The 222,783-nt window shown below is 72.4% G+C and carries 217 protein-coding genes, 2 tRNA genes and 1 pseudogene (2 of these 220 only partly in view); 124 read left to right on the forward strand and 96 right to left on the reverse strand.

Translation table 11 applies throughout. From position 1 onward, the window contains the following. Together ABD333_RS12740 and ABD333_RS12745 are read right to left on the reverse strand one after the other, a co-directional pair. Positions 1–147, reverse strand: the 5' end (the start) of a protein-coding gene (locus ABD333_RS12740) for a trimeric intracellular cation channel family protein (protein WP_344540710.1). Its footprint begins 477 nt before the window's first position; only the first 147 of its 624 coding nucleotides appear in the window; its start codon is at positions 145–147; its stop codon lies off the left edge, out of view. 87 nt (positions 148–234) lie between these two features. Then, on the reverse strand, positions 235–2,052 hold the full coding sequence (locus ABD333_RS12745) for an AMP-dependent synthetase/ligase (RefSeq protein ID WP_344540712.1): 1,818 nt from the start codon (positions 2,050–2,052) through the stop codon (positions 235–237). A gap of 211 nt (positions 2,053–2,263) precedes the next feature. Between ABD333_RS12745 and selD the strand changes: the two genes are divergently transcribed. The 3 genes from selD to ABD333_RS12760 all read left to right on the forward strand — a co-directional run bounded on the left by selD (position 2,264) and on the right by ABD333_RS12760 (position 5,206). After that, on the forward strand, positions 2,264–3,253 hold the full coding sequence (selD, locus tag ABD333_RS12750; RefSeq protein WP_410556194.1) for a selenide, water dikinase SelD: 990 nt from the start codon (positions 2,264–2,266) through the stop codon (positions 3,251–3,253). Positions 3,254–3,334: 81 nt separating this feature from the next. Beyond that, positions 3,335–4,843 carry a peptide MFS transporter gene (locus tag ABD333_RS12755; protein WP_344540715.1) on the forward strand — a complete coding sequence of 503 codons (1,509 nt, stop codon included), beginning with the start codon at positions 3,335–3,337 and terminating at the stop codon, positions 4,841–4,843. A 90-nt stretch (positions 4,844–4,933) separates the two neighbouring features. After that, positions 4,934–5,206 (forward strand): GlsB/YeaQ/YmgE family stress response membrane protein, encoded by a 273-nt coding sequence (locus tag ABD333_RS12760; RefSeq protein WP_344540717.1) that lies wholly within the window; start codon positions 4,934–4,936, stop codon positions 5,204–5,206. A 32-nt stretch (positions 5,207–5,238) separates the two neighbouring features. Here ABD333_RS12760 and ABD333_RS12765 read toward each other — a convergent pair whose 3' ends face one another. After that, positions 5,239–7,128: a propionyl-CoA synthetase gene (locus ABD333_RS12765; protein ID WP_344540719.1), complete on the reverse strand. Its 1,890-nt coding sequence runs from the start codon at positions 7,126–7,128 to the stop codon at positions 5,239–5,241. Between the two features lie 329 nt (positions 7,129–7,457). Here ABD333_RS12765 and selA point away from each other — a divergent pair, with 329 nt between their 5' ends. The 3 genes from selA to ABD333_RS12780 all read left to right on the forward strand — a co-directional run bounded on the left by selA (position 7,458) and on the right by ABD333_RS12780 (position 11,787). Next, complete coding sequence (selA, locus tag ABD333_RS12770; RefSeq protein WP_344540720.1) at positions 7,458–8,747, forward strand: L-seryl-tRNA(Sec) selenium transferase; 1,290 nt, start codon at positions 7,458–7,460, stop codon at positions 8,745–8,747. Then, positions 8,747–10,519, forward strand: coding sequence for a selenocysteine-specific translation elongation factor (gene selB, locus ABD333_RS12775; RefSeq protein WP_344540721.1), 1,773 nt, complete (start codon positions 8,747–8,749; stop codon positions 10,517–10,519). The genes selA and selB overlap by 1 nt, the downstream gene beginning before the upstream one ends. A 74-nt stretch (positions 10,520–10,593) precedes the next feature. Then, the gene (locus ABD333_RS12780) at positions 10,594–11,787 is read left to right on the forward strand and encodes an RtcB family protein (RefSeq protein ID WP_344540723.1); all 1,194 of its coding nucleotides are present in this window, start codon (positions 10,594–10,596) and stop codon (positions 11,785–11,787) included. Positions 11,788–11,840: 53 nt separating this feature from the next. On the opposite strand, the gene ABD333_RS12785 is transcribed toward ABD333_RS12780, so the two are convergent. Together ABD333_RS12785 and ABD333_RS12790 are read right to left on the reverse strand one after the other, a co-directional pair. Continuing rightward, positions 11,841–12,026, reverse strand: a complete 186-nt coding sequence (locus ABD333_RS12785; protein ID WP_344540725.1) for a hypothetical protein — start codon at positions 12,024–12,026, stop codon at positions 11,841–11,843. Positions 12,027–12,060: 34 nt separating this feature from the next. Then, positions 12,061–12,873 (reverse strand): alpha/beta hydrolase, encoded by an 813-nt coding sequence (locus tag ABD333_RS12790; RefSeq protein ID WP_344540726.1) that lies wholly within the window; start codon positions 12,871–12,873, stop codon positions 12,061–12,063. Between the two features lie 182 nt (positions 12,874–13,055). Between ABD333_RS12790 and moaA the strand changes: the two genes are divergently transcribed. Genes moaA through ABD333_RS12810 form a run of 4 tightly spaced genes read left to right on the forward strand, consistent with a single transcriptional unit; the run spans position 13,056 to position 15,288 of the window. Further along, positions 13,056–14,045 carry a GTP 3',8-cyclase MoaA gene (moaA, locus tag ABD333_RS12795; protein ID WP_344540727.1) on the forward strand — a complete coding sequence of 330 codons (990 nt, stop codon included), beginning with the start codon at positions 13,056–13,058 and terminating at the stop codon, positions 14,043–14,045. Positions 14,046–14,090: 45 nt separating this feature from the next. Next, positions 14,091–14,405: a DUF3467 domain-containing protein gene (locus ABD333_RS12800; protein WP_344540728.1), complete on the forward strand. Its 315-nt coding sequence runs from the start codon at positions 14,091–14,093 to the stop codon at positions 14,403–14,405. Beyond that, a complete protein-coding gene (gene mobA / locus ABD333_RS12805) occupies positions 14,392–14,997 on the forward strand; it encodes a molybdenum cofactor guanylyltransferase (RefSeq protein WP_344540729.1) in 606 nt (201 codons plus the stop codon). The genes ABD333_RS12800 and mobA overlap by 14 nt, the downstream gene beginning before the upstream one ends. 39 nt (positions 14,998–15,036) lie before the next feature. Continuing rightward, a complete protein-coding gene (locus ABD333_RS12810) occupies positions 15,037–15,288 on the forward strand; it encodes a DUF6457 domain-containing protein (protein ID WP_344540730.1) in 252 nt (83 codons plus the stop codon). 3 nt (positions 15,289–15,291) lie between these two features. Here the strand turns inward: ABD333_RS12810 and ABD333_RS12815 are convergent, their stop codons facing one another. Then, complete coding sequence (locus ABD333_RS12815; RefSeq protein ID WP_344540731.1) at positions 15,292–15,510, reverse strand: hypothetical protein; 219 nt, start codon at positions 15,508–15,510, stop codon at positions 15,292–15,294. 101 nt (positions 15,511–15,611) lie between these two features. Here ABD333_RS12815 and ABD333_RS12820 point away from each other — a divergent pair, with 101 nt between their 5' ends. Further along, complete coding sequence (locus tag ABD333_RS12820; RefSeq protein WP_344540732.1) at positions 15,612–17,045, forward strand: DHA2 family efflux MFS transporter permease subunit; 1,434 nt, start codon at positions 15,612–15,614, stop codon at positions 17,043–17,045. On the opposite strand, the gene ABD333_RS12825 is transcribed toward ABD333_RS12820, so the two are convergent. Together ABD333_RS12825 and ABD333_RS12830 are read right to left on the reverse strand one after the other, a co-directional pair. Next, positions 17,011–18,357 (reverse strand): FAD-dependent oxidoreductase, encoded by a 1,347-nt coding sequence (locus ABD333_RS12825; RefSeq protein ID WP_344540734.1) that lies wholly within the window; start codon positions 18,355–18,357, stop codon positions 17,011–17,013. The two genes, ABD333_RS12820 and ABD333_RS12825, sit on opposite strands and share 35 nt — an antisense overlap. Then, positions 18,347–19,150: a tryptophan 2,3-dioxygenase gene (locus ABD333_RS12830; protein ID WP_344540736.1), complete on the reverse strand. Its 804-nt coding sequence runs from the start codon at positions 19,148–19,150 to the stop codon at positions 18,347–18,349. The genes ABD333_RS12825 and ABD333_RS12830 overlap by 11 nt, the downstream gene beginning before the upstream one ends. Positions 19,151–19,338: 188 nt before the next feature. Here ABD333_RS12830 and ABD333_RS12835 point away from each other — a divergent pair, with 188 nt between their 5' ends. Then, positions 19,339–20,442 carry an alpha/beta hydrolase gene (locus ABD333_RS12835; RefSeq protein WP_344540738.1) on the forward strand — a complete coding sequence of 368 codons (1,104 nt, stop codon included), beginning with the start codon at positions 19,339–19,341 and terminating at the stop codon, positions 20,440–20,442. A 14-nt stretch (positions 20,443–20,456) separates the two neighbouring features. On the opposite strand, the gene ABD333_RS12840 is transcribed toward ABD333_RS12835, so the two are convergent. Continuing rightward, complete coding sequence (locus ABD333_RS12840) at positions 20,457–20,984, reverse strand: MarR family transcriptional regulator (protein ID WP_344540740.1); 528 nt, start codon at positions 20,982–20,984, stop codon at positions 20,457–20,459. A gap of 49 nt (positions 20,985–21,033) precedes the next feature. Between ABD333_RS12840 and icmF the strand changes: the two genes are divergently transcribed. From icmF to ABD333_RS12855, 3 genes are read left to right on the forward strand one after another with little or no spacing between them, the layout of a single operon-like run. After that, on the forward strand, positions 21,034–24,225 hold the full coding sequence (icmF, locus tag ABD333_RS12845) for a fused isobutyryl-CoA mutase/GTPase IcmF (RefSeq protein ID WP_344540741.1): 3,192 nt from the start codon (positions 21,034–21,036) through the stop codon (positions 24,223–24,225). After that, positions 24,222–24,944, forward strand: a complete 723-nt coding sequence (locus tag ABD333_RS12850; RefSeq protein ID WP_344540742.1) for a helical backbone metal receptor — start codon at positions 24,222–24,224, stop codon at positions 24,942–24,944. The genes icmF and ABD333_RS12850 overlap by 4 nt, the downstream gene beginning before the upstream one ends. A gap of 13 nt (positions 24,945–24,957) precedes the next feature. Then, a complete protein-coding gene (locus ABD333_RS12855) occupies positions 24,958–26,067 on the forward strand; it encodes a calcium:cation antiporter (RefSeq protein ID WP_344540743.1) in 1,110 nt (369 codons plus the stop codon). Here the strand turns inward: ABD333_RS12855 and ABD333_RS12860 are convergent. The 4 genes from ABD333_RS12860 to ABD333_RS12875 all read right to left on the reverse strand — a co-directional run bounded on the left by ABD333_RS12860 (position 26,057) and on the right by ABD333_RS12875 (position 29,646). Then, entirely contained in the window at positions 26,057–26,668 is a 612-nt protein-coding gene (locus tag ABD333_RS12860; protein WP_344540744.1) for a TetR/AcrR family transcriptional regulator, read from the reverse strand. The genes ABD333_RS12855 and ABD333_RS12860 overlap by 11 nt on opposite strands. After that, positions 26,665–27,420, reverse strand: a complete 756-nt coding sequence (gene fabG, locus ABD333_RS12865) for a 3-oxoacyl-ACP reductase FabG (RefSeq protein ID WP_344540745.1) — start codon at positions 27,418–27,420, stop codon at positions 26,665–26,667. Before fabG (ABD333_RS12865) ends, ABD333_RS12860 begins: the two co-directional genes overlap by 4 nt. A gap of 34 nt (positions 27,421–27,454) precedes the next feature. After that, complete coding sequence (locus tag ABD333_RS12870; protein ID WP_344540746.1) at positions 27,455–28,606, reverse strand: acyl-CoA dehydrogenase family protein; 1,152 nt, start codon at positions 28,604–28,606, stop codon at positions 27,455–27,457. Between the two features lie 599 nt (positions 28,607–29,205). Next, positions 29,206–29,646: a DUF3099 domain-containing protein gene (locus tag ABD333_RS12875; RefSeq protein WP_344540747.1), complete on the reverse strand. Its 441-nt coding sequence runs from the start codon at positions 29,644–29,646 to the stop codon at positions 29,206–29,208. A 49-nt stretch (positions 29,647–29,695) separates the two neighbouring features. On the opposite strand from ABD333_RS12875, the gene ABD333_RS12880 reads away from it, so the two are divergent. After that, positions 29,696–29,908, forward strand: a complete 213-nt coding sequence (locus ABD333_RS12880; protein WP_344540748.1) for a dodecin — start codon at positions 29,696–29,698, stop codon at positions 29,906–29,908. A 54-nt stretch (positions 29,909–29,962) separates the two neighbouring features. Here ABD333_RS12880 and ABD333_RS12885 read toward each other — a convergent pair whose 3' ends face one another. Together ABD333_RS12885 and ABD333_RS12890 are read right to left on the reverse strand one after the other, a co-directional pair. Then, on the reverse strand, positions 29,963–31,351 hold the full coding sequence (locus ABD333_RS12885) for a metallopeptidase TldD-related protein (RefSeq protein WP_344540749.1): 1,389 nt from the start codon (positions 31,349–31,351) through the stop codon (positions 29,963–29,965). Then, the gene (locus ABD333_RS12890; RefSeq protein ID WP_344540751.1) at positions 31,348–32,847 is read right to left on the reverse strand and encodes a TldD/PmbA family protein; all 1,500 of its coding nucleotides are present in this window, start codon (positions 32,845–32,847) and stop codon (positions 31,348–31,350) included. Before ABD333_RS12890 ends, ABD333_RS12885 begins: the two co-directional genes overlap by 4 nt. A 141-nt stretch (positions 32,848–32,988) precedes the next feature. On the opposite strand from ABD333_RS12890, the gene fabG (ABD333_RS12895) reads away from it, so the two are divergent. Both fabG (ABD333_RS12895) and fabI read left to right on the forward strand, forming a co-directional pair. Next, positions 32,989–33,693 (forward strand): 3-oxoacyl-ACP reductase FabG, encoded by a 705-nt coding sequence (gene fabG, locus ABD333_RS12895; RefSeq protein ID WP_344540753.1) that lies wholly within the window; start codon positions 32,989–32,991, stop codon positions 33,691–33,693. Between the two features lie 5 nt (positions 33,694–33,698). Continuing rightward, a complete protein-coding gene (fabI, locus tag ABD333_RS12900) occupies positions 33,699–34,484 on the forward strand; it encodes an enoyl-ACP reductase FabI (protein WP_344540754.1) in 786 nt (261 codons plus the stop codon). A gap of 107 nt (positions 34,485–34,591) precedes the next feature. Here the strand turns inward: fabI and ABD333_RS12905 are convergent, their stop codons facing one another. The 3 genes from ABD333_RS12905 to ABD333_RS12915 all read right to left on the reverse strand — a co-directional run bounded on the left by ABD333_RS12905 (position 34,592) and on the right by ABD333_RS12915 (position 38,080). Next, positions 34,592–35,260 (reverse strand): hypothetical protein, encoded by a 669-nt coding sequence (locus ABD333_RS12905; protein WP_344540755.1) that lies wholly within the window; start codon positions 35,258–35,260, stop codon positions 34,592–34,594. A gap of 148 nt (positions 35,261–35,408) precedes the next feature. Then, positions 35,409–37,130 carry a helix-hairpin-helix domain-containing protein gene (locus ABD333_RS12910; RefSeq protein WP_344540757.1) on the reverse strand — a complete coding sequence of 574 codons (1,722 nt, stop codon included), beginning with the start codon at positions 37,128–37,130 and terminating at the stop codon, positions 35,409–35,411. Continuing rightward, positions 37,127–38,080 carry an aldo/keto reductase gene (locus ABD333_RS12915; protein ID WP_344540758.1) on the reverse strand — a complete coding sequence of 318 codons (954 nt, stop codon included), beginning with the start codon at positions 38,078–38,080 and terminating at the stop codon, positions 37,127–37,129. Before ABD333_RS12915 ends, ABD333_RS12910 begins: the two co-directional genes overlap by 4 nt. 126 nt (positions 38,081–38,206) lie before the next feature. On the opposite strand from ABD333_RS12915, the gene ABD333_RS12920 reads away from it, so the two are divergent. Together ABD333_RS12920 and ABD333_RS12925 are read left to right on the forward strand one after the other, a co-directional pair. After that, the gene (locus ABD333_RS12920) at positions 38,207–39,025 is read left to right on the forward strand and encodes an undecaprenyl-diphosphate phosphatase (RefSeq protein ID WP_344540759.1); all 819 of its coding nucleotides are present in this window, start codon (positions 38,207–38,209) and stop codon (positions 39,023–39,025) included. Between the two features lie 49 nt (positions 39,026–39,074). Beyond that, entirely contained in the window at positions 39,075–39,704 is a 630-nt protein-coding gene (locus tag ABD333_RS12925; RefSeq protein ID WP_344540760.1) for a hypothetical protein, read from the forward strand. Here ABD333_RS12925 and corA read toward each other — a convergent pair. Further along, on the reverse strand, positions 39,701–40,672 hold the full coding sequence (corA, locus tag ABD333_RS12930) for a magnesium/cobalt transporter CorA (protein WP_344540761.1): 972 nt from the start codon (positions 40,670–40,672) through the stop codon (positions 39,701–39,703). The genes ABD333_RS12925 and corA overlap by 4 nt on opposite strands. Before the next feature lie 76 nt (positions 40,673–40,748). On the opposite strand from corA, the gene ABD333_RS12935 reads away from it, so the two are divergent. The 10 genes from ABD333_RS12935 to mshC all read left to right on the forward strand — a co-directional run bounded on the left by ABD333_RS12935 (position 40,749) and on the right by mshC (position 51,052). After that, positions 40,749–41,459 (forward strand): histidine phosphatase family protein, encoded by a 711-nt coding sequence (locus ABD333_RS12935; RefSeq protein ID WP_344540762.1) that lies wholly within the window; start codon positions 40,749–40,751, stop codon positions 41,457–41,459. Positions 41,460–41,469: 10 nt separating this feature from the next. Next, on the forward strand, positions 41,470–42,018 hold the full coding sequence (locus tag ABD333_RS12940; RefSeq protein ID WP_344540763.1) for a DUF3090 domain-containing protein: 549 nt from the start codon (positions 41,470–41,472) through the stop codon (positions 42,016–42,018). Positions 42,019–42,066: 48 nt separating this feature from the next. Beyond that, positions 42,067–42,834 (forward strand): SCO1664 family protein, encoded by a 768-nt coding sequence (locus tag ABD333_RS12945; RefSeq protein ID WP_344540764.1) that lies wholly within the window; start codon positions 42,067–42,069, stop codon positions 42,832–42,834. A gap of 48 nt (positions 42,835–42,882) precedes the next feature. After that, positions 42,883–43,644: an NRDE family protein gene (locus ABD333_RS12950; protein ID WP_344540765.1), complete on the forward strand. Its 762-nt coding sequence runs from the start codon at positions 42,883–42,885 to the stop codon at positions 43,642–43,644. Positions 43,645–43,802: 158 nt separating this feature from the next. Then, the gene (locus ABD333_RS12955; protein ID WP_344540766.1) at positions 43,803–45,566 is read left to right on the forward strand and encodes an ABC transporter substrate-binding protein; all 1,764 of its coding nucleotides are present in this window, start codon (positions 43,803–43,805) and stop codon (positions 45,564–45,566) included. A 71-nt stretch (positions 45,567–45,637) separates the two neighbouring features. After that, positions 45,638–46,780, forward strand: a complete 1,143-nt coding sequence (locus ABD333_RS12960; protein ID WP_344540768.1) for an ABC transporter ATP-binding protein — start codon at positions 45,638–45,640, stop codon at positions 46,778–46,780. Next, on the forward strand, positions 46,777–47,853 hold the full coding sequence (locus ABD333_RS12965) for an ABC transporter ATP-binding protein (RefSeq protein ID WP_344540770.1): 1,077 nt from the start codon (positions 46,777–46,779) through the stop codon (positions 47,851–47,853). Before ABD333_RS12960 ends, ABD333_RS12965 begins: the two co-directional genes overlap by 4 nt. Continuing rightward, positions 47,850–48,812 (forward strand): ABC transporter permease, encoded by a 963-nt coding sequence (locus ABD333_RS12970; RefSeq protein WP_344540772.1) that lies wholly within the window; start codon positions 47,850–47,852, stop codon positions 48,810–48,812. Before ABD333_RS12965 ends, ABD333_RS12970 begins: the two co-directional genes overlap by 4 nt. A 6-nt stretch (positions 48,813–48,818) precedes the next feature. After that, positions 48,819–49,763 (forward strand): ABC transporter permease, encoded by a 945-nt coding sequence (locus tag ABD333_RS12975; protein ID WP_344540773.1) that lies wholly within the window; start codon positions 48,819–48,821, stop codon positions 49,761–49,763. Between the two features lie 47 nt (positions 49,764–49,810). Further along, positions 49,811–51,052, forward strand: a complete 1,242-nt coding sequence (gene mshC, locus ABD333_RS12980; protein ID WP_344540775.1) for a cysteine--1-D-myo-inosityl 2-amino-2-deoxy-alpha-D-glucopyranoside ligase — start codon at positions 49,811–49,813, stop codon at positions 51,050–51,052. Here the strand turns inward: mshC and ABD333_RS12985 are convergent, their stop codons facing one another. The 4 genes from ABD333_RS12985 to ABD333_RS13000 all read right to left on the reverse strand — a co-directional run bounded on the left by ABD333_RS12985 (position 51,053) and on the right by ABD333_RS13000 (position 55,020). Continuing rightward, positions 51,053–51,880 carry an oxygenase MpaB family protein gene (locus ABD333_RS12985; protein WP_344540777.1) on the reverse strand — a complete coding sequence of 276 codons (828 nt, stop codon included), beginning with the start codon at positions 51,878–51,880 and terminating at the stop codon, positions 51,053–51,055. It lies immediately after the preceding gene. A 20-nt stretch (positions 51,881–51,900) separates the two neighbouring features. Then, entirely contained in the window at positions 51,901–53,394 is a 1,494-nt protein-coding gene (locus ABD333_RS12990) for a serine/threonine-protein kinase (RefSeq protein WP_344540778.1), read from the reverse strand. Between the two features lie 143 nt (positions 53,395–53,537). Then, positions 53,538–54,380 carry a PAC2 family protein gene (locus ABD333_RS12995; RefSeq protein ID WP_344540780.1) on the reverse strand — a complete coding sequence of 281 codons (843 nt, stop codon included), beginning with the start codon at positions 54,378–54,380 and terminating at the stop codon, positions 53,538–53,540. A 181-nt stretch (positions 54,381–54,561) separates the two neighbouring features. Beyond that, entirely contained in the window at positions 54,562–55,020 is a 459-nt protein-coding gene (locus ABD333_RS13000) for a universal stress protein (protein ID WP_344540782.1), read from the reverse strand. A 163-nt stretch (positions 55,021–55,183) separates the two neighbouring features. On the opposite strand from ABD333_RS13000, the gene metH reads away from it, so the two are divergent. The 11 genes from metH to ABD333_RS13055 all read left to right on the forward strand — a co-directional run bounded on the left by metH (position 55,184) and on the right by ABD333_RS13055 (position 70,526). Beyond that, the gene (gene metH / locus ABD333_RS13005) at positions 55,184–58,666 is read left to right on the forward strand and encodes a methionine synthase (protein WP_344540784.1); all 3,483 of its coding nucleotides are present in this window, start codon (positions 55,184–55,186) and stop codon (positions 58,664–58,666) included. Between the two features lie 13 nt (positions 58,667–58,679). Next, positions 58,680–59,348 carry an HAD family hydrolase gene (locus ABD333_RS13010; RefSeq protein ID WP_344540785.1) on the forward strand — a complete coding sequence of 223 codons (669 nt, stop codon included), beginning with the start codon at positions 58,680–58,682 and terminating at the stop codon, positions 59,346–59,348. A 174-nt stretch (positions 59,349–59,522) separates the two neighbouring features. Next, positions 59,523–59,948 (forward strand): hypothetical protein, encoded by a 426-nt coding sequence (locus tag ABD333_RS13015; protein ID WP_344540786.1) that lies wholly within the window; start codon positions 59,523–59,525, stop codon positions 59,946–59,948. 516 nt (positions 59,949–60,464) lie between these two features. Next, positions 60,465–61,460, forward strand: a complete 996-nt coding sequence (locus tag ABD333_RS13020) for an ABC transporter permease (protein WP_344540787.1) — start codon at positions 60,465–60,467, stop codon at positions 61,458–61,460. A gap of 58 nt (positions 61,461–61,518) precedes the next feature. Further along, positions 61,519–63,279: an ABC transporter substrate-binding protein gene (locus ABD333_RS13025; protein WP_344540788.1), complete on the forward strand. Its 1,761-nt coding sequence runs from the start codon at positions 61,519–61,521 to the stop codon at positions 63,277–63,279. An 82-nt stretch (positions 63,280–63,361) separates the two neighbouring features. Next, complete coding sequence (locus ABD333_RS13030; protein WP_344540789.1) at positions 63,362–64,372, forward strand: ABC transporter permease; 1,011 nt, start codon at positions 63,362–63,364, stop codon at positions 64,370–64,372. Next, positions 64,372–65,454, forward strand: a complete 1,083-nt coding sequence (locus tag ABD333_RS13035) for an ABC transporter ATP-binding protein (protein ID WP_344540790.1) — start codon at positions 64,372–64,374, stop codon at positions 65,452–65,454. Before ABD333_RS13030 ends, ABD333_RS13035 begins: the two co-directional genes overlap by 1 nt. Continuing rightward, a complete protein-coding gene (locus ABD333_RS13040) occupies positions 65,454–66,578 on the forward strand; it encodes an ABC transporter ATP-binding protein (RefSeq protein ID WP_425546909.1) in 1,125 nt (374 codons plus the stop codon). Before ABD333_RS13035 ends, ABD333_RS13040 begins: the two co-directional genes overlap by 1 nt. Before the next feature lie 177 nt (positions 66,579–66,755). Next, complete coding sequence (locus ABD333_RS13045; protein ID WP_344540792.1) at positions 66,756–68,564, forward strand: ABC transporter substrate-binding protein; 1,809 nt, start codon at positions 66,756–66,758, stop codon at positions 68,562–68,564. A gap of 52 nt (positions 68,565–68,616) precedes the next feature. Continuing rightward, positions 68,617–69,585, forward strand: a complete 969-nt coding sequence (locus ABD333_RS13050; RefSeq protein ID WP_344540793.1) for an ABC transporter permease — start codon at positions 68,617–68,619, stop codon at positions 69,583–69,585. Next, on the forward strand, positions 69,582–70,526 hold the full coding sequence (locus tag ABD333_RS13055; protein ID WP_344540795.1) for an ABC transporter permease: 945 nt from the start codon (positions 69,582–69,584) through the stop codon (positions 70,524–70,526). The genes ABD333_RS13050 and ABD333_RS13055 overlap by 4 nt, the downstream gene beginning before the upstream one ends. Positions 70,527–70,605: 79 nt before the next feature. Here the strand turns inward: ABD333_RS13055 and ABD333_RS13060 are convergent, their stop codons facing one another. The 5 genes from ABD333_RS13060 to ABD333_RS13080 all read right to left on the reverse strand — a co-directional run bounded on the left by ABD333_RS13060 (position 70,606) and on the right by ABD333_RS13080 (position 77,292). Next, entirely contained in the window at positions 70,606–73,107 is a 2,502-nt protein-coding gene (locus ABD333_RS13060) for an ABC transporter permease (protein WP_344541563.1), read from the reverse strand. Next, positions 73,107–73,901, reverse strand: a complete 795-nt coding sequence (locus ABD333_RS13065; protein ID WP_344540797.1) for an ABC transporter ATP-binding protein — start codon at positions 73,899–73,901, stop codon at positions 73,107–73,109. Before ABD333_RS13065 ends, ABD333_RS13060 begins: the two co-directional genes overlap by 1 nt. A gap of 252 nt (positions 73,902–74,153) precedes the next feature. After that, positions 74,154–74,834 (reverse strand): response regulator, encoded by a 681-nt coding sequence (locus ABD333_RS13070; protein ID WP_344540799.1) that lies wholly within the window; start codon positions 74,832–74,834, stop codon positions 74,154–74,156. Between the two features lie 78 nt (positions 74,835–74,912). Next, positions 74,913–76,133: a sensor histidine kinase gene (locus ABD333_RS13075; RefSeq protein ID WP_344540801.1), complete on the reverse strand. Its 1,221-nt coding sequence runs from the start codon at positions 76,131–76,133 to the stop codon at positions 74,913–74,915. Between the two features lie 97 nt (positions 76,134–76,230). After that, on the reverse strand, positions 76,231–77,292 hold the full coding sequence (locus ABD333_RS13080) for a RecB family exonuclease (protein ID WP_344540803.1): 1,062 nt from the start codon (positions 77,290–77,292) through the stop codon (positions 76,231–76,233). A 58-nt stretch (positions 77,293–77,350) separates the two neighbouring features. On the opposite strand from ABD333_RS13080, the gene ABD333_RS13085 reads away from it, so the two are divergent. The 13 genes from ABD333_RS13085 (at position 77,351) to ABD333_RS13145 (ending at position 92,214) form a co-directional block, all read left to right on the forward strand. Continuing rightward, a complete protein-coding gene (locus ABD333_RS13085) occupies positions 77,351–78,541 on the forward strand; it encodes a site-2 protease family protein (protein WP_344540805.1) in 1,191 nt (396 codons plus the stop codon). 111 nt (positions 78,542–78,652) lie between these two features. Beyond that, positions 78,653–79,630 (forward strand): tRNA (adenine-N1)-methyltransferase, encoded by a 978-nt coding sequence (locus ABD333_RS13090; protein WP_344540806.1) that lies wholly within the window; start codon positions 78,653–78,655, stop codon positions 79,628–79,630. Positions 79,631–79,966: 336 nt separating this feature from the next. After that, positions 79,967–81,730 (forward strand): proteasome ATPase, encoded by a 1,764-nt coding sequence (arc, locus tag ABD333_RS13095; RefSeq protein WP_344540808.1) that lies wholly within the window; start codon positions 79,967–79,969, stop codon positions 81,728–81,730. Between the two features lie 625 nt (positions 81,731–82,355). Further along, complete coding sequence (locus ABD333_RS13100) at positions 82,356–83,615, forward strand: acyltransferase family protein (protein WP_344540810.1); 1,260 nt, start codon at positions 82,356–82,358, stop codon at positions 83,613–83,615. Beyond that, positions 83,612–85,129, forward strand: coding sequence for a depupylase/deamidase Dop (gene dop / locus ABD333_RS13105; protein ID WP_344540812.1), 1,518 nt, complete (start codon positions 83,612–83,614; stop codon positions 85,127–85,129). The genes ABD333_RS13100 and dop overlap by 4 nt, the downstream gene beginning before the upstream one ends. A gap of 203 nt (positions 85,130–85,332) precedes the next feature. Further along, positions 85,333–85,542, forward strand: a complete 210-nt coding sequence (locus ABD333_RS13110) for a ubiquitin-like protein Pup (RefSeq protein ID WP_344540814.1) — start codon at positions 85,333–85,335, stop codon at positions 85,540–85,542. A 101-nt stretch (positions 85,543–85,643) separates the two neighbouring features. Further along, positions 85,644–86,552, forward strand: coding sequence for an endonuclease VII domain-containing protein (locus ABD333_RS13115; RefSeq protein WP_344540815.1), 909 nt, complete (start codon positions 85,644–85,646; stop codon positions 86,550–86,552). 180 nt (positions 86,553–86,732) lie between these two features. Beyond that, positions 86,733–87,599, forward strand: a complete 867-nt coding sequence (gene prcB / locus ABD333_RS13120) for a proteasome subunit beta (protein WP_344540817.1) — start codon at positions 86,733–86,735, stop codon at positions 87,597–87,599. Between the two features lie 21 nt (positions 87,600–87,620). Beyond that, the gene (gene prcA, locus ABD333_RS13125) at positions 87,621–88,310 is read left to right on the forward strand and encodes a proteasome subunit alpha (protein ID WP_344541564.1); all 690 of its coding nucleotides are present in this window, start codon (positions 87,621–87,623) and stop codon (positions 88,308–88,310) included. A 166-nt stretch (positions 88,311–88,476) separates the two neighbouring features. Beyond that, positions 88,477–89,835: a Pup--protein ligase gene (gene pafA, locus ABD333_RS13130; protein WP_344540819.1), complete on the forward strand. Its 1,359-nt coding sequence runs from the start codon at positions 88,477–88,479 to the stop codon at positions 89,833–89,835. A 137-nt stretch (positions 89,836–89,972) separates the two neighbouring features. Beyond that, positions 89,973–90,917, forward strand: coding sequence for an FKBP-type peptidyl-prolyl cis-trans isomerase (locus ABD333_RS13135; RefSeq protein WP_344540820.1), 945 nt, complete (start codon positions 89,973–89,975; stop codon positions 90,915–90,917). A gap of 106 nt (positions 90,918–91,023) precedes the next feature. After that, entirely contained in the window at positions 91,024–91,680 is a 657-nt protein-coding gene (locus ABD333_RS13140) for a helix-turn-helix transcriptional regulator (protein WP_344540821.1), read from the forward strand. 33 nt (positions 91,681–91,713) lie between these two features. Continuing rightward, positions 91,714–92,214, forward strand: coding sequence for a DUF3291 domain-containing protein (locus tag ABD333_RS13145; RefSeq protein WP_344540822.1), 501 nt, complete (start codon positions 91,714–91,716; stop codon positions 92,212–92,214). A gap of 6 nt (positions 92,215–92,220) precedes the next feature. Here ABD333_RS13145 and ABD333_RS13150 read toward each other — a convergent pair whose 3' ends face one another. Beyond that, the gene (locus ABD333_RS13150) at positions 92,221–93,303 is read right to left on the reverse strand and encodes a DUF3866 family protein (protein ID WP_344540823.1); all 1,083 of its coding nucleotides are present in this window, start codon (positions 93,301–93,303) and stop codon (positions 92,221–92,223) included. A 137-nt stretch (positions 93,304–93,440) separates the two neighbouring features. On the opposite strand from ABD333_RS13150, the gene ABD333_RS13155 reads away from it, so the two are divergent. The 11 genes from ABD333_RS13155 (at position 93,441) to ABD333_RS13205 (ending at position 102,333) form a co-directional block, all read left to right on the forward strand. Continuing rightward, positions 93,441–94,409: a helix-turn-helix transcriptional regulator gene (locus ABD333_RS13155; protein ID WP_344540824.1), complete on the forward strand. Its 969-nt coding sequence runs from the start codon at positions 93,441–93,443 to the stop codon at positions 94,407–94,409. Next, on the forward strand, positions 94,406–95,425 hold the full coding sequence (locus tag ABD333_RS13160) for a helix-turn-helix transcriptional regulator (RefSeq protein WP_344540825.1): 1,020 nt from the start codon (positions 94,406–94,408) through the stop codon (positions 95,423–95,425). The genes ABD333_RS13155 and ABD333_RS13160 overlap by 4 nt, the downstream gene beginning before the upstream one ends. A gap of 50 nt (positions 95,426–95,475) precedes the next feature. Further along, positions 95,476–95,682, forward strand: coding sequence for a hypothetical protein (locus tag ABD333_RS13165; protein WP_344540826.1), 207 nt, complete (start codon positions 95,476–95,478; stop codon positions 95,680–95,682). A gap of 28 nt (positions 95,683–95,710) precedes the next feature. Next, positions 95,711–96,070 carry a Sec-independent protein translocase subunit TatA gene (gene tatA / locus ABD333_RS13170; protein WP_344540827.1) on the forward strand — a complete coding sequence of 120 codons (360 nt, stop codon included), beginning with the start codon at positions 95,711–95,713 and terminating at the stop codon, positions 96,068–96,070. Between the two features lie 44 nt (positions 96,071–96,114). Beyond that, on the forward strand, positions 96,115–96,996 hold the full coding sequence (gene tatC, locus ABD333_RS13175) for a twin-arginine translocase subunit TatC (protein WP_344540829.1): 882 nt from the start codon (positions 96,115–96,117) through the stop codon (positions 96,994–96,996). Positions 96,997–97,126: 130 nt separating this feature from the next. Further along, positions 97,127–97,675: a hypothetical protein gene (locus ABD333_RS13180; protein ID WP_344540830.1), complete on the forward strand. Its 549-nt coding sequence runs from the start codon at positions 97,127–97,129 to the stop codon at positions 97,673–97,675. 85 nt (positions 97,676–97,760) lie between these two features. After that, the gene (locus tag ABD333_RS13185; RefSeq protein ID WP_344540831.1) at positions 97,761–100,535 is read left to right on the forward strand and encodes a DEAD/DEAH box helicase; all 2,775 of its coding nucleotides are present in this window, start codon (positions 97,761–97,763) and stop codon (positions 100,533–100,535) included. A gap of 46 nt (positions 100,536–100,581) precedes the next feature. Next, the gene (locus ABD333_RS13190) at positions 100,582–100,704 is read left to right on the forward strand and encodes a hypothetical protein (RefSeq protein ID WP_344540833.1); all 123 of its coding nucleotides are present in this window, start codon (positions 100,582–100,584) and stop codon (positions 100,702–100,704) included. A 150-nt stretch (positions 100,705–100,854) separates the two neighbouring features. After that, a complete protein-coding gene (locus ABD333_RS13195; protein ID WP_344540834.1) occupies positions 100,855–101,166 on the forward strand; it encodes a DUF2470 domain-containing protein in 312 nt (103 codons plus the stop codon). 142 nt (positions 101,167–101,308) lie between these two features. After that, positions 101,309–101,974 (forward strand): biliverdin-producing heme oxygenase, encoded by a 666-nt coding sequence (locus ABD333_RS13200; protein WP_344540835.1) that lies wholly within the window; start codon positions 101,309–101,311, stop codon positions 101,972–101,974. Between the two features lie 167 nt (positions 101,975–102,141). Continuing rightward, positions 102,142–102,333, forward strand: a complete 192-nt coding sequence (locus tag ABD333_RS13205) for a hypothetical protein (RefSeq protein WP_344540836.1) — start codon at positions 102,142–102,144, stop codon at positions 102,331–102,333. A gap of 10 nt (positions 102,334–102,343) precedes the next feature. Here the strand turns inward: ABD333_RS13205 and ABD333_RS13210 are convergent, their stop codons facing one another. The 3 genes from ABD333_RS13210 to ABD333_RS13220 all read right to left on the reverse strand — a co-directional run bounded on the left by ABD333_RS13210 (position 102,344) and on the right by ABD333_RS13220 (position 106,025). Further along, the gene (locus ABD333_RS13210; protein WP_344540837.1) at positions 102,344–103,789 is read right to left on the reverse strand and encodes an RNB domain-containing ribonuclease; all 1,446 of its coding nucleotides are present in this window, start codon (positions 103,787–103,789) and stop codon (positions 102,344–102,346) included. Between the two features lie 89 nt (positions 103,790–103,878). Next, the gene (locus ABD333_RS13215; RefSeq protein WP_344540838.1) at positions 103,879–104,643 is read right to left on the reverse strand and encodes a Crp/Fnr family transcriptional regulator; all 765 of its coding nucleotides are present in this window, start codon (positions 104,641–104,643) and stop codon (positions 103,879–103,881) included. A 461-nt stretch (positions 104,644–105,104) separates the two neighbouring features. Then, positions 105,105–106,025, reverse strand: a complete 921-nt coding sequence (locus ABD333_RS13220; protein WP_344540839.1) for a 5'-3' exonuclease — start codon at positions 106,023–106,025, stop codon at positions 105,105–105,107. Positions 106,026–106,219: 194 nt separating this feature from the next. Between ABD333_RS13220 and ABD333_RS13225 the strand changes: the two genes are divergently transcribed. From ABD333_RS13225 to ABD333_RS13245, 5 genes are all read left to right on the forward strand, one after another. Further along, entirely contained in the window at positions 106,220–107,329 is a 1,110-nt protein-coding gene (locus ABD333_RS13225; protein WP_410558204.1) for a M24 family metallopeptidase, read from the forward strand. A gap of 236 nt (positions 107,330–107,565) precedes the next feature. Next, positions 107,566–108,756 carry an ABC transporter ATP-binding protein gene (locus ABD333_RS13230; protein ID WP_344540841.1) on the forward strand — a complete coding sequence of 397 codons (1,191 nt, stop codon included), beginning with the start codon at positions 107,566–107,568 and terminating at the stop codon, positions 108,754–108,756. 31 nt (positions 108,757–108,787) lie between these two features. Then, positions 108,788–110,107, forward strand: coding sequence for an ABC transporter substrate-binding protein (locus ABD333_RS13235; protein WP_344540842.1), 1,320 nt, complete (start codon positions 108,788–108,790; stop codon positions 110,105–110,107). Between the two features lie 37 nt (positions 110,108–110,144). Continuing rightward, positions 110,145–111,728: an ABC transporter permease subunit gene (locus ABD333_RS13240; protein WP_344540844.1), complete on the forward strand. Its 1,584-nt coding sequence runs from the start codon at positions 110,145–110,147 to the stop codon at positions 111,726–111,728. Further along, complete coding sequence (locus ABD333_RS13245; RefSeq protein WP_344540846.1) at positions 111,725–112,777, forward strand: carbohydrate ABC transporter permease; 1,053 nt, start codon at positions 111,725–111,727, stop codon at positions 112,775–112,777. Before ABD333_RS13240 ends, ABD333_RS13245 begins: the two co-directional genes overlap by 4 nt. A gap of 81 nt (positions 112,778–112,858) precedes the next feature. Here the strand turns inward: ABD333_RS13245 and ABD333_RS13250 are convergent, their stop codons facing one another. Further along, positions 112,859–114,103 carry an ABC transporter ATP-binding protein gene (locus ABD333_RS13250; RefSeq protein ID WP_344540848.1) on the reverse strand — a complete coding sequence of 415 codons (1,245 nt, stop codon included), beginning with the start codon at positions 114,101–114,103 and terminating at the stop codon, positions 112,859–112,861. A gap of 261 nt (positions 114,104–114,364) precedes the next feature. On the opposite strand from ABD333_RS13250, the gene ABD333_RS13255 reads away from it, so the two are divergent. Together ABD333_RS13255 and ABD333_RS13260 are read left to right on the forward strand one after the other, a co-directional pair. After that, the gene (locus ABD333_RS13255) at positions 114,365–115,417 is read left to right on the forward strand and encodes a LacI family DNA-binding transcriptional regulator (RefSeq protein WP_344540850.1); all 1,053 of its coding nucleotides are present in this window, start codon (positions 114,365–114,367) and stop codon (positions 115,415–115,417) included. A 61-nt stretch (positions 115,418–115,478) separates the two neighbouring features. After that, positions 115,479–115,919, forward strand: a complete 441-nt coding sequence (locus tag ABD333_RS13260) for an Lrp/AsnC family transcriptional regulator (RefSeq protein WP_344540852.1) — start codon at positions 115,479–115,481, stop codon at positions 115,917–115,919. On the opposite strand, the gene ABD333_RS13265 is transcribed toward ABD333_RS13260, so the two are convergent. The 12 genes from ABD333_RS13265 to ABD333_RS13320 form a co-directional block, all read right to left on the reverse strand. Beyond that, positions 115,916–116,806: a TIGR03619 family F420-dependent LLM class oxidoreductase gene (locus tag ABD333_RS13265; RefSeq protein WP_344540854.1), complete on the reverse strand. Its 891-nt coding sequence runs from the start codon at positions 116,804–116,806 to the stop codon at positions 115,916–115,918. The two genes, ABD333_RS13260 and ABD333_RS13265, sit on opposite strands and share 4 nt — an antisense overlap. 43 nt (positions 116,807–116,849) lie before the next feature. Next, positions 116,850–117,839, reverse strand: a complete 990-nt coding sequence (locus ABD333_RS13270; RefSeq protein ID WP_344540856.1) for an N-acetylglucosamine kinase — start codon at positions 117,837–117,839, stop codon at positions 116,850–116,852. Then, positions 117,836–119,110: a family 4 glycosyl hydrolase gene (locus tag ABD333_RS13275; protein WP_344540858.1), complete on the reverse strand. Its 1,275-nt coding sequence runs from the start codon at positions 119,108–119,110 to the stop codon at positions 117,836–117,838. Before ABD333_RS13275 ends, ABD333_RS13270 begins: the two co-directional genes overlap by 4 nt. Beyond that, the gene (locus ABD333_RS13280; RefSeq protein WP_344540860.1) at positions 119,107–120,024 is read right to left on the reverse strand and encodes a carbohydrate ABC transporter permease; all 918 of its coding nucleotides are present in this window, start codon (positions 120,022–120,024) and stop codon (positions 119,107–119,109) included. Before ABD333_RS13280 ends, ABD333_RS13275 begins: the two co-directional genes overlap by 4 nt. Then, positions 120,021–121,007, reverse strand: a complete 987-nt coding sequence (locus ABD333_RS13285) for a carbohydrate ABC transporter permease (protein WP_344540861.1) — start codon at positions 121,005–121,007, stop codon at positions 120,021–120,023. The genes ABD333_RS13280 and ABD333_RS13285 overlap by 4 nt, the downstream gene beginning before the upstream one ends. A gap of 1 nt (position 121,008) precedes the next feature. After that, the gene (locus ABD333_RS13290) at positions 121,009–122,346 is read right to left on the reverse strand and encodes an ABC transporter substrate-binding protein (RefSeq protein WP_344540862.1); all 1,338 of its coding nucleotides are present in this window, start codon (positions 122,344–122,346) and stop codon (positions 121,009–121,011) included. A gap of 44 nt (positions 122,347–122,390) precedes the next feature. Further along, positions 122,391–123,581, reverse strand: a complete 1,191-nt coding sequence (locus ABD333_RS13295) for an ROK family transcriptional regulator (protein ID WP_344540864.1) — start codon at positions 123,579–123,581, stop codon at positions 122,391–122,393. Between the two features lie 148 nt (positions 123,582–123,729). After that, positions 123,730–124,269: an FHA domain-containing protein gene (locus tag ABD333_RS13300; protein ID WP_344540865.1), complete on the reverse strand. Its 540-nt coding sequence runs from the start codon at positions 124,267–124,269 to the stop codon at positions 123,730–123,732. 199 nt (positions 124,270–124,468) lie between these two features. Beyond that, complete coding sequence (locus ABD333_RS13305) at positions 124,469–125,692, reverse strand: acyl-CoA dehydrogenase family protein (RefSeq protein ID WP_344540866.1); 1,224 nt, start codon at positions 125,690–125,692, stop codon at positions 124,469–124,471. Between the two features lie 79 nt (positions 125,693–125,771). After that, the gene (locus ABD333_RS13310; protein WP_344540867.1) at positions 125,772–126,851 is read right to left on the reverse strand and encodes a DUF3616 domain-containing protein; all 1,080 of its coding nucleotides are present in this window, start codon (positions 126,849–126,851) and stop codon (positions 125,772–125,774) included. 62 nt (positions 126,852–126,913) lie between these two features. Further along, a complete protein-coding gene (locus tag ABD333_RS13315) occupies positions 126,914–128,101 on the reverse strand; it encodes a cytochrome P450 (protein ID WP_344540868.1) in 1,188 nt (395 codons plus the stop codon). A gap of 25 nt (positions 128,102–128,126) precedes the next feature. Beyond that, positions 128,127–129,515 (reverse strand): KamA family radical SAM protein, encoded by a 1,389-nt coding sequence (locus ABD333_RS13320; protein WP_344540869.1) that lies wholly within the window; start codon positions 129,513–129,515, stop codon positions 128,127–128,129. 141 nt (positions 129,516–129,656) lie between these two features. On the opposite strand from ABD333_RS13320, the gene kdd reads away from it, so the two are divergent. The 8 genes from kdd to ABD333_RS13360 all read left to right on the forward strand — a co-directional run bounded on the left by kdd (position 129,657) and on the right by ABD333_RS13360 (position 138,656). After that, positions 129,657–130,736, forward strand: a complete 1,080-nt coding sequence (kdd, locus tag ABD333_RS13325; RefSeq protein ID WP_344540870.1) for an L-erythro-3,5-diaminohexanoate dehydrogenase — start codon at positions 129,657–129,659, stop codon at positions 130,734–130,736. 39 nt (positions 130,737–130,775) lie between these two features. Further along, entirely contained in the window at positions 130,776–132,113 is a 1,338-nt protein-coding gene (locus ABD333_RS13330) for a DUF2252 domain-containing protein (protein WP_344540872.1), read from the forward strand. A gap of 110 nt (positions 132,114–132,223) precedes the next feature. Next, positions 132,224–133,828 carry a lysine 5,6-aminomutase subunit alpha gene (gene kamD, locus ABD333_RS13335; RefSeq protein WP_344540874.1) on the forward strand — a complete coding sequence of 535 codons (1,605 nt, stop codon included), beginning with the start codon at positions 132,224–132,226 and terminating at the stop codon, positions 133,826–133,828. Then, on the forward strand, positions 133,825–134,694 hold the full coding sequence (kamE, locus tag ABD333_RS13340) for a lysine 5,6-aminomutase subunit beta (RefSeq protein ID WP_344540876.1): 870 nt from the start codon (positions 133,825–133,827) through the stop codon (positions 134,692–134,694). The genes kamD and kamE overlap by 4 nt, the downstream gene beginning before the upstream one ends. After that, on the forward strand, positions 134,691–135,143 hold the full coding sequence (kal, locus tag ABD333_RS13345) for a 3-aminobutyryl-CoA ammonia lyase (RefSeq protein WP_344540878.1): 453 nt from the start codon (positions 134,691–134,693) through the stop codon (positions 135,141–135,143). The genes kamE and kal overlap by 4 nt, the downstream gene beginning before the upstream one ends. A 480-nt stretch (positions 135,144–135,623) precedes the next feature. Next, complete coding sequence (gene lnt, locus ABD333_RS13350) at positions 135,624–137,264, forward strand: apolipoprotein N-acyltransferase (protein WP_344540879.1); 1,641 nt, start codon at positions 135,624–135,626, stop codon at positions 137,262–137,264. Positions 137,265–137,270: 6 nt separating this feature from the next. After that, positions 137,271–138,017 (forward strand): polyprenol monophosphomannose synthase, encoded by a 747-nt coding sequence (locus ABD333_RS13355; protein WP_344540880.1) that lies wholly within the window; start codon positions 137,271–137,273, stop codon positions 138,015–138,017. A 120-nt stretch (positions 138,018–138,137) separates the two neighbouring features. Beyond that, the gene (locus ABD333_RS13360; RefSeq protein WP_344540881.1) at positions 138,138–138,656 is read left to right on the forward strand and encodes an FxsA family protein; all 519 of its coding nucleotides are present in this window, start codon (positions 138,138–138,140) and stop codon (positions 138,654–138,656) included. A gap of 140 nt (positions 138,657–138,796) precedes the next feature. Here the strand turns inward: ABD333_RS13360 and ABD333_RS13365 are convergent, their stop codons facing one another. The 3 genes from ABD333_RS13365 to ABD333_RS13375 all read right to left on the reverse strand — a co-directional run bounded on the left by ABD333_RS13365 (position 138,797) and on the right by ABD333_RS13375 (position 140,437). After that, positions 138,797–139,141: an RNA polymerase-binding protein RbpA gene (locus tag ABD333_RS13365; RefSeq protein WP_151560963.1), complete on the reverse strand. Its 345-nt coding sequence runs from the start codon at positions 139,139–139,141 to the stop codon at positions 138,797–138,799. Positions 139,142–139,268: 127 nt separating this feature from the next. Then, on the reverse strand, positions 139,269–139,880 hold the full coding sequence (locus ABD333_RS13370; protein WP_344540882.1) for an ATP-dependent Clp protease proteolytic subunit: 612 nt from the start codon (positions 139,878–139,880) through the stop codon (positions 139,269–139,271). Continuing rightward, positions 139,880–140,437, reverse strand: a complete 558-nt coding sequence (locus ABD333_RS13375) for an ATP-dependent Clp protease proteolytic subunit (RefSeq protein WP_344541565.1) — start codon at positions 140,435–140,437, stop codon at positions 139,880–139,882. The genes ABD333_RS13370 and ABD333_RS13375 overlap by 1 nt, the downstream gene beginning before the upstream one ends. Positions 140,438–140,624: 187 nt before the next feature. On the opposite strand from ABD333_RS13375, the gene ABD333_RS13380 reads away from it, so the two are divergent. Next, entirely contained in the window at positions 140,625–140,924 is a 300-nt protein-coding gene (locus ABD333_RS13380; protein WP_344540883.1) for a type II toxin-antitoxin system Phd/YefM family antitoxin, read from the forward strand. A 127-nt stretch (positions 140,925–141,051) separates the two neighbouring features. Here the strand turns inward: ABD333_RS13380 and ABD333_RS13385 are convergent, their stop codons facing one another. From ABD333_RS13385 to ABD333_RS13395, 3 genes are all read right to left on the reverse strand, one after another. Further along, the gene (locus tag ABD333_RS13385) at positions 141,052–141,891 is read right to left on the reverse strand and encodes a hypothetical protein (protein WP_344540884.1); all 840 of its coding nucleotides are present in this window, start codon (positions 141,889–141,891) and stop codon (positions 141,052–141,054) included. After that, positions 141,888–142,439 (reverse strand): RNA polymerase sigma factor, encoded by a 552-nt coding sequence (locus ABD333_RS13390; RefSeq protein ID WP_344540886.1) that lies wholly within the window; start codon positions 142,437–142,439, stop codon positions 141,888–141,890. Before ABD333_RS13390 ends, ABD333_RS13385 begins: the two co-directional genes overlap by 4 nt. Positions 142,440–142,543: 104 nt before the next feature. Next, complete coding sequence (locus ABD333_RS13395) at positions 142,544–143,359, reverse strand: glycerophosphodiester phosphodiesterase family protein (protein WP_344540888.1); 816 nt, start codon at positions 143,357–143,359, stop codon at positions 142,544–142,546. Between the two features lie 117 nt (positions 143,360–143,476). Between ABD333_RS13395 and ABD333_RS13400 the strand changes: the two genes are divergently transcribed. Then, a complete protein-coding gene (locus ABD333_RS13400; protein ID WP_344540889.1) occupies positions 143,477–143,686 on the forward strand; it encodes an EF-hand domain-containing protein in 210 nt (69 codons plus the stop codon). Here the strand turns inward: ABD333_RS13400 and ABD333_RS13405 are convergent. From ABD333_RS13405 to ABD333_RS13425, 5 genes are read right to left on the reverse strand one after another with little or no spacing between them, the layout of a single operon-like run. Continuing rightward, entirely contained in the window at positions 143,683–144,246 is a 564-nt protein-coding gene (locus tag ABD333_RS13405) for a TrmH family RNA methyltransferase (RefSeq protein ID WP_344540890.1), read from the reverse strand. The two genes, ABD333_RS13400 and ABD333_RS13405, sit on opposite strands and share 4 nt — an antisense overlap. Continuing rightward, positions 144,243–144,857, reverse strand: a complete 615-nt coding sequence (locus ABD333_RS13410) for a class I SAM-dependent methyltransferase (protein ID WP_344540891.1) — start codon at positions 144,855–144,857, stop codon at positions 144,243–144,245. Before ABD333_RS13410 ends, ABD333_RS13405 begins: the two co-directional genes overlap by 4 nt. 35 nt (positions 144,858–144,892) lie before the next feature. Further along, on the reverse strand, positions 144,893–145,840 hold the full coding sequence (locus ABD333_RS13415) for a VWA domain-containing protein (protein ID WP_344540892.1): 948 nt from the start codon (positions 145,838–145,840) through the stop codon (positions 144,893–144,895). Then, positions 145,837–146,898: a DUF58 domain-containing protein gene (locus ABD333_RS13420; RefSeq protein WP_344540893.1), complete on the reverse strand. Its 1,062-nt coding sequence runs from the start codon at positions 146,896–146,898 to the stop codon at positions 145,837–145,839. The genes ABD333_RS13415 and ABD333_RS13420 overlap by 4 nt, the downstream gene beginning before the upstream one ends. Then, entirely contained in the window at positions 146,895–147,908 is a 1,014-nt protein-coding gene (locus ABD333_RS13425; RefSeq protein WP_344540894.1) for an AAA family ATPase, read from the reverse strand. The genes ABD333_RS13420 and ABD333_RS13425 overlap by 4 nt, the downstream gene beginning before the upstream one ends. Positions 147,909–148,058: 150 nt before the next feature. Between ABD333_RS13425 and ABD333_RS13430 the strand changes: the two genes are divergently transcribed. The 3 genes from ABD333_RS13430 to ABD333_RS13440 all read left to right on the forward strand — a co-directional run bounded on the left by ABD333_RS13430 (position 148,059) and on the right by ABD333_RS13440 (position 151,235). Further along, a complete protein-coding gene (locus ABD333_RS13430) occupies positions 148,059–148,805 on the forward strand; it encodes a hypothetical protein (RefSeq protein WP_344540895.1) in 747 nt (248 codons plus the stop codon). Between the two features lie 90 nt (positions 148,806–148,895). Next, positions 148,896–149,528, forward strand: coding sequence for a LysE family translocator (locus tag ABD333_RS13435; protein WP_344540897.1), 633 nt, complete (start codon positions 148,896–148,898; stop codon positions 149,526–149,528). 57 nt (positions 149,529–149,585) lie between these two features. Beyond that, on the forward strand, positions 149,586–151,235 hold the full coding sequence (locus tag ABD333_RS13440) for a DUF885 domain-containing protein (RefSeq protein ID WP_344540899.1): 1,650 nt from the start codon (positions 149,586–149,588) through the stop codon (positions 151,233–151,235). Positions 151,236–151,263: 28 nt separating this feature from the next. Here ABD333_RS13440 and ABD333_RS13445 read toward each other — a convergent pair whose 3' ends face one another. The 3 genes from ABD333_RS13445 to ABD333_RS13455 are packed head-to-tail and all read right to left on the reverse strand — an operon-like array spanning position 151,264 to position 153,913. Then, positions 151,264–152,547, reverse strand: coding sequence for an RNA polymerase sigma factor (locus ABD333_RS13445; protein WP_344540901.1), 1,284 nt, complete (start codon positions 152,545–152,547; stop codon positions 151,264–151,266). Then, entirely contained in the window at positions 152,544–152,954 is a 411-nt protein-coding gene (locus tag ABD333_RS13450; RefSeq protein ID WP_344540903.1) for a YciI family protein, read from the reverse strand. The genes ABD333_RS13445 and ABD333_RS13450 overlap by 4 nt, the downstream gene beginning before the upstream one ends. 38 nt (positions 152,955–152,992) lie before the next feature. Then, positions 152,993–153,913, reverse strand: coding sequence for an alpha/beta hydrolase (locus ABD333_RS13455; RefSeq protein WP_344540905.1), 921 nt, complete (start codon positions 153,911–153,913; stop codon positions 152,993–152,995). Positions 153,914–154,138: 225 nt separating this feature from the next. Between ABD333_RS13455 and ABD333_RS13460 the strand changes: the two genes are divergently transcribed. Beyond that, the gene (locus tag ABD333_RS13460) at positions 154,139–154,924 is read left to right on the forward strand and encodes a leucine-rich repeat domain-containing protein (RefSeq protein WP_344540906.1); all 786 of its coding nucleotides are present in this window, start codon (positions 154,139–154,141) and stop codon (positions 154,922–154,924) included. 14 nt (positions 154,925–154,938) lie between these two features. On the opposite strand, the gene ABD333_RS13465 is transcribed toward ABD333_RS13460, so the two are convergent. After that, positions 154,939–155,517, reverse strand: a complete 579-nt coding sequence (locus ABD333_RS13465; RefSeq protein WP_344540908.1) for a GNAT family N-acetyltransferase — start codon at positions 155,515–155,517, stop codon at positions 154,939–154,941. 239 nt (positions 155,518–155,756) lie between these two features. Between ABD333_RS13465 and ABD333_RS13470 the strand changes: the two genes are divergently transcribed. Further along, a tRNA-Cys gene (locus ABD333_RS13470) sits at positions 155,757–155,827 on the forward strand. 23 nt (positions 155,828–155,850) lie between these two features. Then, positions 155,851–155,922, forward strand: a tRNA-Arg gene (locus ABD333_RS13475). Between the two features lie 6 nt (positions 155,923–155,928). On the opposite strand, the gene ABD333_RS13480 is transcribed toward ABD333_RS13475, so the two are convergent. Next, on the reverse strand, positions 155,929–156,831 hold the full coding sequence (locus tag ABD333_RS13480; protein ID WP_344540910.1) for an EamA family transporter: 903 nt from the start codon (positions 156,829–156,831) through the stop codon (positions 155,929–155,931). 226 nt (positions 156,832–157,057) lie between these two features. On the opposite strand from ABD333_RS13480, the gene ABD333_RS13485 reads away from it, so the two are divergent. From ABD333_RS13485 to ABD333_RS13530, 10 genes are all read left to right on the forward strand, one after another. Beyond that, positions 157,058–158,845 (forward strand): thiamine pyrophosphate-requiring protein, encoded by a 1,788-nt coding sequence (locus tag ABD333_RS13485; RefSeq protein WP_344540912.1) that lies wholly within the window; start codon positions 157,058–157,060, stop codon positions 158,843–158,845. A 76-nt stretch (positions 158,846–158,921) separates the two neighbouring features. After that, positions 158,922–159,233 carry a hypothetical protein gene (locus tag ABD333_RS13490; protein ID WP_344540914.1) on the forward strand — a complete coding sequence of 104 codons (312 nt, stop codon included), beginning with the start codon at positions 158,922–158,924 and terminating at the stop codon, positions 159,231–159,233. A gap of 205 nt (positions 159,234–159,438) precedes the next feature. Continuing rightward, on the forward strand, positions 159,439–159,867 hold the full coding sequence (gene gvpJ / locus ABD333_RS13495; RefSeq protein WP_344540916.1) for a gas vesicle protein GvpJ: 429 nt from the start codon (positions 159,439–159,441) through the stop codon (positions 159,865–159,867). Between the two features lie 4 nt (positions 159,868–159,871). Further along, positions 159,872–160,618 carry a GvpL/GvpF family gas vesicle protein gene (locus ABD333_RS13500; protein WP_344540918.1) on the forward strand — a complete coding sequence of 249 codons (747 nt, stop codon included), beginning with the start codon at positions 159,872–159,874 and terminating at the stop codon, positions 160,616–160,618. Between the two features lies 1 nt (position 160,619). Then, complete coding sequence (locus ABD333_RS13505) at positions 160,620–160,859, forward strand: gas vesicle protein GvpG (RefSeq protein WP_344540920.1); 240 nt, start codon at positions 160,620–160,622, stop codon at positions 160,857–160,859. Positions 160,860–160,864: 5 nt separating this feature from the next. Next, a complete protein-coding gene (locus ABD333_RS13510) occupies positions 160,865–161,131 on the forward strand; it encodes a gas vesicle protein GvpO (protein ID WP_344540922.1) in 267 nt (88 codons plus the stop codon). Positions 161,132–161,167: 36 nt separating this feature from the next. Beyond that, on the forward strand, positions 161,168–161,605 hold the full coding sequence (locus ABD333_RS13515) for a gas vesicle protein (protein WP_425546910.1): 438 nt from the start codon (positions 161,168–161,170) through the stop codon (positions 161,603–161,605). Next, the gene (locus ABD333_RS13520) at positions 161,602–162,456 is read left to right on the forward strand and encodes a GvpL/GvpF family gas vesicle protein (RefSeq protein WP_344540924.1); all 855 of its coding nucleotides are present in this window, start codon (positions 161,602–161,604) and stop codon (positions 162,454–162,456) included. The genes ABD333_RS13515 and ABD333_RS13520 overlap by 4 nt, the downstream gene beginning before the upstream one ends. Continuing rightward, on the forward strand, positions 162,453–162,659 hold the full coding sequence (locus ABD333_RS13525) for a gas vesicle protein (RefSeq protein WP_344540926.1): 207 nt from the start codon (positions 162,453–162,455) through the stop codon (positions 162,657–162,659). Before ABD333_RS13520 ends, ABD333_RS13525 begins: the two co-directional genes overlap by 4 nt. Continuing rightward, positions 162,656–163,072: a gas vesicle protein K gene (locus tag ABD333_RS13530; protein WP_344540928.1), complete on the forward strand. Its 417-nt coding sequence runs from the start codon at positions 162,656–162,658 to the stop codon at positions 163,070–163,072. Before ABD333_RS13525 ends, ABD333_RS13530 begins: the two co-directional genes overlap by 4 nt. A 126-nt stretch (positions 163,073–163,198) precedes the next feature. On the opposite strand, the gene ABD333_RS13535 is transcribed toward ABD333_RS13530, so the two are convergent. The 7 genes from ABD333_RS13535 to ABD333_RS13565 form a co-directional block, all read right to left on the reverse strand. Beyond that, complete coding sequence (locus tag ABD333_RS13535) at positions 163,199–163,657, reverse strand: Rho termination factor N-terminal domain-containing protein (protein ID WP_344540930.1); 459 nt, start codon at positions 163,655–163,657, stop codon at positions 163,199–163,201. A gap of 203 nt (positions 163,658–163,860) precedes the next feature. Next, positions 163,861–165,555 (reverse strand): thiol reductant ABC exporter subunit CydC, encoded by a 1,695-nt coding sequence (cydC, locus tag ABD333_RS13540; protein ID WP_344541567.1) that lies wholly within the window; start codon positions 165,553–165,555, stop codon positions 163,861–163,863. A gap of 5 nt (positions 165,556–165,560) precedes the next feature. Next, positions 165,561–167,300, reverse strand: a complete 1,740-nt coding sequence (gene cydD, locus ABD333_RS13545) for a thiol reductant ABC exporter subunit CydD (protein WP_344540932.1) — start codon at positions 167,298–167,300, stop codon at positions 165,561–165,563. A gap of 28 nt (positions 167,301–167,328) precedes the next feature. Next, positions 167,329–168,078, reverse strand: a complete 750-nt coding sequence (locus ABD333_RS13550) for a cytochrome d ubiquinol oxidase subunit II (protein ID WP_344540934.1) — start codon at positions 168,076–168,078, stop codon at positions 167,329–167,331. Positions 168,079–168,149: 71 nt separating this feature from the next. Further along, positions 168,150–169,481, reverse strand: a complete 1,332-nt coding sequence (locus ABD333_RS13555) for a cytochrome ubiquinol oxidase subunit I (protein WP_344540936.1) — start codon at positions 169,479–169,481, stop codon at positions 168,150–168,152. 95 nt (positions 169,482–169,576) lie between these two features. Further along, complete coding sequence (locus ABD333_RS13560; RefSeq protein ID WP_344540938.1) at positions 169,577–170,854, reverse strand: MFS transporter; 1,278 nt, start codon at positions 170,852–170,854, stop codon at positions 169,577–169,579. Positions 170,855–170,917: 63 nt separating this feature from the next. Beyond that, the gene (locus ABD333_RS13565) at positions 170,918–171,406 is read right to left on the reverse strand and encodes an Lrp/AsnC family transcriptional regulator (RefSeq protein WP_344540940.1); all 489 of its coding nucleotides are present in this window, start codon (positions 171,404–171,406) and stop codon (positions 170,918–170,920) included. A 70-nt stretch (positions 171,407–171,476) separates the two neighbouring features. Here ABD333_RS13565 and ABD333_RS13570 point away from each other — a divergent pair, with 70 nt between their 5' ends. From ABD333_RS13570 to trxA, 3 genes are all read left to right on the forward strand, one after another. Beyond that, positions 171,477–172,454, forward strand: coding sequence for a threonine ammonia-lyase (locus ABD333_RS13570; protein ID WP_344540942.1), 978 nt, complete (start codon positions 171,477–171,479; stop codon positions 172,452–172,454). A gap of 206 nt (positions 172,455–172,660) precedes the next feature. Beyond that, positions 172,661–173,158 carry a MerR family transcriptional regulator gene (locus tag ABD333_RS13575; protein WP_410558642.1) on the forward strand — a complete coding sequence of 166 codons (498 nt, stop codon included), beginning with the start codon at positions 172,661–172,663 and terminating at the stop codon, positions 173,156–173,158. Continuing rightward, positions 173,040–173,354: a thioredoxin gene (trxA, locus tag ABD333_RS13580; protein WP_344540944.1), complete on the forward strand. Its 315-nt coding sequence runs from the start codon at positions 173,040–173,042 to the stop codon at positions 173,352–173,354. The genes ABD333_RS13575 and trxA overlap by 119 nt, the downstream gene beginning before the upstream one ends. Positions 173,355–173,397: 43 nt before the next feature. On the opposite strand, the gene ABD333_RS13585 is transcribed toward trxA, so the two are convergent. Beyond that, the gene (locus tag ABD333_RS13585) at positions 173,398–173,856 is read right to left on the reverse strand and encodes a hypothetical protein (RefSeq protein WP_344540946.1); all 459 of its coding nucleotides are present in this window, start codon (positions 173,854–173,856) and stop codon (positions 173,398–173,400) included. 164 nt (positions 173,857–174,020) lie between these two features. Here ABD333_RS13585 and ABD333_RS13590 point away from each other — a divergent pair, with 164 nt between their 5' ends. Further along, the gene (locus tag ABD333_RS13590) at positions 174,021–175,067 is read left to right on the forward strand and encodes a tyrosine-type recombinase/integrase (RefSeq protein ID WP_344540948.1); all 1,047 of its coding nucleotides are present in this window, start codon (positions 174,021–174,023) and stop codon (positions 175,065–175,067) included. An 8-nt stretch (positions 175,068–175,075) separates the two neighbouring features. Here the strand turns inward: ABD333_RS13590 and ABD333_RS13595 are convergent, their stop codons facing one another. From ABD333_RS13595 to ABD333_RS13615, 5 genes are all read right to left on the reverse strand, one after another. Next, the gene (locus ABD333_RS13595; protein ID WP_344540949.1) at positions 175,076–175,768 is read right to left on the reverse strand and encodes a hypothetical protein; all 693 of its coding nucleotides are present in this window, start codon (positions 175,766–175,768) and stop codon (positions 175,076–175,078) included. Next, entirely contained in the window at positions 175,765–176,709 is a 945-nt protein-coding gene (locus ABD333_RS13600; RefSeq protein ID WP_344540951.1) for an ArsR/SmtB family transcription factor, read from the reverse strand. The genes ABD333_RS13595 and ABD333_RS13600 overlap by 4 nt, the downstream gene beginning before the upstream one ends. A gap of 34 nt (positions 176,710–176,743) precedes the next feature. Next, positions 176,744–177,283 carry a hypothetical protein gene (locus tag ABD333_RS13605; protein WP_344540953.1) on the reverse strand — a complete coding sequence of 180 codons (540 nt, stop codon included), beginning with the start codon at positions 177,281–177,283 and terminating at the stop codon, positions 176,744–176,746. 477 nt (positions 177,284–177,760) lie between these two features. Further along, a complete protein-coding gene (locus ABD333_RS13610) occupies positions 177,761–178,453 on the reverse strand; it encodes an HAD family hydrolase (RefSeq protein WP_344540955.1) in 693 nt (230 codons plus the stop codon). Between the two features lie 53 nt (positions 178,454–178,506). Further along, positions 178,507–179,043 carry a DUF1707 SHOCT-like domain-containing protein gene (locus ABD333_RS13615; RefSeq protein WP_344540956.1) on the reverse strand — a complete coding sequence of 179 codons (537 nt, stop codon included), beginning with the start codon at positions 179,041–179,043 and terminating at the stop codon, positions 178,507–178,509. Positions 179,044–179,215: 172 nt separating this feature from the next. Here ABD333_RS13615 and ABD333_RS13620 point away from each other — a divergent pair, with 172 nt between their 5' ends. Next, the gene (locus tag ABD333_RS13620; RefSeq protein ID WP_344540958.1) at positions 179,216–179,938 is read left to right on the forward strand and encodes a phosphatase PAP2 family protein; all 723 of its coding nucleotides are present in this window, start codon (positions 179,216–179,218) and stop codon (positions 179,936–179,938) included. Positions 179,939–180,017: 79 nt separating this feature from the next. On the opposite strand, the gene ABD333_RS13625 is transcribed toward ABD333_RS13620, so the two are convergent. Then, a complete protein-coding gene (locus ABD333_RS13625) occupies positions 180,018–181,238 on the reverse strand; it encodes an epoxide hydrolase family protein (RefSeq protein WP_344540959.1) in 1,221 nt (406 codons plus the stop codon). A 164-nt stretch (positions 181,239–181,402) separates the two neighbouring features. On the opposite strand from ABD333_RS13625, the gene ABD333_RS13630 reads away from it, so the two are divergent. Together ABD333_RS13630 and ABD333_RS13635 are read left to right on the forward strand one after the other, a co-directional pair. Continuing rightward, entirely contained in the window at positions 181,403–182,335 is a 933-nt protein-coding gene (locus ABD333_RS13630; RefSeq protein WP_344540961.1) for an ABC transporter ATP-binding protein, read from the forward strand. Next, positions 182,332–183,183: an ABC transporter permease subunit gene (locus ABD333_RS13635; RefSeq protein ID WP_344540963.1), complete on the forward strand. Its 852-nt coding sequence runs from the start codon at positions 182,332–182,334 to the stop codon at positions 183,181–183,183. The genes ABD333_RS13630 and ABD333_RS13635 overlap by 4 nt, the downstream gene beginning before the upstream one ends. Before the next feature lie 36 nt (positions 183,184–183,219). Here ABD333_RS13635 and ABD333_RS13640 read toward each other — a convergent pair whose 3' ends face one another. Both ABD333_RS13640 and ABD333_RS13645 read right to left on the reverse strand, forming a co-directional pair. Continuing rightward, positions 183,220–183,882, reverse strand: coding sequence for a response regulator (locus ABD333_RS13640; RefSeq protein WP_344540965.1), 663 nt, complete (start codon positions 183,880–183,882; stop codon positions 183,220–183,222). A gap of 38 nt (positions 183,883–183,920) precedes the next feature. Continuing rightward, on the reverse strand, positions 183,921–185,588 hold the full coding sequence (locus ABD333_RS13645) for a sensor histidine kinase (protein ID WP_344540967.1): 1,668 nt from the start codon (positions 185,586–185,588) through the stop codon (positions 183,921–183,923). Between the two features lie 71 nt (positions 185,589–185,659). Here ABD333_RS13645 and ABD333_RS13650 point away from each other — a divergent pair, with 71 nt between their 5' ends. The 5 genes from ABD333_RS13650 to ABD333_RS13670 all read left to right on the forward strand — a co-directional run bounded on the left by ABD333_RS13650 (position 185,660) and on the right by ABD333_RS13670 (position 189,999). Next, a complete protein-coding gene (locus ABD333_RS13650; protein ID WP_344540970.1) occupies positions 185,660–186,868 on the forward strand; it encodes a sensor histidine kinase in 1,209 nt (402 codons plus the stop codon). Beyond that, on the forward strand, positions 186,865–187,530 hold the full coding sequence (locus ABD333_RS13655) for a response regulator (protein WP_344540972.1): 666 nt from the start codon (positions 186,865–186,867) through the stop codon (positions 187,528–187,530). The genes ABD333_RS13650 and ABD333_RS13655 overlap by 4 nt, the downstream gene beginning before the upstream one ends. A 68-nt stretch (positions 187,531–187,598) precedes the next feature. After that, positions 187,599–188,252, forward strand: coding sequence for an RNA polymerase sigma factor (locus tag ABD333_RS13660; protein WP_344540974.1), 654 nt, complete (start codon positions 187,599–187,601; stop codon positions 188,250–188,252). Continuing rightward, on the forward strand, positions 188,242–189,021 hold the full coding sequence (locus ABD333_RS13665) for a methylated-DNA--[protein]-cysteine S-methyltransferase (RefSeq protein ID WP_344540976.1): 780 nt from the start codon (positions 188,242–188,244) through the stop codon (positions 189,019–189,021). The genes ABD333_RS13660 and ABD333_RS13665 overlap by 11 nt, the downstream gene beginning before the upstream one ends. Before the next feature lie 126 nt (positions 189,022–189,147). Next, complete coding sequence (locus tag ABD333_RS13670) at positions 189,148–189,999, forward strand: SCO6745 family protein (RefSeq protein WP_344540978.1); 852 nt, start codon at positions 189,148–189,150, stop codon at positions 189,997–189,999. A gap of 6 nt (positions 190,000–190,005) precedes the next feature. Here the strand turns inward: ABD333_RS13670 and ABD333_RS13675 are convergent, their stop codons facing one another. Then, positions 190,006–190,701: a 2OG-Fe(II) oxygenase gene (locus tag ABD333_RS13675; protein WP_344540979.1), complete on the reverse strand. Its 696-nt coding sequence runs from the start codon at positions 190,699–190,701 to the stop codon at positions 190,006–190,008. 198 nt (positions 190,702–190,899) lie between these two features. On the opposite strand from ABD333_RS13675, the pseudogene ABD333_RS13680 reads away from it, so the two are divergent. Continuing rightward, a pseudogene (locus ABD333_RS13680) lies at positions 190,900–191,163 on the forward strand (cysteine hydrolase family protein); the annotation flags it as partial. A gap of 68 nt (positions 191,164–191,231) precedes the next feature. On the opposite strand, the gene ABD333_RS13685 reads toward ABD333_RS13680, so the two are convergent. The 4 genes from ABD333_RS13685 to ABD333_RS13700 all read right to left on the reverse strand — a co-directional run bounded on the left by ABD333_RS13685 (position 191,232) and on the right by ABD333_RS13700 (position 194,161). Further along, positions 191,232–191,858 carry a YigZ family protein gene (locus ABD333_RS13685; RefSeq protein ID WP_344540980.1) on the reverse strand — a complete coding sequence of 209 codons (627 nt, stop codon included), beginning with the start codon at positions 191,856–191,858 and terminating at the stop codon, positions 191,232–191,234. 32 nt (positions 191,859–191,890) lie between these two features. Continuing rightward, on the reverse strand, positions 191,891–192,724 hold the full coding sequence (locus ABD333_RS13690; RefSeq protein ID WP_344540981.1) for a DUF3152 domain-containing protein: 834 nt from the start codon (positions 192,722–192,724) through the stop codon (positions 191,891–191,893). Between the two features lie 199 nt (positions 192,725–192,923). Beyond that, the gene (locus ABD333_RS13695; protein ID WP_344540982.1) at positions 192,924–193,217 is read right to left on the reverse strand and encodes a hypothetical protein; all 294 of its coding nucleotides are present in this window, start codon (positions 193,215–193,217) and stop codon (positions 192,924–192,926) included. Between the two features lie 161 nt (positions 193,218–193,378). After that, positions 193,379–194,161, reverse strand: coding sequence for an HAD-IIA family hydrolase (locus ABD333_RS13700; RefSeq protein WP_344540983.1), 783 nt, complete (start codon positions 194,159–194,161; stop codon positions 193,379–193,381). Positions 194,162–194,301: 140 nt separating this feature from the next. Here ABD333_RS13700 and ABD333_RS13705 point away from each other — a divergent pair, with 140 nt between their 5' ends. Together ABD333_RS13705 and ABD333_RS13710 are read left to right on the forward strand one after the other, a co-directional pair. Continuing rightward, positions 194,302–196,077 carry a class I adenylate-forming enzyme family protein gene (locus tag ABD333_RS13705; RefSeq protein ID WP_344540985.1) on the forward strand — a complete coding sequence of 592 codons (1,776 nt, stop codon included), beginning with the start codon at positions 194,302–194,304 and terminating at the stop codon, positions 196,075–196,077. A 41-nt stretch (positions 196,078–196,118) separates the two neighbouring features. Then, on the forward strand, positions 196,119–196,535 hold the full coding sequence (locus tag ABD333_RS13710) for a RidA family protein (RefSeq protein WP_344540987.1): 417 nt from the start codon (positions 196,119–196,121) through the stop codon (positions 196,533–196,535). 67 nt (positions 196,536–196,602) lie between these two features. On the opposite strand, the gene ABD333_RS13715 is transcribed toward ABD333_RS13710, so the two are convergent. From ABD333_RS13715 to ABD333_RS13725, 3 genes are all read right to left on the reverse strand, one after another. Then, positions 196,603–197,178 (reverse strand): TerD family protein, encoded by a 576-nt coding sequence (locus ABD333_RS13715; RefSeq protein WP_344540989.1) that lies wholly within the window; start codon positions 197,176–197,178, stop codon positions 196,603–196,605. A gap of 131 nt (positions 197,179–197,309) precedes the next feature. Next, the gene (locus tag ABD333_RS13720; protein ID WP_344540990.1) at positions 197,310–199,127 is read right to left on the reverse strand and encodes an acyl-CoA dehydrogenase; all 1,818 of its coding nucleotides are present in this window, start codon (positions 199,125–199,127) and stop codon (positions 197,310–197,312) included. Positions 199,128–199,203: 76 nt separating this feature from the next. Next, positions 199,204–200,247: an ACP S-malonyltransferase gene (locus ABD333_RS13725; protein ID WP_344540992.1), complete on the reverse strand. Its 1,044-nt coding sequence runs from the start codon at positions 200,245–200,247 to the stop codon at positions 199,204–199,206. Between the two features lie 209 nt (positions 200,248–200,456). On the opposite strand from ABD333_RS13725, the gene ABD333_RS13730 reads away from it, so the two are divergent. Further along, a complete protein-coding gene (locus ABD333_RS13730) occupies positions 200,457–201,479 on the forward strand; it encodes a 3-oxoacyl-ACP synthase III family protein (RefSeq protein ID WP_344540994.1) in 1,023 nt (340 codons plus the stop codon). Between the two features lie 41 nt (positions 201,480–201,520). Here the strand turns inward: ABD333_RS13730 and ABD333_RS13735 are convergent, their stop codons facing one another. Next, a complete protein-coding gene (locus ABD333_RS13735) occupies positions 201,521–202,585 on the reverse strand; it encodes an aminotransferase class V-fold PLP-dependent enzyme (RefSeq protein ID WP_344540995.1) in 1,065 nt (354 codons plus the stop codon). Positions 202,586–202,669: 84 nt separating this feature from the next. Between ABD333_RS13735 and ABD333_RS13740 the strand changes: the two genes are divergently transcribed. Both ABD333_RS13740 and ABD333_RS13745 read left to right on the forward strand, forming a co-directional pair. After that, entirely contained in the window at positions 202,670–203,584 is a 915-nt protein-coding gene (locus ABD333_RS13740) for a LysR family transcriptional regulator (RefSeq protein WP_344540997.1), read from the forward strand. Between the two features lie 95 nt (positions 203,585–203,679). After that, positions 203,680–204,459: an alpha/beta fold hydrolase gene (locus ABD333_RS13745; protein ID WP_344540999.1), complete on the forward strand. Its 780-nt coding sequence runs from the start codon at positions 203,680–203,682 to the stop codon at positions 204,457–204,459. Between the two features lie 40 nt (positions 204,460–204,499). Here the strand turns inward: ABD333_RS13745 and ABD333_RS13750 are convergent, their stop codons facing one another. Beyond that, a complete protein-coding gene (locus ABD333_RS13750) occupies positions 204,500–204,964 on the reverse strand; it encodes an SRPBCC family protein (RefSeq protein ID WP_344541000.1) in 465 nt (154 codons plus the stop codon). A gap of 124 nt (positions 204,965–205,088) precedes the next feature. On the opposite strand from ABD333_RS13750, the gene ABD333_RS13755 reads away from it, so the two are divergent. Continuing rightward, the gene (locus ABD333_RS13755; RefSeq protein ID WP_344541002.1) at positions 205,089–205,673 is read left to right on the forward strand and encodes a TetR family transcriptional regulator; all 585 of its coding nucleotides are present in this window, start codon (positions 205,089–205,091) and stop codon (positions 205,671–205,673) included. A 36-nt stretch (positions 205,674–205,709) separates the two neighbouring features. Here ABD333_RS13755 and ABD333_RS13760 read toward each other — a convergent pair whose 3' ends face one another. Continuing rightward, the gene (locus ABD333_RS13760; RefSeq protein WP_344541004.1) at positions 205,710–206,666 is read right to left on the reverse strand and encodes a helix-turn-helix transcriptional regulator; all 957 of its coding nucleotides are present in this window, start codon (positions 206,664–206,666) and stop codon (positions 205,710–205,712) included. 87 nt (positions 206,667–206,753) lie between these two features. Here ABD333_RS13760 and ABD333_RS13765 point away from each other — a divergent pair, with 87 nt between their 5' ends. After that, positions 206,754–209,027: an ATP-binding cassette domain-containing protein gene (locus tag ABD333_RS13765; RefSeq protein ID WP_344541005.1), complete on the forward strand. Its 2,274-nt coding sequence runs from the start codon at positions 206,754–206,756 to the stop codon at positions 209,025–209,027. A gap of 922 nt (positions 209,028–209,949) precedes the next feature. Here ABD333_RS13765 and ABD333_RS13770 read toward each other — a convergent pair. Then, positions 209,950–211,254, reverse strand: coding sequence for a hypothetical protein (locus ABD333_RS13770; RefSeq protein ID WP_344541007.1), 1,305 nt, complete (start codon positions 211,252–211,254; stop codon positions 209,950–209,952). A gap of 3 nt (positions 211,255–211,257) precedes the next feature. Then, positions 211,258–211,692, reverse strand: a complete 435-nt coding sequence (locus ABD333_RS13775) for a cupredoxin domain-containing protein (protein ID WP_344541009.1) — start codon at positions 211,690–211,692, stop codon at positions 211,258–211,260. A gap of 123 nt (positions 211,693–211,815) precedes the next feature. Here ABD333_RS13775 and ABD333_RS13780 point away from each other — a divergent pair, with 123 nt between their 5' ends. The 3 genes from ABD333_RS13780 to ABD333_RS13790 are packed head-to-tail and all read left to right on the forward strand — an operon-like array spanning position 211,816 to position 214,697. Further along, positions 211,816–213,732, forward strand: coding sequence for a hypothetical protein (locus ABD333_RS13780; protein WP_344541011.1), 1,917 nt, complete (start codon positions 211,816–211,818; stop codon positions 213,730–213,732). Beyond that, positions 213,729–213,911, forward strand: coding sequence for a hypothetical protein (locus ABD333_RS13785; RefSeq protein ID WP_344541013.1), 183 nt, complete (start codon positions 213,729–213,731; stop codon positions 213,909–213,911). The genes ABD333_RS13780 and ABD333_RS13785 overlap by 4 nt, the downstream gene beginning before the upstream one ends. 9 nt (positions 213,912–213,920) lie before the next feature. Further along, the gene (locus ABD333_RS13790) at positions 213,921–214,697 is read left to right on the forward strand and encodes an SDR family NAD(P)-dependent oxidoreductase (protein ID WP_344541015.1); all 777 of its coding nucleotides are present in this window, start codon (positions 213,921–213,923) and stop codon (positions 214,695–214,697) included. A 45-nt stretch (positions 214,698–214,742) separates the two neighbouring features. Here ABD333_RS13790 and ABD333_RS13795 read toward each other — a convergent pair whose 3' ends face one another. The 4 genes from ABD333_RS13795 to ABD333_RS13810 form a co-directional block, all read right to left on the reverse strand. Then, complete coding sequence (locus ABD333_RS13795) at positions 214,743–215,042, reverse strand: 4a-hydroxytetrahydrobiopterin dehydratase (RefSeq protein ID WP_344541016.1); 300 nt, start codon at positions 215,040–215,042, stop codon at positions 214,743–214,745. Between the two features lie 37 nt (positions 215,043–215,079). Next, positions 215,080–216,504: a HAMP domain-containing sensor histidine kinase gene (locus ABD333_RS13800; protein ID WP_344541568.1), complete on the reverse strand. Its 1,425-nt coding sequence runs from the start codon at positions 216,502–216,504 to the stop codon at positions 215,080–215,082. Beyond that, positions 216,504–217,223 carry a response regulator transcription factor gene (locus ABD333_RS13805; RefSeq protein ID WP_344541017.1) on the reverse strand — a complete coding sequence of 240 codons (720 nt, stop codon included), beginning with the start codon at positions 217,221–217,223 and terminating at the stop codon, positions 216,504–216,506. Before ABD333_RS13805 ends, ABD333_RS13800 begins: the two co-directional genes overlap by 1 nt. A gap of 85 nt (positions 217,224–217,308) precedes the next feature. Further along, the gene (locus ABD333_RS13810) at positions 217,309–218,748 is read right to left on the reverse strand and encodes a hypothetical protein (RefSeq protein ID WP_344541018.1); all 1,440 of its coding nucleotides are present in this window, start codon (positions 218,746–218,748) and stop codon (positions 217,309–217,311) included. 344 nt (positions 218,749–219,092) lie between these two features. Between ABD333_RS13810 and rsgA the strand changes: the two genes are divergently transcribed. Together rsgA and ABD333_RS13820 are read left to right on the forward strand one after the other, a co-directional pair. Continuing rightward, the gene (gene rsgA, locus ABD333_RS13815) at positions 219,093–220,169 is read left to right on the forward strand and encodes a ribosome small subunit-dependent GTPase A (RefSeq protein WP_344541019.1); all 1,077 of its coding nucleotides are present in this window, start codon (positions 219,093–219,095) and stop codon (positions 220,167–220,169) included. Positions 220,170–220,180: 11 nt separating this feature from the next. Beyond that, positions 220,181–220,687 (forward strand): GNAT family N-acetyltransferase, encoded by a 507-nt coding sequence (locus ABD333_RS13820; RefSeq protein WP_344541020.1) that lies wholly within the window; start codon positions 220,181–220,183, stop codon positions 220,685–220,687. 56 nt (positions 220,688–220,743) lie between these two features. On the opposite strand, the gene ABD333_RS13825 is transcribed toward ABD333_RS13820, so the two are convergent. Then, positions 220,744–221,586 carry an ABC transporter permease gene (locus tag ABD333_RS13825; RefSeq protein WP_344541021.1) on the reverse strand — a complete coding sequence of 281 codons (843 nt, stop codon included), beginning with the start codon at positions 221,584–221,586 and terminating at the stop codon, positions 220,744–220,746. After that, a complete protein-coding gene (locus tag ABD333_RS13830) occupies positions 221,583–222,557 on the reverse strand; it encodes an ATP-binding cassette domain-containing protein (RefSeq protein WP_344541022.1) in 975 nt (324 codons plus the stop codon). Before ABD333_RS13830 ends, ABD333_RS13825 begins: the two co-directional genes overlap by 4 nt. A 100-nt stretch (positions 222,558–222,657) precedes the next feature. On the opposite strand from ABD333_RS13830, the gene ABD333_RS13835 reads away from it, so the two are divergent. After that, positions 222,658–222,783, forward strand: the 5' end (the start) of a protein-coding gene (locus tag ABD333_RS13835) for a TetR/AcrR family transcriptional regulator (protein WP_344541023.1). The gene runs 603 nt beyond the window's last position; only the first 126 of its 729 coding nucleotides appear in the window; it begins with the start codon at positions 222,658–222,660; its stop codon lies beyond the right edge, outside the window.

Genomic DNA, 222,783 nt, shown 5'->3' on the forward strand with positions numbered 1-222,783 from the left:
CAGGATGCCGCCGCCCAGCGCGGTGATCTCCGCCAGCACCACCATGCCGACCACGTCCAGCCGCTTGTTGACCGCGGCCAGGCCGCCCGACACCGCGAAGACGAAGATGCCGGCCAGATCGAGCGCCTCGAACCCCGAGGGCCCCATTACTTGGTGTCCGTCGCGTGCCGCATGGCATCGAACTCTGGCAGGTCAGAGACCGGTGGGACAAAGCGGCACGCGGCTCGGCGATCATCAGTCGTAGAGGGCCTCGATGGCGTCGCCGTACTTGCCGTGCACGATGCGGCGCTTGAGCTTGAGGGTCGGTGTCAGCTCCTCGCTCTCGGCGGTCCACTCGGCGGGCAGGAGCCGCCACTTCTTGACCTGCTGGACGCGGGCCAGGCGCACGTTGGCGTCCTCGACCGCCTTCGCCACCTCCTCCACGACCAGCGGGTGCTCGGCCAGGGCGGCCAGGTCGGTGGTGTCGATGCCGTGCGCCGCCGCCCAGACGGGCGCGACCTCGCCGTCGAGGGTGATCAGCGCGACGACGTAGGGGCGCCGGTCGCCGTACGCGAGCGCCTGGCCGACCAGCGGGTGCTCCTTGAGCAGGTTCTCGATCATCGAGGGGGCGATGTTCTCGCCGCCCGCGGTGATGATGAGCTCCTTCTTGCGGTCGACGACCCTGAGGAAGCCGTCCTCGTCGAGCACGCCGACGTCGCCGGTGTGCACCCAGCCGTCCTCGTCGAGCAGCTGGGCGGTGGCCTCGGGCCGGTTGAGGTACCCGGGTGTGCACGTGGCGCCGCGGACGAGGATCTCGCCGTCCTCGGCCAGCCGCAGTTCCACGCCGTCGAACGGGCGGCCGACCGTGCCGAGCTTGAACGAGTCGCTGAGGTTGGCCGTGATGGCCCCGGTCGTCTCGGTCATCCCGTACGCGTCGAAGATCTTGAGGCCGAGCCCGGCGAAGAACCGTGCGACCTCCTCCGGCAGCGGGGCGGCGGCGCTGGAGGCCTGGCCGACCCGGTCGAGGCCGAGCAGCGCGCGCATCGGCGTGAGCACGGCGGCGTCGGCGCGCTCGAACGCGGCGGCCAGCTCCGGCGGCGTGGTGTTGCCGTACTCCAGGCTGGTCACGTACGTGCGGCCGACCTCCAGGGCGCCCTGGACCGCGGCCTTCTTCTGCTCGTCCTGCTCTCCCGCCAGCACCGCCTGGATGCCCGCCATGATCTTCTCCCAGACCCGGGGCACGCCGAAGAACGAGTGCGGCCGGACCTCGCGGAGCACGGTGGTGAGCTGCGCGGGGTCCGGGCAGAAGTACACGTGCGCGCCGCGGGTCACCGGCAGGTAGTAGCTGAGCACCCGGTCGGCGATGTGCGCGAACGGCAGGTAGGAGATGCCGACGTTCTGCTCGGGCAGCACCGAGGTGCTCTCCACCAGGGCGCACTCGCGCAGCGCCATCGAGTGCGTGATGATCACACCCTTGGGGTCACCGGTCGTGCCCGAGGTGTAGAGCAGGGTCGCGGTGTCGGACGGCCGCACGGCCCGCCAGCGGCGGTCGAGGTCCGCGGGATCGGCCGCCAGCCGTTCGCGGCCGAGCTCGGTGAACGCCTGCCAGGTCATGAAGCGCTCGTCGTCCGGGCACGCCGCCGCGTCCACCACGATGACCTTGCGGAGCGCGGGCAGCCCGGCCAGGACCGGCAGCCACCGGGCGAGCTGGTCGGCCCCGTCCAGCACCGCGTACCGGGCCGAGCAGTCGGCCGCGACGAAGGCGAGCTGGTCGGGCGCCAGAGTCGCGTAGACGGTCGTCGGCACGCCGCCCGCGTGCATCGCGCCGAGGTCGGCGAGCACGTGCTCGGACCGGTTGGGCATCATCAGCGCCACCACGTCGCCGGCCTCCAGGCCGAGCGCCGCGAACCCGGCGGCCGTCTCCAGGGCCCGCCGCCGCGTCTCGCCCCAGCTCAGCGTCCGCCAGCCGGCGCCGTCGCGGTCGGAGTAGGCGGCGTGCCCGCCGTGCTCCACCGCGGTGGCGGCCAGCCTGGTGCAGACCGTCTGCCCGTCGTGGATCTCCGCCTCGCGCATGTCCGCGCCCCTCTCACCCCGTGGTCGGAAGTAACTGGTTACTTGCGTCACCGCATCGCACCATGCCGAACAGGGTTCGGACAAGGGGTTGGCGGGACGTCCGGTCCGTGCGCAGGTCGCCGCGGGACGGGCTCCGTGCGTAGCCGGACCGGCACCGTCCGCTTCTTGATCATTTAGGTGGGGGGTGGGATAGGTTCGCGCTGTGGACTCCGTGCCGGCCGGCCTTCGCCTGACCCAGTACGCCCGCGGCGGGGGATGCTCGTGCAAGATCCCGCCCGGCGAGCTCGAAGAGGCCGTCGCCGGGCTCGCCGGCGCCGGCGTGCCGGACGCGCTCCTCATGGGCGGCGCGGACGGGGACGACGCCGCCGTGCTGCGGATCGAGGGAGGCCGCGCGGTCGTCTCCACCGCCGACTTCTTCCCACCGGTGGTCGACGACGCCTACGACTGGGGGCGGATCGCCGCCGCCAACGCGCTGTCCGACGTCTACGCGGTGGGCGGCGAGCCCGTCATGGCGGTCAACCTCCTCGGCTGGCCACGGGACGCGCTGCCATGGGCGGTGGCCAAGGAGGTGCTGCGCGGTGGCCGCGACGTCGCCGCGCTGGCGGGCTGCCCGATCGCGGGCGGCCACAGCATCGACGACCCGGAGCCCAAGTACGGCCTTGCCGTCACGGGGATCGCCGACCCGGAACGGCTGCTGCGGCTGGACGCGGGCCGCCCCGGCATCCCGCTGTCGCTGACCAAGCCGCTCGGCAGCGGCGTGCTCAACGCCCGCCACAAGGCGACCGGGGAGGTGTTCGGCCAGGCGATCGAGGCCATGACCACGCTGAACGCGGCGGCGAGCCGGCTCGCGCTGGACCGCGGCGTCCGCTGCGCCACCGACGTCACCGGCTTCGGGCTGCTCGGGCATCTCTACAAGCTGGCGCGCGCGAGCGGCGTGACGGCCGCGCTGGACGCGGCGGCCGTGCCCTACCTGGACGGCGCCCGCGAGGCCGTGCGCGACGGCTTCGTCCCGGGCGGCACCCGGCGCAACCTGGCGTGGGTCGCGCCGCACACCGACTTCGGCCGGATCGCCGAGACCGAACGGCTGTTGCTGGCCGACGCGCAGACCTCCGGCGGCCTGCTGGTCGCGGGGGAGATCCCCGGCGCGCCGGTCGTGGGCGAGCTGTTCGGGCGGGGCAGGCACACCGTCGTGGTGCGATAGCCGGCACCGGGGACACCGGCCGTTCGCCGATGATCACGCTGGGTATATGACCCGCGACAAGCGATCATCGGGGGGAACCGCATGGCGGTGTCGCGATCCGGCCCGGCGCCCGGCGGGCGCACCTTCTTCGGCCATCCCTGGGGGCTGGCCACCCTGTTCTTCACCGAGATGTGGGAGCGGTTCAGCTTCTACGGCCTGCGTGCGATCCTCGTGCTGTTCCTCATCGCGCCACCCGCCGACTCGGGACTCGGCATGGCCGAGGGCACGGCGAACGCCCTCATGGGCGTGTACCTGTCGATGGTCTACTTCGTCGCCCTGCCGGGCGGCTGGCTGGCCGACCGGATCCTCGGCGCGCGCAGGGCGGTGCTGATCGGCGGCACCGTCATCATGCTCGGGCACATCTCGATGGCGATCCCGGGGGGAGCGGGCTTCGTCTACTTCGGGCTGTTCCTCATCATCATGGGCACGGGCCTGCTCAAGCCCAACATCTCCACGATGGTCGGCAAGCTGTACGAGGGCCGGCCGGACGCGCGCCGCGACTCGGCGTTCTCCATCTTCTACATGGGCATCAACATCGGCTCGCTGGCGCCGTTCATCGTCGGCTACCTGGGCCAGAACATCGACTGGCACCTCGGCTTCGGCTGCGCCGCCGTCGGCATGGCCATCGGACTGATCCAGTATGTGTTGGGCGGCAGGAGCCTGGAGGGCGTCGGTGAGGCGCCCGGCCACCGGCTCGACGAAGCGGAACGGCGCACGTTCACCCGGGCCCTCGCGGCCACGCTGGCCGTCGTGGCGGCCGTCGTCGTCATCGCGGTGCTGCTCGGGGAGTTCACGGTCGACAACGTCACCGTCGCCCTCACGGTGCTCGCCGTCGTCGTTCCGGTGGTCTATTTCGGCTACCTGTTCCGCAGCCACGAGGTGACGGCGGAGGAGCGGGTGAGACTGCGGGCGTACGTGTGGCTCTTCGTCGCGGCGGCCCTCTTCTGGATGATCTTCGACCAGGCGGCCGGCCCGCTCAACGTCTTCGCCGAGCGGCACGTGGACCTCAGCGTCTTCGGCTGGCGGATGCCCGCGAGCTGGACCCAGAACCTCAACCCCATCATGATCATCTGCTTCGCGGCGGTCTTCGCCTGGCTGTGGGTCAGACTCGGCGACCGGGTGAGCACGCCGCAGAAGTTCGCCTTCGCGCTCGTCATGTGCGGCCTGTCGTTCGTGGTCATGTCGATCGCGTCGAACGCCGCCGCGGACGGGATCAGGATCTCGCTGCTGTGGCTCGTGGCCGTCTACCTCCTGCAGACGCTCGGGGAGCTGTCACTGTCGCCGGTCGGACTTTCGGTCACTACCAAACTGGCCCCTCAGGCGTTCGCGAGCCAGATGATGGGCGTCTGGTTCCTGGCCACCGCCGCGGGCGACGCGGTCGGCGGGCAGGTGGCCCGGCTCCAGGCGCCGTGGGGGAACGTGTGGTACTTCCTGCTCCTCGGCCTGCTCACCGTCCTGGCCGGGCTGCTGATGTTCGTGTTCGCGAAGTCCGTGCGGCGGCTCATGGGTGAGGAACGCCCCGCGAGCCCCGTGGAAACGGGCCGACGTTAACGGTCGTGTCAAAGATCCCTACCGTGGGTATTCACCCGGTGACGGGTCCGCGGCCGCGCGGGGCCCACACCACAAGACCGAGGGAGCGACATGACCATCGGGGGGATCATCACCGCCCTGATCTTCGGGGCCATCATCGGCGCCATCGGGCGCCTGATCGTGCCGGGAAAGCAGAACATGCCCATCTGGCTCACCGTCGTCGTCGGCATCATCGCCGCGTTCGCCGGTACGGGTCTGGCGCACCTGTTCGACCTGAAGACCAGCGGATGGAACTTCTGGGAGACGCTCTTCCAGATCGGCTTCGCGGTCATCGGCGTCTATCTCGTCGCGGCGTTCTGGCCCAGGAAGTCCACGAACTACTGAGGCGGAGCGGCAGCCGGGCGCAGCTCGGACCGTCACGGGGCCGTCGGCGGACGCAGGACGGGCCGGAGCTCTTCGAGCACGGCCGGATCCTCGATCGTCGACGGCGCCGTCACGTCCAGGCCGTCGGCGATCCCGCGCATCGCGCCACGCAGGATCTTGCCCGAGCGGGTCTTGGGCAGGGCCGGGACCACCGTGATCTCCTTGAGCGCGGCGACCGGGCCGACCTGCTCGCGGACCATCGCCACCAGTTCGGCGCGGAGCGTCTCCGAGTCCACCTCGGCGCCGCTCTTGAGCACGACCAGGCCCCGGGGCACCTGGCCCTTGAGCCGGTCCTGGACGCCGATCACGGCGCATTCGGCGACGGCGGGATGCGCCGCGATGACCTCCTCCATCGTGCCGGTGGACAGCCGGTGGCCCGCCACGTTGATGACGTCGTCGGTGCGGCCCATCACCCAGACGTAGCCGTCGGCGTCCACGCGCCCGCCGTCGCCGGTGAGGTAGTGCCCCGGATGGCGGGTGAGGTAGGACTCGACGAAACGTTCGTCGTCCTGCCACAACGTGGACAGGGTGCCCGGCGGCAGGGGTAGCCGGACCACGATGTCGCCGTCGGCGCCGGGCTCGGCTGCGCTGCCGTCCGGCGTCAGCACCCGGACGTCGAACCCGGGCACCGCCACGGTGGGGGAGCCGGGCTTCACCGGCATCGGCTCCAGGCCGCGCAGGTTCGCCACGATGGGCCAGCCGGTCTCGGTCTGCCACCAGTGGTCGATGACCGGCTTGTCCAGCACCCGCGCCGCCCAGTGGTAGGTGTCGGGGTCGAGCCGTTCCCCGGCCAGGAAGAGGGTGTCCATGGACGACAGGTCGTACCCGGCGAGCAGCGCGCCGTCCGGGTCCTCCTTCTTGATGGCGCGGATGGCGGTGGGCGCGGTGAACAGGGCCTTGACGCGGTGCTGCGCGGCGACCCGCCAGAAGGCCCCGGCGTCCGGGGTGCCGACGGGCTTGCCCTCGTACAGGACGGTCGTGCAGCCGGTGAGGAGCGGCGCGTACACGATGTAGGAGTGGCCGACGACCCAGCCGACGTCCGAGGCCGCCCAGAACACGTCGCCGGGACCGACGCCGTAGACGTTCTCCATCGACCAGCGCAGCGCCACCGCGTGCCCGCCGTTGTCACGGACCACGCCCTTGGGGCGGCCGGTGGTGCCGGAGGTGTACAGGATGTAGAGCGGGTCGGTGGCGGCGACGGGAACGCAGCCGGCGGGCGTGCCCTGCGCGACCGCCTCGTCCCAGTCGATGTCGCGCGCGGGGACCAGGTCGGCGTGCAGCTGCGGGCGCTGCCGGACGACGCACCGGTCGACCTTGTGCGCGGCCAGCTCCAGCGCCTTGTCCAGCAGCGGCTTGTACGCGACGATCCGGCCGCCCTCGATGCCGCACGACGCCGACACCACGACCTTGGGCCGCGCGTGGTCGATCCGCACCGCCAGCTCCCGGGCCGCGAACCCGCCGAAGACCACCGAGTGCACCGCGCCCAGCCGGGCGCAGGCGAGCATGGCGATGACCGCCTCCGGGATCATCGGCAGGTAGATGACCACCCGGTCGCCGCGGTCGACGCCGAGCCCGCGCAGGGCGCCGGCGAACCGCGCCACCAGGTCGGTCAGCTCGCGGTAGGTGTAGGTCGCCACGGTGCCGGTGACCGGGCTGTCGTAGACGAGGGCGGCCTGCTCGCCGCGGCCGTCCTCCACGTGCCGGTCCAGCGCGTTGTCACAGGTGTTGAGCTCGCCGCCGGTGAACCAGCGGTAGAACGGCGGCGCCCCGTCGTCGAGCACCCGGTCCGGCGGCACGAGCCATCGGACGTCGCGCGCGGCGAGCCCCCAGAACCGGGTGGGGTCGGCGATGCTGCGTTCGTACGCCGCCGCGTAGGCGCCCATGTCAACCTCCGGTCCGACTCATGCCAGGAACGGTCCCCCCTGCGGGTCTTTCGCGCAGAGTCCCGCTGTCCCGATCGCCGGTTCGGGACGTCCCCCTATTGGGTCGGTCCGGGGGGTGGTTAGTCAAGAGGCCCGAGGTCCGTGGCGTGCCCGTGAACCGGATGGTGGACGGCGTCGTGGCGCACGCGGCCGGACGAGCTTCATGCGTATCGCCCCAAGTAAGACGGATGCCGCAGACTGTGACACTTTCCGCAGTTCGGTCGCTGATCTCAGAGTATGAACGCGATCGGCTTTCACCGGAGGCCCCGGCGTCCATAAGGTGGCTTGGCGTGGACCCACGGAGACAGGTTCCCCGTACCGACGTCGTCATGGCGGACCCGCGGCTCGCGGAGGCCGCCGGGCGGCTCGGCCGGGCGATCGTGAAGTCCGCGGTCGGCGCCGCCCAGCAGCGGGCCCGCGACGGCGAGATCCCGCCCGGCGCGGTCGCGGCGCAGGCTCTGGCCGAGCTGCCCGAGCACGCGACGACCCTGCGGCCGGTCGTCAACGCCACCGGCGTCCTGCTGCACACCAACCTCGGCCGGGCGCCGCTCTCCGACGCCGCCCGCGCCGCCCTGACCGCCGCCGCCGGATGCGCCGACGTGGAGTACGACCTGGCCACCGGGAAGCGCGGCCCGCGCGGCGGCGGCACCCTGGCCGCCCTGCGCGAGGCCTGTCCCGCCGCCGAGGCCGTCCAGGTCGTCAACAACAACGCCGCCGCGCTCGTCCTCGCGGCCACCGCGCTCGCGGCGGGCCGGGAGATCGTCGTCAGCCGCGGTGAGCTCGTCGAGATCGGCGACGGGTTCCGGCTGCCCGACCTGCTGGCGGCGACGGGCGCGCGCCTCCGCGAGGTCGGCACCACCAACCGCACCACGGCCGGCGACTACGCCGCCGCGATCGGGCCCGCCACCGGATTCGTCCTCAAGGTCCACCCGTCGAACTTCCGGATCGAGGGCTTCACCGCGGCGGCCCCGATCGACGCGCTCGCCGCGCTGGACGTTCCCCTGGTCGTCGACATCGGGTCCGGGCTCCTGACGCCCGATCCGGCGCTGCCCGCCGAGCCCGACGCCACCACCGTGCTCGACGCCGGAGCCGACCTGGTCACCGCCAGCGCCGACAAGCTCCTGGGCGGTCCTCAGGGCGGCCTGATCCTCGGCAGGCACGAGCTCGTCCAGCGGCTGCGCCGCCATCCCCTCTACCGTGCGCTGCGGGTCGACAAGCTGACGCTCGCCGCGCTCGAAGCCACCCTGCGCGGCCCGCGTCCTCCCGCGACCCGTATGCTGCACACTCCGGTGCGGGAGCTGCGCGCCCGTGCCGAACGCCTCGCCCAAGACCTCGCCGCCGACGGCATCGACGCCGTCGCGGTCGACACGACCGCCGCGGTCGGCGGCGGCGGCGCTCCCGGCGTCGACCTGCCCAGCGCAGCGATCTCCCTCCCCGCCGCCTACGAACCGCCGCTCCGTGCCCGGAGGGTCATCGGCCGCATCGACGGCGGCCGGCTCCTGCTAGACCTTCGTTCCACCGGCACCGCCGACGACGGCCACCTGCTGGCCGCCGCCCTCGCGTCCAAGGAAGAGGTCTGATGCAGGTCGTCGCCACCGCCGGTCATGTCGACCACGGCAAGTCGACCCTCGTGCGCGCGCTCACCGGCATGGAGCCCGACCGGCTCGCCGAGGAACGCCGCCGCGGCCTGACCCTCGATCTGGGCTTCGCGTGGACGGACCTCCCGTCGGGCGAACGTCTGGCGTTCGTCGACGTACCGGGCCACGAGAAGTTCGTCACCACCATGCTCGCGGGAGTCGGGCCCGCGCCCGCCGTCCTCCTGGCCGTGGCCGCCGACGAGGGATGGATGCCGCAGACCGAGGAACACCTGGCGGCCATCGACGCCCTCGGCGTCCGCCACGGCGTCCTGGTCATCACCAGGTCGGACGTGGCCGACCCCAAGCTCGCCCTGCGCCAGGCGCGTGAACGGCTGGCCACGACCAGCCTGCGCGCCTGCGAGAGCGTCACCGTCAGCGCCACCACCGGCGCCGGGCTGCCCGAGCTGACCGCGGCGCTCGACCGCCTCGCGGCGCGTCTGCCGGTGCCCGACACGGAGGCGCCCGTACGGCTCTGGATCGACCGCGCGTTCACCATCGCGGGCAGCGGCACGGTGGTGACCGGCACGCTCGCCGCGGGCACCGTCAGCGTGGGCGACGAGCTGCTCCTCATGCCCACCGGGGAACGCGTCCGCGTCCGGGCGCTGGAATCGGCCAAGGAATCCCAGGAGACGGTCCAGGGAGTCGCCCGGGTCGCCCTCAACCTCCGCGGCGTCGACCGCGATCAGGTCGAGCGGGGCATGGCCCTGGTCACCCCCGGCACGTGGACGTTCACCACCTGCGTCGACGTGCGGGTCTCCTCCGACGAGCCGTCCGGCCGCCTGGCCCGCCAGCTGATCCTGCACCTGGGCTCGTCCGCGACGCCCGTCCGCCTGCGTCCCCTCGGACCGGACACCGCGCGCCTCACCCTGAACGCCCGCCTGCCCCTCCACGTGGGCGACACCGCCCTCCTCCGCGACCCGGGCCGCCGCACCATCGCGGGCGTCCACGTCCTCGACGTCCGCCCGCCCACCCTGGTCCGCCGCGGAGCCGGGGCCGCCCGTGCCCGCGAGCTGGCGTCCTGGCCCGACCGTCCCGGCGGGGACCTGCTCCTGCGCCGCCACGGCATCCTGAGCCGCTCCGACCTTCGCGTCATGGGCTGCGCCCCGCCCTCCGGCGCCGTCCCGCTCGGCGCCGAATGGCTCGCCGACCCCGCCCACTGGGAGAATCTGCACCGCAGGCTGACCGACGAGCTCAGCCGCCACGCCGCCGCGAACCCCCTCGCCCCGGGCATCCCCGTCGAGACGCTCCGCCTCCGTCTGGGCCTGCCCTCCCGCCAGCTGGTCGCCTCCCTCGTCCGCCCGCCCCTCCGGCTGGCCGAGGGCCGCGTCTACGGGCCCGGCACGGGTCTGCCGGGCCAGATCACCGACGCCGTCGAACGGCTGGCCGCCGACCTGGCCGCCGCGCCCTTCGAGGCCCCCACCGCCGACCGGCTGACCGAGCTCGGCCTCACCCCACAGGCGATCGCCGCGGCCGAACGCGCCGGGGCGCTCCTCCGGCTCCCGGGCGGCGTCGTGCTCCTCCCGGGCACCGACGACGAGGCCCTCAGGATCCTCACCGCGCTCCCGCAGCCGTTCACCGTCAGCCAGGCCCGCCAGGCCCTCGACACCAGCCGCCGGGTGGCCATGGCCCTCCTGCACCACCTGGACACCAGGGGCCTGACCCGCCGGACCGGCGACACCCGCACCTGCCCCCGCCCCGCGGACGAGGGAAAATGAGTTGAAGCGGACCGGGCGCCTCTGGCGTCATAGATCACGGTTCGGATCCCTCGCACAACGGAGAGGAGCAGGTGATGCCGTACCAGACGCTCAAGGGCGGCCGTGTTCCGATCCGCCTCTGGACCGACCCGGTCACCGTTGAGGACCAGGCGCTCGACCAGCTCAAGAACGTGTCGAGCCTGCCCTGGATCGAAGGCCTGGCGGTCATGCCCGACGTGCACTACGGCAAGGGCGCGACCGTCGGCTCCGTGATCGCGATGCGCGACGCGGTCTCGCCGGCCGCGGTGGGCGTCGACATCGGCTGCGGCATGACCGCGGTCAGGTCGAGCCTCAGCGTCGAGGACATGCCCGACGACCTCGCGGGCCTGCGCGGCCGCCTGGAGAAGGCGATCCCGGTCGGCTATCACTCGCACAAGCAGCCCGTCGACCCGACGGCGCTGCCCGGTCTCAAGGAACGCGGCTGGTACGACTTCTGGAAGGACTTCGACGACCTGCACCCCGGCGTACGCGGCCGTTTCGGCCGGGCCCGCGCGCAGATGGGCAGCCTCGGGGGCGGAAACCACTTCCTGGAGCTCTGCGCGGACGACAAGGGCGCGATCTGGCTCGTGCTGCACTCGGGGTCGCGCAACATCGGCAAGGAGCTCGCCGAGCACCACGTCGAGGCCGCCCGCAAGCTGCCGCACAACCAGGACCTGCCGGACAAGGACCTCGCGGTCTTCCTGACCGGCACGAGCAAGATGGAGGAGTACCGCCGGGACCTGTTCTGGGCGCAGGAGTACGCGCGGCGCAACCGCGCCGTCATGATCGCGCTCGCGCAGAACGTGATCACGCGTCGCTTCGGCGAGAAGCGCTGCACGTGGGGCGAGGTCATCTCCTGCCACCACAACTACGTGGCGGAAGAGGTCTACGACGGTGTCGAGCTGCTCGTCACCCGCAAGGGCGCGATCCGCGCGGGCAGGGGAGACCTCGGGATCATCCCGGGCTCGATGGCGACCGGCACCTACATCGTGCGCGGCCTGGGCAACGAGGCCTCGTTCAACTCCGCGTCGCACGGCGCGGGCCGCAGGATGAGCCGCAACAAGGCGCGCAAGTCGTTCACGGTCGACGACCTGGTCGAGCAGACCAGGGGCGTCGAGTGCCGCAAGGACGGGGGCGTGCTCGACGAGATCCCGGGTGCCTACAAGGACCTGGAGACCGTGATCGAGGCGCAGTCCGACCTCGTCGAGGTCGTGGCGCACCTGCGCCAGCTCATCTGCGTCAAGGGCTAGTCACGCGGTCCGGGCGGGAAGGCTCTGGAACGGAGCCTTCCCGCCCGGAGAGGTCACGTCTGCCGGCCCTCGTCCGCGCGGAAGACGCCGTCGTCGTCGGGTTCGCCGTACAGCTCGCGGAGCACCTGGTCCTCGTCGGCCTCGGTGGCCCGGTGGGCGTCGGGATGGACGTCCACCCGGTTCATGTAGTCGACTTCCCTGGCCCGCGCGGGCCGGCTCGCCTCGTTCGTCTCGTCCATGACGATCCACTGTCGCAGCTTCGCCGCCGCGCGGCTACCGGGCGGGCAGGACACGGTCGACGAACGCGGTGACCTCGGCGAGGATCTCGGCCTTGTTGGTCTCGTTGAAGACCTCGTGCCGGGCGCCCGGGAAGATCCGCTCGGTGAGGTCGGTGCCGCGGATCTGCTCGATGCCCGTGCGGGTGCCGTCGAGCGGCACCAGCCGGTCGTCCGCGCCGTGGATCCAGAGGGTGGGCAGGCCGCCGAGCGAGCCGTGCTCGTTGATCTGCTGGACGCACGTCTCGAGGGCCAGCAGGAGGGGGCGCTTGAACGGGCCGTGCCAGACCAGCGGGTCCTCGCCGTAGGCCTTGCCGACCGCCGGGTCACGGGACAGGGTGCCGGGGTCGATGGGGGTGTCGGGGATCTGGTCGTGGGCGAGGAGGGCGCCGAGGACGTCCCAGCGGCCGAGGACCGGGCCCGACAGGACCAGGGCGGTCAGGTCCGGCCCGTGGAGCTGGGCGTAGCGAGCGGCGATCATGCCGCCCATCGAGTGGCCGATCATGACCACGGGCAGGTCCGGGTGGTCGGTGCGGGCCGATTCCACGACCGTGCGCAGGTCGGCCACGACATCGGCGAAGTCCTCGATCAGGACGGGTTCGCCCGCCGAGCGGCCGTGGCCCAGATGGTCGGGGCCGCAGACCACGGCGCCGTGCCGCGTGAGCGCCTCGGCCACGTGCTCGTACCGGCCGAGGTGCTCGCCGTAGCCGTGGACGAGGACCGCGACGTAGCGGGGCTCGTCGCGGTGCCATGAGTGGGTCGTGATCGCTCCGCGGACCCCCGCGAACTCCCACAGTCGTGCCATGGCCACGTGCGCCTCCCGGGTGCCGTGCGGTGATCGCTTGTACGATCCGCCAAAGGACTGAGCCGTCGGCGTGGCCGATACCGTCTCTCGCGATGCGGCGGAACGTCAACTCCCCGAATAGGCTGGGTCATTCCACTCATCGACGGCGGTCCGTGGACAGACCGCCGCAGCAGCAGGAAGGGGCGCCCGTGCTGGTCGACACCTTCGGCCGTACCGCGACCGATCTGCGCGTCTCCCTGACCGACAGATGCAACCTGCGGTGCTCCTACTGCATGCCGCCCGAAGGACTCGACTGGCTGCCCAAGCCCGAGCTGCTCACCGACGACGAGGTGGTACGCCTGGTCCGGCTGGGAGTGGAGGAGCTGGGCGTCACCGAGGTCCGCTACACGGGCGGTGAGCCGCTGCTGCGGCGCGGGATCGCCGACATCGTGCGGCGGACCGCCGGGCTGACGCCGCGGCCACAGGTCTCGCTGACCACCAACGGGATCGGCCTGGAGCGGCTGGCCGCACCGCTGGCCGACGCGGGCCTGGACCGGGTGAACGTCTCGCTGGACACCCTCGACCGGGAGACCTTCAAGCGGCTGGCGCACCGTGACCGCCTCGACGACGTGCTCAAGGGGCTCGCGGCCGCGGCCGCGGCCGGGCTGGCCCCCGTCAAGATCAACGCCGTGCTGATGCGCGGCGTCAACGACCATGAGGCGGTGCCGCTCCTGCGCTTCTGCCTGGAGCACGGCTACCGGCTGCGGTTCATCGAGCAGATGCCGCTGGACGCCCAGCACGGCTGGACCCGCGACAACATGATCACCGCGGACGAGATCCTGGCGCTGCTGGGCGCCGAGTACCGGCTGACCCCCGAGCTGCCGGAGGAGCGGGGCAGCGCCCCCGCCGAGTCGTTCCTGGTCGACGGCGGCCCGGCCACGGTCGGGGTGATCGGCTCGGTCACCCGGCCGTTCTGCGGTGCCTGCGACCGGGTGCGGCTCACCGCGGACGGGCAGGTCCGCAACTGCCTGTTCGCCACCGAGGAGTCCAACCTGCGCGACGCGCTGCGGGCGGGCGCCTCCGACGACGAGCTGGCCGACCGCTGGCGCAAGGCCGTCTGGACCAAGCGCGCCGGGCACGGCATCGACGACCCGTCCTTCCTCCAGCCCGCCCGCCCCATGTCGGCGATCGGCGGCTGATCGGCAGGTGGTGGTGCGGGACCTCCGGCATGCGACGATGGCGGGGTGACGGATCAGCCGCTGGAGCATCGGGTCGAGATCGTCGTACCGCCGGAGAACGAGGTCGGCGCCTACGCCGGGTTCGCCTCCGTGTGGCGTACCCAGGACTGCTTCGTGCTGGACTTCGCGACCGAGACACGGCCGCCCGAGGTCTCCGAGGACCCGGCGTCGGGCGAACGGTTCGTGCATGTGCCGGCCCGGGTCGTGTCGCGCGTCCGCGTCCCGCCGGGCCAGATCTGGGAGCTGATGAAGGCCCTCGAACAGAACCTCAGCGCCTACGAGCGCGAGACCGGCGGCACCCGGGACCATGGCGACGGCTGAGCCCTCCGGCACGGTGGCGTTCGACGCCGTGGTGCTCGCGGGCGGGCGGGCGCGGCGCATGGGCGGCGCGGACAAGCCCGGCGAACGGGTCGGCGGGCGCGCCCTGGTCGCCCTGGTCGCGGACGCGGCCGCCGCGGCCCGCCGGCTGGTGATCGTCGGCCCGCCGCGACCCGAGCCCGCGCACGCCGTGTTCGTGCGGGAGGAGCCGCCCGGTGCCGGTCCCGTACCGGCTCTTCGGGCCGGGCTGTCCGAGGTGTCCGCGCCGTGGGTGGCGCTGCTCGCGGGCGACCTGCCGTTCCTGCGTCCGGGCGATGTGGCCGCGCTGCTGGTGGCGGCGCGGGACGCGGACGCGGCCGGGGCCGTGCTGCTGGACGGCGACGGCCGCGAGCAGTGGCTCGCGGGATGCTGGCGGACGGGCGGCCTGCGCCGGGCGCTCACCTGCTATGCGGGGGCCTCGCTGCGCGGCCTGCTGGGCCCGCTCGACCCCGTCAAGGTGAGCCTGCCCGCGGGGGAGCGGCCGCCCTGGTACGACTGCGACACCCCCGGCGAGCTCGAACACGCCGAGCGCCTCGCCGGGCCGCACGGCCCCTGACCGTGCGAGAGTGGAGAACGCAAGCACGCCGACGGGAGGATGACGGTGCTGGAGGAATGGATCGACGCGGTCTGCCTCGAACTGGGGATCGACCGCGACGACGTCGACCGGGATCTGATCCTCGATCTCGCCCGTGAGGTCGCCCACGGGGTGGCGCGCCCGGGAGCCCCGCTCACCGCCTACCTGCTCGGGCTGGCGGTCGGGCGCGGTACCCCGGCGAGGGACGGGGCCGCCCGGCTCACCGCGATGGCCGAGGGCTGGAAGCCCGGCCCCGGGTCCCAGGACTCCTAGGGCCTAGGGCAGGTCGCGTTCCCCCACCGGCACGACGTCGCGCAGGAAACCACGGCGGTCCAGGAAGGCCGACAGGCTCGCCCGGTGCTCGTCGCAGGCCAGCCAGATCTTGCGCCGGTCCGGCGTATGGATCTTCGGGTTGTTCCAGCGCACCGCCCATACGGCGTCCGCGCGGCACCCCTTGGACGAGCACCGCAGTTCGTCGATGGGTTCTTCGGTCACGCCCCAACCCTGGCACAGACGGCGCGGCCGGCCCGCACGGGGGCGCCGCTCTCGCCGGGCGGGGCGTTTGACGTGCTCCGAACGGGGAGATGATCTCGTTCGTGCGGACCGGCCCCAGGACGGCGAGCGACATCGCCCAGGGCGGGCGGCGCCGCTGGGAGGCGCTGGGCGTCTGCCTGGTCGCGGCGTTCATGTCGCTGCTGGACGTCAGCATCGTGAACGTGGCGCTGCCCTCGATCCAGCAGGGCCTGCACGCCTCCGAGGCCGACCTGCAGTGGATCGTGTCGGGCTACGCGCTCACGTTCGGGCTGGCGCTGGTCCCGGCGGGCCGGATCGGCGACGCGCGGAGCCGCCGGGCGGTCTTCATGGCGGGGCTGGCGCTGTTCACCGCCTCCAGCGCGGCGGCGGGGATGGCGCCGACCGTCCTGTGGCTGATCGTCGCGCGGCTCGTGCAGGGGGCCGCGGGCGGCGTGCTCAACCCGCAGGTCGCCGGGCTGATCCAGCAGCTGTTCCGGGGGGCCGAACGCGGCCGGGCCTTCGGCGCGCTGGGAGCGGTCATCGGGATCGCCACCGCCGTGGGACCGCTGCTGGGCGGGGTGCTGATCGCCATGGCCGGTCCGGCGGAGGGCTGGCGATGGGTGTTCTACGTCAACGTCCCGGTCGGCCTGGTCGCGCTGGCGCTGGCGTGGTGGCTGCTGCCGGCGCCGATCTACGGCGAACAGCGCAGCCTGGACCCGGTCGGCGTGGCCCTTCTGGGCGCGGGCGTGGTGGCCTTCATGTTGCCGTTCCTGCAGGAGCGGCAGTGGCCGGGGGCCGCCAAGTGGCTCCTGGTGCCGGCCGGCGTCGTCGTGCTGCTGCTCTTCCTGGCATGGGAACGGCGGCATCCGGCCCCGCTGGTCGACCTCCGTCTCTTCAAGCGTCGGTCCTACGGCCTGGGGGCGGCCATCGCGCTGCTCTACTTCGCGGGCTTCACCGCGATCTTCTTCATCTTCACCGTCTTCCTGCAGAACGGCAGGGGTTACAACGCCCTGGAGGCGGGCCTCGCCATCACGCCGTTCGCGCTCGGCTCGGGCACCGCCGCGTTCGTGGGCGGCAGGGTCGTCTCCCGGTTCGGCCGGCCGCTGGTCGTGCTGGGCCTGGCGCTCGTGGCGTTCGGCCTCGGCACGGCGTGGCTGGCGGTCGAGCTGTGGCCGGGCCGCGGCGTCGCGTGGGCCACCGCCCTGCCACTGCTCGCGGGCGGCCTGGGCAGCGGCCTGGTGATCTCGCCCAACCAGACGCTCACGCTGGCGGAGGTGCCCCACACCCAGGGCGGCACCGCCGCCGGCGTGCTGCAGACCGGGCAGCGGATGGGCAGCGCGGTCGGCATCGCGGCGGCGGGCGCGGTCTTCTTCGCCACCTTGGCGGGGACGAAGGGCGACTGGGCCGCGGCCTTCCGCCACGGCCTCGTCGTCATCCTGGTGTTCGTGCTCGCCGCGCTCGCCGTCGCCTGCTACGACATGATCAGCGGCCGCCGCGCCGCCGGGCGAGGCGGCTGAGACGGCGGGCCGCGAGCCCGGCCAGCACCGCGCCGCCGAGCAGCCCGGCGGCGACCACCTGGTTCTGCCTTCTGATCCGCCGCGGGATCTGCGCGTACGGCACCGTGGTGAACGACACGAGCTCGTAACGCGAGACGTAGCGGCCCGCCGACCGGCGTTCCAGGGCGTGCTGGGCGGCCCGCGTCAGCCGGTAGACCGGCGAGCTCACGCGGTCGCGCATCTCGACGAAGTTGTCGAGCGCCATCTCCGCGATCGCGTCGGTGTTGGGCTTGCGCCGCTCCTGGTAGAGCGAGAGCGCCCGGGACCAGTCGCCGCCCGTCTTGCCCAGCAGCCGGTCGATCTCGACGCAGTCCTCGAACGCGCAGTTGGCGCCCTGCCCGAAGAACGGCACGATCGCGTGGGCGGCGTCGCCGAGCAGCGCGGCGACGGCGCCCTCGCCGTACCGGACCCACGGCCAGCAGCGCACCGTCACCAGCGAGCCCACCGGGTTGTGCGCGAAGTCGTCGGCGAGCGCGGGCATCAGCCGGGCGGCGTCGGGATAGTGCCGCTCGAAGTGGGCCCGCACCTTCGCGGCGGTGCCGAGCGCCTCGAAGTCGGTCTTGGGCCAGAACAGCGTGCAGGTGAACGACCGGTCGAGGTTCGGCAGCGCGATCATCATGGCCGTGCCGCGCGGCCAGATGTGCAGCGCGTCGGGATCCAGCGCGAAGTCCCCGTCCCGCGGCGGGATGGTCAGCTCCTTGTAGCCGTGCTCCAGGAAGTCCTGGCGGTCGTCGAGGCCGCCGCCCGAGGCCAGCGAGCGCCGCACCGCGCTGTACGCGCCGTCCCCGGCGAGCACCACGTCCGCGCGTTCGGTCACGGCCCCCTCCGGCCCCTCCAGCAGGAGCAGCCCGGCGGCCACGTCGACGCCGGTCACCCGCTGGGTGAATCTCACGGTCACGCCCGGCGTCGCCTCCGCCGCGTCCAGGAGCGCCTGGTTGAGCTCGGCCCGGCTGATCGAGTTGATCGCGCGTTCGCCGTCGGCGCTGTAGGGCTGGAAGTTCTGCCCGGCGCCGAGCGGATGGACCATCCGCCCGTGCATGGGCAGGGCCCGCTTGAGGGCCTGGTCGCGCAGCCCCACGGCGTCGAGCGCCGCCAGCCCGCGCGCGGAGACGGCGAGGTTGATGGACCGGCCGCGCTCGGGGCCGGCGATCCGGGGATCGGGCCGCCGCTCGTACAAGGTCACCTCGATGCCGCGCCGCCCGAGCAGCGTGGCCAGCAGGCATCCCGCGAGGCCGCCGCCGACGATCGCGACCCGCCGCTCGTCACGCGCCATGGACGGGGACCTCCTCGATCCGCGAGCGGACCTCCCAGAGATCCGGGAAGGCGGGCCTGAACAGGGTCGAGCGCAGGTAGTCGGCGCCCGCCGAGCCGCCCGTGCCTATCTTGGCGCCGATGGTGCGTTCCACCATCTTGACGTGCCGGTAGCGCCACTCCTGGACGCCCTCGTCCACGTCGACCAGGGACTCGCACACCTCGGCCGCCGGTCCGCTCTCGTCAGCGTAGACCTTGAGCAGAGCGCGCTGCACGTCCTCGTCGGCACGCCAGGGCGTCCGCGGGTCACGGTCGAGCGCGGCGTCCGGCACGGCGAAGCCCTGGAGCCGCAGGTAGCGCAGCAGCGAGTCGAACACCGAACGCCGCGCCACCGCCTCGCGCAGCCGCTCGTCGTCGCGCAGGTCCGACGCGGGGAACTCGCGGCGTCCCAGCACGGCCTCCAGCTCGCGGAACTGCGCCGACTGGAAGCCGCTGGACGAGCCGAGCGCGTCCCGGAACGACGCGAACTGGCGGGGCGTCATCGTCTCCAGGATGTCCAGCTGCCCGACGACCGTTTTGAGGATCTTGGAGATGCGCCGGGCCGTGCGCAGGGCGCCCGCGCTGTTGTCCTCCTCCAGCCGCCGCTGCAGCAGCGCCGCCTCGTGCAGGAGCTGCTTGAACCACAGCTCGTAGACCTGATGGATGATCACGAACAGCAGCTCGTCGTGCGCGCCGGTGCGCGGCTCCTGACACGACAGCAGCCGGTCGAGACGCAGATAGCCGCCGTAGGTGACATCCTCGGCCGGGTCGCCCATAGCCGTACCTCCCCGTCCCGCGGCGCCGTCACGACACTGTGACCGGACCTCCGCCACCGGACCGGCACAAAGGTACATACCCGATGCGGGGGAACATTCAGGGAGGCCCTGAGGGCCGGATGGCGCGGGCGGCGGCGAACCCCTAGCCTTCGATCGAACGGGATTCGGTTCGATGCTGGGAGGCCGCGATGACCGAGGTCGTCAGGGAGTTCGTGGGGTTGCCGTCGCCGCTCATCGGCAGGGCCGGCGCGGGCGGCCACCCGTGCCAGGGCGTCTATCACCGGCCTGCCGGGGCGGCTCCCACGACCGCGTTCATCGCCACCCACTACAACATCGACTTCGCCGAGCACTACCTCGCCTCCTACCTGGCCGAACGCGGGTACGGCTTCCTCGGGTGGAACACCCGGTTCCGCGGCGCCGAGGCGTACTTCCTGCTCGACCACGCGCTCGCCGAGATCGGCGTCGGCGTCCGGTGGCTCCGGGAGCGGGCCGGTGTCGAACGGGTGGTGCTGCTGGGCAACTCCGGGGGCGGCTCGCTCATGGCCGCCTACCAGTCCCAGGCCGTGGAGCCGAACGTGACGCCGGTCGCGGGGATGCGGCCCGTGCCCGCGATCGAGGACCTGCCCGCCGGAGACCTGTTCGTGGCCCTGGCCGCGCACTCGGGGCGGCCCGAGGTGCTCACCGCCTGGATGGACCCGTCGATCACCGACGAGGCCGACGCGCTGTCGGTCGATCCGGCGCTCGACCCGTTCGACTCCGGCAACGGCCCGCCCTACAGCGCCGAATTCCAGGCGCGCTACCGCGCCGCGCAGCGGGCCCGCAACGAACGGATCACCGACTGGGTGCTCGGCCGCCTGGCCGCGCTCGACGGGACCCGGGCCCGCGACCAGCTGTTCAATCTCCACCGCACCTGGGCGGACCTGCGGATGATCGACCCCTCCATCGAGCCGTCGGACCGCAGGCCGAACCGGTGCTACCAGGGCGACCCGCTCAAGGCCAACTACGGCGTCTTCGGCATCGGCTCGCTCTGCACGCTGCGCACCTGGCTCTCGATGTGGAGCCTGCGCACGTCGCAGTGCGTGGCGGCGCCGCACCTGCGGCGGATCACCGTCCCGTCGCTGGTGATCCACGCCACCGCCGACGAGTGCGTCTACGACAGCGACGCGCGGGCCGTCCACGGGGCGCTCGCCGCTCCGGACAAGCGCCTGGAGCTGGTCAAGGACGACCACTACCTCCGCGGCTCCCGGCCCCAGGTGGCCGACCTCATCGACGCCTGGGTGCGCGAACGCTGACGTCGGGACACGCCTCAGCCGGGGAGGCCGTCCGGCCGCGGCTCGACCTCGCCCACGGCGACGCGGACGTCGCGCAGCGCCTCGGTGAGGCGGGTGGCCTGCTCGGACGTCAGCCCGGGAAGCCCGAACGAGGTCTCGTGGAGGGCGGCCGTCGCCTCCTCCGCGAGCCCGCGCCCGGCCGGGGTGATCTCGGCCAGCACGATCCGGCGGTCGTCGGGTGAGGGGTGGCGCTGCACGAGCCCGCGCTGCTCCAGCCGCCCGATCACGTTGGTCACCGAGGCCGGATGCACCATCAGGCGGACGCCCATCTTGCCCATGGGGAGCGAGCCGGAACGGGTGAACGCGAGCAGCCGCAGCGCCTCGTACGCCGCGAAGGTGAGGCCGTACGGCTTGAGGGCCGCCTCGATCCGGCTCAGCAGCAGCTGCTGGACCCGCATCACCGAGGTCACGGCGGCCATGTGGTCGGCGTGCTCGGGCCAGCGCGCGCTCCACTGGTGGTGCGCTTCGGCGATGGGATCGAGGGAATTGACTGTGTCGGCCACGGGAATTACTTTAGCTTCCAAATATTGGAAGTCCAAGGGTGGGGTTCTGATGCATGTCCCGGTGAATCCGGTGCGGTTCGTGACGGCGGCGGCGCTGTTCGACGGCCATGACGCGGCGATCAACATCATGCGGCGCATCCTGCAGTCCCAGGGCGCCGAGGTGGTGCATCTGGGGCATGACCGCTCGGTCCAGGCCGTCGTCGACGCGGTGCTGGAGGAGGACGCCCAGGGGGTGGCGATCAGCTCCTACCAGGGCGGTCACGTCGAGTACTTCGAGTACCTGGCCAAGTCCCTGGCGGAGGCCGGGGCCGGGCACGTGCAGATCTTCGGCGGGGGCGGCGGCGTGATCGTGGCCGAGGAGATCGCGCGGCTGGCGGAGGCCGGGGTCCGGATCTTCTCGCCCGAGGACGGCCAGCGGCTGGGCCTGCCCGGCATGATCAACGAGCTCGTCCGCGACTGCGACGTCGACCTGGCGGCCGAGCCCGTCCCGGCCGACGCGGTGATCGCGGGGGACCGGCGGGCGCTCGCCCGGGCCATCACCTGCCTGCAGGCGGCCAAGCTGCCGGACGCCCACCGGCAGGCGATCGCCGAGGCGGCCGGCCGGCGGCGCGTCCCGGTGCTCGGCATCACCGGCACCGGCGGCTCGGGCAAGTCGTCGCTCACCGACGAGCTGGTGCGGCGCCTGCGCGTGGACCAGCAGGACAAGCTCCGCGTCGCGGTGATCGCCGTCGACCCGACCCGGCGGCGCGGCGGCGGCGCGCTGCTCGGCGACCGCATCCGCATGAACGCCCTGGATGGCGACCATGTCTTCTTCCGCTCGATGGCCACCCGCGGCGCCCGCGAGCTGCCCGAGAACATCGAGGCCGTGATCGAGGCCTGCAAGGCCGCCGGATACGACCTGGTGATCCTGGAGACGCCCGGCATCGGCCAGGGCGACGCGGCGATCGTCCCGCTCGCCGACGTCTCGCTGTACGTCATGACGCCCGAGTTCGGCGCCGCCTCCCAGCTGGAGAAGATCGACATGCTCGACTTCGCCGACGTGGTGGCGATCAACAAGTTCGAGCGGCGGGGCGCGGCGGACGCGCTGCGCGACGTGTCCCGGCAGCTCGTGCGCAACCGCGAGGCGTTCGGCTCCAAGCCCGAGGACATGCCGGTCTTCGGCACGAGCGCCGCCACGTTCAACGACGACGGCGTCACCGCGCTCTACCAGCACCTCATCGGGCTGCTGGGCATCGAGCCGGGCGTGCTGCCCGAGGCCGCGACCAAGGTCTCCACCGGCGCCGCCCAGATCATTCCGCCCGCCCGCGTCCGCTACCTGTCCGACATCGCCGAGACCGTGCGCGGCTACCACGCCGAGACGCGCGAGCAGGTCGAGGCGGTCCGGCGCGTCCAGCGGCTGGCCGAGGTCCGTGCCGAGCTGACCGGCACGGCCGAGGTCGACGGCCTGCTGGAGGCGGCGCGCCGCGACGTGACCCAGGAGAACGCGGAGCTGGTCGAGGGCTGGCCCGCCGTGGCCCGGTCCTACTCCGGCGACGAGCAGGTCGTGAAGATCCGCGACCGGGAACTGCGCACCGCGCTCACCCGCGAGTCGCTGTCGGGGAGCCGCGTCCCGCGCGTCGCGCTGCCCCGCTACACCGACCACGGCGAGCTGCTGCGCTTCCTGCGCGCGGAGAACCTGCCCGGCCGCTTCCCGTTCACCGCGGGCGTCTTCCCGTTCAAGCGCGAGGGCGAGGACCCGGCACGCATGTTCGCGGGCGAGGGCGACCCGTTCCGCACCAACCGGCGCTTCAAGCTGCTGTCGGAGGGCCAGCCCGCGACGCGGCTGTCGACCGCGTTCGACTCGGTGACGCTCTACGGCCGTGACCCCGACGAACGGCCCGACGTCTACGGCAAGGTCGGCACCTCGGGCGTCTCGATCGCGACGCTCGACGACATGAAGGCGCTCTACGACGGGTTCGACCTGGCGAGCCCCACCACCTCGGTGTCGATGACCATCAACGGCCCCGCGCCGACGATCCTGGCGTTCTTCCTCAACGCCGCGATCGACCAGGGCCTCGACGCGTTCCGGGAGGACCGGGGCCGCGAGCCCACCGCCGAGGAGGCCGCCGACGTCCGCGCCCGCGTGCTGTCCACCGTGCGGGGCACCGTCCAGGCCGACATCCTCAAGGAGGACCAGGGGCAGAACACCTGCATCTTCTCCACCGAGTTCTCGCTGCGGATGATGGGCGACATCCAGGAATGGTTCATCGCCAACCGGGTCCGCAACTTCTACTCGGTGTCGATCTCCGGCTACCACATCGCCGAGGCCGGGGCCAATCCCCTCAGCCAGCTCGCGTTCACCCTGGCCAACGGGTTCACCTACGTCGAGTCCTACCTGGCGCGCGGCATGGACATCGACGACTTCGCGCCCAACCTGTCGTTCTTCTTCTCCAACGGCATGGACCCCGAGTACAGCGTGCTCGGCCGCGTCGCCAGGCGGATCTGGGCGGTGGCGATGCGGGAGCGGTACGGGGCCAACGAGCGCAGCCAGAAGCTGAAGTACCACGTGCAGACGTCCGGGCGTTCCCTGCACGCCCAGGAGATGAACTTCAACGACATCCGCACCACGCTGCAGGCCCTGATCGCCATCTACGACAACTGCAACAGCCTGCACACCAACGCCTACGACGAGGCGGTCACCACGCCCACCGCCGAGTCGGTGCGCCGCGCGCTGGCCATCCAGCTCATCATCAACCGCGAGTGGGGCCTGGCGATGAACGAGAACCCGCTGCAGGGGTCGTTCATCATCGACCAGCTGACCGACCTGGTCGAGGAGGCGGTGCTCGCCGAGTTCGACCGCATCAGCGAGCGCGGCGGAGTGCTGGGCGCGATGGAGACCGGCTACCAGCGCGGCCGCATCCAGGACGAGTCGATGCTGTACGAGCAGCGCAAGCACGACGGGTCGCTGCCCATCATCGGCGTCAACACGTTCCGCAACCCGAACGGCGACCAGGAGGGCGGCAAGCCGCTGGAGCTGGCCCGGGCCACCGAGGACGAGAAGCGTTCGCAGCTGGACCGGGTGCGCTCCTTCCAGCAGCGTCACCGCGACGACGCCGAGGCGGCCCTCACCGGGCTGAAGGAGGCGGCGCGCTCGGGCGGCAACGTGTTCGCCGCCCTGATGGACGCGGCGCGGGTCTGCAGCCTCCAGCAGATCACCGACGCGTTCTTCGAGGTCGGCGGGCAGTACCGGCGGAACGTGTGAGTCCGGTGCGCCGGGTCGTCTCGATCGTGCCGTCGCTGACCGAGGCGGTCGCCGAGACCGCTCCGGGCCTGCTGGTGGGCGTGACGGCCTGGTGCACCCATCCGGCCGATCTCGACGTCGAGCGCGTCGGCGGCACCAAGAACCCCGACGTCGAGCGGATCATCGAGCTGCGGCCCGACGTCGTGGTCGGCAACGCCGAGGAGAACCGCGCCGCCGACGTCGAGGCGCTGCGCGCGGCGGGCGTGCCGGTCTGGATGACCGACATCCGCACGGTCGGCGGGGCGCTGGAGTCGCTGCGGCGGATGCTCACCGAGGCCTGCGGGCTGGACGCCCCGGCCTGGCTGGACGACGCCGCCCGCGCCTGGGACTTCCCGCCGCCCGCCGGGCGCGTGCGCGCCGTCGTCCCGATCTGGCGGCGGCCCTGGATGGTGGTCGGGCGCGACACGTTCACCGGCGACGTCCTGGCCCGCCTCGGTGTCGACAACCTCTACGCCGCCCATGCCGAGCGCTATCCGAAGATCCCCCTGGACGAGATCGTCGCGGCCCGGCCCGAGCTGGTCGTCCTGCCCGACGAGCCCTACCGGTTCGCCGCCGACGACGGGCCGGAGTGCTTTCCCGGGACGCCGTGCGCCCTGGTGAACGGCCGCCTGCTCACCTGGTACGGGCCGTCGCTGGTGGCGGCGCCCCGGGCACTGGCGGAGCAGCTCGACGTGCTGTGATACCACTGAGTACATGATCGGCTCCGTACGGTTCCCGCTGAGGCGCTGGGAGGTCCTCGTTCCGGCGCTGGCGCTGGTGGCGCTCGTGCTGTCCTGGGGACGGGACCTGCCCGGCCTGGTGGTGGCGGTGATCGCGCTGCTGCTGGCGGGCTCGGTGCTGGCGGCCGTGCACCATGCCGAGGTGGTGGCCCACAGGGTGGGGGAGCCGTTCGGGTCGCTGGTGCTCGCCGTGGCCGTCACGGTCATCGAGGTGGCGCTCATCGTGAGCCTGATGGTCTCGGGAGGCGGCGAGTCCTCCACGCTCGCGCGCGACACGGTGTTCGCCGCGGTGATGATCACCTGTAACGGCATCGTGGGACTGTCGCTGCTGGTGGCGGCCCTGCGGCACCGGGTGGCGGTCTTCAACGCGGAGGGGGCCGGCGGAGCGCTCGCCACGGTCGCCACGCTGGCCACGCTGTGCCTGGTCCTGCCGAGGTTCACCACCAGCGCGGGCGGGCCGGTCTTCTCGCCCGCCCAGCTGGCGTTCGCGGCCGTCGCCTCACTGGTGCTCTACGGCCTGTACGTGCTGACCCAGACGGTCCGGCACCGCGACTACTTCCTGCCGGTGGACAAGGCCGGCGGCGTCCTCGACGTCGCCGAGGCCGAGGAGCACGCGGCGGCGCCGTCCGACCGGGAGACGCTCGCCAGCCTGGCCCTGCTCCTGCTGGCGCTGGTGACCGTCGTCGGCCTCGCCAAGGTGGAGTCCCCGGTGATCGAACGCGGCGTCGACGCCGCGGGCTTCCCGCACGCCGTCGTCGGCGTCGTCATCGCGCTGCTGGTGCTGCTGCCCGAGACGCTCGCGGCCGTCCGGGCCGCCCGCCGCGATCGCGTGCAGACCAGCCTCAACCTGGCCCTGGGCTCCGCGATGGCCAGCATCGGGCTCACCATCCCGACCATCGCGGTCGCCTCGATCTGGCTGAGCGGCCCGCTGGAGCTCGGGCTCGGCGCCCTGCACATGGTGCTGCTGGCCCTGACCATCGGCGTGTCGACGCTGACCGTCGTCCCCGGCCGCGCCACCCTGCTCCAGGCGGGCGTGCACCTCGCCATCTTCGCCTCGTTCCTGTTCCTGGCGGTCAGCCCTTAGCCCCGCCCGGGGGCCGGCCGTCCGCGGTGAACAGCGCCTGCAGGCACCGGTCCACGCGGGCGTCGAGCTCCTCGACCGGCAGGCCGATCTCCCGGGCGAGCTGCTCGCGGAACAGGGTGTAGCCGTAGATCGTCGAGGCGAGCGCGGCCTGGACCGCCTCGACGTCGCCGGACGCCAGCTCGCCCCGGGCCGCGCTCTCGGCCAGCTGGACGCGGCCCTCCCCGCGGTTGGGCAGGACGCGGGGCCGGTCGTCGCCGTCCAGCACCAGCAGCGTGGTCAGCATGATCGGCTCGGGACGGCGCAGGTTGCTCCAGAAGAGCCGCGACAGCCGTTCGCGCAACGGCAGCCTGGCCGCCTCCCCGGCGTCGCCGGCGTTGGCCTTGGCGCGGTGGAACAGCGCCGACCGCAGCAGGCCGCGCCGCGAGCCGAAGTACTGGTAGACCAGCCCGCGGTTGACACCCGCCTCGTCGGCGACCTCGCGGAGGTTGAGCCCGGCCAGGACGCCCTCACGCCGCAGCAGGCCGATCGCGGCGGCCCGCAGCGCCTCCTCGGTCACCTCCCGGCCGCGCGGGGGGCCGGGCTCGCGGGCGGGGGCGGTCACGCCCGGGGGCCGCCCGCCACGTAGATCACCTGTCCGGTCACGAACGAGGCGTCGTCGCTCACCAGGAACGCGACCGTGCCGGCGATGTCGGCGGGGACGCCGACCCGGCGCACCGGGATCTGGTCGGCCGCGGCGCGCTTGAACTCCTCGAAGTCCACGCCCATCCGGGCCGCGGTCGCCGCCGTCATCTCGGTGGCGATGAAGCCGGGGGCGATGGCGTTGGCCGTCACCCCGAACTTCCCGAGCTCGATCGCGAGGGTCTTGGTGAACCCCTGCAGGCCGGCCTTGGCCGCCGAGTAGTTGGCCTGGCCGCGGTTGCCGAGCGCCGACACCGAGGACAGGTTGACGATGCGGCCCCAGCCCGCGTTCGTCATGTGGGCCTGCACGGCCCGGCTCATGAGGAACGCGCCGCGCAGGTGGACGGACATGACCGAGTCCCAGTCGTCGTCGGTCATCTTGAACAGCATGTTGTCGCGGATGATCCCGGCGTTGTTCACCAGCACCACCGGCGGCCCGAGCTCGGCCGCGACCCGGGCGACGGCCGCCTCGACCCGCGAGGAGTCGGCGACGTCCACGCCCACCGCGATGGCCCGCCCCCCGGCCGCCGCGATGTCCTCCAGGGTGCTCGCGCAGGCCGCCTCGTCGAGGTCGCAGACGGCGACGGCGAAGCCTTCCCGCGCGAGCCGCACCGCCGTGGCGGCGCCGATGCCGCGTGCCGCTCCGGTGACGATGGCGACCTTGGACCCGCTCATGTCCGTTCCTCCCTCAGGGATCGTCCTGCCGGTGTCAGACGCCGAGCTGCTTGGCGATGATGGTCTTCAGCACCTCACTGGTGCCACCGTAGATCCGGGTGACGCGGGCGTCTGTGTAGAGGCGCGCGATCGGGTATTCGAGGATGTAGCCGTAACCGCCGTGCAGCTGCAGGCACTTGTCGACGACCCGGGCCTGGACCTCGGTGCAGAAGAGCTTGGTCTTGGCGGCGTCGGCCGGGGTGAGCTCGCCGAGGTCGTGCGCGTCCATGGCGCGGTCGACCAGCGACCGGGCCGCCTCCACCTCGGTGGCGCACTCGGCCAGCACGAACTTGGTGTTCTGGAACGAGGCGACGGACTTGCCGAACACCGTGCGGTCCTTGACGTAGGCAGTGGCGAACTCGACGGCGGCGGCGGCCGACGCGTACGACTGCACCGCGATGGCCAGCCGTTCCTCGGCCAGGTTGTGCGCGAGGTACTCGAAGCCGCGGCCCTCCTCGCCGAGGAGGTTCTCCACCGGCACGCGCACGTCGGTGAACGACAGCTCGGCGGTGTCGGAGGTGCGCAGGCCGATCTTCTGGAGCTTGCGGCCGACCGCGTAGCCCTCGCTCCTGGTGTCGACGCACAGGATCGACAGGCCCGCGCGGCGGTTCTCCGGGGTGGCGGGGGAGGTGCGGGCCACGACCAGGCACAGGTCCGCGAGCACGCCGCCGGTGATGAACGTCTTGGCGCCGTTGAGGACGTAGTGGTCGCCGTCGCGCCTGGCGGTGGTCTGCATGCCCGCCAGGTCCGAGCCGGTGCCGGGCTCGGTCATCGCGATCGCGGTCATCATGTCGCCGGAGATGAACGGCGGCAGCCAGCGCTTCTTCTGCTCCTCGGTGCCGTACGCGAGCAGGTACGGCAGGACGAGGTTGACGTGCACGGTCGTGGCGCCGAAGTTCACGCCCTGGCGGGCGCACTCCTCGGAGATCACGGCGGCGTACTTGAAGCTGGTCTCGCCCGCGCCGCCGTACTCCTCGGGCACCGTGATGCCGAAGACCCCCAGCTCGCCGAGCTTGTTGTAGAAGTCGCGGGGCGGATGGCCGGCCTCCTCCCACGCGGGGAAGACGGGCACGACCTCGGCCTCGATGAAGTCCCGGATCGTCTCCCGGAACGCCTCATGGTCCTCGTTGAACACGGTACGGCGCACGGCGCGCCCCTTTCCTCCACGATCGGCGATCTAGCGGAACGCTAGTTTCCTCGAATCTGATTCTAGTTTCAACTCCGGGATTTTCGGTCCGTGGCCGGACCAGGCCAGGCCGGGGGCTTGCGAGGACGGCGCGGAGATGCGGGCAGCGGCGGCCGGTTCCTGGCGCTGGGAGGCGGAATGCCTGCTCCGCGGCCAAATCCCGCGGTGGCGGAGGGCGTTCTCGGTGCCCTGCCGCATTCAAAACCGGGGCCTGCGGAAGGTCATCCTCGCAAAGTGCCTGGATAGGGCGCTGGGGAAGGCAAAGACGGTCGCCCGGGGATCAGGGGAGAGGATCGTGTGGTGGCCGCGCCGAACGGGCCGTTCGCCCTCGCCGTGACGCCGGAATCGGCGCACTGGACGGCCATCATGCCTGGTCAGGAGCCAGATCGAGCGCGGGGAAAATAAAAGCGACGCCGGGTGGATACGGGGGCAATCCACCCGGCGTCGCATCATCGGTGTTCCGACGGGGGCCCGGAACACCGGCACGGGCGCTCCGACGGGGGACCAGAGCGCCGGTACAAATCGTACACCGAAACCCCCCGCTGTTAGTCAAGAGAAAGTCACGACCCGATTTCCGGCGGCTGTCCGGAAATCCGCTTGTGGTGCTGGCCGTCCGGCGCGGGGGCGCCGAGCGCGGGCCGCCCGTTGACAGTGTGGTCGGGCGGCGGCTGCTGAGGCCTGCCAAGCGCAGCTTGTCCGTTGAGAGGGTGGTCGGGTGGGGGCTGCGGGATGGCGTAGCGTGCCGTCTCGGTGGGCTCACGGCCGCCGTTGGCGAAGATCACGCTGACGTAGGGGAGGAACAGCGCGCCGACCACCATGAGCCCGACGACCCACAGCGGGGCACCGGCCATCGCCGTGATGACCGAGCCCACGAAGCAGCCCGTGCGGATTCCCATGGAGATGAGGTAGCGGCGCTGGCGGTAGCCGATGTCCTCCGACATCGGGCGCGGCGCGTTGGTGACCGTGTAGACCTCGGCCTGCCGGCGGGGAATGACCTTCACGATTCCACGGTAAGCCCACGGGGGCTGACAAGCGACACCAGGAGGGCATATGAGCGACCGCACGTACCGGGTGACCGAGATCGTCGGCACGTCCCCGGACTCCGTCGAGCAGGCGGTCCGCAACGGGGTCAGGCGCGCCTCGCAGACGCTGCGCCATCTGGACTGGTTCGAGGTGACCGAGGTCCGGGGCCAGATCGTGGACGGGGAGGTGGCCCATTTCCAGGTCGGCATGAAGGTGGGGTTCCGCCTGGAAGACTCATAGGAGCCGTCCGGCCGGGCCCCGGTGACGGGCGCCCGGCCGGACGTGCGGCGGCCCTCAGGAGGCCTGGGAGACCGTTGACATGTTGAAGTCCGGCACGCGGACCGGCGCCATCGCGGCACGGGTGAAGTAGTCCGACCACTCGCGCGGCAGCGTCGGCCTCGTCGCGCCGACCTCCGACAGCCGCGACAGCAGGTCCACCGGGCTCTCGTTGAACCGGAAGTTGTTGACCTCGCCGACGACCTCGCCGTTCTCGACGAGGTAGACGCCGTCCCGGGTGAGCCCGGTGAGCAGCAGGCTCTGCGGGTCGACCTCGCGGATGTACCACAGGCACGTCAGCAGCAGCCCGCGTTCGGTGCGCGCGACCATGTCCTCCAGCGACGCCGAGGAGCCCTCGGGGCCGGCGAACACCAGGTTGTCGACGGCCGGGGTGAGCGGCAGCCCGGTCACCCCGGCCGACCGGCGCGTCTGCGTGAGCGCGCTGAGCGTGCCGTCGGCGATCCAGTCGGTGGCGCCCAGCTCCAGGCCGTTGTCGAACACCGACGAGTCCCGGCTGGAGGCGTGCGCGACGACGAACGGGGCGCATTCCAGCCCGGCCGCGCCCGGGTCGCTCGACAGCCGGACCGGCAGGTTCGCGAGCCGCTCGCCCACGCGGGTGCCGCCGCCCGGCGCGCTGAACACCGTCCGGCCGTCGTGCGCGTCCTGGGCGCCCGCCGACCAGTAGAGGTAGATCATCAGGTCGGCCACCGCGCTCGGCGGCAGGATCGTCTCGTACCGGCCGGCCGGCAGGTCCACGCGCCGCCGTCCCCAGTCGAGGCGGCGCGCCAGGTCGCCGGTCAATCCCGGCACGTCCACGTCGGAGAAGTCGCGCGTGCCGACGCCCGCCCAGGCCGAGCTCCCGCCGCCCTTGGCGTTGATCTCCAGCAGCCCGGTCGGCTGGTCGTGGCGCAGCCGCAGCCCCGCCGAGGTGCCGACGAACGTGGACGTGAGCCCGTGGTTGGCGAAGCCGTAGAGCGTGCGGCCCGCGCCCTCGGCGGCGGCGAACGCCTCGCCGAGCGCCGGCGCGAAGTCGGCGAAGATCCCGATGCCGGTCTCGGCCGGCTCGTCGTCCCAGGTGCCGTCCGCCGCGTCCCGCGTGATGAGCGGCGCGGCGTCCTCGGCGGGCTCGCCGTCCCCGGCCACCTTCTCGGCGGCGCGGACGAGATCCTCGATGGCCTCCGCGCCGACCGCGGCGCGCGACACCACGCCCGTGGCGACGCCGTTCCCGGCCTCCCGCAGCGCGATGACCGTCAGCCGGTTGGAGCGGGTGACGCCGTTGGTGGTCAGGGTGTTGCCCGCCCAGCGCAGGTTGGCGGTGCTCGACTCGTCGGCGATGACGATGCAGTCGTCCGCGCGCGACAGCGCCAGCGCCCGCTCGACGGCCTCCTGCGGCCTGAGAATGCTCACTGGCCGGCCTCCTTCAGGGCGTTGAGGATGTTGACGCCGCGGAACAGCGCCGACGGGCAGCCGTGGCTGACCGGCGCCACCTGGCCGGGCTGGCCCTTGCCGCAGTTGAACGCGCCGCCCAGCACGTAGGTCTGGGGACCGCCGACGGCCTCCATCGAGTTCCAGAAGTCGGTGGTGGTGGCCTGGTAGGCCACGTCGCGCAGCTGGCCCGCCAGCCGGCCGTTCTCGATCTTGTAGAAGCGCTGGCCGGTGAACTGGAAGTTGTGGCGCTGCATGTCGATCGACCAGCTCTTGTCGCCGACGATGTAGACGCCGCGCTCGACGCCGGAGATCAGCTCCTCGGTGCTCGGGCCGTCCAGCGCGGGCTGCAGCGACACGTTCGCCATGCGCTGCAGCGGCATGCTGGAGGCCGAGTCGGCGAACGCGCAGCCGTTCGAGCGGTCCTGGCCGGTGAGGCGGGCGATGCGCCGGTCGAGCTGGTAGCCGGTGAACAGGCCGCCGCTGATGATGTCGAACGACTGGCCCTCGACGCCCTCGTCGTCGTAGCCGATGGTCGCCAGGCCGTGCTCGGCCGTCCGGTCGCCGGTCACGTTCATCACGGCCGAGCCGTACTGGAGCTTGCCGAGCTTGTCGGGGGTGGCGAACGAGGTGCCCGCGTAGGCGGCCTCATAGCCGAGCGCCCGGTCCAGCTCGGTGGCGTGCCCGATCGACTCGTGGATCGTGAGCCAGAGGTTGGACGGGTCGATGACCACGTCGTAGACGCCGGCCTCCACCGACGGCGCGGCCAGCTTCTCGGCGAGCAGCCCGGGCATCCGCGCCAGCTCGCCGTCCCAGTCCCAGTGCCCGCCGGTGAGCCACTCCCAGCCGCGCCCGACCGGCGGGGCCAGCGTGCGCATGGTGTCGAACGCGCCGCCCGCGATGCCCACGGCGGTGACCGCCGGGTGCAGGCGCACGCGCTGCTGGGTGGTGACGGTGCCGCGCAGGTCGGCGAAGAACTTGTTCTCCTTGACCTGCAGCAGCGACGCGTCGACGTGGTTCACGTGCTCTTCGGCCAGCAGCCGGCGGGTCCAGTCGGCCAGCAGCGCGACCTTGTCGCCCGTCGGCACCTCGAACGGGTCGATCTCGTAGGCGGAGATCCACGTCCGTTCGCCGTGGACGGGCTCGGCGGCCAGCTCGATCGGCTCGCGGTTGACGGGCCGGGCCACCGCGGCCACCTCGACGGCCTGGGCGGCCACGCGGGCGGCGCCCTCGGGGGTGAGGTCGATGCCCGCGGCGAAGCCCCACGTGCCGTCCTTGACCACCCGTACCGACAGGCCGACGTCGTCGGCGTCGAGCGCGGTCTCGAGCGCGGCGTCGTGCAGCCGCAGGGTCTGGCTTCGGATGCGTTCCAGCCGGAAGTCGGCGTGCTCGGCGCCCAGCTCCCGGGCCCGGCTCAGGGCCGCGTCTGCGAGCGCGCGCAACGGCAGCGCCGCGAATTCGGGATCGATGTCATGCACCCTGGAGAACCTACCGCCTGGCCCCGCGCCCCTGCCGGAACAAAGCCGGGAGACCGGATCTTGTCGGGAAGCCACATCTCCTCGCCGCGCCGCGGCCGATACGCTCACTTGCGTTGTGACGCAGCCAACGAGAGGTACGACATGAGTCGCTCTGTCCTCGTGACCGGCGGTAACCGGGGCATCGGCCTCGCGATCGCCCGCGAGCTCGCCGCCGGCGGTGACGCGGTCGCGGTCACCCACCGGTCCGGGGAGCCGCCCGAGGGCCTGTTCGGCGTGAAGTGCGACGTGACGAGCATGGAGGACGTGGACGCCGCGTTCGCCAAGGTCGAGGCGGAGCAGGGCCCGGTCGAGGTCGTGGTGGCCAACGCCGGGATCACCAAGGACACGCTGCTGGCGATCATGAGCGAGGAGTCCTTCACCTCCGTCCTGGACACCAACCTGACCGGCGCGTTCCGCGTCGCCAAGCGCGGCGTCAAGGGGATGATGCGCAAGCGCAAGGGCAGGATCATCCTGGTCTCCTCCGTCGTCGGGCTGCTCGGCTCGGCCGGCCAGGCCAACTACGCCGCCTCCAAGGCCGGCATGGTGGGCTTCGCCCGGTCGCTGGCCCGGGAGCTCGGCTCCCGCAACATCACCGTCAACGTGGTCGCCCCCGGCTTCGTCGACACCGACATGACCGCCGCGCTGAGCGAGGACCAGCAGAAGACGATCAAGAGCGTGATCCCGCTCGGCCGGGTGGCCGAGCCCGTGGAGATCGCCAAGACGGTGCGGTTCCTGGCGAGCGACGACGCCGCCTACATCACCGGGGCCGTGATCCCGGTCGACGGCGGCCTGGGAATGGGGCACTGAAAGCGATGGGAATCCTCGAAGGCAAGCGCATCCTGGTCACCGGCGTCCTCACCGACGCCTCGATCGGCTTCCACGTCGCGCGGGTGGCGCAGGAGGAGGGCGCGGAGGTCGTCCTCACCGCCTACCCGCGCCCGACGCTGACCCAGCGCACCGCCAAGCGGCTGCCGTCCGGCCCGGACTCCCCGCCGCCGGTGATCGAGCTCGACGTGATGAACACCGAGCAGCTCGAAGCCCTCGCCGGCAACCTCCAGGAGGTCGGCTTCGACCGCCTGGACGGCGTCGTTCACGCGATCGGGTTCGCCCCGCAGACCGCCCTCGGCGGCAACTTCCTGGAGACGCCCTGGGAGGACGTGGCGACGGCGATGCACGCCTCCACGTACTCGCTCAAGGCGCTGACCATGGCCTGCCTGCCGCTGATGAAGGAGGGCGGCGCGGTCGTCGGCCTGGACTTCGACGCGACCAAGGCTTGGCCGGTGTACGACTGGATGGGCGTCGCCAAGGCGGGCCTTGAGTCGTGCTCGCGTTACCTCGCCAAGTACCTCGGGCCGCAGGGCATCCGGGTCAACCTGGTCGCCGCCGGGCCGCTGGCCACGATGGCCGCCAAGAGCATCCCCGGCTTCGAGGGCATGGTCGAGATGTGGCCCCAGGCCGCGCCGCTCGGCTGGGACGTCAAGAACAGCGATCCCACGGCCCGCGCCTGCGTGGCCCTGCTGTCGGACTGGTTCCCGGCGACGACGGCCGAGATCGTGCACGTGGACGGCGGCCTGCACGCCATCGGCGCTCCCGGCTAGACCGCGCTCCCGGCTAGACCGCGGCCCCGGTCCGGTGAACGAAACGGCGGGCCCCGTTCCCTCCACAAGGAGGGGCGGGGCCCGCCGTCGTGTCCGGTGCGCCGGGGTCAGACCCCCGACTCGGCGCGGCGCCGCAGGCGGCGGCCGAGGACGCTGAGGTTGAGCGCGCCCACGGCGCCCGCGGCGGCGGCCGCGGCGGCGACCCACATGACCTCACCGTCCTGGGCGTCCGAGGCCGCCACAGGCGAAATGAGGCGCGTCTGGGGGGCGCCGGGCCGCTGGAGGTAGGCGCGCGGGTCCGCGGCGACCTCGGGGGTCGGCAGCACGCCCGGCAGGTTGGGCGTGACGGCCGGCGTCGAGGGCGTGTAGGGCTGGACGCTGCCGGGCCGGTTGAGCGTCACCGGGCCGTTGCCCTGCTGCGCCTGCCCGCCGGAGCCGCCGCCCGACGGCGCCGGGGAACCCTTGGAGGACTTGGAGCTCTTGCCGCCGGAGCTCTTCTTGAGCGGGGGTTTCTTGGAGGGTGCGGTCTTCTTCGGCGTGGTCTGCGGCTTCTTGGGCGTCAGGCTCTCGCGCAGGTTGCCGAGCTGGCACTTCCAGTTCTCGATGGTGCTCTGCGGGTCGGTGCCCTTCTTGCAGGGCTTCGGTGCCGCCGTGCCCGCGTAGGCCGCCGGTGCTCCCAGGAAGACCAGCACCAGGGCGCCCGCCGACACCGCGGTCGTGGTCGAGCCGAGTCGCCTGAAGCGTTGCCGCTGCCCCTGCGCCATGTCACTCCCCATGCTGCCGGTGATGCAGTTGTTGACACCCTGTCCAACGATGTCGCGGCCCCACGATAACGGGTCAGGGCGATCCCGTCACGGGACTCTCATCGGAAGTGATCGTGCCGCAATCGGAGCCAGGAGTAAACCCCCACTTACTGGACATCGCTCACTGCACGAGAAGCTTCGCCAGCCTGGTGCGCCTTGCGGGAGCGCCCGTCTCACGGACGGCGCGGGCCAGCGCGGGGCCCGCGGCCTGCACGACCGACAGGTGCCGCCGCGCCAGGCCGAAGGCGGTGGCCACGAGCGGACGGGAGAGCCCGGCGTCCTCGGACATGACGGCCACCACGGCGGGCCGCCGCGTTCCGCGGCCCTGGGCCACCGTGACCGCCCAGCCGTGCCGCAGCCGCCCGGTCAGCGCCGCCGGGACGTCGCAGGCGCCGCCGGCGAAGGCGATCTGGAGGGCGCCGCCCGCGGCGCCCGTGACCGTCCCGGTCTCGCCCACGGCGGCCTGCGGAAGCGGCGCCGCCACGACGACGCGGTCACCGGGGTCGAAGCCCCCGTACGCGCCGGGGCCGGGATTGACGCGCGCCTTCAGCGCGGCGTTGAGCGCCGTGGTGCCCGCCTCGCCGCTCGCCGCGGGCGCCACGACCTGCACGTCGTCCAGGGCGATGCCGAAGGCGCGGGGGATCGAGTCGGTGACGAGCTGGACGGCCCGGTGCACCGCTTCCCCGGCGCCGGCGGCCGGGACGATCACGACCTCCTTGCCGGGCGCCTCGACGGGGACCAGCTCGCCCGCGCGCACGGCCGCGGTCAGCGTGCCGAGGGGATCGGCGGCCGGCGCCGGTTCGAGGTCGACGACCGGCACCGTCTCCGAGACCGCCAGATCGCCCAGCACGTGCCCCGGCCCGCCGGAGGGCAGCGCCCCCGGCTCGCCGCCCAGGACCAGGTGCGTCCCGTCGGCGCACGCCTCCACCAGCACGGCGCACAGCTCGACGTCCAGGCCCGCCGCGTCCGGGAGCACCACCAGATCGAGGTCGAACGGCCGCTGCTCGCCGCGTCCGAACACCACGGCACCGGGGGCCGCCGCGGCGTCCGGCACCGGCTCCAGCAGGCGGTGCAGCCCCACGACCGCGACGTCCCCGTCGCGCCGCAGGTCGGCGGCGGCGCGTTCGGTGGCGGTCACGACGGCCGCGCGCAGGCCGTGCGCCGCCGCGGCCCGCGCGAGGAGGAACGCGGTCCCGGCGAGATCGTCGGCCGTGCCGCGCAGCACGCAGACGCCCATGCGCAGCGAGGCGGTCAGGGCGAGGGAGCGGTCTTCGGGAAGGCCCGCACGGGCCTCCTTGAGGGCCACGTCGTCCAGGAGCGGGCTCGCGGTGGCGTTCAGCCGCTGGAAGCCCTCGGCCGCCGCCTCCTCGGGCAGCGCCCAGCGCGCCAGCCCGAGCGTCTCCTCGGGCTCGGGCGGCTCGGCCTCCTCGACCTCGAACGCGGCCTCGTCGAACGCGGGCTCCTCGGTGAGCGAGACGACCTCGGCCTCGTCCAGCGCGTCGTCGATCGCTCTGCGGGCGTCCGGCACGCGGAGGCCGCCGAGCGCCGACTCGACCTCGGCGGCGGGCGTCACGGTGTGGCCCTGGCGCGCGGCCTCGGTGAGCAGATGCTCGACCAGCGCGCGCCCGCGGCGCGGATCGTCCGGCGTGGCCGCGTCGCCGAGCACCTGGCGGGCGAAGTGGTCGGCCTGCTGCGGCCGGACGCCCGGCACGCGCAGCAGCCGCCAGGGATCGTCGCGCAGGCGCCCGGCGGCGCCCGCGCCGAGCCGGGCCGCGGCGCGGGCGGCGAACGCGGCGGGCACGCCGGTGGCGGCGAAGAGTTCGGTGAGATCGGAATCGGTCACGGGTTCCCCGCAGCGGAATCGGAGACGTCGTCCAAGGCGGACCTGATCGAGTGGGGGAGGGAGAGGCCCTCGCTCTCCAGGGCGACGGCGAGCTGCGCCGCCGTGCGCGCGCCGACGATCGGCGCGACCACGCCGGGGCGGTCGCGGACCCAGCTGAGCGCCACGCTCGGCGGCGAGACGCCGAGGCCCTCGGCGGCGGTCACCACCGACTCCACGATCCGGCCGCACTCCTCGTCGAGGTAGGGCTGCACGAACTCGGTGAAGTGCGGGGCGGCGGCGCGCGAGTCGGCCGGGATGCCGGTGCGGTACTTGCCGGTGAGCACCCCGCGGCCCAGCGGGGACCACGGCAGGATCCCGGTGCCCGCGTCGAGGGCGGCGGGCACGACCTCGCGTTCGATGTCGCGGCGCAGCAGCGAGTACTCCAGCTGCGCGGACACGATGGGGGTACGGCCGGGCCAGGCCTTCTGCCACGCCGCGGCCTTGGCCAGCTGCCAGCCGGTGTAGTTGGACACACCGACATAGCGCGCCCGGCCGGAGACGATCGCCTCGTCGAGCGCCGACAGCGTCTCCTCGATCGGCGTCGCCGGGTCGTACACGTGGAGCTGCCAGAGGTCCACGTACTCAAGGCCCAGGCGGTCCAGCGAGGCGTCCAGCGCGCCGAGCAGGTGCCTCCGGGAGGCGTCGTAGCGGCCGTTGGGGCGGATCGCCGCCTTGGTGCCGACCACCATCTCGTCGCGGTCCACCAGCTCGCGCAGGAGGTGGCCGAGGATCCGCTCGCTGTCGCCCTCGCTGTAGACGTCGGCGGTGTCGACGAAGGTGCCGCCGGCCTCCACGAACGCGGCCAGCTGCGCGGCGGCCTCGTCCGGCGCGGTGTCCTGGCCCCACGTCATGGTGCCCAGACCCAGCCGGGACACCAGCAGTCCGCTCCGGCCGAGGTGACGCTGTTCCATAGGGCGCCAATGTATCGGGGAACGGGAGCGGTCCACCTTCGGTGCGCATGCGCGCCGCCGGGGACCGCTACGCTTCCGTTCGGGAACGTGCGTCGGCGCCTTCGTGCCTGAGGGGAATCTCACCTAGTGAACGTCGTGGAAGCGACCGTGCTCGGAATCGTCCAGGGACTCACCGAGTTCCTGCCGATCTCCAGCTCGGGTCACCTGCTCTTCGTCCCCAAGTTCATGAAGTGGGACGATCCGGGCGCGCCGTTCACGGCGGTGATCCAGCTCGGCACGATGGCGGCCGTCATCATCTACTTCTGGCGTGACCTGGTCAACATCGCCACCACCTGGACCAAGAGCCTGTGGACGCCGGAGCTGCGCCGCCACCACGACGCCCGGATGGGCTGGTACATCGGCCTCGGCACGATTCCGATCAGCGTCTGCGGCCTGGCGTTCAGCGACTTCATCGAAGGCCCGTCCCGGAACCTGTGGATCAACTCCAGCACGCTGATCGGCATGGGCCTGCTGCTGATGGTGTCGGAGTGGGCGGGCGCCAGGAAGCGCGAGGTCGCCGACCTCAACCTGCGCGACGGCCTGATCATCGGCGCCTTCCAGTGCCTGTCGCTCATCCCGGGCTCGTCGCGGTCGGGCTCGACCATGACCGGCGCGCTGTTCCTCGGCTACACGCGGGAGGCGGCGGCGCGCTACTCGTTCCTGCTCTCGGTGCCCGCGGTGGTGCTGTCGGGCGCCTTCGAGATGCGGCACGCCTTCGAGGGCGGGCTGCAGCTGGTGCCGACGGTCGTGGCCACCGTGGTGTCGTTCGTGGTCGGGTACGCCTGCATCGCCTGGCTGCTGAAGTACCTCACCCGGCACTCGATGATGATCTTCGTCTACTACCGGGTGGCGCTCGGCGGCATCATCATGGGCCTGCTCGCGGCCGGAGCGATCAGCGCGACCTGACCTCCGCAAGACTCCCGATCCGCCCCGTCTCGGGCTAGAGTTCGCCACCATGGCGCCGCCGCAGTTCTCGATGTACTCGCCATCGCCCTTTCCCGGCGACGGCGGGCGGATCGTCGAGCCGGTGTTCGGGGCGGGCCGCGCGGACGATCCCGGGTTCGCCGCGTCGCTGCGGTCGGGCACGCTCCTCGGACGGCTGCGGACCATGATGCTGGTGCTGCTGGTCGCCCCCGTCCTGATCGCCGCCATCACCCCGTTGATCGTCAAGGACGGCCAGGGGCGCATGGGCGACGCGCCGTGGTGGTTCTACGTGCCGCTGGCCGCGGGCGCCCTGCTGGCGGTGCTGGCAGGCCCGCGCGCGCCACGTCCCATGGCCGCGGGCCAGCCTCCGGCGCAGGCGGTGCAGACGTCGCTCCTGCAGTTCCGTCAGGCGCTGCTGCTGCGGTTCGCCCTCGCGGAGGGCGTCATCCTGCTCGGCCTGCCCCTCGCCATGATCGGCCACAGCGAGCTGCTTTTCGCCGCCGGCTTCGTGCTCGGCTATCCGCTGCTGATCTGGCTGGCTCTGCCCACCGCCGGCACCGTGGACGGGATACGGCGCCGCCTGGAGTCGTCGGGCGCCGAATCCCACCTGTGGGCCGGGCTGCTGGCCAAGGCGCCCCGCGGCGAGGCTCCCGCGGCCTAGAGCCAGCCGTTCCTTTTGAGCTTGCGGTAGACGACCGTGCAGGCGGCCACCATCACGCAGATGACCAGCGGATACCCGATGATCCAGTTCAGCTCGGGCATGTGCTTGAAGTTCATGCCGTAGATCCCGGCCAGGGCGGTGGGGACGGCGATGATGGCCGCCCATGAGGAGATTTTCCTCATGTCCTCGTTCTGCTGCTTGCCGAGCAGGGCCAGGTGCGCGGTGAGCGCGCTGTTGAGCAGCTCGTTGTGGGCGTCCACGAGGCCGTCCACGCGCAGCAGGTGGTCGAGGACGTCGCGGAAGTACTCGCGGGTGGAGCCGCACTCGGCGACGCGTCCCTTGACGATGTCCTGGAGCACGGGGATGAGCGGGTCCTCGGCGCTGCGGAACTCCAGGACCTCGCGCTTGAGGGAGTAGATGTTCTCGGTGACGTCGGCCGCCCTGGGGTCGAACACCGCCCGTTCCAGCTCGATGATGTCCTGCTCGACCTCGTGCGCGACCACGCCGTAGTAGTCCACGACCTCGTCGCACACGGCGTGCAGCACGGCGGTGGGGCCGTGCTTGAGGAACTCGGGGTCCTCCTCCAGCCGCTCGCGGACCTTGCCGAGCGGGTTGCCCGGCCCGTGCCGGACCGTGACAACGAAATCCTTGCCGAGGAACAGCTGGATCTCGCCCAGCTCGATGTCAGAGGTCTTGTCGTGGTAGGCGAGGCTCTTCAGCACGATGAACAGCGTGTCGTCGTACCGTTCCAGCTTGGGGCGCTGGTGCGCGGAGACCGCGTCCTCGGCGGCCAGCGGGTGGAGCTTCAGCTCCTCACGGATGTGGTCGAACTCCTCCTCTGTCGGCTCGAACAGGCCGATCCACGCGAAGCAGTCGCCCCTCGCCCTGGCGAGATCGAAGGCGTCGCTGATGTCGCCGTCGATGTCCTGTCGCATCCCGGCGGTGTAGATCGCCTTGTCCACAATCACGCGTGGCATTGTTCCCGATATTCCAAAGAACGCGTAATGATCACCTCTGCGGGCCGCGTCTCGTAGAGTGCCTGCTGTGACGACGCTCTTGCTGATGCGCCACGGCCTCACGGCGCTGACGGGTCCCGTGCTGGCCGGCTGGACCCCGGACCTGCATCTGGACGAGCGTGGCCGCGCCCAGGTCCGGGACCTGGGCGCGCGGATCGCCGGGCTGCCGCTGCGGGCGGTGGTGTCCAGCCCGCTCGACCGGTGTCTGGAGACCGCCGAGGCGATCGCCGCCGGGCACGACGACCCGATCGAGAAGATCGAGGTGGACGAGCGGTTCGGCGAGGTGCGCTACGGCGACTGGACCGGACGGCCGCTGGAAGAGCTGGCGAAGGAACCGCTGTGGCGCGTCGTGCAGGCGCACCCGAGCGCCGCCCGTTTCCCCGGCGAGGACGGCGAGTCCCTGGCCGCCGCGCAGCATCGCGCCGTCGCCGGCGTCCGGGACTGGAACGAGCGCGTGGCCGCCGAGCACGGCCCTGACGCGATGTACGCGGTGTGCAGCCACGGCGACATCATCAAGGCGATCGTGGCCGACGCGCTCGGCCTGCACCTCGACCAGTTCCAGCGGATCCAGGCCGATCCGGCCTCGCTGACCGTGATCCGCTACACCGAACTGCGGCCGTTCGTGGTCCGCCTGAACGACACCGGCGGCGGCGTGGCCGATCTTGTTCCCAAGCCCGCCGCGGAGGGTGCCCGCCCTGGTGGCGGGGACGGTGACGCGCCCGTCGGCGGCGGCGCGTAGGGTCGTTGTCATGCCCGTCATCTCCTATGAACTACCCGACAGGTTCGTCGCCGGTGCCGTCGGGCAGCCTGGGGAGCGCGCCTTCTTCCTGCAGGCCCGTTCCGGGCCGCGGGTCACCAGCGTCGGCCTGGAGAAGTTCCAGGTGACCCTGCTCGCCGAACGTCTCGAAGAGCTGCTGGACGAGGTGCTGCGGCGCAGCGGCGGCAGCGCGGCGGTGCCCGCCGTCGCCCCGTCCGAGCTGCGCGACGACGAGCCCCTCGACCAGCCGGTGGAGGAGGAGTTCAAGGTCGGCACGATGGCGCTCGCCTGGGACCCCGAGGACGAGCGCGTCATCATCGAGGCGCAGGAGGTCACCGAGGAGACCGAGGACGCCGAGGTCGGCGAGGACGATCCGGCCATCGTCGTGCTGCGGGTCCGCATCACCGCCGCCCAGGCGCGCGCGTTCGCCGAGCGGGCGCTGAAGGTGGTGGCCGCGGGCCGCCCGCCCTGCCCGCTGTGCGGCCTGCCGCTGGACGCCGGCGGCCACATCTGCCCACGCCAAAACGGGCATCTCGGTTGAGACGGCCCCGTGCTGGATCATGACCCCGGTGCCCTGGAGAATGAACGCATGACGCAGTCCTCCCGGGATCGCACCCCCACCGGCGGCCGGCCCGTGTCGCCGCACGACGTCGAGGGCGCCGAGCGGCTGCTGCTGCAGGGCCGCCTCAGCGTGGAGGGCCGGCTCGTCCAGGCGTCCAACGCCACCCTCTACTGCTCCGTGGAATGGGAAGGGCTGCAGGCCGCCTGCGTCTACAAGCCGGTCGCGGGAGAGCGGCCGCTGTGGGACTTCCCCGACGGGACGCTGGCCGACCGCGAGGTCGCCGCCTACGCGGTCTCGGAGGCGATGGGCTGGCACCTGGTCCCGCCGACGGTGCACCGCGACGGCCCGTACGGGCCGGGGATGGTGCAGCTGTGGGTCGAGCCCGACCCCGACATCGACCTGGTCGGGCTGTCGCGGTCCAACGACGACCCGATCCGCCGGATGGCGGTGTTCGACGCGATCGTCAACAACGCCGACCGCAAGATCGGGCATCTGCTCCCGCCGGGCGACGGGCACGTGTACGGCTGCGACCACGGCGTCTGCTTCTCGGTGGAGTACAAGCTGCGCACCGTCCTGTGGCAGTGGCGCGGCAAGCCGCTCACCGACGAGGCCCTGGCGGCGCTGGGACGGGTCGAGTCGGCGCTCCGGCAGGGCCCGCTGGGCGCGCGGCTCGCCGAGCTCCTCACCGCGGCCGAGGTCGACGCCACGCGCCGCCGGGTGGAGCTGATGCTCAAGCACCGCATCCATCCCTACCCGCCGGAGGACTGGCCCGCCATCCCGTGGCCGCCGCTGTAGCGGTACCCGGTCTGCGGTGATTTTTTCCGTAATGCTCCAATGGTCGCCATGTGCACGGCGATCGTCAGCGTTGACCCCTCGTCTCCCGTTCCGGTGCTCCTGGTGGGCGTCCGGGACGAGTTCGTCACCCGGGCCTGGCGGCCGCCGGGAGCCCACTGGCCCGGCCGTCCGGGCCTGATCGGCGGCCTCGACCTGCGTGCCGGCGGCACCTGGTTCGCCGTCGACCCGGCCGCCCCGCGCGCAGCCTGTGTCCTCAACGGCCGCGGCAGGATGGCCCCGGAGCAGGCGCGGTCCTCCCGCGGCGAGCTCCCGTTGCTCGCCGCGGCGGGCGGCGGCCTGGACGGCCTCGACCTGCCGCGCTTCGACCCGTTCCATCTCATCCGCGCCGAACCCGGCGCGGTGCGGCTGTGGAGCTGGGACGGCGCGGAGCTCGCCGAGCGGCCGCTCGGGCCCGGCCTGCACCTGGTGGTGAACCGGGGCCTCGAAGGCGAGGGGCCCGAGACGGGCGACTCGGAGGACACGTTCATGTCCGAGCGCATCGCGCACTTCCGTCCCCGGCTGGAGGCCGCCGTCCGGCCCGAGCCCGGCGAGGGCGGCGTCGCGCGGGCGTGGGGCGGCTGGCTGCCGCTGGTGGACGGCGACGGCCTCCCGCGCGACGACAAGCGGGCGCTGCTGCCCCTCCGCGATCTCGGCGGCGGAGGGGTGTGGGGCACGACGTCGGTGAGCCTGGCCGCCCTCTCCCGCGACGGCCTCCGCTACGACTTCTCGGCGGCGCCCGGCGACCCGGGCGCCTGGGGCCGCGTGCACTGAAAGTCCCCGGACGGCAAGTCGGGGTCCCTCGCCCGCATTTCATCACCCTCAGTGCTAATTTGATTACCTGTTGCGACAGTCCGGTGCGGGTCCACGCGAGTGGGCGCGCCGGAGGGCGACGCAGGGCGAACGGTCATCACGCAGACGGGGGAGTGCAGATGGCGGGAAGACGGCGGGGCCTCGCGGCCGTCGCGGGGCTCGGTGCGGTCGTGCTCGGGCTTGCCGCGTGCGGCGGGGACGACGGCGGCAGCGGCGGTGGCGGCGGCACGCTCAACGTCGTCGGCTCGGCGGACGTGGACCACCTCGACACCGCCAGCGGCTACTCGACGATCAGCGGGCAGCTGAGCCGCCAGTACGCCCGGACGCTCTTCAACATCAAGGGCGCCGACAACTTCGACGACGCCGTCAAGGTCCAGCCCGATGTCGCCCGGGAGCTGCCGACCACCGACAACGGCGGGATCAGCGCCGACGGCAGGACCTACACCATCAAGCTCCGCACCGGCGTCCTGTGGAACACCCCCACCCCCCGCGAGGTGACCGCCGCCGACTTCATCCGGGGGCTCAAGCGCCTGTGCAACCCGGCGTCGCCGTCCGGGGCCATCGGCTACTACACCGGCACGATCGTCGGCATGCGGGAGTTCTGCACGGGCTTCGGGAAGGTCAACGCCCGCGACGCCGCCGCGATCGCCCGGTACCAGAACGGCAACCAGGTCGCCGGGCTGCAGGCCAAGGACGACAAGACGCTCGTGGTCAAGCTGAGGAGCAGGGCCAGCGACCTCACCAACATCCTCGGCATCCCGTTCTCCGCGGCCGCGCCCGCCGAGTACGACAAGTACATCCCCGACAGCGCCGACTTCCGCAAGCACACCATCTCCAACGGCCCCTACCAGATCACCGCGTACACGCCCAACAAGAGCTACACGCTGGACAAGAACAAGAACTGGAAGAGCGAGTCCGACCCGCTGCGCGCCCAGAACCCCGACCGGATCCAGGTCACCATGGGCCAGGACTCGCCCGACGTGGTCCAGCAGCAGATGGAGCAGGGCACCGCCGACCTGTCCTGGGACCAGCCGGTGCCGACCAGCCGGATCCAGAGCCTGAAGTCCAACGACGACTTCAAGATCATGGACGGCTCCACCAGCAATCCCTACCTGGTCTTCAACACGCTGAGCCCCAACAACGGCAAGGCGCTGGCCAACCCGGCCGTGCGCCAGGCGATCCAGTACGCCATCAACAAGACCGCGCTCGTCCAGATCTACGGCGGACCCGACGTGAGCGGCGTACTCAACCAGGTCATCCCGCCGGGCAGCGTCGGCCACGAGAAGTTCAACCTCTATCCGACCGCGGGCGACAACGGCGACCCGGCCAAGTGCAGGCAGGCGCTCGCCACGGCCGGGTACCCGCGCGGGCTCACGTTCAAGTACCCCTACCGCACCAACAGCAACCACCAGAAGATCGCGCAGTCGGTGCAGGCCAACCTCAAGGCGTGCGGCATCACCGCCAACCTCACGCCCGACAGCAACGGCAACTTCTACGGCAAGACGCTGGTCACCCCCGCCGACGCCCGGGAAGGCAAGTGGGACATCGCGGCGCCGGGCTGGGTGCCGGACTGGTACGGCAACAACGGCCGCACCAACATCGTGCCGCTCTTCGACGGCCGCACCTACGGGCCCAACTCCACCAACTACGGCGGCTACAACAACGACGCGGTCAACGCCCTGATCGACAAGGCGCTGGAGGCGCCGAGCGAGGACGAGGCCGCCAAGTCGTGGGCCGAGGTCGACAAGCTGATCATGAAGGACGCCGCCGTGGTGCCGTTCATGAACCAGAAGTATCCGATCTTCCACTCGTCGCGGGTCTCGAACGCGCTCTACCTGCCGCAGTTCCAGGCCTACGACTTCGGCCAGATCAAACTCTCCTAGCCGGGCCGCGGCAGGGCGCGCGCCCCTGCCGCCGCACGTGCGCCGTCGCCGTCGCCGTCGAAAGGGCGTTCATGAGTCTCCTCGAGGTGACCGACCTCAAGGTCTCCTTCCACACCGCCGACGGGGTGGTGCGCGCGGTCCGCGGCATGTCGTTCAGCGTGGACCGCGGCCGGACGCTCGGCATCGTCGGGGAGTCCGGCTCCGGCAAGAGCGTCAGCACGCAGACCCTGATGGGGCTGACCCCCGGTGCCAGGGTCGAGGGACGGGCGATGTTCGACGGCCGCGACCTGCTGACGCTCGGCGCCAGGGAACTGCGCGAGATCCGCGGCGCGCAGATCGCCATGATCTTCCAGGACCCGCTGTCCAGCCTGCACCCGCTGTACAAGGTGGGCCGGCAGATCGAAGAGATGGTCAAGGTGCACGAGCCGGCCACGTCCCGGGCCGCGGCGCGCAAGCGGGCGGTCGAGATGCTCGGCCTGGTCGGCATCCCGCAGCCGGACCGCAGGGTCGACGAGTACCCGCACCAGTTCTCCGGCGGCATGCGGCAGCGCGCGATGATCGCGATGGCGCTCGCCCTCAACCCCAAGCTCATCATCGCCGACGAGCCGACGACGGCGCTGGACGCCACCGTGCAGGCGCAGATCCTGGACCTGCTGCGGCGGCTGCAGCGCGAGTTCGACACGGCCCTCATCATGATCACCCACGATCTGGGGGTGATCGCGGACATGGCCGACGACGTGCTGGTGATGTACGGCGGCAAGCCCGCCGAGTTCGCCGGCAGGCGCGGCCTCTACTACGCGCAGCACCACCCCTACACCAAGGGCCTGCTGGAGTCGGTGCCGAACGCGACCGGGGCCAAGACCCGGCTCAGGCCGATCCCGGGCCAGCCGCCGAGCCTGATCAACCTGCCGTCCGGCTGTGTCTTCCACCCGCGCTGCGAGTACGTGATGGACCGGTGCCTCACCGAGGTGCCGCCGCTCATGCCCGTCGCGGCGGCGGACGAGGACGGCGGGAAAGGCGAAGCCGCCGGGAAAGGCGAGGACGTCGGGAAGGTCGAGGACGTCGGGCCCGGACAGGACACCGGAACGGGATCGGTGCACGTCTCCGCGTGCTGGCTGCCACGGGAGGCGGTCGGCCTCGGCGCCGACGCCGAACGCCTCCGGCGCGACGCGGCGGGCCTCACGGGCGACGACGCGGACGGGGGAAGCCGTTGACCGCGCAGGGCGAGGTCCTCGTCCGGGTGGAGGACGTCCACAAGCACTTCCCGATCAAGCAGGGGATCATCTTCAAGAAGGAGGTCGCCAGGGTCCACGCGGTGGACGGCGTCAGCCTGGAGATCCGGCGCGGGGAGACGCTGGGGATCGTGGGGGAGAGCGGCTGCGGCAAGTCGACGCTGGCGCGGTGCGTCACCGGCCTGCATCCGGTGACCAGGGGCCGGATCGAGTTCGAGGGCACCGACATCACCACGCTGTCCAAGGACGGGCTGAAGCGCTTCCGCCGCGACGTTCAAATGATCTTCCAGGATCCGTACGGGTCGCTGAATCCGCGCCGCCGGGTGGGCTCGATCATCGGTGATCCGTTCGCGATCCACGGCATCGCCGACGGAGCCGAGCGCAAGAAGCGCGTCCAGGAGCTCATGGAGCTCGTCGGGCTCAACCCCGAGCACTACAACCGGTTCCCGGCCGAGTTCTCCGGCGGCCAGCGCCAGCGCATCGGCGTCGCCCGCGCGCTCGCCCTCAAGCCCAAGCTCGTCGTGTGCGACGAGCCGGTGTCCGCGCTCGACGTGTCCATCCAGGCCCAGGTCATCAACCTGCTCGACGACCTTCAGGACGAGCTCGGCCTCACCTACGTGTTCATCGCCCACGACCTCTCGGTCGTCCGGTACGTGAGCGACCGGGTCGCGGTGATGTACCTGGGCAAGGTCGGCGAGGCCGCCGCCGTCGAGGACCTCTACGGCACGCCGCGCCACCCCTACACGGCGGCGCTGCTGTCGGCCGCGTCGGTGCCCGACCCCGACGAGGCCGAACGGGCCGAACGCATCGTCCTGACCGGTGACGTGCCGTCGCCCATCGACCCGCCGCCTGGATGCCGGTTCCATCCCCGCTGCCCGAAGGCCCGCGAGCGCTGCGTCGCCGAGGAGCCGCTGCTGACCGTCAAGGGCGCCGACGCGCCGGACCATGTCGCCGCCTGCCACTTCCCGGTCGAGCCGGGCGAGCGGCTGGCCCGCGAGCACGCCGCGATCGAGCAGGAGTCCACCGAGCCCGAGCTGCCGGAGGTGTCGTCGTGAGCTACTCCGAACTCCAGGCCGAGGTGCCGCCCGCCGCCGCCGAGCCGGCCCGCGTGCAGGGACGCGGCCCGTTCCAGCTGGCCTGGGCACGCTTCCGCCGGGACAAGATCGCTCTGGTGTCGCTCGTGGTGCTGCTGCTGATCGTGCTCTTCGCGCTCATGGCGCCGCTGTGGGCGACCTGGACGGGGCACCCCTACGACGCGACGTTCCCGCAGACCGGGCTCGACATCAACGGCACGCCTACCGGCCCGGGCGCCGAATTCTGGCTGGGCGCCGACCAGCTCGGCCGTGACGTGCTCGTGCGGTCGGCGTACGGCGCCCGGATCTCGCTCATCGTCGGCATCGCCGCGTCGCTGCTGGCGTCGTTGTTCGGCGTGACCGCCGGGGTGCTCGCCGGCTACGTCGGCGGGGTCCTCGACACGCTCCTCGCCCGGGCGATGGACATCACGCTCGCCCTGCCCTACCTGCTGGTCGCCATCGTCCTCGCGGTCACCTTCCAGCTGACGTCGGTGGCGGCGAGCCTGACGATGACCATCTTCGTCATCGCCTTCTTCTCGTTCGCCGCGACCGGCCGGATCATCCGCGGCCAGGTGATGTCGCTGAAGCAGAAGGAGTTCATCGAGGCCGCCCGCTCGCTCGGCGCCGGACGCTGGCGGATCATGTTCGTCGACGTGCTGCCCAACCTCGTCGCGCAGGTCACCGTGCTGGCGTCGCTGCTGGTGCCGACGTCGATCGTGTTCGAGGCGACGCTGTCGTTCCTCGGCGTCGGCGTGCGGCTGCCCATGCCGAGCTGGGGCAGCATGCTCGGCGAGGGCTCCGACGTGTTCCAGACCGCCTGGTGGCTGCTGGCGGTGCCCGGCGTCCTGCTGCTGCTGACGACGCTGGCGTTCAACCTGGTGGGCGACGCGATCCGGGACGCCCTGGATCCGCGCGCCGACCGCGCCAGCGGGGGGAAGTGAGCCGCGATGTCACGTTTCGTCATCCGCCGCCTGCTCTACGCGGTCCTCGTGATCTGGCTGGTCGCCACGCTGGTCTTCGCGTTGCTGCAGCTGTCGCCGGTCGCGGTCGAACGGACCATCGGCGGGCCGCGGGCCAGCACCGAGACGCTCGCGCTGATCCGCCGCAACCTCGGCCTCGACCAGCCGGTGCTCGTGCAGTACTGGGAGTTCCTCAAGCGGCTGCTCCAGGGCGACCTCGGCTACTCCTACATCAACAACACGGCGGTGACCGAGCTGATCGCCGACCGGCTGCCGACCACGCTCTACCTCGTTCTCGGCGCGGGGGTCCTCTGGTTCGTGGGCGGCGTCGCGATCGGCGTGTTCAGCGCCACGCACGCGCGCGGCGTCCGCGACCGGCTGGTCACGGTCTTCGTGCTCATCGGCCTGTCCACGCCGCCCTTCGTGATGGCGCTGTTCCTGCTCTACCTGTTCTCCACCAAGCTGGGCGAGCTGGGGTTCAGGTTCTTCGAGGCCGGCCCGCCGCTGCAGGACCACTTCTTCCAGCGGATGATCCTGCCCTGGCTGGGCCTGGCGTTCCTGATGGTGGCCGCCTACGCCCGGCTCACCCGCGGCTCGATGATGGACGTGATGGGGGAGGACTACATCCGCACGGCGCGCGCCAAGGGCCTGTCCGAACGCCGGGTCACCTACCGGCACGGGCTGCGGGCCGCGCTGACCCCGGTCGTCACGCAGTACGGCATCGATCTCGGCGCGCTGATCGGCTCCACGATCGTCACCGAGAAGGTGTTCGGGCTCCAGGGCGTCGGCCAGCTGGTCTACCAGTCGATCGCGGTCGGCGACACACCGGTGATCATCGGGGTGACGATGATGGTGACGCTGTTCGTGATCGTCGCCAACCTGCTCGTGGACGTCGGCTACTCGTTCCTCGATCCCCGGGTGCGCCTCGCATAGGACATCTCGGCTCTTTTTCACCTGTAGGACGCAGATAAGCTTTCCGTATGCGATCGTGGCCTGCACCCGAAGTGCCCAGCCTTTCCGCCATCGGACTGCCGGCTCCGGCGCTCCGGCTGCACCTGCACGACACCGGGACGGGGTCGGCCGAGCCCACCCGGCCGGGTGACACGGCGCGGATGTACGTCTGCGGGATCACGCCCTACGACGCCACCCATCTCGGGCACGCCAACACCTATCTCGCGTTCGACCTGGTGAACCGCGTCTGGCGAGACCTGGGTCACACGGTGCACTACGTGCAGAACGCCACCGACGTGGACGATCCGCTGCTGGAGCGGGCCCAGCAGACCGGCCAGGACTGGCGCGAGCTGGCCGACCGGGAGATCGAGCTGTTCCGCGAGGACATGACCGCGCTGCGGGTGCTGCCGCCGGACCAGTACGTGGGCGCCGTCGAGGCGATCCCGCTGATCGTGGAGATGATCGAGAAGCTGCGGGCCAAGGACGCCGCGTACGAGGTGGACGGCGACATCTACTTCCCCGTGGCCGCCGATCCGGACTTCGGCCAGGTGAGCGGGCTCGACCGCGCCGCGATGCTGCCGCTGTTCGCCGAGCGCGGCGGCGACCCCGGCCGGCCGGGCAAGAAGGACCCGCTGGACGCGCTGCTGTGGTTGTCGCAGCGCCCCGGCGAGCCCGGGTGGGACTCGCCGTTCGGCAAGGGCCGCCCCGGCTGGCACGTCGAGTGCTCGGCGATCTCCGTCGACGAGCTGGGCATGGCGTTCGACGTCGAGGGCGGCGGCTCCGACCTCGCGTTCCCCCACCACGAGATGGGCGCCTCCCACGCCCAGGTCGCCACCGGCGAGCGGCCGCACGCGAAGGCCTACGTGCACGCGGGCATGGTGGCCCTGGACGGCGAGAAGATGTCCAAGTCCAAGGGCAACCTCGTCTTCGTCTCCAAGCTGCGGCGGGCCGGGACGGACCCCATGGCCATCCGGCTCGGCCTGCTCGCCCACCACTACCGGTCGGACTGGGAGTGGACCGCCGACCAGCTCGACGCCGCCCAGGCCCGCCTGGACCGGTGGCGGGCGGCCGTGCGGCGCCCCGCAGGCCCCGCCGCCGCCGGGACGGCCGACGCGGTCCGCCGCCATCTGGCGGCCGACCTCGACGCGCCCGCCGCGCTGGTCGCGGTGGACAGCTGGGCCGAACGTGCCGCCGCGGGCGAGGGCGCGGACGAGAACGCGCCCGGGCAGGTCCGCGCCCTCGTGGACGCCCTGCTCGGCGTCTCCCTCTGATCAGGAAGTGGTGGCCGTACGCTGCGCCGCGTACCTGCGGGCCCGGCGGGCGCTGCGCCGCCGCGACGTCCACAGCATGAGCGGGACGCCCGCCCGGCGCAGCCGCCCCGGCACCAGGCGGTAGCAGAACGCGCCCGTCCGCAGCAGGAACCACAGGACGCGGTCCTTGCGGCCGCTCCAGGGCAGGCCGTACTGCGCCCGGAACCGTTCGGGCAGCAGGCCGGTGGTGACGAACCGGTTGAACCACAGCGCGGGCCAGAGCCAGCGCAGCTTGCGCGACCACAGGACCGCCCGCATGACCTCCCGGCCGGTGTCGGAGACGTCGAGCGAGGCGATCATCTCGTCCATGTAGCGGCGGAACGCGCCGAGGTCGGCGGGCTGCGCGCCGGGCGGGCAGCCGAGCACGTCGGCGACGTAGCGCGCCTGGTCGATGTAGGCCGCGGCGAGGTCGCCGCTGGGCGAGCGCAGGATGTCCTCGTACACGAACAGGGCCGCGTCGATCAGCGTGGCGTTGACCCACACCTGCAGGTCGGGGTCGTTGCCGGAGTAGCCGGGGCCGGTGATGCGCTCGTGCATCCGGCGGATCGACCGGCCCATGCGCTCGGCCTCCTCCTCGGTGCCGAACGCGACGATGGTCAGGAAGTCCAGGGTGCCGAAGAGCCGGTCGAGCGGCCGGTGGCGCAGGTCGCTGTGGTCCGCCACCCCCTGGGCGACCTTGGGATGGGCGACCTGCAGGAGCAGTGCCCGTCCCGCCGCGAGCATGACGGCGGGTTCGGCGGCCAGGAGCCGCAGGACTGAGCGGTCGCGGGTGGTTTCGGAAGAGGCCAACGGGATTCCCTCCAGCGGGCTCATTTGATGACGTAGCACTCCCAGTCACCCGGAGTGCCCGCGTCCCCCGTCAGCTTGGCCTCGGCGTAGGGGCTCCACTGCGACCGGCAGACCTGCGTCATGGTGATCACCGTGTCGACGCCGAGCCCGGTGTCGTGGACGCAGTACCACTGGCCGCTCCGGAAGGTGGCGGACTTGTCCGCGTCTCCCGCCTTGCAGTACCGGTCCGGATCAGGGGACCCGAGGCGCACGAGCTTCGGAGTCGGCGAGGTGGAGGGCCTGCCCGACGGCCTGGGCCTCGTGGTGGGCTTGCGGCTCGGCTGCTGCGGCCCGTCCGACGGTTTCGTGGAGACCCGCCCCCGGGACTCGTTCCCGGCCTTCCCCTTCGCCCGCGTTCTGACCCTCACCTCCGCCGAGGCGGTCGGCGAGACCGCGACTCCGCTCTGCGCCACCGCCGGAGTCTGGTCGTCCCCGTCCTGCTCCGGCGAGGCCGCGAACATGAACGCGCCGCCGCCGACCAGCGCGGCCGCCCCCACCGTCACCGCCGCGCCGACGAGCCGCTTGCGGCTCGCGCGCGGGGCAGTGGGAGAGGTGCGCTGCGGATCGGCCGTGCGCTCCGGGTCGTCCATTCCGGGCGGCGGCCCGGCGGCCGGCAGCGGCCTGCCGTCGGCCCGGGTCGCCAGGGCGTCGTCGGGCTGGAACGCCTCGTCGTGCCCGACCATGCGCAGCATCAGCTGCGCAGCCGTGGGCCTGGCCGCCGGGTCCTTGGACATCGCCGCCGCCACCAGCCCGCGCAGGTGCCCGTCGAGCGCGCCGAGGTCGGGCTCGTGGTGCAGCACCCGGTAGATCACCGCCGGGATCGTGTCGGCGCCGAACGGGGGACGGCCGGTCGCCGCGAACGTCATCGTCGCGCCCCACGCGAACACGTCCGCCGCCGCGCCCACCTCGCCACCGGTGATCTGCTCCGGCGCCATGTACGCGGGCGTGCCGACGGCCTTGCTGCTCACCACGCTGGCCGCGTCCAGCATCCGGGACAGGCCGAAATCGATCACCCGCGGCCCGTCCGGGCCGAGCAGCACGTTGTGGGGCTTGAGGTCCCGGTGCACGATGCCCGCCCGGTGGATGGCGGCCAGGGCGCTGGCGGTGCTGACCGCCAGCCGGTCCAGCGCCCCGCCTTCGAGCGGCCCGGACCGCTCCACCTGCGTGCTGAGCGCCGGGCCGGCCACGTACTCGCTGACCAGGTACGGGCTGTCGCCGACGGTGTCGGCGTCGAGGATCTGGGCGGTGCAGAAGCGGGCCACCTGCTTGGCGACCTCGGCCTCCCGGATGAACCGCGTCCGCGCGCTGCCGTCCTCGTCGAACTGCACGCGCAGCAGCTTGACCGCGACCTGCCGCCCGTCCGGGCCGGTGCCGAGGAAGACCGTGCCCTGCCCGCCCGACCCCAGCCGTGCGACGAGCTCGTACGACCCCAGCACCCTGGGGTCGTGCGGCAGCAGCGGCTGAACCTGCGGCACTGCGCTCCCTCTCCGACCGGCACCCAATTGGACCTGTCGAATAATGCCACCTGAAGCGCCCACATGGCGATCAATCGCGTTATAGGAGACCGGCGAGCCGAGAGAGAACCGCACCAGCGTGCTTTCGCGGCTTGGCGCGAAAGCTAACCCGCGTCCCTGCGGCGGAGGTAGCGCTCGAACTCGCGGGCGATGGCGTCGCCGCTGGCCTCGGGCAGTTCGGCGGCGTCCTTCTGCTCCTCCAGCGTGCGCACGTACTCGGCGACCTCGGAGTCCTCCTCGGCCAGCTCGTTGACGCCGTTCTCCCAGGCGCGGGCCTCTTCGGGCAGCTCGCCGAGGGGGATCGTGACGTCCAGGAGGTCCTCGACGCGGCGGAGCAGCGCGAGCGTGGCCTTGGGGGAGGGCGGCTGCGCGACGTAGTGCGGCACCGCCGCCCAGAGCGACACGGTGCTCAGGTCGGCCTTGGCGCTGGCGTCCTGGAGCACGCCGAGGATGCCGGTCGGGCCCTCGTAGCGGGCGGGCTCCAGGTGCAGGGTGGTGACCAGGCCCGCCTCGGAGGCGGCGCCGGTGACGGGGACGGGGCGGGTGTGCGGGGCGTCGGCGAGCAGCGCGCCCAGCAGCACGACCTTCTCGACGCCGAGCTGGATCGTGAGCCCGACCAGCTCGCGGCAGAACGAGCGCCAGCGCATGTTGGGCTCGATGCCGTGCACGAGGACCACGTCGCGGCCGGTCGGCAGGCGCGCCCAGGAGATCCGCGTCGTCGGCCAGGTGATGCCGCGGCTCTCGCCGTCGACCATCTCGACGATCGGCCGGGTCACCTGGAAGTCGTAGTAGTCGTCCGGATCGAGCTCCGCGATGGGAACCGCGTCCCAGATCGTCTCCAGATGCTGGATGACCCCGCTGGCCGCCTCGCCGGCGTCGTTCCACCCTTCAAAGGCGGCCACGAGCACCGGGTCGACGAGTTCCGGCACGCTTTCGAGCTCGACCACGCGCTGCCTCCTTCCGACGTCGGGTACAGCGTCACCGAGGGGGGCGGCATTCCCGGGGGGTTCCGGGGCCCGCTCATGATCGGTGGCTGTCAGCCTACGTCCTGTGGGGGACCTACCCCACCGCCCCGCCGCCCAGACCTCCGGGGTCTCCGGGGGCCGGGCGGAACCGATTACAGTTCGGTCACTTGCCGTCCGTGGTGTGGACGATGAGGATGTCGCAGGGCGAACGGTGCGAAAGGTTCGCCGGAACCGAGCCCAGGATGCGCCCGGCGAGGCTGTTGAGGCCGCGGTTGCCGACCACCACCAGATCCGCCGCGCGCTCCCTGGCGACCTTGGCGATGACGTCGACGGGGTCGCCCTCGACGGCGAGCTCCTCGATGTCCTTGGCGCCCGCCGCGACCGCCCGCTCCCGGGCGGCGCGCAGCGCGTCCTCCGCCGGGGTGGAGCCCTGCACCTTGTAGGCGAGGTCGCCCAGCCGGTCGGAGGCGCTGAGCCGCTCCCGCGTGGGCATCGGGTGGAAGGCGGAGGCGAGCAGCAGCGTGGCGCCGGTGGCGGCCGCGAGCTGGGCGGCCCTGTCGACCGCGCGGAACGAGGTGTCAGAGCCGTCGGTGCCGACGAGAATGGTGCGGTACGCGCTCATGCCGCTCCTTACCGGGGAGTAGTTTCAGGGTGGCACGCTATCGGTCTGATGACCCCCGCGTCACGGGTCAATCTCGTACCGTGCGTGACCTGTGTCGCAGGGGTCCCAGTATGTGGACGCCCGTCACGGAGGTGAAGCGCCGCCCCGGATAAGGTGTTCCACCATGAGCACTCCCAATCCGCAGTCCTTGCGTCAGGCCCTCAAGCAGCGCGTCGTCGTGGCCGACGGAGGCATGGGGACCATGCTCCAGGACCGCAACCCGACCATGGAGGACTTCCAGGGCCACGAGGGCTGCAACGAGATCTTGAACGTCACCCGCCCCGACATCGTCCGGTCGGTCCACGAGGCCTATTTCGAGGCCGGGGTCGACTGCGTCGAGACCAACACGTTCGGGGCCAACTTCGGCAACCTCGGCGAGTACGACATCACCGAGCGGATCGAGGAGCTGTCGGAGGCCGGGGCGCGCATCGCCCGTGAGGTCGCCGACGCCTACGCCACACCGGACCGGCCCCGCTGGGTCATCGGGTCGGTCGGGCCCGGCACCAAGCTCCCCACCCTCGGCCACGTGCCGTTCGCCAAGCTGCGCGACGCCTACCAGCGCAACGTCGAGGGCCTGATCGCCGGCGGCGCGGACGCCATCCTGGTGGAGACCTGCCAGGACCTGCTGCAGGCCAAGGCCGCGCTGATCGGCGCCAAGCGCGCGATCAAGGCGGCCGGCGCCGACACGGTGCTGATCGGCCAGGTCACCATCGAGCAGAACGGCGCCATGCTGATGGGCTCGGAGATCGGCGCCGCGCTGACCGCCCTGGAGCCGCTCGACCTCGACCTGCTGGGCCTCAACTGCGCGACCGGCCCGGCCGAGATGAGCGAGCACCTGCGCTACCTGGCGCGGCACGCGCGGATCGGCCTGTCCTGCATGCCCAACGCGGGCCTGCCGGAGCTGACCGCCGACGGCGCGCACTACCCGCTGACGCCGGGCGAGCTGGCCGACGCGCACGACACGTTCACCCGCGACTTCGGGCTGTCGCTGGTCGGCGGCTGCTGCGGCACCACCCCCGAGCACCTGCGCCAGGTCGTCGAGCGGGTGCGCGGCCGTGAGCTGGCCGACCGCCGCGCGCGTCCCGAGGCGGGCGCCGCCTCGCTCTACCAGCACGTCCCGTTCCGCCAGGACACCTCCTACCTGGCCATCGGCGAGCGCACCAACGCCAACGGCTCCAAGGCGTTCCGCGAGGCGATGCTGGAGCAGCGCTGGGACGACTGCGTCAGGATCGCCCGCGACCAGGCCCGCGACGGCGCGCACATGATCGACTTGTGCGTCGACTACGTCGGCCGCGACGGCGTCGCCGACATGAAGGAGCTGGCCTACCGGTTCGCCACCGCGGCCACCCTGCCGATCGTGCTCGACTCCACCGAGACGCCGGTGCTGGAGGCCGGGCTGGAGATGCTCGGCGGCCGCGCCGTGGTCAACTCCGTCAGCCTGGAGGACGGCGCCGGACCCGACTCCAAGATGGCGCGGCTCATGCCGGTCGTGCGGGAGCACGGGGCCGCCGTGGTGGTCATGTGCATCGACGAGGAGGGCCAGGCCCGCACCGCCGACCGGAAGGTCGACATCGCCGCCCGCACCATCGAGGAGCTGACCGGCACCTGGGGCATGCGGGTCGAGGACATCATCGTCGACTGCCTCACGTTCACGATCGGTACCGGCCAGGAGGAGTCGCGCCGCGACGCCCTGGAGACCATCGAGGCGATCCGCGGGCTCAAGCGCCGCTACCCGGCCGTGCAGACGACGCTCGGCCTGTCGAACGTGTCGTTCGGCCTCAATCCGGCCGCGCGCATCGTGCTCAACTCGGTCTTCCTGGCCGAGTGCGTGGACGCCGGGCTCGACTCGGCGATCGTGCACGCCTCCAAGATCCTTCCGACGGCGCGCATCCCCGAGGAGCAGCGCAAGGTGGCGCTGGATCTCGTGTACGACAGACGCGGGCTGGAGGACGGGTACGACCCGCTGATCACGTTCATGGAGCTGTTCGAGGGCGTCGACACCGCGGCCATGAAGGGCGCGCGGGCCGCCGAGCTGCTCGCGCTGCCGCTGTGGGAGCGGCTCAAGCGGCGCATCATCGACGGCGAGCTGGACGGCCTGAACGCCGACCTGGACGAGGCCCTCACCCAGCGGCCCGCCCTGGAGATCGTCAACGACGTGCTGCTGGACGGCATGAAGACCGTCGGCGAGCTGTTCGGCTCCGGTCAGATGCAGCTGCCGTTCGTGCTCCAGAGCGCCGAGGTCATGAAGACCGCGGTCGCCTACCTCGAACCGCACATGGAGAAGGCCGAGGACGGCGGCAAGGGCCGCATCGTGCTGGCCACGGTCAAGGGCGACGTCCACGACATCGGCAAGAACCTCGTCGACATCATCCTGTCCAACAACGGCTACGAGGTCGTCAACCTCGGCATCAAGCAGCCGATGTCGGCGATCCTGGAGGCCGCCAAGAACGAGCGCGCCGACGTGATCGGCATGTCCGGCCTGCTGGTGAAGTCCACCGTGATCATGAAGGAGAACCTGGAGGAGCTCAACTCCCGGGGGCTGGCCTCCGAGTGGCCCGTGCTGCTCGGCGGTGCGGCGCTGACGCGCGCCTACGTCGAGCAGGACCTGGCCGGGCTGTACGACGGCGAGGTGCGCTACGCCCGCGACGCGTTCGAGGGGCTGCGGCTGATGGACGCGTTCATGGCCGTCAAGCGCGGCGAGGACGGCGCCTCGCTGCCGCCGCTGCGCGAACGGCGGGTCAAGAAGGGCGCCACGCTCAAGGTCACCGAGCCCGAGGACATGCCCGCGCGCTCCGACGTCGCGGCCGACAACAAGGTGCCCGCGCCGCCGTTCTGGGGCGACCGGATCGTCAAGGGCATCCCGCTGGCCGACTACACGGCCTTTCTCGACGAGCGCGCCACGTTCATGGGGCAGTGGGGGCTCAAGCCCGCCCGCGGCGGCGACGGCCCCTCCTACGAGGAGCTCGTCGAGACCGAGGGCCGGCCGCGGCTGCGCATGTGGCTCGATCGCGTCCAGACCGACGGGCTCATCGAGGCGGCGGTCGTCTACGGCTACTTCCCGGCGGTGAGCGAGGGCAACGACCTGGTGATCCTCAACGAGGACGGGTCGGACCGCGAGCGGTTCACGTTCCCGCGCCAGCGCCGCGACCGGCACCTGTGCCTGTCGGACTTCTTCCGCTCGCGCGAGTCGGGCGAGACCGACGTGGTCGCCTTCCAGCTGGTCACCGTCGGTTCCAGGATCGCCGAGGCGACCGGCGAGCTGTTCGCCAAGGACGCCTACCGCGACTACCTGGAACTGCACGGCCTGTCGGTCCAGCTCACCGAGGCGCTGATGGAGTACTGGCACGCGCGCGTCCGGTCCGAGCTCGGCTTCGGCGCCGAGGACGCCGACGACGTCGGCGAATTCTTCAAGCTCGGCTACCGCGGCGCCCGCTACTCCTTCGGCTACCCGGCCTGCCCGGACCTGGAGGACCGCGCGACGCTCGTGCGGCTGCTCAAGCCGGAGCGGATCGGGGTGTCGCTGTCGGAGGAGCTGCAGCTCGTCCCGGAGCAGTCGGCCGACGCGATGGTGGTCCACCACCCCGAGGCGAAGTACTTCAACACCTGATGAGAGGAGCTGCGTGAATCCCGTGGGGGGACTGCAGGCCGTACTGGCCGACATGGACGGGACACTGATCGACTCCGAACGGCTCTGGCTCGAGGTCGAGACCGAGGTGATGGCGCGGCTCGGCGGCACGTGGAGCGAGGCCGACCAGCGGCACCTGGTCGGCGGCTCGCTGGCCGTCGCGTCCGCCTACATGGTCGCCAAGACCGGCACCGGCGTCCCGGAGGCGCAGGTGGGCCGGTGGATGCTGGACGGCATGATCGAGCTGCTGTCGACCCACGTCCCGCTGCTGCCCGGCGCCAAGGAGCTGCTGTGCGGCCTGCGGGAGGCCGGCATCCCGGTCGCGCTGGTCACCTCCAGCCACCGGGCGCTGACCGAGCCGGTCCTGGACGCCATCGGCCGCGACCTGTTCGCGGCCACGGTGGTGGGCGACGAGGTGACGCACACCAAGCCGCATCCCGAGCCGTACCTGACCGCCGCCGGGCTGCTCGGCGCCGACCCCGCCCGGTGCGTGGCCATCGAGGACTCGCCCAACGGGCTGAACTCGGCCGAGGCGGCCGGGTGCGCGACGGTCGCCGTGCCGGGAGTGCTGCCTGCGCCGCCAGGTCAGCGCCGCACGGTGGTGGGCTCCCTGCAGGAGGTCGACGTGCCGTTGCTGCGCTCCCTCGTCCAGGCCGCGCCCTAGCGGTACTGATACCTGCGAGGGCGATCAGGTAGGGGACTCGCGCCCAGGCCCTAGGGGGCCGCTCCCGCTTGCGGATGACGTGGGGCCGCCCACAACCGTTCCCGCGGAGGAGCAGGCCTCCCACGCGGCGTGTGACGATGGGGGGAGCACTATCGCACGGATTGAGGGGCCCGCATGATCGAGCTGATCAGTTATGGCGTCACCCTGCTGGGACTGGTCATCAGCTGGGGTGTCTACAAGCGCCGGGGGGCGGCCTCGGGCATGCGCGGCGCCGCCCTGTCGCTGGTGCCCGCCGCGGCGGCGATGACCGGCGTGACCGAGTTCGTGACCGAGCTGGTCTTCAGCCCGGTGAAGTGGGCGGGCGTGGTCCTCGCGGGGCTCGCGGTCACCCTCTACCTGGCCTCGGGCGTGATGCTGAGCCGCCGGGCCGAGGCCGGTGGCGCGGTGGAGGAGGGCGGGCGGTCCAAGGGCGCCAAGGCGCCCAAGGAGGCCAAACGGCGGCCCAAGGCCGTGGAGCGGTCCGGCGGCGGCGCTCCCGCCGCCATGGATCCCGACCTCGCCGAGATCGAGGAGATCCTCCGCAACCGCGGCATCAAGTGACGCCGCGTAGTCACGGGACCGAGTGATCAGGAACGATCGTGTGACACGAGCGTTCCCGAGAGTCACGCCTGTCTCCGGCGTCCCGGCTCAGCCCCGTTCCCCGGACGACCCGACACGGGCCGTCCGGCCGCCCTCCGCGCGGCCGGACGGCCCGTTTTTCCGTCCCCGGCGCCGTTGACCTGCGGACGATCGATCTCAGATAGGACTCAGATCGGTAAAGCTTCCCGGTGCGACCCGTGTTTCGAGCCCGAGCACCTCGCCCGGCTACGTAATATCTGGGCGGTTTGTCCTGTGTGTTGCGCAGGTCACGTGTGCCCAAGATGACGACGAGATCACAAGTCAGATACGGGTACTAGCAGAGGCCGCCACACGCGATGGACAGTCGTGCCCGAAGGGCTAGGTTTCCCTCCAGCAAACACGGCGTAACGGGCGCGGACAGCGGACGATCTCCGCGGCCGCATGATGTTGAGTCGGCGGCGGAGTGGCCAACAGGCCGAACGGCAGGAGGTACGGAGCGTGACCGCACCGATCGAGGCGACCGGTTCTGAGGCTGAGGCCCAGCCGGAAGCCGTCCTTGCGGGCGTCGAACGCAAGGCGATCCAGGGCCGCTCGCTCGGGCAGATCGCCTGGCTGCGGTTCAAGCGCGACAAGGTCGCGATGGGCGGCGGCGTCCTGGTGATACTGCTCATCCTGATGGCGGTCGTCGGGCCGTTTCTGGTGGGCGACCCCAACCAGCCGCACAACGACCTGATCGACCCGACCCTGTCGCGGCCCAAGACGGGCATCATGCACTCGGGCATCAGCGCCGACCACTGGTTCGGCGTGGACCTGCCCGCCGGCCGGGACATGTTCAGCCGCATCGTCAACGGCGCCAAGTACTCGCTGCTGATCTCGTTCCTGGCGACGATGCTCGCGGTCGTGCTCGGCGTCTTCTTCGGCGTCATCGCCGGCTACTTCGGCGGCTGGGTCGACACCCTGATCGCCCGCGCCATGGACATCTTCCTGGCCTTCCCGCTGCTGCTGTTCGCGATCGCCCTCGTCGGCGTCTTCCCCAGCAGCGCGTTCGGGCTGGAGGGCAACGGGCTGCGCGTCGCGTTCCTGATCTTCGTGATCGGCTTCTTCAGCTGGCCCTACATCGGCCGCATCATCCGCGGCCAGACCCTGTCGCTGCGCGAGCGCGAGTTCGTGGACGCCGCCCGCAGCATGGGCGCCCGGGCCCCGTACATCCTGTTCCGCGAGCTGCTGCCCAACCTGTGGGCGCCGATCCTCGTCTACGCGACGCTGATGATCCCCACCAACATCATCTTCGAGGCGTCGCTGTCCTTCCTCGGTGTCGGCATCATCCCGCCCACCCCCAGCTGGGGCGGCATGCTGAACGAGGCCAAGGAGGTCTACGAGGTGGCGCCGCACTTCATGTTCTTCCCGGGCATGGCGATCTTCGTCACCGTACTGGCCTTCAACCTCTTCGGCGACGGCCTCCGGGATGCGCTGGACCCGCGGTCCTCGCGCTGACCCCTCAACCACCTGTCCCTCGAGAAACCTCGACCGAACCCAAGGGAGAGCGAACACAATGAGAAGAACGACACGGAGGGGCACCGCCGTTCTGGCGGTCGGCGTCAGCGCCGCCCTCGTGCTCGCCGCCTGCGGCGGCGGGGATGAGGAAGGCGGCGGAAGCGGCGTCTTCAACCAGGGCAGCACGGCGATCGTCAACCCGAGCGACAACAAGGGCGGCACGCTCCAGATGCTCCGGACGGGCGACTTCGACTCGCCCGACCCCGGCAACATGTACTACGCCACCGCCTGGAACTTCAGCCGGCTCTACGCGCGCACGCTGGTGACCTTCAAGTCGGTCGGCGGCCAGGGCAACCTGGAGATCACGCCGGACCTGGCCACCGGTCTCGGCCAGCCGAGCGCCGACCTGAAGACCTGGACCTACAAGCTGCGCCCGGGCATCAAGTTCTCCGACGGCACGCCGGTCACGTCCAAGGACGTGAAGTACGCGATCGCGCGGAGCAACTACTCGCCCGAGGTCATGGAGAAGGGCCCGGTCTACTTCCGGCAGTACCTGGCCAACCCGAACGGCTACAAGGGCCCCTACAAGGACCCGAACCTCGACAACTTCAAGGGCGTCGAGACCCCTGACGACCAGACCGTGGTCTTCAAGCTGGCGGCCCCGTTCGCCGAGTTCGACTACCTGGCCTCGATCCCGCAGACCGCTCCGGTCCCCAAGGCCGCCGACGCCGGCGCCAAGGGCGGCGTGAACTACGCCAAGGGCGTCGTGTCCACCGGCCCGTACAAGCTCGACAGCTACGAGCCCGGCAAGTCGATCAAGCTGAGCAAGAACACCAACTGGGACGCCAGCGACCCCAACCGCAAGCAGCTCGTCGACAACATCGAGGTGCAGCTGGGCGTCGCGGCCGACGAGGTCGACAACCGGCAGATCGACGGCAGCGCCCACGTCGACGTCCAGGGCAACGGCGTCAACGCGGCAGCCCGGTCGAAGATCCTCTCCGACCCGGAGCTGAAGAAGAACGCCGACAACCCGAACTCGGGCTTCCTCTGGTACACGGCCATCAGCCGCCAGGTCGAGCCGTTCACCAACAAGGACTGCCGCATCGCGGTCCAGTACGCGGTGGACAAGACCGGCTACCAGGCCGCCTACGGTGGCACGACCGGTGGTGACATCGCCTCCACGGTGATGCCGCCGAGCCTCAAGGCGCACCAGAAGTTCGACCTCTACCAGACCCCTGGTGGCAAGGGCGACGTGGCCAAGGCCAAGGAGCACCTGACCAAGTGCGGCAAGCCCAACGGCTTCACCACCAACATCTCCTACCGCACCGAGCGGCCCAAGGAGAAGGCGGCGGCCGAGTCGGTGAAGGCCTCGCTGGCCAAGGTCGGCATCACCGTCAACATCAAGAACTACCCGGAGGACGGCTACACCGGCGGTGTGGTCGGCGACCCGAAGTTCGTCAAGAAGAACCAGCTCGGCCTGATGGTCTACGGCTGGGCGGCCGACTTCCCGACCGGGTTCGGCTTCCTGCAGCAGATCACCGACCCGGGCGCGCTCAAGGGCACCGGTAGCTCCAACATCTCGCACATCGACCTCCCGGACATCAAGAAGAAGTTCCAGGACGTCGTGCAGCTGAAGGACGAGGCCGCGCGCAACAAGGTCTACCAGGAGATCGACAAGCTGGTCATGGAGGACGCGTCCATCGTCCCGATGCTGTACGCGAAGAACCTCTACTACCGGAACCCGAAGATGACGAACGTGTTCATCAACTACGGCTACTCCGGCATGATCGACTACGCCAACCTCGGGCTCGCTAAGTAATTCTGAGAGAGGTGAAGGCGAAGGTGGCCGGCGCGGCGGCATCCTACGAGGAGTGCCGCGCCGGCCCCCACCGCCGCACGAAGTGATCCGATACATCATCCGGCGTCTACTGGTCGCCGTTCTTCTGCTGGCGATCATCAGCCTGGTGACGTTCGGCATCTTCTTCCTGCTGCCGAAGCTGGCGGGTCAGTCCACCGACGACCTCGCGGCGCGCTACCTGGGCCGGGAGGTCACCCCCGAAGGCCTGGCGGGCGTCAAGGCCAAGCTCGGGCTGGACGACCCGTTCCTGGTCAGGTACTGGGAGTTCGTCCAAGGCATCTTCGTCGGCGCCGACTACAAGTTCGGCACCAGCGTCACGCACTGCCCCGCGCCGTGCATGGGCTTCTCCTACCGGACCAACGAGCCGGTCTTCGACCTGCTGCTCGACCGGGCGCCCGTGACGTTCTCGATCGCGCTCGGCGCCGCCGTGCTGTGGCTGCTGTCCGGTGTCACCATCGGCGTCATCTCGGCGCTGAAGCGGGGAAGCGTCTTCGACCGCGCGTCCATGTCGGCCGCGCTGGCGGGCGTGTCCCTTCCCATGTTCTTCACCGGCCTGGTCTCGATCTGGCTCGTCTGCCGTCAGCTGAAGCTGCTGCCGACACCGCGGTACCACGAGTTCCTCGACAATCCGGCGACCTGGGCGCAGGCGCTGATCCTGCCCTGGATCACGCTGGCGTTCCTGTACGCGGCGATGTACGCGCGGCTCACCCGCGCGGGCATGCTGGAGACGATGGGAGAGGACTACATCCGCACCGCCCGCGCCAAGGGCCTGCCCGAGCGGACGGTCATCACCAGGCACGGGCTGCGGTCCGCGCTCACCCCCATCATCACGATCTTCGGCCTGGACATCGGCCTGCTGCTCGGCGGCGCCGTGATCACCGAGACCACGTTCTCGTTCGCCGGCCTCGGCCAGCTGATGCTGCAGGGCATCACGCGCAGCGACCTGCCCGTGGCGCTCGGCGTCACCATGGCCACCGGCCTGTTCGTGATCATCGCCAACCTGGTGGTGGACATCCTGTACGCGGTCGCCGACCCGAGAGTGAGGCTGGCCTGATGTCGGACAACAAGCGCGGCACCGAGCTGCGCGACGGCGCGGCCGGCACGGACCCGCGGCCCCCGTCGGCCTTCCTGGAGGTGCGCGACCTGCGCATCCACTTCCCGACCGACGACGGTCTGGTGAAGTCGGTCGACGGGCTGTCGTTCCAGCTGGAGCGCGGCAAGACCCTCGGCATCGTGGGCGAGTCGGGCTCGGGCAAGAGCGTCACCAGCCTCGGCATCCTCGGCCTGCACAACCGGCGCAACGCCAAGGTCGCGGGCGAGATCTGGCTGGACGGCACCGAGCTCGTCGGCGCGCACGAGGAGCAGGTGCGCCGGCTGCGCGGCCGCGACATGGCGATGATCTTCCAGGACCCGCTGTCGTCGATGCACCCCTTCTACTCGGTGGGGCACCAGATCATCGAGGCCTACCGGATCCACAACGACGTCAGCAAGAAGGTCGCCCGCAAGCACGCGATCGACATGCTCGGCCGGGTGGGCATCCCCAAGCCGGACCGGCGCGTGGACGACTACCCGCACCAGTTCTCCGGCGGCATGCGGCAGCGCGCGATGATCGCGATGGCGCTGTCGTGCGACCCGGAGCTGCTGATCGCCGACGAGCCGACCACCGCGCTGGACGTGACGGTGCAGGCACAGATCCTGGACCTGCTCCGGGACCTGCAGCGCGAGTTCAACTCCGCCATCATCATGATCACCCACGACCTCGGCGTGGTCGCCGAGCTGTCGGACGACATCCTGGTGATGTACGGCGGCCGGTGCGTGGAGTACGGCGCCGTGGACGAGGTGTTCCACGCGCCCGAGCACCCCTACACCTGGGGCCTGCTGGGCTCGATGCCGCGGCTGGACCGGGAGCGCACCGAGCGGCTGCTGCCCATCAAGGGCACTCCGCCGAGCCTCATCAACCTGCCGTCGGGTTGCGCGTTCAACCCGCGCTGCGCCTACGCTGAACTGAACGGCGGCAAGAGCACCGAGGAGCGTCCCGACCTGCGGGACGCGGCCCCCGGCCACCGGGTCGCCTGCCACCTGCCCGCCGAGAAGCGCCGGCAGATCTGGAACGACGAGATCGCGCCCAAGCTGTGATGGGGGACAACGTGAGCACATCCGACGGCGCCGCCGTCAAGGGCAAGGGGGAGCGGGGAGAGCCGCTGCTGGAGGTCGAGAACCTCGGCAAGCACTTCCCGGTCACCCAGGGCATCGTCTTCAAGCGCCAGGTCGGCGCCGTGAAGGCCGTGGACGGCGTGTCCTTCGCCGTGCGCAAGGGCGAGACGCTCGGCCTGGTGGGCGAGTCCGGCTGCGGCAAGACCACCACCGGCCGCATGATCATGCGGCTGCTGGAGCCCAGCTTCGGGAAGATCACCTTCGAGGGGCACGACATCACCCACATGTCCCAGGGGCACATGCGGCCGCTCCGCCGGGACATGCAGATGATCTTCCAGGACCCGTACTCGTCGCTGAACCCGCGGCAGACCGTCGGCAGCATCGTCGGCGCCGCGTTCCGGCTGCAGGGTGAGCAGCCGCAGCAGGGCTACAAGGCGGCCGTGCAGGAACTGCTGGAGATGGTCGGGCTCAGCCCCGAGCACTACAACCGCTACCCGCACGAGTTCTCCGGCGGCCAGCGGCAGCGCATCGGCATCGCCCGCACGCTCGCGCTGCGGCCCAAGCTGATCGTCGCCGACGAGCCGGTGTCGGCGCTCGACGTGTCGGTCCAGGCGCAGGTCGTCAACCTGCTGGAGGACCTGCAGGACGAGCTCGACCTCACCTACGTGGTGATCGCGCACGACCTGTCGGTGGTGCGGCACATCTCCGACCGCGTCGCGGTCATGTACCTCGGCAAGCTCGTCGAGATCGCCGACCGCTCCGACCTGTACGAGCGGCCGATGCACCCCTACAGCCACGCGCTGCTGTCGGCGGTGCCGATCCCGGATCCGAGCAAGCGCGAGGGCCGGCAGCGGATCCGGCTGCAGGGCGACGTGCCGAGCCCGCTCGACCCGCCGCCCGCCTGCCGCTTCCACACCCGCTGCTGGAAGGCGCAGGAGATCTGCAAGCAGGTCGAGCCGCCGCTGCAGGAGCTCAGCCCCGGCCACATGGCGGCGTGCCACTTCCCGGAGAACACCACGGTCAGCGCCACCGACCTGGTGGCCAAGGCCGCGGTGACCCCGGGCTCGGCCACCGGACCGGCGGACACGCCCGCCTCCAAGGACTGACCCTCCCACGCCTCCCGGCGGCAGGTGATCGGCCCGTGCGGAGCTCCTCCGCACGGGCCTTTTCCGGTATACCTTGAGTCATAGTACGGTCACGAACCGTGCAGAACGGTGCGGTGCGGGTGCGCGCCCTGCAAGGTCGGCTGTGCGACGACTTGCGGTCATACGGGAGGGCGTGTGGTGCGGGGGGACGGAAGGGCCGCACGGGAACGTCCGGCGACCACGGCCATCGCGGCGGCGGCGCTGCTCGCCGGAGCGCTGGCCGGCTGCACCGACCAGGCCGGCGGCGACGGGACCGGCGGCGGCGAGGCCGGCCGGGGCGGCACGCTGCGGATCGTGGGCGCCTCCGATCCCGACCACCTCGATCCGGCGAGCGGCTACACCTTCGCCTCGCTCTCGCTGAGCCGCATGTTCGCCCGGCCGCTGTTCCGCACCGGGTCGTCCAACACGTTCGAGGAGACGATCCCGCTCCGGCCCGACGTCGCCCGCGAGCTGCCGACACGCGGCAACGGCGGGATCAGCGCCGACGGCAGGACCTACACCATCAGGCTGCGCGACGGCGTCAGATGGAACACCCGCCCGCCGCGTGAGGTGACGGCCGCCGACTATGTCCGCGGCCTCAAACGGCTGTGCAGCCCGGCCGCGCCGTCCGGCGGCCAGGGCTACTACCGCTCGACCATCGCGGGCATGGCGGCCTACTGCGCCGCCTACGCCAAGGTCAACGGCGGCGACGCCCGGGCGATGGCCGACTTCCAGAACGGCCATGACATCGCGGGCCTGAAGGCCAAGGACGACAGGACCCTGGTCGTGCGGCTCGACCGCCCGGCCGGTGACATGCTCGACATCCTGGGCCTGCAGTTCGCGACGGCCGCGCCGCGCGAGTACGACCGGTACGTGCCCGACGGTCCCGAGTTCCGCCGCAACACCATCTCCAACGGCCCCTACCAGATCACCCGGTACACGCCCGGCACGACGATCGTCCTGGACCGCAACCCGGCCTGGCGGGCCGACACCGATCCCCTCCGCGCCGCCCACGTCGACCGGATCCAGATCACCCTCGGGCAGGCCAGCCCCGACGGGGTGCAGCAGCAGCTCGAACAGGGCACCGCCGACCTGGCCTGGGACTCGCCGGTGCCCGTGGCGGCACTCAACCGCCTCAGAGCGGCCGGCGACCCGCGCCTGGCCATCCGGCGATCCCCGAGCCTCAGCCCGTTCCTGGTGTTCAACCTGCAAAGCCCCAACAACGACCGCGCCCTGGCCGACCGGCGCGTCCGGCAGGCGATCGCCTACGCCATCGACAGGTCGGCGCTGGTCAAGATCTACGGCGGCCCCGACGTGGCCGAGCCGCTGCACCAGGTGATCCCGCCGGGCAACGTCGGCCACCGCAGGCACGACCCGTACCCGACGCCCGGCGGCAGGGGAGACCCCGCCCGGTGCAGGAGCCTGCTCGCCGCCGCCGGACGCGACGGCGGGCTGACCCTGCGCCTGCCGTACCGGTCCGGCGGCAACAACCCGAGGGTCGCGCAGTCGGTGCAGGCCAACCTCGCCGCCTGCGGCGTCACCGCGCAGCTCATCGCCGACGGCAACGGCACCTTCTACGGCCGCACCCTGGTGACCCCGTCCGCCGCCCGCGCGGGCAGCTGGGACGTCGCCGTGCCCAACTGGAGCCCCGACTGGTACGGCAACAACGGCCGGTCGGTCATCCAGCCGCTCTTCGACGGCCGGACCTACGGACCCAACTCCACCAACTACGGCGCCTACGACAACGCCGAGGTCAACAGCCTCATCGACCGGGCGCTGCAGGCCGAGCGGCCGGCCGACGCCGATGCGCTGTGGCACGCCGCCGACCGGCTCATCATGGCCGACGCGGCGGTGGTGCCGTTCCTCAGCCCCAACTTCCCCATCTTCCGCTCGCACCGCGTCCGCGACGCGCGGTTCATCCCGACGATCCAAGCCTATGACTACGCACAGGTACGCCTCGCCCCCTGAACGCCGGCGGCCACGCCCGCCACACCGGCCCCCCGCGCCCGGAAACGACACCATGAGCCCCGGTGAGGCCGAGGCAGAGCCCGAGGCCGGTGCCTCCGGCCGGGAGATCCGGTGCCGCGGCCCGTGGACGCTGGCGCTCGCGCGGCTGCGCGCCGACCGGCTCGCCATGGCGTCCGCCGGCGTCATCGTGGCGATGATGGTGTTCGCGCTGTCCGCGCCGCTGTGGGCGGCGTGGACCGGTCACACCTACCACTCCGCCCACCCCGAGACCGGGCTGGACGGCAGCGGCCTGCCGGCCGGGCCGTCGGGGGAGTTCTGGCTGGGCGCCGACTCGATCGGCCGGGACGTGCTGGTGCGGGCCGCCTACGGCGCGCGGGTGTCGCTGCTGGTGGGGCTCGCCGCGACCGCGCTGGCGACGGTCTTCGGCGTGCTCGCCGGGGTGCTGGCGGGATTCCTGGGCGGCTGGATCGACGACGTGCTCGCGCGCGGTGTCGAGGTGGTGCTGTCGTTCCCCTACCTGCTGGTCGCCATCGTCGCCGCGGTGACGTTCGGCGCGAGCGTGCCGCTGACCGTCCTGGTGATCGCCTTCTTCGCTTTCGCCGCCATGGCGCGGGTCGTCCGCGGCCAGGTGCTGTCCATCCGGGAGAAGGAGTACATCGAGGCGGCCAGGTCGCTCGGCGCGAGCCGGTCACGGATCATGTTCGTGGACGTCCTGCCCAACCTCGCCGCCCCGGTGACCGTGCTCGCCTCGCTCCTCATCCCCCAGGCCATCACGTTCGAGGCGACGCTGTCGTTCCTGGGCGCCGGGGTCGACCCGTCCACGCCGAGCTGGGGCGGCATGCTCGACGAGGCGCAGGAGTACTACCGGACGGCGTGGTGGTTCCTGCTCGTCCCGGCGGGGCTGCTGCTGGCGACCACGTTCGCGTTCAACATCCTCGGCGACGGCATCCGCGACGCCTTCGACCCGCGTACCGGACGGCCGCCGCGCGGACGGCGGCGCGCGAAGGGGGCGAAACGATGATCCGGTTCATCGTCCGGAGGTCGGTGTTCGGCGTCGTGGTGCTGTGGCTGGTGTCCACCGCGGTGTTCCTCCTGGTCTTCGTCGCGGCGCGCAGCCCCGAACGAGTGATCGGCGGCCCGCGCGCGACCACTGAGACGCTCCGGCTCATCCGCGGCAACCTCGGGCTCGACGAGCCGCTCATCGTGCAGTACGGCACGTTCCTCGGCCGGCTGCTGCGGGGCGACCTCGGCCGGTCCTACATCCACGGGACGCCGGTCGCCTCGATGCTCGCCGACCGGTTGCCGACGACGGTCGTGCTCGTGCTCGGCGCGGCGGTGCTGTGGCTGGCGGGCGGCGTCCTCACCGGCGTGCTGAGCGCCACCCGGGCACGGTCGCTCGTCGACCGGCTGGCCACGCTGTTCGTGCTGGCGGGCCTGTCGATGCCCGCGTTCGTGGTGGCGCTGCTGATGGTGTACGTGCTGTTCGGCAAGGCGGGCGACGCCGGCGTCCACCTGTTCGAGCCGGGGCCGCCGCTGCAGGACGACTTCTGGAAGCGGATGACGCTGCCGTGGTTCGCGCTGGCGTTCCTGCTGATGGCGGGCTACACCCGGCTGACGCGCGGCGCGATGCTCGACGTGCTCGGTGAGGACTACATCCGCACGGCCCGGGCCAAGGGGCTGCCGGAGCGCCGGGTCGTCTACGGGCACGGGCTGCGGGCCGCCCTGGCTCCCGTGGTGACGCAGTTCGGCGTCGACGTCGGCGTGCTCATCGGCTCGACCATCGTCATCGAGAAGGTGTTCGGCCTGCAGGGCGTCGGCCAGCTCGTCGTCCAGTCCATCACGGTGGGGGACGCGCCCGTCATCCTCGGCGTCGTCCTCGTCGTCGCGCTGTGCGTGGTGGTGGCCAACCTCCTGGTCGACATCGCCTACTCGTTCCTGGACCCGCGCGTGCGGCTCGCCTGACAAGGGACGCGCCCCGTACGGTCGGGTCTGCCGTACGGGGCGCGTCCTGTGCCCCCGGATGGGGCGCTCAGGGGTGTGTCTATTCGGTGGAGATGGCCTTCAGGACGTCCATGCGTCCGGCCCGCCACGCGGGCCAGAGCGCGGCGAGCACCCCGATGATCGCGGCCACCACGACGAACACGGTGAGCGTGCCGAACGGGATGGCGAGCACGGTGAGCCCCTGGTCCTTCAGCGCCCTCTGCAGCGCGGCGCCGAACGTGACGCCGATGCCGATGCCGAGCACCGCGCCGAACACCGCGATGACGATCGACTCGACCCGGATCATGCGGCGCAGCTGGCGGCGGCTGATGCCGATCGCCCGCAGCAGGCCGATCTCGCGGGTGCGTTCGATCACCGACAGGGCCAGCGTGTTGATGACGCCGACGGCCGCGATGATGACCGACATGACCAGCAGGATCGTGAAGAAGGTGACGAACTGGTCGACCTGCTTGCGCGCGTCCTTCTTGAGCGCCGCCTGGTCGGAGACCTTCAGGTTCGGGTAGTCCCGCACGGACCGCTCGATGGCCTGCTTGGTCGCGGCGTCGGTGTTCTTCGCGTTGACGACGATGCCGTCGACGGCCGGCTTGGCCGTGTGAGCCATGTAGACCGGCTGCGCGATGACGCGCGGCCCGAGCATCTCGTTCTTCTCGTAGACGCCCGCGACCCGCAGCTGCTGCGTCTCGCCGTCGGGGAACGCCACCGGGATCGTCGAGCCGACCGCCCACTTGTTGTCCTTGGCGGTGTCCTCGTCGATGAGCATGCCGTCCTGGCCGACGTCGGTGCCGCCGCTGATCACTTCCAGCCGCACGCCGTCGGCGAGGGCCTTGACGTCACCCGACACGTAGAAGGCGCGCTTGTTCTTGATCTTGGCGTTGCCCGAGTAGTACGCCGAGGCGCTCTCGACGCCCGGCGTCGCGGCGACCCTGGCGACCGCGGAGTCGTCGGTTCCGCCCGCGCCGGTCGGCTCGACCACGTAGTCGGCGCCGAACTGCTTGTCGACCTGCGACTCCACCGAGGCGCGCATGGTGGCGCCCATGACGTTCACGGTGGTGATGAGCGCCAGGCCGATCATCAGCGCGGCGGCGGTCGCGGCGGTGCGCCGCGGGTTGCGCAGCGCGTTCTGCTGGGCGAGACGGCCCGGCGTGCCGAGCAGGCGGGCGAACGGCGCGCCGAGCACCCGCACCACCGGCTTGCTGATCACCGGTGCCAGCATCGCCACGCCGATGAACACCAGCAGGGCGCCGACGCCGACCGGGATGATCGGGTTGCTCCCGCCGCCGAACAGGCCGAGCGAGATGAGCGCCGCGCCGAGCAGGGTCAGCGTGGAGCCGAGCGCGACACGGATCCGCAGCGAACGCTGCGGCAGGGCGACGTCGTCGCGCATCGCGGCGACCGGCGGGATCTTCGCCGCGCGGCGGGCCGGGAAGTAGGCCGCGACGACCGTGACGATGATGCCGACGGCGTACGACCAGATCACCGGCGTCACGGTGAAGACCAGCCCGGACGCGCTGTCCTGCATCATGAAGCCCTGCAGCATCGTCGCCAGCCCGGCACCGGCCAGCAGGCCGATCGTGGACCCGATGAAACCGACCGCGATCGCCTCGCCGAGGACGGCCCGCGTCACCTGCCGCCGCGCCGCACCGATGGCGCGCAGCAGCGCCAGCTCCCGGGTGCGCTGGGCGACCAGCATGGAGAAGGTGTTGAAGATGATGAACGCGCCGACGAAGATCGAGATGAACGCGAACACCAGCAGGAACGTCCGGAAGAAGTTCATGATGGTGGCGACGTCGCTCTTGGCGTCCTCACGCAGCTTGGTCCCGGTGATCGCCTCCACGTTGGCCGGCAGGATCTTGGCGACGCTGTCGCGCAGCTCGGTCTCGCCCGGGCCGGCGGAGCCCATCTGGATGTCGTTGAAGAACCCCGGCTTGAGCAGCAGCCGCTGCGCGGTCGCAGTGTCGAACGCGGTGACCGTGGCGCCCATCAGGTTGCCGGTGTCGATCAGGCCGACGATCTTCACCTGCCGCGGCGGGCCCTGGACGACGACCTTGGCGGTGTCGCCGATCCTCAGCTTGCCCTTCTCGGCGGTCTTGGCGTCGATGGCGACCTCGGCGGGACCGGCCGGCGCGCGGCCCTCCTTGAGGTCGTAGTCGCCGCCCGGGGTCCAGTTGACGCCCAGCTGGGGCGGACCCTGCTGCTCGGTGCCGACGATCTTGCCGTTGGTCCCGACGACCGCCGCGTAGCCGGACACGTTGCCCCTGACGTCCTTGGCGCCGGGGATCGCGCGGATGCGCTCCACGAGCGACGCCGGGACGGGCTGCGCCGACAGGCCGTCGTCCTCGAAGTCGTCGGTGAGCTTCTTGGCGCGCACGTCGACGGCCACGCCCTTGCCGACCCGGTCGAACAGGTCGTCGAACTGCTTGTTCATCGTGTCGGTGAAGATCAGCGTGCCCGACACGAACGCCACGCCCAGGATCACCGCGACCGCGGTGAGAACCAGGCGGATCTTGTGCGCCGCGAGATTGCGGAGCGTCACCTTGGCCATCATCGGGCCGTGACCCCCGGCTGGTCGAAGCCCTTCATGCGCTCGAGTACGCGCTCGGCCGTCGGGTCGACCATCTTGTCGACGATCTGGCCGTCGGTGAGGAACAGCACCTCGTCGGAGTAGGCGGCCGCCGACGGGTCATGGGTGACCATGACGATGGTCTGGCCCATCTGCCGCACCGACTCGCGCAGGAAGTTCAGCACCTCGGCGCCCGAACGCGAGTCCAGGTTCCCGGTCGGCTCGTCAGCGAAGATGATCTCGGGGCGGGAGGCGAGGGCGCGGGCGCAGGCGACGCGCTGCTGCTGGCCGCCCGACAGCTCGCTCGGCCGGTGCTTGAGACGCGGCCGCAGGCCGACGGTGTCGATGACCGTGTCCAGCCACTGCTGGTCGTGCTTGCGGCCGGCGATGTCCATCGGCAGCGTGATGTTCTCCAGCGCGGTCAGCGTCGGCACCAGGTTGAACGCCTGGAAGATGAAGCCGACGCTGTCGCGGCGCAGCCGGGTGAGCTGCTTGTCCTTGAGCCGGGTCAGGTCGGTGTCGCCGATGAAGACCTGGCCCGAGTCCACCGCGTCCAGACCCGCCATGCAGTGCATGAGCGTGGACTTGCCGGACCCCGAGGGACCCATGATCGCGGTGAAGCGGCCGCGCGGGATGCCGACGGTCACGCCGTCGAGGGCGATGACCTGGGCGTCGCCGGAGCCGTACACCTTGGCGATCTGATGTGCCCGTGCGGCGAAATCGCCCGCCCCGGGCGCGGAGTGCGCGTCAGCGGTGGGTGGGGCGGTGTTCGTCACGTGAACTCCCCTGTCTGCGGAATCTGTCTGCGGATGGAACGGTGCGAAGGGCCGCGATTCCCCCGATGCGACCCATGACACAGAACAGTAGGAGCCGGTGTGGCTTGTGAGATGCACCCAGGGAAGGGACTTCGCACTCCACCCTTGGACGGAGGAGCACCGCCCGCGTCGTCCTCTTGGCGGATGGCCGCGTCAGCTTTGGTCAGCCCGGATCGGCTTCGGCCGGGCCGGATCGCCTTCGGCCGGGCCGGATCAGCTCTGGCCGGGCCGGCTCATCCCCGTCTCGTAGGCGTACACCACCGCCTGCACCCGGTCACGCAGCCCCAGCTTGGCCAGGACGTTGCCGACGTGCGTCTTGACCGTCGTCTCGCTGACCACCAGTTCCGCGGCGATCTCGGCGTTGGACAGGCCCCGCGCGACATGCGACAACACCTCGCGCTCACGATCGGTCAGCGTGTCCAGGCCGGGCGGGGGAGCCGAGTCGCGGACCGCCGGGAGCCGGGTGGCGAACTTGTCCAGCAGCCGCCGCGTCACGCTCGGCGCCACGATCGCGTCACCGGCCGCCACGATCCGGATGGCCTGCACCAGATCCTCCGGCGGCGAGTCCTTCAGCAGGAACCCGCTGGCCCCCGCCCGCACCGCCTCGATCACGTACTCGTCCAGGTCGAACGTGGTGAGGATCAGCACCTTCGGGTCATGCGACGCGGCGCCCTCACGGATGATCCGCCGGGTCGCCTCGATCCCGTCCACGCCCGGCATCCGGATGTCCATCAGCACCACGTCCGGCAGCAGCGAACGCGTCATCTCCACCGCCGCCGCGCCGTCCCCGGCCTCGCCCACCACCGCGAGATCGCCCTCCGCCTCCAAAATGAGCCGGAACCCGGTCCGCAGCAGCGGCTGGTCGTCCACGAGCAGAACCCGCACCGTGCTCATCGCTTCGCTCCGCTCAACCGGCTCATGCGCTCGTTCGCTCCGCTCGACCGGCTCATCTGCTCGCTCCGCTCAACAAGGTCATGCCTCCAGGGGGAACCGGGCCCGCACGCCGAAACCGCCACCGACCCGCGGCCCGATCCGCAGCTCGCCGCCGTACAGCGCGACCCGCTCGTACATGCCGACCAGGCCATGCCCCGGATTGTCCCCGTTGTCAGCCATGATCGTCGCAGTGCCACGCCCGTCGTCCTCGATCTCCACGGTCAGGTCGTCGTCGGTGTAGTAGAGCCGGACCCAGGCGCGCGCCTGAGGACCGGCATGCTTGAGCGTATTGGTCAGCGCCTCCTGGATGAGCCGGAAGGCCGCGACGTCCACGCCGGGGGAGGGCGTGCGCGCCTCCCCCTCGATCCACAACTGCACCGACAACCCGGTCTCCCGCACATGGTCGAGCAGCTCACCGAGGTCGCCCAGACCCGGCTGGGGCGCGAGCTCGCCGCCCGCCCGCTCCGGGTCGCGGTCGGTCCGCAGCACCCCGACGATCCGGCGCATCTCGCTCAACGCCGTACGGCCGACCTCCTCGATGGTGGTCATGGCCTCGCGGGCACTGCCCGGGTCCCGGTCCAGGATGCGCCGCGCGGCGCCCGCCTGGACCGTCATCACGCTGACGTGGTGGGCGACGACATCGTGCAGCTCACGCGCGATCCTGGACCGTTCCTCGACCCTGGCCGCCCTCGCGTCGGTGCCACGGGCCCGTTCGAGCCGGGCGGCACGGTCCTCCAGCTCGGCGAAGTAGGCCCGCCGCAGCCGCAGGTTGCGGCCCAGCACCCAGACCCCGATGACCAGCGCGTTGTCCATCAGATAGGTGATGACGCCCGGCTGCATCGGGAACAGCGCCAGCATCGTGTTGAACGAGATCAGCGCCAGCAGCCCGCCCAGCGCGCTGTGCGCCAGCCCCCGGTGCGCGGCGACGCTGTAGATCGCCAACATGAACGCGACCACGTCCGGGATCGTCGCCTGATAGTGCGCGAGCGTGATCCAGAACTCGCCCGCCACCATGAAGCACAACACCGTCATCGGATAACGCTGCCGGAAGGTGATCGCCATCGTGATGGCGACGATCAATGCCACATGGGTGGCGTCCGAGACCCCGTAGTACTTCGTCAGCTCCGGCGGGACGTCCTCAAGGTAGAGCTGGAGGAACCCCATGAGCAGCAAGGCCAGCGCCAGGACGGCGTCAGCCGCCTGCGGGCGGGACTGAAGCCAGGCACGGAAGGCCGCGAGGCCACGGATGCGGGGTGACACACTTCTCACCCTAGGACGTCGTGCCAGGTGGTGAGCCCTCCTGGACGGGGATCTCAGCTCCTCCGCAAGGAGGAGCGGAACGACCTCGCAGGTCGGATCACAGATCGTCGCCGCGGCCGTGGGCCGAGACCTCCAGATCGGCGGGGGAGGGACGGTCGACCGGCGCCTCCGGCAGCGGAGGCGGCGTGCCGCCCCAGCCCGGGCAGCGCTCCTTGTGATCACACCAGTCGCACAGCCGGCTCGTGCGGTGGCGCCACTCACCGGTCTCCGTCGCCCGCCGGATCGCCGCCCACAGCGCCTCGACCTTCCGCTCGGTCGCCCGCAGATCGGCCTCGTCGGGCTCGTAGCGCAGAACCTCGCCGTTGCCGAGGTACATGAGCTGCAGCAACCGCGGCACCCGGCCCTGCAGCCGCCACAGCACCAGGGCGTAGAACTTCATCTGGAACAGCGCCCGCGCCTCGAAGTCGGCACGCGGCGCGGTGCCGGTCTTGTAGTCGACGATCCGCACGTCGCCGCTCGGCGCGACGTCCACCCGGTCGATGTAGCCGCGCAGCTTGAGCCCCGACGCCAGCACGGTCTCGACGAACAACTCCCGCTCGGCGGGCTCCAGACGGCGCGGATCTTCCAGCGTGAAGTAGCGCTCGACCATCTGCCGCGCCTGCTCGAACCACTCTCGCTCGACCGCCGCCGCCGCGCCGGTGTCGGCGCTGTCGCCCTCGCCGGCGCCCGCCCCGTCCTGGCCGCTCTCGCCGCCCGGGCCTGCCTCGCCGCCCGGGCCGTCCGCCGCATCCTGGGCGCCGGCCGCGTCCTGGCCTGCCGGGCGCTCCCCGGCGGCGGCGAAGAGCCGCGCCAGCTCCGGCTCCTCGGCCCGCAACCGCTCCCACTGCGGGGCCAGCAGGTCAAGGGCGGCAGGCGGCGTACGCTGCTCCCTCGGCAGGTCGTAGAGCCGTTCGAGCACGGCGTGCACCAGCGTGCCGCGCACCGCGGCGGGGCTCGGCCGCTCCGGAATCCGGTCGATCACCCGGAAGCGGTAGAGCAGCGGGCAGGTCATGAAATCGCCCGCCCGCGAGGGGGACAGAGAGCCGATCACCTGGGGGCCGTCGCTCGCCCCAGGCCCCGGCACGGTGTCCGGCGAGCCTGCGGCCTCGGTGGTCGTCATGTCCAGCACCCTAGGGGACGCCACCGACGAAATCCCGCAGCCGCGTAGCATCGGGGTCGTGGCAGAGAGCGCACCCCCGACCGAAGGCAAGACCGCACCCGGCGGCGAACCCGACAACGCCGGTCCCGGCCGGGGCGGGCAGGGCATCTTCATGGGACGCCCCTTCGGCGTCCCCGTGTACGTCTCCCCGAGCTGGTTCCTGGTCGCGGTGGTCGTCACCGTCATGTTCGAAAACCAGGTCCTCAAGACCGAGGTGATCGGGCGCCCCGGCAGCTTCGTGGTCGCGTTCGCCTACGCGGTGCTGCTCTACGCGTCGGTGTTCGTCCACGAGCTGAGCCACGCCGTGACCGCCCGCGCGCTCGGCCTGCCCGTGCGCTCGGTCACCCTGCACATCCTCGGCGGCGAGACCTCCATCGAACGCGAGGCGCCCACCCCGGGCCGGGAGTTCCTGATCGCGTTCGCCGGGCCGCTGGTCAACCTCGTCCTCGCCGGGCTCGGGCTGCTGGCGCACCTGGTACTGCCGCTCTCGGGCGTGGCCGTCCTGCTCGTCGACGCGCTCACCTTCGCCAACCTGCTGGTCGGTGTGTTCAACCTGCTGCCCGGCCTGCCCCTGGACGGCGGCCGGCTGGTGCGCGCCGCGGTCTGGAAGGCCACCGGGCAGAGCCGCAACGGAGCGATCTTCGCCGGCTGGGTGGGGCGCGGGGTCGCGCTGCTCACCCTGCTCGTCGGCGCCTTCCTCGCCACCCGGCCCGCCGCGGGCGGCGGCGGCTTCGGCTGGCTGGCGCTGCTCTGGTCGGCGCTCGTCGCCTCGTTCATCTGGGTCGGCGCCACCCAGGCCATCCGGGCCGAACGGGTACGCGACCGCATCCCCCTGCTCGACGCCCGCCGGCTGGCCCGCCGCGCCACCCTGGTGACGGCGGGCGTGCCGCTGGCGGAGGCGGTGCGCCGCGCCCAGGAGGACCGCTCCGGCGCCCTCGTCGTCGTCGACCACGACGGACGGCCGCTCGGCCTGGTGAACGAGAAGGCCGTGACCGCCACGCCCGAGCACCGCCGGCCCTGGATCGAGGTCGGCGAGCTGTCACGGGGCCTGGACGCCGACCTCACCCTCCGCGCCGACCTCACCGGCGAAGACCTGATCATCGCGCTCCGCCGCGCGCCCGCCTCCGAATACCTGCTCGTCGAGCCGGACGGCCGCGTCTACGGCGTCCTCGCGACCGCCGACGTCGACCGGGCGTTCGCCGGGATCTGAGCAGCGACGCGGAGACCGCCCGGCCCCCCTCGCGCCCTTGCCTCTCCGGACCTGCCCGGCCCGCCTCCGGGCGGTCTGAGCGGGGGCTTCCCGCCGATAGCCTTGACTCCCATGAGCGAACCCCAGCCGGCCGCCGGCACCGACGGCCCCGATTCCCCCGCCCAGGACTCGTACGGCCGCATCCCCCACGGCCCCTTCCGCGCCGGCGACCAGGTTCAGCTCACCGACCCCAAGGGCCGGATCAACACGATCACGCTCCAGCCGGGCAAGGTCTACCACTCGCACAAGGGCTCGATCCCCCACGAGGAGATCATCGGCAGCCCCGAGGGCTCGGTGTTCCGCTCCAGCGGCGGCACCGAGTACCTGGCGTTCCGGCCCCTGCTGGCCGACTTCGCGGTCCGCATGCCGCGCGGCGCCGCCGTCGTCTACCCCAAGGACGCCGGCCAGATCATCGCCATGGCCGACATCTTCCCGGGCGCCCGCGTCGTCGAGGCGGGCGCCGGATCCGGCGCGCTGACCTGCTTCCTGCTGCGCGCGGTGGGCGAACGCGGCATGGTCTCGTCCTACGAACGGCGCGCCGACTTCGCCGACGTCGCCAAAGGCAACGTCGAGAAGTTCTTCGGCGGCCCCCACCCGGCCTGGCGGCTGACCGTCGGCTCCCTGGAAGACTCCCTCGCCGAAACCGAGATCGACCGCGTCGTGCTGGACATGCTCGCGCCCTGGGAATGCCTGGACACCGTCGCCAAAGCCCTCATCCCCGGCGGCATGGTCTGCGTCTACGTCGCCACCACCACGCAGATGTCGCGGGTCGTGGAGGGGCTGCGGGAGCACGGCGCCTTCGCCGAGCCGTACGCGTTCGAGACCATGCTGCGCTCATGGCACGTCGAGGGCCTCGCCGTCCGGCCCGACCACCGCATGGTCGGCCACACCGGCTTCCTGGTGACAGCCCGCAGGCTGGCCGACGGCGTCACCCCGCCCCTGCGCCGCCGCCGTCCCGCCAAGGGCGCCTACGCCGAACCCGACGCCTCCGGCCCGGCCGAGCCCGCCGAGCCCGCGGGCGGCGCCACGCCCGAGACCGCCGAGGTCTAGATCACATTTTCGTGACGCCGGAGGGCCGACCTGGGCGTCCCGGCGACCACGGGTCCGTCCGCCCCCGGTGAATTCACCGAGCGTGCCTGCGAGCCGAACACCACTTCCGGTAGGGCCGTAATCAGCGAACTTCGCTTGGCCAGGTCGGCGGATGCCGGGAATTTCGTGGTCCGCGCGACGCGCCGGCGGATTCTCCCGGTCGTTGGAACGGGCTATTCCGGGCCGCCCGCGCCAGGCCCCAAGGACACGAGAACCGAAGCGGCAGGTTACGGATGCCCCTCAGATAGGTAGGGTCTCAGTAGGTCGTCGGCTCTCTTCGTGAGGAGGTGACGGGGCGTGGCCGCTCGTGACGATGCTGGGGCGCGCAGGGCGCAGCACGACAAGGAGGTTAGGGACCTTCAAACGCAGATCTCCTTCCTGGAGGAGGAGATCTCCGTGCTGCGCCGCAAGCTCGCGGAATCCCCGCGCCAAGTACGTGTTCTGGAAGAACGACTCCATGAGGCACAGGCCAACCTGGCCGCCGTAACGGGTCAGAACGAGCGTCTCGTAGCGACCCTCAAAGAGGCTCGCGAGCAGATCGTGGCGCTGAAGGAGGAGGTCGACAGGCTCGCGCAACCACCGTCGGGATTCGGGGTCTTCCTGGAGACCCGCGACGACGGAACGGTCGACATCTTCACCGGGGGCCGCAAGCTGCGGGTCAACGTCAGCCCCGCGGTGGACGTCGACGAACTGCAGCGTGGCCAGGAGGTCATGCTCAACGAGGCGCTCAACGTCGTCGAAGCACTGGAGTTCGAAGAGCAGGGCGAGGTCGTCATGCTCAAGGAGCTCTTCGACGACGGCGAACGGGCCCTGGTGATCGCGCACGCCGACGAGGAACGCGTGATCAAACTGGCCGAGCCGCTGCGCGGCGTCCCGCTGCGGGCGGGCGACTCGCTGATGCTCGAGCCGAGGTCCGGATACGCCTACGAGAAGATCCACAAGGCCGAGGTCGAGGAACTGGTCCTCGAAGAGGTCCCCGACATCTCCTACGACGAGATCGGCGGGCTCGGCTCGCAGATCGAGATGATCAGGGACGCGGTCGAGCTGCCGTACCTGCACGCGGACCTGTTCCGCGAGCACCAGCTGCGCCCCCCCAAGGGCGTGCTGCTGTACGGCCCGCCCGGCTGCGGCAAGACGCTCATCGCCAAGGCCGTCGCCAACTCGCTGGCCAAGAAGGTCGCCGAGCAGACAGGCCAGGAGGGCAAGAGCTTCTTCCTCAACATCAAGGGCCCCGAGCTGCTCAACAAGTACGTCGGCGAGACCGAGCGGCACATCCGCCTGGTCTTCCAGCGGGCCCGCGAGAAGGCCTCCGCCGGCACCCCGGTGATCGTGTTCTTCGACGAGATGGACTCGATCTTCCGCACCCGTGGCTCCGGCGTCTCCTCCGACGTCGAGAACACCATCGTCCCGCAGCTGCTGAGCGAGATCGACGGTGTCGAGGGCCTGGAGAACGTGATCGTCATCGGCGCCTCCAACCGGGAGGACATGATCGACCCGGCGATCCTGCGGCCCGGCCGGCTGGACGTCAAGATCAAGATCGAGCGTCCGGACGCCGAGGCGGCCAAGGACATCTTCTCCAAGTACATCCTGCAGGGCCTGCCGCTGCACCCCGACGACGTCAAGGAGAACGGCGGTTCCCCGGAGGCCACCGTGGACGCCATGATCCAGCGGGTCGTCGAACGGATGTACACCGAGAGCGAGGAGAACCGCTTCCTGGAGGTCACCTACGCCAACGGTGACAAGGAAGTCCTGTACTTCAAGGACTTCAACTCCGGAGCGATGATCCAGAACATCGTCGACCGGGCCAAGAAGATGGCCATCAAGCAGTTCCTCGACACCGGCCAGAAAGGCCTGCGCGTGGCGCACCTGCTCGCCGCCTGCGTCGACGAGTTCAGCGAGAACGAAGACCTGCCCAACACCACCAACCCCGACGACTGGGCCCGGATCTCCGGCAAGAAGGGCGAACGGATCGTCTACATCCGCACGCTCGTCTCCGGCACCAAGGGCTCCGAGGCCGGCCGCTCCATCGACACCGTCGCCAACACCGGCCAGTACCTGTAACGTCACCACCCCACCACAGTTCGTAACGAACGCGGCGGCCACCCCCGGGAGGCCGCCGCGTTCACGTGCCGACCCCCCGCGGGCCTCCCGGGACGCCGTACACGAGGCGCCAGGCGTACGCCGAGCGCCGAACGCAGCCGTAAGTGGGGCGCCAGGCGCACGCCTAACGCAGCCGTACGCGGGCACAGGCGTACGCCGAACGAGCCGTACGCGAGGCGCCAGGCGTATGCCGTGCGCGAGGCGCCAGGTGTACGCCGGACGCCAGACGCAGGTATACGCGGGGCGCCAGGTGTACGCCGAACGCAGGGGTAGGCCGAACGCAGGCCTACGCCGAACGGAGGGGTAGGCCGAACGCAGGCTTACGCCGAACGAGCCGTGCGCGGGCGCCAAGCGTATGCCGAACGCAGCTGTACGTGAGGCGCCAGGCGTACGCCGGACGCCAAACGCGGGTATACGCGGGGCGCCAGGTGTACGCCGGACGCAGGGTTGGCCGAACGCAGGTGTAGGCCGAACGCAGGGGTACGCGGGCGCAGGCGTACGCGGGCGCCTGTTTCTTTGAAGGTGGGTTAACGGAAGGTCAGAATCTGGCCAGCCGGGGCTTATGTGTCCCTTAGGCTCGTCCCCAATGTCTGCCGAAGCCAAAGCACACGCCCCCCGACGAGTGCGGCTGCTGGAAGTCGACCTGTTGCGCTTCCTCGCCGCCCTGGCCGTCGTGCTCTACCACTACACCGGTTCACGCGGCGGCCCCTTCGAGGGGGAGAAGGCACGCGAACTCTTCCGGCCCGTCTCCGCCCTCACCCAGTTCGGCTACCTCGGGGTCGAACTGTTCTTCCTCATCAGTGGCTTCGTCATCCTGATGAGCGTCTGGGGCCGCAGCATGGCCGACTTCGCCGTCTCGCGGATCGTCAGGCTCTACCCGGCGTACTGGTTCGCCGTGCTCCTCATCGGAGTGATCTACTACACGACCGGGCTCGGCTGGGGCGAACTCGAGACCGTCATACCCAACCTGACGATGTTCCAGCAGGGAATGGGCGTCCGGAACGCCAGCAACGTCTTCTGGACGCTCTGGACCGAGATGCACTTCTACGCGCTGATCTCGATCCTGGTGATCGCCGGAGTCACCTACCAGCGCTGCATCACGTTCATGGCCTCCTGGTCCGTGCTGAGCGTGTTCGCCCACGAGAGCAACAGCAAGATCGCCGAGAGCCTGCTCATCCCCGAATACGCCCCGTTCTTCATCGCCGGAATGGCCTTCTACCTCATCCACCGCTTCGGCTCATCCCTGCTGCTGTGGCTCTTCGTCGGCTTCTCCTGGGCATGCGCGGTCCGCTACGCGGTACCCGCGGCGGTCGAGAAGGCCTACCGCATCGCGCCCGCCGACGCCTGGCCCGCCGTCGCGATCATCGTCACACTCACCTTCGCGATCATGGCGCTCGTCGCCACCGGCAAACTCAGCTGGCTCCGCTGGCGCTTCTTCGCCACCCTCGGCGCGCTGACCTACCCCGTCTACCTCATCCACTACGACGTCGCGCCGCCGCTCGCCCGCCTCATCTACCCCGCCATGGCCCCATGGACCGCGACCCTGACGATCATCGTGATCGTGCTCGCCGCCGCCTACGCCATCCACAAACTCGTCGAAGAACCCCTCGCCGCCTGGCTCAAACCACGCCTGCGCGAATCCTTCGCCCGGCTCCAGACCGCCGACACCGGCACCCGGCGCGGCAGGCGCGCACGTCCTTCCGGCACCTCACCGGACGATCCAGCGGCCCGCGTGCCCCACACGAACGAATCGGAGGTATCGCCCCTACCGGCGCGGACAGTCCCGCAACCCGGGGAGGAGCCCCATGGCTCCACCCCCTCCGCCCCGATAGGCTCGACGATATGAGTGTTCGGCGGGTGATGGGCATCGAGACCGAGTACGGCATCTCCGTACCCGGTCAGCCAGGGGCCAACGCGATGGTGACCTCCTCACAGGTCGTCAACGCCTACCTCGCGGCATCGGCGGCACGGGCGAGAAGGGCCCGCTGGGACTTCGAGGAGGAGAACCCGCTGCGCGACGCACGCGGGTTCGACCTGGCCCGTGAGGTGGCCGACCCCACCCAGCTCACCGACGAAGACCTGGGCCTCGCCAACGTCATCCTCACCAACGGCGCCCGGCTCTACGTCGACCACGCGCACCCCGAATACTCCGCACCCGAATGCACCAACCCCCGCGACGCCGTCATCTGGGACAAGGCCGGCGAACGCGTGATGGCCGACGCCGCCGCCCGCGCCGCCCTGGTGCCCGGCACACACCCCATCCAGCTCTACAAGAACAACACCGACAACAAAGGCGCCTCCTACGGCTGCCACGAGAACTACCTCATGAAGCGCGAGACGCCGTTCGCCGACATCGTCCGCCACCTGACCCCGTTCTTCGTGTCGCGGCAGGTCGTGGCAGGCGCCGGACGAGTCGGCATCGGCGTGGACGGCCGCGGCGACGGATTCCAGATCAGCCAGCGCGCCGACTTCTTCGAGGTCGAGGTCGGCCTGGAGACCACGCTCAAGCGCCCCATCATCAACACGCGCGACGAACCGCACGCCGACCCGGAGAAATACCGCCGGCTCCACGTGATCATCGGTGACGCCAACATGAGCGAGGTGTCGACCTACCTCAAACTCGGTACCACCGCCCTGGTCCTGGCCATGATCGAAGACTCGTTCCTGACCGTCGACCTGTCGGTCGACATGCCGGTGGCCGGGCTGCGCGCGGTGTCGCACGACCCGACCTGCAAGCACCTGCTCACGCTACGTGACGGCCGCAAGATGACCGCCGTCCAGCTGCAGATGGAATACCTCGAACAATCCCGCAAGTACGTCGAAGACCGGTTCGGCGCCGACGTCGACGAGATGACCAAGGACGTCCTGGACCGCTGGGAGTCGGTCCTGCACCGCCTCGGCGAAGACCCCATGCAGCTCTCCCGGGAACTGGACTGGGTGGCCAAGCTCGAACTGCTGGAGGGCTACCGCAGCCGGGACGGCCTCGACTGGTCACACCCGCGCCTGCAACTGGTCGACCTGCAGTACTCCGACGTCCGCGCCGACAAGGGCCTCTACAACCGCCTGGTAGCCCGCGACAGGGTCGAGCGAATCGTCACCGAGCAGCAGGTCGAGAGCGCCGTCGAGGATCCGCCAGAGGACACCCGGGCCTACTTCCGAGGCCGCTGCCTGCGCCAGTACGCCGACTCCGTCGCGGCCGCCTCCTGGGACTCGGTGATCTTCGACGTGCCGGGCCGGGAGTCGCTGCAGCGGGTACCCACCCTGGAGCCGCTGCGCGGCACCAAGCAGCACGTGGGACCCCTGCTGGACCGCTGCCGTACCGCCGCCGACCTCGTCGCCACCCTCACCGGCCAGAGCTGACCCACGGACGCGCCCTCCGCCCCGCCGGGGCGGGGCCGTCCGCCGCACGTTCGTGACCGGTTTGCCCGTTTCAGCGATTCCAGGACCGGCGATAACCCCTGCATGCCCCGGCGCTGCCCGGGTGGCGAAACGGACCGGCGAGGTCCGCTCGCCGCCGGTGATCGGAGATAGGGTTGGGGACATCGGCAGAGTGGAGGTACGGGATGGCCACGAAGGACAGCGGCGGTCAGAAGCAGACCACGCGGCGCACCGAAGAGGTCGAGGAGACCCAGGCCGCGACCGAGGGCGACGTCCAGGAACGCCAGGACAAACTTACCGACGACGTAGACGCCATTCTGGACGAAATCGACGAAGTTCTCGAAGAGAACGCAGAGGAATTTGTCCGCAGCTACGTGCAAAAGGGCGGAGAGTAGGGCAAATCGGACATCAATTCCGAACCGGAGTTACTGGTATATCGTGACCACCTAACTTCATACAGTCACACCAGACGCGGATGCGCGGTAATCTCCCCGCCATGGCATCCAAGGAATGTCGGGACTGTGGTGAACTCAAGCCCGCCACGGACTTCTGGAAGCGCAAGGCCTCTCCCGACGGCCTTGCGCTTTACTGCAAAGAATGTTTCGGGCGCCGTAACGCTGCCTCCTATCGAGGTGGCCAGGAGAAGCTGGGCAAAAAGGCGAGACCCTATCGCAGGCACTCAGCAGTGCCGGAGGGCATGAAGTACTGTCCCCGGTGCCAAGAGACCAAGCCCCTCGAAGCGTTCGGCCGCAATCGTTCGGAGAAGTCGGGGCTGACAGCCTATTGTCGCCCTTGCCACACGGCGGCCATGACAGAGATCAAAGAACGCACCCACGGTGGCCAGCGCAACTACATGCTCAAGCGACGCTACGGCATCACCGTAGAGGACGTGGAGCGGATGGCCGCTGAGCAGGGCGGCGTCTGCATCATCTGCCTCCGCAGCGACCCGAAGCATGTGGATCACGGCCACAAGACCGGAAAGGTCCGTGGGCTCCTGTGCTTCAGCTGCAATGGCGCACTCGGCCAATTCGGTGACGACGTGGAACGTCTCCGTGCCGCGGCCAAGTATCTGGATCGGCATTCCAGGGTTGCCGCGCAGCCTGTCGATGAGGTGCTGGTCGAGATCATGACGTTCAGGGCCGAGAATGAATGTCGGCTCAGCAAGCGAATGATCGCGCGGCATGGGGCGCCCGGCCGGGAGCTGTTCCGGATCGGGTTTCAGTTGGGGGACCGGTGCCCGATCTGTTGGTCGGCTCCGGCGGTTCACGTCGATCACTGCCACGAGACCGGAAAGGTGCGGGGGCTGCTGTGCCCGGAGTGCAATACGGGGATGGGGCAGCTCCGGGATGATCCGGTGACGCTGCGGCGCGCGGCGGACTATTTGGAAGGGACGCTGGTCCGCTGATCGCCGGTTCGCCATGGGTGGCCTGCTCCGCGCCGTTGTCATCGCGTGGGGCGGGGCAGGGCGGAGCGGGTTCGCCATCGGCTGATCGCGGTAGGGATCACGCGGCATGCAGTGGCCGTCGTCGGAACAGTAGGGTCATAGACGTCCGCGCCGGTGAGCTCGTCTGGGGGAGCCGGCGCCATGGTGGAGGGAAGGAGTCGCGTGGCGTCCCACGATTCGCACACCGGACGTCTGCCGGGGCTGTTCATGAACCCGGGCACGTCCTCGTTCACGGAGTTTCTGGGGGCGTATTCCCCGGAGATGTTGCCCGGGCGGCGGACGCCTCCGGTGTCCCCGGTGGGGGACGATATCCCGCACGGTACGACGATCGTCGCCGTGACGTTCCCCGGTGGGGTGGTGATGGCGGGAGACCGGCGCGCGACCGCGGGGAACGTGATCGCTCAGCGGGACATCGAGAAGGTGTTCCGGGCGGACGAGTTCTCGGCCATCGCGATCGCCGGTACGGCGGGGATCGGGATCGAGATCGTGCGGTTGTTCCAGGTGGAGCTGGAGCATTACGAGAAGATGGAGGGTCGCACGCTGTCGCTGGAGGGTAAGGCGAACCGGCTGGCGACGATGGTGCGGGGCAATCTGGCCATGGCGATGCAGGGTCTGGCGGTGGTGCCGCTGTTCGCCGGGTATGACGAGGAGCGCGACATCGGGCGGATCTTCTCGTATGACCCGGCCGGGGGCCGGTACGAGGAGCGGGACTTCTACTCGATCGGATCGGGTTCGGTTTTCGCGCGCGGCGCGCTGAAGAAGCTCTACCGCTCGGAGTTGTCGCCGGAGGACGCGGCGCTGGTGTGTGTGCAGGCGTTGTACGACGCGGCCGATGACGATTCGGCGACCGGTGGCCCGGATCTGACGCGCCGGATCTTTCCCGTGGTCGCGACGGTGACGGCCGACGGGTACCGCAGGCTCGGTGAGGACGAGGTGGGCGCCATGGCGCAGACCGTCGTCGACGGGCGTTACGACTCGCCGGGCGGTCCGACCGCCCCGCTGCGATAGAAGGGATCCAGACCGGTGTCCATGCCGTTCTACGTGTCGCCCGAACAGCAGATGAAGGACAAGGCGGACTATGCGCGCAAGGGGATCGCGCGTGGCCGCAGCGTTGTCGTGCTGCAGTACGACGATGGCATTCTGTTCGTTGCCGACAATCCGTCCCGGGCGCTGCACAAGATCAGCGAGATCTATGACCGGATCGCGTTCGCCGCGGTCGGCAAGTACAACGAGTTCGAGAATTTGCGGTTGGGTGGGGTGCGGTACGCCGATGTGAACGGCTACCAGTACGACCGGCGTGACGTGACCGCGCGGGGGCTCGCGAACGTGTACGCGCAGTCGCTGGGCACGATCTTCACTGATACGAACAAGCCGTACGAGGTGGAGATCGTGGTGGCCGAGGTGGGCGCGGAGGCGGCCACCGACCAGATCTACCGGCTGACGTTCGACGGTTCGGTGGCCGATGAGCACGGCTATGTGGCGATGGGTGGCCAGGCCGAGGCGGTGGCGCAGGCGCTGAAGGACCGTTTCCAGGAGGGCATGTCGCTGGCGGAGGCGCTCAAGGCGGCCGTGCGGTCGTTGGAGGCGCAGGATTCTGACCGGCATCTGGAGGCGAAGTCGCTGGAGGTCGCGGTTCTGGACCGCAACCGTGAGCACCGCCTGTTCAGGCGGCTGCCGACGGCGCGGACCGAGAGTCTCCTCGGCGAGAACGAGTCCTGACTCGGCGTCATCTTGCGGCGGCTCGCCGTGCCTGCGTTATGCGCGGGCGTGGCGGGCCGCCGTCGCCCGTTATTGATCTACGGCGTAAAGGTGCCGGGTCGGGGCCCTGCGAAACCAGAGGCTTCAGAGGCTGCCAAGTCAGTGTCCGGCCGCATAGGGTCATGGTGTGGACAGGCGCATCTTCGGGCTTGAGAACGAGTACGGCGTCACTTGCACCTTCCGCGGTCAGCGGCGGTTGTCACCCGATGAGGTGGCGCGCTATCTGTTCCGCAGGGTGGTGTCGTGGGGTCGTTCCAGCAATGTGTTCCTGCGCAACGGTGCGCGGCTCTACCTGGATGTGGGCAGCCATCCCGAGTACGCCACGCCCGAATGCGACAGTGTCATCGACCTGGTCACCCATGACAAGGCGGGTGAGCGGATCCTGGAGGGGCTGCTGGTCGATGCCGAGCGGCGGCTGCGCGAGGAGGGCATCGCGGGCGACATCTACCTGTTCAAGAACAACACCGACTCGGCCGGCAACTCCTACGGCTGCCACGAAAACTACCTGGTGGGCCGGCACGGGGAGTTCGGCCGGCTGGCCGATGTGCTCATTCCCTACCTGGTCACGCGGCAGATCATCTGTGGCGCCGGCAAAGTGCTGCAGACGCCCCGCGGCGCCGTCTACTGCGTGTCGCAGCGCGCCGAGCACATCTGGGAGGGCGTCTCCTCCGCCACCACCCGATCCCGGCCGATCATCAACACCCGGGACGAGCCGCACGCCGACGCCGAGCGGTTCAGAAGACTGCACGTCATCGTCGGCGACTCGAACATGAGCGAGACCACGATGCTGCTCAAGGTCGGCGCGACCGACCTGGTGCTGCGCATGATCGAGGCCGGCGTGGTGATGCGCGACCTCACCCTGGAAAACCCCATCCGGGCGATCCGCGAGGTCAGCCACGACATGACCGGCCGCCGCAAGGTGCGGCTGGCCAACGGCCGTGAGGCCAGTTCGCTGGAGATTCAGAAGGAGTATTTCGGCAAGGCCAAGGACTTCATCGACCGGCGCGGCGGCGACGAGGTCGCGATGCGGGTGCTGGATTTGTGGGAGCGGACGCTGCGCGCGGTGGAGACCGGCGATCTGGATCTGGTGTCGCGGGAGATCGACTGGGTGACCAAGTACCAGCTGATCGAGCGGTACCGCCGCAAGTACGATCTGCCGTTGTCCTCGCCGCGGGTGGCGCAGCTGGATCTGGCTTACCACGATGTGCACCGGGAGCGGGGTCTGTACTACCTGCTGGAGAAGCGGGGTTCGGTGGAGCGGGTGGCCAAGGATCTGGAGATTTTCGAGGCCAAGTCGGTGCCGCCGCAGACCACGCGGGCCCGGTTGCGTGGTGAGTTCATCCGCAAGGCGCAGGAGAAGCGCCGCGATTTCACTGTCGACTGGGTGCATCTCAAGCTCAACGATCAGGCGCAGCGCACCGTGTTGTGCAAGGACCCGTTCCGGTCCGTCGACGAACGCGTCGACAAGCTCATCGCCGGGATGTGAGACGGGCGCGCCCGGTGCGGCGGTAAGGCGGGCACACGGGGCTACCGGGAGGTGACCAGGGGGTAAGGTGAGCGCTCAGCCGGGCTCACCGCCCCCGGTTCGTCCCCTGAAGGTTTCCGTATCCGCGAAGGACCCGAATGCGCCGTCGTCCCACCGGTCTCCGCCGTCCGGCGGCGGCCGTTTTGATCATCCCCCTGCTGCTCACCGGCTGTTCGCTGTTCGGCGACGACCTCGGCGACATCCAGGTCGCGGTCAAGGGCGAGGTCGGACAGCGGCCGGACGTCTCGTTCCCCAAGGACAGACCGGGCGACGAGCTGGCGGTCAAGACGCTGGAGAAGGGCAAGGGCGCCGCGGCGCGCAAGGGTGACCTGGTGGTCGCCGACTACGTCGGCTACCGCTGGAGCGACGGCGGCTACAAGCTGCTGGCCAACACCTACATGGCCGGTCAGCCCGGCGCGTTCCCCGTGGGGCGCCTGGTGAAGGGCCTCGACAAGGCGCTGGAGGGCAGCCGGGCGGGGGGCCGGGTGGTGGCCAAGATCCCGCCGAAGGACGGCTACGGGAGCAAGGGCGACGCCCAGCACCAGGTGGGCGCCAGTGACTCACTGGTCTACGTGCTCGACGTCCGGGCGGTGTACTCGTCGACCGCCGGGGCGCAGGGCGGCGCGCAGCCGCTGAACGACCCGAGAATGCCGAAGGTGCAAGGGCAGACGGGCAAGGCCCCCACGGTGACCGTGCCCCGCGTCGCGGCGCCCAAGAAGCTCGCGGTGAACGTGCTGGTGGAGGGCACCGGGCCGGAGGTGCGTAAGGGTCAACTGCTGGCTCTGCAGTACGTGGGGCTTTTCTGGCGGGACGGCAAGGTCTTTGACTCCTCGTGGAGCGCCGGCCGCCCGTACGCCGTGACCATCGGCACGGGCCAGGTCGTGAAGGGCTGGGACGACGGCCTGCTCGGCCGCAAGGTGGGCAGCCGGGTCCTGCTGGTCGTGCCTCCTGCGATGGGGTACGGCTCGAAGGGCCTGCCGCAGGCAGGGATCAAGGGCACCGACACCCTGGTGTTCGTCGTGGACATCCTCGGCGCCCACTAGCCCGCGCCCACTAGCCCGACGCCCACTAGCCCGGCGCCCACTAGTTCGGCGCTCGCCGTAGGGTCGCAGTTCTATCGCCCGAGCCGGTTGTTCTTAGAATGGCCGGGTGGAGGACATCGACGCGATCGCCGTGCTGCAGGACCCGGTCCGGCGGCGCCTGTACGAGTACGTGGCCGCCCAGGACCACGAGGTGAGCCGTAACCAGGCGGCCGAGGGCACGGGCGTCCAGCGCACGCTCGCGGCGTTCCATCTGGACAAGCTCGCCGCCGCGGGCCTGCTGGAGACCGAGAGCAGGCGCCTGACCGGGCGTTCGGGACCGGGGGCGGGCCGCCCGGCCAAGCTTTATCGCCGGGCTGCGGCTCAGCATGAGTTCTCCGTGCCGGCCCGTGACTACCGTACGGCCGCCGACCTGCTGGCTGAGGTGGCTGAGGCAGCTCGGCTGGACGCCGAGTTGCAGGAGGCCGCGCGCAGGCGGGGGCGCGCCGAACGCGGCGACGGCAGGCCGGAGGGGCCGGAGGCGGTCGCGGAGCTGCTGGCCGGTCGCGGCTATGAGCCGCGGCTGGAGGAGAACGGTGCCGTGATCCGCATGCGCAACTGCCCGTTCCATGCCCTGTCGGAGCGCTTCCCGCCCTTGGTGTGCGGCATGAACCTGGCCTTGCTCGAAGGCTTGCTGGAGGGCGCGGAGGGCGTCCGGGTGCGCATGGACGCCAAGCCCGGGCTGTGCTGCACGGTGGTGGAGACTTCTAAAAATAATGAGAATTGACATAGAAGTGGGGTGCATGGTGAGGTGAGTCCCATGACCGGACATCACTTCAGCGATCAGGCAAACCGCTTCCACCTGGCCCAGCTCAACCTCGGCAAGCTCAAGTACCCCCTCGATGACCCCCGCGTCGCGGAGTTCGTGGACTGGCTCAAGCCGGTCAACGAGATGGCCGAGCGTTCGCCCGGCTACGTGTGGCGCCTGGTGGGGGAGTCGGGGGTGGACACCCGCTCGATCCAGCCGCTCGGCCCGGACGTCGTCGTCACCATGTCGGTGTGGGAGAGCCAGGACGCGCTCTGGGACTACGTCTACCGGAGTGGGCACCTGGACGCGTTGCGGCGGCGTGGGGAGTGGTTCGAACGGCCGCGGCGGCCGGAGCAGGTGCTCTGGTGGGTTCCCGCCGGGCACATCCCGACGCTGGAGGAGGCCTTCGAACGCCTGGAGCTGCTGCGGGCGGAGGGCCCTTCGCCGCGGGCCTTCACGTTCCGTGAGACATTCACTCCGCAGGACCTGATGGAGCCTTCGGCTCTGGCCTGACCGGTGTCAGGGCAGGAGGGCGGCGGCGTGACGGCCCGCGGCCGCGGTGGTCAGGAAGTAGGCGAGGTCCTGGTCGAGGCGCCGCCCCATCGTGGACATCCGCACGCCCCAGTCCTTCTCGGCCGCGCGCAGCAGCTCGGTGAGGCCCTCCACGCCCACCGGGACAAGGTCGTGGCGTTCGCCCAGCGCCGCGGCCTGCGCGGCGACCTTCGTGCCGAACTCGCCGCCGAGCTCGGGGACGACGATCTCGGCTCGCGCGAGGGCGACCCGCCCGTAGGCGGTGATGCTGTGGTGGGAGACGCCCTGGTGGCGTTCGCGCAGATCGCCCTCGCTGACGCGCAGTGACCCGACGGGGCGTCCGGCGAGGACGGCCGCGGCGTTGATCGCCTCGCCCGCCGACACGCCGGAGAAGCCCCACCGTGTGCCGGTGCCGAGGTTGCCCGGTCCCTGGGCGAGCACGACGGCGTCGGCGCCGAGGACCAGCCTCGCGGCCAGCAGGCCGGTGTGGACTGTGACGGCTTCCAGGTCGCCGCCGAAGGCCTGGCCCGCGGTCACCGTGCCCGCCAGGACCCCGGCGTCGCGCAGCCGCCCGATCGACATCGAGAACCAGGACGGCAGCGCGCCGCCGTCGGGCATCACGTACACGACCTTGGCGCCGGGCCGGTCGGCCAGCAGTCCCGCCAGGATCGGCGGCAGCGCCGAGTGCAGGTCGGCGACGACCACCGGCATGCCGTCCAGGGAGTCGGCGTCGCGAAGCAGTTCGTGGTGGGGGGAGTCCTGCTCGTCGGCGCCGAGCAGGGTGGCCTGCAGGGGCGTGTAGCGGGCCTTGACCAGGTGACCGGGGCCGGACGGGTCGGGCGGCAGCCGGTCGGGGATCGCGACGACCATGGCGTAGCCGCCGGTGCCCAACCCCATCGCCAAGGCCGTAGTGTTGAGCAGGACGACGTCGCCCGGCTCGGGTCTTCCCACCAGCGTGGGGTAGGCCAGCGCCCGGCGGGAGCCGTCGCCCTCGACCGTGACGTCAAGCTCGACCGCCCCCGGCCATTCCCGGCGGATGCCCTCTACCGTGCCTTTGCGCCATCGGATCACACCGGAAACGGTAGCGTCCTGATCGGGAGAAAGCCCGCAAGCGCAGCTCGTCCTTTGCGAGGGTGGTCGTGCGGTGGCCGCGGGAGGCGGTGGCCGCGGGCAACGGCGGAAAACGAACGAAAGAGGGTGGTGGCGAAGTGTCGCGGCGCAAGACCGAGCGTCTGCTCAACCTGGTGGTCTGCCTGCTCGCCACCCGGCGTTTCCTGACGGCGGAGCAGGTCCGCCGGGCGGTGCCCGGCTATCCCGACTCCGACGAGGCGTTCAAACGCATGTTCGAACGCGACAAGGAGGAGCTGCGCGAGCTCGGCGTGCCCCTCGAAGTCGGCAGCGACCAGCAGGGCGGCGGCGGTGAGGAGATCGGCTACCGCATCCCGCCGCAGGCCTACGAGCTGCCCGACATCCATCTGACGCCGGACGAGGCCGCCGTGCTGGGCCTGGCGGCCCGGGTCTGGCAGCGGGCCAGCATGGCCGACGCCGCCTCGGGCGCGCTGCTGAAGCTGCGCGCCGCGGGCGTGGAGACCGACGGTTCGACGGGCCTGGGCATCGAGCCGCGGGTCGACACCGGCGATCCGGCCTTCCCGGCGCTGTGGGAGGCCGTGCGGGACGGCCGTCCGGTGGCGTTCGACTACCAGGGCATCGGCCGGACCTCCGTGGCCCGCCGGCATCTGGAGCCGTGGGGCGTGGTGAGCCGCCGCGGCCGCTGGTACGTCGTCGGCCACGACCGTGACCGTGAGGAGACGCGGGTGTTCCGGCTGAGCCGCATCACCGGCGAGGTCGCCGCCGACGGCCCGGCGGGCAGCGTGACCGTGCCGCCCGGCGTGGACGTGCGCAGCATCGCGTTCACCTGGGGCGACCCGGTCACCGAGCCGCGCCCGGCCACCGTCCGGCTGCGCACCGGCGCCGCGCAGGGGCCGAGGCAGTGGGCCAAGGACGTGCACCCGGTCGCCGACGGCTGGGACGAGGCCGTCCTGACGTTCCGTGACGTCGACCGTTTCGCGCCCTACCTGGCCCGGTTCGCCGACGACGTGCTGGTCGTCGACCCACCTGACCTGCGCGAGGCGGTCATCCAGCAGCTGAAGGCGGTCCTGGCGGGGAGCGACCAGTGAGCAAGGCGACACCGGGCAAGACGACACCGGGCAAGACGGCCGCGGGCAAGGCGGGCGGCACGACCTCCACCGACCGGCTGGGGCGGCTGCTGGCCCTGGTGCCGTACGTGGTCAACCGCGACTCGGTGGCCCTCGACCAGGCGGCCGCCGCGTTCGGCGTCACCGAGAAGCAGCTGATCGACGACCTGAACCTGCTGTGGTGCGTCGAGCTGCGCGCCCCCGATCCGTACTGCCCGATCGACCTGTCCTACGAGGGCGGCGAGATCATCGTGACCGAGGCCGAGTCGATCGCCCGGCCGCTGCGGCTGAAGGTGGACGAGGCCAGCGCCCTGCTGGTGGCGCTGCGGATGCTGGCGGGCATCCCCGACCTGCAGGACCGCGACGCCCTCAGCCGGGTGATCGCCAAGCTGGAGGGCGCCGCCGGCGCCGCCGCCGCGGTGAGCAGCAAGGTCTCGGTCGAGGTGGACGCCCGCGGTGACACGCTGACCACCCTGCGCGACGCCGTGGCGCGCGGGCGCCGGGTGCACCTGGGCTACTACGTGCCCGCCCGCGACGAGAACACCGAACGCGACGTGGACCCCATGCGGCTGCTGGTCGTGGAGGGCAACACCTACCTGGAGGGGTGGTGCCGGCGCGCCGAGGCGGTCCGGGTGTTCCGCCTCGACCGGATCCGTGACCTGACGGTGCTGGACGTGGCCGCGCAGGTGCCCGACGACGCCGAGCCGATCGACCTCGACGCCGGGTTGTTCCGTCCCTCGCCGGACGATGTGCGGGTCACCCTCGACCTGACCCCGCAGGGCCGCTGGGTCGCCGACTACTACCCGTGCGAGAGCGTCGAGGAGCTGGGGGAGGGGCGGCTGCGGATCGTCCTGCGCACGCCCGACACGCGGTGGGTGCGGGGGCTGGCGCTGCGGCTCGGCGACGAGGGCCGGGTGGTGGAGCCGCGGGAGCTGGCGGCGGAGATCAGGTCCGACGCGGTCCGCGCGCTGGGCCAGTACGACGCGACCACTCGGTAGGGCACGGCGTGACGGCTTCCGCTACCGTGACGGACGTGGCGTGGACTCCGATGGCGGTGGTGCTGGGCTTCGTCGGCCTGGCCGTCCTCGCCTACTGTGGTTTCAAGGTCTACCTGGGCGTTCGCCGGCTGGGGCGTGAACTTGATCGAACCCGTCGGCGTCTTGAGCCGAAACACTCCGCGTTGCAGGATGAACTTCGGATACTCAAGGACGCACGGGAGACACAAGACCCCGAAGACGGCGTACGATCGACCTGAGTACCGCCTGCTCTGAAAAGGATTGCGCATGCCGAACATCGGGACCCCCGAGCTGCTGATCATTCTGCTGGTCGTCGTTCTGATCTTCGGGTCGGCGAAGTTGCCGCAGCTCGCGCGCTCCCTTGGCAAGTCGGCCCGGATTCTCAAGGCCGAGACCAAGGGCCTGCGCGACGACGACGAGCAGCCCGAGGGCAAGTCCGCCCCGGCCGAGGACACCGCCGCGCAGGACGCCGCGCGCGACCGCGCCGCCCAGCTGCGGGCCGAGGCCGCCCGCCTGGAGCGCGAGGCCGCCGCCGGAGACGCCGCGCCGCGGTCGCAGGGCGCCCTTCCCCCGGCCGAGCCCATCCAGGGCGTGCCCGTCGACCCCAGCCGTACGCGCCACTCCTGACCTCCCCCTAGCGCAAGGACGGGTCCGAGCCACCCCCCACGACCATGAAGACGCTGAGCAACGAGGCCGCCAACCCCGAGGGCCGCATGCCGCTCATGGACCACCTCCGTGAGCTGCGCAACCGTCTGATCAAGGCGATTCTCGCCCTGCTCGCCGGCACGGTGATCGGGTGGATCTTCTTCGAGCCGGTCTGGGACTTCCTCAAGGAGCCCTACTGCTCCCTGCCGCAGTCCAAGGACCTGAACGGCAAGACGTGCTCCCTGGTCGTCAACGGGATCTTCTCGTCGTTCTTCCTGCGGCTCAAGATCGCTTTCATCATCGGCATGGTGATCTCCTCGCCGGTGTGGCTGTTCCAGCTGTGGGCGTTCGTGGCGCCGGGCCTGTACCGGCGGGAGCGCCGGTGGACCTACGTGTTCATGGGCGTGGCCATCCCGCTGTTCTTCGTCGGTACGGCGCTGGCCTACATCACGGTCGACAAGGGCCTGTCGATCTTCCTGGGCTTCGTGCCCGACGACGTCTCGGCGCTCATCACGGTCGACCACTACCTCGGCTACGTGCTGGCGATGCTGCTGGTCTTCGGCCTGACGTTCGAGCTGCCGCTGTTCGTGGTGATCCTCAACCTGGCCGGGGTGCTGAGCTCGGCCCGTATCCGCCGCTCCCAGCGGATGATCATTTTCGGGATCTTCGTGTTCAGCGCGGTCGCGACTCCGAGCGCCGACCCGTTCACCATGCTGGCGCTGGCCCTGCCGACCGTGGTGCTGTTCGAGGTGTCGGCGGTGCTGGCGTTCCTCAACGACCGGCGCAAGGCCCGGCGCCCCGATCCCGACGCGGGCCTGTCGGACGACGAGATCTCCCCGCTCGACCTGGAGGAGATCGACGCCGAGCTGGAGCGCGAGGAGCAGACCCGCGGCGACCGCCGCCGCTGACCGGCCGCGCGGCCGGGCGCATCCGCTCGGCGACCGGCGCGTGAGACGGGCCGGAGACGAGACCGAGACGGGCCGGAGACGGCCGGCTGTTTGACTCCCCGTCCAGATTGATCTCTGGATGGGAGTCTCGATGAACGTCATTCACCGGGCGAGGATCGCCGCGGGTGCCGCGGGCATCGCCATCGCGACCGCAGGGCTGGCGGCCCCCGCGTCCGCGTCACCGTCGGCGTCCGCGTCGGCGTCCGCCCCCACGTCCGCGTCGGCGTCGGTGTCCGCTCATGACGCCCGCGGTGACGTGCAAGCCGCGCCGGTCGTCACGTCCGGGCCCGCACCGGCGCAGGCCAAGGGAAGCGGGTGCCGCTGGGCCAAGCCGCAGCGGGCCGGCGTGGTGGTCGTCGCGAAGATCTGCTGGAACAGCTGGGAGGGGCACTCGGCCTCGGTCAGCGTCACCACCTACGACACCAAGAACGACAAGCGCAGCGCATGCCCGGGCCTGCGGTTCCGCAAGCACTACAAGCACCACGGCTGGAAGTGGCAGGAGGTCGCGGCGAAGGCCTGGTGCGCCAACGGCAAGGGGAAGAAGAAGTACTTCTACTGGAAGCAGATACCGGTGGGCGCGCTGGTCGTCCGCGGCTGCGCCAAGAACTTCTGGGCACAGAGCTGCACGTCCTGGAAGTGACCGCGGAAACGCTCCCCCCGCCCCGGTTCGCCTGATCGAACCCCTGAATTGGGTATCGGGCCGGTCGAAACCGTAGGCTCGGTATATGACCACCCCCGACGCGTCGTCGGCCGACGAGAGCCCGTCCGAGCGGTACGCCGCCTATCGAAGGCGTACCGCCGGCAACGGGCCGGCACTCCTGGACTTCCAGACCCTCTACGACTTCGGCCTGGACAAGTTCCAGCTGGAGGCGTGCCGTGCCCTGGAGGGCGGCAGCGGGGTGCTGGTCGCGGCGCCCACCGGCTCGGGCAAGACCGTGGTGGGGGAGTTCGCCGTCCACCTGGCCCTGACGGGCGGGCAGAAGTGCTTCTACACCACGCCGATCAAGGCACTGTCGAACCAGAAGTACGCCGACCTGGTCAAACGCTACGGCCCTGAGAAGGTGGGGCTGCTCACCGGCGACAACAGCGTCAACGGCGAGGCCCCGATCGTCGTGATGACCACCGAGGTGCTCCGCAACATGCTGTACGCGGGGTCGCAGACCCTGGCCGGGCTGGCGTTCGTGGTCATGGACGAGGTGCACTACCTGGCCGACCGGTTCCGCGGGGCGGTCTGGGAAGAAGTGATCATCCACGTTCCCGACTCGGTGCGGATCGTGGCCCTGTCGGCGACCGTCAGCAACGCCGAGGAGTTCGGCGAGTGGCTGCAGGAGGTGCGCGGCGACACCGCCGTGATCGTCGACGAGCACCGGCCGGTGCCGCTATTCCAGCACATGCTGGTCGGTACCCGCCTCTACGACCTGTTCGTCGACACCGGGAAGGGCCGCGACCGGCAGGCCAAGGTCAATCCGGAGCTGCGCCGGATCGCGCTCGACGAGGTCCGCCGCAACAAGATCAACCAGGGTCGCCGCACCGGACGGCGCCGCACCGCGCGGCCGGAGCGGTACCGCCCGCCCGCGCGTTCGGACGTGATCGAACGGCTCGACCGCGCCGGGCTGCTGCCGGCCATCACGTTCATCTTCAGCCGGGCCGGGTGCGACGCCGCCGTCATGCAGTGCCTGTACGCGGGCGTGCGGCTGACCTCCCGGGAGGAGGCCGAGGAGATCCGCGCCCACGCCGAGCTGCGGACCGCCGACATCGCTCCCGATGATCTGCGCATCCTCGGCTTCGACGACTTCCTGGCCGGCCTCGAACGCGGCGTCGCCGCCCACCACGCCGGGATGCTCCCGACGTTCAAGGAGATCGTCGAGGAGCTGTTCACCCGGGGACTGATCCGGGCGGTGTTCGCCACCGAGACGCTGGCGCTGGGCATCAACATGCCGGCCCGCACCGTGGTGATCGAGAAGCTCGACAAGTGGAACGGCGAGGCCCATGTCGACCTGACGCCGGGGGAGTACACGCAGCTCACCGGGCGCGCCGGCCGCCGCGGGATCGACGTCGAGGGCCACGCCGTCGTCCTGTGGAACCCCAGCGTCGACCCCGGCTCGGTGGCGGGCCTGGCCAGCACCCGCACCTACCCGCTCAACTCCAGCTTCCAGCCGTCCTACAACATGGCCGTCAACCTGGTCGGCGCGGTCGGCATCGAGCGTGCCCGCACCCTGCTGGAGGAGTCGTTCGCCCAGTTCCAGGCCGACCGCGCCGTCGTCGGCCTGGCCCGGCAGGTCCACAAGAACGAGGAGGCGCTGGAGGGCTACGCCAAGGCCGCCACGTGCCACCTGGGCGACTTCATGGAGTACGCGGCGCTGCGCCGCAGGCTGTCGGACCGCGAGGCCGAGCTGGCCCGCGAGCGGTCCTCCGAGCGGCGGGCCGAGGCCGCCCGGTCGCTGGAGCACCTGCGGCCGGGCGACGTCATCCTGGTGCCCAGCGGCCGCCGGTCCGGCGTCGCGGTGGTGCTGGACCCCGGTATCGGCAAACGTTCCGACGGGCCCGCCCCGCTCGTGCTCACCATCAACCGGTCGGTGCAGCGGCTGTCGATCCTGGACTTCCCGCGCCCGGTCGAGCCGATCGAGCGCATCCGCATCCCCAAGTCGTTCAGCCCGCGCAACCCGCAGGCGCGCCGCGACCTGGCCTCCACGCTGCGCAACAAGCTTCCCGAGGACGTGCAGGAGCGCGGGCGCGGCGGCGGCCGGGGCGAGTCCAAGGCCACCGACGACGCCGAGATCACGCGGCTGCGCGCCGAGCTGCGGCAGCACCCGGTGCACGGCTGCGACGAACGCGAGGACCACGCGCGCTGGGCCGAACGGTACTTCCGGTTGCAGCGTGAGACCGAGCAGCTGCGCCGCCGTGTCGAGGGCCGCTCGCAGGTCATCGCGCGCACGTTCGACCGGGTGTGCGCGGTGCTGCAGCAGCTCGGCTACCTCGACGGCGACACGGTGACCGACGAGGGCCGCCGCCTCGGCCGCATCTACAACGAGCTGGACCTGCTGACGGCCGAGAGCCTGCGCGCCGGGCTCTGGGAGCGGCTCGACCACGCCGAGCTGGCGGCCTGCGTCTCGGCCCTGGTGTACGAGTCGCGGCAGCCCGACGACGCGGCGCCGCCCAAGACGCCCGCCGGCGCGGCGCAGAACGCGCTGGCCGCCATGGTGCGGCTGTGGGGTGAGCTCGACGCCATCGAGAAGGACAACCGCGTGTCGTTCCTGCGTGAGCCCGACCTCGGATTCGCCTGGACCGCCTACCGGTGGGCCAAGGGTCACGACCTCGACGAGGTGCTGCTGGAGACCGGCATGACCGCGGGTGACTTCGTGCGCGCGGTCAAGCAGCTCCTGGACCTGCTGGGGCAGGTCACCGACGCGGCGCCGGAGAACGGCCACATCCGCAAGACCGCCCGCAAGGCCATGGACGCGATGCGGCGCGGTGTCGTCGCCTACTCCTCGGTGACCTGATTCCTCCCCGAGCGCATGGGCGCCCTCATTCGGGAAAGGGGCGCTCATGGAGGTGGATGACATGGCCGAGGGATCGACGGTGATCGGGGTGCTCGTCCTGGTCGCCGGGCTGGCCGTCCTGGTGCTGGCCGCCCTGTTCTATCTGGGGCGCCGCGACCCACGCCGCTGACGCCGCCGGGCGCCTGACGCCGCCGGGTGCCGACGCGGCCGGGTGCCGACGCGGCCGGGTTCCTGACGCGGCCGCGTGCCGCGCCGGGAGGTTAGGGTTGCCTGACCGCGATCCGTGACGGCGCGGCACCGAGCATGAGAGGCAGAGCCCGTGAGCGAGACCGACCCCTTCACCGCCGACGTGGTGGCGCAGATCATGCGGCACATGAACGAGGACCACGCCGGTGACTCGCGGATGATCGTCCAGGCGCTGGGCGGCCGGCCGGACGCCGAGTCGGCGCTGATGAGCGGGATGGACGCCGAGGGGATCGACTTCGTCGCCGTGGTCGGGGGAGCGGAGGTGCCGGTGCGGATCGCGTGGAGCGAGCGGCTGACCGAGCGGATCCAGGTGCGCCGCGAGGTGGTCCGGATGTCGGACGAGGCGCGCGGGATCCTCGGGATGGCCCCGCGCGACGGCCGCTGAGCCGTCCTGGTGTTTCCGACGACGTGTCGGTAAAGTAGCCGACATGGCGTCGGAAACGTGGACGGCGACCCCTTCCGTTCGGAGTTAGGTGAGGCTAACCTAACTCTCGATCGGGTCGTGTGGACGAGCGAAGGGGATGTGCATGGGAGCGGTCGAGGCCGGCCAGGAGTTCTCGGTGGCGTTGCGTACCGCGACCTGGGGCGACCACGGGGACAACGAGGGTTCGTCGTACATGAGCGCCCTGGTCGAGGGGCGGCTCGGACGGGCCGAGTACGCGCCGCTGGTGGCGCAGCTCTACCACGTGTACGACCTGCTGGAGCAGGCCGCCGACCGGATGGCCGATGATCCCGTGGCCGCCGCGTTCGACTTCGGCGATCTGCGCCGGCGCACGGCCCTGCAGGCCGATCTCGCCTTCTTCTACGGGCCTGACTGGGCCGAACGGATCGTCCCCAACGAGGCCACCCGGCGTTATTGCGACCGCGTGGGAGAGGTCTGCTTCGACTGGGCGGGGGGTTTCGTCGCCCATCACTACACGCGGTACCTCGGCGACCTCTCCGGCGGCCAGTACATCGCCCGCCAGGTGGAGCGTTCTCTCGGCATCGACGCCGGGGACGACGGGGTGCGGTTCTACCGCTTCCCGGGCAAGCCCAAGGGCTACAAGGACCGTTACCGTGCCCTGCTCGACGCCGCGCCCTGGGACGAGCGCGAACGCGCCCGGATCATCGCCGAGGTGAAGCTCGCGTACCGCCTGAACGCCGAGGTCACCGCCGAGCTGAGCCGCGAGCTGCACATCGAGCCCGCCGCCTGACCAGCGCCGCCTGACCAGCGCCGCCCGACCAGGACCCCTGACTGGGACCGCCTGACCAGGACCTTGACCGCGGCTCCGGCTGGCCGGAACCCGGCCCGGGTTTGAAAGGCCGTTTTCCGGACATCCCGCCTATGCGTTCGGGGGATACGCCTTATCAGGAGGTCACCATGCTCGCGATCGTCGCGGCGATCGTCTTCGGTATCGCCCTGCTCCTCGACCTGGCCGACTACGCGTCGGACGCTCTCAACTACCAGACCCTCATCGTGGTGGGCCTGCTGCTGCTCGCCCTCCACATGGCGGGAGTCGGCACCTCCACCGGCTGGCGCGGCCGCTCCTGGTCGCGCACCCGCAGGCGGTGACGCCGCGCCGTCAGGCCGCCGGGACGAACCGGACCTGACGGCGGACGGGGTCGGACTCCACCAGGCGGACCCGCACGGGATCGCCCAGCGGCAGTCCGTCCCCGTCACAGCGCGCCAGCACGGCCGGGCTCAGCAACTGGACGAGGCCGCCCGAGCCGTTCCCCGACACGTCCACCACCACCGCGTCGAACACCTCGCCCACGTGGTCGCGCAGCAGGAGCGCCTCGACGAGGTCGACGCAGGCGCGGTCGACCGACGCGCCGCGCTGCAGGCTCCGCCGCATGAGGTCGGGCAGCCCCGGCAGCGCGGACCGCACCCAGCCGGGGATCTCGCCGCCCGCCGTCAGCGCCAGGCAGATCTCGGTGGCGTAGCGGTCGGCCAGGCGGCGCAGCGGCGCGGTGACATGCGCGTAGGGCGCGGCGACGGCCGCGTGTTCCAGTGCCGCCGCGTCCGGCCCGGTCTCCTTCGGTCCGGTGCCGTCGAAGGCGGTGTAGCCGGCGCCGCGCATCAGCCCGACCGCCTCGTGCAGGAACGCCGCGTGCCGGGAGTCGGACGGGTCCAGACCGCGGACGACCTCGCCGTACGAGCGGCCGTCCGGCCAGCCGATGCCGAGCGCCGTCGCGGACCGGCGCAGCCGGGCGACCGCCTCGGCCGGCGGCGGCGGCATCGTGCGCAGCAGCCCGATCCCGCCGTCCAGCATGAGCCGGGCCGCCGCCCGGCCGGTGAGCAGCGAGATCTGCGCGTTCCACGCCTCGCTCGGCAGCCCGCCGCGGAACGCAAGCCCCCAGCCGCCGTCCCGCCGGACGACCTCCTGTTCGGGCAGCGGAAGGCTGACGCCGCCCCGTTCGGCCTCCGCCCGCAGCAGCAGCGTGCCGATCTCGGCGAGCAGCGCGAGGCGCGGGTCGGCGGCGGCGTCACGCTGCGCGCCCGCGTAGTCGAGGCGCTCGCCGCTGGTCACCAGCCGCCGCGCGACGTCCACAGCGGTGATCTCCCCGTCGCCGCCGAGGTCGATCGTCCATACGACGGCGGGACGCCGCTGACCGGGCAGGAGGCTGGCCGCCCCTTCCGACAGCTCCGACGGATGCAGCGGCACCCTGGCGTCGGGCAGGTAGAGCGTGACGCCGCGGGCGTGCGACTCGGTGTCGACGGCGCCGCCCGGCCGGACGAACGAGACGACGTCGGCGATGGCGTAGTGCACGCGGTAGCCCTCCGCGCGCCGTTCCAGGTGCATGGCCTGGTCGAGATCCATCGACCCTGGCGGGTCCAGGGTGAAGAACGGCAGCTCCGAGACGTCCGGCGCTGGCTCGGGCGAGTGCCGCGCCGCCCGGACCGCCTCGGCCGTGACCGCCGCCGGGAAGGCGCCGGGCACCGCGAACTCCTCCCGGATGCGGCCCAGGCCGGCGCGGACCTCGCTGTCGGCCTCCTCGGTACGGAGGCGTATCGACCGTTGGGGCACGCCACGAGCGTAGAGGGGCGGCCCGGCAACGGCGGGCAAAGGACACCGGTGCCGCGGGCAAATCCGGCCGGAGTCCTCCTCGGTGGCCGTCAACGCGTGCCCGACGCGGCCGGGGTGTGCGCGAACTCCCGCAGCCCCCGCAGATCGACCACGGTGATGCGGCGCCATCCGGTGCGTACCAGCCCGTTGCCGCGCAGGTCGCTCAGCGCGCGGGCGACGGTCTCGCGGGAGGCGTCCATCCAGCTGCCCAGCTCTTCCTGCGACAGCGGCGGCGCGATGTCGATGCTGCCGTCGCGGCTGGGCGGGCACCGTTTGGCCGACAGCTCGGCGAGGTCGGCCAGCAGGAGCGCGAGCCGCTGGGTGCCCTTGGCGGACACGTGTGCCTGCAGGCGCCGGTCGGCGTCGTCCTGGCGCCGGACCAGGGTGCTGCTGACCAGCATCCACACGCGGGGATGGGCGTCCAGGAACGCGGTGAAGCGGGCGGCGGGGATCACCAGCGCCGACAGCGGGCTGAGGGCGGTGACGGTCGCCGACCGGCGGCGGCTGCCCAGCACGGCGCTCTCGCAGACCAGGTCGCCGGGGCCGCGGACGGCCAGGACGACGTCGTGCCCGTCCTCGGTGGCCGAGGTGACCTTGGCCCAGCCGTCGTTGATGATGATGATGTGGTCCGATTCCTCGCCCTGGTAGCACAGCGGGGATCGGGCGGCGTAGCCGCGCGGGCGGGCCACCTGGCGCAGCGCGGTGCGCTGGGGGTCGTCCAGGGCGTTCCAGAAGCCGTCCCAGGCGGAGTGGGCGTTGTCGTGTGCGGCGGCGGCGGGCGGGGTACCGCGCGGCGGGGAGTTCCTTTCGGTCACCAGGGGTCCGTTTTCTGAGCGCTCCGGCGACGGAGGCTCGCGGGTCGGGATGGAGTCCATTCCAGTGGACAATCGGGCGAGGGGGTCTGGCAAGGCCGTGCGCGCCATTGCGCGGGGTCAGATGGACCACATCGGGGGCGGTTATGCGGCCGAATACCCGGAAGCCGGGCATTTTGTGGAGCCGGCACCCGCGACAGCCGGGGGGAGTGGGGCGGTGAGGCCCAGCGCCGCGGGTACCGGCCGTTCACGGGGCGGACGCGCGGGCGCCGGGCGGCGGCATGTCCATGACCCTCCAGCGGCGGTGCGGTCGTCCTGCTCACCCGTCCAGCAAAACCCGCCACTGATCACGATGTTGCGCCCGTGGGGACACCTAGTCTGCGTCACCTGACACAGTGGGCGGCCCCCGCCTGCCGGCAGGCCGGCCCGAGCCTGCCGCGGGACCGGCCGGGCGCGCCCCGCGGTCAGGAGCTGAGGGCGTTGAGCAGCCGGTTCACCGGGCTCTCCAGGCCCCAGCGGTCGGCGAGCTCGACCAGCGCCTCGGGGTCGCGCGGCGTGCCGGGCAGCGTGTCGTCGAGCTCGCGCAGCTCGGGGGAGGCGATGTCGGTGACGACCCGGACCACGGTCTCGGCGGCGGTGAGGTAGTCGCGGGCGCTCTCCAGCCGCTTGCGGGCGCCGGCCGGGAAACCCTCGACGGTGCCGGACTCCAGGGCGGCGACGACCCCCTCGATCGAGCCGAAACGGGTGATCAGCGCGGCGGCGGTCTTGTCGCCGATGCCCGGTACGCCCGGCAGCCCGTCGCTGGGGTCGCCGCGCAGCGTCGCGTAGTCGGCGTAGCCGCGGCCGGGGATGCCGTACTTGCCGGCGACCTCCTTCTCGCCCATGATCTGGAGGTTGCGGATGCCGCGGGCGGTGTAGAGCACCAGGACCGGCCCGCGCTCGTCGACGAGCTGGAACAGGTCGCGGTCGCCGGTGACGATGTCGACCGGGCCGCGCTCGGCGCCGCGCACCGCGAGCGTGCCGATGACGTCGTCGGCCTCGTAGCCGGGCACGCCGATCCGCGCCAGCCCGACGGCGTCCAGCACCGCGTCGATGATGGGCAGCTGCGCCTCCAGCGGGTCGGGGGTCTGGTCACCGCCGTCCTCGGCCACCCGGTGCGCCTTGTAGGAGGGCAGCGCCGCGACGCGGAACGCCGGCCGCCAGTCGGCGTCCATGCAGCAGACCAGACGGTCGGGGGAGCGGTCCTGCACCAGCCGGGCGATCATGTCGATCAGCCCCCGGACCGCGTTGACGGGCGTCCCGTCCGGCGCCTTGATCGATTCGGGCACCCCGAAGAAGGCGCGGAAGTACAACGACGGCGTGTCCAGCAGCATGAGCCCGCTCATAGGCCTCATCGTGCCATGTCCTGCGCCTGGCCCGCGGCGGTCCCGCCCTGCGCGCCGGGGCCGCCGTGCCCGCCGGCCACCCGTGCCCGCCGTGCCCGCCGCCGGATCCGAGCCCGGCGTACGGGGACGCGGCGGCGCTTGTCATCCTGGTGCCTGGGATGCTGGTTCCCGTCCGAAGCGGAATGGAGACGGATGTGACGACGGAGTTGTATCCGCGTGAGCGGCTTTCACGTGTGCAGCAGGCGACGGCCGAGGCGGGGCTGGGCGCGCTGCTGCTGACACCGGGGCCCGATCTGCGGTACGTGACGGGCTACAACGCGCTGCCGCTGGAGCGGCTCACCTGCCTGGTGGTGCCTTCGTCGGGCGAGGCGTTCCTGGTGGTGCCCCGCCTTGAGCTGCCCGCGGCGCAGGAGTCGCCCGCCGGTGAGCTGGGCGTGGAGGTGGTGCCCTGGGACGAGACCGACGACCCCTACGCGCTGGTCGCCGGGCGGCTGCCGGGCTCGGTGGGCTCGGTGGGCCTGGCCGACCGGATGTGGGCGATGATGGCGCTGCGCTTCCGCGCCGCGCTGCCGGACGCCGAGCAGGTCCTCGCCGGGACGGTGCTGCGGGAGCTGCGCATGCGCAAGAGCCCCGCCGAGGTCGAGGCGCTGCGCGAGGCGGGCGCCGCGATCGACCGGGTGCACCGCCGCGTGCCGGAGCTCCTCAAGCCCGGCCGCACCGAACGCGAGGTGGGCCGCGACATCGCCGACGCCATCATCGCCGAGGGCCACGAGACGGTGGACTTCGTCATCGTCGGCTCCGGCCCGAACGGCGCCAACCCCCACGCGGAGCTGTCGGACCGCGTGATCCAGCCGGGCGAGCCGGTCGTGGTCGACATCGGCGGCACCATGCCCAGCGGCTACTGCTCCGACTCGACCCGCAACTACTGCATCGGGACCCCGCCGGACGACTACCTGGCGTACTACCGCGTGCTCCGGGAGGCGCAGCAGGCCTCCTGCGACGCGGTGAAGCCGGGTGTGACGCCCGAGGCCGTCGACGCCGCCGGACGCGACGTCATCGCCGCGGCCGGGTACGGCGAGTACTTCTTCCACCGCACCGGCCACGGCATCGGCCTGGAGAGCCACGAGGAGCCCTACATCGTCGCGGGCAACACCGAGCCGCTCGAACCCGGGATGGCGTTCTCGATCGAGCCCGGCGTCTACCCGGGGGCGCACGGCGCCCGGATCGAGGACATCGTGGTGTGCACCGAGGACGGCGCCGACCGGATGAACACCACCGACCGGGACGTGGTCATCGTCGGCTGACCCGGGCGCACCGGGCTCGGCGCGGGCACGGCGCGGGCAGGGAACGAGGGCGGATCCACGGCGGTCCGCCCTCGTCGCCGTTCGGCGGACGGACAGATAACGATCTCTGCACCAAATGTGTCAGTACGTGGTGTCCCGGTTGCGGCTCGGCCACGCTGCGATGTACGACGTAAATCCTTGTTCCGCCGGGGTCACGGACACATGTCCCCAGAGGTGCCGGACGAAGAGGAGACGCCGTGGCAGAGGTGGCGCTGACGGGCGTCGGGAAGGTCTATCCCGACGGGACCCGGGCCGTGACCGACCTGAATCTGGCCATCGCCGACGGGGAGTTCCTCGTCCTGGTCGGGCCGTCCGGATGCGGCAAGACGACCGCGCTGCGGATGGTGGCGGGACTGGAGGAGATCTCCGAGGGCGAGGTCACGATCGGCGACCGGGTGGTGAACCGGATCCCCTCCCGCGACCGCGACGTGGCGATGGTGTTCCAGAGCTACGCGCTCTACCCGCACCTGTCGGTGCGCGACAACATCGGCTTCGGCCTGTCGCTGCGCAAGCTGCCCAAGGCCGAGATCCGCGCCAAGGTCGACCGCGCCGCCGAGATCCTCGGCCTTACCGACCACCTGGGCCGCAAGCCCCGCAACCTGTCGGGCGGCCAGCGGCAGCGGGTCGCGATGGGCCGCGCGATCGTGCGCGAGCCCCAGGCGTTCCTGATGGACGAGCCGCTGTCCAACCTGGACGCCAAGCTCCGCGTCCAGATGCGCGCCGAGATCGCCCGCATCCAGCGCGACCTCGGCGTCACCACGATCTACGTCACCCACGACCAGACCGAGGCGATGACGCTCGGCGACCGGGTCGCGGTGATGAAGAAGGGAGAGCTCCAGCAGGTGGCACCGCCACAGGAGCTCTACGACCGGCCGGCCAACCTGTTCGTCGCCGGCTTCATCGGCTCACCGGCCATGAACCTGCTGCAGGGCACGCTGAACGCCGACGCGGAGAACCCGGGTCTGGCGGTCGGCGGCCAGCACCTCACGCTGCCGCGGGAGGTGCTGCGGGACCGCGAGGGCCTGCGCGCCTACCAGGGGCGCGAGGTCGTCGTCGGGATCCGTCCCGAGGACATGGAGGACGCCGAGCTCGCGGAGACCGCGGACGGGGCGCGCCTGCGCTCCACCGCGGAGCTCGTGGAGGCGATGGGCTCGGACGTCCTGGTGCACTTCGCGGTCGAGGCCGCTCAGGTCGTCACCGAGGACACCAAGGAGCTGGCACGGGACGCGGGCACCGACGTGCTCGGTTCGCTGGACGCTCCGCGCACCGACATGGTCGCGCGTTTCAGTCCGCGGACCCGGGTGAAGGTCGGCGACCCGCTCGACATCCATGTCGAGACCGGCCGTCTGCACTTTTTCGACCCCGAGAGCGGTGCCTCGATCTGGTGATCGGGCGCACCGTCGTCCAGGAAGGAAACGAATGCGCAGCAACCGTTTTGCCGTGATGCGGGGCACCGCCCTCGCGACCGGCCTGCTCATCGCCCTCGCGGGCTGCGGCGGTGACTCCGATGACAAGGGCGGTGACTCCGGCGGCCAGACGCTGAAGGGCGTCACGATCGAAGTGGCCGCCGTGTGGACCGGCGCCGAGGGCGCCGGCTTCAAAAAGGTGCTCGACGCCTTCTCCAAGAAGACCGGCGCGACTACGAGGCTGACCCCGACCGGCGACAACACCGCCACCTTCCTCCAGACCAAGATCCAGGGCGGTGCGCCGCCGGACGTGGCGATGCTCCCGCAGCAGGGCGTCATCGCCGAGTTCGCCAAGAAAGGCTGGATCAAGGAGCTCGGCCCTGAGGTCCAGGCCGCCGCCAAGCAGAACTTCAGCAAGGTCTGGCAGGACTTCGGCACCGCCGACGGCAAGATGTACGGCCTGTACTTCAAGGCCGGGAACAAGTCGCTGGTCTGGTACCGCACCAAGGCGTTCCAGGACGCCGGCGTGCAGCCGCCGGCCGACTGGGCCGGGTTCGTCAAGACCGTCCAAACGTTGTCGGACGCCGGCTCCACCCCGCTGGCGATCGCGGGCGGTGACGGCTGGACGCTCACCGACTGGTTCGAGAACGTCTACGCCTCGCAGGCCGGGGTGGAGAAGTACCGCCAGCTGTCCAAGCACGAGATCAAGTGGACCGATCCGTCGGTCAAGCAGGCGCTGAAGACCCTCGCCGAAATCTGGAGCAAGCCCAACTACATGGCCGGCGGCGCGGCCGGGGCCAACAGCCTGCTCATGGACAAGGCAGTCACCGACGTGTTCGGCAGCGAGCCCAAGGCCGCCATGCTGTCGGGCGCCGACGTTGTCTCGGCCAACATCTCCGAGACCAAGTCCAAGGTCGGAACCGACGCGCTCACCTTCCCGTTCCCCAAGACCGGGGCCAAGCCGCCGCTGGTCGGCGCCGGTGACGCCGCGGTCATGCTGAAGGACAACAAGGGCAGTCAGGAGTTCATGAAGTTCCTGGCCACGCCCGAGGCGGCGGCAGCCTGGGCCAAGGCGGGCGGCTACATCTCCCCCAACAAGGCCCTCGACCTTTCGAACTACCCCGACGACGTCCAGCGCGCCAGCGCCAAGGCCGTCATCGACGCGGGCGACGACTTCCTGTTCGACATGTCCGACCTCTACCCGGCGGCCTTCGGCGGCACCAAGGGCGCGGGCGAGTGGAAACGCCTTCAGGACTTCCTGAAGAACCCCTCTAGCGTGGACGCCACGGCGGCGGGGCTGGAGAGCGACGCCACCAAGGCACTGAAGAGCTGACGAGCATCACACCGACGGGACAACGGAGAACAAGAACATGACCGACTCCCCCGAGAGTCCGGCCGCGCCCGAGCCCTCGGGGGGTCGGCCGGAGAAGGCCTTGTCCCAGAAGGCGGAGCCTCGGCGCTCCGCGGAGGGCGGGCGGCTGGGCCCTGCGCCGTGGATGTCGGGAGGATTCCTCCTTCCGGCGCTGCTGGTGCTCGGACTGCTGGTGGTCTACCCGATCTTCTACACGGTGTGGCGGAGCCTGTACGACGGCTCCGGCGACAAGCTGGTGGGTCTCGGCAACTACGTCGACATGTTCACCCAGGACGTCACGATCGGCTGGGGCCCGACCACGGGCAAGTTGGTCGTGACGTTCCTGGTGCTGCTGGTCGCAGCGGGCACGATTTTCGCCGGCCACCTGGGCATCGTGGACTGGCGGCGCGCCCGGATCACTCTGGCGGCCTTGCCCATCGCCCTGATCGCGATGTGGGCTCTGCTGTCCACCGAGTCGCCGACGTATACGGCGTTCCGCAACAACCTCATCTGGGTCATCGCGGCGCCGTCCATCATCGTGGCGCTCGGGCTGATCTTCGCGGTGGTGACCGAGCGCATCCGCTGGGCGGTGGCGTTCAAGCTCATCGTGTTCATGCCGATGGCGATCTCGATGCTCGCCGCCGGCGTCATCTTCACGCTGGTGTACGACCGGGCACCCGAACGCGGCGTGCTGAACGCGGTCGCCGTCGGCGTGCACGACACGTTCAACGAGTCGTCGGCCTATCCGGGCGTGCGCCCGCGCGAGGCCGGGGGGCCGCTGAAGACCGAGAAGACCGGGGACGGCACCGCCTACGTCACCCGCGACCAGGTGCAGCCGGGCCAGACGGTGCTGCTGCCGCTGGTCGCGGTCAAGCCGGAGGTGCAGCGGACGCTGGGCGCCGCCAAGGCCGCCTCGGCGCGGCCGGGCACCATCACCGGCACGGTGTGGTCGGACTTCACCCCGGGCGCGGCGGCCAAGCCCAACCAGGTCGACCCGCCCGAGAAGGGCCTCGGCAAGATCAAGGTCGAGGCGGTCTCGGGCGGTAAGGTGACGGCGACCGCCACCTCGGCCGCCGACGGGACGTTCGCGTTCAAGGACCTTCCGGCCGGGTCGTACACGGTCCGGCTGGCCGCCTCCAACTTCGCCGAGCCCTACAACGGCATCGACTGGCTGGGGTCGGGCCTGGTCACCGCGTCCATCATCGGCGCCTACATCTGGATGTGGGCGGGTTTCGCGATGGTGCTGATCGGCGCGGGCCTGGCCGCGATCCCGCGCGACGCCCTGGAGGCCGCGCGCGTCGACGGCGCCACCGAGCTGCAGGTGTTCTGGCGGGTGACGATGCCGCTGCTGGCTCCCGTGCTGGTGGTCGTGCTGGTCACCCTCGTCATCAACGTGCTGAAGGTGTTCGACCTCGTCTACATCATCGCGCCGGGCGCGACCCAGCAGGACGCCAACGTGCTGGCGCTGCAGATGTACCTCAAGTCGTTCACCGGCGAGGGGGCCGACCAGGGCATGGGCAGCGCGATCGCGGTCGTGCTGTTCCTCCTGGTGCTGCCCGCGATGATCTTCAACATCCGCCGATTCCGCCGGGAGCAGGCATGACGACCGACAGCGCGAAGCCGGACGACGGCGCCAAGCCGGGCGGCGGCGCGACGAGCGCGGACCCGGCGGGCAAGGGCGTGGCGACCGGGGGAGCGGCGGCCGAGGTCCCGGCGGCCACGGCCCCTGGCACGACCCCGGCCACCGGCAAAGGCCCGGGGGCCAGGGGAGTGGCGGGCGCGCCGCGGCGGAGCGTGGCCTCGCGGATCGTGAACCGGCTGGGCGGCGGCGCCGTGCAGGCCGGCCTGATCCTGGTCGGGTTCGTCTGGCTGGTGCCGACGATCGGCCTGTTCATCGCCTCGCTGCGCGACCAGGCGTCCAACACCGAGAGCGGCTGGTGGAAGGCCTTCACCAAGCCGACGGAGCTGACGCTGCGCAACTACAAGGACGTCATGTCCAACGACGACATGACGACCGGGTTCGTGAACACGGTCCTCATCACGGTGCCGACGACCGTCCTGGTGGTGGTGATCGCGGCGCTGGCGGCGTACGCGTTCGCGTGGATCGAGTTCCCGGGGCGCGACTGGCTGTTCCTCGGCGTCGTCGGGCTGCTGGTGGTGCCGATCCAGGTCGGCCTCATCCCGATCGCCTCGCTCTACGGCAAGATCGAGGTCGGCGGCTTCAAGATGTTCGGGTCGATCCCGGGCGTGGTGCTGTTCCACGTCGCCTACGGCCTGCCGTTCGCGATCTTCCTGCTGCGCAACTACTTCGCCGCCATCCCGCGGGACCTGCTGGAGGCGGCGCGGATGGACGGCGGCACCGAGTGGACGATCTTCCGGCGGGTGATCTTCCCGCTGGGCGGGCCGGCGATCGCGTCGCTGGGCATCTTCCAGTTCCTGTGGGTGTGGAACGACATGCTGATCGCGCTGATCTTCGCCAACCGGGACTCGCAGCCGCTGACGGTGGCGATCCAGCAGCAGGTCCGGCAGTTCGGCTCCAACATCGACATCATCGCGCCGGGGGCGTTCCTGTCGCTGGTGGTGCCGCTGATCGTGTTCTTCGCCTTCCAGCGCTACTTCGTCCAGGGCGTCCTGGCCGGGTCGGTGAAGTAACGACATGTGGCACTAAATGTGACGCGTATCACGTTTCCCACAGGCTGTGGACCGGCCTGTGGGAAACGTGATGTCACGACTTCAGCCAGTGACCGCGTCGCCTGCGGCCTCGGCCGCCGGCGTGGCGGGGTGGCCGATCGCCAGGCCGCTGGCCGGGTCGAAGAAGTGCAGGCGGCGGGTGTCGACGGCCAGCTCGATGTCCTGGCCGGGACGCACGTGGGACCGCGCGTTCACGCGCGCCGTCCACAGCGCCTTGTTCTCGATCAGCGGGATCGTCATGTCGGCCTCGCCCTCGGCCGCGTCCTCGGCGAGGTCGACGGTGTCCTTGTGCTCGACCGGCGGCGCGTCGATGGTGAAGATGACGTTGATCTCGCTGCCGAGCTCCTCGGTGACGCTGCTGCGGGCGGCGAGCGGCGCCCAGTCGGGCTTGGCGTGCGCGGCGTCCTCGAAGTCCGACGGGCGGATGCCGAGGATGATGCTCTTGCCGATGTAGCCGTCCAGGCCGGGCTTGTCGGCCAGCAGCGCGTCCGGGACCGGCAGGGTGTAGCCGGCGAAGGAGACCTGCGCGCCGCCGTCACCGCGGCCCAGCTCGGCGGACACGAAGTTCATGGCCGGGGAGCCGATGAAGCCCGCGACGAACAGGTTGACCGGGTTGTCGAACAGGCGCTGCGGGGTGTCGACCTGCTGCAGCCGGCCCTCGCGCAGCACGCAGACCCGGTCGCCCAGCGTCATGGCCTCGACCTGGTCGTGCGTGACGTACACGGTGGTGACGCCGAGGCGCTCGTGCAGCTGGCTCAGCGAGGCGCGCATCGACACGCGCAGCTTGGCGTCCAGGTTGGACAGCGGCTCGTCCATCAGGAACGCCTGCGGCTGGCGCACGATCGCGCGGCCCATCGCGACCCGCTGGCGCTGGCCGCCCGACAGCGCGGCGGGCTTGCGCGACAGGTACGGCTCCAGGCCGAGCATCTTGGCCGCCTCGAGGACCTTCTGCTTGATCTCGGACTTGGGGATGCCGCGCAGCTTGAGGCCGAACGCGAGGTTCTGCTCGACCGTCATGTGCGGGTAGAGGGCGTAGTTCTGGAAGACCATCGCGATGTCGCGGTCCTTGGGCGCGAGGTCGTTGACGACCTGGTCGCCGATCGAGATCTTCCCGCCGCTGATCTCCTCCAGTCCGGCGATCATCCGCAGCGCGGTCGACTTGCCGCAGCCGGAAGGGCCGACCAGCACCATGAACTCACCGTCGCGGATCTCCAGGTCCAGGGAGTCCACGGCCTTGACGCCGCCCGAATAGATCTTGTCGATCTCGTCCAGCACGATCTTGGCCATCGGTTGCCTCTCGCTCGCCCGCGCGGCCGCGCGCGGGCCCCCCGATCACCGGCCGCCACCGGAATCGGATGGAAACGTTTCCAACCCACTCGGTTGAGCAGGCCCTATTCGTATGCACCGGATTAAACCTTATGGAAACGTTTCCATGGCAAGCCCTTGGATCATGAAATACTGACAGCCACGCCCGCGAGCGGAGCGTCAGTGCGGAACGCGGCGCCGGGGCGGCGCCGGCGACGGCGTGGCCGGGAAGGGATGAGGCCGATGGCGGGCACCACCGAGCGGGGCGAGGCCGGGGAGCGCGGTCCGGGACGCCGGGCGGGCCGCCCGGCGACGATCAAGGACGTGGCCGCGGCGGCGGGGGTGGGGATCGCGACGGTGTCGCGGGTCTTCTCGGGCGGTTCGGTCAGCGCGGACACCCGGGCGCGGGTGCTGGCCGCGGCCGGGGAGCTCGACTACCGGCCGAGCGCGGTGGGGCGGAGCCTCAAGCTCCAGCGGACGGGCGGGATCGGGCTGATCGTCCCCGATGTGACCGACCCCTTCTGCGCGGACCTGATCGCCGGTGTGCTGGACTGCGCGCGGACGTTCGGCGAGCACGTCCTGCTGGACGCGGCGCACGGCGACGCCGCACGGGAGGCCGCGATCGCCGACCGGATGATGGAGCAGCGCGTCGACGGGATCATCGCCGTGCCCGAGGGGGCTCCGGCGGCGTGGCGTTCGGTGGTCGCCGCCGGGGCGCGGGTCGTCTCGGTCGACCGCGTGCTCGCGGGGGCGCCGGAGATCCTCACGGTGCTGATCGACGACCGGGCCGGGGTGCGGGCCCTGGTGGAGTATCTGGTGGGCCTCGGCCACCGGCGGATCGCGTTCCTCGGGGCGGGAGCGCCGGCGGTCGCGCGGGAGAGGGCCTTCCGCGACACGCTCGCGCAGCTGGGCGTCGCGGTCGACGAGGATCTGGTGGTCGCGGCCAGGCCCGAGCGCGACAGCGCCTACGCCGCGGCGGCCGGGCTGCTGCAACGGCAGGCCGGCGCGTCGGCCGTGCTGGCCGCCGGGCACCTGATCGGGGAGGCCGCCGTGCTGGTGGCGCGCGAGCTGGACCTGCGGGTGCCCGCGGACGTGTCGATCGCCATGGTCGGGGACGTGTCGTGGGCCGAGCTGTGCGACCCGCCGCTGACCGCGGTGGCGCGGCCGGGCCACGACGCCGGGTACCGGGCCTGCGAGCTGCTGCTCAGGGATCGTGCGCGGGCCGTCGGCGGGCCGGTGCTGCTTCCCACCGAACTGGTGATCCGCGGCAGCTGCGGACCGCCGCGCCGGAGCTGAGTGCCGATCTGTGACCGCGATCCGGTCGGCACCGTGGTCTCCGGCAGGCTAGATTCTCCGCGTGGAGGAGATCGATCGTCAGATCATGACACTGCTGGCCGACGACGGGCGGATGAGCTTCACCGACCTCGCCAAAGAGACCGGCCTGTCGGTGTCCGCCGTGCACCAGCGGGTGCGCAGGCTGCAGAAACGCGGCATCGTCCGGGGATTCACCGCGCAGCTCGACCACGAGCAGATCGGGCTGCCGATGACCGCGTTCGTGTCGATCAAACCGATCGACCCGGCCGCCGCTGACGACGCCCCCGACCGGCTCTCGCACCTGACCGCGATCGAGGCGTGCCACTCGGTGGCGGGCGAGGAGAGCTACATCCTCAAGGTGCGGGTCGCGACGCCGAACGAGCTGGAGGACCTGCTGCAGAAGATCCGGGCCGCGGCCAACGTCGCCACCCGGACCACGGTCGTCCTCAGCACCCCCTGGGAGGGCCGCCGGCCCCCGATCTAACGCGGCGCGAAGGCCTCCAGCGCCTCGCCGGCGAGCCGCACGGCCTCCCGCGGGTCGGCGCGCGGATCGAAGTTCAGGTCGACGAACAGCTCGGTGACGCCCTGCCGCGCGATGGCGGCGAGGTCGGCGCGGATCTCGTCGTGGGTGCCGGTGAGCGGCCGCCGGCCCGCGGCGCCGCCGGGACGGACCTGGACGGCGGCGCGGCACACGAAGCGCAGCGCGCCCGCGTCGCGCCCGGCCTTCTCGGCGGCGTCGCGGACGATGCCGATCGAACGGCCGAGATCGGCCGGGTCGGCGCGGCTGGAGCTGACCCAGCCGGCCGCCAGCCGCCCGGCGCGGCGCAGCGCGGGCTCGGACGCGCCGCCCAGCAGGATCGGCGGTTCGGGCGACTGGAGCGGCGCGGGGTCCATCCGTACCGGCGGGAAGTCGTAGAACTCGCCGTGGAATTCGCCGGTCTCGTCGTGCCAGAGCGCGCGCAGCGCCGCCAGGAACTCCTCGGCGCGGGCGCCGCGCCGTTCGTACGGCACGCCCGACACGGCGAACTCCTCGCGCATCCAGCCGAGGCCGAGACCGAGGTCCAGGCGCCCGCCGGTGACGTGGTCGAGGGTCGCGGCCTGCTTGGCCAGCAGCGCGGGGGAGTAGAACGGCAGGTTGACGACGGCCACGCCGAGCCTGACGGTGCGGGTGAAGCCCGCCAGGTAGGCGAGCGTGACGAACGGGTCGGGCACGTTGCGGTAGGTGTCGTCGCCGGAGGAGGCGGGGTTGACGAGCCGTTGCAGCGTCCACAGCGAGTGGTAGCCGAGCCGCTCGGCCCGCTGGGCGATCTCGACCTGGTTGGCGGGGGTGGCCCACGCCCCCGCCACCGGTACGGCGAACCCGATCTGCATGCCTTCTCCCTCGCCCCGCACCTTACAACGTCAAGGCGCCTGGTCATGATCGTACCGGAGGCCGCCAGGGCGGGCCGAACGCGGCCCGTACGACCTGGTGGGCGGCCGGCGCTGCACCCAGCAGGTCCAGGCCCAGGAGCGTGGCGCCGAGCACCGGCGGGTCGTCGGCGACGACCAGGCGTGCGCGCGGCGCCCGTGCCGCGTAGTGCCGTTCGATGGTGTCCATGAGGATCGGGCGGCGGGCGGTGAGCACGCCTCCGCCGAGCACCACCTCGGCTGGGGAGCCGAGCAGGTCGAGCCTGCGCAGTGCCGTGACGCCGAGGAGCATGATCTCTTCGCCCAGCCGGTCGGTGAGCCCGCGCGCCACCCGGTCGCCTGCCTCGGCCGTGTCGAGCAGCACCGGGGCCAGCGACGTCAGCCGTTCCCACGCGATGTCGCCGCGGTGCACGCCGAGGCCGACGTCCTCGGCGCGGGCCAGCCCGAAGTGCGCCGCCACCGCCGCGGTGAGGGCCGTGCGCGGCCCGCGCCCGTCCTCGCCGCGCACGGCGTGCCACAACGCCTCGGCGCCGAGGTCGGAGCCGCCGCCCCAGTCGCCGGTGATCCGCCCGAGTGAGGGGAACCGGGCGGTGCGCCCGTCCGGGCCGACGCCCAGGCAGTTGATGCCCGCGCCGCACACGATCGCGACGCCCCAGCCCATCGCCGAGCCGGTGCGCAGGAGCGCGAACGTGTCGTTGGCGACGCGGACGTGCCGCGCCGTGCCGCGGGCGGCCAGGGCCTTCTCCAGCCGCTCCTCCTCCTCGGGGAAGTCGGCCCCGGCCAGGAACGCGGCGACCTGGTCGGCCGTGCCGCGTCCCGCGCGGGCGAGGGCGTCGGCGATGAGGCCGCTCAGCATCGTGACGGCACCGTCGACGCCGTGCGCCTGGGGCCGGAACCCCGGGCCGCGGACGGCCGCGAGCAGCTCGCCGCCGTCCGACACCACGGCGACGTCGGTCTTGCTGTTGCCGCCGTCGACCGCCACCAGTGTGCGGCTCATCCGTTCGCCGCCCAGGGCAGGTGGGCCCGGCCTTCGCTGATCAGTTCGCGGGCGAGCCGTTCGGCCGCCTCGGCCTGCCCCACCAGCGGGTGGGCCAGCAGGGCGTCGGTCACGCGGTCGGCGCCGCCCCGCAGCGCCGCGTCGACGGCGAGCTGCTCGTAGGCCGAGACGTGCGCGATCAGGCCGGCCAGCAGCGGCCCGACGGGCGGGACCGGGAGCGGCGCCGCGCCGGCGGCGGTGATCCAGGCGGGGACCTCGATGACGGCCTCCGGCGGCAGGAACGGCAGCGTCCCCTCGTTGCGCACGTTGACCACCTGCACGCCCTGGGACTGGCCGAGCAGGGCGCCCAGCAGGTCGGCGGCGGCCTCGGAGTAGTGCGCCCCGCCGCGTTCGGCCAGCAGCGCGGGCTTGGTGTCGAGCGCGGGATCGGCGTACAGCTCCATCAGCCGCCGTTCGATCGCCGCGACCCGCGCGGCGCGGGCCGGCGCGGCGCGCTGCTCGCCGACGACGCGGTCGTGCTCGTAGTAGTAGCGCAGGTAGTAGGAGGGGACGGCGCCGAGCCGCCGGATCAGCGCGGCGGGCAGCGTGGTGTTGGCGGCGAGCGCGTCGAGGTGCTCGTCCAGGAGCCGGGGGAGGACGTCGGTGCCGTCGAGCCGGACCGTGCGTTCCCAGGTGAGGTGGTTGAGGCCGACGTGCCCGAGGCTGAGCCGCCCGGGCTCGACCCCCAGCAGGCCGGCGAAACGGCGCTGGAAGGTGATCGCGACGTTGCAGAGGCCGATGGCGCGGTGGCCGGCGTCCAGCAGCGCGCGGGTGACGATGCCGACCGGGTTGGTGAAGTCGACGATCCACGCGTCCGGCGCGCGCCGCCGCACCCGCTCGGCCAGCTCCAGCACCACGGGGACGGTGCGCAGCGCCTTGGCCAGCCCGCCCGCCCCGGTGGTCTCCTGCCCGACGCATCCGCAGGCCAGCGGGAACGTCTCGTCGCTGAGCCGCGCCGCCTGCCCGCCGACCCGCAGCTGCACGAGCACGGCGGCGGCGCCGTCGAGCGCGCCGTCCAGGCCCGCGCCCGCGTCGGAGACCGTGCGCACGGTCACCGGGCGGCCCGCGCGGGCGAGCATCCGGGCGGCGAGCCCGCCGACCACCGCGAGCCGGTCCGCGGCGGGGTCGACGAGCACGAGCTCCTCGACCGGCAGGGTCCCGGCACGCCGCGCGATCCCTTCGACCAGCTCGGGGGTGTAGGTCGAACCCCCGCCGATGACGGCCAGCTTCACCCTTTCACTCCTGTCAGTGTCACGCCCTGGATGAACACCCGCTGGGCGAGGAAGAACACCACGATCACCGGTAGCACGGTCAGCAGCGTCGCCGCCATCGTCAGGTTCCACTCCACGTTGTGCGCGGCGCGGAACGTGGCGATGCCGACGGCCAGCGGCCGGTGGTCGGGGTCGGCGTACACCAGCGGCCCGAAGTAGTCGTTCCAGCAGTAGAAGAACTGGAACAGCGCCACCGCGGCGATGGCGGGCCGCGCCATCGGCAGGACCACGCGGATCATCGCGGCGAACTCGCCGCAGCCGTCCACCCGGGCCGCGTCGGCGTAGTCCTTGGGGATCGTCACCAGGAACTGCCGGAGCAGGAAGATGGAGTAGGCGTCGCCGAACAGCAGCGGGATGATCAGCGGCCAGAGCGTGCCGGTCAGCTCGAACCGCGCCCACACGATGTACATCGGGACGACCACGACCTGCGGCGGCAGCATCATCGTCGTGATGACCAGCACGAGCGCGAGCCGGCGCCCGCGGAACCTGAACCGCGCGAGCGCGTACGCCACGGGCACGCTCGACACCAGCATGAACACCGTCCCGACTCCGGCGTACAGCAGGGTGTTGCCAAGCCACCGCAGCATCTCGGCCGACATGACGTCGGCGAAGTTGCCCCACGCCCACTCCGAGGGCCACAGCGCGCCGCTCAGTGCCTGCTCGTCGGTCATCACGGCGGTGAGGAACATGAACGTCACCGGCGCCAGGAACATGAGCGCCAGCGCGATGGCGATGGCGTGCGTGGCGATCCAGTAGAGGGTCCGCCGGCCGCGCGTTCCGCCCGCGGCGCGGCGCCGCGCCGGCCTGCCTCCGGTGGCGCCGGAGGACGCGGCCAGGCCCGGCTCGGCCCGGTAGGGGGAGGTGACGTCGGTCATCCGGACCCCTCCTCGTCGGTGAAGGCGTGGAACTGGCGCAGCAGCACGAGCGTGAACGCCATCGAGACCGCCAGCAGCAGCAGCGCCAGCACGCAGGCGTAGCCCATGTTGAACTGCCGGAATCCTTCGTCGTAGAGCCACTGAGGGAACGTCAGCGTCGACCCGTCCGGGTAGCCGGGGACGGTCGTGGTGCCGGGCTGGTCGGCCTGCCCGGCGGCGACCTTGGCCGCGACCATCGCCTGCGTGAAGTACTGGAGGGTCTGGATCACCCCGGTGACGGCGGCGAACAGCAGCACCGGGGAGATGGTGGGCAGCGTGATGTGCCGGAAACGCTGCCAGGGTCCGGCGCCGTCGATGGCGGACGCCTCGTACAGCTGCCGCGGCACGTCCAGCAGCGCCGCCAGCAGGATGATCATCACGTCGCCGACCGCCCACAGGCCGAGCAGGGTGAGCCCCGGCTTGCTCCATCCCGGCTCGTTGAACCAGTCGGGCATCGGGATGCCGAGCCCGCCCGCGATCTGCTCGACCGGCCCGGTGCCGGGGTTGAGCAGGAACACGAACGCCACCGTCGCCGCCACCGGCGGTACCAGGTAGGGCAGGTAGACGATCGACCGCAGCACGCTTCCGCCGGCCTTGAGCTGGGTGAGCAGCTGCGCGGCGCCGAGCCCGAACAGCACCCGCAGCGGCACCATGACCACCACGAGCCACAGGGTGTTGCGCATCGACTGCCAGGCGTCCTCGTCCTGCAGGAGGAAGCGGTAGTTGGTCAGCCCGACGTACTCCAGCGAGAACAGGTCGTAGCGGGTGAACGAGAAGTACACCGTGGCCAGCAGCGGGTAGCCGAAGAAGAGGCCGGACCCGATCAGCCAGGGCGACAGGAACGCCAGCACCCGCAGCCGGTGGCGGCGGCGCGCGCGGGGCGCCGCCACCGGCCGGCGTGTGCGGTGCCCGCGACCCGGCCGCCGCGCGGACAGGGCGGTCATGTCAGCCGCCGGACAGGTCGAGGGCCTTGTTTATCTTGCCGTCGAGGTCGCGCAGGCCCTGGTCGAGGTCGGGGACCTTGCCGGTCTCCCACTGGTCCTGGACGAACTTCTGGAACTGCACCATGTAGTCGCCGCCGTTGGGGCTGGACGGGCTGGTGCTGGTCGCCGGGTGCCGGAAGACGTCCATGAACGTCGTGAACTGCGGCGGCAGCTTGAGGTCGGGCGAGGCGAGCGCTGCGCGGGTGCTCGGCACGTTGCCCAGCGCGTTGGCCAGCGTCACCACGGCCTGCGTGTCGGTGGTGAGGTACTTGACCAGTGCCCAGGCGGCCTCGGGGTGCTTGGCGCCGCGCGGGATGCCCATGATGGTGCCGAGGGTGAAGCCGCTGCCGTACTGGGCCTTGCGGTCGTCGGCGACGGGCGGCGGGGCGGTCCCGTAGTCGAGCGCGGGCGCCTCCTTCTCGATGAACTTGGTGCGCCACTCGCCGTCGACGGCCATGGCGACCTTGCCCTTCTGGAAGGGGTTGGACGCCTCGAACTCCTGGCCCATCGACCGCATGAACCTGCGCGCGTTCTGCAGGCCGTACCAGTCGAGCAGGTCCTTGGACCATCTCAGGTAGGCCTTGAACGCCGGGTCCCTGGAGAAGTTGGCCCTGCCGTCGTCGCCGAGCCACTTCACGCCGAAGCTGGGGGCGATGTGCTGCGGCGTGTGCTCGTAGTACTGGGTCGAGGGCATGAAGCCGGCGACCTTGATGGTGCCGTCGGGGTCGCGGACGGTGAGCTTCTTGGCGAGCGCGGCCAGCTCGCTCATCGTCGTGGGCGGCTTCTCGCCCTTCATCAGCTTCTTGTTGTAGTAGAGGCCGTAGGCGTCGGCGAGCAGCGGCAGCGCGCACCGCTTGCCCTTGAACTGCGTGTACTCCTGGACGGCCTTGGGGAAGATGCCGAGGTCGAGCTTGTCCTTCTGGATGCGCGGGGTCAGCTCCTGCCACGCGCCGCTCTGGCAGAACTGGCCGAGGTTGTCGGTGGTGAACGAGGAGGCCACGTCCGGCGGCTTGCCGCCGCGGATGGCGTTGGTGATCTGCTCGTCGGTCTGGTTGCCGGTGATCTTGACGGTGATGTTGGGATGGGCGCGGCGGAACCCGGCGACGGCGTCCTGGAACGCCTTGACCTCGTGGTCGGCGCTCCAGCCGTGCCAGACCTCGATCGTCTGCGGGGCGTCGGCCCCGGGTCCGTCGTCCTTGCCGTCGCCGCCCGCCGTGCAGGCCGGGGCCGCGGCGAGGGCGAGGACGGCGGCCAGGGCCACGGCGCGGGGTGCGGGCCGGGATGGGGGGTGGATGCGCACTCCGGTTCCTCCTTAGGGGAGGGCGGCAGGGGGGACCGCCCGGATCAGGGAGTGGTGCTGGAGAAGGTCTCCTCGCGGGCGTCGCCGAGCGCCAGGTGCAGGGCGCCCGCCAGGACGGGGTTGCCCTGGACCGAGCTGAGCCGGACCGGCGGCCTGGGGATGGTCATGGTGTGCAGCTCGCGCTCGACGAGCGTGCGCAGCGGCTCGCCGCCCGACCGCAGCACGTCGCCGGTGAGGACGATGAGCTGCGGGTCCAGGACGGCGACGACGGTCGCGAGGGTGGCGCCGAGGCGGGTGGCCAGCTCGGTGAGCGCGGCGCCCGCCTCCGGTGAGCCGGTGGCGGCGGCGCGGCCGACGGCGGTCGCGGCGTCGCGTCCCCGGAAGCCGTGGGCCCGCATCAGCTTGAGCACGGCGGCGCCGCCGGTGAGGCTGTGCACGCCGCCGGTGTGGGTGCGCCTGACGTCGCGCCGGAGCGGCGCGCCCGCGACGGGCATGTAGCCGATCTCGCCCGCGCCGCCGGTCGCCCCGCGGTGCAGCGCGCCGCCGAGCACGACCGCCATGCCGACGCCCTCGGCGACCCACAGCAGCACGAAGTCGCGGGCGTCGCCCGCCTGCCCGGCCGACAGCTCGGCGAGCGCCGACAGGTTGACGTCGTTCTCGATCGAGACCGGCGGGCCGAGCGCGTCGGTGAGGCGCTTGCCGAGGTCGGGGACGTGCCAGCCGGGGATGTGCGCGGCGTAGCCGAGCCTGCCGGTGGTGGGGTCGACCGCGCCGCCGATGCCGACGACCACGCGCCGCAGCCGGTCGCGGGGTATCGCGGGCCGCGCGGCGCCGACGGCGGCGTCGAGCGCGGCGCGGACCCGTGCCACCGCGTCCACCCCCGAACGCGCCGGTGTGGGCAGCGTGTGCTCGCCCGCGACCGCCCCGGTCAGGTCGGCCACGACGGCGCGGATGCGGGCCGGGGTCACGTCCAGGCCGGCGACGTAGGCCGCGGCCGGGTTGATGCGGTAGAGCTCGGCGGTGCGGCCGGGCAGCCCCTCGCGGATGCCGTCCTGGACGACCAGGCCCGCCTCGACCAGGCGGGCCAGCAGCTGCGACGCGGTGGGCTTGGAGATGCCGGTCAGGCTCGACAGCTGCGGCCGGGTGAGCGGTCCGCGGGCCAGCAGCACCTCGAGCGCCGCGCGGTCGTTGATGGCCCGCATCAGGCTCGGCCTGCCAGGGGTGGGTGCCGTCAAGGGATCGCCTCCGCCCGCGCCGGAACCGCAGAGTTAGGAAAGTTTCCTAACTTGGAAGTGAACGTAAGGATCCCCGCGTGATCCGTCAAGGCCCCATTTCAGGCGGGCGGCGCGGGTGGAGCGGGCGGGCCGGGCGGGCCGGTGCGGCTCAGGGCGCCGCCACGATGAAGCTGGAGTTGCCGAAGCCGACCTCGTCGCCCGGGCGGACGCGCACGGGGCCGGTCAGCCGCCAGCCGTTGACGCGGGTGCCGTTCATCGAGCCCAGATCGGAGATCATCCAGCCGTCGTCGCCGTGGTAGATCTCGGCGTGGAACCGGGAGACGGTGAGGTCGGTGAGGATGAACTGGCAGCCGGGCGCGCGGCCGACGACGATGCGCGTGAGGCCGGGCGGCGGGAGCATGAACCGCGGCAGCCGGGGCGCCCGCCAGGCCGCCTCGATGCGCGCGGTGACCTGCGAGACCGACGAGATGATGCCGGTGAGCCGGTTGACGACGCGGTTGGTGGACGGCAGATCGTGCACGATGTCGGCGAGCTCGGCCTGGCTCTGCGCGCGCAGCACCTGGTCGACCCGCCGCTCGAACGTCTCGTGGGACATCCGGCCTTCGGCCACGCGGTCGCTGAGCGCGCGCAAGACGCGGTCGCGCTCCATATCGGACGCTCTCACCGGATATGAGGGCTGACCGTCCATAGCTGTGAGTATCCAGATCCCGTCGTCGCCTGTCCAGGAAAGCCCGCATCCCCAGAATAAGTGATCATCATTGCTGATCCCCTTACCGCTGAGGGCCCCGCGGGTCCGCGAGGCTCTTTCGTTGGACGCCCGCCGGCCGGGCGGAGTTCGGGCGGCCGGCGGGCTTTCGGCAGGCTTTCGGGCGGGCTCTCCGCGCGCGTCAGCGCGACAGGAGGTCCCGGGCGATGTGGGTGACCTGGATCTCGTCGGTGCCGGCGTAGATCTGGAACGACTTGGCGTCGCGGGCGAGCTGCTCGACGCGGTACTCGCTCATGTAGCCGTTGCCGCCGAACAGCTGCACGGCCTCCATCGCGACCTCGCTGGCTGCCTGCGCGGAGTAGAGCTTCATCGCCGACGCCTCGGCCAGCGTCGGGGTGCGCCCGGCACGCTGCATCTCGATGTGCCGGAAGACCAGGTTCTGCACGTTGATGCGCGCGACCTCCATCTTGGCCAGCTTCAGCTGGATGAGCTGGAAGTCGCCTATCGGCTGGCCCCACAGCTCGCGCTTCTTGGCGTAGTCGACCGACAGCCTCAGGCACTCCTCGATGACGCCGAGGGACATGGCAGCGACCCCGGCGCGTTCGGTGACGAAGTTCTGCTTGGCCGACTCCTTGCCGCCGCCCGAGCCGCCGGTCAGCAGCCGGTCCGCGCCCGCCCGCACGTCGTTGAGGAACAGCTCGCCGGTGGGGGAGGAGTGCAGGCCCATCTTGCGCAGTGGCCTGCTCTGGTCAAGGCCGGGCATGCCGCGGTCGAGCACGAACGTGAGGATCTCGCGGTCGCGCGGGTCCTCCCCGTTGTCGAGCTTGCAGTAGAAGACGATGGTGTCGGCGTACGGGCCGTTGGTGATGAACGTCTTGGAGCCGTTGATGACGTACTCCTCGCCGGCCTTGCGCGCGGTGGCCAGCATGCCGCCGAACGCGTCGGAGCCGGAGCCCGGCTCGGTGATCGCCCAGGCGCCGACCTTGTCCATGGTGAGCAGGTCCAGGCCCCAGCGCTCCTGCTGCTCGACCGTGCCGCGCTTCATGATCGTGCCCGCCGCGAGCCCGAGGCTGACGCCCATCGCGGTGACCAGGCCGGGGGAGACCTTGCACAGCTCGATGATCGGCAGCATGGTCATCGCCGCGTTCGCGCCGGCCGGATGGTCCTCGCCGGAGCCGCCGCTCTCGCCGCTCTCGGCGCCGCCCTCACGCTGCTTGCGGACGCGGGAGGCGAACGAGGACCGGGCCAGCTCGTCCATGCCGAAGGTCTTGAACAGGCTCCGGATCAGGTCGTAGGGCGGCAGGTCGCCGGCGTCCAGGGCGTCCAGGTTCGGCCGGACCTCCGCGTCGATCCAGCCGCGCACCGCGTCGCGGATCATGACGTCCTCGTCGGACCACTCGATCATCTCGCCAGCCTTTCGAATCCCGCTCGGTGATGAGGCATATCCAAGCAGAAGCCGAAAGTAAGCGCTTATTGAGGGTGGGCTACTTCTCGAAGGAGACGACGTCGGCGAGGATCCCGCCGCCGGAGGTCTGCCGTTCGTCGGAGGGGCTGTCGTAGACCACCAGGAGCTTGGGCCCGGCCGCGTCGGGCTCGTCCAGGACCACGATGCCCTCGGCGTGGTCGTCGCCCTCCCCGTACGGGAGCTCGCCGAGCACGTGCAGCTCGCCGGCGGGCACGATGTCGGCGGCGGCGACCTTGGCGGCGCCGGGCCAGCGCACGACGCGCACCGGGCCGTCCAGGTCCATCGTCGGGCCGGTGAGGATGAGCAGGTCGTCGCCGTGCGGGCACAGGTCGCGGATGCCGAGGCCGCTCAGGTCAAGGAAGTGGGTGCGGTAGAGCTCCCCGCCGTCCCCGATGGGGCGCAGGCGCAGGCGGTGCGGGTCGTCCGGGTGCGTCTCGGGGCGGATCTCGATGAGCACCGCCCAGCCGCGCAGCACCGGGCCGCGCAGCCCGATGTAGAGGCGGTCGCCCTGGGCGGCGATGCCCTCGATGTCGATGCCGTTGTCCTTGCTCGGGATCGGCAGGAACGGCGCCAGATGCGGGTCGTCGGCGAGCAGGTCGGTGATGGAGTCGCCGTGCCCGCCGAGCACGGCCGCGGTGTGCTCGCCGCGCCGCCGGGTCACCTCGGGCAGGCCGTCGTCGCCGGTCACCAGGGGGAGCCGGGCCAGGATGAAGCGGTTCTCCTCGCGCACGACCGAGGCCAGCCGCTTGCGCCCCTTGGCGTCGGACTGCCCGGGCTTGACCTTCTTGCGCTTGAGGCTGTGCGAGCCGATCGCCCACAGCCAGCCGTTGGCGCGGGCCAGGCCCTCGATGTCGGCCTCCTCGTCCGGCCCGGCCGGCAGCGGGATCAGGTCGCCGAGGGCCACCGAGCGGTGGTCGTCGTAGGCGGTCACCCGCCCGAGCCCGTCGGTGGTCGCGGTCAGCCGCTCGATGGTGGCGGTCTCGTCGCCCGCCACCCACAGGCAGGCGCCGTCCTGGCGGACGGCGGAGAGGTTGGTGTGCGTCTCGGCCTCACGGCTCTCGTGCCCGAAGCGGAGCTCGACCCGGCGTTCCACGATCATGCGCTGATGGTCCCACACAATCCGGTACGAAGAACGCGGTATCATCCCAGGTCACTTGTGATCTACATTGTAAAGGCCGGATCCCAGTGCACCGGCAGCCGCACCGGCTTCCGGAACACCAGCCCCCGCGCCGTCACCACATCGGCCGGATCGAGCCGGAGACCGGGGAGCCGGTCGAGCAGCGCCGCCAGGGCGGTACGGGTCTCCAGGCGGGCCAGGTGAGCGCCGAAGCAGAAGTGCGGCCCGTGCGCGAACGCCAGATGGTCGGCGGCGTTGGCGCGGCGCACGTCGAACCGGTCGGGGTCGGTGAAGACGGCGGGGTCGCGGTTGGCTCCGGCGATGGACACGCGCACCAGGTCGCCCTTGTGGACGCGCGCTCCGCCGAGCGTGACGTCCCGCGTGGCGTAGCGGTCCACGACCGAGGCCGACGGCTCGAACCGCAGCGACTCCTCGATCGCGGCGTCCAGCAGGCCGGGATCGGCCCGGACCAGCGCGAGCTGCCCGGGGTGCCCGAGCAGGTGCAGCACCGCGTTGGAGATCATGCCCTCGGTCGTGTCGATGCCGCCGAACATCAGCACTGCGGCGTTCGAGGTGACCTCCTCGGCGGTGAGGCCCTCCTCCTGGTGCGCGGCCTCGGCGAGCAGCGAGGCCGGCCCCGGCCGCGTGATCGCCTCGTGGACGGCCGCGCTCAGCCGCTGGTAGGCGTCGCCGGCGTGGCCCGGGCGCCCGGCGGTGATGTCGGAGACCGCCACGACGAACGCGTCGTACCAGGACCGCACGGTCGTGGCGTCGACGCCCGCCAGGCCGAGCGCCTCGGCCACGACGGAGACGGCGAGCGGGCCCGCCAGGTCGCCGCGCAGCTCGGCCCGCCCGGCGGGCGCGATCGCGGCGACGAGGCGGTCCACCTCGGACCGGACGAACGCGGTGAAGCGCTCGCGGGTCCGTGCCGGGCGGAACGGGCGGGCGAACGGCTCGCGGTGGCGGGTGTGCGTCCGCCCGTCCAGCGACAGCATGCTGGGGCCGACGACCTGCGCGGTGGAGAACCGCGGGTCGTCGACGGTGAACGCCGCCGCGTCGCGCATCACCCGCAGCGCCAGGTCGTGGGAGGTGACGAGCCAGCCGTCGAAGGCGGGCAGCCACGAGACCGGCTCGCGGGCGCGCAGCCGGGCCAGGAGCGGATGCGGGTCGTTCTCCAGCTCCTCGACCGTGGCCGCCGCGCCGACCGGGAACGATGCTGGTGCAGGCGTCATCCCTGCGAGGGTAGTCTCCCGGCGCTCATGCGGCGGTGGGGCGCCCCTCCCACCAGGTTCGGCCTGGTTCGGGGAGGGTGTGGATGGGGTCGTAGTACTCGTACCGGCGGTCGAGTGCCTGGGGATCGGCGGCCTCCAGGGCGGTGCGGTAGTTCTTGGTCCAGTACGAGATGCCCCGCTCGCGGTCGTAGTCGGCGAGCTGGTGCACCCAGCGCTTGCCGACGTAGGGCACGTCGCAGACGATGCGCGGCGTGGCGAACCCCGGCAGATAGCCCATGATCGCGTGCTGGAGCTCCTGCGCCTCCCACACCGCGACCCGCCAGTGCTCGCTGTAGGGGATCATGTCGCACATGTAGAGGTAGTACGGCAGGATCCCGGCCTCGTCGAGCAGCGCGAACGACAGGTCCAGCAGCTGCTCGGGCGTGGTGTTGACACCGCGCAGCAGCACGCCCTGGTTGCGGACGTCGCGGATGCCGGTGTCGAGCATCGCCTTGGCCGCGCGGGCGACCAGCGGGGTGACCGACTGGGCGGCGTTGACGTGGGTGTGCACGGCGATCTGCACGCCGCGTTCGTGGGCCTTGGTGGCCAGCCGTTCCATGCCGGCGCGGACCTCGTCCTGCAGCCAGTGCTGCGGCAGGCCCATCAGCGCCTTGGTGGCCAGGCGGATGTCGCGGATGTTGCCGATGTCCAGCAGGGCGTCCACGAACGACTCCAGGCGCGGCCAGGGCAGGTTGGCGACGTCGCCGCCGGAGACCACCACGTCACGGACGCCGGGGGTGCGGCGCAGGTAGTCGAGCATGGCGCCGTGCCGGTCGGGGGCCTTGAGGGTGAACTTGTGCTTGTCCACGGCCGGGGTGGAGGTGCCGACCAGGTCCATGCGCGTGCAGTGGCCGCAGTACTGCGGGCAGGTCGGCAGCAGCTCGGCCAGCACCTTGGTGGGGTAGCGGTGGGTGAGTCCCTCGACCGCCCACATCTCGGCCTCGTGCAGGGAGTCGCGCGCCGCGTACGGGTGGGAGGGCCAGTCGGCCCTGCGGTCGCCGAAGACCGGGATCATGTAGTGGCGCACCGGGTCGGCCAGGAACGCCTCGGTGGAGCTCACGTCCATCGTGTTGAGCATCTGCGGCGTGACCAGCATCGACATGGTGGCGCGTTCGGCCTGGTCGCGCTCCAGGTCGGTGTAGAACGACTCGTCCAGCAGCTCGCCCATGACGGCGCGCAGCTGCCGGATGTTCTTGACGCAGTGCGCCCGCTGCCACTGCGCGGACTCCCACTCGGCGGTCGTGATGTCGCGCCAGCCGGGGAGGCGCCGCCAGTCGGGCTCCTCCAGCGGCCGGCGCCGGTAGGCATACGGCTGGGCCGAAATCCCGGCATCGCCGCCGGCGGTACGGGATTCGGGCTGCAGAGCAGTGGTCATCGTTGACCCCCCTCGCGCGATCACTCTTAACGAAATCTTGTCTGAGACGGACGTTACGGGAAGAATTTCGGATTAACCAGTGGTGCCCCGGACATCCTCCGGGCATCCAATTCGGACAGAAGAGATGAGGCGGGCGGATAGATGGCCGATCCACGCACGAGCACGTCCCCCGTGGGGCTCCACCGCGTCATGGAGCCGCCGGGCGTTCTTCCCCAGGCGGCCGCGCGGCTCGACACCGATCCGCGGATCGGCCCCGACGAGGTGCGCGTACGGGTGGAGCGGCTCAACCTCGACGCGGCCTCCTACCGGCAGCTGCACACCGCGCACGGCGGTGACCCGGACGCCCTCCGCCGCGCGGTACTGGAGATCATCCACGCGCGCGGCAAGATGCAGAACCCGGTGACCGGCTCGGGCGGCATGCTCGTCGGCGTCGTCGAGGAGGCGGGACCGGCGTCCCCGCTGGGCCTCAGGCCGGGGGAGCGGATCGCGACGCTGGTGTCGCTCACGCTCACGCCGCTCGCGATCACCGACGGGCTGGCCCGCTGGGACGGGCGGTCCGAACAGGTGCCGGCCGAGGGGCACGCGATCCTGTTCGCGCGTTCGATCGCCGCCGTGCTCCCCGCCGACCTGCCGGTGCCGCTGGCGCTGTCGGTGATGGACGTGTGCGGCGCGCCGGCCCTCACCCACCGCGTCGTCCGCCGGTACCGGGAGCGCCGCGAGACCGCGCCCGGCGGGCCGGGTGCGCCCGTGGTGGCGGTGCTGGGGGCGGCGGGCAAGAGCGGGTCGCTCTCGCTGGCGGCGGCCCGGCGCGCGGGCGCGGCCCGCACGATCGGGCTGGTCCCCACCGAGGAGGAGGAGCGCCGGCTGGCGGCCACGGGCCTGGCCGACAAGGTCGTGCGCGCCGACGCGCGCGATCCGGTCGCGGTGGCCGCCGCCCTCGGCGAGCCCGCCGACGTGACCGTGGTGTGCGTGGACGTGCCGGGTTGCGAGCACGGCGCGATCCTGGCCACCGCGCCGGGCGGCACGGTGGTCTTCTTCTCGATGGCGACCTCGTTCGCGGCCGCCGCGCTGGGCGCCGAGGGCCTGGCGGCCGACGTCACCATGCTGATCGGGAACGGTTACGTCCCCGGGCACGTCGATCTGGCGTTGGACCTCCTGCGGTCGGAGCCCGCGGTTCGCGCGTTGTTCACCGCCCGCGACGGGATGATCCGGCAAGAATGACCGGCAGGAAACCCCAGATCATCATTGAGGAGCACCGTGATGGCGAGCATCACCCGGTCACTGCGCGAGCTTGACCACAAGGAACGCCAGGCCCAGATCGTGGAGGTGCTGGTCGACGCCTTCTCCGACCTGATGGAGCGCAGTCCCGCCGAGTTCCGCCGCCGGTTCCGCAAGATGGCCACCGACCCGTTCGCCTTCTACCGGGGCAGCGCCTGCCTGTTCTACGCCGACATCGTCGGCGACGAGGACCCGTGGGCCGACGAGCGCACCGGCCGGGTCTGGATCCAGGGCGACCTGCACGCGCAGAACTTCGGCACGTACATGAACGACGACGGCATCTTCGTCTTCGACGTCAACGACTTCGACGAGGCCTACGTCGGGCACTTCACCTGGGACGTCAAGCGCCTGGTGGCCAGCCTGGCGCTGATGGCGTGGAGCAAGGCCGTCTCCGACTCGGGCATCCAGCGGCTGATCGAGACCTATGTCCGCGCCTACGTCGACCAGGTGCGGCACTTCGCCGAGCAGGACCACGACCACGACCAGGCTTTCGCGCTCACCCTCGACAACACCGGCGGCTACATCCGCTCGGTGCTGGTGGCGGCGCTGGCCAACCGCCGGATCGAGCTGCTGGACGAGATGACGCTGGTGGAGCAGCAGGAACGCCGCTTCCGCAACCGGCCGGGCGTGCGCCGCCTGGACGAGGCCGAACGCGCCAAGGTGGAGGCGGCCTACGAGGCGTACCTGACGACGATCCCCGTCGACAAGCGGCTGCGGCCCATCACCTACCAGGTGAAGGACATCGTGGGCGCCTCGGGGTTCGGCATCGGCTCGGCGGGGCTGTCGGCGTACAACATCCTGGTGGAGGGCAACACCCAGGCGCTGGAGAACGACGTGGTCCTGTCGATGAAGCAGGGCAACGTCGCCGCGCCCAGCCGGGTCGTCGACGACCCGCGCATCCGCGACTACTTCCAGCACCACGGCCACCGCACCGCGGTCTCGCGGCGCGCGCTGCAGGCCAACACCGACCCGTGGCTCGGCTACACCGAGCTGGACGGGGTGGGCTACGTCGTGCAGGAGCTCTCGCCCTACGAGGAGGACCTGGACTGGTCCGCGCTCACCGAGCCCGAGGAGATGCTCCCGGTGCTCGACGACCTCGGCCGCGCCACCGCCAAGATCCACTGCGTGTCCGACACCGACTCCGACCACACCCTGGTCGGCTTCCAGGTCGAGGACGCCATCAACGCGGCCATCGGCCCGGACGAGAAGGCCTTCGTCGAGGCGATGGTGGCGTTCGGGATGGAGTACGCCGCGATCGTCCGTGACGATCACCGTCTGTTCGTGGACGCGTTCCGCAACGGCGAGATCCCTGGGCTGTGACGACGGAGACCGGTCGAGATCGTTGAGGTTCTTGCGGATCGGGTGCTCTTTGCCGGAGGATCTTCCGTAAGAATCCCGTCAACGTGGACGATTGTTCGAGGGGGTCGGCAATGACGCCGCAGCGAAAACTCGATCTCGACCCGGCGGTGGTGGGGCGGGCCAGACGGCTGGCCGCCCGCGCCGCCGAGCCGGTCATCGAGATGGCCCGGACCCACACGACCGTCTCGGTGGAACGGGCGCTGCTGCGGCTGGCGGGCCTGCGCGGCGCCGACGGCGACGGCCGTCCCTGGGTCAACCACCTCGCCGACGCCGTCCGCGACCAGGTGGGCCTGGAGCACGGCGTGGCGCTGCCGGTGTGGGACGCGCTGGTGACCGGGCCGCACGCCTCGCTCGCCGAGCTCGCCGAGGCCGCCGCGCTGGGCCGGGTGTCGTTCCGGCTCCCCGCGGGGCCGGACGAGGCGGCCGCGCGGGCGGCGGCGCGGCGGGCGGCCCGGGCAGGGATCACCGCGATCGACCGGCGGCGCGCCGAACGCGACCGGGTGCTGGCGGAGGTCGGTGATCCGCCGCAGCCGTGGATCTACCTGATCGTGGCCACCGGCGACATCTACGAGGACATCCCGCAGGCGCAGGCGGCCGCCCGCGAGGGCGCCGACGTGGTCGCGGTGATCCGTTCGACCGGGCAGTCGCTGCTGGACTTCGTGCCCGAGGGCGCCACCCGCGAGGGGTACGCGGGCACCTACGCCACACAAGAGAACTTCCGGCTGATGCGGGCCGCCCTCGACGACGTCTCGCGCGAGCTGGGGCGCTACGTGCGGCTGACCAACTACGCCTCCGGGCTGTGCATGCCCGAGATCGCGACGCTGGCCGGGCTCGAACGCCTGGACATGATGCTCAACGACTGCATGTACGGGATCATCTTCCGCGACATCAACCCGCGCCGGACGTTCATCGACCAGCGCTTCTCCCGGCAGATCCACGCGCGCGCCGGAATCGTCATCAACACCGGCGAGGACAACTACCTCACCACGGCCGACGCGGTCGACGCCGCCCACACCGTCATCGTCAGCCAGCTGCTGAACGAGCGGTTCGGGCACGAGGCCGGGCTCTGCGACGCCCAGCTCGGGCTGGGCCACGCGTTCGAGATCAACCCGGCGATCCCCGGGTCGTTCCGGCTGGAGCTGGCGCACGCGCAGCTGGTGCGCGAGCTGTTCCCCGACGCGCCGCTGAAGTACATGCCGCCGACCAAGCACATGACCGGCAACATCTTCGCCGGCTACCTGCTGGACGCGTTCTTCAACCTGGCCGGCGTCATGACCGGTCAGTCGATCATCCTGATCGGGATGATGACCGAGGGCATCCACACGCCCTGGCTGTCGGACCGCGACCTGGCGCTGGAGAACGTGCGGTACGTCCGCGACGCCTGCGGCGACCTCGCCGACGACTTCATGCCGCGGCCCGGCGGGTTCGTCGCGCAGCGCGCCCGGCAGGTGCTGTCGGAGTCGGTCGACCTGCTCGACCGGATCTGCGACGACGGGCTCCTCACCGCGATCGCCGACGGCACGTTCGGCATCACCCGCCGCCCCGCCGACCGCGGCAAGGGCCTGGAGGGCGTCGCCGAACGCGCCGGCGGGTACTTCAACCCCGCGATCGAGATCCTCGACGCCGAGGACCCGCACGCCGGCCACGGCGTTCACACCGAGGAGGTGCCGGCATGACCCCGTCCCAGGGCAGCACCCGATCACCGGGAAGCCCCCAATCACCGGGAAGCGCGCGTCCCGCAGGGAGCACCCACACCCAGGCCCCGGCCGAGCCCGCCGACACCCGGCAGGTCATCCGGCCCTACGGCGACACCACCGGCGACGGCATGGTCCAGGTCTCGTTCACCCTGCCCGTCCCGGCGGGCAAGCGCGCCGAGGCCGCCGCGCTCCAGCTCGCCGGCAAGATGGGACTGGACCCGGCCAGCGTCGTGCACGCCAAGCCGATGGGGCCCGACTTCACGTTCTTCATCGTGTACGGGCGGACCGGCCACCTGATCGACTACGCCTCGATCCCCGTGCCGGAGGGCCGGGAGTACCCGCTGTTGAGCGCCAAGGAGGTCAACGCGGCGATCCGCGCGGCGCTGGGCCGGCGGCTGGTGATCGTGGGCGCCTGCATCGGCACCGACGCCCACACCGTCGGGATCGACGCGATCCTCAACGTCAAGGGCTTCGCGGGGGAGAAGGGCCTGGAGTACTACCGCGAGATCCAGGTGGTCAACATGGGCGCGCAGGTCGCCGTCGCCGAGCTGGTCGAGCGCGCCAAGGCCGACAACGCCGACGCCGTGCTGGTCTCCCAGGTCGTCACGCAGAAGAACGCCCACCTGCACAACACCAAGCAGATGGCCGCCGCCTTCCACGCCGAGTACCCGACGGCCGTCGCCGCCGGGATGGGCCGCCCGCTGCTGGTGGCGGGCGGGCCCCGCTTCGACACCGTCACGCCGGCAGACCTCGGCGTCGACCGCATCTTCGGCAAGGGCACCACTCCCGCCGAGGTCGCCAGCTATCTCGTCCACGCGCTGCTGCCCAGGGAGGCGACCCGGTGACCGGTCAGGGTGACGAAGGCCAGAGTAACGAAGGGCGGCCCTTCGGCGGGCGGAGTTTCGAGGGCCTGCGGGTCACGCACCGCCGGTACGTGCCCTACGCCCACGCGCACTACGCCGGTGACCTCGTCGACGGCGCCTACGTCCTCGGGATGTTCGGCGACGTCGCCACCGAGGTGTGCATCCGCACCGACAACGACGAGGGGCTGTTCGCGTCCTACTCCGACGTGCGGTTCCGCGCGCCGCTGCGGGCCGGGGACGTGGTCGAGGCCACCGCGACCGTCGCCGCGGTGGGACGCCGCAGCCGGACGCTGGAGTTCGAGGCGCGGGTGGTGTGCCGCGGCACGCCGGGCAAGGGCGCCTCGGCCGCCGAGGTGCTCGCCGAACCGATCATCGTGGTCACCGCGACCGGCACGGTGGTGGTGCCCGAACCGGTGCCGCCGCAGTTGTGACCCCGGTGACCACCGTGATTTGCGAACTCGCGCCGATCATGGTTTTCACCTTGTGAAACAAGGGCTTCACGCAGAACGTGAAGCGGTTGACAAGGGCCTGGAAGCCGGTAGTTTTGCTGCAGTCCAGCACGGGACTCACCGATCGGCCGCTCGAGGCGCCACCGGCACCGCGCCGCGACGGGCACGAGCGCGGACGCGCTTCCGGCCCGTCCGAGCCAGGTGCAGGTGACCGGCAGCCGCGTCACGGCGGAGCCGCCCGATCGGGCGGGGGCTTGGACCCGGGAAGGGCCCGGACATCCAGTAGAAAACGGAGCATCATCGTTCTCACCGCCTGTGGGACGACTCCGGCCCGATGGATGTCACGGGCCCTCTTCCGTGCCCCTGGAGTGTCCTTGGCATCCCCTCACCGTCTCCTGGTCGTGTCACGCCCGCCTGAGCGGTAGCGTTCCGGCCAGTGGTGTTCTCGACAAGGAGCCAAGGGTGGCGCAGGAGACTCTCCCGGAGCAGGCACCGGCCGTGGCCGGTCCCGCCGGGTCCGCCGGTGAGCCCGGCGACGACGCCCCCCGCGGGCGTGCCGCGCGCCTGGTGAGGTTCGGGCGGACCGGCGGGCGCGCCGGATGGCCGCGGACGCTCCTGGCGATCGCCGCGGGCCTGGTGATGTGGCTGGCGTTCCCGCCGGCCGACCTGTGGCCGCTGACGCCCGTCGGCGTGGCGATGCTGACGCTGGCGCTGCGCGGCCTGCGCGCCCGCACCGCCGCCTGGCTCGGCTTCGTCGGCGGCGCCGCGTTCTTCCTGCCCGTCCTGACCGGCATCATCAAGATCGGCCCCGACGGCTGGATCATCCTGAGCCTGGTCCAGGCGCTCTACTTCATCCCGCTGGGCATCGGCGTCGCGCTGGTGACCCGGCTGCCCGCGTGGCCGGTGTGGACCGCCGCCCTGTGGGTCGCCGAGGAACTGCTGCGCGGCAACGTGCCGTTCGGCGGCTTCCCCTGGGCGCGGCTGGCGTTCAGCCAGACCGCGACCCCGCTCACCCCCTACGCCTCCGTCGGCGGCGCGCCACTGGTCAGCTTCCTGACGGCCCTGATCGGCGGCCTGCTCGCCTACGCCGCGGTGACCGTCCTCGGCCGCCGTACGGGCCCGCCGCGGGCCGCGGCACGGCCGGCGGCCATCGCGCTCGGCGCCGCCGCGGTGATCGTCGGCGGCGGGCTCGCCATCCCGACGCCGGCCGCGGGCAGGCCGGTCACCGTCGCCGTCGTCCAGGGCAACGTGCCAAGGCTCGGCCTGGACTTCCACGGGCAGCGCAAGGCCGTGCTCGACAACCACGTGCGGCAGACCCACGAGCTCGCCCGGCGGATCCGCGCCGGCCAGGTCGCGCGCCCCGAGCTGGTGGTGTGGCCGGAGAACGCCAGTGACCTCGACCCCTACATCGAGGCCGACGCCTACACCGCCATCGACGGCGCCGTCCGCGACGTCGGCGTCCCGGTCCTGGTCGGCGCCCTGGTCGACACCCCCGACGGCGAGCGCGTGGAGAACCGCGGCATCGTCTGGGACCCGCGCACCGGACCCGGCGACTACTACGTCAAGCGGCACCCGGTGCCGTTCGGCGAGTACCTGCCGTTCCGCGGCGTCCTCACCAAGCTGATCACCCGCTTCGAACGCGTCCCGCGCGACTTCGCCAAGGGCACCCGCTCGGGCGTCATGCGGATGGGCCCCGTCACGATCGGGGACGTGATCTGCTTCGAGGTCGCCTACGACAAGGAGGTCCGCGACGTCGCCACGGGCGACCTCCTGGTCGTGCAGACCAACAACGCCACCTACGGCAGGACCAGCCTGCCGCCGCAGCAGATCGCCATGTCCCGGCTGCGCGCGGTCGAGCATGGCCGTACGATCTTGGTGGCCGCGACGAGCGGCATCAGCGCGATCGTGGCGCCGGACGGGACGATGATCGACCGGTCCCGGGAGTTCACCCCCGACATCCAGGTGGCGAGCGTGCCGGCGCGCACCTCGCGTACGCTGTCGGACCGGCTCGGGGCCAAGCCGGAGTGGGCGCTCGCGCTGCTGGCCGCCGGGGCGGCCGGTGTGGCCGTACGGACCGCCCGCAGGAAGAACGAGGGGAAGTAGACACCGATGGAGATCCCAGCCGAGCTCGGCAGGGTGCTCGTGATCATTCCGACGTACAACGAGCGGGACAACATCAAGAGCATCGTGGGCCGGGTGCGAGAGGCCGCGCCGTCGGTGGACCTGCTCGTGGTCGACGACGCCAGCCCCGACGGCACCGGTGACCTCGCCGACGCCCTCGCCGAGTCCGACGAGCACGTCAAGGTCCTGCACCGGACCGGCAAGGAGGGCCTCGGCCCCGCCTACATCGCCGGTTTCCGGTGGGCGCTGGAGCGCGGGTACGACGTCATGGTCGAGATGGACGCCGACGGCTCCCACCAGCCCGAGGAGCTGCCCCGCCTGCTCGCCGCGCTCACCGACGCCGACCTGGTGATCGGGGCGCGCTGGGTACCGGGCGGCAAGGTCCTCAACTGGCCCAAGAGCCGCGAGGTGCTGTCGCGCGGCGCCAACACCTACACCCGCCTGATGCTGGGCGTGCCGCTGCACGACGCGACCGGCGGCTACCGTGCCTTCCGCGCCGCCACCCTGCAGAAGATCGGCCTGGAGGGCGTCGACTCGCGCGGCTACTGCTTCCAGATCGACCTGGCCCTGCGGGCGCTGCGGCAGGGACTGAAGGTCGTCGAGGTGCCGATCACGTTCGTCGAGCGCACCCACGGCAGCAGCAAGATGAGCCGCGACATCATGGCCGAGGCGATGCTGCGCATCACCCGGTGGGGCGTGGAGGCCCGGACCGCCCGGCTGCGCTCCCGCCGCTGAACCGGGCACCCCGGTTTCGCCCTGCGCATACTCGCCCGGCCGGGGAGCGGCGGGGGAAACGATCGGCGTCTCCCCGGCGTTGACAGGGGCAGAGACGATCCCCTACGCGAAGATGGAACCATGCTTGCCCTCGTGATGGTCCTGGCGTTCCTGGTCATGCCGATCCTGGAGATCTACGTGATCATTCAGGTGGGCGAGGTGATCGGCGGCTGGTGGACCGTGGCGCTGCTGCTGGCCGAGAGCCTGCTGGGCGGCTGGATCGTGCGCCGCGAGGGCCGGCGCGCCTGGCGGGCGCTGCAGGACACCCTGCAGCGCGGCGTCATGCCCGACAGAGAGCTGGCCGACGCGGCGCTGGTGCTGGTCGGCGGTGTGCTGCTGCTGACGCCCGGGTTCGTCACCGACTTCTTCGGGTTCCTGTTCGTGCTGCCGTTCACCCGGCCGGCGGTCCGGCGGCTGCTGGTCGCCTACGCGGGACGGCGCGTCAGGATCGCCCAGACGCGGGTCGGCCCGATGTTCCCGCCCGGCGGCCCGGGCTTCGACCCGTTCGGTACCGCTCCCGGTGCCGCTCACAACGCCGGGTCGCCGGGCGGGCCGGTGGTCCGCGGCGAGGTCGTCGAGGACGACGACAAGCGCCCCTGAGGCCTTCTCAGCGCCCCGCGGTCCGGTGTCCCGTCCTTGCCCGGCCTCGGGGCGCGTGCTCAACGCCGGGGCTGATGAACGCGGAAGGGCCCGTGCCGTCGGTGGACGGCACGGGCCCTGCCCGATCGTGTGTCAGCTGATCATGCGGTCTTCCTGCGCCCCGCTCGCAGGATCGCCAGACGCTCGGCGAGGACCTCCTCCAGGTCTTCGAGCGTCCTGCGCTCCATGAGCATGTCCCAGTGGGTGCGCGGTGGCTTGCCCTTCTTGGCTTGGGGCAGTTCTCCGTCCACTCGCAGGGCGGTGGCGCCGCAGTTGCGGCATTCCCAGGTCATCGGCACCTCGGCCTCGGCTGCGAGCGTCACGGTGAACCGGTGGCCCTTGGTACAGGTGTAGTCGACCTCCTGCCGAGGGGCCAGATCGGTGTTGCGATCGTTCTCGTAGCTCGTCGCTCCGAGTCGGGTGCCGCGAAGTGCGCGCTCGGCCATCGTCACGTGCCTCCCAGACGGCTTGCGGTGTTGTACTCCCCAACGCTCTATGCCGAGACAAGATTCCCGCAGTAGGGCCGATCCAACCCTGTAGTTGCGGCCGTACTGAGCCGCACGGGAGAAAGTTTCAGCGGCCGGACCCCTTGCGGGAACTGAGGACCTCGTCTATCAGGCCGTATTCGCGCGCCTCGGCCGCGGTGAAGAACCGGTCGCGGTCGATGTCGGCCGCGACCTCCGCCAGATCGCGGCCGGTCGCCTCGGCCAGGATCTCCTCCATCCGCTCCCGCATCCGGATGATCTCCCGTGCCTGGATCTCCAGATCGCTGGACTGCCCCCGCTGGACGTCGGTGGCGGGCTGCTGGAGCAGGATCCTGGAGTTGGCCAGCGCCGCCCGGCGCCCGGGGGTGCCCGCCGCCAGCAGGATCGCCGCGGCCGAGCTCGCCTGCCCGACGCAGGTCGTCTCGATCTCGGGCCGGATGTACTGCATGGTGTCGTGCACGGCCAGCATGGAGGTCAGGGAGCCGCCGGGGGAGTTGATGTAGAGGCTGATGGGCCGGTCGGGGTCGATGCCCTCCAGCGCCAGCAGCTGCGCGGTGATGTCGTTGGCCGCGGTGTCGTCGACGGGCGTGCCGAGGAAGACGATGCGGTCCTCGAACAGCTTGTTGTACGGGTTCATCTCCTTGATCCCGTACGAGGTGCGCTCGACGAACGACGGCAGTACGTAACGCCCTTCCGCCATCAGGGGCCCACCCGTTCGGTGCTGTCGACGACGTGGTCGACGAACCCGTACTCGCGGGCCTGCTCGGCGGTGAACCAGCGGTCCCGGTCGGCGTCGGCCTCGATCCGCTCCAGCGGCCGCCCGGTGTGGAAGGCGGTCCTCTCGGCCAGCATCCGCTTGAGGTACAGCGTCTGCTCGGCCTGGATCTTGATGTCGGACGCGGTGCCGCCGATGCCGCCGTGCGGCTGGTGCATCATGATCCGCGCGTGCCGCAGCGCGTAGCGCTTGCCGGGCGTGCCCGCGCACAGCAGGAACTGCCCCATCGAGGCGGCCATGCCGAGCGCGACGGTGGAGACGTCGTTGGGCACGAAATGCATCATGTCGTAGATCGCCATCCCGGCGTCCACCACGCCGCCGGGGGAGTTGACGTAGAGGGTGATGTCGCGCCGCCCGTCCTGCGCCGACAGCAGGAGCAGCTGCCCGCACACCCGGTTGGCGAGCTGGTCGTCGACCTCCTGGCCGAGGAAGATGATCCGCTCGGCGAGCAGCCGTTCGTACAGCGCCGCCTCCGCCAGCATCGGCGCCTCGGCCACCGTGGCCCGGGCCCGCGGCGCGAACACCTCCGCCCGCGCACCGCCCGCCCCCGGGACCTGCGTTCCGTCCATGAGCCCTCCTCGTCAAGATCATCTGTACAGTCCGTACGTAATGTACGTGTGATGACCGTACTCTGGAGGACGAGCCAGGGCCAAGGGAGTTCGCCGTAAGATGAACAACGTGGAGAAGCCGGTAACGGAGGCGCGCGCGGAGTTCGCGGATCTGGTCAACCGCGTCGCCTACAGCGGTGAACGGGTCGCGATCACCCGGCGCGGCAAGGTCATGGCGGCGCTGGTGTCGGCCGAGGACCTGGAGCTCCTTGAGATGCTGAGCGCCGGGCGCATCGACCTCACGCAGTCCGGGCCCGCTGCGGCGGCGGAGGAGCGGCGCGCCCCGCAGAGCTCGCCCCTGCGGATCGCGGCCGAGTACCGCCCCGGCGGCCCGCCGCGCCCTCCTGGCTTCGGCCGCTGACCCGGGCGCCGGGTGCCTCGCGCCGCTCGTCCGCCTGCTCTTGATGACGTGACAGCGCCCCGGGCACGCCGGCGCAGTGGTGCCGGCGTGCCCGGGGCGCTGGACGGTTCCTGCGCTGCGGGCGTTGCTACAGGCTGCTCTCGTACGTCCGCAGGGTGGCGATGACCCGTCCCTTGGCGTCCAGGGCCGCGAGATCGGCGGGGGCGAAGCCTTCGTAGGGGTCCTCGGGGTTCGTCGGGCGCTTGGTCTTCGGTGGTCCCTGCTTGTGGTCCAGGACCGCCATGAAGTAGCCGCCCGCCCTGACCGGCACCAGGTGGCGCCGCCCGTCCTGCAGGGTCACGCGGATGGTGGTGGCGGGCGGCGCGGCCCGGCCGTACACGCCCATCCAGTCTCCGACCAGGGCGCCGTAGAGCCCGCCGAGAGCCCCCGTCCCCGGAAAGCTGACCTTGTCGGAGCACTCCAGCGAGCCGTCCTCGGCGTCCTCGGCGTCCTCGGCGTCCTTGCCGGGCTCAAGCCTGCGCAGGTACCGGCATTCGCCGCCCTTGGTGCCGGGGGCGGTCCACAGTTCCGCCGTCCCGCCCTCGGGCGCCTGCGCCCGGATGAGCATCCTCGCCTTGGAGGTAACCACGTCGCCCCATACGCTGTCGGAGTCGTTGCCCTGCTCGAACGCCTTGGTCACGCCGGTCGGGATGATCCCGGCGGCGTCGGCGCCGGCCCCGAGCGCGCCGATGCTCACCGTCGCGGCGAGGATGATCGTCCAGCGGCGGCGGCGGCGCCGCGGCGGCCGTTCGGTGGTGGCCGGGGCGTCCCGGCCGGTGGCCAGGATCCTGGCCAGGGCCCGGCGCCCTTCTGCGTCGTCGGCCGTGCCGACCTGCTCGGCCTCGCCGACCGGATTGCCGCGCCCCATGACCTCCCGGACGTGTGCCACCGTCTCGGCCGTGGGGGTCTCCGCGTGCCGCTGCCTCATGATTCAGCCTCCTTGGCCGCCAGCGTGCGCCGGCTGCGGGCTCGTCCGGTGTCCTGGTCGGCCAGCGCCCGGTCCAGGCGTTGCCGGGCGCGGTGCAGGCGCACGGCGAAGGTCTGCGGGGTGCATCCGGCGGCGGCGGCCGCGGCGGCGACGTCGAGGCCTTCCCAGCCCACCAGCCGCAGGGTCTCCTGATCCGCGGCCGACAGGCCGTGGAGCGCCTCGCGGAGCCGCAGTGACTCCACCACGGTCCCGGCGTGGTCGGCCCCGGTCCGCCGGGGCACGGCCGCGCCGAGCCGGGCTCCCAGGCGCAGCCTGCGGCGTTCGCCGCGGTGCTGGTTGGCCAGGGTGTTGCGGGCCACCGAGTACAGCCAGGGCAGGACCTGGTCGGCGTCGCGGGGTACCTCGTTCAGGCGCCGCCACGCGACCAGGAACGTCTCGGCCGCCACGTCGCGCGCCCGGTCGGGGTCGCTTCTGCGTGCCGCGTAGCGCAGCACGTCGGGATAGTGGCACTTGAACAGTGCCGTGAATCTCTCTTCGTCATCGTCCACACCCGCCTCCTGGGGCCCGTCGTCCGTTCGCCCTCCTATGTCCGGCAGCGGGTCCGGCATTACAGGGCGTCTCCGGTGATTCGCCGGGGGCCTGCCGTCGCGGGTCAGCCGGTCTGGCCGCCGGCGGCCGCCCGGGGCCACAGGCCGCGGGTGGCCATGACGTGCCGGAGGGTGACGAGCTCGTCGGTCATGATGCCGTCGATGCCCAGGTCGAGGAGGCGGTCCATGTCGGCGGCGTCGTTGACGGTCCAGGCGTGGACCTTCAGGCCGAGGTCGTGGGCCTTGGCGACGAACGCCTCGGTGACGAACGGCACGCGGCCGAGGCCGTAGGGGACCTGGGCGCAGGCGACGCCGGTGGCGGCCAGGCGGACGAGCTTGTCGGTGGCGCCGCCGTAGGACTTGGCGCGCAGCGCCATCACGCCGCGGGGGCCGAGGGACATGCACACCTCGCGGTCGGTGAACAGCGGGAGGCGGGCGCGCATCTGGGCCAGGCGCCGGGTCGAGAACGAGGTGATGCAGATCCGGTCCCAGGCCTTGGTGCGGTGCAGGGCCCGGGCGAGGGGGCCGATGACGGGGGCGTCCTTGAGGTCGATGTTGACGCGGGCCTCGGGCCAGGAGCCGAGGATGTCCTCCAGGCGGGGGATGGGCTCGGTGCCGGCGATGCGGGCCTTGGCGACCTGGGCGTAGGGGAGCCGGGCGATGGCGCCCGAGCCGTCGGTCACCCGGTCCAGGGTGCGGTCGTGGAAGGCGACCACGACGCCGTCGGCGGTGGCGTGCGCGTCGGTCTCCAGGTAGCGGTACCCGAGGTCGATGGCGCGCTGGAAGGCGGCCATGGAGTTCTCGGGGCGGCTCCCTGCGCCGCCCCGGTGGGCGAACGGGATCGGGCCGGGGTGGTCCAGGAATGCGTAGCTGCGCGGCACTCACCCGAGTATGGCGGCCCCCGCGGCCTTGCGCGACCTTACTTTGTCAAGGCAGTGGGCTGCGCTACGGTCCTTGACCTGGACACTCCAGAACATCCGTGACGAGAGGTGCTCCCGGTGGCTGACGTGAACGACTACAGGGCGGCGTTCGAGATGGTCGACGTCGACGGCGACGGTTACATCTCCAAGGCCGAGCTGGAGAATCTCATGCGCGCGCTGGGCCAGGCCATCACCAGCACGCGGGCGGTGGAGGTCGTGGTCCAGGCCGACGCCGACGGCGACGGCAAGATCTCGCTGGCGGAGTTCGCGGCGCTGCTGGAGGGTTAGCCGGCGCCGGCGGGGGGCCGGCCTGCCCATTCGCGGCGGCGGGCCTCGCCGAGGGCGATGGCGGTGGCGACCGCGACGTTGAGCGAGCCGACGCGGCCGATCTGCGGGATGTAGGCGACGGCGTCGGCGGCGGCGAGCAGGGCGGGGGAGCAGCCGTGGTCCTCGCCGCCGACGGCCAGGCACACGTCGCCGTCCAGGGGCGCCTCGTGCAGGGGGACGGCGTCGGTGGTGAGCTCGATCGCGATGAGCCGCAGGCCCCGCTCGCGGACGGCCGCGGCGGCCTCGGCTGGGGTGCCGGCGTGTTCCCAGGGGACGAGGCGTTCGGTGCCGAGGGCGGTCTTGGCGACGTTGCGGTGGGTCGGGGGAGTGGCGTTGCCGGCCAGCCAGAGGTGGTCGACGCCGAACACGGCGGCGCTGCGGATGATCGAGCCGATGTTGAACGGCTGGGTGACCGATTCCACCAGCAGCCCGAGCCGGGCCTCGGTGCGCCGGCGCCAGTCGCGGTTGAGGCGTTTGACGTCGGTGGGGCGCAACTGCTTGCGCTCGGCGGGCGTGGTCATGAGGTGGGGCCTTCTGTACGGGCGGACACGGCGAGGATGCGGTAGGCGGAGCGGGAGGCGATCCGCCGGGTCGGGAAGCCCTGGTCGTTGAGCCACCGCTGCAGGGAGTCGGAGCCGAGGTGCTTCTGCACGACCAGGTGCGCGGTCCCGGCGGGGGTGAGGCGGGGGAGCCAGGTGAGCATCAAGTCGTGCAGGGCGGGTTTGCCGATGCGGATCGGCGGGTTGGACCAGATGGCGTCGAAGCGCAGGCCGGGGTCGGTCTCGTCCGCCAAGCAGAACCTTACATTGTCAAGCCCGGCGGTGGTGGCATTACGTGTCGCCGCGGCGATCGCCCGTTCGTTCACGTCCACGCCGACGACGCTCGCCTGCGGCGAGCGCGCGGCCATGGTGAGCGCGATCGGGCCGTAGCCGCAGCCCAGGTCGAGCAGGGTGCCGGTGGCGGGCGGCGGGGGAACGGTTTCGAGCAGGATGCGGGTGCCGAGGTCGATCCGGTCGGGTGAGAACATCCCGCGGTCGGTCTCCAGCCGCAGGTGCAGGTCGGGCAGGACGAGGTCGACGCTGCGCGGACTGCTGGCGGCCCCGGGCCGTTGCGCGAAGTAATGTTCTCCCACGTCGGCCGACCGTATCAGCGCTGGGCGGGTGCCGCTCAGGGCAGGCGGGAGAACCAGGCGAGGGAGGCGCCGCCGGCGGCGAGCGCGAAGAGCAGCGCGATGCCGGTGTAGCGGGCCGAGACGTCGCGGTGCTCGGTCTTCCAGCCGAGTGAGCTGCCGATGTTGGCGTAGACCTCCGACAGCTGGCCGCCGTCGGCGGCCTCGTAGGCCTTGCCGGTGGTGCCTTCGGCGAGGGTGCGCAGGGTCTCCTTGTTGACCGAGACGCTGGTGGTCTCGCCTTCGATGTCGACGGTGCCGTAGGGGGTGCCGAAGGCGATGGTGGAGACCGGGACGTGGGCGGCGCGGCCGGCGTCGATGGCCTCCTGGACGGTGCGGCCGGTGGTGTTGTCGCCGTCGGACAGCAGCACGATGTGCGCGGGCGGCGGGTCGTTGCTGGCCTGGGCGTCGAAGGACTGGATCGCTTGCAGGCAGGTGAAGACGGCCTCGCCGATGGCGGTGCGCTTGGCCAGCACGAGCCGGTCGATGGAGGTGATGGCGGCCTGCCGGTCGGCCGACGGCGCGGCGACGAGGTTGGCGTTGCCGGCGAAGGAGACGACGCCGACGTTGAAGCGGCCGGGCAGGTCCTGGATGAACTTCTTGGCGGCCTGCTTGGCGGCGCCGAACCGGTCGGGGGCCACGTCCTTGGCCATCATCGACAGGGAGACGTCGACGGCGACCATGACGGTGGCGCGGTCGCGCGGGACCTTGACGGAGGTGGCGGGACGCGCGAACCCGATCATCATCAGGACGAGCATGGCGAGGAAGAGCAGCGCGGCGACGTGGCGGCGCCATCCCGGCCGTTTGGGCGCGACCTGGGAGAGCAGGGCGAGGTTGGTGAAGCGGACGGCGTAGCGGCCGCGGCGCAGCTGCAGGACCACGTAGGCGCCGGCCAGCAGCGGGAGCAGGCCGAGCAGCCAGAGCCGGTCGGGTGACAGGAACGTCATGGGCGCACTCCCGGCGCGACGGTGCGGCCGGCGGCGCGGCGCTGCCGGAGCGCGAAGCGGGCGACGTCGGCGATCCAGTCGCGGTCGGTGCGCAGGACGAGGTGGTGGGCGCCGCTGCGGCGGAGCGCGGCGCGGGTGTGCTCGCGCTGGGCGGCGGCGGCCGCGGCGTAGCGGGCGCGGACCTTCTTGCTGAGGACGACCTCGTGGACGGCGCCGGTCTCGGGGTCGGCCATCTCGACCAGGCCGATGTCGGGCAGGTCGAGTTCGCGGGGGTCGATGATCTCGACGGCGAGGACCTGGTGACGGGCGGCGAGGCGGCGCAGGGGCCGTTCCCAGGGCGGCGCGGCGTCCGAGCCGGTGCCAGGCGTGGCGGTGGCGGCGGGCGCGGTGTCGTGGGGCGGGAGGAAGTCGGAGATGATCACGCGGAGGCCGCGGCGGGTCTGGCCGCGGTCCAGGGAGGTGATCCCGGCGGCCAGGTCGGGGGCTTCGGCGGCGCGGGGGCCGGGAGGTGGGCGTCGAGCGAAGCTCGTCGATTGATTGGTGGCGGGTGGGGGCTGGGGGACGGTATCGAGGATGGCCTGGAGCATGTTGTACATGGCGGCCTTGCCGGTGCGGGCGGGGCGCCGGCGGAGCCCGTCGGGCTGGAGCAGGTAGCAGCCGACGCGGTCGCCGAGCCGGACGGTGAGGAAGCCGACGGCGGCCAGGGCGGCGACGGCGAGGTCGCGTTTGACCATGGTGCCGGTGCCGAAGTCCATGCTGGGGGTGAGGTCGACCAGCGCCCAGGCTTCGAGTTCGTGGTCGGCGATGAGGTCGCGGACGTGGGGGGTGGTGGTGCGGGCGGTGACGGCCCAGTCCATGTGGCGGATGTCGTCCTCGCCGGGCTGGTAGAGGCGGGCTTCGGCGAGTTCGGTGCCGGGACCGGGGATCAGGCCCATGTGCTCGCCGTGCAGGAGCCCGTCGAGGCGGCGGGTGACGCTCAGCTCCAGCCGCCGGAGGGTGCGTTCGGGGGCGAGGGCCGCGAGTTTGCGGCCGCGGCGGGGCCCGCGCGGCGCTCTCATCGGGCCGCCACCGCGACGCCGTGGTTCCACACCACGCGCGGTGGCGGGACGGCGGCGAGGATCTGGGCGATGACGTCGGCGGTCTCGACGCCGTCGGCGAGGGCGTCGAAGGTGAGCACGATCCGGTGGGACATGACGTCGCGGGCGACGGCGCGCACGTCGTCGGGCAGGACGTAGTCACGGCCGTTGATCAGGGCCAGCCCGCGGGCGGCGGAGACCAGGCCGAGGGTGGCGCGGGGGCTGGCGCCGATCTCGATGACGCGGCGCAGGTCGGGCAGGCGGTACTGCTCGGGTTCGCGGGTGGCCATGACGAGCCGGACGATGTAGTCGGCGACCAGTTCGTGCACCGAGACCTCTTCGGCGGCGCGCTGCAGGGTGGTGAGCTGCTCGGTGTCGAGGACCTCGGTGGCCTCGGGCGGGTCGACGCTCATGCGCTGCAGGATCTGCAGTTCCTCGTGGGCGCCGGGATAGTGCACGTCGATCTTCATCAGGAAGCGGTCGCGCTGTGCCTCGGGCAGCGGGTAGACGCCCTCGGACTCGATGGGGTTCTGGGTGGCCAGCACGATGAACGGCTTGGGCAGCGGGTAGGTGTTGCCGCCGAGGGAGACCTGGCGTTCGGCCATGACCTCCAGCAGCGCCGACTGCACCTTGGCCGGGGCGCGGTTGATCTCGTCGGCGAGGACGAAGTTGACGAAGACGGGCCCGAGCTCGACGTCGAACTGCTCGGTGGAGGGGTGGTAGATGCGGGTGCCGACGATGTCGGAGGGCACCAGGTCGGGGGTAAACTGCAGGCGGGCGAACGTGCCGCCGACGACCTGGGCGAGGGTGCCGACGGCGAGGGTCTTGGCGACGCCGGGCACGCCTTCGACGAGGCAGTGGCCCTTGGCGAGCAGGGCGACGACCATCCGCTCGACCATGTGCTCCTGGCCGACGATGACCTTCTTGACCTCGGCCACGGTGTGCTGCAGCAGCGCGGCGGCCTGGTCGACGTCGTGGGCGGCCACGGTCATCTGAGAGTCCTCGTCGTCTGGGAGTCCACACTGTCCTCCGGGTGCGGGCGGGCGCGTTCCGACCCTACGCGATCATCTTTACCCAATCGCGCGGTATCCCCACGTCCTCGGTGATCTGTACGGTCCCCGGGGGTTGTTAGTCTGACGGCCATGTCGAGGCCGCTGCCACCCGGAGACCCCGTCCAGCTGGGGCCGTACCGGCTGTCGGCGCGGTTGTCGGAGACCGCGGCCGGGATCGTGTTCCTCGGTGAGGACCACGAGGGGCGCCGGGCGAGCGTGGCGGTGCTGACGCGGGGCGCGGCGGGTGACGCCGCCGCGCGTGACCGGTTCCGTGCGGCGATCACGGCGGCGCTGCCGGGTCCGGGGCGCCCGCCGGAGTTCGGGCCGGAGGGGCCGGAGCCGGTGATGGCCGCGCAGCCCGACGGGCCCGCGCCGTGGGTGGCGGTGCGCTACGACGCCGACCGGCCCGACCGGGTGGGCGCGGAGCGTTTCCTGGATTCGGTGATGCTGGAGGGGGCGTTCCGGAGCCGCTGGGGTGGTGGCCGCCGCCGCGGTCCGCAGTTCCAGCCGTACTGGTTGGGGTCGGGCGCTCCGGCGCTGGAGCGGCCGCCCGGGCCACCGCCCGCGGTGGCCGTACCGGTGGAGCGGACCGAACGCGGCCTGGTCTCGGCGATTTTGACGCTGGCGGCGGTGCTGGTCGTGCTGGCGCTGCTGATGCTGGTGCTGTTCGCGTGCCAGCCGACGGTGAAGGACCTGCCGCCGCCTCCGCCCGAGCCGACGTTGCAGACGCCGACGCCGTCTCCGCCGCCGACCACCGAGGCGCCGTCGCCGAGCCCGTCGCCGACGCGGCCGACGCCGTCGCCGGGGGAGAGCGACGACGGCGGCGGCCCGGTCTGAACGGTCCCGCGCGTGAACCGTCCGCTGCCTGGGCTCGTCGCGGGGGAATCGGCGTTGCGTCCGGTGGGGCCGTGACGCGACCATGGGCGGATGCTGGAGAGCCTTCTCGCCTTCACGGGCGCCGCGTTCCTGATCGCCATGGCCCCGGGGCCGAGCACGGTCGTCATCATGCGCCAGTCGATGCGGTCGCGCCGCGCGGGGCTGCTGACGACGCTGGGCAACGAGGTGGGCGTGGTGGCGTGGGGCGTGGCCGCGGCGCTGGGGCTGTCGGCGCTGCTGGCGGCGTCGCAGCTGGCCTATGACGCGTTGCGGATCGCCGGGGCGGCGGTGCTGGTGTACTTCGGCGCCAAGGCGCTGTGGCAGGCGCGGCGCGGCGCCCCGGCGGCGCCGGTCGCGGAGGCCGAATCGGTGGATGTGGCGGGGTCGGGCCTGCGCTCGTTCCGCCTCGGCCTGATCACCAATTTCGCGAACCCGAAGGCGGGGGTGTTCGCGGTGTCGTTCCTGCCGCAGTTCGTGCCGGAGGGCGCAGCGGTGCTGGTGACGCTGATCGCGTTCTCGGTGCTGTGGGCCGTGATCGACCTGGTCTGGTACTCGGGCGTGGTGTGGCTGGTGGTGGCGGCGCGGCGGCTGTTCGAGCGGCCCGGGGTGCGGCGCCGCCTGGAGCAGGTGTCGGGTGTGGTGCTGGTGGGCCTGGGCCTGCGCCTGGCGGCCGAGTCACGCTGACCGAGCTCACCCTCGGGCGGGGTCACGGCGGCGGGCGCGCCGTCGTAGCCTGACACCATGATCACTTTGGATGGTCTCGCCGACCGGTACGTGGACGACTTCGCCGCCTTGGATCCCTGCCGTGCGGCGATGATGGGGATCGCCGGGCAGGAGGCGAACCTGACCGACTACGGCCCGGAGGGGTTCGCCGCGCGCGCCGACCTGTCGCGCCGTACCCTCGGCGAGCTGAACGCGCTGACGGCCGCCGGGAAGGTCGGCGACGGCGAACGCGTCGCGGCCGGGGTACTGCGCGAGCGCCTGGAGGTCGAGCTGGCGCTGGAGGAGGCGAAGGTCAACGACAGCTTCCTGGACACCACCGACGGGCCGCTGCAGCGGCTGCGGCAGGCGTTCGAGCTGCTGGACGACGGCCCGGCCACGCCGTGGGAGGCGATGTTGTCGCGGCTGCGGGCGCTGCCGGGCACGCTGGCGGGCCTGCGGACCACCCTGTCGCTGGCGCGGCGCGACGGCCGGGTCGCGGCGCGGCGGCAGGTGCTGCGCAACGTGCGTGCCTGCGCGCAGACCGGGGGCTACCTGGCGGAGGTGGCGGCCGGGTACGGCGACGGGCCGCTGCGCGGCGAGCTGGACGCCGCGGCGCGTGCCGCCGTGGCGGCCACGGCCGGGTTCGCGGCGTTCCTGGCCGACGAGCTGGCGCCCGCCGCGCCCGAACGTGACGCGCTCGGCAGGGAACGCTACGAGCTGGGCGTACGGGACTTCCTGGGGACGCGGCTGGACCTGGAGGAGACCTACGCGTGGGGGTGGGAGGAGCTCGCCCGGATCCGCACCGAGATCGACAACGCGGCGGAGCGGATCGTTCCGGCCGAGCCGCTGCGGGTGGTGCTGGCGGCGCTGGACGCCGACCCGGCCTACCGGGTGCGCGGCGCCGAGCGGTTCCGCGCGTGGCTGCAGGAGCTGGCCGACCAGGCCATCGCCGACCTGGACGGGACGCATTTCGACATTCCCGAGCCGCTGCGCCGGATCGAGTGCCGCAGCCCGGCCGAGGAGGGCATCTACTATCTGGCGCCGGCCGAGGACCTGTCGCGGCCCGGCACGGTGTGGTGGGGCGTCACCGACCCGGACCGGGAGATCGTCACCTGGGGCGTGCCGGCGACGATGTTCCACGAGAGCGTGCCCGGCCACCATCTGCAGCTGGGGGTCACCACGCTCAACACCGCGACGCTCAACCGGTTCCAGCGGCTGGCCGGTGAGCTGTTCCCCGGCCACTGCGAGGGCTGGGGGCTGTACGCCGAGCGGCTGATGGACGAGCTGGGCTACTTCACCGACCCCGCGTACCGGCTGGGCATGTGGGCGGGCGGCCAGCGGTTCCGTGCGGCGCGGATCGTGGTGGACATCGGCCTGCACCTGGAGCTGGAGATCCCCAAGGGCGCGGGGTTCCACGAGGGGGAGCGGTGGACGCCGCGGCTGGCGCTGGAGTTCATGCGCGACCACACCACGCCCGACATCCCGGTGGAGTTCGAGATCGACCGGTATCTGGGGCGTCCGGGGCAGGCGATCGCCTACAAGCTGGGCGAGAAGGTGTGGCTGGAGGCGCGGGAGGCGGCCCGCCGCCGTGACGGCGCGGCGTTCGACCTGAAGGCCTTCCATCGCCGTGCGCTGGATCTGGGCCCGATGGGGCTGGACATGCTGCGTGCGGAGCTGGCCGTGGCGTGATCGTCTCAGCTGTTCGGTGTCGCGGTCGTCACGGCTCTGGCGCGGTGTCGTCGGCGCGTGCGGTGAGGAAGTCACGTTCGACGGTGTTGCGGGCGGCGTCGGCGGCGCGGCGGTAGGCGGCGTGCGCCTCGGTGTGGCGGCCGAGGCGTTCGAGCATCTGGGCGCGGGCGGCGTCGAGGCGGTGGTAGCGCGCGAAGCGGGCGTCGCCGGCGATGCGGTCGAGTTCGGCGAGGCCCGCTCCGGGACCGGCCGCCATCGACACCGCGACGGCGCGGCCCAGCGCGGCGACGGGGGAGGGCCGTACCGCCAGCAGGACGTCGTAGAGCGCGACGATCTGGCGCCAGTCGGTGTCGGCGGCGGTGGGCGCCTCGGCGTGCAGGGCGGCGATCGCGGCCTGGAGGGCGTAGGGGCCGGTGCCGGCGGGGTGGGCCGTGCGCAGCGCGCGTTCGACCAGGGCGCGTCCTTCGGTGATCGCGGCGGCGTTCCAGCGGGAGCGGTCCTGGTCGGGCAGCAGGACCAGGGCGCCGCCGGGGCCGACGCGGGCGGCGCGGCGCGAGTCCAGCAGGAGCAGCAGCGCCAGCAGTCCGGTGACCTCGCTTTCGCCGGGCAGCAGGCCGGTCAGGAGGCGGGCGAGCCGGATCGCCTGGTCGAGCAGTTCGGGCCGGGTGAGGGTGGTGCCCTGGGTGCCGGTGTGCCCTTCGGTGAACAGCAGCGAGATCACCGCGAGCACGGCGGGGAGGCGTTCGGTGAGTTCGCCGCCGCGCGGGCAGCGGTAGGGGATTCCGGCTTCGTGGATCTTCTTTTTGGCGCGGGTGAGGCGGGCGGCCATGGCCGACTCGGTGACCAGGAACAGCCGCGCGATCTCGGGGACCCGCAGGCCGCACACCAGCCGCAGGGTGAGCGAGACCGACGCCTGCGGCGCGATCGCGGGATGGCAGCAGGTGAAGATGAGGCGGAGCCGGTCGTCGTGGGGCCGCGCCGCCATGTCGCCGTCCGCCTCGCCGCGTTCGCCGCGTTCGTCGGGTTCGTCGGGGACGATGAGCAGCGGGAGTTTGCGGGCGAGCGTGGCGCGGCGCCGCATCCGGTCCAGGGCCTTGCGGCGGGCGGTGGTGGTGATCCAGGCGACGGGGTTGCGCGGCACTCCGGTGCGCGGCCAGGTCGCCAGCGCGGAGACGAACGCCTCCTGCACGGCGTCCTCGGCCTCGTCCAGGTCGCGGGTGAGGCGCACGACGGTGGCGAGCGTCTCCGCCCACCCCCGCCGGTGCGCCTCGGCCACGGCGGCGCCGACGCCGGCCGGGCGGGTCCCGGTCACGCGCCGGCTGCCTGCTGGGCGGGTGTGCCGGAGTCCCAGATCGGGCGGATCTCGATGCCGGTGTCGATCGGGCAGTGGCGGGCGATCTCCAGTGCGTCGTCCAGGTCGCGGGCCTCGACGACGTAGTAGCCGCCGAGGTGCTCGGTCAGCTCCACGTAGGGTCCGTCGGTGACGGCCAGGCCGTCGTCGCCGGGCCGCAGCGTGGTCGCCGACGTCGAGGGCCGCAGCGCCTCCCCGGACCAGGCGATGCCGCGCCCGTCGAGGTACTGGGCGAACGTGACGTGCTCGGCGAGGACGCCGTTGAGCTCGTCCTCGGGAGCGGCGACCCAGTCCTTGTCGGTCTCGTACAGCATGAACATGTACTTCATCGGGGTCGTCCCTTTCGCGGTGGGGGTCGTTTCGTTCATACGACGATCGGCTCGCCCCGTAATCGACAACCGCCGGGTCAGGTCGCGGTGAGGGCGGCGCGGACCGTGGCGCCGATGCGGGCGATGGCGTCGGCGGGCCGCCGCGCGAACGAGCCCCAGCCGAGGAAGCCGTGGTCGAGGCCGGTGCCGGTGAGCAGGGTGACGTCGACGCCCGCGTCGGCCATGCGCGCCGCGTACCGCTCGGCCTGGGGGCGCAGCCGGTCGTGTTCGGCGGTGGCGACGATGGTGGGCGGCATGCCGGTCAGGTCGGGGGCGAGCAGCGGTGACACCTCGGGGACGGTGCGGTCGGTGTCGCGCAGGTACAGCTTCAGGATCCGGTCGACGCCCGAGCGGGGGAACCGCAGGCCGTCGGGGTCGGGCAGGTCGGGCGGCACGTCGCGCAGGTCGACGGCCGGGTACACCAGCAGCTGCAGGGCCAGGCGCGGGCCGGTGCCGCGCAGGCGCCAGGCGGTCGCGGCGGCGATCTGGCCGCCCGCGCTGTCCCCGGCGACGCCGAGCCGCCCGGGGTCCAGGCCGTGGGCGGCGGTGTTGGCGGCGGCCCAGCGGACGGCCGCGACGCCGTCGTCGACGGGTGCGGGGAAGGGATGCTCGGGCGGGCGCCGGTAGTCCACCGACAGCAGCGCGACGCCGCAGGCGACGGTGAGGGCGCGGGCGACGGGGTCGTAGGAGTCCACGTCGCCGAGGACCCAGCCGCCGCCGTGGAAGTACACCAGGCAGGCAGAGGGGCCGGTCGCGGCGGGGCGGTAGAGCCGGGCGCGCAGCGGCCCGCCGGGTCCGTCGATCGTGATGTCCTTGACGAGGTCGACCGTGGGGCGGGGGAGGGCGGCGAGGTCCGCGGCGTGGTCCTGGCGCAGCTGGGCGAGGGTCCTGCTGCCGGGCGGAGGCTCGGCGGCCAGCCGTCGCCGCAGGTAGGCCAGGTAGTCGGGGTCGCGGCCCATGGCTCTCCCGGAAGGTCGGATGTCCCACCTTGAACCTTACATTGTCAAGCAGGCGGGTGGAAAAACTCCTCTACCTCAGCTCTCCCTTAACCCGTCATCGATGCCGGACTCGCGCAGCGTGATGTTGAGGCGGCCACGGACCAGGCCGGGCGGGCCGTGGCCGGGGGAGGAGCGCGGTCATGGCCTCACCGTACGGCCGCCGGGGGTTGATCTAGGGTCGGGGTGATGGGAGAGGTGCGGCTGCGGGGAGCGGGGCTGACGGCGGTGCCCGCGTGGGTGTGGGATCGGCCCGGGCTGCGGTGCCTGGACGTCGGCGCCAACGCGCTGACGGAGGTCAGCGGGCGGCTGGTGGAGTTGACGGCGCTGGCGGAGCTGTACGTCGACGGCAACAGGCTGGGGGCGTTGCCGCCGGTGGCGTCGATGCCGGGGCTGCGGGTGCTGGATCTGAGCGGCAACGAGGATCTGGCGGTGCTGCCGGAGGGGTTGGGGGCGCTGCGGCGGCTCCGTTATCTGTATGCGGCGGATCTGGGACTGAGCTCTGTGCCGGAGGAGGTCGGTGCGCTGGCCGATCTGGTGTATCTGAACGTGAACGACAATGGCCTGACGGTGTTGCCGCCGGCGGTCGGCGCGCTGGGGAGTCTTCGGGAGTTGCGGGCGATGCGCAACGCGCTGACCGCGCTTCCCGCGGAGATCGGTGGGTTGGCGGGGCTGCGTGAGCTGCATGTGGAGGGCAACCTGCTGGCCGGTGTTCCGGAGGCAGTGGGGCAGTTGGTGGAGCTGAGGGTCCTCAACCTGCGCCGTAACCGTCTGACCGCGGTGCCGGAGGCGGCGGGCCGGTTGCGGTCGCTGCGTCATCTGGATCTGCGCGCCAACGGCGTGCGGACGCTGCCGGGGTGGCTGGGGGAGATGCCCGCGCTCGACAAGCTCGATGTGCGCTGGAACCCTCTCGGCGCGGGGTCCGGTGAGGTGATCGGCGCGTTGGAGGGGCGCGGCTGCGTCGTGTACGCGTGAGGGTCGCCGGGGGGTCAGCGGGCGGGCTGGTGGGCGGTGGCCGCCCAGGTGGCGGCGTCGATGCGGTAGAGGACGTGGCGTTTGACGGGGTGGCCGTCGGGGACGGCGGGGTGGTCGAAGTCGTCGGCGGGGTCGTGGGTCATGCCGATGCGGCGCATGACGGCCTGGGAGCGGTGGTTGGTGGTGGAGGTGAACGAGACGATCTCGTTCAGCCCGGCGTCCTGGAAGCCGAACGCCAGGGCGCGGCGGGCGGCCTCGGTGGCGTAGCCGTGGCCCTGCGCGGTGGTGGCCAGGCGCCAGCCGATCTCGACGCCCGGCAGGAAGTGGGCGTCGAAGGCGGGCACCGACAGGCCGGTCAGGCCGATGAAGGTGCCGGTGCGGGCGGTCTCGACGGCCCACAGGCCGAAGCCGTGCCGGGCGAAGCCGGCGGTGATGCGGTCGATGAGCGCATCGCTTTCGGCGCGGGTGAGGGTGGCGGGGAAGTGTTCCATGACGGCGGGGTCGGCGTTCATGGCGGCGAACGGCGCGCGGTCGTCGTCGTGCCAGCCGCGCAGGATGAGCCGTTCGGTGGTCAGCACCGGTACCGGGGTCATTGCGGAACTTTACAGCGGCGCGGGAAAAACCCGTTGAAACCGGGGTGGGGTTGCGGGCAGGGTGGGGATCGATGATGCCGCACCGAGCGGGAAGGGAGCCGGGGATGACGTGTTGTCCGCGTGTCGGCGCCGTGGCGTGTGCCCGGCGGTCCCGGCCGGCCGGATCGGTGTGTCCCGTGTGACGACGGGTTCGCCGCCGCCGTCCGGAGCTTCCGGGCCGGCGGCTTTTCGTTTTTCTGGACGCAGTGGCCGAGTGGTGAGGCAGCGGTCTGCAAAGCCGCGTACGCGGGTTCGATTCCCGCCTGCGTCTCGGTGGCCCGGTCATCGGGTCGGCTCTCCGTAGCTCAGGGGACAGAGCTCCGGCCTCCGAAGCCGGGTGCGCAGGTTCGATTCCTGCCGGGGAGACAGCGGTCAGGGGACGGTGAGCAGCGCGATGGCGGCGCCGGCGCCGCACAATCCGAGGATCTGCCTGCGGGTGAGGCGTTCGCGCAGGAACACCAGCGCGAGCACGACGGGGATGACGGGATAGAGCGCCGCGAGGACGGTCGCGACGGCCAGCAGTTCGCGGTGCGCGGCGATCCAGTACAGCAGGACCGCCGTGCTGCCGACGGTGCCGACGGCGAGCGCGGGCAGGGCTTGGCGTGCGGGCAGGCGCAGGGGGACGCCGGCCGCGGCCAGCGCCCAGGGGAGGGTGACCGCGACGGACGCGGCGCGGCTGGCGGCGATGGGCCACAGTCCGGCGTCCAGGGGGACGGGTTTGAGGGCGAGGTACTGCACGGCGAAGCCCGTTCCGGCCAGGAGAGCGTCGGTGACGCCGGGTGCCGGCCGGAGGCGGCCGGTGCGGTGGTGGGCGCCGGCGTGTCGCGGCGGGGTGGTGCGGGGGCCGGCGGGTGGGGGAGCGGGTCCGGCGGCGGCCAGCCAGATGGCGGGGATCGTCAGGGCGATGCCGGCGGCGCCCAGTGGTGACGGCCGGTCGCCGAGGACGGCGAGGCCGACCAGCACCGGGATCGCGACCGTGCCGATGTCGCTGAGCGGCACCACCACCGACAGCGATCCGCGTCCCATGGCGCGGTAGAGGAACGCCACGCCGATGCCCGATCCGGCGCCCGACAGCGCGCCCCAGGCCAGGTCGGCCGCGCGGGGGCTCCCGGAGGTCCACAGCAGCGCGGCGGCGACGGCGATGGCGGTGCCGCCGAGCTGGGTGTGCAGGGCGACGGTGACGCCGGGTGCGCGGCGTGCCAGCAGCCCGGCCGTGAAGTGGGTGATCCCGAATCCGGCGGCGGCCGCCAGGGCCAGCAGTTCTCCGGGCATCATCGTGTTCCCCTCATGTCCCTTTGCCTAACCGTGGTCACCGCCGTAAACGTGCGTGGCCCGTGGCCGGCGCCGTCGCGCCCGGGGCGGGGTGGGCATGTTTGCCGGTGACGGGCCGGGTAGGGCGCTGGGTGACCCCCCGTGACATCGGCGGCCGCGACATCCACCGGAGGACACGCGATGACCACGTTCGGATGAGCGACGGCGGACCCACAGCGAGGAGGGAACGATGACACAGGTCGCCGACTACGTCCTGGCGCGGCTGCGGGAGTGGGGCGTGCACCGGGTGTACGGCTATCCGGGGGACGGCATCAGCGGTTTCCTCGGCGCGTTCGAGCGCGCCAAGAACGATCCGGAGTTCCTGCAGCCGCGGCATGAGGAGATGGCGGCGTTCATGGCGTGCGGTCACGCCAAGTTCACCGACGAGGTCGGGGTGTGCATGGCCACGTCGGGGCCGGGCGCGATCCATCTGCTCAACGGCCTGTACGACGCCAAGCTCGACCACGCGCCGGTGGTGGCGCTGGTGGGGCAGCAGCGGCGGGCGTCGCTGGGCGCCGACTACCAGCAGGAGGTCGACCTGGCGGCGCTGTTCAAGGACGTGTCGGAGTACGTGCAGGTGTGCATGACGGCGGCGCAGGCCCGGCATCTGGTGGACCAGGCGATGCGGACGGCCGCCGCGAGCCGCGGTGTCGCGACCATTATCTTTCCCGAGGACGTGCAGGAGGAGGAGGCGGTGCCCGCGCCGGAACGGGCGCACGGCAGCGTGTTCTCCGGTGTCGGTTTCCATCGCGGCCAGGTGATCCCGCGGGTCGACGACGTGCGGGACGCCGCCGAGATCCTCAACGCCGGGACGAGGGTGGCGATCCTGGCGGGGCAGGGCGCGCGCGGTGCCGCCGCCGAGCTCACCGAGGTCGCCGACCTGCTGGGCGCCGGTGTGGCCAAGGCGCTGCTGGGCCGTGACGTGCTGCCCGACGATCTGCCGTTCGTCACCGGCCCGGTGGGGTTGCTGGGCTCGCGCGCCACCGACGACATGCTCATGAGGTGCGACACGCTGCTGATGGTCGGCACCGGGTTCCCCTACGCCGAGTGGCTGCCCGAGGAGGGCAGGGCCCGGGTGGTGCAGATCGACCAGGACGCGCGCCGCATCGGCCGCCGGGTGCCGGTCGACGCGGGGTTGGCCGGTGACGCGCGGGAGGCGCTGCGGCTGCTGATCCCTTATCTGGAGCGCAAGGAGGACCGCACCTGGCGGCGGGGCGTCGAGGCCGACGTCGCGGAGTGGTGGCGGATCCTGGAACGCCAGGCGCACCAGCGGTTCGAGGCGATCAATCCGCAGCTGGTGGCGTGGGAGCTGAGCGACCGGCTGCCCGGCGGCGCCATCCTCACCGCCGACTCGGGGTCGGGGACCACGTGGTGGGCGCGGCAGCTGCGGTTGCGCGCCGGGATGCGCGCGTCGCTGTCGGGCACGCTGGCCACGATGGGGCCGGCGGTGCCGTACGCGATCGCGGCGCGATTCGCCCATCCCGACCGGCCTGTGGTGGCGTTCGTGGGGGACGGCGCGTTCCAGATGAACGGCATGAACGAGATGATCACGGTCGCGCGGTACGGTGACCGGCTGGCCGGGGCGCCGATGGTGTTCTGCGTGCTGAACAACCGTGACCTGAACATGGTGACGTGGGAGCAGCGCGCCATGGGCGGCGACCCGAAGTTCCCCGCCTCGCAGGACCTGCCCGACGTGCCGTGCGCGGCGTTCGCCGAGCTGCTGGGGCTGACGGGCATCCGCTGCACCGACCCCGACCAGGTCGGCGCGGCGTGGGAGCGGGCGCTGGGCGCCGGCCGGCCGGTCGTGCTGGAGTTCGTCGTCGACCCGCGCGTGGCGCCGCTGCCGCCGCACATCATGTCCGACCAGGCCAGGAAGACCGCCAAGGCGCTGTGGCACGACCCCGACCGGGTTGGGGTCGCGGCGATGGCGTTCCGGCAGAAGCTCGCCGAGTTCTTCGAGGTCCGCCGGCACGGCTGACCGAGGGCTCCGGCGATCCCGAAGATCCCCGATCGCTCGTCAGGGCGAACCCCTCATCACGGCAAGGAGACCACCCATGAACACCCCGTCGGTGCCCGGCAAGGGAACCGGGCAGGTGACGCAGCGCGCCACCGGCACCAAGGACCGCGCCGCCGCTGCGGCGCGCGACACCTCCACGACCGCGTCCGAAGGCACCTCCAAGGCCGCCGCCCCGGTGCGGGCCGGTGGCCGGGCGGTGGCCCAGGTGGGCGCCGTCCCACGGAAACTGGCGGGCCTGACCCGCCTGCTGTCGCTGCACAAGCTGCTGCGCGCCGCGCCCGCCGCGGCGGCGACGGCCGCCGCCGCCGGTGCGGCGGTGTGGGCTGTGCGCCGCGCACGCAGGCGCTGACCCCGGCGTGGCCGGGTGAACGGCCGCGGGCCGACGACGACCGTCGGCCCGCGGCCGTTCCCGTCCCCGCGCCCGTCCGTGTCGGGCTGTTTGGGTGTCCGGCTGTTCGCGTCTGGCCGGATCCGGATGTCCCGTTTAGGTGGAACAGGACGGGTAGTGGTCGAACTGAACATCGACAATCCCCCGACCCCCGAGGAGTGATGACATGACTGGGCCCATCGCCCAGCAGACGTCGGGCACGACCTATTCGCAGGGCGGCGGTGGCCGGTCGGGCAGCGGCCTGGCCGACGTGGTCGACCTGATCCTGGAAAAGGGACTGGTCATCGACGTGTACGCGCGGGTGTCGCTGGTGGGCATCGAGATCCTCACCGTCGACGTGCGGATCGTGGTGGCCAGTGTCGACACCTACCTGCGGTTCGCCGAGGCCGTCAACCGGCTGGACATCGCCCACGACGGCACGTCCAAGGGCCTCCCGCAGATGATCGACACCATGACCGAGTCGGGCGCCAACAAGAAGACCAAGGGCGCGCTGGAAGGCGCCTCGGAGAAGCTGAAGGAGACCTTCGGCGGCTCCGAGGAGGAGGAGAAGCAGCCCGCGCGGTCGCGCCGCGGCAGCAAGAAGGAGGAGGAGTAAAACGATGACCACTCCTTCCTACGTCTACGGGGTCACCCGCGCCGGCACGCCGGTCCCCGCGGGGCTGACCGGGCTGGACGACAGGCCCGTCGAGCTGATCGACGGCGACGGCGTCGGCGCGATCGTCGGTGACCTGCCGCAGGGCCGTGCCCTCGGCGAACGCGCTGACCTGGTCGCCCACCAGAAGGTCCTCAACGAGTTCCTGGACGCCGGCGCGGTCGTCGTCCCGTTCCGGTTCGGCGCCGCGATGAGCGGCCGCGAAGCGGTGGAGAAGGAGCTGCTGGCCGCCAACGCCGACCGGCTCGGCCAGGTCCTGGACAGCCTGGACGGGCGCCTGGAGCTGCGGCTCAAGGGCACCTACGTGGAGGACAGCGTCCTGCGTGAGGTGATGGAGCAGGAACCGGAGATCGCGGCGCTGAGCGAACGGATCCGGCAGGTGCCGGCCGACGCCGCCGACGCGGTCTACTACGACCGGGTCCGTCTCGGCGAGATGATCGCGCACGCGCTGGAGCGGCGCCGCGACGACGACGGCCGGGCGCTGCTGGATCCGCTGGCCGGCGTCGCCGAGTCGGTGGTGAACAAGCCGCCGGCGCGTGAGGAGGACGTGCTGGACGCCGCGTTCCTCATCGACCGCGGCAGGCGGGAGGAGTTCGAGGCGGCGGTCGACAAGCTCGGCCAGGCCCACGGCGACCGCATCAAGCTGCGGCTGGTCGGGCCGCTGCCGCCCTACGACTTCGTCCCGGAGGCCTGAGGTGGGCCTGTTCACCGGGCTGGTGACCCTCCCGCTGGCTCCCGTCCGCGGGGTCGTGTGGCTCGCCGAGGTGCTCAAGGAGCAGGCCGAGGCGCAGCTGTACGACCCCGGCAAGATCGCCGCGGAGATGCAGTACATCGCCGACGCGGTCGCCGCCGGAGAGATGAGCGAGGAGGAGGCCGCCGAGCGGGAAGAGGAGCTCATCGCCCGGCTGACCCAGAACCGGCCCCAGGAGGGCTGATCACGATGATCTCCGCGTCCGAGGCCGCCAAGCACGCCGTGGACCATGTCACCCGGCTCACCGGCCGGGACGCCGAGGGCGTCGTGGGCGTCGAACGCTCCGACGACGGCTGGCAGGTCGCGGTGGAGATCGTGGAGACCCACCGCATCCCCGACTCGGCCGACATCCTCGCCATCTACCAGACCGCGCTGGACGACGGCGGCGACCTGGTGTCCTACCGCCGCCACCGCCGCTACCTGCGCGGCCAGGTCGACCGGGGCGGACGGGACTGACCCTCCGGGACCGACACCGAGGAAGGTACTGCACACGTGACCGACGATCTGTCCTGGACCGGTGCCCGCTCACCGGCCCGCTCGATGGGCATGGAACAGCGGCCCACGGCCAACCTCGCCGACCTGCTGGAACGCATCCTCGACAAGGGGATCGTCATCGTCGGCGACATCCGGGTGAACCTCCTGGACATCGAGCTGCTCACCATCAAGCTGCGGCTGCTGGTCGCCTCGGTCGACCGCGCCAAGGAGATGGGCATCGACTGGTGGGAACACGACCCGTCGCTGTCGTCGCGCGCACGCCGGCAGGCCGACGAGGGCGCCCCCGACGCGGAACTGGACCGGCAACGGCAGGTCCTGAAGGAGAACGAGCGGCTCCGGGAGCGCATCGCGGCGCTGGAGGCGGCGCACCGCGACGACCCCGCCGAAACGACCGGCGGGAAGAAGACCACCGGGAAAGGCGGTGACCGACAGTGACCGGAGCGGCGTACGACACCGCGGCGGCGGCCGGGACCGCCGTCTACCTGTACGCGGTGTCGCGGGACCTGGACCCGGCGGCGGTCCCGGCCGCGCCCGGCGTCGGCCGCGCACCCGTGCGCGCCGTCACCGCCGGTGGCCTGACCGCGCTGGTGAGCACGGTGCGGGAGGCCGACTACGGGGAGGAGGCGCTGCGCGCCAACCTGGAGGACCTGGCGTTCCTGGAGGCCACCGCGCGCGCCCACCACGACGTGGTCGACCAGGTCGCCCGTGCCGCGCCCACCGCACCGGTACGGATCGCCACCCTCTACCGCGACGACGACCGCGTGGCACGGCTGCTCACCGAGCGGCACGACGCGTTCGCCCGCGCGCTGGACCGCATCACCGGCCGTTCCGAATGGGGCGTCAAGGCCTACGCCTACCCCGAAGCCATGGCCGCCGCCCCCACCGGCGCCGACCCGGCCGGCCCGGCCGGCCGGGACGCCGGTTCGCCGGCCGGTGGTTCGGGGGCGGGCGCGGCGTACCTGCGCAACCGGCAGGCGCAGCGCAGGCGCCGCGAGGAGGCCGGCCGCCGCGTCACCGCGCAGGCCCAGGCCATCCACGCCGAGCTCGCCGAGCTCGCCGTCGCCGCGCGCCAGCACCCGCCGCAGGACCCCAAGCTGTCGGGCCACGACGGCACCCAGATCCTCAACGTCGCCTACCTGCTGGATGACGACCGCGTGGAGGGCTTCCTGGCGGCGGTCAAGGACCTGGACGGGCGCCTGCCGGGCATCGGCGCCGAGGTCACCGGGCCCTGGCCGCCCTACTCGTTCATCGACACCGGCGACGCCGCGGCGGGGGAGCGCCGATGACGGTCGCCCTGGACACCGGTCACCCGTCGGTGCCCGCCGAGCGGGTGGCGCTGGTGGACCTGCTCGACCGGCTGCTGGCCGGCGGCGTGGTCATCAGCGGCGACCTGGTCATCTCCATCGCCGAGATCGACCTGGTGCACGTCTCGCTGCGCGCCCTCATCACCGCCGTCCGCGACGACCTCATGGGGGAGCAGGACCAGTGAACGACGACCACGGCCCCATCACCCACCAGCACTCGGCGACCTATCCCGCCGCCCGCCGCGCCGTACCCGCGGCCACGCCCGTGGCGGCACGCGCCACCCCACGCGCCCCGTCGCACGGCACGGCGCGTTCGTCCGGCGTGATGCAGCGGCTGCGTTCCGACCCCGAGACCGTCGAACGCGACCTGGTCAAGCTCGTCCTCACCCTCGTCGAGCTGATCCGGCAGCTGATGGAACGCCAGGCGCTGCGCCGCGTCGAGGGCGGCGGCCTCACCGACGACCAGGTCGAGGACCTCGGGCTCGCGCTGATGCGGCTGGAGCAGGCCATGCAGAAGCTCAAGGACCACTTCGGCCTGGACGACCACGACCTCAACCTCGACCTGGGCCCGCTCGGCCCGCTCCTGCCCGAGGTGTGAGCGACCATGGGCCCGGTGGCGCGTGGACAGGGGCGCCACCGGGCCCCTCCCCGCCGCTCGAATTCCCTGCCGCCAGGACGCCAGCGCCCGGCCGTGAGCACGGCCGGGCGCCGGCGCGACGGGCCGCTACCGCCGTGACCCGCTCTCCTCGGCCTTGCTGATCGCGTCGGCCAGCTCCTGCTTGCTCATCTTGGAGCGGCCGGGGATGTCCAGCTTGCGCGCCCGCTCGTACAGGTCCCGCTTGGCAGGACCCTCGCCGTCAGCGTCGGCGGCGGCCGGAGCCTTCTTGGCCGCCGCCCGCTTGGCGGGCTTGCCGTCGGGCGTCTTCTTCTTGGCGGAAGCCTTGGTGGATGTGCCCGCCTTGCGCGGCCGGGGCGGCTCAGGACCCCGTGCCTCGTCCGGCTCCTCCAGCGGCGCGGGCCCCGGCTGCATGTTGCCCGGCCCGATGGGCCGCAGTTTACGGCGCAGCGCGGGCCGCCACCGTTCACCGAGCCGGCCGATGCGGTGCCTGGCCTTGCCCAGCAGTTCCTGGGCCACCTGCGGAGAACGCCGGAAGGCCGACGGTACGTCGCCTGGTCGCGGCATCAAACGTTCGCCCCCTCCCGGGAGATCGCACGAATGGTCGGTGCGCGCCCTACCCGATGCGGCGCCCTCCATGCGCAAACACCCATGACCTGCACAAACACCGTCCCACGGGTGGCCCGGGGGCCGCTGCCCGCCCGTCCACGTCCCGGCCGTGTTGACCACGTCATGAGACCGTCTCGATGTCGTGACACACCTGGCCCGGGTCAGGTGGTGAGCAGCTCCGACTCCCACAGGTCGCGGTACGCGCCGGGACGGGCGAGCAGGTCCTCGTGGCGGCCTCGCTGCACGACCTTGCCGCGGTCCAGCACCACCACCTCGTCGGCGGCGTCGAGCGCGGCCAGCCGGTGGGTGACCAGCAGCAGCGTGCCGCCGCCCGGCAGCGTCAGCAGCTCCCGCGTGATCTGGTCGGCGGTGGCCGCGTCCAGCGCCTCGGCGGGCTCGTCCAGCACCAGCACCGGCGGGTCGGCCAGCAGCGCACGCGCCAGCAGCAGCCGCTGCCGCTGCCCGCCCGACAGGCCACGCCCGCCCTCACCCACGACGGTGTCCCACCCGCCGGGCAGCCCCTCCACCACCTCCAGCAGCCGCGCCCGCCGCGCCGCCGCCTCCAGCTGCGCCTGCGTGGCGTCCGGACGGGCCAGCATCAGGTTGCCGCGGACCGTGGTGGCGAACACGTGCGCGTCCTGAGCCAGCCCCCGCACCGCCGAACGCACCTCACCGGGGTCACGGGAGGCCACATCGTGACCGCCGAGCCGTACCGTCCCCGACACCGGCTCCACCGCACCCGACACCACGGCCAGCAGCGTGCTCTTGCCCGCGCCGCTGGCCCCCACCACCGCCACGCGCCGCCCGCGTTCCACCGTCAGATCCACGCCGTCCAGCGCGTACCCGCCACGCTCGCCGTAGGCGACGCGGACACCCAGCAGATCCACCGCCAGCGGCCCGCGCGGCAGCGGCACCGGCGGCACCGGACGCGGCGGCGGGGGAGCGGACGCCAGCAGCTCCGCCACCCGCCGCGACGCCGGCAGCACCTCACGCAGCCGCTGCGCCGCCGCCGCCAGCGGCAGCACCGCCTCCACCGCGACCAGCGCCGTCAGCGCCACGACCGCCACCGCGACCTCGTCGCCGCCCGCGCGCATCGCCGCCCACGCCGCCCCGGCCGCCGTCACACCCTGCACCAGGAACCCCGCCGCCGTCACCGCGCCCGCGACCCGCGCCGCGGCCCGCTCGGCATCGGCCAGCCGCCCCGCCGACCGCCGCGCGGCCGCGGTGAACCGGCCGGACGCGCCGAACACCGCCAGCTGCGCGCCCCCCTCCAGCACGTCCAGCGCCCGCACCGCCAGCCGCTCACGCTCGGCCGCGGCCCGCACCGCCGCGCGGCCACCGGCGGCCCACGCCGCCCACGGCACCACCACCCCCGCGGCCAGCAGGCCACCGGCGGCCACGACCGCCGCCGCGGGCACCGCCACCGCGCACACCACCACCCCGGCCACGCCGCACACCACCGCCGCGACCCCCGGAAGCAGGCACCGCAGCAGCAGATCCTGCACCGCGTCGACATCCGACACCATCCGCGTCAACGCGTCCCCGTCACGCGAGGCCACGTCCCGGCGCCGCGCCGCCAGCGCGTCGAACACCCGCCCGCGCAGCTCCGCCAGCGCCCGCAACGCCACATCGTGACCCGCCAGCCGCTCCAGATACCGCAGCGACCCCTTGGCCAGCGCGAACCCGCGCACCGCCACGATCGCCAGCGACAACGCCGCCAGCTCCGGCCGCTGCGCCGCCCGCGCGATCAACCACGCCGCCGCCGCGACCAGCCCCAGCCCGCACAGCTCCGCCGCCACCCCGGCCAGCGCCGCCGCCAGCAGCCGCCCCGCGTGCGGACGGACCGCACCCCACATCCCGCTCACGCCGCCTCCCCGCGCCCCGGCACCACACCCGCGCCGCCGTCGTTCACACCGATGGCCCCGCCGGCATCATCTGCGGCGTCCGCGCTGCTCACGCCGTCGGCACGGCCCGCGTTGTGCGGGGCGTCGTTGACGAGCCGGCCCTCGCGCATGCGCACGACCCGGTCCGCCAGGCCCAGCAGCGCCGGCCGATGCGCCACGATCAACGCCGTACGGCCGGCCAGCAGCCGTGCCGCGCCCTCCACCAGCGCCCGCTCACTGGCCAGATCCAGCCGCGCCGACGGCTCGTCCAGCAGCATCAGCGGCGCACCCGTCAGATACGCGCGCGCCACCGCCAGCCGCTGCCGCTGCCCCGCCGACAGGCCCGCGCCGCCCTCACCCAGCGCCGTCGCGTACCCCTCCGGCAGCGCGGCGACGAACTCCTCGGCCGCCGCGGCCCGCGCCGCCCGCACCACCCGCTCATCGGACGCCTCCGGCACACCGAGCCGGATGTTGTCGGCCACCGACGCCGCGAACAGATGCGGCGCCTGCGGCACCCAGCCGATCCGGCGCCGCCACGCCGCCAGGTCCAGCTCCGCCAGGTCCTCGCCGTCCACCAGCACCCGGCCCGACTCCGGCGTCACCAACCCCAGCAGCACCAGCAGCAGCGTCGACTTGCCCGCGCCCGACGGCCCCGCCACCGCCACCCGCTCACCCGGCGCGATCCGCAGCGACACACCCCGCAGCGCCTCCCGCCGCGACCCCGGGTAGCGCACCGTGACGTCCTCCAGCACGATCTCCGGCGCCGCCGCCCCGCCGCGGGGGACACGCCCGCCGCGGTCTTCCACCGGCGCGTCCAGCGCCGCGAACGCCTGCTCCGCCGCCGCCACCCCCTCCGCGCTCGCATGGAACCGGGCGCCCAGCGCCCGCAGCGGCAGATACGCCTCCGGCGTCAGCAACAGCACCAGCAGCCCCGTCGACAACGCCACACGCCCCTCCATCAGCCGCAACCCCACCGGCACCGCGACCAGCGCCACCGACAGCGCGCACACCAGCTCCAGCACCAGCGACGACAAGAACGCCACCCGCAGCGCCCCCACCGTCGCGCGCCGATGCTCATCCGCCAGCTCCCGCACCACCCTCGACTGATGACCGGTCCGCCCGAACGCCCGCAACGTCGACAGCCCCGCCAGCACATCGCGGAAATGCCCGCCCAGCCGCTGCAGCAGCCCCCACTGCCGGCCCGTCAGCGCCGCCGTCCGCATCCCCACCAGCGCACCGAAGAGCGGCACCAGCGGCACCGTCGCCGCCACCACCAGCGCCGACGCCCAGTCGGCGGCCAGCAGCCGCGCCAGCACCAGCACCGGCACCACGCACGCCGCCAGCAGCTGCGGCACATACCCGGTGAAGAACGCGTCCAGCGCGTCCAGCCCACGCGTCAGCAGCGTCACCCGCTCACCCGGACCCGGGCTCGCCCCGGCACCCGCGCACGGCCGCGCCAGCAGCGCCTCGCGCAGCTCCCGCTTGGCCGTGGCCGCGGCCCGCCCCGCCACACCGCTGGTCACCCGCGCCAGCGCCGCACGGCCCGCCACCACGCCCGCCAGCGGCAGCAGCGGCCAGCCCTCCAGCCCGGCGATCGCCCGCGCCAGCAGCTCCGCCTGCGCGACCAGCAGCACCCCCTGCCCGGCCGCCAACCCCGCCAGCACCACCACCACACCGCGGGGCAGACGGCGCAGCAGCCGCCGCTCGACCGCCTTCACCACGACCTCCCGGCCATCCCCGCGCCCCTCACAGATACGACGGGGAATCGACACGGCCACGGAACGTCCACCACACCAGCGCCTGCGCCGCCAGCAGCACCGGAAGCAGCACCACCGTCGTCACCGCCGTGACCGCCAGCCCCGACCCCTGCGCCGCCGCGTCCGACCACGGCAGCCGCGTCCCCGCCACCAGCGCCATCGTCGCCAGCGCCGCCCCCGTCAGCGGATACGGCGCCGGGAACCGGTCGGCCCGCGCCACCGGCGCACCCGTCAGCCGCCACCGCGCGAACGCCGCACCATGCGCGGCGAACAACACCGCCAGCGGCAACCCCGCCACCGACCCCGCGTTCAGGCCCGCACCACCGGCCAGCACCGACCCCAGCACCGACGCCCACGCCAGCGCCAGCGCCCAGCTGCCCGCCACGATCGCCGCGTCGCACCCCCACCGCCACGCCGCCGCGTCCACCCGGCCCCGCAGCCACAACCCCATGTCACGCACCACCCACCCGAGCAGCAACGCCACGAACAGCGGGAACAACCCCTCCAGCAGATGGTGCTCCAGCCCCGGGAACGCGCCCGCCACGATCCCCGCCGCCGACACCAGCCACACCTCGTTGCCCAGGAAGAACGGCGCGATCGCCGCGATCACCACCCGCCGCTCCCGCTGCGAACGCCCCAGCACCGGCAGCAGCATGCCCACCCCGATGTCGGCGCCCGCCAGCACCAGATACGCGCCGGCGAACACCGCCAGCATCACGACCGCCAAAATCTCCATCATCAGGCTCCACTCACAACATCAGGAGGGTCAGAACGCCGGCCGTCAGGACACCGGCCGTCAGAACGTCGCGGTCAGAACGTCGCCGTCAGGGCGGGCGCCGCCGGCTCCGCCGGGGGAGGGGCACCCAGCCGCGCCCCCTCCGGGCCCCGCCGCGCGTACCGCGCCAGCAGCCACGCGTTCACCGCGATCAGCACCGCGAACAACGACGTGAACCCCACGAACGACGCCGTGATCCACCCCGGGCTCACCTCCGACAGCGCGTCGCTGGTCTTCAGCACCCCGTACACCATCCACGGCTGCCGCCCCACCTCACGGAACACCCAGCCCGCCAGCATCGCGACATAGGGCAGCGGCACCGCCAGCATCATCACCACGTGGAACACCCGGCCCCGCACCAGCCAGCCCGCGAACGGGAACTTCACCAGCGCCACCAGCGCCAGCAGCACCATCACCGTCCACGACGTCATCATCGTCGCCAGCCCCGCGTCGGTCAGCCCCGGCGCCAGATAGTCATCAGGCCCGAACCGCGCCGCGAACTCCGCCGCCTTGGCCGCCGCGTCATCCGACCGCGGATTCTTCGTCGGCTGCACCTGGGCGAACTGCATCCCGCCGAACACCACCACCGGGAACACCGACACCATCACCGTCAGCAGCCCGATCCGCATCGACCGGCGGAAGAACTCCACCTCCGCCGTCCGCCGGAACAGATGGAACGCGCTCACCCCCGCCATGAAGAACCCCGCCGTCAGCAACCCCCCGAACAGCACGTGAAAGAACGCCAGCACCGCCGTCGGGTTGCCCATCACCGCACCCAGATCCGTCAGCCGCGCCGCCCCGTCCACCATCTCGTAGCCGACCGGCCGCTGCAGCCACCCGTTGGCCACCAGCACGAAGTACGCCGACAAGTACGCCGTCAGCGTCACCACCCAGATCAGCGCCAGGTGCGCCCACCGGTTCAGCCGATCCCACCCGAAGATCCACAACCCCAGGAACGTCGACTCGATGAAGAACGCCACGATCGTCTCCATCGCCAGCGGCGCCCCGAACACCCCGCCGACCATCCGCGTCATGCCGCCCCAGTTCAACCCGAACTGGAACTCCATCACCAGGCCCGTGACGATCCCCACCGCGTAATTGATCACATACAGCTGGCCCCAGAACCGCGTCATCCGCGCGTGCACCACGCTGCCCGACACCGTCGCCCGGGTCTGCATCACCGCCACCAGCGTCGCCAGGCCCAGCGTCAACGCCACGAACAGGAAATGCGACCCCGCCGTCAACGCGAACTGCACCCGGGCCAGCATCAGCGCATCCATCAGCTCACGCCCCAAATCACGATCGTTCCGGTACGCCCCGATCCTGACCGGACCGCCGCCGCCGCCGAATCCGGCCCGAGCGTTCACCCGCCGTGCGCCTTTGGCGCAGCACCACCCACCCGCCTACATCCGCAGATGTACAACCGGCCGCGACCCGATACACCCCGCCCCGTACGCAGCCGTCAACGGCGCCGGCCCAGCACCCGGCCCACCACCCGGCCCACCACACCGGCCGGCGCCCGGACCGGCGCCCACAGCACCAGCCCCATCACCACGAACGGAACCGACGCCACCGCGAACAACACCCCCGGACCCGCCCACACCGACCCCAGCGCATACCCGGCGAACACCAGCACCGCCACCACCTCGGCCCCGAACCCCGCCATCGACATCACCGTCGCCCGCGACCGGTCAGAGATCCGCTCCTGCAGCCGCGCCTCCACCGCCACGATCGCCCACTGGATCACCCCGAACGCCACCGCGACCAGCACCATCCCCTCCGGCCGCCCGCTCAGCGCCCCCGCCGCCAGGCACACCGCCGCCACCAGCAACGCAGGCGCCAGCCACCGCACACCCCGGCCCGCCAGCCACCCGCCCGCCGTCTCACCCACACCCACCACCAGCATCAGCACCGGCACCGCCGCCGCCGCCGCGGCGACCGTCGAACGCCCCAGCATCGGCAGATACTCATCCAGCGCCCCGAACCCCATCACCGCCATCGTCAGCACCAACGCCCCACGCACCGGCGGCACCCGCCGCACCTGCGCCACCCCGTCCCGCAGCACCTCAAGAAACGGCCCCTCGCCGCCGCCCTCACCCGAACCCGCGCCCTCACCCGAACCCGCGCCCTCACCCGAACCCGCGCCCTCATCAGCATCCGCGTCCGGGCTCGCGTCCGCGCCCTCACCCGGGCTCGCCCGCGCGCGCTCGCCGCGCGACTCCGGCAACGACCACGCGGCCACCGCGCACAACACGCACGCCACGACACTCGCCACGCCCACCGCCCGGTAACCGCCCGCCGCCATCACCGGCGCCGCCACCCCGTTCGCCAGCATGATCGCCGTCGTGCCCAGCGCCTGCGACCGCCCCATCACCCGCGCGTACGAACCCGCCGCCCCCACCCGCGCGAGCTCCTGGTACACCAGCGCCTGCAACGACCCTGAACGCAGCGCCGTCCCCACACCCCACAGCACGAACCCCGCGGCGAACGCCGGATACGACGGCACGAGCGTCCACAGCGCGAAACCCGCACCGGTCAGCAGGGGAGCGGCCACCAGCAGCAGGCGCCGCGACACCACGTCGGCGAGCACACCCGACGGCAACTCGAACACAAAACCCGCGACCGCCCAGATGACGAACAACGACGAGATCGCCGCGGGGGACAGGCCGGTGTCGGCGAACAACAGCGCGTACACCGGATACAGCAGAACGAAGTCCTCAAGGAACGCGCAGGCGTACAACCGGCGCGCCAGCCCGGACCCAGGCTCAACTGAAGATCAATATCGCCACGTCATGGCGGCAGCCTACCCCGCCACCTCCGGCAGCGGCACCGTCAAACCCGACTTCACCGTCTCATACGCGGGCAACGTCTCAAATCGCTGCACATGCGTCGCGTCCCCGACGAACAACCTCCGCGACACCTCCCGGTTCGCCGCCAGATCCGCCGTCACCAGCACCACCACGTAATCCCACTGCCCGACGATGTTGAAGCACTGCTGCACCGCCGGCTCGGCCCGCATCCGCGCCCGGAACCCCTCGTGATGCGCCGCGTCATCGTCCACCAGCGCCACCAGCACCACCGCCGTCAACGCCGCGCCCACCGCCCGCGGCTCCAGCACCGCCACCTGCGCCCGGATCACCCCCGCCGCGCGCAGCCGCGTCAGCCGCCGCTGCACCGCGCTGGGGGACAGGCCCACCTGGTCACCCAGCTCATGCAGCGGCCTAGCCGCGTCCACCTGCACCAGCCCCAGCAGCAGGTGATCGATCTCGTCGAGGCGGTATCCGGCGTCCACGCAAGAATCTTGCACCGCGGCGGGAAAATCTTCAAACGCCGCCACCGCCGCCCCGCCTACCGTTCCACCCATGACCCACCACACCACCGACCCCGACCTCGACCTTGATCTCGGGCCCGACCTCGGCCTGGACCTGGACCGCATCGCCCGCGCCGCCACCACCATCGACCCGCTGTTCCGCGACAGCCCCCAGTACGCCGACGAACAACTCCAGGCACGCCTGGGCCGCCGCGTCATCACCAAGGTCGAGACCCTCAACCCGCTGCGCAGCTTCAAAGGCCGCGGCGCCGACCACCTGGTCGGCGGCCTGCCGCAGGGGAGCACCGTGGTGTGCGGATCGGGCGGCGGCAACTTCGGCCAGGCCATCGCCTACGCCGCCCGCCGCCACGGCCTGCGCGCCGAGGTGTTCGTGCCCGCCGCCGCCTCACAGATCAAGACACGGCGCATGGCCGCGTTCGGCGCCCGCGTCCACCGCGTCGACGGCTCCCACAAGGACCACGCCGCCGCCTACGCCGCCGAAGCACCCGGCCGCTACTACGCCGTCGACGGCAGCGACACCGCCGTGTACGAGGGCAACGCCACCATCGGCGTCGAACTCCTGCGCGGCGAACCGTTCGACACCCTCGTGGTGCCGGTCGGCGACGGCGCGCTCATCGCCGGCGTCGCCCGCTGGGTCAAGGCCCACGCGCCGCACGTGCGCGTCGTCGGCGTCACCTCGGCCGCCGCACCCGCCCTGGAACGCTCCTGGCGCACCGGCCGGCACCTCGCCGTGGAAACCGGCGCGACCATCGCCGCGGGCATCTGCATCCGGCGCCCCGAGCCCCAGGCCGTCGTCCGCACCCGCGCGCTCGTCGACGACCTGCTGCTGATCGCGGACGACGAACTGCTCGCCGCGATGCACCTGGCCGCCGAGACGCTCGGGCTGCTGCTGGAACCCGCCGGGGCGGCCGGCCTGGCCGCCATCGCCGCCCGCGACGTCCCCGGGGACGTGGTCGCCACCGTCCTCACCGGAGCGAACGCCGACCTCGGCCTCTACCGGCTTACTTAACATAATGTACATTATCGACCAACGACGGAACGGGGGAAGAGGGGCGGCGAAACACCGCGAACCCGACACCTGACCGCGGCGCCGGGACGGACGCCACGACGGAGGCCGCGACGGGCGCCGGGAAGAAGACACCAGCCGCGGCGGCTTGACCTTGACGCCGGTGTCAAGGGTTACCGTCGCTGACGGCCGAAGATCAGGGAGTGCGGATGCGGATCGGTGAGCTGGCCGAACGCGCCGGGGTGAGCACCCGCGCGCTGCGTTACTACGAGCAGCAGGGACTGCTCCCGGCGCGCCGCGCGGGCAACGGCTACCGCGAGTACGACGAGGCGGACGTGCGGCTCGTCACCGAGATCCGCACGCTGCTGGCCGCCGGGTTCACGCTGGACGACGCCCGCCCGTTCGTGGACTGCCTGCGGGCCGGCCACGACTCGGGCGGCTCGTGTCCCCAGTCGATAGCGGTCTACCAGCGCAAACTCGCCGAGCTCGACCGCGAGATCGGCGACCTGATCCGGCGCCGGGCCGATCTGGCCTCCCAGCTGGCGCGCGCCTGCCCGGGCTGCGCCCTGTCCCCGAAGGGCACCAACGATGATCGATCTGACCAGCGAGACCTTCGACGAGCGGGTCCTGCGCGGCGGCACACCGGTACTGGTCGAATTCTGGGCCGAGTGGTGCCCGCCCTGCCGGATGATCGCGCCGATCCTTGAGGAGATCGACGCCGAGTACGGTGACCGCCTCACGGTCGCCAAGCTCAACGGCGACGACCACCCCGACATCGCCCAGCGGTACGGCGTGATGGGCTTCCCCACCCTCACCCTGTACCGCGACGGCGAGGTCGCCCTGCAGATCGTGGGCGCCCGGTCCAAGCGCCGCCTGCTGGCCGACCTGGCCCCGCATCTCTGACCCATACGCACCCGTGCGCCTCTTGGGCACCGGCGGGCGGTGTTCAGGGTGTACGGCGCAGCGGCTCCAGCGCCGTCATGTAGTCGACCAGGCGCACCCCGATCTCGAAGGCGATGTCGCCGTCGGTGAGGTCGGGGTCGAGCCACAGTTCGGAGACGCGGCGCCAGTTGGCCGGGCCGATGAACGGGCCGGCGACCGCGTCGTCTCCCAGGGCCGGTCGCCAGCGGTCCTGGTGGCCGGTGAGGCGTTCGAGCGCGGCGTCGTTGTCGGCGGCCTTGGGGTGCTCGGCGTGGAAGCCGATCTCGATGGCGAGCTCGCGGGCGCCGGTGACCAGGTCGGCGCCGATGGCCTGGGCCTCGTAGTGCTCGCGGTGCGGCGCCGGGTCGCCGAACCACGCCTTGACGCCGGTGCGGCGCACCATGAGCCGCAGCTCGCCCAGGGCAGGTGGCGCCGATCCCCTGACGATCTCGCCGACCTGCTCGAAGAGTCCCTCGTCCAGCACCGCTGTCCTCCTGGTGATCGTTATGGGGGTGAACGGTACGGCGGGCGGCTCGATTCCGCCGGATCCGGTCGCGTTCTGAAACCGGACAGAAGAGGGGTTCTGTCCGGTTTTGTTCTTGTTTTCCGATTCTCATTCTGTCGGAGGCGGCCGGTAACGTCCGTCAGGTGCGTCCTGCCGATGTTCAGCGTCTCACCGTGGCCGAGGCCGTCGACCGTTATGTCGAGATGGTCCGTGCCAAGACCGCGACGGGCGCGCTGGCGCCCGGCAGCGCCGAGGTGTACGCGCGCGACGTGCACACCTTCGCGGGCCTGGCCGGGCTTGAGCGGGTGCTCGACGACCTGGACGGCGCCGACGTCGACGAGGTGCTGCTGCGGTTCGCGCGCAAGCCCGACGGGCGCCGCGCGGCGGAGCGGCCCGGTGGCGGCGCCGCCCTGCAGAGCGCCGCGTCGCAGGCGCGGTTCCGCCGTTCGGTGTCGGCGTTCTTCCAGCACGCGGCGATCTCCGGCTGGGTGCAGCTGAACCCGATGCTCACGGTGACGGTGCGGTCCAAGCAGCGCGGCGGGCTGCGCGCCGAGCGCCGCGCGCTGACGACCGAGCAGGCGGCGGGGCTGGTGGGCGCGGCGCGGGAGCTGAGCACCGACCGGCCGCGCGGTGGCCGGTCCGATCAGCGGACCGAGCTGCGGGACGCGCTGATCGTGCTGGTGCTGGCGGCGGTGGGGCCGCGGGTGTCGGAGCTGACGGGCGCCAACTCCGAGGACTTCTTCGTCAACGCCGGCACCCGTTACTGGCGCATCTTCGGCAAGGGCGGGCGCACCCGGGACGTGCCGCTCCCCCGGCCGGTGGCGCAGGTCCTGGACGCCTACCTGGCCGAGGGCCGCCCGCTGCTGGACCGCGGCGTCGAGCCCAAGGCGCTGCTGCTGTCGTGGCGGGGCCGGCGGCTGGCGCGCGGTGATGTGCAGGCGGTGATCGACCGGGTGCTGGCGCGGGTGGAGCCGGGCCGGCGGCGCAGCGTCACCCCGCATGGTCTGCGGCATACGACGGCGACGCATCTGCTGGCGGCGGCGACCGACATGGACGCGGTGCGGCGGGTGCTGGGGCACGCGGATCTGTCGACGCTGGGGCGTTATCGCGACGAGCTGCCGGGTGAGCTGGAGGCCGCGATGCGCGTGCATCCGCTGCTGGGCCGCGACGATCCCGAGCCGATCCCCTGACCTCGGGCTCAGACCCAGCCGATGTCGGAGGGTTCGGGGAAGCCGCCGTGCAGGATGCCGTAGGCGATGAGCAGGAGCAGCGCGGGCGCGAACACGCCGATCATGAGGCGGCCGAGGTGGCGGCGGGTGCGCCAGCCCCAGGCGGTGAAGGCCGCGGTGACGGCGATCGCGGCGATCGCGGTGCCGCCTTCCAGGGCGTTGGTGGTGAAGGTGACGCCGGTGACCAGGGCGAGGACGGCGGGCACCGGCCCGCGGACCGGCGGGCGGTGGGCCAGGGCGGCGGCGAGGGCGGCGAAGACGACGCTGAGGCCGCCGTACCACAGGTAGTGGCCGACGACCTCGTCCCACAGGTGCACCAGGTCGCTGGGGTCGGCGTTGCTGACGGAGTTGGCGGCCAGGTGGATGCCGTGGCCTTCGACGTAGGTGAGGGCGCCGGCGAGGTAGACGATCCAGAGGCGTGGTGATGCTCCCCCGGCGCGCAGGGCCGCGGCGGCGGGCAGCAGGACGGCGTAGGGAGTGATGAGGTCGGCCCAGTCGGCCCACCGGGTCTCCCCCGCGTTGCCGAGCCACGCCAGGCCGAACCCGATGTGGTGGGTGAGGCCGTAGGCGATGGCGGTGACGGCGAGCCAGAACAGGTATGGGGCGGTGGGCCGGGCGTCGGCCGCAGGGGGGCCGGAGGTCGTGCGGGTGGGGACCCTCATGGGTTCTCCTGGGCTTGGACGAGGGCGTCGCCGGTCGCGGTCCGGTGGTACAGGACCGAGTGCCCGGCGCGGCGGCGCTGGATGAGGTGGGCGTCGAGGAGGATTTTGAGGTGGCGTCCGATGGTGCCGAGGCCGTGGCCGGTGAGGGTGGTGAGCTGGGTCGTGCTTTTGGGGGTGTCGAGGAGGGTGAGGACGGCGGCTCGGCGGGGTCCGAGGAGCGCGGCGAGGGCGGCGGGCGTGCGGCGGGTGGCGGAGCAGGGGTAGACGACGGCGGAGCGGTGGTCGTCCCAGGCGAGCCAGGTGCGGTGCGGGGTGACGGGGACGAACACGAGCTGGTCGCCGGTGAGGTGGCGTGGCGGGTGGTCGTGGGTGGTGATCTGGAGGCGGTCGCCGCCGAGCCAGCGCATGCCGGGGCGCAGGTCGCCGAGGGCGGCGGCCCAGCCGCCGTGGCCGAGATGGGTGGTGCGGGCGATGATGTCGGCTTCGAGGGCGCGGCGGCGGTGCGGCCAGGTGGGGTGGACGGTGCGGGTCCAGATCCAGGTCAGCAGGTCGGCGGCGCGTTCGGGCAGGTCGTCGCGGTCGAGGGCGGTGGGCAGCGGGCCGCGCAGTGAGGGGCCGAGGTCGGTGCGGGCGGTGCCGGGCGGGGTGGCGCGGACGCGGGTGAGTTCCTGGTCGAACGTGGCGCCGGGGACGGGTGCCGGGGTGAGGAACGTGGCGTTCCATGTGGGGCCCAGGGCGGCGTGGACGAGCAGGGCGGTGACCGGGTCGGCCGCCAGGCGCCGCCGGTAGGCGGGCAGGTGGGTGTCGAGCCAGGCGCGTTCGCGGGGGTGGGCGGGTGTGGCGTGGTGGAGGGTCTTGAGGGCGGCGGTGGTCTCGGCCAGGGGTGAGATGACGAAGTGGCCGCGCGCGAGGGTGTCCGCGTTGACCTGCCACCAGCCCATCGTCCGCGCCTCCTGGCGAAACGATAGCGGGGTGTCAGCGGCCGAGGGACTGCTGGAGGTAGGTGACGCAGTAGGCGCGGCGTGGGCCGCTGGGGAAGCGGCGTGCGCATTCGGCGTGGATCCAGGCGGGTGTCTGTGGCTGTGCGGGAGTGCGTGGCTTGGCGTTCGGCGGGCGGTGCGGTGATGGGCGGGCAGGTGTGCGGTGTGGCCGTGGTGCGTGCGGACGCGGGGTGCGCGCCCGTGTCGTGCGTGTGGGGGTCGGCGGGATGAGGTGCTGTTCGGCGTTCGGGGCGGGAGCGGTGTTGGGCGGGGATGGCTGTGCGGATACCGGCGCCGACGGCGGGGCGGCCGGCGGTGCGGATGCCGGGACGGGAACGGCCGGTGCGGAAGTCGCCGGGGTGGTCTGCGTGCTGGACGGAGCCAGGTCGCCGTGGCCGCTGCGCGGGCTGTGGTAGGCGACCTGCACGGTCGTCCAGACGGCGGTGGCGGCGGTGACCGTGAGGAGGACGAAGGCCGCTGTGGACCGGGCCCCCACCCTGGGGCGCGGCCGGGGCGGGTACGGGGGCCTGGTCATATGACCCAACGTAAGCACACAGGCGCGTGCCGAGATGGTGGTTGTGAGGAATTGGCCCCGGCTGCTCCGGGAGCGGGGATGCGATGAACCGCGAAACGACGTCCGAGGTGGTACGCCTGTGCTCCCCTCGCCGGGAACCGGTTCTCCTGCGCGACGTGCGGCGCCGACCGCACCGTCCGCGTGACCCGGTCCGATGTCGGGCTCGATCGGCTCCTCACGTGTCTGATCCGGGTGGTGTTCCGCGTGCGCCATCTCGGTCGCCGGTCACTGCGTCGGCTTCTCGGTGCCGACCACCCCGGCGCACCCGGAACCCGAGGTGATCGCGGGTCTGGGTGCGGTGGTACTCGATCGTCTGGCCGGTCCGGTCGTAGAGCCCACGCGCCGAGGCCGACAGCTTGGTCTGCCGGGGACATGGTGGACGGCCTCGTTGGCGGACTCCCCCGCGCCTGCGCGGGAACGGCGAGGTGGTGGCCGCGGTTATCGGCGGGTTGGGCGGCGTGGCCGTTGTGGGTCCGTGTGGTGGGGTGCGGGTGGGTTGTCGAGGAGGGCGCGGCCGAGGTGGTAGGCGTGGGTGAGGTCGTCGCCGCGGTAGTCGGCGGCGGCGATGTCGGCGAGGTGGTGGTCGGCGTTGACGGCGACGGTGTTGGTGAGGTGGCGGAACAGCGGGGCGTCCGACATCGAGTCGCCGTAGGCGACGCATTGGGCGTGGGTGAGGCCGTAGCGGGTGCGCAGGTCGTCGGTGATGCGGACCTTGTCGGCGGGGGTCAGGACGCCGGCGGGGTCGAGGGGGGCGGTGAACGGCGGTGGCGGGAAGCGGGAGGCGGCGACCTCGTCGAAGCCCAGGTCGAGCAGGTGGTGGGCGAAGAAGTCGGGTGACATGGTGATGACGGCGGAGCGTTCGCCGCGGCGGCGGATGTCGGCGGTGACGTCGGCGATGCCGTTGAGCCAGGGCCCGGCGGTGTAGGCGGCGGCGACGTGGGCCGGGGTGAGGGTGCGCCAGAGGGCGTGGATGGCGGCGGAGAAGCCGCGGGTGTCCAGGGTGCCGGCGGCGAACCGGGCTTCGAGGGCGTGGAGTTCGGGCAGGGTGCCGAGCTGCCGGGCCACCTCGAGGTTGGCGGTGGACCCGGCGAGCAGCGTGCCGTCCATGTCGAAGATGTGCAGGTTGCTCACGATCACGTAAGTGTGGTGCATCGCGGCCGGTGGGGCCAACGGGTTTCGCGGGGTCAGCGGCGGATGATGTCGCGGTGCTTGTCCTTGGCGTCGGGCCAGAGGGCGTACGACACCAGGACCGCCGCCCAGATGCCGAGGGGCGCGACGGGCCAGTACCAGGTGAGCTCGCCGGCCTTGAGTGAGGAGACGGCCCAGATGACCGTCATGATGAGGGCGCCGGCGCCCCAGTAGCCCCATTCGTTGAGCCATTCGCGTTTGTCGGCCTGCTGGCGGGCGGCCTCGGCCCGGGCGCGGGAGACCGGCAGGTCGGCGGTGAGCGGCTCGAGCCGGTCCACGGTGACGGCGGTGGCGGCCGCTTCGAGGCGGCGGTGGTATTCGGCGGTGTCCAGGGCGCCGTCGGCGAGGGCGTCGCCGAGGCGTTCGATCACGGCGTTGCGGTCGGCGTCGCTCGCGCGCAGGGCGGCGGGCTTGGTGAAGTCGGGCGTGGCCATCGGGTGCTCCCCCCGTTCGTGCTGGGTGTTGGCGCTGTTTCCAGCATGGCCGCGCGGGGTGGCGTGGTCGTCCTCCGGCGTGACGAACCGGCCGTACATCGTTCGCAGGACCCTGTCGAAAGTCGGGGTGTGGTTCTGCCTTCCGGATGATCCGCCACCGATGATCACTCTTTAGCCTGACATTCAGCACATTTTGATGAACGCAGGGTGAACTTTCCCGGGCTCCTGGAGGATCTCACTCTGCACCGGAGGTTCCTACGTGAGGGAGAGCATGCAAGCGCCTGGATTCAGCGCCGACTGGTACCGCACGATCACCGGGTTCGCCGAGGGGCTCCCGTCCTGGGTGCACACGGTGGCCGAGATCGGCACCGACGCGGGGCTGCTGGTGTTCGCCGCGCTGTTCGTGGCGGGCTGGTGGCGGGCCCGCGGGCAGACGGGCCGGGCGATGGTGCTGGCGCTGGCCGCGCCGTTCGCGGTGGTGGCCGCCTACCTGGTCAGCGAGGTCTCCAAGACCTTCCTGGAGGAGGAACGGCCGTGCCGGGCGGTGCCGGACGCGGCCAGCATCGCGGCGTGCCCGGCGCCCGGCGACTGGTCGTTCCCCAGCAACCACGCGACGATCGCGGCGGCGTCGGCGGCGGTGATCGTGGTGGCGTGGCGGTCGATGGCGGCGGTGGTGCTGCCGCTGGCGGCGCTGATGGCGTTCTCCCGGGTGTTCGTGGGCGTGCACTACCCGCATGACGTCGCGGCGGGCTTCCTGCTGGGGGTGACGGTCGCGCCGGTGGTCGTGCTGGTGCTGGCACGGCTCCTGGGCCCGGCGGTGGAGCCGATGCGGGCGTGGCCGGGCGCTGCGCTGCTGCTCGGCCCGTCCGCCGTCGGCCAGGCTCCCGTGCCCGTGCCCGTGCCTGTGCCTGTGCGCGGCGAGGCCGCCGCCGGGCCGCCGGTGGCGGCCGAGACGATGCCGGACGTGATGTCGGGCACCGGGCGCCGCGACTGATCCCCGCCCGCCCGGCGGCGGTGACGCCGCGGCGGGCGGGCGGCAGGGAGCGGCGCAGCTCGGCTCAGCGCGGGCCGGCTCAGCGCAGGGTGCGGAAGAACGCGCGGACGTCGTCGATCAGCAGGTCCGGCGCCTCCATCGACAGGAAGTGCCCGCCGCGGTCCAGTTCGGTCCAGCGCACGATGTTGTGGTCGCGTTCGGCCCACCGGCGGATGGTCACGTCGTGGGCGGACACCAGGACCCCGGTCGGCACGGTCGCTGGTTCGGGCGCCCAGGCGCCCGCGTCCGCGCCGCTCCCCTCCCCCGCGTCCGACGGGTGATCCCACTGGCCCGTGTCGGTGGTCTCGCTCCAGGAGGCCGCGGAGAGCTCCTCGTAGTAGATCTGCGCGGCCGATCCGGCGGTGCCCGTCAGCCAGTAGACCGAGACGTCGGTGAGGATGCGGTCGCGGTCCACGCTGTCCTCGGGCAGGCCGTCCTCGGGGTCGGTGAGCTCCTTGAACTTCTCCACGATCCAGGCGAGCTGCCCGGCGGGCGAGTCGTGCAGGCCGTAGGTGACGGTCTGCGGGCGCTTGGAGTTGCACTGCAGGTAGCCGTCGTTGAAGTTCTGCATCGCCTGCCAGCGGCGCTGCTCGGTCTCGGTGAGGCCGTCCATCTCGCCGTCCGCGCCGACCGGGAAAGTGATCATGGCGTTGAGGTGGACGCCGGTGACGTGCGCGGCGTCCTGCCTGCCCAGCTCGGGACCGACCCACGAGCCGGTGTCGTAGCCCTGCACCCCGTACCGGCCGTAGCCGAGCGCCGCCATCAGCCGCACCAGCACCCCGGCCATCCGGGCGGCGTTCATGCCCGGCCCGGCCAGCGGCGTGGAGAACCCGAAGCCCGGCAGCGACGGGATCACCAGGTGGAAGGCGTCGGCGGGGTCGCCGCCGTGCCCGCGCGGGTCCGACAGCGGGCCGATCACGTCGAGGAAGTCGGTGACGCCGCCGGGCCAGCCGTGCAGCAGGAGGAGCGGGGCCGCGTCCGGCTCGGGTGAGCGCACGTGCAGGAAGTGCAGGTTCTGGCCGTCGATGGTGGTCATGAACTGCGGGTGCCGGTTCAGCGCGGCCTCGTGCGCCCGCCAGTCGTAGCGGGTGCGCCAGTGCTCGGCCAGGTCCTTCAGGTAGGCCACCGGGACGCCGCGGTCCCAGCCGGCGCCGGGCACCTCGTCGGGCCAGCGGGTGTTGGCCAGCCGCGCGTGCAGGTCGTCGAGCTGCGCCTGCGGGACGTCGATGCGGAACGGGCGGATGTCGTTCGGGTTCGTCATGCCGGTGACGCTACGAGGCAAGTAGGACAGGTTCGTTCCTACTGAGTCCCGGGAGCCGGACGGGGCGCCGGGTTGACGAAAGTAGGGGGTGGCGGGTGGCGTTCGCGCAGTGCGGCGGCACTCCCCCGGTTCCTAGCGTCGAGACCGACACGACTGGAGGCTCGATGATCACATTGCGGGGACTCACCAAGCGGTACGGGGACAAGGCCGCGGTCAGCGACCTGTCCCTGGAGATCGCGCCGGGGAAGGTGACGGGGTTCCTGGGCCCCAACGGAGCTGGCAAGACCACCACCATGCGGATGATCCTGGGCCTGGACCGGCCCACCGCGGGCGAGGCCCTCATCGGCGGCCGCCCGTACGCGGCGTTGCCGCGGCCGCTGACGCGGGTCGGTGCGCTGCTGGACGCCAAGGCGGTGCACCCGGGCCGGTCGGCGCGGGCGCACCTGGTGGCGATGGCGCGCAGCAACGGCATCCCGGTGCGGCGCGCCGACGAGGTGCTGGAGATCGTCGGGCTGGCGGCGGTGGCGCGCGCACGTGCCGGGTCGTTCTCGCTCGGCATGGGCCAGCGGCTGGGCATCGCCGGGGCGCTGCTGGGCGACCCGCAGGTGCTGATGTTCGACGAGCCGGTCAACGGGCTCGACCCCGACGGGGTGCTGTGGGTGCGGCGGCTGATGCGGTCGCTGGCCGCCGAGGGCCGCACCGTGTTCGTCTCCAGTCACCTGATGAGCGAGATGCAGCTGACCGCCGACCGGCTCGTGGTGATCGGGAAGGGCCGGCTGCTGGCCGACGCGCCGGTCGCCGAGGTGATCGCGGCCAGTTCCCGCAACGCGGTGCGGATCCGCACGCCGCGGGCCGGTGCGCTCGCCGCGCGGCTGGCGGCCGAACCGGCGCCGCCGCCGCGGGTCACGCGGGCCGGCGAGGACGAGCTGCTGGTGACGGGCGCGCCGATCGAGCGGATCGGGATGATCTGCCACGAGCTGGGGGTGCCGCTGCACGAGCTGAGCCCGCAGGAGGCCTCGCTTGAGGAGGCCTACATGGAACTGACGGGGACGAGCGTGGAGTACGGCGCGGGCGCGCCGCGGAAGGCGGGGGTGTGACGGTGGCGAGCCTGACCGGAGCGCGAGCACGCGGTGAGCACGGCACCGGCGACGACACCGCGGGCGGACGCGGAGGCGGGGGCGGCGGCGGGCTGGCGGGGGCGGTCGCGGCCGAGTGGACCAAGCTGTGGTCGCTGCGTTCCACCTGGTGGGCGCTGGCCGGGGCGCTCGGGATGATGGCGCTGATGAGCGTGATCCTGGCGTCCTCGACCGTGTCCAACAACACCAACGCCCTCACCACCGACGACCAGGGAGTGGTGTCGGTCAGCGGGATCGCGCTGGGCGCCACCGACCTGGTGCAGTTCGTGGTGATCGCGCTGGCGATCCTGGTGATCACCGGGGAGTACGCGACCGGCAGCGTCCGGACCACGCTGCAGTGGGTGCCGCGGCGCGGCCGGATGCTGGCGGCCAAGGCCGCGGTGGTGGCCGCCGTGGTGCTGCCCGCCGGGATGGTCCTGGCCGCGGCGGGGACCGCGGTGGCCGGGCCTCTGCTGGGGCGGTGGGGACGGTTCTCGGCCGGTGAGGCCGCCGGGGACGTGCTGGCGGTCGGCGTGTACCTGGCGTTGATCTGCGTGTTCATCCTGGGCGTCGGCACGGTGCTGCGCAGCACCGCCGGCGCGCTGACCACGGCGTTCCTGGCGCTGATGGCGGTGCCGATGCTCCTGGAGAACAGCACCGTCACGGCGCTGGGATATGTGTCGGACGCACTGCCCAGCACCGCCGGGCGGCACTTCATGGGCGGTGAGGCGGCCCCCTACCCGCCGGCCGCCGGGTTGCTGATCCTGGCGGCCTGGACGGTGGGGTCGCTGGCGCTGGGCATCGTGGTGCTGCGCCGCCGCGACGCCTGACCGGACGCCTGGACGGCGGTCACGGCACCCCGCGGGTCAGCGCGGGGGGCCGTCGACCAGCCCGGCCTCGTAGGCGATGATCGCGGCCTGGACGCGGTTCCTGACCTCCAGCCGCATGAGGATCGCACTGACGTAGGCCTTCACGGTGCCCTCGACGACGTGCAGCCGCGCGGCGATCTCCGCGTTGGACAGCCCCGCGCCCACCAGCGCCAGCACCTGGCGTTCGCGCGGGGTGAGGGCGGCGGTGCGCTCGCGGGCGATGACGCCGTGCGCCAGCCGGCCGCCGCTCAGCTCGGCGATGACCCGGTGGGCGACCTTGGGTGACAGGTAGGCGGCGCCCTCGGCCACGGCGTGCACGCCCGCCAGCAGCTCGCGCGGGTCACCGGCCTTCAGCAGGAACCCCGCGGCGCCGCCCGACAGGGCGCGGGCGATGTACTCGTCCTCGCCGAACGTGGTCAGCATCAGCACCGACGTGGCGGGGGCGGCGCGGCGCAGCTCGTCCGCCGCGGCCAGCCCGTCCATGCGCGGCATGCGGATGTCCAGCAGCACCACGTCGGGCCGGTGCGCGAGCGTCAGCTCCACGGCCTGGTGCCCGTCGGCGGCCTCGGCGACGACCTCGATGCCGGGGTCGGCCGACAGGATCGCCCGTACCCCGGCGCGGATCATCGCCTCGTCGTCGGCGAGCAGTACCCGGATCACCTGTGTCCTCCCGTTCTGGATCATGCTGGGGCCCGCCGTCAGCTGGACGCCGGGTCGGGGACCGGGCGCGCGGCGTCCTTGGCGACCAGGCGGCCGCCGGCGAAGCACAGCCGGTACACGGTGCCAAGGCCCAGCAGGTTGCCGTCGGCACGGTAGTGGTCGCAGCGCGCGCCGGGCGGCGCCGGGGGGAAGTCGACGCGGTTGACGTCGCTGCTGATCAGCTCGGTCGCCGGCAGCACCGTGGCGACCTGCGCGCGCGGCTGCCCCACCCGCAGCGCCTCGTAGTCGGCGGGCGGCAGCACCGAGTTGAGCGTGGCGTAGGCGTAGTACCCCAGGATGATCGCCGACAGGGCGGCGACCAGGCCCGCCGGCACCGCGATGGCGGTGATCAGGCCCTTGCGGACGCGGCGGCGGCCGTGGTCCAGGCGCCGGGCGGTCTCGTGGCCGGGTTCGGGTCCGGCGGCCGGTGCCGCGGCGGGCACGTCGGGCAGCCGCGCCTCGACGGCGAACCCGCCGTCGGCGGCCGGGCCGGTGCGCAGGGTGCCGCCGGCCAGCCGCACCCGTTCGGCCAGGCCGGTCAGGCCGCGGCCGCCCGACGGCAGCAGCGGCGGCCCGGCGGGCGGCGGGCCGTTGGTGACGGTCACGATGGTGGCCGCGCCGCCCGCCTCGCCCCCGCCCGCGCCGGCCGCGTCCTGCCCGGTGCCCGGTCCGGCGCCGCCGCCCGCGCGCGACAGCCGGACCGTCACGGCGGCGCCGGGGGCGTGCTTGGCGGCGTTGGTGAGGGCCTCCTGCACCACCCGGTGCGCGGCGAGCACGGTCATCGGCGCGGCACCGGCGAGCGGCCCGGCGTCGCCGGTCAGGCCGACCGGCATACCCGAGGTGCGGGCGCGTTCCACCAGGTCGGTGATGCTCTCGCGGGCGGGCCGGGTGGGCGCCCCCTCCCGCGGCCCCGCCCCGTCCCGCGGTCCCGCCGGGTCCCGGGCGGTCTCCTCGCGCAGCACCCCGACGATCTCGCGGAGGTGCTCGGTGGCGTCGGCGGCGCTGGCGCGCAGCTCGGCGGCCTGGGCACGGTGGCGTTCGGGCAGGTCCGGCGCGACCTGCAGGGCGCCCGCCCGCACCGCGATGAGGGCCAGTTCGTGGCCGAGCGAGTCGTGCATGTCCTGGGCGATGCGGGCGCGTTCGCGCAGCCGTTCGCGTTCGGCGACGATGCGGTGCTCGCGTTCCAGCTGGTCGGCGCGTTCCCACCCGGCGTGCACCAGCTCCTGGTACTGCCGCCAGTAGCGGCCCACCAGCCACGGCAGGACGCCGAGCACCACCAGGTAGAGGGTCTGGGGGAACCAGCTGGTGACGTCGATGCCGCGCACGATGTTGAGCACCGAGCCGGTGACGAACACCGCGGTGAACGCCCACAGCACCGGGCGGGCGTGCGGGGTGCGGCGGCCGGTGAGGTAGGACATCACCGGGACGCCGAACACGAAGTTGCCCTGAAGCGGCACCAGCGCCAGCACGATCAGCAGCGACAGCAGCGGCCACCTGCGGCTCGCCGCCACCGCGGCGCCCAGCACCGCCACCCCCGCCGCCTCGGCCGGCCACCGCGGCCCGCCGTCGGAGGGAGGCAGCAGCACGCCGTAGACGACCGGCAACGCCAGCACCGCGAACAGCAGCACGTCCTTGACCGTCGTGTGGCGGGGCCCCGAGTCGTTCACGCCGTCCACGCTACAAGCGCCCGACCAGCGCTGATACTGACGAAAGTCAGGGGTGCAATAGGTTGGTGGCCGTGACCCGGAAGTGGTGGACGCCCGCGCGCGCCGACATCGCGCTGGCCGCGGCCGCGCTGATCATCAACGTGGTGATGGCGGCGGGCACCGCCAAGCGCGGGGACACCGCGCTGTTCCCCGGCGGGCTCGCGCTGATCGCGCTGGGGTCGGCGGCGCTGGCGGTCCGCCGCCGCCACCCGGTGATCGTCCTGGTGGTCACCATGGTGGTGTCGGTGGTGTACTACCCGCTGGGCTACCCCGACGGGCCGCTGGCGCTGGTGTTCGTGGTCGCGCTGTACACCGCGGCGGTGGAGTGCCGGCTGTACGTGCCGCTCAGCGCGGCGGCGCTGCTCAACGCCGGGTTCGTCGTGGTCAACGCGCTGCGGGACGCCGACGGCGACGAGGACGCCAACATGGTCATGGGCGCCCGGTCGGTGGCGGGACTGACGTTCTGGCTGCTGCTGGTGATCGCGCTCGGCCAGTACGTGCGCAACCGCCGCGACTTCGCCGCCGCCGCCGAACGGCGCGCGCTGGAGGCCGAACGCTCGCGCGAGCAGGAGGCGCGGCGGCGCGCCACCGAGGAACGGCTGCGCCTGGCCCGTGAGCTGCACGACGTCCTGGCGCACCAGATCTCGCTGATCAACGTGCAGGCCGGGGCGGCGCTGCACCGCCGTGACGACCCCGCCCAGGCCTACGCCGCCCTTGAGGCGATCAAGGGCGCCAGCAAGCAGACGCTGCGAGAGCTGCGCGGTGTGCTGGGCGTGCTGCGGCAGGTCGACGGCGAGGACGGCGACGACGGCAGCCCGGTCGCGCCCACGCCGTCGCTGGAGCGCGTCGGTGAGCTGCTGGCGCGGACGTCGGCGGCCGGGCTGCCGGTCACGCTGGTCGGGCAGGTGCCCGGCGGGCCGCTGCCCGCGCCGGTGGACCTGGCCGGCTACCGGATCGTGCAGGAGGCGCTCACCAACGCGGTGCGGCACGCCGGCGCCAGCGCCGTCACCGTGCACATCGGCGCCACCGCGGATGCGGTGGTGGTGCAGATCGACGACGATGGGACCGGCCCGGCGGACCCGGCCGCGCTGGAAAGCGGCAACGGGCTGCGCGGGATCAGGGAACGTGCCGCCGCCGTCGGCGGTGAGGCGACCGCCGGGCCCGGCCCGGCGGGCGGGTTCCGGGTACGGGCGCGGCTGCCGCTGCGCGGCCCGGCGGGGCAGATGGAGGAGAGTGCGTGATCCGGGTGCTGCTGGCCGACGACCAGACGCTGGTACGGGCGGGATTCCGGTCGATCCTCGAGGGCGAGGACGACATCGAGATCGTCGCCGAGGCCGGTGACGGCGAGCAGGCGGTGCGGCTGGCCGACCAGCTGCGGCCCGACGTGGTGCTGATGGACATCCGGATGCCGGTGCTGGACGGGCTGGAGGCCACCCGCCGCATCGTCACCGACCCGCGGCTCACCGACGTCAAGGTCGTCATCCTCACCACCTTCGACCTCGACGACTACGTGTACGGGGCGATCAAGGCGGGCGCCAGCGGGTTCCTGGTCAAGGACACCGAGCCGCCCGAGCTGATCCACGGCGTGCGGGTGGTGGCGCGCGGCGACGCGCTGCTGGCCCCCACCGTGACCAGGCGGCTCATCGCCGAGTTCGCCTCCCGCATCACCGCGCCGCCGCCGGCGGTCGAGCTGAACGCCCTCACCGACCGTGAACGCGAGGTGCTGGAGCTGGTCGCCGCCGGCCTGTCCAACGAGGAGATCGCCGCGCGGCTGGTGCTGAGCCCGGCGACCGCCAAGACCCACGTCAGCCGCATCCTGTCCAAGCTCGGCGCCCGCGACCGCGCCCAGCTGGTCGTCCTGGCCTACGAGAGCGGCATGATCAAGCCCGGCTGGCTCAGCTGACCCGCCCCGCGGTGCAACCGCGCGGCGCGGGCCGGTGTTGAACGGATGTGACGGTTACGACGGACGACATGGCCTCCTCCGCCCCCGCCGGCCCGGCCGGCACCGGCCCTGACACCGGCCCTGACACCGGCCCTGACACCGGCACGGCCGACGACGAGGTCGCCGCGCGGGTCGTGGCGGCGCTCGCCCGCGACCTGGACCACGGTTTCACGGTCCTGTACGACGCCTACCGCGGCGCGGTGTTCTCCACCGCGCTGCGGCTGTGCGGGCGCTGGGCCGAGGCCGAGGACCTGGCCGCCGAGGCGTTCCTGCGCGCCTACCGCGCGCTGGCCGGATACGGCGCCGACCGGATCGCCCAGCTGCGGCCACGGCCCTGGCTGCTGACGATCCTGCTCAACCTGTGGCGCAACACCCTTCGCGGCGCCGCGCGCAGGCCGCCGCCGGGCCCGCTGGACACCGCGCCCGAGCCCACCGACCCCGCCGAGGGCGTCGAGGCGGCCGCCGCGCGGCACGAGACCGGCCGGGAACTGGCGGGCCTGCTGGCCCGGCTGCCCGAGGCGCAGCGCGCCGCCGTCGTGCTCCGCCACATCGCCGACCTGCCGATCGCCGAGATCGCCGTCGTGCTCGCGGTCCCCGAGGGCACCGTCAAATCCCACATCTCCCGCGGCCTGGCCCGGCTCCGCACGCTGCACACCACCCAGGGGGCACCCCATGCACGTTGACGGTACGCGTTCTGACGTTCCCGACCCGCTGACCACCGGACTGGCCGGGCTGGCCGCCGACGCGCCGGGCACCCTGCTCGACCGGATCGTCGCCCGCCGCGTCCACGTGCCCGCGCCGCTGGGCCAGGTCCAGGTCGCCTTCACCGACCACGGCGTCGCCTACCTGCGCGCCGGACTGGACGAGGAGGAGTTCACCGCCGCGTTCCGCGCCCGGTTCGGGCGGCCGCTGCTGCCCGCCGCCAAACCGCCCGCCGGGCTCGCGCCCGCGCTGCGCACCGGCACACTGGGCCGGCTGCGCCTGGACCTGCGCGGCCTCAGCGACTTCGAGGCGGCCGTGCTGCGCGCCGCCGCCGCGATCCCGCGCGGCCAGACCCGCCCCTACGCCTGGGTGGCGCGGCAGGCCGGACGGCCCAAAGCCGTCCGCGCCGTCGGCTCCGCGCTCGGCCGCAACCCGGTGCCGCTGCTGATCCCCTGCCATCGCGTCACCCGCTCCGACGGCACCGTCGGGGAGTACGTGTTCGGCGCCGGCGCCAAGGAACGGCTCCTGCGCGCCGAGAACGTCGACCTCGACGAGGTCGCCGCGCTCGCCGGCGCCGGGGTGTTCTACCTGGGCAGCGACACCACCGGTGTCGTGTGCTACCCCACCTGCGCCGACGCCCGCCGCATCACCCCCGAGCACCGGCACGGGTTCCGCACCCTCACCGCCGCCGAGGCCGCCGGATACCGGCCCTGCCTGCGCTGCCGCCCCGGCCTGCCCGACACCGCCTGACGCACCCCCGGCCCAGCCGGCCGCCCCCGGGCCCACCCGGGTGTGGCCGCCGCCCACACCCGGAAGATCAACAATGGTGGCCGGTGATCTGGACGGGGCGCGCCGGCGGCCGCTAGCGTGGGCACGATGGACGAGGTCTGGCGGTTGATCGAGGCGTACCACGCCCCCATCTACTTCTCCGACGAGGCCGCGGCCGCCTACAAGGCCGCCGGGCTCAAGGGCTACTGGATGGGCTACTTCGCCTCCCGGTCGGCGCCCCTGGGCCAGCCCGGCCCCCAGGCCGTCACGGCCACCTTCTACAACTTCGCGCCCCGCCGCGTCGAGCGCGCCATCCCCGACGCCTGGAAGTTCTGCTCCTCGGCCACGGTCCTGGACGCGCGGCTTTCGGCCGCCGACCAGACGCTGCGGCGCCTGCTCGGCGACCTCGTCACCGCCCCCGAGCTCACCGAGGCCGCCGGCCTGGCGGTCCAGGCCGCCACCGCGTGCCCGCCGCAGGGCCGCCCCCTGGCGGCCGCGCACCAGGACCTGCCCGTCCCCGCCGAACCGCACCTGGCCCTGTGGTGGGCGACCAGCGTGCTGCGCGAATTTCGCGGCGACGGGCACATCGCGGCGCTGCTGACCGGCGGCCTGGACGGCTGCGAGGCCGTCCGCGCCGCCGTCGCGACCGGCACCGCCGCGCCCCAGCAGGGCGAGCAGCGCGGCTGGACCCAGCAGGAATGGGACGCCGCCGCCGAACGGCTCACCGCACGCGGCTGGCTGGCGGCCGACGGCGCCCTCACCGAGCAGGGCCGCGCCGCCCGCGCCGCCATCGAGGACGCCACCGAACGGCTCGCCGCCCCCGCCCTCGACGCGCTCGGCCCCGCGGCCACCGAACGGCTCACCGCGTGCCTGCGGCCCCTGGCCCACCGCATCGTCGCCTCCGGCGGCGCCAACCCGATCCCCACCGCCCTGGCGCTGCCCCCGCTCCCCGCCTCCTGAACCGCCTCAGCGGGCGTTGTGGAAGATCACGCCCAGCACGTGCCGGTCGCCCGACAGCACCTCGCTCACCCCGTGCCGCATCGCCACCCGCGTGAACCCGCGGGCCGAGCGCACCGGCCGGTGCCGCACCGGGAAGATCACACCCTGGCCCAGGCCCGGCCGCGCCACCATCGGGCGTGACTGCGCCCGCGGCCGCTGCTCCACGAACACGCTCTCCCCGCCGGTGAAGTCCACCTCCGGCGCACTCAGCATGACCGCCACCTGCAACGGGAACGTCAGATCGCCGTACACGTCCTGGTGCAGGCGGTTGTAGCCGCCCGGCCCGTACCGCAGCAGCAGCGGAGCCGGCCGGTGCTGGCCCGCCGCCGCGCACGCCTCCAGCAGCCCCTCCAGCTCACCGGGGAACGCCTCCTCGCCCAGCCGCCCCGCCCACCGGTTGGCGATCCGCGCCAGCGGCGGATACAGCCGCGTGCGCAGCCCGCGCACCAGCGCGGGCAGCGGGTCGCGGAAATACCGGTACTCGCCCTCCCCGAAAGTGTGCCGCGCCATCACCACCGTGCTGCGGAACGCCCCGTCCGCCCCGTACATCCCGATGAGCTCCGCGCACTCGCCCGGGCTTAGCAGCGGCGGCGTCAGCGCGAACCCGACACGATCCAGGTCCTGCTCCGCCCGCGCCCAGTCCACCGTCTCCCGCAATGACATCAGAGGTCCTTCCCGTCGCAGTCGTTCACCCGGACAACCCCGCCGAACCCGCGCCGGTTGCAGCCCCCGCCGTCCGCGCACCAGAACGGGCGGATCGCCGCCCCGGGCGACGAGGGCGGGAACGGATGTGACCGGATCGGTCCGGAGGGCGGCCGATCGTGACTGCCGCGGCCCGCCGTGCCCCGGCAGGATCAAGGCATGAGCGCAGCGCTTCTGGTCATCGACGTCCAAGAGTCCTTCCGCAGGCGGCCCACCTGGCAGGCGGTCTCGACGCCCGACATCGCCGAACGGACACGGCGGCTGGTGGCCACCGCCCGCGACCGCGGCGACCTGGTGGTGTGGGTGCTGCACAGCGAGCCGGGCAGCGGCGGCGTCTTCGACCCCGACCTCGGTCACGTCCGCCTCATGGACGGGCTGCGGCCGCGTCCCGGCGAGCCCCAGGTCACCAAGACCAGCCGCAACGCCTTCACCACCAACCGGCATCCGGGAGGGCGCCTGACGCGCGGACTCGGCCGGCCGCGCGGCGGCGGTCAGCCGGTGACCGGGACCTCGATGTGGCCGGCGGCGCCGCGGGTCACCCGCGCCCTGCCCGCCGTCACCTCCGCCGCCCAGGCCTCGAACCCCTCCAGGTCCTCCACCGGCACCGCCACGTCGGCCTCCACGCCGTCGCCGTAGCGGACGCCCGCGGGCTGACGGCCGGCGGCGTGCAGATCGCCCAGGAACCGGCCCGCCAGCGCGTGATCCACCCCCACCGTCACCGTCACCACCGGCCGCAGCTCCACCACGCCGACCGCGTCCACCGCCGCCGCGACCGCCTGCCCGTAGGCGCGCACCAGCCCGCCCGCCCCCAGCTTCACCCCGCCGAAGTAGCGCGTCACCACCGCGGCCGTGTCGGTCAGCCCGCGCCGCACCAGCACCTCCAGCATCGGGATCCCTGCCGTCCCCGCCGGCTCACCGTCGTCGCTGCTCTTGGTGATCTCGCCGCGTTCACCCAGCACGTAGGCGGTGCAGTTGTGCGTGGCGTCGCGGTGCGCACGGCGGTGCCGCGCCAGGAACTCCGCCGCCGCGGCCTCCGAGCGCACCCGCGCCAGCGTGCAGACGAACCTCGACTTGCGGATCTCCAGCTCGTGGGAGCCCGCGTTCCTGATCATGCGCATGGCATCCCGAGTCTACGGCCGGCCCCGGCGGCTCAGCCCCGGGGGAACGGCCAGGCGTTCGGGCGGCACCCGTACAACGACTTGGTCTGCTGCACCATCACCGGCGCCCGGCGGCCCGGCCCCGGGCACTGCCGATGCTGGTGCCCCAGCAGATGCCCCACCTCATGGTTGACCAGATACTCGCGGTAGGTCGCCAGGTCGCGGCCATAGGTGGCGGCGCCGATCCCCCACCGGCGCGCGTTCAGCACCGCCCGGCCGCCACGCCCGCACGACAGCTCACCGCCGGTCACCAGCGGCGCGCACATCCGGTCCACCAGCGACGGGCTCGACAACGCCACCCGGAACCGCACCGGCCCCCGGTCCACCCGCACGAACCGCATCGTGCGGCCCCGGCCCCAGCCGCGCCGGTCGTTCAGCACCCGGTGCACCTCGCCGGCGAACCCCGCGGCCGAGAACGGCAGCCGCCGCTCGACCTCGACCATGTACCGCACCACGGCGCCCTGCCGGCCCGCGGGCGCCATCGCCGTGCCCGGCACCACCGCGTACCTGCCGCCCGCCGACACCGGCACCGCCACCCGCGGCGGCTGCGGCCGCCCGTTGACCACCACGCCCTGCCGCGGCGACACCGAACGCGGCTCGGCCGTGGGCGCCACGGGCGCGCCACCGCCGCCCGCGTCCGGGCCCGGCGGCGGCTGGCCCGCCTTCCCGGACTCACCGGGCACCATCACCCACACCGCCGCGCCCGCGCCCGACGCGATCACCAGCGCGGCGCCCGCCGCCGCCACCCAGCCGCGGCCACGGCGCCTGTCCTCCCGCTGGCGGCGGCGCGGCGGCGCCGGGGCCAGGGGCTCCCTGAGATTGTGCATCAGCCCTCGTCAGCGTCCTGCACCGGGCGTCGCACCATGCCTGCCGTCCATCTGCCCCCCGATGATCGTCCGGTGATCCCTGCGGCATCGTAGTGGGCAGGCGATCATGACGCTGCCCCGAGCCGCACACGGCGGGCCCGGGGCAGCCACGGACAACACAGGCCGATCAGGGACAACCGGGAGAACCGGGGAACTGTGGTCAGTTCGCCCAGCGCTCGGCGCCGTCGAACCCCGACTCCACGAACGAGGCCAGCCCCAGCGCCGACCGGCGCGAGGACGCCAGCAGCCGCTCGGCCACGTCGAAGAACCGCTCGACGGTCTCGGTCGGCCGCGCCACCGCGTCGGGCAGCAGCGTGCGGGTGATCCGCACCGACCCGTGCACCAGGTCGATGACGGCGGTCTCGGTGTTGCGCAGGACGTCCTCGATCGGGGCCAGGTCGCCCGCGGGCGCGCGCCGCGCCGCCTGCACGTCGGTGGTGGTCTCAGTGGTCATGACGCCTCCGGGGGATCGGAGCGGAAAATGCCGTCGCCTCCGCACTGTCCCCGCGCCGCCCGACGCCGCCGTGACACACCCCGGACACCGACGTGAACCACCGCCGAACGCGCCGTACCCGCCGTCCGCCGCTCCGTGCCTGTGGGCCCGCTCCGTTCAGGTCACTCGACCAGGTCGATGACGTCGGCGATCGACGGCACCACCCGCGACGGCCGGAACGGGAACCGCTCGATCTCCTCCTTGCGGGTCACCCCGGTCAGCACCAGGATCGTCTGCAGCCCCGCCTCCACGCCCGCCACCACGTCGGTGTCCATCCGGTCCCCGATCATCGCGGTGCTCTCGCTGTGGCCGCCGACCCGGTTCAGCGCCGTCCGCATCATCAGCGGATTGGGCTTGCCGACGAAGTAGGGGTCCACCCCCGTCGCCCTGGTGATCATCGCGGCGACCGCGCCGCACGCCGGCAGCGAACCCTCCGGCGACGGCCCGATCGGGTCCGGATTGGTCGCGATGAACCGCGCGCCCCGCTCGATCAGCCGGATCGCCTTGGTCAGCTGCGAGAAGCTGTAGGTACGGGTCTCCCCCAGCACCACGTACTCGGGATCGAGGTCGGTCAGCACGTACCCCGCCTCGTGCAGCGCCGTGGTCAGCCCCGCCTCGCCGATCACGTACGCCGACCCCTCCGGCCGCTGGTCGGACAGGAACCGCGCCGTCGCCAGCGCCGAGGTCCAGATCGACTCCGGCGGCACCTGCAGGCCCACCGCCGACAGCCGCGCCGCCAGGTCCCGCGCGGTGTAGATGGAGTTGTTGGTCAGCACCAGGAACGGCCGCCCCGACTCCGACAGCCTGCGGATGAACTCCTCCGCGCCCGGCACCGGCCGGCCCTCGTGCACGAGCACCCCGTCCATGTCCGACAACCAGTACTCGATCGGCCTGCGCTCCCTCATGCGCTCATTGTCGCAGGTGGCCGCGGGCCGGTGATTGACCCCGCACGCCCCCGGATCATAGATTCACCGCGACAGCGCACCGAACCGCGTTCGGCCACCGGAGCGCGGGACGGCGCCACCGGCCCCCGCGGAGGTACGGCATGCACAGCGGACCCGACATCCCCACCGTCCAGCAGGTCCGGGCGGCGATGACCGCGCCCGGGCAGCTGTTCGAGATGGACGAGGTGGACGTGCGCGGCGTCCGCACCCGCGTGTGGAAGAACGCCCCCGCCACCCTGCGCGACATCCTGGAGATCTCCCGGACCCACGGCGACAAGCCGTTCCTGGTGTACGAGGAGGAGCGCCTGTCGTTCGCCGAGCACTACGACCGCGTCGCCGCCTTCGCGCGCCGGCTCGTCGACCGGTACGCCGTCCGCAAGGGCGACCGGGTCGCCATCGCCATGCGCAACTACCCCGAATGGTCGGTGGCGTTCTGGGGCGCCGCGGCCGCCGGCGCCGTGGTCGTCCCGCTCAACGCCTGGTGGAGCGCCGCCGAACTGGAGTACGGGCTGCGCGACAGCGGCGCACGCCTCCTGGTCGCCGACGCCGAACGCGCCGACCGCCTCGCCGCCGCGCTCCCTGCCCTCGGCCTGACCGCCGCCCTCGTCGTCCGCGCGGACGGGACGCCGCCCACCGGGACCGAACCGTTCGACGACACCCCCACCCCGGCAGACGCCACCCCAGCAGACGCCGCCTCCGCAGACGCCGCCGCGGGGAACGGCACCGCGCTGCCCGCGGTCGCCCTCGACCCCGACGACGACGCCACGATCTTCTACACCTCCGGCACCACCGGCCGGGCCAAGGGCGCGCTCGGCACCCACCGCAACATCGCCACCAACCCCGTCAGCCTCGCCTACGGCCTGCTGTCGGGCGGCGTGCGCGCCGGCCGGAGCCTGGAGGAGCTCACCGCGCCGCAGCCGCGCGTCACCCTGCTGTCGGTGCCGTTCTTCCACGCCACCGGCTGCCACTCGGTCCTGGTCACCAGCGCGCTGCAGGGCGGCACCGTGGTGCTGATGTACAAGTGGGACGCCGGACGGGCGCTGCGGCTCATCGAACGCGAGAAGGTCACCGGATTCGGCGGCGTGCCCACTATGGCCCGGCAGGTCCTCACCCATCCCGACTTCGACGGCTACGACACCTCCAGCCTCACCGGCGTCAGCTACGGCGGCGCGCCCGCCCCGCCCAGCCTGGTCGGCACCATCGCCGAACGCCTGCCCGGCCGCGTCCCCGGCAACGGCTACGGCCTCACCGAGACCTCCTCGGTCACCACCTACAACGCCGGCGTCAACTACCTCGAACGCCCGGGCAGCGTCGGCCCGCCCGTCGCCGTCTGCGACGTCAAGGTCGTCGACCCCGCCGGCACCGAACTGCCCACCGGCGAGGTCGGCGAGCTGCTCATCAAGGGACCCAACGTCATCAAGGGCTACTGGGGACGGCCCGAGGCGACCGCGCAGGCCTTCGACGCCGACGGCTGGTTCCACAGCGGCGACCTGGCCCGCCTGGACGCCGACGGCTTCGTCTACATCGTCGACCGCGCCAAGGACATGCTCATCCGCGGCGGCGAGAACGTCTACTGCGCCGAGGTCGAGGCCGCCCTCCACGAACACCCCGCCGTCGCCGACTGCGGCGTCATCGGCGTGCCGCACGAGGTCCTGGGCGAGGAGGTCGGCGCCGTGGTGTGCCTGCGACCCGGCACCACGCTCACCGCCGAGGGGCTCCAGGAGTTCCTGCGGCCCCGCATCGCCGCGTTCAAGATCCCCGCGCACGTGTGGTTCCGCGACGGCGAGCTGCCCCGCAACCCCGGCGGCAAGCTCCTCAAGACCCGCCTGCGCGAGGAACTCCTCGGCCCGTCCCCGGCGACCGGCCCCGGCACCTGACCGGCCCCGGTCCCCCGACCGGCCCGGTAACGTGGCCGACCGTGAACGACCACGACACCACCGGCCTCCGCAAGATCAGCCCGCCCGGCCTGGCACCGGGCTCGGGCTACAGCCACGCCGTCTCGGCCGACGTCCCCGGCCGCCTGGTCGCCGTCAGCGGCCAGGTCGCCCTGGACGCCGCCGGGAACCTCGTCGGCCCCGGCGACCTGGCCGTCCAGACCCGCCAGGTGCTGGCCAACCTGCACGCCGCGCTCGCCGCGGCCGACGCCGACTGGCGGCACGTCATCAAGCTCGGCTACTACCTGCGCGACGCCGGGCAGGTGGCGGTCGTCCGGGCCGTCCGCGACGAGATCGTGCCGCCCGGCTTCGCGCCCGCCAGCACCCTGGTGGAGGTGTCCCGGCTGTTCCGCGACGACCTGCTGGTGGAGATCGACGCCCTGGCCGTCGTCCCCGCCTGAGAACGCGTGAGGGCGTCCCGGCCACCGGCCGGAACGCCCCTCACCCGCAACCGCAACCGGACGCGCGTCAGACGTTGACGCCGAAGTCCGACGCGATGCCCGCCAGGCCCGAGGCGTAGCCCTGGCCGACGGCGCGGAACTTCCACTCCTCGCCGTTGCGGTAGAGCTCGCCGAACACCATGGCGGTCTCGGTCGAGGCGTCCTCGGACAGGTCGTAGCGCGCGATCTCGCTGTTGTCGGCCTGGTTGACCACCCGGATGAAGGCGTTGCGGACCTGGCCGAAGTTCTGCTGCCGGTTCTCGGCGTCGTAGATCGACACCGGGAACACGATCTTGGCGACCTCGGCCGGGACCGTGGCGAGATTGACCTTGATCTGCTCGTCGTCGCCCTCGCCCTCGCCGGTGAGGTTGTCGCCGGTGTGCTCGACGGCACCGTCGGGGCTCTTGAGGTTGTTGAAGAACACGAAGTGCTTGTCCGACAGCACCTTGCTCTCCGGCGAGCACAGCAGCGCGCTGGCGTCGAGGTCGAAGTCGCCCCCGGTGGTGGTCCGCACGTCCCAGCCCAGACCCACCACGACCGCGGTCAGTCCAGGAGCCTCCTTGGTCAGCGAGACGTTGCCGCCCTTGCTCAGACTGACTCCCACTGCGTGCACCTCCACATAGACGTTCCGTGCGGGCCTTCAGTACCCGCACGGCCTGATGGTAGAACGGTAGCCACCCGGCGGCGGTTCCCTGGCCGGTTTCGCACACGGCGTGGCGAAGATTCACTCTCGGCTCACCCGCCCGGCACGAACGCCGTCGGCGCCGCGACCTCGGGCGGAAGCTCCAGCGAGGCCGCCAGCGAGGCCTCGTCAGGCGCCAGCGCGTCGCACACCGAACGGCGCCGCTCCCACACCCGCTCCAGCAGCCCCGGCGCCGCGACGCCCTCGTCCAGCAGCACCCCGGCCCGGCGCTCCAGCCAGCCCAGCGCGTGCAGGCCCAGCAGCCGCCGCAGCACCCGCGTGCCCGCCGCCGGCACCGGCTCGGTGCCCGGCTCCGGGTCGCAGGCCGCGGCCAGGATCTCCAGCACCGTGCGATCGGCGCACGCCGTCGCCGTCCGCACCGCCAGCGACAGATTGTCGTTCCACGCCTCGAAGCCATCGCGGCCCGCCGCCCGCGCGGCCTCGATCCGCCCCGCCAGCCGCCGCTGCAGGCGCAGCTCGCAGTCGCGCGCCAGGTGCAGCCACACCGCCGGGGACGCCAGGTCGCCGCCGGGCGCCGCGCCGGCGAGCACCGGCGGCTCGTAGCGGTCCAGGTCGGCCATCGCGCGGGCGGTGTCGAACAGGATCAGCTCGTTGTCGCCGCCCGCGTTCATGTAGGCGTGGGCCAGGCCGCGGTAGCCGTTGAGGCGGTCGGTCGCGGCGAACCCCGGCGCGCCCGACGACACCCGGCACCGCGACACCGTCTCCTGCGCCTGCATCGTCGTCGCGGCCTTCAGCAGCGCCAGGTCACGGTCCACCGCCGACCACGGCGCCCACGCCGTCGCCGGGCCGGCCGCCCGCGCCGCCCCGCCGCGGCGCCGCTTGACGTGCGCGGCGACCACCGTCAGCGCGTACGCCGAGGCCAGCGACTCCAGCACCGTCTCGTGCACGTTGCGGTAGTCGGTCAGCGGCCGCAGCGGCGCCAGCCGCCCCAGCGTGACCCGGTCGGCGGCGTGGGCGTGCAGCACGCCCGCCGCCGCCCGCGTGATCGCCGCCGACATCGACACGATCGCCCGCCACACCGGCGGGCCGATGCCCATCGAACGGGTCAGCCGCGCCGCCGGGCCGCCCACCGGGTCGTGGAAGCGCCCCGCGTCGCCGATCGTGGCGCCGTCGCGCAGCCACGCCTCGTAGGGCACCCGCAACCCCGTCAGCCGTACCGCCGCGTAGTCGACCATCAGGCCCGTGGTGTCGGGGGCGGGCACGATCGCCACCCCGTCCGGCACCGCGCCGCCGGGCCCGCGCAGCGGCACCGCGAACACGAACACGCCGCGTTCGCGCCCGCCGTGCTCCAGCGTCGCGTACACCGCGGCGATCTTGGGGATGGCCGGGTGCGCGGTGTTGGTGGGGAACTTCACCGCCTGGTCGTCGGGGGTGGTCAGCACGAACTCACCGGTGGCCGGGTCGTAGCGGGCCAGCGTCCGCGGCGCCAGGTGACTGTTGCTGCGCCCCACCTCGGTCATCAGCAGCGCGCCGAACGACTCCATCGACTCCAGCGACGCCCGCGCCGCCCCCGGCCCCTCCTGCCCCGAGCCGAACAGCAGGATCGGGCCGAGCGCCAGGGTGTAGTGCAGCAGCATCACGTGGAAGAGCCCGGGGTCGGCGATCGCGGCGCGTTCCAGCAGCGCGCACAGCGCCGGCGGGTCGTCCAGCAGCTCGGCGGCTGGCGGCGCCGCCAGCCCGGCCCGCCGCAGCCGGTCGTAGGTGAGCGCGTGCCGGTCCTGGGCCGTCAGCCCGTCGGGATAGCCGAAGAACTCCCCCGGAACCGCCTCCTCCAGCAGGCCGCGGGTCTTGTCGGTGAGCCCGGTGCCGCGGACCAGCCGCAGCAGGTCGGGGTCGGGGGCGGTTGCCATCGCGACGCTCCTGTGTCGGTACGGGCGGCGGTCGTCAGGCGGCGGGAATCAGGCGGCGTGGACCAGGGGGCGGGAATCAGGGGGCGGGCGGCACCGGGTGCACGCCGGGCGCGGACTTGCTCACCGGATCGTCGCGCTGCCCCGCCGGGCGGCGCCGCTCGCGCAGCGGCGCCAGCGTCGGCACCTCGGGCAGGGTGAGGCGGGCGCACTGGCACAGCGCGTTGCCCGCGCCCGCCTCGGCGAACGCGGTCGCGCCGGCCTCGTGCACGGCCCGCAGCGCCTGCGGCAGCCGCACCGGCTTGACGATGCAGTCGGTCAGCGCGCGGTGCAGATCGTCGTCGTCGCGGTAGGCGCGGCCGCGCACCGGGGAGTACACCGTGACCTCCAGTGGCCGCTGCGGGAACGGGCGGATCATCTCGTACCACTCGTCGTCGGCGCCGGCCATCGCCGGGTGGTGCGACAGGTAGGGCACCGCCAGGCGGATCGCGCGGACGCCCGCGGCCTGCGCGGACGCCAGCACCGCCTCCAGCGGCGCCTCGGGGCCGCTGATGACCGTCACGCCGGGGGCGTTGAGACAGGCGACGACGACCTCGCCGCCGGCCCCGGCGGCCCGGATGCACGCGCGCGTGCCGTCCTCGGTCGCCTCCATCAGCCCCATGCCGCCGCCGGCGCCGCGCCGCGCCAGGACGCCGACGAGGCTGACGGCCATGCGCGCGCCGTCGCTGATGCTGAACACGCCCGCGCACACCAGCGCGGCGATCTCGCCGAAGCTCTGCCCGACCGCGTAGCCGAGCGGCACGCCCTCGGCGCGCAGCACCCGGTCGACGGCGACCGAGGCGGTGTAGGCGGCGAGCTGGGGGACGCCCTGGCGGCGTGCCGCGGCGCGGTATCCGCCCGGGTCATCCAGCAGGATCGTCCGCAGTGACGGCCAGCCCGGGCCTGGCAGGCCCTCGTGGACGGCGTCCAGCACATCGCCGACGATGCGGGCGGCGCGCGGACCGGTCCGCGACAGCTGCTGCAGCTCGGGCGCGCCGGCGGAGCCGGTTCCCGGGAACAGGAACGCGCATTGATCGTCCGGTTTGAATTCGTGCGTCCAGCCGGGGGGAAGCGGTGAGGACACGCGGATCTCTCCTTACCTCTAAGGAAGGGCCGACTTTCCTTATTGGACGAAGACCGCTGTGCAGTTGTTATGGATTGAAAGTCATGAAATGCGATTATTCACTCAAGGGATCGGTCTGACAACCGTCCGTGTGGCCAGTATGCATGGTCGGGAACCGATCAGGGGCACCAGAGCACCGGCCCGGCGGGGCCGGAGGTGAGGGAGGGCGCATGAACGGGCGGCCGGCCGTACGGCAACGGTGGGCGATCAGCGGCACCGGCTCCTACCTTCCGGGCCGGCGGGTGCCGAGCGCGGAGGTGTCGCTGTCGATGGGCCTGGACGCCGGCTGGATCGAGGACCGCACCGGCATCCGGCACCGGCACGTCGCGGGCCCCGGCCAGGCCGCGTCCGACCTGGCCACCGCCGCCGCGCGCCGCGCCCTGGACGCCGCCGGCCTGGCCCCCGGCGATCTCGGCCTCATCGTGCTGGGCACCTCCACCCCCGACGAGCTCGGCCCCTCCACCGCCTGCCGCGTGCAGGCCGCGCTGGGCGCCGGCCGGGCCGCCGCCTTCGACGTCGCCGCCGCCTGCACCGGGTTCGTGTACGGGCTGCAGACCGCCGTGGGCTGGCTGGCCACCCAGCGCGGCAAGCCGCCCCACGTCCTGGTCATCGGCGTCGAGGTGTACTCCCGGTTCCTCAACGCCGACGACCGCGCGACCGCCGCGCTGTTCGGCGACGGCGCCGCCGCCGCCGTCATCGGCCCGGCGCCGCCGCCGTACGGGATCGCCTCGATGGGCCTGGGCGCCGACGGCTCACGCGCCGGTGACGTCCTCATCCCCGCCGGCGGCAGCCGCGCCCCCGCCAGCCCCGGCACCCTGGCCTCGCTCGGCCACACCATCCACATGGACGCGCGCGCCGTCCGCTCGTTCATCGTCGACATCCTCCCCCGGCTGATCACCGAGGCGACCGACGACGCGGGGGTGAAACCCTCGGAGCTGTCGCTGGTGGTCCCCCACCAGCCCAACCCGCGGCTGGTGGCCTCGCTGGCCGACCAGGCCGGGCTCGCGCCCGACCAGATGGTGATCGCCGGGCAGGACGTCGGCAACATCGGCGCCGCGAGCCTGCCGTACGCGCTGGACCACGCCGTGCGCACCCGCGGCATCGGCGCGGGCGAGGTGGTGCTGCTGGCGGGCTTCGGCGCCGGGCTGACCTGGGGCCACACCCTGATGGTCTGGCCGCCCGGCCATGCCTGACCGGCGGCGGGCAGGCCGATGTGGAAGTCGGCGCCCGGCGGTCAGGTCGCGGCGGGCAGCCGTACGCGTCCGGCCAGCAGGTCCAGGGCGCGGTCGACGTCGCCGGGCGTGGTCGACAGGTGGAACGAGCAGCGCAGCAGCCCCGCCCGCACCGCGGCGACCACCTTGCCGGCGCGCAGCAGCTCGGCGGTGCCGTCGGTCACCTCGACCGACACGATCGCCGAATCGCCCGGCGGCAGGCCGAGCCCGGCGCGGAACCGCGCGGCCAGCTCCAGATCGTGCCGGTGGATCGCCTCGATCCCGACCTGCTCCAGGAACTCCAGCGCCGGGGCGTGCCCCGCCCACGACTGCCAGGCCGGGGACAGGTCCAGGCGCCGCGCGTCGGAGGCCAGCCGCAGCGGCGCGCCGTAGATGGAGTCCCAGATGTCGGTGCCGGCGTACCAGCCGGCCGCCACGGGCGGCAGCGCGGCCAGCGCCTCGGCCGTGCCCGCCAGAAAGCAGGTGCCGCGCGGGCCCAGCAGCCACTTGTAGCCGCCCGCCACCAGCAGGTCCACGCGGTCGGCCGGCAACGGCAGCCAGCCCGCCGCCTGCGTGGCGTCCAGCAGGATCTTGGCGCCGTGCGCGCGGGCCGCGCCGATCAGGTCCTCCATCGGCGCGATCGCGCCGTCGGCCGACTGCACCGCCGACACCGCCACCAGGTCCACGCCGCCGTCGACGGCGTCGGCGATCCGCTGCAGCGGCACCGAGCGGACCGTCAGCTCCGGCCGCGCCAGGAACGGGAACAGCAGCGAGGTGAAGTCGCCGTCGGCCACCAGCACGGTGGCGCCGGCGGGCAGCGAGGCCGCCACCAGCCCGACGAAGTAGGACACCTGCGGGCCGATCGACACCCGGCCAGCGGGCACGCCGATCAGGCGGGCGAACGACTCGCGCGACCGGGTCACCACCGCGTCGCCCAGATCGGTCGTGAGGAGCCCGGCCGCCCGGTCGCGCTCGGCGGCCAGCATCGCCTCGTGCGCGACCCGGGGCGGCAGGCCGTAGCTGGCGGTGTTGAGGAACGTGACGTCCGCGGCGAACTCCCGCTGCGCCTCGCTGATCGGAATGCTCATGATCCGATCATCGCCGACCCCCGAGCCATAGGACAAAGTCCCATCTTCTTGGGCGTCCATAAACGTCGTTGATAGGTTGGCGGGATGCTGGACCTGCACCGCGGCCGGATCCTGCGCGAGGTGGCGCGGCTGGGCTCGATGACCGCCGCCGCGCGTTCGCTGTCCTACACCCAGCCCGCGGTCTCCCACCACATCGCGCGGCTGGAGGCCGAGGTCGGCACCCCGCTGGTCATCCGGTACGGGCGCGGCGCGCGGCTCACCGAGGCCGGGCGGATCCTGGTCGAGCACGTCGAGGACGTGCTGTGCCGCATGGCCGACGTCGAGGAGCGCATCGCCGCCATCGCCGGGCTGCGCGCCGGCCGGGTGCGCGCCGCGGTGTTCCCGACCGCCGCGGCCGCGCTGCTGCCCGACGCGCTGGCCGCGCTGCGCGACCGCGCGCCCGAGGTCGCCGTCACCCTCGTCGAGGCCGAGCCGCCGCAGGCGCTGGAGGCGCTGCGCGCCGGCGACGTCGACCTGGCCGTGGTGTTCTCCTACCCGGAATCTCCACCCGACGGCGACACCCGGCTGCGCGAGATCGCGCTGTGCGAGGACCCCGTCCGGCTGGCGCTGCCCGCCGCGCACCCGCTGGCCTCCCCGGCCGCGGCGCGCGGGGCCGGGCTGGCCGACCTGGCCGACGAGACCTGGGCGTCGGGCTGCGAACGCTGCCGCGGCCACCTGCTGCGCGCCTGCGAACAGGCCGGGTTCACCCCGCGCATCGCGTTCGCCACCGACGACCACGTCGCCGTCCAGCGGCTGGTCGCCCGCGGGCTGGCCGTCACCGCGCTGCCGGGCCTGGCCCTGGCGCTGCACCACGAGCCCGGGGTGGCCCTGCCGCCGCTGCCCGTCCTGGGCCGCCGCCGCGTCAGCGCCCTCGTCCCCGCGGGGACGAGGCCGCCCGCCGTCGCCGCCCTGCTGGACGAGCTCGGCACCGCCGCCGCCCGCATAGCGGACACGCGGTAAATGCGATCAAGGTGCCCGGTGCTCTTGACGGCCGAACGCCGGTAAGGACATAAACGGCTGTATCGCTGTGCCCGCCGCGCCACCAAGGGGAGTCCATGCCGTCCATCACCGTCGCCGACGCCAACGTCCACTACGAGGTCGAGGGCACCGGCCCCGGGCTGGTCCTGGTGCACGGCACCCAGGGCAACGGCGAGACCAACTGGGGTCACCTGGTCGACGGGTTCTCGGCCGACCGCACCGTCGTGCGGCCCGACTTCGCCGGCAGCGGCAAGACCACCGACGCGGGCGGCGAGCTGACCGTGGAGATCCTGGCGGGCCAGGTGGCCGCCGCCGCCCGCGCCGCGGTCGACGGGCCGGTCGACATGGTCGGCTTCTCGCTCGGCGCGATCGTCGCCGCCGCCACCGCGGCGCTCGAGCCGGGGCTGGTGCGCCGGCTGGTGCTGGTGGCGGGCTGGGCGCACACCGGGGACGCCCGGCAGCGCCTGATGTTCCAGCTGTGGCGCGACCTGGACCGCGCCGGCTTCGGGCTGTTCTACCGCGAGGTGATCCTCAACGGCTTCAGCCCCCGCTTCCTGGAGGGCCTCGGACCGGACGGCATCGCCGAGACCATCGCCGCGGCCACCCGCGAACCCGGCCTCGACCGCCAGATCGACCTGGACCTGCGGATCGACATCCGCGATCTGCTGCCCCGGGTCACGGTCCCGACGCTGGTGGTCGAGCTGACCCGCGACCAGCTCGTGCCGGCCTGGGGGCCCACGACCCTGCACGAGGGCATCTCCGACAGCCGCTACACCGAGATCGACAGCGGCCATCTGGTGCTGTACGAGCGCCCGGCCGAGCTCACCGAGCTCATCCGCGGGTTCGTGCTCGACTGACACCGGGCGCCCGGCCCGGGGACGCCGTCTAGGACGCCGTCTAGGACGTCGGGTCCTGGCCGACCTCGCCGCGCCAGCCGCCGGTCTCGCTGCCCTGCGACTCGATGAACTCCTTGAACCGCTTGAGGTCGCCCTTGATGCGGCGCTCGACCACGTTCAGCGCGTCGGCGGCCTTCTCCGCCGCGCCCTCGGGCGCGAACTCCATCTGCAGCATCGCGCGCGTCTTGTCGGGGCCCAGCCGGTGGAAGGTGACCACGCCGGCCTGCCGGGGCTCGTCCACCGACGTCCAGGCGATGCGCTCGTCGGGACGCTGCTCGGTGATCTCGGCGTCGAACTCGCGCTTGACCCCGGCGATGCTGGTCCGCCAGTGCGTCCGGGTGTCGGTGATCTGCTCGACCGTGTCGACGCCCTCCATGAAGCGCGGGAACTCGGTGAACTGGGTCCACTGGTTGTAGGCGGTGCGCACCGGCACGTCGACGTCGATCGACTGCTCGATGGTGCTCATGACCTGTTCCTCCATTCAGATCGGGCTCTGCCTGGTCGTGGCTGGCCCTGCCCGGAGGATCGGCGGCCAAACGGGCACGGCCCTGCTAGGGTTTACGAACGCTCGTTCACAAACCGGGGGGACCGTGGCGCGACCGCGCACCACCAGCGACGAGGCGATCCTCGGCGCGACCGCACGCGCCCTGGGCCGGCTGGGGCCCGGGCGGCTGACGCTCAACGCGGTCGCCGCCGAGGCCGGGCTGTCCCCGGCCACCCTCGTCCAGCGGTTCGGCTCCAAGCGCGGGCTGCTGCTCGCCTTCGCCCAGCGCGCCGCCCAGGGCGCGCGCCGCCCGTTCGAGCAGGCCCGCGGCGACCACGCCTCCCCGCTGGACGCCCTGCACGCGGCGCTGGCGGCCCTGGCCGCGGGCGTCGCCACCCCCGAGCGGCTGGCCGACAGCCTCGGCTTCCTGCAGCTGGACCTCACCGACCCCGAGTTCCGCGCCCACGCCCAGACCCACGCCCGCGTCATGCGCGAAGAGATCTCCGCGCTGCTCTCCGACGCCGTCACCGCCGGTGAACTGGCCGCGGCCACCGTCCCCGCCCGCCTCGCCCGGTCGGTGCAGGCCGCCTACAACGGCACCCTGATCGTCTGGGCGCTCGACGGCGACGGCCCGCTGCCGGCCGCCCTGCGCGCCGCCCTGGACGACCTGCTCGCCCCCCACCGCACCTGAACGGGCGCTCCGCCTCGTGCCGGCCGCGCGGCCGTTCTAACCGGCGGCGCGCACCAGGCGGCGGCCCAGATCGCGGAGCCGGTCGGCCAATTCGGGCGGCTCCTTGACCTCGAAGTCCAGCCGCAGGAACGCGATGCGCAGCGCCGTCCACTCCAGCGACTCCGGCGGCGTGCGCACGATGCAGGTGTGCTCGTCGACCGGCTCCAGCTCGGGGCCGCTCACGCGGAACATGTCGGCGAGCCGTTCGGCCGAGGCGTGCACCAGCAACACCGCGCGCACCGCCGACGCCCCGGCGCGGCCCGCGCGCACGAACGCGGCGGCGTCCTCGGCGGGCAGCTCGCGCGGCGCGAACCGCACCCCGGTCGGCCGCGGCGCCTCGACGCGGTCGATCCGGAACGTCCGCCAGTCCGCGCGGCCGACGTCGAACGCCACCAGATACCAGCGGCGGCCGGCCGGCACCAGGCTGTGCGGGTCGGCCTGGCGGCGCGAGACGGCGTCGTCCTTGTCCCGGTAGGAGAACCGCACCCGCTCACGGTCGCGGGCCGCCGCCGCCAGCACGGTGAGCGTCTCGGGCGCCACGACAGGGCCCGCGGGCGCGCCGTCGATCGGCACGGTCGCGGCGTTCAGCGCGTTCACCCGCCGGCGCAGCCGGTCCGGCAGCACCTGCTCCAGCTTGGCCAGGGCACGGACGGAGGTCTCCTCGATGCCCTCCACGGCGCCGCCGGCCGCGCCGCGCAGCCCCACGGCGATCGCCACCGCCTCCTCGTCGTCCAGCAGCAGCGGCGGCATCGCCGTGCCCGCCTCCAGCCGGTACCCGCCGATCGAGCCCAGCGTGGCGTGCACGGGATAACCCAGGCCTCGCAGGCGCTCCACGTCCCGGCGCACCGTCCGGGCGCTCACGCCGAGCCGCCCGGACAGCTCCGGGCCACTCCATTCACGCCGGGTCTGCAGCAGCGACAGCAGCTGGAGCAGCCGGGCCGAGGTATCGGTCACTCTCCCAGTATCCCCACGAACAAGGACAGTACCTGGCCGCATTGCCACCTAGCGTGAGGGGCGACATACCGCCAACGGGGAGGCACAGTGCACAGCGACCACATCCTGATCACCGGGGCCAGGCAGAACAACCTCAAGGACATCTCCCTGCGCATCCCCAAGGAACAGATCGTGGTGTTCACCGGGGTGTCGGGCTCGGGCAAGTCCTCGGTGGTCTTCGACACCGTCGCCGTGGAGTCCCAGCGCCAGCTGAACGAGACGTTCCCCTGGTTCATCCGCAACAGGCTCACCAAGTACGAACGGCCCGACGCCGAGGCCATCGAGAACCTGGCCACCGCCGTCGTGGTCGACCAGAAGCCCATCGGCGGCAACTCGCGCTCCACCGTCGGCACCATGACCGACATCCACTCGGTGCTGCGGGTGCTGTTCTCGCGGTGCGGCACCCCGAGCGCGGGCGAGGCCACGGCCTACTCCTTCAACGACCCCAAGGGGATGTGCCCCGAGTGCGACGGGCTGGGCCGCGTCGTCCGCCTCGACCTGGACAAGTTCCTCGACCGCGACAAGAGCCTCAACGACGGCGCCCTCCGCTTCCCGCCGTTCGCCCGCGGCACCGTGCCGTGGCAGTGGGTGGCCGAGTCGGGCCTGTTCGACCCCGACAAGCCGCTGCGCGAGTTCACCGGCGAGGAAATGGACCTGCTGCTGTACGGCAAGGGGTTCCGCGTCAAGCGGCTCAACCGGACCGGCGAGATGGGCCACAACGCCTACGAGGGCCTGGCCGACCGGTTCGACCGGCTGTGGATCAAGCGGGACGCCGGCAGCGTGTCGGCGCGCAACCGCGAGCTGGCACGGCAGGTGGTCACCGAACGGACCTGCCCGCTGTGCGACGGCGCCCGCCTCGGCCAGGCCCCGCTCGCCTCCCGGATCGACGGGCGGAGCATCGCCGACTACTGCCGCATGGAGGTCAGCGACCTCATCGAGGTGCTCAGCGGCCTCGACGACCCGCTCGCCAGGCCCATCGCCGGCGCCGCCGTCACCCGGCTCCGCCGGCTGGAGGAGATCGGCCTGGGCTACCTCAGCCTGGACCGCGAGACCGGCACCGTCTCCGGTGGCGAGGGACAGCGGCTCAAGGTGGTGCGCCACCTGGGCTCCAGCCTGACCGGCATGACCTACATCTTCGACGAGCCCAGCGTCGGCATGCATCCGCGCGACGTGGGACGCCTCAACGACCTGCTCAAGCAGCTGCGCGACAAGGGCAACACCGTGCTGGTCGTCGAGCACGACCCCGACGTCATCGAGATCGCCGACCACATCGTCGACATGGGGCCCGGCGCGGGCCGCCACGGCGGCGAGGTCGTCTTCGAGGGGACGCCCGCCCGGCTGCGCCGCGCCGGCACCCTCACCGGCGCCGCCCTGCGCCGCACCCGGGCGGTCAAGGACGACGTCCGCGCCCCGTCGGGACGGCTCACCGTGGCGGGCGCCGACGCCCACAACCTCAAGAACGTGACGGTGGACTTCCCCACCGGAGTGCTCACGAGCGTCACCGGCGTCGCGGGCTCGGGCAAGAGCACCCTGGTGTCGCGGGGCCTGGTCGCCGCGCACCCCGAGGCGATCGTGGTGGACCAGTCGGCGATCGGCGCGTCACGGCGCTCCAGCCCCGCCACCTACCTCGGCGTCATGGACCCGATCCGGCGCCTGTTCGCCCAGGCCAACGGGGTCGACGCCGGCTGGTTCAGCTTCAACTCCAAGGGCGCCTGCCCGGCCTGCGACGGCAACGGCGTGATCTTCACCGATCTGGCGTTCATGGACCCCGTGACGACCACCTGCGAGGCGTGCGGCGGCAGCCGGTACCGGCCCGAGACGCTGGAGTACCGGCTGCGCGGCAGGACGATCGTGGACGTGCTGCGGCTGACCGCCGAGGAGGCGGCGGAGTTCTTCACCGAGGACAACATCGCGGCCCGGCTGCGCACCCTCAACGAGGTCGGGCTGACCTACCTCACCCTCGGGCAGCCGCTCAGCACGCTGTCGGGCGGTGAACGCCAGCGCATCAAGCTCGCCACCCGGCTGCACCGCACCGGCGCGGTGTACGTGCTCGACGAGCCGACCACCGGGCTGCACATGGCCGACGTCGAGACCCTCGTGGCCCTCATGGACCGGCTGGTCGACGCGGGCAACACCGTCATCGTCATCGAGCACAACCTCGACGTCGTCAGACGATCCGACTGGATCATCGACCTGGGGCCCGGCGGCGGCAAGGACGGCGGTGAGATCGTCTTCACCGGCACCCCCGCCGAGCTGCTCGCCGACCGCGCCTCGGTCACCGCCGAGTTCCTGCGCGCCGACGTGTCACGCCCGGCGGCCTGACCGCACGGCCCGACACCCGTCCGTCCGCCGCGCGTGAACGGTCGTCCGGCCGGCATCGACTTTGGTCTATACGCCTTTGGCGCATCGGACGCAGCGGGGCCCGCCATCGGCCAGGCAACCTGGAGACATCGAACGGGGAAGCACGCTCCAGTCCATGATCAAGGGGAGATCGATGACCGGCACCGCCCAGCGCAGATGGGAGCTCGACCACGACGGGCACCGCCTGGAGGCCGAGACCGAGCGCACCGGCTGGCAGCGCGTCGCGCGGCTGCGGGTCGACGGCGAGCCCGCCGGCGAGGTGGACGAGATCCTCACCAAGGGCGAGCTGCCCTACGGCGACGACCTCACCGTGGTCGTGCACTTCGACCCGAGAGGCCTTCTGGACGGCCAGGCGAGCAAGATCGAACTGACCACGGCCGGGAAGAAGCACGAGAAGAAGGACGAGGAGAACGAGAAGGAAGGAGACGGCGAGGACCCGGCGGAGCCCAAGGTCTCGCTGATCAAGGACACCGGGGACGCCGAGGCCGATGCGAAGGCCCCGGTGTTCGCGTTCACGCCGCCCGAGGGCAGCCGCGCCGCCAGGCGGGAGAAGTGGGCGCGCGAGCATCCGGTCCTGTACGCCGCGCGGCACCCGGTCGTGGCCACCGCCCAGGTGCTGTTCCCGCTGCTGGGCGTCGGCGTCCTGATCAAGCTGCTGCTGTCCTACCTGCCCCGTCCCGACCTCGACCTGCCCTCGATCGACCTGCCGTCGATCCCGTGGCCGGACATCCCCCTGCCCGATCTCGACGTCCCGCTGCCGGACCTGCCGGACGTGTCCGCTCCCTGGTGGGTCACGGTGATCCTGGCCACCGCCAAGTTCTGGATCCCGATCCTGGTCGCGTCCGGCGTCGCCGTCCGCGAGGTGCGCAAGCGCAGAAAGGACTCAGCCGCTGAGAAGGGCGAAGAGACCGGCGCAGGTGAGCGCGACCATGACCACGGCGATGGGGACCTGCCCGCGCACGGTCGCGCCGGGGGGCTGGGTGCGCAGGGCGCGATCGTGGGCGGCGATGGTCGCCGCGATGTGCCCGAGCACGATGGCGTTGACCTGCACCTGAGCGGTGAGCGTCGGACCGGCTAGGTCGTAGTCGACGCGGTGGCCGGTCGAGCCCAGCAGGTTCAGCCCGGTGCCGAACGGGTCGCTGGCCAGGATGACCGTCATCTGCCCTTCCAGCAGGAAGAACGAGAAGTAGTGCGCCAGCGTGTAACCCAGCGCGATCGGCACCAGCGTCGCCGCGAACCGGCCCGGCGGCTCGGCCGGGTCGTCGCCGGTCAGCACCGCGCTCACCCGCAGCGCCGTCACGTACAGCACGGTCACGGCGCCGATGGCGGCCGCCAGGCCGAGCGTGCCCGCCGTCAGGCTCCCGGGATCGACGTTGTCACGCCAGTAGGTCGTGCGGGTGATGCCGTCGAAGCCGGTCGAGCCGATCAGCACGCAGGCCACCGCCACCAGGCCGGGCTCGCCGGTGACCCTCATCAGCCCGGTCAGCGGCGTCCGCAGCACCAGCGTCCCGTCCCCGCGGCGGCCGATCGGGCACATCCTGGCCAGCAGGCTTGAATAGGCCTCGAACCCGTCCCCGCGGGTGAACCAGTCCCGCCCGTACACCCACGCCGCCGCCACGTTCACCGCCGCGTACCCCATGATCAGGACACCGACCACGCGCGGGTCGGAGCGGTGCGGCGCGACCAGCTCCAGCCACACGAAGCCGGTCAGCCATGCCGCGGCGGGCCAGTAACCCAGGCGCTTGGGCAGCGGCCGGAACCCTGCCGGGTCGGCCCGGGTGATCAGGCACAGCCCGTGGTGCAAGGTGCGCAGCGGGTTGACCCGCCGCCACACCGGCCCCAGCAGCACGCTGGCGGGCACCAGCCCCACCCAGAACGTCACGTACAGCGCCCACGGGGCCAGATTGGTCGTGTCCCCGTCCGGCCCGGCCAGCGCCACCACCACGACGAAGACGGCCGCCGCCAGCGCCGCCGCACGTCCGGCCCAGGTGAGCGCCGGCGAGTCCAGGACGCCGGCGAGGCGGGCGCTCACCGGCCTGCCGCCGTCCGGCCGCAGGCGGGGCCTGCGCCATGCCACGGTGAGCACCAGGAACGAGGCCGCCACCGCCGCTCCGCCGCCCACGATGGCGGCGAGGGCGTCCAGCGGCAGATCGGTGCGGCCGCCGAGCCCGTGTGCGAGGACCTCCACCGGTCAGCTCACCTGCAGCTCGAAGACCCGGGCGCCGGAATGGTGCAGCTCGGCCTCGAACACCCCCGGCTTGTCGGCGACCAGCTCCAGGGTGCCGGGCCGTCCCGGCGCCAGCGTCACCGTCCGGTCGTAGCCGTGCAGGTGGAACTCGTCGGCCGCGTCGGCGGTCACGGTGATGCGGACGGTGGCGCCGCGGCGCACCTTCACCCGGCTCTGAGCGATCTTGACCTTGCCGTGGGTGACGGTCGCGGTGACGGTGGTGACATCGGGCTTACCAGATGGACTGATGGACCTGGCGGACGTGGACGAGGCCGTCCCCGCGCCGCCCGTGCCGCCCGTGCCGCCCGCCGGTTCCGCGGGCTCGCCGCATCCGGCGAGCGCCACCACCGCACCTGCGGTCACAGCCGTCACCACGGCCCTCAGCAGTACGCCCCTCATGCCGCTCCTTCCGAACAGGTGTTTCACACCACAGACCGTGACACTAGACAATGACACATAGTGAACTGACATACTCCGGCCGGGGTGGGTTTGTACCCCGATTTGTCGGCTATGGGAGCATCCGTGTTGGATCGAGCGCATAACACAGGACTGACCGTCGCACTGCGGCTCGCCGCCCCCGAGGAGAAGCCCGCGGGCGGTGCGGCCCTCGACCAGATCGTCATCGCCTCCGGCGGTGCCGCGCTCCTGACGGCGTTCCTGCTCGTGTTCGGCTGGGGGCACCGGACCGGCCGGATCACGCTGCTGACGCGGCTGGCCGGCCTCGCCCAGCGGGGCCCCGGCCGGGGACTGCCGGGATGGGCCGCGCTGCCCAGCGCGGTGGCGATGGTCTCGCTGATCACCGCCCTCCTCGGCATGTACTGGGACATCTCCCTGCACATCTCGCACGGCCGGGACGAGGGCCCCCTGGCCAACCTCGCCCACTACCCGATCCTCATCGGGCTGTTCGGCATCTTCACCGCCGGAGTCCTCGCGGTGGCGCTGCCCAAGGGCGACCGGCCCGGCCCCGCCGCCATCCGGATCACGCGCGACTGGCACGCCCCGGCGGGCGGCGTCCTGCTGGCCGGCGCCGGGTTCTACGCCCTGCTGGGCTTCCCCCTCGACGACGTGTGGCACCGCATCTTCGGCCAGGACGTCACGCTGTGGGGGCCGACCCACCTCATGCTCATCGGCGGCGCGGGCCTGTCGCTGGTGGCCATGATGATCCTCGAACGGGAGGGCCGCCGGGCCGGACCGCAGCCCGCCGACGGCGCCGCCGCGGCCGCCACCGCGAACGCGGCGGACACGGCGAACGCGGCGGACACGGCCGACGGGCAGCCACCGGCCTGGGCGCGCTGGCTGCGCCGCGGCATGATGTCGGGCGGGCTGCTGATCGGGCTGTCGGTCTTCCAGGCCGAGTACGACTTCGGCGTGCCCCAGTTCCGCCTCGTCCACCAGCCGCTGCTGATCGCGCTGGCCGCCGGCTGCGCGCTGGTCGCCGCACGGCTGTGGGTCGGCCGCGGCGGCGCGCTCTTCGCCGTCGTGTTCTACATGCTGGTCCGCGGCGGCGTCTCGGTGTTCGTCGGCCCGGTGATCGGTGAGCTGTGGGCGTCGGTGCCCCTCTACGTCGCCGAGGCCCTGTGCGTCGAGCTGGCCGCGCTGGTCCTGGCCCGGCGCCCGATCGCGCTCGGCGCGGTGAGCGGCCTGCTCATCGGCACCGCCGGGTTCGGCGCCGAGTTCGCCTGGAGCCAGGTCGCCATGAAACTCCCCTGGACCGGCGACATCCTGGTCGAAGGCATGATCATGGCCGTGGCCGGTGGTGTCGCGGGCGGCCTGTGCGGCGCGATGCTGGCCGAGGGACTGAGCGGCAGGCTGCCGCGCCCCGCGCTGTCGCGCGCGCTGTTCGCCGCGGCGCTCGCCGGCGTCGCCGCGGCCGTCGCCAACGGCCTGGTGATCTCCGTCCCGGCCGACCAGAAGGCCACCGTCACCCTCACCGGCGTCCAGGGCGCGGCCGACCGCCGCACCGCGCACGCCCGCGTCACGCTGGAACCCTCCGGCGCCGTCACCGACCCGGCCTGGGTCGCCATCACCGGCTGGCAGGGCAAGGGCCTGCACGTCGAACCGCTGATCCGGGAGGGCCGCGGCGTCTACCGCACCAGCGAGCCCATGCCGCTGCACGGCGACTGGAAGACGCTGATCCGCATCCACGACGGCCGCACCCTGGCGGGCGTGCCCCTCTACATGCCCGCCGACCCCGCCATCGGCGCCAAGGAACTGCCCGCGCCGCAGAGCTTCACCCGCGACGTGCAGAGCGAGAAGAAGATCCTGCAACGCGAGCTGAAGTCCGACGTGCCCGGCTGGCTCTGGCTGGCCTGCTCCGCGGTGGTGCTGGCGTGCACGCTGGCCCTGGTGCTCGCGCTCGGCTGGGGCGTCTCCCGGCTCTCGCGCGTGCTCCCCGAACCCGCCGCCCCCGCCGCCGAGCGGCCCAAGGTCACCGCATGACGGTGCGGGAGATGACCGTGGGCGGCCTGGGCGCGGCCGACGGCGTGCTCGCGGCCCATCCGCTGATCAGCGCCGTGCCGTTCTTCGTGCCCACGTTCGTCGTCGTCGCGGTGATCGCCGTCGTGGTCTGGCGCGACCGCCGCCGAGGCGACGACGAGGAGCCCGGCGACATCACCTAGGGTGCGGGCATGACCTCGCACTACCTGGCGGAGCTGTTCTCCCTGCAGGGCCGGGTGGCCCTGGTCACCGGCGGCAGCTCGGGCATCGGCCGCGCCATCGCCGAGGCGCTGGCGCGCGCAGGTGCGAGCGTCGTCGTGGTGGCGCGGCGCGAGGCCGAGCTCGCCGCCACGACCGCCGCGCTGGAGGCCCACGGCTGCCGCGCCGCCTGGGTCAGCGCCGACCTCGGGTCCGGGGACGGCGTCCGGGCCGCCGCCGAGCAGGCCGTCACGGCGTTCGGCGAGCCCGACATCCTCGTCAACTCGGCCGGCATCAACCTGCGGCCGCCGATGGGCGAGATCGGCGACGAGGTCTGGGACGCCACGATGGCGGTCAACCTGCGCGCCCCGTTCCTGCTCGGTGAACGGTTCGGGCCCGGCATGGCAGAGCGCGGCTTCGGGCGGATCATCCACGTCTCCTCCCAGCAGGCCTTCCGCGCGTTCGTGCAAAGCGGCGCCTACGGGGTCTCCAAAGCCGGACTGGAAGGCCTGGCCCGCTCCCAGGCCGAGGCCTGGTCACCCCACGGCGTCACCTGCAACACGCTCGTCCCCGGATTCGTGATGACACCGCTGAACGCGCGGCTGTCCGGCGACCCCGAGAAGGTCGCCGCGCTGGCCGCCCGCACGATGATCGGCCGCAACGGACTGGCCGGGGACTTCGCCGGAGCCGCCGTCTTCCTGGCGAGCCGGGCCTCCGCCTACGTCACCGGGCAGGCCCTCTTCGTCGACGGCGGGCTCTCCAGCCATTAGGACGCATCCACGATCACGTTCGTCGCGGGCGGCCCGCCGCGCGTGCTACTGGGCCGCGTGCTCGGCGGCGATCCGGTCGATCCGCCGCGCCAGGTCGAAGTCCTTGGTGGTCAGCCCGCCCGCGCTGTGCGTACTCAGCGCGAACGTGACGGTACGCCAGCGGACGTCGATGTCGGGGTGGTGATCGGCCTCCTCCGCCGCCCGCGCGACCTCGACCACCAGATCGATGCCGGCCAGGAACGAGGGAGCCGTCAGCTCCCGCCGGATCTCCTCCCCCGAACGCGACCAGTCGGGCAGCTCCTTGAGACGGGCGGTGATGGCGTCGTCGTCGAGAGTGCCGGCCATGGCTGTGTCCTTTCGCTGGTGCTGGACCCCGAGTACATCACTCCAAGGTCGTCAGGTCATCCGGGGCCGCGGTGCCGGGCAGCCGGACGCGGGCGACGGTGCCGCCGCCGACCGCGGGGTCCAGCCGCACCTGCCCCCCGCTCTCGTGCACGACCCGCGACACGATCGACAACCCCAGCCCCGAGCCGGGCAGGCTGCGCGCCGACACCGAACGCCAGAACCGGTCGAAGACGTGCGGCAGATCCTCCGGGGCGATGCCGGGGCCGTGATCGCGCACCGTCAGCTCGCCTCCGGTCAGTCGGACCTCCACGGCGCCGCCGGGCGGACTGAACTTCACCGCGTTGTCCAGCAGGTTGACCACGGCCCTCTCCAGCGAACCCGGGTCGCCGTGCACGTACCACGGCTCGGCCGCGGCCTCGACGCGCAGGCCCGGGCCGCGCAGCCGCGCGCGTTCGACCGCGCGTGCGACGACGTCGTGCAGGGCGACCTCCTCCCGGACCGGCTCGTCCTGCTCGGGCCTCGCCAGTTCGAGCAGATCACCGACCAGGCTGGACAGCTCCCGCAGCTGCGCCTTGACGCTCACCAGCATCCGGTGCCGGGTCCCGGGCGGCAGCGCCCTGCCGGTGTCGTCGGACCGCAGCAGCAGGTCGATGTTGGTGCGCAGGCTGGTCAGCGGCGTGCGCAGCTCGTGCCCCGCGTCGGCGATCAGCTGCTGCTGCCGGTCGCGCGAGGCGGCCAGCGCCGCCGTCATCGTGTTGAACGAACGGCTCAGCCGCGCGATCTCGTCGACGCCCGCCGCCGGTATCCGCGTGTCCAGGTCCTCGGTCCGCGCGATGTGCTCGACCACCCCGGTCAGCCGGTCCACGGGCCGCAGCGAGGCCCGCGCGATCACCAGCCCGGCGATCGCCGCGCCGACGACTCCCAGCGCGGAGACCGCCGCCAGCAGCAGGGCGAGCTTGCCGAGCGGGTTCTCGACCTGGGAGAGCGGCAACGCGACCGAGACCGCGGCGAGCGGCGGATCGCTCGGCGAGTAGACCCGGCGCGGTCCGTCGCGGCGGTCGTCCCAGGGCCGCGTCAGGATCCGTACGGGTGTGCCGTCGGACATGGTGCCGTTGTGGAGCGACTGCCGCAGCTCGCCCTTCGCCACCCGGACGTCGGCGTCGGCGACCACCAGCGTCGCCGACCCGGGGATGGCACAGCGCTGACCGTCCGCCCGAACGAGCTGCAGCGTGCCGAAGGGATAGGGCCGTCCGTCGGACTCGTCGGGGCCGCAGGCCATCAGGGCGCCCCGCAGCAGGTGGGGCGGGCCGGTGCTGGAGTTCTTCAACGTCCGGTCGAACTGGGCGTACAGCTGGTTCCGCGTGATGAACCAGCCGGCGACGGCGCAGGCGGCGACGGCCAGCGCGACCGCGACCGCGGTCGGCAGCGCCAGCCGCGCCCGCAGCGACGGACGCCGTGCCATCACGCCGCCGAGCGGAGCACGTAACCGACCCCGCGGACGGTGTGCACCAGGCGCGGCAGCCCGCCGGCCTCGGTCTTGCGGCGCAGATACATCACGTACACGTCGAGGGAGTTGGAGGCGGGCTCGAAGTCGAAGCCCCACACCGACTCCAGGATCTGCTCGCGCGTCAGCACCTGGCGCGGGTGCAGCAGGAACATCTCCAGCAGCGCGTACTCGGTGCGGGTGAGCTCCAGCGGCCCGCCGGCCCGCGTGACCTCCCGGGTGACGGTGTTCATCCGCAGGTCACCGAAGGCGAGGATCTCATCGGCGCGGGTGCGGGCGGCCGCCATCGCGCCGCGGCGCAGCAGGGCGCGGACGCGGGCCAGCAGCTCGTCCAGCTCGAACGGCTTGACCAGGTAGTCGTCGGCGCCGGCGTCCAGGCCGGTCACGCGGTCACCGACCAGGTCACGGGCGGTCAGCATGAGCACCGGCATCCTCGCGCCCCGGGCGCGCATGCGGCGGCACGCGGTCAGGCCGTCCATCCGGGGCATCAGCACGTCCAGGACGACCAGATCGGGCTCGTCGCGGCCCACCCGGTCGAGCGCCGCCGTCCCGTCGGCGGCCTCGGCCACCGCGTAACCCTCGAACTCAAGGCTCCGGGCCAGCGACTCGCGGACGGCGGGTTCGTCGTCCACGATCAGGATGCGGGCCGGCGCAGCCCCCTGCGTTCCAGGCTCCATGCACCCACCGTAACCAGCGGGTATGCGGGCACGGCACCCCGCGGACCGGTTCTCATCGATCTCTCATGAAGTTCTGAGCGGCCGCTTACGAGGCGCGATCGACCTGGTCGCCGCGCTCGGAGCCGTCGGAGCCCTCGGAGCCGTCAGCGCGCCGTGCGGGCGGGCCGGGCCGGCGGGCCGCCGCGCCGGTGGTCGTGCGGACGACCGCCGTGGTGCGGACGACCGCCGTGGTGGCGCCCCCGGCCGCCCCGGTGACGGTGGTCATGATCGCCGCCGGTAGCGGAGGGACGGCCGGCAGGCGGTTGCGGCGCGACCACACCCGGTAACGCGAGGCGTTCTTGAGCGCGCTGACAGCGATCTTCGGTACGGCGCGGGGCGCGGTCTGGGCCGTGACCCGCACGGCGATGCCGGTGGCCGAGACGCCGCCGGGCTCGCGCGGGGCCGGGGCGGGCGGCCGTGTCGCCGTCACCCAGGTGGTCTTCATGACGTCGACGACCACGTCCTTGGCGACGTCGCGCATCAGGTCGCGCAGCACGTCCTTCATCGCCAGCTTCAGGGCCTCGCGCATCAGCTCGGCCATCACGGTCTCGATGGCGTAGACGGTGGCGCGGGCGGCCAACTGCGTGACCAGCCCCCGGGCGGTGCGGGCCACCGCGCTGCCCGCGGCGGCCGACACCAGCGTGGAGGCCGAGCGGGCGGCCTCGCGCGCGGTCTCGCTGCGCGCCGCCTGGCGGGCGACGTCGGTCGCGATGTCGGCGGCGACGGCCGTCACCGGGGTGAGCTCGGCCAGGGCCACGGCCTCCTGGGCGCGGCCGCGCACGCCGCGGCCGAGATCGCGGGCGGCCTCGCGCGCGGTCTGCTTGACCACGGCCACGACGATGTCGCCGCCCACCTCCAGCGCGACCTCGACGGCGACGTCGGCCACCGCGTCCAGGGCGGTGTCGACCACGGCCTTGGTGGCGGCCTGCACGATCGGTGCGGACACCGTGCGGCCGGCCACGTCCAGGGCGGTGGCGGTGGCGGCGCGGGCGAACGGGCTGCGCGCCGCCAGCCGGGCCGCGGCGATCGCCATCGGATGCTGGGCGGCCTGGCCGGCGAGCGTGAGCGCGCTGGTGGTCACCTCCAGGGCGGCGCCGGTGACGGCGTTGGACTCGGCCGCGGCACGGGCCTCGGCCACCGCCTTCTCGGCCGCCGCGGTGGCGACCTTGACGGCGGCGTCCCGGGCGGCCTGCTCCACGATCTTCATGGCGGGAGTGCCCGACACCTGGTCGACGATCTGGACGGCGGCCCGGGCGGCCGCCTCGCGTGCCGCCTGACGGACCGGCTCGCTGATCGTCGCCGCCGCCCGCGCGGCGCCGGCCGCGGCCGGGGCGAGGGCGTTCCAGACGTCCTCGATGCGGTCGGCGGCGGCCTGATCGAGCTTGGCCAGCTGCGCGCGGTCGGCACCGCCCTCGATCCGGCCGGTACCGCCTGTGTCGCGGCCTGTGCCCTTGTCGCCGCCTTCGACCCTGTCGTCCACCACCATCGCCCCTGTCCCCGGTCAGGTTCCGCCTCATTCACCATAACCGCCACAACGGACCAAAACGAGATATGTCGCGGCACTCACCGGTCGCGGGACGCCGCACGGGCGGGCGAGGGTGTTCTCCACCGGGTTGATCACGAACGTGCCGGCGGAGGGTGTATATTTGCCGTCGGAACTCAAAGGGAGGTGAGGTGCATGGCCGTCGCGGTGATGGCTGCTGCGTGCAGCACTCCGGCCCACCTCATGTCCCGGGCCCTCGGCTGACTCCGTCTCCTTGACTCTCCGCCGGCCTCCGGCCGGCTTCAGGACGGCGGCGCCGGGCCCCTTCACACAAGGGTTTCAATCCGTTGTCTTCATCTGCGTTTCCGCAGGCTCTCACCGCTTTCGGCTGGGATGAGAGCCTGGAGAAGGACTTCTCCCCCTACCGCGCGGCAGGGCTGGTCCCTGCCCGCATCGCCGCCGTGGACCGCGGCCGGTGCGACGCCATCACCGAGCACGGCCCCGTGCGGGCCGACACCACGCCGGTCGCCTCGCCCGGCGACCCGGTCCAGGGTCCCTGCACCGGGGACTGGGCGGCGCTGCGGACCGGGGAACACCCCGCCGTGACCGCCCTGCTCCCCCGGCGGACGGCCATCGTCCGTTCGTCGGCCTCGCAGCACTCACACGGCCAGGTCCTGGCCGCCAACGTCGACACCATCGCGATCGCGGTCTCCCTCGCCGCGCGCCTGGCCCTCGGCCGCGTCGAGCGGCTGCTGGCCCTGGCGTGGGAGAGCGGGGCGCGGCCGGTGATCGTCCTGACCAAGGCCGACCGCAGCGACGACCCCGCCGCCGCCGAGGCCGAGGTCGCCGCCGCCGCACCGGGCGTCGACATCGTCACCGTCAGCGCCACGACCGGCGACGGCGTCGACATCGCCGCCGCCGTGCTCACCGGCACCGTGGTGCTGATCGGCCCGTCCGGCGCGGGCAAGTCCACCCTCGGCAACGCCCTGCTGGGCGCCGAGCTCCTCGCCACCGGCGCGGTGCGCGACCAGGACGGGAAGGGCCGGCACACCACGGTCCGCCGCGAACTGCTCCCGCTGCCGCACGGCGGCGTGCTCATCGACACCCCCGGGCTTCGCGGGGTCGGTCTGTTCGACGCCGGCGAGGGACTGCAGCACACCTTCGCCGAGATCGAGGAGCTCGCGGCGGAGTGCCGCTTCGCCGACTGCGCCCACGAGCGCGAGCCGGGCTGTGCGGTGCGGGCCGCGATCGAGGACGGCACGCTGCCGCGCCGCCGCCTCGACAGCTACCGCAAGCTGCTGCGCGAGAACGCCTGGGCCGCCTCGCGCAACGACGCGCGGCTGCGCGCCGAACGCGAGAACAACCGCAAGGCCATCACCAAGTGGCAACGCCAGCACTACAAGGCCAACGGACGCGACCGGTGAAGGGGGACGCCATGACCGGCTGGAAGACCAGGCCCGAGACCGATCAGGACGTGCCCGCGGTGCGCCGCGTCGTCGAGGCGGCCTTTCCCACCTCGCAGGAGGCCGATCTGGTGGACGCCCTCCGCCGGGACCCGGCGTGGCTGCCCGGCCTGTCGTGGGTGGCGGAGGCACCCGGCGGCCAGGTGGCCGCCTACGCCCTGCTGACCCGCTGCCAGGTCGGTGACCAGGACGCGCTGGCGCTCGCGCCGGCCGCCGTCCTGCCGGAGTACCAGCGGCAGGGCGCCGGTGGCGCGGCGGTGCGGGCCGCGCTGGAGGCGGCGCGGGACCAGGGTGAACGGCTCGTCGTCGTGCTCGGCCATCCCGAGTACTACCCGAAGTTCGGCTTCGGGCGGGCGTCGCGGATGGGCACCCGGACCTCGTTCGAGGTGCCCGATGAGGCGCTGATGGCGCTCGTCCTCGGCGGCTCCGGCCCGGTGCCCACCGGGACGATCCGTTACGCGGCGCCGTTCGGAGTCTGAGCCGGGAGGGTGGCCGGGCGGAGGCGAAACAGGCCTCCCGCCCGGCCACCCCTCGTTCATCGGCCCTTGCGCTGGTAGGTGCGGACCGTCAGCGGCACGAACACCACCAGCAGCACCGCCGACCACAGCAGCGTGGCCGTGACCGGGTGGGCGATCGGCCACGCCGCGTCGGCGGCGGGCACGCCCGGATTGCCGAACAGCTCCCGGCAGGCGGCGGTGAGCGCGCTGACCGGGTTCCAGTCGGCCAGCGTCCGCAGCCAGGCGGGCATCCCGCTCGTCGGCACGAACGAGTTGGACACCATGGTGAACGGCAGGAACAGCGGCACGAGCTGGTCGGCGGTCTGCTCGTTCCTGACCACCATGCCGAGGTAGCAGCCCACCCAGCTCACCGCGTACCGCAGCAGCATCAGCAGCAGGAACGCCTGCGCGGTCGGTACCACGCCGCGGTGCGGCTGCCAGCCGACCACCAGGCCCGCCACCGCCATGATCCCCAGGCCGAGCACGCCGCCCAGCAGCGTGTCGGCGCCGGTCTGCCCGAACGGGACGGCCGAACGGGCCATCGGCATCGAGCGGAACCGGTCCATCACGCCCCGGGACACGTCGGTGGCGACCTTCAGCGTCACGGCCATCATCGAGCTGAAGGTCACCATCGCGAACAGGCCCGGCATCAGGTACTCGCGGTAGTCGCCCCCGCCCGGCACCTTGATCGCGCTCCCGAACACGTACCCGAACAACACCACCATGACCGCCGGGAAGATCAGCGCGACGACGAGCTCGCCGGGCTCCTGCCGGAGCCGGCTCAGCTCGCGCCCGACCAGCGTCAGACCGTCGCTGACCGACCAGCGCAGGCGCCCGGCCAGCGAGGCTGCCGGGTCAGGAGCGGGATAGACCGTGCTCATCGGACCGCTTCCTTCTTCTCCAGATCGGACCCGCGATCGGCAGCGCGGTCGGTGAGGCGCAGGAACACCTCGTCGAGGGTGGGGCGGCGCAGGCTGACGTCGGCCACGGCGACTCCGGCCCCGTCCAGTTCCCGTACGACGTCGGCGAGGCGGACACCGCCGCTCGCCAGCGGCACGCTGAGCGCGTCGACGTCGCTCATCGTCGGGTCGGTACCGGCGAGCCGGTGCATGACCGTGGCGGCCTCGCGCAGCATCGACGAGTCCGCCAGCACGACGTCGAGCCGGTCGCCGATGGTCGCCTTGAGCCGGTCGGGCGTCCCGGACGCGACGACCCGGCCGTGGTCGACGACGGCGATGTCGTCGGCGAGCCGGTCGGCCTCGTCCAGGTACTGGGTGGTCAGCAGGACGGTGGTGCCGTCCGCGACCAGCTCCCGGACGCTGTCCCAGATCTCGCCGCGGCTGCGCGGGTCCAGCCCGGTCGTGGGCTCGTCCAGGAACAGCACCCGGGGCCGCAGGATCAGGCTGGTGATCAGGTCCAGGCGGCGCCGCATGCCGCCGGAGTAGCCGCTCACCTGCCGGTCGGCCGCCTCCGCCAGGCCGAACCGTTCGAGCAGCTCGTCGGCACGGCGGCGGGCCTCCCGCCGCGGCAGGTGGTAGAGGCGGCCGAACATGCGCAGGTTGCCGCGGCCGGTGAGCTTCTCGTCCACGGCCGCGTACTGGCCGGCCAGCCCGATGAGCGCCCGGACCCGGTCGGCCTCCCGGACGACGTCGTGCCCGGCGATCCGCGCGTGCCCGGCGTCGGGTTCGCACAACGTCGCCAGGATGCGGACCGCGGTCGTCTTGCCCGCGCCGTTCGGGCCGAGGACGCCGCAGACGGTGCCCGCCGGCACCCGCAGGTCCAGTCCTCGCAGGGCGTGGGTGCGGCCGAAGCGCTTGTGCAGCCCCTCGGCGACCACCACCGGTTCGTCCATGACCCCTCCACCGGGTACGTCGTACGCAATGAAGGCCTCAGCGTAGGTTACTGGGTACGATGTACGCAACTAGCTAGACTGGCCGGAAGGAGGTGGGCCGGTGGCCGACGAGGAGTACCCGAACATCTGGATGCGTCCCGAGCGCCCCGCCCGGGGACCGCGCCCCGCCTACAGCCGCGCGCAGATCACCGAGGCCGCCGTGCGCGTCGCCGACGCCGAGGGCCTG

The sequence above is a fragment of the Actinomadura fulvescens genome (genome assembly GCF_039533225.1).
In the GTDB taxonomy this organism is placed as follows: domain Bacteria; phylum Actinomycetota; class Actinomycetes; order Streptosporangiales; family Streptosporangiaceae; genus Spirillospora; species Spirillospora fulvescens.

Excerpts from the sequence above, each read along its gene's own strand:
- ABD333_RS13800 (WP_344541568.1), bottom strand. The coding sequence starts at position 216,504 with ATGGCACGGCGTCCGTCGCTGCGGGCGCGGCTGGCGCTGCCGACCGCG.
- ABD333_RS13730 (WP_344540994.1), top strand. The coding sequence starts at position 200,457 with ATGAACGGGCGGCCGGCCGTACGGCAACGGTGGGCGATCAGCGGCACC.
- ABD333_RS13220 (WP_344540839.1), bottom strand. The coding sequence starts at position 106,025 with ATGAGCGGGCTCATGCTGCTGGACACGCCGTCGTTGTACTTCCGCGCC.
- ABD333_RS13750 (WP_344541000.1), bottom strand. The coding sequence starts at position 204,964 with ATGAGCACCATCGAGCAGTCGATCGACGTCGACGTGCCGGTGCGCACC.
- ABD333_RS13630 (WP_344540961.1), top strand. The coding sequence starts at position 181,403 with ATGATCACATTGCGGGGACTCACCAAGCGGTACGGGGACAAGGCCGCG.
- ABD333_RS13685 (WP_344540980.1), bottom strand. The coding sequence starts at position 191,858 with ATGCGCATGATCAGGAACGCGGGCTCCCACGAGCTGGAGATCCGCAAG.
- ABD333_RS13285 (WP_344540861.1), bottom strand. The coding sequence starts at position 121,007 with ATGACCGCCCTGTCCGCGCGGCGGCCGGGTCGCGGGCACCGCACACGC.
- ABD333_RS12825 (WP_344540734.1), bottom strand. The coding sequence starts at position 18,357 with ATGGCGCGTGACGAGCGGCGGGTCGCGATCGTCGGCGGCGGCCTCGCG.
- ABD333_RS13185 (WP_344540831.1), top strand. The coding sequence starts at position 97,761 with ATGACCACCCCCGACGCGTCGTCGGCCGACGAGAGCCCGTCCGAGCGG.
- ABD333_RS13720 (WP_344540990.1), bottom strand. The coding sequence starts at position 199,127 with ATGGCAACCGCCCCCGACCCCGACCTGCTGCGGCTGGTCCGCGGCACC.
- ABD333_RS13625 (WP_344540959.1), bottom strand. The coding sequence starts at position 181,238 with ATGACGAACCCGAACGACATCCGCCCGTTCCGCATCGACGTCCCGCAG.
- ABD333_RS13190 (WP_344540833.1), top strand. The coding sequence starts at position 100,582 with ATGGAGGTGGATGACATGGCCGAGGGATCGACGGTGATCGGGGTGCTC.
- ABD333_RS13790 (WP_344541015.1), top strand. The coding sequence starts at position 213,921 with ATGACCTCGCACTACCTGGCGGAGCTGTTCTCCCTGCAGGGCCGGGTG.
- ABD333_RS13735 (WP_344540995.1), bottom strand. The coding sequence starts at position 202,585 with ATGAGCATTCCGATCAGCGAGGCGCAGCGGGAGTTCGCCGCGGACGTC.
- ABD333_RS12945 (WP_344540764.1), top strand. The coding sequence starts at position 42,067 with ATGACGCAGTCCTCCCGGGATCGCACCCCCACCGGCGGCCGGCCCGTG.
- ABD333_RS13550 (WP_344540934.1), bottom strand. The coding sequence starts at position 168,078 with ATGATGGAGATTTTGGCGGTCGTGATGCTGGCGGTGTTCGCCGGCGCG.
- ABD333_RS13670 (WP_344540978.1), top strand. The coding sequence starts at position 189,148 with ATGGACGAGGTCTGGCGGTTGATCGAGGCGTACCACGCCCCCATCTAC.
- ABD333_RS13500 (WP_344540918.1), top strand. The coding sequence starts at position 159,872 with ATGACCACTCCTTCCTACGTCTACGGGGTCACCCGCGCCGGCACGCCG.
- ABD333_RS12960 (WP_344540768.1), top strand. The coding sequence starts at position 45,638 with ATGAGTCTCCTCGAGGTGACCGACCTCAAGGTCTCCTTCCACACCGCC.
- ABD333_RS13510 (WP_344540922.1), top strand. The coding sequence starts at position 160,865 with ATGATCTCCGCGTCCGAGGCCGCCAAGCACGCCGTGGACCATGTCACC.
- ABD333_RS13320 (WP_344540869.1), bottom strand. The coding sequence starts at position 129,515 with ATGACCACTGCTCTGCAGCCCGAATCCCGTACCGCCGGCGGCGATGCC.
- ABD333_RS12760 (WP_344540717.1), top strand. The coding sequence starts at position 4,934 with ATGACCATCGGGGGGATCATCACCGCCCTGATCTTCGGGGCCATCATC.
- ABD333_RS13480 (WP_344540910.1), bottom strand. The coding sequence starts at position 156,831 with ATGATGCCCGGAGAACTGCTGGCCCTGGCGGCCGCCGCCGGATTCGGG.
- ABD333_RS13240 (WP_344540844.1), top strand. The coding sequence starts at position 110,145 with ATGACCGACTCCCCCGAGAGTCCGGCCGCGCCCGAGCCCTCGGGGGGT.
- ABD333_RS13115 (WP_344540815.1), top strand. The coding sequence starts at position 85,644 with ATGGCATCCAAGGAATGTCGGGACTGTGGTGAACTCAAGCCCGCCACG.
- ABD333_RS12765 (WP_344540719.1), bottom strand. The coding sequence starts at position 7,128 with ATGGGCGCCTACGCGGCGGCGTACGAACGCAGCATCGCCGACCCCACC.
- gvpJ (WP_344540916.1), top strand. The coding sequence starts at position 159,439 with ATGACTGGGCCCATCGCCCAGCAGACGTCGGGCACGACCTATTCGCAG.
- selB (WP_344540721.1), top strand. The coding sequence starts at position 8,747 with ATGCAGGTCGTCGCCACCGCCGGTCATGTCGACCACGGCAAGTCGACC.
- ABD333_RS13315 (WP_344540868.1), bottom strand. The coding sequence starts at position 128,101 with ATGACGCCTGCACCAGCATCGTTCCCGGTCGGCGCGGCGGCCACGGTC.
- ABD333_RS13365 (WP_151560963.1), bottom strand. The coding sequence starts at position 139,141 with ATGGCCGAGCGCGCACTTCGCGGCACCCGACTCGGAGCGACGAGCTAC.
- fabI (WP_344540754.1), top strand. The coding sequence starts at position 33,699 with ATGGGAATCCTCGAAGGCAAGCGCATCCTGGTCACCGGCGTCCTCACC.
- mshC (WP_344540775.1), top strand. The coding sequence starts at position 49,811 with ATGCGATCGTGGCCTGCACCCGAAGTGCCCAGCCTTTCCGCCATCGGA.
- ABD333_RS13455 (WP_344540905.1), bottom strand. The coding sequence starts at position 153,913 with ATGGGCCGCGACCCCGACTACCTGGCCTACCTGCGGCGACGGCTGGCC.
- ABD333_RS13270 (WP_344540856.1), bottom strand. The coding sequence starts at position 117,839 with ATGAGCCGCACACTGGTGGCGGTCGACGGCGGCAACAGCAAGACCGAC.
- ABD333_RS13135 (WP_344540820.1), top strand. The coding sequence starts at position 89,973 with ATGCGCCGTCGTCCCACCGGTCTCCGCCGTCCGGCGGCGGCCGTTTTG.
- metH (WP_344540784.1), top strand. The coding sequence starts at position 55,184 with ATGAGCACTCCCAATCCGCAGTCCTTGCGTCAGGCCCTCAAGCAGCGC.
- ABD333_RS13485 (WP_344540912.1), top strand. The coding sequence starts at position 157,058 with ATGACACAGGTCGCCGACTACGTCCTGGCGCGGCTGCGGGAGTGGGGC.
- ABD333_RS13440 (WP_344540899.1), top strand. The coding sequence starts at position 149,586 with ATGATCACTTTGGATGGTCTCGCCGACCGGTACGTGGACGACTTCGCC.
- dop (WP_344540812.1), top strand. The coding sequence starts at position 83,612 with ATGAGTGTTCGGCGGGTGATGGGCATCGAGACCGAGTACGGCATCTCC.
- fabG (WP_344540753.1), top strand. The coding sequence starts at position 32,989 with ATGAGTCGCTCTGTCCTCGTGACCGGCGGTAACCGGGGCATCGGCCTC.
- ABD333_RS12780 (WP_344540723.1), top strand. The coding sequence starts at position 10,594 with ATGCCGTACCAGACGCTCAAGGGCGGCCGTGTTCCGATCCGCCTCTGG.
- ABD333_RS13525 (WP_344540926.1), top strand. The coding sequence starts at position 162,453 with ATGACGGTCGCCCTGGACACCGGTCACCCGTCGGTGCCCGCCGAGCGG.
- ABD333_RS13305 (WP_344540866.1), bottom strand. The coding sequence starts at position 125,692 with ATGATCGAGTGGTCCGACGAGGACGTCATGATCCGCGACGCGGTGCGC.
- ABD333_RS13080 (WP_344540803.1), bottom strand. The coding sequence starts at position 77,292 with ATGACGACCACCGAGGCCGCAGGCTCGCCGGACACCGTGCCGGGGCCT.
- ABD333_RS13205 (WP_344540836.1), top strand. The coding sequence starts at position 102,142 with ATGCTCGCGATCGTCGCGGCGATCGTCTTCGGTATCGCCCTGCTCCTC.
- ABD333_RS13785 (WP_344541013.1), top strand. The coding sequence starts at position 213,729 with ATGACGGTGCGGGAGATGACCGTGGGCGGCCTGGGCGCGGCCGACGGC.
- kdd (WP_344540870.1), top strand. The coding sequence starts at position 129,657 with ATGGCCGATCCACGCACGAGCACGTCCCCCGTGGGGCTCCACCGCGTC.
- ABD333_RS13705 (WP_344540985.1), top strand. The coding sequence starts at position 194,302 with ATGCACAGCGGACCCGACATCCCCACCGTCCAGCAGGTCCGGGCGGCG.
- ABD333_RS12975 (WP_344540773.1), top strand. The coding sequence starts at position 48,819 with ATGTCACGTTTCGTCATCCGCCGCCTGCTCTACGCGGTCCTCGTGATC.
- ABD333_RS13015 (WP_344540786.1), top strand. The coding sequence starts at position 59,523 with ATGATCGAGCTGATCAGTTATGGCGTCACCCTGCTGGGACTGGTCATC.
- ABD333_RS13405 (WP_344540890.1), bottom strand. The coding sequence starts at position 144,246 with ATGACCACGCCCGCCGAGCGCAAGCAGTTGCGCCCCACCGACGTCAAA.
- ABD333_RS13255 (WP_344540850.1), top strand. The coding sequence starts at position 114,365 with ATGGCGGGCACCACCGAGCGGGGCGAGGCCGGGGAGCGCGGTCCGGGA.
- ABD333_RS13330 (WP_344540872.1), top strand. The coding sequence starts at position 130,776 with ATGGCGAGCATCACCCGGTCACTGCGCGAGCTTGACCACAAGGAACGC.
- ABD333_RS13300 (WP_344540865.1), bottom strand. The coding sequence starts at position 124,269 with ATGGACGGTCAGCCCTCATATCCGGTGAGAGCGTCCGATATGGAGCGC.
- ABD333_RS12915 (WP_344540758.1), bottom strand. The coding sequence starts at position 38,080 with ATGGAACAGCGTCACCTCGGCCGGAGCGGACTGCTGGTGTCCCGGCTG.
- ABD333_RS13435 (WP_344540897.1), top strand. The coding sequence starts at position 148,896 with ATGCTGGAGAGCCTTCTCGCCTTCACGGGCGCCGCGTTCCTGATCGCC.
- ABD333_RS13055 (WP_344540795.1), top strand. The coding sequence starts at position 69,582 with ATGATCCGGTTCATCGTCCGGAGGTCGGTGTTCGGCGTCGTGGTGCTG.
- ABD333_RS12755 (WP_344540715.1), top strand. The coding sequence starts at position 3,335 with ATGGCGGTGTCGCGATCCGGCCCGGCGCCCGGCGGGCGCACCTTCTTC.
- ABD333_RS12855 (WP_344540743.1), top strand. The coding sequence starts at position 24,958 with ATGATCGGCTCCGTACGGTTCCCGCTGAGGCGCTGGGAGGTCCTCGTT.
- ABD333_RS13420 (WP_344540893.1), bottom strand. The coding sequence starts at position 146,898 with ATGAGAGCGCCGCGCGGGCCCCGCCGCGGCCGCAAACTCGCGGCCCTC.
- ABD333_RS13380 (WP_344540883.1), top strand. The coding sequence starts at position 140,625 with ATGAACAACGTGGAGAAGCCGGTAACGGAGGCGCGCGCGGAGTTCGCG.
- ABD333_RS13370 (WP_344540882.1), bottom strand. The coding sequence starts at position 139,880 with ATGGCGGAAGGGCGTTACGTACTGCCGTCGTTCGTCGAGCGCACCTCG.
- ABD333_RS13050 (WP_344540793.1), top strand. The coding sequence starts at position 68,617 with ATGAGCCCCGGTGAGGCCGAGGCAGAGCCCGAGGCCGGTGCCTCCGGC.
- ABD333_RS13415 (WP_344540892.1), bottom strand. The coding sequence starts at position 145,840 with ATGACGTTCCTGTCACCCGACCGGCTCTGGCTGCTCGGCCTGCTCCCG.
- fabG (WP_344540745.1), bottom strand. The coding sequence starts at position 27,420 with ATGAGCGGGTCCAAGGTCGCCATCGTCACCGGAGCGGCACGCGGCATC.
- ABD333_RS13595 (WP_344540949.1), bottom strand. The coding sequence starts at position 175,768 with ATGAGGGTCCCCACCCGCACGACCTCCGGCCCCCCTGCGGCCGACGCC.
- ABD333_RS12950 (WP_344540765.1), top strand. The coding sequence starts at position 42,883 with ATGTGCACGGCGATCGTCAGCGTTGACCCCTCGTCTCCCGTTCCGGTG.
- ABD333_RS13430 (WP_344540895.1), top strand. The coding sequence starts at position 148,059 with ATGTCGAGGCCGCTGCCACCCGGAGACCCCGTCCAGCTGGGGCCGTAC.
- ABD333_RS13695 (WP_344540982.1), bottom strand. The coding sequence starts at position 193,217 with ATGACCACTGAGACCACCACCGACGTGCAGGCGGCGCGGCGCGCGCCC.
- ABD333_RS13660 (WP_344540974.1), top strand. The coding sequence starts at position 187,599 with ATGGCCTCCTCCGCCCCCGCCGGCCCGGCCGGCACCGGCCCTGACACC.
- ABD333_RS13145 (WP_344540822.1), top strand. The coding sequence starts at position 91,714 with ATGACCGGACATCACTTCAGCGATCAGGCAAACCGCTTCCACCTGGCC.
- ABD333_RS13615 (WP_344540956.1), bottom strand. The coding sequence starts at position 179,043 with ATGTACGGCCGGTTCGTCACGCCGGAGGACGACCACGCCACCCCGCGC.
- ABD333_RS12745 (WP_344540712.1), bottom strand. The coding sequence starts at position 2,052 with ATGCGCGAGGCGGAGATCCACGACGGGCAGACGGTCTGCACCAGGCTG.
- ABD333_RS13090 (WP_344540806.1), top strand. The coding sequence starts at position 78,653 with ATGAGCGAACCCCAGCCGGCCGCCGGCACCGACGGCCCCGATTCCCCC.
- prcA (WP_344541564.1), top strand. The coding sequence starts at position 87,621 with ATGCCGTTCTACGTGTCGCCCGAACAGCAGATGAAGGACAAGGCGGAC.
- ABD333_RS13600 (WP_344540951.1), bottom strand. The coding sequence starts at position 176,709 with ATGGGCTGGTGGCAGGTCAACGCGGACACCCTCGCGCGCGGCCACTTC.
- ABD333_RS13110 (WP_344540814.1), top strand. The coding sequence starts at position 85,333 with ATGGCCACGAAGGACAGCGGCGGTCAGAAGCAGACCACGCGGCGCACC.
- ABD333_RS13070 (WP_344540799.1), bottom strand. The coding sequence starts at position 74,834 with ATGAGCACGGTGCGGGTTCTGCTCGTGGACGACCAGCCGCTGCTGCGG.
- ABD333_RS13490 (WP_344540914.1), top strand. The coding sequence starts at position 158,922 with ATGAACACCCCGTCGGTGCCCGGCAAGGGAACCGGGCAGGTGACGCAG.
- ABD333_RS13795 (WP_344541016.1), bottom strand. The coding sequence starts at position 215,042 with ATGGCCGGCACTCTCGACGACGACGCCATCACCGCCCGTCTCAAGGAG.
- ABD333_RS13460 (WP_344540906.1), top strand. The coding sequence starts at position 154,139 with ATGGGAGAGGTGCGGCTGCGGGGAGCGGGGCTGACGGCGGTGCCCGCG.
- icmF (WP_344540741.1), top strand. The coding sequence starts at position 21,034 with ATGCATGTCCCGGTGAATCCGGTGCGGTTCGTGACGGCGGCGGCGCTG.
- ABD333_RS13620 (WP_344540958.1), top strand. The coding sequence starts at position 179,216 with ATGCAAGCGCCTGGATTCAGCGCCGACTGGTACCGCACGATCACCGGG.
- ABD333_RS13605 (WP_344540953.1), bottom strand. The coding sequence starts at position 177,283 with ATGACCAGGCCCCCGTACCCGCCCCGGCCGCGCCCCAGGGTGGGGGCC.
- ABD333_RS13000 (WP_344540782.1), bottom strand. The coding sequence starts at position 55,020 with ATGAGCGCGTACCGCACCATTCTCGTCGGCACCGACGGCTCTGACACC.
- ABD333_RS13360 (WP_344540881.1), top strand. The coding sequence starts at position 138,138 with ATGCTTGCCCTCGTGATGGTCCTGGCGTTCCTGGTCATGCCGATCCTG.
- ABD333_RS13700 (WP_344540983.1), bottom strand. The coding sequence starts at position 194,161 with ATGAGGGAGCGCAGGCCGATCGAGTACTGGTTGTCGGACATGGACGGG.
- ABD333_RS13200 (WP_344540835.1), top strand. The coding sequence starts at position 101,309 with ATGGGAGCGGTCGAGGCCGGCCAGGAGTTCTCGGTGGCGTTGCGTACC.
- prcB (WP_344540817.1), top strand. The coding sequence starts at position 86,733 with ATGGTGGAGGGAAGGAGTCGCGTGGCGTCCCACGATTCGCACACCGGA.
- ABD333_RS13535 (WP_344540930.1), bottom strand. The coding sequence starts at position 163,657 with ATGCCGCGACCAGGCGACGTACCGTCGGCCTTCCGGCGTTCTCCGCAG.
- ABD333_RS13245 (WP_344540846.1), top strand. The coding sequence starts at position 111,725 with ATGACGACCGACAGCGCGAAGCCGGACGACGGCGCCAAGCCGGGCGGC.
- ABD333_RS13060 (WP_344541563.1), bottom strand. The coding sequence starts at position 73,107 with ATGGCCAAGGTGACGCTCCGCAATCTCGCGGCGCACAAGATCCGCCTG.
- ABD333_RS13570 (WP_344540942.1), top strand. The coding sequence starts at position 171,477 with ATGACCCACCACACCACCGACCCCGACCTCGACCTTGATCTCGGGCCC.
- ABD333_RS13280 (WP_344540860.1), bottom strand. The coding sequence starts at position 120,024 with ATGACCGACGTCACCTCCCCCTACCGGGCCGAGCCGGGCCTGGCCGCG.
- ABD333_RS13775 (WP_344541009.1), bottom strand. The coding sequence starts at position 211,692 with ATGAGGGGCGTACTGCTGAGGGCCGTGGTGACGGCTGTGACCGCAGGT.
- ABD333_RS13450 (WP_344540903.1), bottom strand. The coding sequence starts at position 152,954 with ATGAACGAAACGACCCCCACCGCGAAAGGGACGACCCCGATGAAGTAC.
- ABD333_RS12940 (WP_344540763.1), top strand. The coding sequence starts at position 41,470 with ATGCCCGTCATCTCCTATGAACTACCCGACAGGTTCGTCGCCGGTGCC.
- ABD333_RS12830 (WP_344540736.1), bottom strand. The coding sequence starts at position 19,150 with ATGGGCGACCCGGCCGAGGATGTCACCTACGGCGGCTATCTGCGTCTC.
- ABD333_RS13425 (WP_344540894.1), bottom strand. The coding sequence starts at position 147,908 with ATGACCGTGGCCGCCCACGACGTCGACCAGGCCGCCGCGCTGCTGCAG.
- ABD333_RS12905 (WP_344540755.1), bottom strand. The coding sequence starts at position 35,260 with ATGGGGAGTGACATGGCGCAGGGGCAGCGGCAACGCTTCAGGCGACTC.
- ABD333_RS13025 (WP_344540788.1), top strand. The coding sequence starts at position 61,519 with ATGAGAAGAACGACACGGAGGGGCACCGCCGTTCTGGCGGTCGGCGTC.
- ABD333_RS13830 (WP_344541022.1), bottom strand. The coding sequence starts at position 222,557 with ATGGACGAACCGGTGGTGGTCGCCGAGGGGCTGCACAAGCGCTTCGGC.
- ABD333_RS13235 (WP_344540842.1), top strand. The coding sequence starts at position 108,788 with ATGCGCAGCAACCGTTTTGCCGTGATGCGGGGCACCGCCCTCGCGACC.
- ABD333_RS12785 (WP_344540725.1), bottom strand. The coding sequence starts at position 12,026 with ATGGACGAGACGAACGAGGCGAGCCGGCCCGCGCGGGCCAGGGAAGTC.
- ABD333_RS13310 (WP_344540867.1), bottom strand. The coding sequence starts at position 126,851 with ATGATCGTGGAACGCCGGGTCGAGCTCCGCTTCGGGCACGAGAGCCGT.
- trxA (WP_344540944.1), top strand. The coding sequence starts at position 173,040 with ATGATCGATCTGACCAGCGAGACCTTCGACGAGCGGGTCCTGCGCGGC.
- ABD333_RS13040 (WP_425546909.1), top strand. The coding sequence starts at position 65,454 with ATGGGGGACAACGTGAGCACATCCGACGGCGCCGCCGTCAAGGGCAAG.
- ABD333_RS13745 (WP_344540999.1), top strand. The coding sequence starts at position 203,680 with ATGCCGTCCATCACCGTCGCCGACGCCAACGTCCACTACGAGGTCGAG.
- ABD333_RS13165 (WP_344540826.1), top strand. The coding sequence starts at position 95,476 with ATGGCGGTGGTGCTGGGCTTCGTCGGCCTGGCCGTCCTCGCCTACTGT.
- ABD333_RS13035 (WP_344540790.1), top strand. The coding sequence starts at position 64,372 with ATGTCGGACAACAAGCGCGGCACCGAGCTGCGCGACGGCGCGGCCGGC.
- ABD333_RS13465 (WP_344540908.1), bottom strand. The coding sequence starts at position 155,517 with ATGACCCCGGTACCGGTGCTGACCACCGAACGGCTCATCCTGCGCGGC.
- ABD333_RS12835 (WP_344540738.1), top strand. The coding sequence starts at position 19,339 with ATGACCGAGGTCGTCAGGGAGTTCGTGGGGTTGCCGTCGCCGCTCATC.
- ABD333_RS13355 (WP_344540880.1), top strand. The coding sequence starts at position 137,271 with ATGGAGATCCCAGCCGAGCTCGGCAGGGTGCTCGTGATCATTCCGACG.
- ABD333_RS12810 (WP_344540730.1), top strand. The coding sequence starts at position 15,037 with ATGACGGTGCTGGAGGAATGGATCGACGCGGTCTGCCTCGAACTGGGG.
- ABD333_RS13675 (WP_344540979.1), bottom strand. The coding sequence starts at position 190,701 with ATGTCATTGCGGGAGACGGTGGACTGGGCGCGGGCGGAGCAGGACCTG.
- ABD333_RS13100 (WP_344540810.1), top strand. The coding sequence starts at position 82,356 with ATGTCTGCCGAAGCCAAAGCACACGCCCCCCGACGAGTGCGGCTGCTG.
- ABD333_RS13375 (WP_344541565.1), bottom strand. The coding sequence starts at position 140,437 with ATGCTGGCGGAGGCGGCGCTGTACGAACGGCTGCTCGCCGAGCGGATC.
- ABD333_RS13810 (WP_344541018.1), bottom strand. The coding sequence starts at position 218,748 with ATGGTGGTGGACGACAGGGTCGAAGGCGGCGACAAGGGCACAGGCCGC.
- ABD333_RS12925 (WP_344540760.1), top strand. The coding sequence starts at position 39,075 with ATGGCGCCGCCGCAGTTCTCGATGTACTCGCCATCGCCCTTTCCCGGC.
- ABD333_RS13820 (WP_344541020.1), top strand. The coding sequence starts at position 220,181 with ATGACCGGCTGGAAGACCAGGCCCGAGACCGATCAGGACGTGCCCGCG.
- tatA (WP_344540827.1), top strand. The coding sequence starts at position 95,711 with ATGCCGAACATCGGGACCCCCGAGCTGCTGATCATTCTGCTGGTCGTC.
- ABD333_RS13740 (WP_344540997.1), top strand. The coding sequence starts at position 202,670 with ATGCTGGACCTGCACCGCGGCCGGATCCTGCGCGAGGTGGCGCGGCTG.
- ABD333_RS13805 (WP_344541017.1), bottom strand. The coding sequence starts at position 217,223 with ATGGAGCCTGGAACGCAGGGGGCTGCGCCGGCCCGCATCCTGATCGTG.
- cydC (WP_344541567.1), bottom strand. The coding sequence starts at position 165,555 with ATGTGGGGTGCGGTCCGTCCGCACGCGGGGCGGCTGCTGGCGGCGGCG.
- ABD333_RS13825 (WP_344541021.1), bottom strand. The coding sequence starts at position 221,586 with ATGAGCACGGTCTATCCCGCTCCTGACCCGGCAGCCTCGCTGGCCGGG.
- ABD333_RS13575 (WP_410558642.1), top strand. The coding sequence starts at position 172,661 with ATGCGGATCGGTGAGCTGGCCGAACGCGCCGGGGTGAGCACCCGCGCG.
- ABD333_RS13665 (WP_344540976.1), top strand. The coding sequence starts at position 188,242 with ATGCACGTTGACGGTACGCGTTCTGACGTTCCCGACCCGCTGACCACC.
- ABD333_RS13250 (WP_344540848.1), bottom strand. The coding sequence starts at position 114,103 with ATGGCCAAGATCGTGCTGGACGAGATCGACAAGATCTATTCGGGCGGC.
- ABD333_RS12955 (WP_344540766.1), top strand. The coding sequence starts at position 43,803 with ATGGCGGGAAGACGGCGGGGCCTCGCGGCCGTCGCGGGGCTCGGTGCG.
- ABD333_RS13385 (WP_344540884.1), bottom strand. The coding sequence starts at position 141,891 with ATGAGGCAGCGGCACGCGGAGACCCCCACGGCCGAGACGGTGGCACAC.
- ABD333_RS13690 (WP_344540981.1), bottom strand. The coding sequence starts at position 192,724 with ATGCACAATCTCAGGGAGCCCCTGGCCCCGGCGCCGCCGCGCCGCCGC.
- tatC (WP_344540829.1), top strand. The coding sequence starts at position 96,115 with ATGAAGACGCTGAGCAACGAGGCCGCCAACCCCGAGGGCCGCATGCCG.
- ABD333_RS12880 (WP_344540748.1), top strand. The coding sequence starts at position 29,696 with ATGAGCGACCGCACGTACCGGGTGACCGAGATCGTCGGCACGTCCCCG.
- kamE (WP_344540876.1), top strand. The coding sequence starts at position 133,825 with ATGACCCCGTCCCAGGGCAGCACCCGATCACCGGGAAGCCCCCAATCA.
- mobA (WP_344540729.1), top strand. The coding sequence starts at position 14,392 with ATGGCGACGGCTGAGCCCTCCGGCACGGTGGCGTTCGACGCCGTGGTG.
- ABD333_RS13265 (WP_344540854.1), bottom strand. The coding sequence starts at position 116,806 with ATGCAGATCGGGTTCGCCGTACCGGTGGCGGGGGCGTGGGCCACCCCC.
- ABD333_RS13180 (WP_344540830.1), top strand. The coding sequence starts at position 97,127 with ATGAACGTCATTCACCGGGCGAGGATCGCCGCGGGTGCCGCGGGCATC.
- kamD (WP_344540874.1), top strand. The coding sequence starts at position 132,224 with ATGACGCCGCAGCGAAAACTCGATCTCGACCCGGCGGTGGTGGGGCGG.